The organism is Stagnimonas aquatica (genome assembly GCF_003730135.1).
Classification (GTDB): Bacteria; Pseudomonadota; Gammaproteobacteria; order Nevskiales; family Nevskiaceae; genus Stagnimonas; species Stagnimonas aquatica.
The window spans coordinates 285,625-499,372 of record NZ_RJVO01000003.1 but is presented as its reverse complement, the minus strand read 5'-3'; the positions used below and the strand labels follow the sequence as shown (position 1 = coordinate 499,372).

The window sequence follows — 213,748 nt, the reverse complement described above, 5'->3', positions numbered from 1 at the left end:
AGGCTTCGGCCTTCATGACGCAGCGCCATGATCGTGCCGCGTTCCTCCGCGCTCAGGTGCTGGTACGCCTTCCCCATGCTTCACCTCCAGTCTCAGGAAGCGTTGCACTTGATCTTAGAATCCGCCTTACTTTTCTTTGCACAAGCAAAGAAAAGTGAGTCGCCAATAGGCGAAAAAAAGCTACCAAACCCTGCACACCTAAAAGAGCGCGAACGCGCGAACCACAGCGCTTAAGAACGAAGCTGCCCACCCACGATTACCCGCGCGGCTTGAACCCCGCGAACTTCTGCGCCATCTCCTCGTAGAACGCCCGCTGCTCGTCGTTCTCCGCCGGCGGCGCCACCACCCGAATCTCCACCAGCTGATCGCCCGGCGTTGCCGCCGGCAAGCCGCGCCCCTTCAGGCGCAGCTTCTTGCCCGACTGGCTGCCCGCCGGCAGCTTGAGCTGCACCGCACCGCCCAGGGTCGGCACGTCGATACTGGCGCCCAGCGCCGCTTCCCAGGGGGCGACCGCCACCACGCAGCTCAGGTCGCGTTCCTTCAACTCGAATTGCGGGTGCGGGGCGAAGCGGATTTCCAGCAGCAGGTCGCCGCCGTAGCGGCCCTGGCCGTTGAGGCGGATGGTCTTGCCCTCGGTGACACCCTTGGGGATCTTCACGTCCAGGGTGCGGCCGCTGCTCAACTGCACGCGCCGGCTGCCGCCGTGGAAGGACTCTTCCAGCGACACCGTCAGCACATCGCGGGAATCCTCGGCCTCAGGCGCGAAACCGCCCATGTTGCCGAAGCCCGCGCCGCCACCGGCGCCGCCCATGCCGCCGAACAGCGAGGAGAAGAAGTCGGAGAAATCACCACCGCCGCCGAAGCCGCCGGCGCGGCCACCGCGCGCACTGCGGCCGCCACCCATCTGGCCGTCCCAGCCCGGCGGCGGCTCGAAGCGCTGGCCGGAGCGCCAGTTGGCGCCCAGGGCGTCATAGGCTTTGCGCTTTTCGGCATCGCTGAGGACCTCGTTGGCCTCGTTGATTTCCTTGAAGCGCTCCTCGGCACCCTTGGCCTTGTTCTTGTCGGGGTGAAACTCGCGCGCCAGCTTGCGATAGGCCTTCTTGATCTCGTCGGCCGAGGCGCTGCGGGCAACGCCCAGAATCTTGTAGTAGTCCTTGTATTCCATAAGACGGCATTCTCTACGAAAAAAGCCGCGCACCCTAGCAGCACGCGGCTTTGCCTCAGCGATCTCCGCCGGTGGCGGAGGCGGCTCAATGGGTCACGTTGATCCGCCGCGGCTGGCTGGCCGGCCGCTTGGGGATGACGATTTCCAGCACACCGTGCTTGCCGCTGGCGGATACCGACTCGCCGTCGATGGTGTCGGGCAGCGCGAAGCGGCGGAAGAAGCGGCCGGTGGCGCGCTCGATGCGACGACGTTCGACGCCGGCGGCTTCCACCGCCTTTTCGCGGCTGCCGGACAGCGTCAGCACGCCGTTTTCCAGCGTCACTTCGACACTGGCCGGATCGACGCCGGGGATGTCGGCACTGAGCACGAACTTGTCGGCGTACTCGGCGATGTCCACCGAGGGCGTCCAGTCGGCGGTGGCGCCGGTGCTGGCGTCCTGGCTGTTGGCATCGAGGGCACGGGTGAATTCATTCAACAGCGCGCGGTGCAAGGACCACGGCTCGTAGCGGGTCAGACTCATGTTGGTTCTCCTACATCGGTTTCAGAAGATGGACTTCTGTGCGCACGACGCAAAACTGGTGTCGCGCATCCTGGTTTCAAGAGTCCGAAATCGCTTGTCAACCAACTGAGCGCGGCCGGACTTTCATCACCACCGTTCACTCTTCGGAGATTCCCATGCTGCGCAGCCTGATGTTGTCCCTGCCCCTGTCCATCGCCCTGCTGGGTACTGTCCACGCCGCCGAGCTGACGCCCGAACAGCAGGACAAGGTGGCCCAGCACTGCGCCGACAATCCGGCCCAGTGCGAGAAGATCCGCGCCCGTGCCGAGGAGATGAAGGCGAAATGCGCGGCCGACCCGGCCAAGTGCGAGGAGATGAAGCAGAAGATGCAGGAACGCCGTGCCGAGCTGAAAGCCAAGTGCGACGCCGACCCGGTGAAATGCGAGGAAAAGAAGCAGCAGATGAAGGAGCGCCGCGCCGAAATGCAGGCCAAGTGCGACGCCGATCCAAAGGCTTGCGAAGAGCGCAAGGCGAAGTGGAAGGAGCGCATGGAAAAGCGTCGCGGCGAATAGCCCGGCGCCGGTCCGCCCAAGAGCTTCCAGCCTTGGGCGGACGCCGATCTAGAGCATCGACCGGATCGCCCAGAGATCCGGAAACAGCGGCTTGAACAGGGTCGCCCGCAGATAATCGGCTCCGGCCGAGCCGCCGGTGCCGGGTTTGGCGCCCAGGGTGCGCTCCACCATCTTCACATGGCGGTAGCGCCATTCCTGCAAGCCCTCGTCGAGATCGACCAGGCGCTCGCAAACTTGGGCCGCGAAGTCGTTGCGGCGGTAGATCTCGATCAGCAGCGTCTGCACGGCCGCATCCGGCGCCAGCGGCGCCTGCGGATCGCGTGCCAGCGCCGCTGCTGGCACCGCCCAGCCCAGGGCACGCAGATAGCGCAGGAAGCCATCCCAGGCGCAGGGCGCGGCCAGCGCGGCCTGCAGCCGCTCGCGCTCGCTGCTGCCCTCGGGGTAGTGCGTCAGCAGCGCTGGCCGCTTGTGACCGAGCCGGAATTCCAGCAGCCGGAACTGCGCCGACTGGAATCCGGAGCTGGCCTCCAGTCGCGTCCGGAAGGCATTGAAGGAAAGCGGCGTCATCGTCTCGATTACGTCCACCTGCTGCACCAGGGTCTTGAGGATGGTGAGCATGCGCTTGAGCGCCGCCAGCGCCCTGGCACTGTCGGCGGCGGCGAAGGCGCGCTCCAGGCCGTCCAGTTCGTGCAGCAACTGCTTGAACCAGAGCTCGTAGACCTGGTGGATAATGATGAACAGGGTTTCGTCGTGCTCCGGTCCTTCCGACAAAGGCGTCTGCAAGGCCAGCAGCGCGTCGATCTGCAGATACGACGAATAGGTGACGGGTTTGGGCGTGGTCATGGCGCCATGCTAACGCTCCCGTACACCCGGACAAGGTGCATGGACGGAGCAGAACCGGGCTTTCCCCGTGGCGGCAACGCCGTTTCCCGATTCATCGGCCGCGCGGTGCTGCGCGCTTTCGGCTGGCGCCTGGAAGTGCAACTGCCCAGCCTGCCGAAAGCCGTGGTGACTGCGGCGCCACACACCTCCAACTGGGATTTCGTGTTCGGCATGGCCGCGATCCTGGCCCTGGGACTGCGGGTGCGCTGGTTCGGCAAGCACACTCTGTTCTCCGGGCCGCTGGCGCCGCTGATGCGGGCGCTCGGCGGCATTCCCATCGACCGCAGCGCCGCTGGCGGCGTGGTCGCGCAGACCACTGCGGCCTTCCAGGAACATCCGCAACTGGTTCTGGGACTGGCGCCCGAAGGCACCCGGCATTACAACCCGCGCTGGAAGAGTGGCTGGCAGCAGATCGCCCACGCCGCCGGTGTGCCGGTGCTGCCGGCCTATATCGACCACGGCCGCAGGTGCATCGGCCTGGCCCCGGCGTTCCGCACCAGCGGCAACTACGAGGCCGACCTCGCCCAGCTCAAGAGCGGCTACCGGCGCGAGATGGCCAAGAATCCCGAACTGTTCGCGCTCTAGCTTTGCGACCGCACCCGCGACAGCAGCAACATGCCAGCGGCGAAGAAGAACACCAGCACGAAGATCGCCAGCCGGGGATTGCCGGTGAGGCTGGCGGTGAGGCCCACCACCAGCGGGCCGAGCACGGCCGCGAACTTGCCGAGCATGTTGTAGAAGCCGAAGAACTGCCCGGCCGACTCTTTCGGAATCAGGCTGGAATAGAAGCTGCGCGACAGCGATTGCACGCCGCCCTGTACCAGTCCGACGGCGGCGGCCATCAGGTAGAAGTCGGTCTCGGTCTGCATGCTCAGCGCCCAGAGGGTGACGCCGATGTAGATGCTCAGGCCCAGGTACAGGCCGCGCTGGGCTCCGAAGCGCTCACCGATGCGGCCGAAGGCGATGGCGGCCGGGAAGCTGACGAACTGCACGATCAGCAGCGCCTTGATCAGCGCGCCGGGCTCGAAGCCGAGCTTGATGCCGAAGTCCACCGCCATGTTGGCGACGGTGTTCACTGCGTCGATGTAGAGCCAGTAGGCGAACAGGAACAGATACACCGGGCGGTAGCGGGCGATCTGCTTCATGGTCGCCCAGATCGCGGCCCAGCCGAGGGCGCCGACATCGTGCATGGCGCGCGATTCGCGGACGTTGCGGAACAGCGGCCAGGAGAACAGCAGCCACCACACCGCGACGCTGACGAAGGCCCACTTGCCGGCCTCGGCGGCGTTGGCGAGCCCGAACCACTCCGGCTTCTGCACCATGCTGACGTTGAGCACGAACAGCAGGCCGCCGCCGAGATAGCCGAGACCGTAACCGAGCGCGGAGACCCGGTCGCGCTCGGCCGGCGCGGCGACGTTGACCAGCAGCGAGTCGTAGAAGCCCAGGCCGCCGAAGAAGCCGATGCCGCCCAGCGCGAACAGGGCGATGGCCAGCGGCCACTGGCCTTCGCCGACCAGCATCAGTCCGGCGGTGGCGCTGGCGCCGAGCAGGGTGAAGAACAGCAGCAGGCGCTTCTTCCAGCCGTGCTTGTCGGCGAGCACGCCCAGCCAGGGCGCCATCAGCATCACCAGGAAGCTGGGCAGGGAGTTGCCGTAGGCACCGAGGTAGAAGGTGCTGGTGCCCGGGTCCACCCCGGCGGCGTAGTACTTGTTGAACAGGATCGGGAACAGGCCCACCAGCACGGTGGTGGCGAACGCCGAATTGGCCCAGTCATAGAAGGCCCAGCTGAGCTGCTGCTTGCGGTCCGGCGCCATTGACGGGTCTCGGGTCAGAAGATTTCGTAGCCCAGCACCAGCGCATCCTCACGGCTGTTCTCGGCCGCCGGATAGTAGCCCTTGCGCACGCCCAGCGTGCTGAAGCCCAGGCTCTCGTAGAGCCGGCGCGCCGCGTTGTTGGAGCGACGCACCTCCAGCAGCACCACGGTGCACAGTTCCTCGCGTGCCAGCGCCAGCAGGTGCTGCATGAGATAGCGGCCGATGCCCTGCCCCTGCTGGGCCGGATCGACGCAGATGTTGAGCACGTGCGCCTCGCCTACCGCCATGCTGAAAAAGGCGTAGGCCAGCAGCTCGTCGGCCGGATTCAGCACGCCCCAGCAGACGGTGCCGTGGCGCAGGCTGTCGCGGACGATCTGCTCGGTCCAGGGAAAGGGGTAGCCGCGCCGCTCGATGTCGAGGATGTCCGGCACCCGGCTGGCGTCGAGCACTTGCAGGTGCCAGAGCTCGGCGCTCATTGACTGGCGTGGAGGTGCTGCCAGACCTTCTTGAGGTCTTCCCAGCTCTTGGCTTTTTCCTTGGGGCTGCGCAACAGGTAGGCCGGGTGATAGGTGACGAACACCGGCGTCTCGGACTTGCCGTACTGGTGCAAGGGGCCGCGCAGGCGCGACAGCGGCTGATCGGTGGACAGCAGCCGCTGCGCCGCGATGCGGCCCAAGGCGACGATCAGCTTGGGTTGCAGCAACTGAATCTGCATGTCCAGGTACGGCCGGCAGCCTTCCACCTCGTCGGGCTCCGGGTCGCGGTTGCCGGGCGGCCGGCACTTCACGACATTGGCGATGTAGGTGTTGTCGGCGCGCGAGCGGCCGATGGAGCGCAGCATTTCGTCGAGCAGCTTGCCGGCGCGACCGACGAAGGGTTCGCCCTGGGCATCCTCGTCGGCGCCCGGCCCCTCGCCCACCACCATCAGCGGCGCGCTGGTGTTGCCGACGCCGAACACGGTCTGGGTGCGGGTCTTGCACAGCTTGCAGCGCTGGCAGCCGCTGACCCGCTCGCGCAGCGCGGCCCAGTCGGCCGGTACTTGGATGGCAGTGGCGGGCTCCAAGCCGCCGACCTCCGGGCGCTGTGCCGCTGCGGGAGCCGGCACCGGTGCCGGTCGCGAGCTGACGACCGGCGGGGTACGGCTGGAGGCAGTCATAGCGGACGGTGGTGGCGCGACGGACGGCGCTTCCGCGACCACCAGGCCGGGGGTGCCGGCGCCCTTGGCCTGCCATGTCTCGATGCCGAGGGCGTCAAGCACCTTTTTCTGTTTGCCGTTCATGCCGCTATTGTCGGGTGGCAGCGGACACGATGCCAGCCGCCCGAAGGCGGCCGGCATGCCGTGCTCAACTGCGGCGGGCGACGCGATTCAGCGCCGAGAGAATGGCCTTCAGCGATGCGGTGACGATATTGCCGTCGATGCCGACGCCGAACACCGGCCGGCCATCACCGACCTTCAGCTCGATGTAGCTCACCGCCTTGGCATCGCTGCCGGCGGTGACCGCGTGCTCCTGATAGTCGGCCACCGACAGCTTGCGGCCACTCAGCTCCGAGAGCGCGCTGACGAAGGCGTCGATGGGACCGTTGCCCTTGCCGTCCAGGCGGTGCTTTTCGCCGTTGACCGCGACCTCGGTGACCAGCTTCACTTGATCCAGGGTGGAGTCCTCGACCAGGTGATGGGCCAGATAGCCGTAGGGCTCGCCGACGCTCAGATACTCGGTCTGGAACAGCGCCCAGATGTCGGCGGCGCTCACCTCCTTGCCGGACTGATCGGTGACCGCCTGCACGGCGGTGCTGAACTCGATCTGCAGACGGCGCGGCAGCGTCAGGCCGTATTCGGACTCCAGCAGGTAGGCGATGCCACCCTTGCCGGACTGCGAGTTGACGCGGATCACCGCCTCGTAGCTGCGGCCCAGGTCCAGCGGGTCGATGGGCAGATAGGGCATCTCCCAGATGTCGTCCGGCTTACGCAGCGAGAAGGCCTTCTTGATCGCGTCCTGGTGGCTGCCGGAAAAGCTGGTGAACACCAGATCGCCGACATAAGGGTGGCGCGGATGCACCGGCAACTGGTTGCAGTACTCCACACAGCGGCGGACTTCGTCGATGTCCCCGAAGTCCAGGCCCGGATCGACACCCTGGGTGTAGAGATTCAGCGCGATGTTGACCAGATCGACATTGCCGGTGCGCTCGCCGTTGCCGAACAGGCAGCCTTCGATGCGATCCGCGCCCGCCATCAGCGCGAACTCGCCGGCGGCGGTGCCGGTGCCACGGTCGTTGTGCGGGTGCACGCTGATGATGATGGATTCGCGCCGCTCCAGGTGGCGGTGCATCCACTCGATCATGTCCGCGAAGATGTTCGGCGTGCTGTGCTCGACCGTCGACGGCAGGTTGATGATGCAGCGCCGCTCCGGCGTCGGCTGCCAGACCTCGGTGACCGCATCGACGATGCGCTTGGCGAAGTCCAGCTCGGTGCCGGAGAACATCTCCGGCGAGTACTCGAAGGTCCAGTCGGTTTCCGGCTGCTCGGCGGCCAGTTGCTTGATCAGCCGCGCGTGCTGCACCGCCAACTGGTCGATCACCTCGTCCTGGCTGAGATTGAACACGACGCGGCGCATCACCGGCGCGGTGGCGTTGTAGTAGTGCAGCACGACCTTCTTGGCACCCTTCAGCGCCTCGAAGGTGCGACGGATCAGGTGCTCGCGCGCCTGGGTCAGCACCTGGATGCTGACATCGTCGGGGATCAGATCGTTCTCGATCAGATGGCGGATGAAGTCGAACTCGGTCTGCGAGGCCGAGGGGAAGCCGACTTCGATCTCCTTGAAGCCCAGCTTCACCAGCAACTGGAACATGCGCAGCTTGCGCTCGCGGTTCATCGGCTCGATCAGCGACTGGTTGCCGTCGCGCAGATCGACGCTGCACCAGATCGGCGCCCGGCTGAGCACGGCATCGGGCCAGGTGCGGTCGCGCAGATGGACCGGCGCGAAGGAACGGTATTTGGTGGCGGGATTTTTCAGCATGGCCATGTGGCAGCACTCCGGCCCGCAGGCAGCGGACCTTTCAATTCGAATGGGGGGAATAGCGAGAAGACTCTCATCACGGTTTATCCCCCGTGCGGGCGCGTGCCGGTGTCCTGGCCTTCAGGCCGGGACGAGCACGCACTTGCTAAGTCGCGCAGACAGCCTCGGGCATGCCGAGGTGGCACGGGAGGCGGAAGAGATGGCGCGGCAAGTAAACATGGCGAGGCAGGATAGCCGCGAACGGCGGGAAATCAAGTGCTCGGCGACTGAGCGGTCGGTTTGCGCAGACGGCGCCAGAGCGTGCTGACCGGGCCGGACAGGGCGTAGCCCAGGAATACCAGGAACAGCACTTGCGGCGGATTGATCGCCACCAGCGCCAGCAGGCCGACCACCGCGGCGAAGGGCAGGAACTTCATCCGCCCGGCCAGATTGAGCTTCTTGAAACTGTTGTAGCGGATGCTGCTGACCATGGACAGCGCGGTCAGCAGAGTCAGCGGCGCGGCGACCAGCAAGACCTCGTGGCCGGCGACGCCCCAGACATCCACCGCGCTCCATACGAAGAAGGTCACCAGCGCCGCCGCTGCCGGGCTGGGCAGGCCGAAGAAGTCCTTGCTGCCACCGGCGATGTTGGCCAGCACGTTGAAGCGCGCCAACCGCAGCGCCGCGCAGGCCGCGTAGGTGAAGGCGATCACCCAGCCGAGCTTGCCGCCCAGCCAGCGGTATTCGGCCAGGCCCGAGAGGCTGTAGGCGTAGACGACGATGGCCGGTGCGATGCCGAAGGCGACCATGTCGCAGAGCGAGTCGTACTCCTTGCCAAAGTCCGTGGAGGTGTTGGTGAGCCGGGCAATGCGGCCGTCGAGACCGTCGGCGATCATCGCCACCAGGATGCCGACGCAGGCATGGTCGAAGCGGCCGCCCATGGCCATGACGATGGCGTAGAAGCCACCGAACAGGGTGCCGGTGGTAAACAGGTTGGGCAGCAGGTAGATGCCCTTGGTGGGACCCTTGCGTCGCGGTGTCGCGGTGTCGCTCATCTTTCAGTTCTCCGCAGCAGCGTGGCGAGGACGGTCTCGCCGCATCTTATCGTTTGCCCCAGCGCGACTTCCACGCGCGAGCTGGCGGGCAGGTAGACGTCAACCACCCGACTCAGCCGCCGCAGCCCGCACAGTCGTCCCTGCCCGACCCGCTCGCCGTAGGGAATCCACACCGGACGGGCGCCGAGCAGCCAGCCTTGCGCGGCAACCACCAGCACGTCCTCGCCCTCGTCGGTCTGGATGCGGCTGACGCGGCGGGACGCCCCCGGCACAGCCAACACCTCGCCTTCCACCGGCGCCCTGAACAAATAGTTGCCCCAGGCCGCAACCCGGATCCCCAGCCGGATCGCCTCGCGGCCCAGATAGGGGTCGTGGCATTCGCGGCGAAAGATCACCTCGCCGTCCACCGGCGCCAGCACACCCAGCGGCTTGGCGGGGCTGCGGCGAGGGTTGTCGTGAAACCAATACAGCGCGACCGGCGCCAGCAGGGCCGGCGGCAGCGCGAGTTGCCAGGACTCCAGACTCCACAGCAGCAGCGCCAGCAGCATCAGCAGACCGGCGCCGATCCAGCCCTCTGGGACGACGCGCAGGATCGGAACGTAGGCACTACGCATGGATGGGGTCGGCTTGCCTTGGACGCAAAACGGCGCGATTCATCGTAAGGATGAATCGCGCCGTGTTGATTGCAGGCTTAGTTCTTGGTCTTGTCGACCAGCTTGTTCTTGGCGATCCAGGGCATCATCGAGCGCAGGCGGGCGCCCACTTCCTCGATCTGGTGCTCGGCGCCGATGCGGCGACGGGCCTTGAGCATGGGCTGGCCAGCCTGGTTTTCGAGCACGAAGTCGCGCGCGAACTTGCCGGTCTGGATGTCGGTCAGGACGCGCTTCATCTCCTTCTTGGTCTCTTCGGTGACGATGCGCGGACCGGTCACGTAGTCGCCGTACTCGGCGGTGTTGGAGATCGAGTAGCGCATGGTCGAGATGCCGCCCTCGTACATCAGGTCGACGATCAGCTTCAGCTCGTGCAGGCACTCGAAGTAGGCCATTTCCGGCGCGTAGCCGGCTTCCACCAGAGTTTCGAAGCCGGCCTGCACCAGCGCCGAGGCGCCGCCGCAGAGCACCGCCTGTTCGCCGAACAGATCGGTTTCGGTTTCCTCGCGGAAGTTGGTCTCGATGATGCCGGCACGGCCGCCGCCGTTGGCGCTGGCGTAGCTCAGGGCGATCGCCTTGGCGTTGCCGGTGGCGTTCTGGTGGATGGCGATCAGGCTGGGCACGCCGCCGCCCTGCACATAGGTGCCGCGCACGGTGTGGCCGGGGCCCTTGGGGGCGACCATGATCACGTCGAGGTCGGCGCGCGGCTCGATCAACTGGAAGTGGATGTTGAAGCCGTGGGCGAAGGCCAGGGTGGCGCCCTTCTTCAGGTTGGGGGCGATCGAGTCTTCGTAGATCTTGCGCTGGTCCTGGTCGGGGGCGAGGACCATCACCAGGTCGGCGGCCTTCACCGCCTCGGCGACTTCCGCGACCTTGAGGCCGGCGTTGGTGGCCTTGTCCCAGCTCTTCGAGCCCTTGCGCAGCGCGACCGTGACATCGACGCCGGAGTCCTTGAGGTTCAGCGCGTGGGCGTGACCCTGCGAACCGTAACCGACGATGGCGACCTTCTTGCCCTGGATGATGGAAAGGTCTGCGTCTTTGTCGTAGTAGATGGAGATGCTCACGGTCGTGGCTCCGATGGGGCGTGGATGAGGGGGTAAAGCGGGAAAGACTTCAGGCCTGGTGCAGGACGCTCTGGCCCAGCGCCAGCGCGGCAACGCCGGAGCGCACCAGTTCCAGCACGTTCGAGATCTTCGCCAGGTCGGCGATGAAGGCCTCGATCTGGGCGGCGGTGCCGGCCAGTTGTGCGGTGCGGGTGTTCTCGCTGCCATCCAGAGCGGTGGCGTGGTGGTCACGCACGCAATGGATGAAGGCGTTGGCCTGCTGCGGCAGCAGCTCGATCTTGATGATCAGCAGCTCGCACTCGACATGGTCGGTGGCCGAGAGGTCGGCGATGTCGACGACATCCACCAGCTTGCGGGTCTGGCCGACGATCTGCTCGATCACCGCATCGGAGCCGGTGGTGACCAGCGTGAGGCGGGAAACCGCCGGATCGTGGGTCGGCGCCACGCAGAGCGACTCGATGTTGTAGCCACGGGCGGAGAACATGTTGGCCACCCGCGCAAGCGCGCCGGCCTCGTTCTGCAGGAGGATCGAAACGATATGTCGCATTGACCGCGGAACCGTACACCCGGTCTTTCGGGGACGCGAACCTTAGCGTCGCACCGCAGCAAACGCAATGATTCCGCGACTAAAGGTGACGTGAACCAGCCTCCAGGCTCGGCGTGGCTAGCCGCGTCCGTACTGTTTGTGCACCCACTCCACCAGCTGCGCCCGGCGACGGATGCCGAGCTTGTCGTAAAGGTTGTAGGCGTGGGTGGAGACCGTCGAGGGAGCCAGGCCGAGATCGCGGGCGATCTCCTTGAAGGTCATGCCGCCGGCCAGCTTGCGCGCCACTTGCAGTTCCCGGCCACTGACGCTGGGTGCACGGCGGTCGCGGCGGACCCGCACGTGGCATTTGTCGCCGAACGGGTCGAGCCGGTAGAACAGACCGCCGTGAGGAATGCCCTGGGTGTAGGCCTTGACCTCGAAGGAGAGCGGAAACGGCAGATGCCTGCCGTCCCAGTCGTCATTGGCGCGGCGCAGGTAATCTTCGAACACCCGGTCTGAGGACTCGATCAGCCCCTCGGCGTTGACGATGGCGAAGCCCACGGGTTCCGGGTCGCCGCCTCGGGCCTGGCGCAGCAGTCCCTGCAGGCGCCGCGACAAACGCTCGGCGTTGACCAGGTGCTCGAGGTTTTCCTGGAGAAAGCGGCGCTCCTCATCGTTGAAGCTGGACGGCAGCGCCTTCTGCCAGGTGAATTCGTGCCGGGTGTTTTCGACCGGCTCCAGCACCTCGATCCGCAAGGTGGTGAACTCGGCGGCGGGGTCGCTGGAGGCCAGGCCGGCCATGCAGATTTCCCGGATGCCGGAGGGTGTCAGCAGGCACCAGCGCGATTGCGACATGGGCAATCGCTCGACCAGGCAGGACAGCCCCCAAGCTGCGAACTGCTCTTGCTGCTCGAAAACCCCGGAATACAGTGTGGCGGCAAGACTAGGCATCGCAACTCTCCCCAGAGGGCTCACCAAGAGCAGGCAAACATTGTTGTAATGAGGGCATTGTGTCGGGGTGGACTGGAGGTAGCTATCGTATTTATTAAGTACCCTTCCGTTTTTATACGACCCATAGTAGTTGAGCGGCAAGCGCCGAGACGCTGCCGTCATCGCCATGCCGCCACCGGTGAGCCCCTGGAACCCGGACAACCGTCTTTCCAAGCACGCCCGGCCGACTCAATAATGGCGTTTGCCAGCCAGCTCCCATGCCCGTAGACCTTCCCCTACCCGCGCCGCCCGAGCCCGTCGTGCTCGCGCCCACGCGCCGTGCTGTCGGCCGGCAGCTGGACGTCCAGGTCCAGGGGCGGCAGCTGAGCCTGCAGCTGCCGGCGGATGTCGACGTCGACGAGCTGCGTCACAGCCTGCTGCAGAGCAGTAGCGCCGAGGACGCCCTGCGACGGCTGCCCTATCTGATGGTCGCCGCCGGCTATCTGAGCGTGCGCACCTACTACCTGGAGCAGGCCGACGGCAGCCTGCAGGTCTGGCTGATCCCGGTGCCCCTGACCGCAGTCGACGGCGAGGCGCCGATGCTGGACTACTTCAAGCCCCTGGCCGGCAGCCGCCGGCCGCTGCGCGCCAGCGACCTCGAACCTCGGCGCACCCTGGCCGGCCTGCACGCCGACCGCGCCGGTCTGCGCGCGGGTGCACGGCTATTGCCGGACGGCGAGGAGCTGCGCATGGACTTGCACAGCTTTCCACAGGGAGACCGGGGCAAGGTGCGGGTGGCAGTGGGCAATCCCGGCAACCGCTACGTCGGCCGTCGGTTCGTGGACCTCGATGTGCGCATGGATACCGTCTCCGGCGCCGAGTTCGGCCTGTTCTGGCGGGAGTCGGACCGTCTGTTCCAGGGCGGCAACGCCGACTACCACGAACAGGGCGTATCAGCGAGCCTGTTCCGTCCGCAGGGGCTGTTCAGCCTCGGCGCCCGTCGGTTCGACTACCGGGTCCGCGATCCCGCCGGTCTGCTGGACGGCGAGCAGGACTACTACGAGCTCAGCTGGCTGGCCGTGCCGAAGGCCAACTTCCGGGTGCGCTGGACCACCGAATTGAAGCTGGATCTCACCCAGCAGTCGCTGTACCGCAACTCCGACGAGCAACTGCTGCGCCAGGAGCGCTATCCCTCGCTGTCCGCCACCCTGCAGCGCACCGCCACCGCCACCGTGCTGGGCAAGCGGCTCGACTACGACGGCAGCCTGCTGCTGCGTCAGGGTTTAGGCGGGGACCCCACCCCCGCTGGCGCCTCCGTGCTCGACTATCAGCTGACCCGGCTCGGATTCGGCGCCCGCTGGCGTCTGCTGCCCTCGCTGGCGCTGGAAACCCAGCTCGCCGGCCAGTGGAGCGACGACCGCCTTCCCGATGCCCAGCTCTGGGCGCTGGGCGGCCCGCAGCTGGTTCGGGCCTATTACCCGGGCGCCGCTCTGGGGGACCGTGGCGCCTACGCCCGACTCTCCAGTCTGTGGCCACTGCCGGCCTACAAGAGTCTGCAGCTGACGCCCGCCGTGCATGTCGAATGGGGACGCAGCGACCGCGAGAACAGCCCGGACGGCACGCTGGCCGACTTCGCCCTGTCTTTGGACCTGCGTTACCGCCGCAGCTGGTCGGCGAGCCTGAGCAGCGGCCTGCCGTTCGTCGAGCGTGGCGACCCACGGCTGCTGGAAGGCGCCCGGGCCGGATTGTTCTTCCGGCTGGCTGCCGACCTCTGAAGGCCAGCAAACGGTTCGATGGGCGCCAAATCCGGCGCCCAGGCAATGGCCGGTTTCTGACAACGATGTCAGCCCTTCACCCTGCCCCGGCGGCAAAAGCATCGGGCGCGGCACCCACTGCGGCGCAGGCCCGGAAATGCTATAAACCGCGCCCCCAAGCAAGCAGCCTGATCCGCTGCAGATCCGGCCCGGGTCTGCGGCATACACCGAGACCGTCATGAACGCCGCCAGCCCGCTCTCCCCGCACCCGAAATCCGGTCAGGCCATGACGGGTGCCGAGATCGTCGTCCAGATCCTGGCCGACGAGGGCGTCAGCGCGATCTTCGGCTACTCCGGTGGCGCGATCCTGCCCACCTACGACGCGGTGTTCCGCTACAACCAGGGCAATCTGGACAGCGATGGCCACGAGCCGATGCCGCTGATCGTGCCTGCCAACGAGCAGGCCGCCGGCTTCATGGCCGCCGGCTACGCCCGCGCCTCCGGCAAAGTCGGCGTCTGCCTGGTCACCAGCGGCCCCGGCGCCACCAACACCGTCACCCCGGTGCGCGACTGCATGGCCGACTCGATTCCGATCGTCGTGCTCTGCGGCCAGGTGCCGACCGCCGCCATCGGCTCCGACGGATTCCAGGAAGCGCCGATCAGCGCGATCATGGGCCCCTGCGCCAAGCACGTGTTCCTGGTCACCGACGCCAGCCAGCTGGAAGCCACCGTCCGCACCGCCTTCGAGATAGCCCGCACCGGCCGTCCCGGGCCGGTGGTGGTGGACATCCCCAAGGACGTGCAGAACTGGAGCGGCCATTTCCAGGGGCAGGGCAACCTGGCCATCCCCGGCTACCGTCAGCGGCTCGCCAAGGTGACCTCCAGCCGTCTTTCCGAGGCTCAGAAAGCACAGTTCGCGGACCTGCTGCGTGGTGCGCGGCGGCCGCTGATCTACGCTGGCGGTGGCGTCATCCACGGTGAAGCCAGTGCCGCGCTCACCGCCTTTGCCGATGCCTACGGCATTCCGGTGACCACCACCCTGATGGGCATCGGCGCCTACGACACCACCGCGCCGCGCGCGCTGCACATGCTGGGCATGCACGGCACCGCCTTCGCCAACTATGCGGTGGACGACTGTGATGCACTGATAGCCATCGGCGCCCGCTTCGACGACCGGGTTGCCGGCGTACCGGCCAAGTTCGCTCCCAATGCCCGCTGGATCGCCCACTTCGATGTCGATCCCAGCGAGATCAACAAGGTCAAGCGCGTGCAGTGGCATCACGTCGGCGAGCTCAACAACGCTCTCGAGGACCTGCGTACCTACCTGGATGCACAGGGCTTCCGTCCCGAGTACGGCGACTGGCACCAGCACATCGCCGCGCTCAAGAAGACCCATGCGCTCAACTACGAGCGCGGCGGCGACTACATCCAGCCGCACGCGGTGATCGAAGCGCTGAACGCGGTTACCGGCGGCGAGGCGGTGGTCGCCACTGGCGTCGGCCAGCACCAGATGTGGGCGGCGCAGTACTTCGACTTCAAGCATCCCCGCCTGTGGCTGACCTCCGGCTCCATGGGCACCATGGGCTTCGGTCTGCCGGCGGCCATCGGGGCTGCTTTCGCCTGCCCGGACAAGGTGGTCATCGACATCGACGGCGACGCCTCGATCCGCATGAACCTCGGCGAGCTGGAGACCGCGACCACCTACAACCTGCCGGTGAAGGTGGTGGTGCTGAACAACAACGGCGACGGCATGGTCAAGCAGTGGCAGCGGCTGTTCTTCGAGAGCCGCTATTCGGGCTCCGACAAGTCGCTGCACCGCAAGGACTTCATCAAGGCGGTACAGGCCGACGGCTACGAGTTCGCGCGCCGGGTCGAGAAGAAGGAAGACCTGGCGGCCACGGTCGCCGAGTTCCTGGCCTTCCCCGGGCCGGCGTTCCTGGAGGTGATGATCGACCCGATGGCCAGCGTCTATCCGATGGTCGGCCCCGGCATGAGCTATGGGCAGATGATCACCGGCCCCTGGATCGCCGCGCGCACCGGTGGCGCCGAGCCGGTCAAGCAGGACAAGGCCGACCTGTTCTGAACTACATCCAGCAAAAAGGCCGCCGCGAGCGGCCTTTTTGTTGCCTCGAATGGATCAGGCGCGGTGCCGGCGACTGGTCCAGAATTTCACCGTCCATTCACCAGCCCATCCAAGGAAACCCATGTCAGAGGCCCATGTCGTCACCCACCTGGAAGACCGTGTACTGACCGTCCGCTTCAACCGCGCCGACAAGAAGAACGCCCTCACCGGGGCCATGTACACCGCGCTGGCAGAAGCCTTCACGGCGGCCAACAGCAACCCGGAAGTGCGCGTGGTACTGATCCTGGGACAGCCGGATTGCTTCACCGCCGGCAACGACCTGGCCGATTTCCTCGCCGTCCCGCCCAGCGGCCCCGACAGCCCGGTGATGCGCTTCATGCGCTCGCTGGCAAATCTGGAGAAGCCGGTGGTGGCCGGCGCCAGCGGCATTGCCGTCGGCGTGGGCGTCACCCTGCTGCTGCACTGCGACCTGGTCTACTGCGGCGAGCAGACCAAGCTCAACATGCCGTTCTCCAGCCTGGGCATCTGCCCTGAATTTGCCTCCAGCTATCTGCTGCCACGGCTGATGGGGCATGCCCGTGCCGCCGAGTTGCTGATGCTGGGTGAAGGCTTCAGCGCCAAGAAGGCGCTTGAGTGTGGCCTGGTCAATGCGCTGCTGCCGAATGCCGAGGTCGAAGCCACCGCGCTGGCCAAGGCGCGGCAGATTGCGGCGATGCCGCCACGCGCCATCCGCATCACCAAGATGCTGCTCAAGAAGTGGAGCCTGGCCACGGTGAATGAGTCCATCGACTTCGAAGCCGCGCATTTCATGGCGATGCTGCACGAGCCGGAAGCCCGCGAAGCGATCTCCGCATTCATGCAGAAGCGCAAGCCGGATTTCTCCAGCTTCAACTGAGCAACACCGGGCCTTTGCTGCGTTCTGCCAGGCCATGGTGTAGCGCAGCAAAGACCGGGACTTCATCCTTGACGCTGGCGCGGTCGCGGGCGCAGCATTCGCCTGTCACCAACGCCAGGGAGGAGCCCGGGTCGAATGAATCACGCTGCATCCGCCGACCGGCCTTTTCTCCCGAATTCGAACCCGCCAAAGCCCGCCTGCATGGCCCCGCTTCCGACCATCGTCGGCGTCGCCCACACCGCTGGGCTGCCCGGTTTTTTCGCGTACGTCCGGGCGGTCTGATGGCCAAGAAATCAGTCCTCGCCCGCCCGGCAGCAGCGGCCACGCAAACGCCGCCCAGCAGTCCTGGCGGCAAGCGCGAGCGCAACAAACTGGCCAACCGCGAGGCGATCCTGGAGGCGGCGCGCAAGTGCTTCCTCAAACAGGGCTACGACGCGGTCACCGTGCGCGACGTGATCCGCATGACCGGACTCGCCGCCGGTACCTTCTACAACTACTTTCCGGACAAGGACACGCTGTTCCGCGCGGTGCTGGAAACCCGGATGAACGACCTCAATGCCGCGATGCACGCGGTGCGCGGCGAGGCCTACACCATCGACAGCTTCATCCACGGCGCCTTCCTGACGCTGTTCACCCGCATCGCCGAGGATCCGGGCTTCTTCCGTCTGATCATGCGCAACGAGCATGCGGTACGCACCCTGTTCCAGGACAGCGTGGTCGGCATTCCCATGCGGGCGCTGAAGGCCGACCTGAGCGACGCCATCGAGCGCGGCATCTTCCCGCCCTTGGACATCGACCTGATGACCTCGGCCTTCTTCGGCGTCGGTTTCGAGATCGGCCGCACCCTGTCGGTTGCCAAGCGCCCCGACCCGGAAGCCGCCGCCGCCTTCGCGGCCCGGCTGATGACCGCCGGCGTGCAGGCCTTCGGCATCCAGCAGGGCTCCTCGGCACGGCGCAAGAAGGGCGAGGTCGCGATCCGCGGCTCCCTGCCCTAGGGCCTGTCACCAATTAGAACGTCGCTGCGTTGCTGGTCAAAAGCGCGTCAGGCAAGGCGCGAGCCGACGCAAAGGCTGGACGCCTTTGCTAGGCGAGCAACGCGGCATGACGCGCTTTTGGCCAGCAACCCCTTGGGGCGGGACGGTTTTGGGGCATTGCTACGTCAGCAAGAGTTTCAATAGGCCCTCTATTGCGCACTCTTGCTTCCTTGCACTGCCCCAAAACCGCCTTCCGCCGCAGCGATGTTCTAATTGGTGACAGGCCCTAGCCGCGAAGGCGACGCCCAAGAAAAAGGCCGGGGAAGTCCCGGCCTTTTCTTTGCGCGCGTAGCGGACTTCAGTGCACGCGCTGCAGCACGGTGGCGACGCCCTGGCCCATGCCGATGCACATGGTTGCCAGACCGTACTCGCCGCCGTTTTCCTTCAGCACATGCGCCAGGGCGCCGGTGATGCGGGCGCCGGAACAACCCAGCGGGTGGCCGAGGGCGATGGCGCCGCCCTTGAGGTTCACCTTGTCCATCTTGTCGGTGATCTTGAGGTCCTTCATCACCGCCAGCGACTGCGCGGCAAAGGCCTCGTTCAGCTCGAAGAAGTCGATCTGGTTGATGTCCAGGCCGGCGCGCTTGAGCGCCTTCTGGCTGGCCGGGACCGGACCGATGCCCATGATCGAGGGGTTGCAGCCGGCGGCGGCGACCGAGACGATCTTCGCCATCGGCGTCAGGCCCAGTGCCTTGGCCTTCTCGGCGGACATCACCAGCACGCAGGAAGCGCCGTCGGAAATCGCCGAGGAGGTACCGGCAGTGACGCTGCCCTTGGGGTTGAAGGCCGGCTTGAGCTTGGCGAGGTCGGCGAGGTTGGCATCCGGACGCACCACTTCGTCGTGCTCGACCAGAATCGGCGCGCCGTCGGCGTCGTGGCCCGGGGTCGGCACCACTTCGTTCCTGGTCTTGCCTTCCTGGATGGCGGCGTAGGCCTTCTGGTGGCTGCGCAGGGCGAACTCGTCCTGCTGCTCGCGGCTGATCTGGTGGGTCTGGGTCAGCATTTCCGCAGTCAGGCCCATCATCGCCGCCGCCTTGGCGGTGTTCAGGCTCATGCCCGGTGCGCCGTCGAAGCCGTGGGTCATCGGCACATGTCCCATGTGCTCGACGCCGCCGCAGATGTAGACGTCACCGATACCGGCCTGGATGTTGGCGAAGGCGGTGTGGATGGCGGACATCGACGAGCCGCAGAGGCGGTTGACGGTCTGCGCGGCGACGCTCTGCGGCAGGCCGGCCATCAGCGCGGCGTTACGGGCGATATTGAAACCCTGTTCCAGGGTCTGGCCGACGCAACCCCAGATCACGTCTTCGACGTCGGCGGGCTTGAGCGCGGCGTTGCGGGCGAGGATGGCCTTGATCACATGCGCCGACAGCTCTTCGGCGCGGACATTGCGGTAGACGCCACCCTTGCTGCGGCCCATCGGGGTGCGGACAGCATCAACAATCACGACATCAGTCATGGAAAATCTCCTAAACGGTAATTCGGCAGTTCGTGGGGTGACTTACTTCGTGTAGTAGGTCTTGCCTTCGGCGGCCAGTTTCTTCATCGACTCGGTGGGCTCGTAGATCTTGCCCAGGTGCGCGTACTTGGCGCACTTCTCGATGATGGTGGCGAGGCCAACGGTATCGGCGTACTTGAGCGCGCCGCCACGGAACGGCGGGAAGCCGATGCCCAGGATCAGGCCCATGTCGGCTTCCTGCACGGTCTCGACGATGCCCTCGTCCAGGCAGCGCACGGTCTCGATGATCATCGGCAGCATCAGACGGTCGACGATCTCCTCGTCGCTGAAGTCTTTCTGGCCTTCCGGCTGCACGGCCTTGAGCAGCTCGTAGCTGTCGGCCGCGACTTCCTTCTTCGGCTTGCCCTTGGGGTCGGTCGAGTACTTGTAGAAGCCGATACCGTTCTTCTGGCCAAAGCGCTTGGCTTCGTACATCACGTCCATGGCGGTACGGAAGGTCTTGGCCATGCGGTCGGGGTAGCCTTCGGCCAGCACGTCACCGACGTGGTGGCCGGTGTCGATACCGACCACGTCCTGCAGATAGGCCGGGCCCATCGGCCAGCCGAAGGTTTCCATCACCTTGTCGATCTTCTGGAAGTCGGCGCCGTCGCGCATCAGTGCGGCCCAGCCACCGAAGTAAGGCGAGAGGATGCGGTTGACCAGGAAGCCGGGGCAGTTCTTCACCACCACCGCGCTCTTGCCCATGGCGGTGGCGTAGGCCACCACGGTGGCAATCGCCTCCTTGGAGGTCTTCTCGCCGTAGATCACTTCCACCAGCGGCATCTTGTGCACCGGGTTGAAGAAGTGCATGCCGAGGAAGTTCTCGGGCTTCTTCAGCGCCGTGGCCAGCTCGTCGATGGAGATTGAGGAGGTGTTGGAGGCGATGATGGTGCCTTCCTTGACGATACCCTCGACCTCGGCAAGCACGCTCTTCTTGATCTTGGGGTTCTCGACCACCGCCTCGACAACGATGTCGACGCCGCCGAAATCGCCGTAGTTGAGCGTCGGGCGGATGGTGCCGAGAATCTCGCCAGCCTTGGCCGGGGTGAGCTTCTTGCGGTCAACCTGGGTGGACAGCAGCTTGTTGGCCTCGCCCATGCCGAGTTCCAGCGACTTCTCGGCGATGTCCTTCATGATGATCGGCGTGCCGCGCGAGGCGCTCTGGTAGGCGATGCCGCCACCCATGATGCCGGCGCCCAGCACCGCCGCGTGCTTGACCGGACGGGCGATCTTGCCGGCGGCCTTGGCCTTCTTCTTCAGCAGCTGGTCGTTGAGGAACAGCGCGATCAGCGCGTCGGACACCGTGGTCTTGGCCAGCTTGGCGAAGGCGGCGGCTTCGATCTTCAGCGCCTCGTCGCGGCCCTTGCTGGCGGCCTTCTCGATGGCGGACACCGCAGCAACCGGCGCCGGGTAGTTCTTGCCAGCCTTGCCAGCGATGAAGCCCTTGGCGGTGGAGAACACCATCATGCCGCTGAGGTTGTCGAGGTTGAGCTTGCTCTTCTTCTGCTCGCGGCGGGCCTTCCAGTCGAACTGACCGGCCTGGGCGGCCTTGAGCAGCTTGATCGCGGCGGCCTTGAGCTTGTCGCCGGCCACCACGCCGTCCACCGCATGTACCTTGAGCGCGGCCGCAGCCTTCTGCTGCTCACCGCCGGCGATCCACTCGATGGCGTTGTCGGCGCCGATCAGGCGCGGCAGGCGCACGGTGCCGCCGAAGCCGGGGATGATGCCCAGCTTGGTTTCCGGCAGGCCGATCTGGGCCTTGTCGCTCATCACGCGGTAGTCCACGGCCAGGGCCATTTCCAGACCGCCACCGAGGGCGATGCCGTTGATCGCGGCCACCGAGGGCACCGGCAAATCTTCAATGGCGTTGAAGATCTGGTTGGCCTCCAGCGCCCACTTGGCGATCTCTTCCTCGGACTGCTGGAAGTTCTTGCCGAATTCGGTGATGTCGGCGCCGACGATGAACACGTCCTTGCCGGAGCTGACCAGCAGGCCGGTCAGGCTGCTGTCGGCAGCCAGCACCTTGGCCGCTTCGGAAAGCTCGGTGACGGTGCGCAGGTCGAACTTGTTGACGGAGTCCGTCTTGTTGTCGAAGCAGAGTTCGGCGATCCCGCCGTCCAGCTTCGTGACCTGGATTGATTGGCCTTGATACATGGGCACCTCGGGTGGTTTAGAGAAATCGTTGCCGGTCAAGCAGCCCGGGTTGCCGGGGCCAGAGCCGAGAAAGTGCGCGACTTTACCGCGCAGCCTGCTCCCCGGCAATGCGGTAACCAACCGTGCGGTATGCGGGAAAATTGCCGCGCAAAGGGAGAAAAATCGTCGCTTTGACGATAACTTAGCCAATTATCTAGAATGCTGGCCGCTGGACCGCCAAGACGTATTTCTATTAGGGGGAGTTCACATGACCAAGCCGTTTGACCAGATCAAGACTTCGCTCGACAAACTGCGCCGCGAGTCGCTCGATGTTGTCGGTCAAGCCAATCGTATCGTCAGTCAGGGCGTACACCGCCTGGCCGAGCACGAACTCAAGGCCCTCAACGACACCTACCGCACCGTGCTGGGCGCCCTCAAGGACGCCAAGAAAGGCGACTCCATCAAGGACGCCGCCGGCAAGCAGCTTGATGTGATGCAGGAGAGCGTCAACCGCCTGATCGCCAGCACCCGTGAGTCCCTGGCAATCCTCTCAGAGACCCGCCAGGAGCTGACCGGCCTGGTCAGCGGTGGTCTGAAGACCGGCGCGGTCGCCGAAGCCGAGCTGGCCAAGGTCGCCGACAAGGCCAAGAAGGCCGTCGCCGGCGTCAAGGTGGCTGCCGCCGACGCCCAGAAGAAGGCGGGTCAGGTGACGGCCCAGGCGAAGGCCTCGGCCGACAAGGTGGCCGCCAGCGTCAAGTCCGACGCCAAGAAGGTCGCCGCCGCAGTCAAGAAGGATGTCAGCGTCGCCAAGCAGCGCGTCGGCTCGGTGCTCGACATCAAGCCCAAGGGCGCGCCGGTGAAGAAGCCGGTGGTGGCGGTGAAGCCCTCCGCCAACTCCCGCGCCAACCGCGCCACCAGCAAGGCCAAGAGCGCTGCGTCTTCGGTGATCGAATCGGTCAAGAAGATGGGCTGAGGCGCCATCCGCTGCACCCGAGCCCGCCATCCGGCGGGCTTTTTGCTGGCCGTCCCGGCACACTCCGGAATCTATGCTCAGTCTTCAGGAAAGTACCGAACTCTGCCGCCTGCTGGCCGATTCCAGCCGCCAGCGCCTGCTGCTGCTGCTGGAGGCGCACGCGCTGTCGGCGGCCGAACTCAACGAGATCACCGGTCTCGCGCAGAGCCGGGTCTCCACCCATCTGGCCAAACTCAAGCAGGCCGGGCTGATCCAGACCGAGCGCGGCGAGGGCGCGGCGCTCTACTCCGCCCGGCAGCCGGAGGGCGCGGCGGCCGAGCTGTGGCGCTCGCTGCGCCCGAAGCTGGAGGACGCGCAGACCCGAGTCGATCTGGAGCGCGCCGAGCAGGTATTGCGCGCCCGTCACAGCGGCCAGACCTGGGCGGAATCGGTGGCCGGCCGCATGGAGCGGCACTACTCGCCGGGCCGCACCTGGGAGACCACCGCCCACGCCCTGATCGGGCTGGTGCGGCTGGGCAGGGTGCTGGATCTCGCTTCCGGCGACGGTGTGCTGGCAGAACTGTTGGCGCCGCGCTCGGATCGGGTGACCTGCCTGGACATCAGCGAAACCGTGCTGGCGGCAGCCCGGCGACGGCTGGCAGGGTTCGCCAACATCGAACTCAAGCGCGGTGACATGCACGCCCTGCCCTTCGCCGACGCGAGCGCCGGCCAAGGCTTCGACGTGGTGTTTGCCCTGCATGCGCTGGCGTATTCCAGTCAGCCGGAAAAGCTGCTGTCGGAGGCAGCACGGGTGCTCAAGCCGGGCGGACACCTGGTGGTGGCGGCCCTGCGCGCGCACCCGCACGCCGAGACCATGCGTGCCTACGATCACGTCAATCTCGGCTTCCAGCCCGAGGCGCTAGACGCCTTGCTGTCGGGTGCCGGGCTGGCGGTGGAGAGCTGTCAGGTCACCTCGCAGGAAACCCGTCCGCCGTATTTCGAGGTGATCACTGCGGTGGCGCGGCGCTGAGGCGCCCGAGTCAGGCAGCCGGCAGCTCTCCGGCCCACAGGCAATTGCCGCCGCTTTTCTTGGCGATTCCCTTGAGCCGCTCCAGATGGGCATCCAGCTCGGCCTCGCTGGCGCGCGGGACCGCCAGCGGAAGAGCGGCAGCTTCCACCCGCAGTTGCTCCAGCAGGCGCGAGCGGCGCGGCTGGTTGCCGCCATCGCCGGGGCCGTCCAGTACCAACCGCGACTGCCCACCGGTCATCGCCAGATAGACATCGGACAGCAGGCGGGCGTCGAGCAGCGCCCCGTGGAACTCGCGACTGGAGTTGTCGACGCCGTAGCGTCGGCACAAGGCGTCCAGGTTCACCTTCTGGCCCGGGTGCAGCTTGCGCGCCATGGTCACCGTGTCGGTAACCGTACAGACCTCGGCCAGCGGCGTCTCGATGCCGCAGCGCTGGAATTCGCGATTGAGGAAGCCGACGTCGAAGGCGGCGTTGTGGATGATCAGTTCCGCGCCGCTGAGATAGTCCCATAGCTCGCGCGCCAGCTCGTGAAAGCGCGGCTTGTCGGCGAGGAAGGCGTTGGTGAGGCCGTGCACCTGCACCGCGCCGGCGTCGATCTCGCGATCCGGGTTCAGGTACTTCCAGTAATTGTTGCCGCTGGGCCGGCGGTTGATCAGCTCCAGGCAGCCGATCTCGATGATGCGGTGGCCCTGGTCGGCTTCGAGGCCGGTAGTTTCGGTATCGAGGACGATCTGGCGCAGGCTCATGCCGACAGGCTCCGGTCCAGCCCCAGATTGGCCAGACGGTCGGCGGCCTCGTTGCCGGGGTCGCCGGCATGGCCCTTCACCCAGCGCCAATCGACCTCGTGCGCGGACGCGGCGGCGTCGAGACGTTGCCAGAGATCCTGATTCTTCACCGGCTTCTTGTCGGCGGTGCGCCAGCCCTTGGCCTTCCAGCCGCGCAGCCACTCGGTGATGCCGGAGCGGACGTAGTTGGAATCGGTGTAAAGCGTCACCCGGCAAGGCTCCTTCAGGGCTTCCAGCGCCTGGATCGCCGCCATCAGCTCCATGCGGTTGTTGGTGGTGTCGTCCTCGCCGCCGCAGAGCTCCTTGACCTTGCCGTTGAACTCCAGGCGCGCGCCCCAGCCACCGGGGCCGGGATTGCCACGGCAGGCGCCATCGGTGTGGATCAGCACCGTCTTGCGCACGGCGTTCACTGGCTGCCGTCCCGGTGCGCCGCGACCCCTGGCAGACCGATCAGCGGTTTGACCTGGGCGCGGCTGCGCTGACCAACCAGGGTCAGTGGCGTCACCCGTTTCTTGGCGGCCACCAGATAGGCTTCCGAAAACACCTGGAACAAGCTCGCCGGCGTGAACGGATTGCCGTCGCTGCGCGCGGGCAGCCAGGGAAAACCGACGCCGAAGCGGCGCACCTCCAGCACTTCGAAATCGAGCAGGCTCAACCAGTCGCAGACCCGGCCAGCGGAGTAGTAGCGCGAACTGCCCGGCAGTGCGCGCGGCGCCAGACCGACGCGGCGACGCCAGGCCAGACTGCCCCAGGGGCTGAAACCGACCAGCAGCAATCGGCCGCGGTCGCTGAGCACCCGCGAGGTCTCGCGCAGCAGGCGGTGCGGTGAGCGGACCAGCTCCAGGGTGTGAGGCAGCAGCACTGCGTCCACCGACTTGCTGGCCAGCGGCAGGTGCTGGGCATCGACGCGCGCCTGCGCACCCGGCTGCTTGCCGACGGCGAGCACCGCCCGGTGCAGCATCTCCGAACCGCTCAGCCAGTCGCCCTCGCCGCCCCAGGCGCCGATCTGCAGAAAATGCCGTCCGAACAGTTCCGGCAGGTGCCGGGCCACTTCCTCGCGCTCCAGGCTGGTGAGACGACGGCCGTGGGTGGAATCCGCCCAGCGCTGGGTGGGATCGAACTTGCTCGGGCTGGCTGGGGGGGCTGACGGCATGATTGACGGCCTGGAACTCGCACGCGACCATCGGCCGCAATGGGCACAATATCTGCCATTCCCGCCTTCGAGGACAACTACATCTGGGCCTGGCGGCGCGGAGACGAGGCCCTGATCGTCGACCCGGGCGAGGCGGCTCCGGTGCTGCGCTGGTTGCAGGCACAGAACCTGCAACTGCGCCACATTCTGCTCACCCACCATCATCCCGACCACATCGGCGGTGTCGCCGAGCTGGTCCGGCACACCGGCGCGCGGGTCCACGGTCATGGTGCCGACCGCCACCGTCTACCGCCGCTGGACGAGGCCGTGCACGAGGGCGACCGGCTGAGGCTGCTGGGCGGCGAGTTCGGCGTGCTGGCGACGCCGGGGCACACCCTGGGCCACATCTGCTACCACGGCGAGGGTCTCTTGTTCTGCGGCGATACCCTGTTCTCGGCCGGCTGCGGACGGATGTTCGAGGGCCAGCCGGCGCAATACCTCGCGTCCCTGCAGAAGCTGGCCGCCCTGCCCGATTCGCTGGCGGTCTGCTGCGCCCACGAGTACACCCTCGGCAATCTTGCCTTCGCCGCGCAGCTGAGTCCGCAGGATCAGGCGTTGGCAGGTGAACTGGCCCGGGTGCGCACTCTGCGTGCCGAGGGCCTCGCCAGCCTGCCTTCGCAGCTGGGCTGGGAGCGTCGCTACAACCCCTTCCTACGTTGCGAGGACGCCGATCTGGCGGCCACCCTGGGCTGCGCCGGAGCCGAGCCGGCGCAGGTGTTCGCGGCCATGCGCAAGGCCAAAGACGGCTTCCGTCTGTCCTGATGCACCCTATTTTCCGCCTGCTGCTGTTGTTCTTCTGGCTTGCCTCTAGCCCGGCGCATGCCGAGCCCGAGACCGGCGACGACAGCATCTGGCCGCGCATCGCCCAGGGCATGCGCCTGGGTGGGGAGCAGCGGCCGGAGGTTCAGCGCTGCATCGCCAGCTACACCGAAAGCCCGGCATTCTTGAGTGTGATGCTGGAGCGTGCCGCGCCCTTCCTGTGGTTCATCGTCGAGTCCGCCGAGATCCGCGAACTGCCGCTGGAGCTCGCCCTGCTGCCAGCGGTGGAGAGTGGCTTCAACGCCCATGCCCGTTCGGCTTCGGCGGCGCTCGGACTCTGGCAGTTCATCCCGCCCACCGGCCGCGCCTACGGGCTCGGCGACAATCCGGGCTACGACGCCCGTCGCGATCCGGTCGCCTCCACCCGTGCCGCGTTCTCCTACCTGCTGGAACTGCACCGCGAGTACGACGACTGGCTGCTGGCGCTGGCCGCCTACAACGGCGGTGGCGTCCGGCTTCGAACGGCGATCGCCGAGGCCGGTGGCAGCCGTGACTTCTGGCAGCTGCCCCTGCGCAGCGAGACCCGCGACTACGTCCCGCGATTGCTGGCGCTGGCCGCCATCGTCCGCGAGCCGGAGCGCTACCAGGTGCGCCTGCCGACCATCAGCAACCGCCATGCCGCCGAAATGGTGGCGATGGACGAGTTGCCGCCGGGGGCGCTACAGGCGCTGGGGAGGGTGGACCCGGAACTGCTGCGCCGCTTCAACCCTGGCCTGAAGCGACTCAACCGGCAGACCCGGGTGCCGACCCTGCTGCTGCCGCCCAGCGAGGCCCTGTTACTACGAGCCGAACTCGCCGATCCGATTCCAGCAGCCGGCACCGGAAAGACGCTGCGCGAGAACTGGCTGCTGCAAGGTCCCGAAGTCACCGATTCATTGCGGCTGGCGACGATTTCCGCGGGCTTCCCGGGGAAGGACCAGGATGGCTCCGGCCAGGCGCTCACGGAACCAAGCGCGAATCGGTCCAGTCTGCACCGGGTCCGTTCTGGCGAGACGCTGTACTCGCTGGCGCAGCAATACGGGGTCAGCGTTCAGCGTCTGCGGCAGTACAACCAGCTGCGCGCGGGGGCGGTCTTGGAGGTGGGCCGCAACCTGAAAATACCCTCAGTTCACTGATCCCCGAAGCACGGATTTCATTTGCTACACTCGGCCCCCGTTCGATTCCTTCCCTGGCATCCACTACTGCATGCGCCTACGACTGACCGTCCTCTCGCGGCCAAGCTGGCTGTTGGCTGCGCTCCTCTGGACGCAGGTCGTGCTGGCGGCTGAGCCCCCGCAGCCCACTGCGGAAGCCATCGCTCTCGACGAAGCGATCCAGGGCCTCAAGGACGAAACCCTGGAGCTCAATCGCGAGCTGCAGCAACTGGAAGACAACTACGCCTATCCGCCGCACAGCGCGCTGTCGGTGTATGTCGGCTCGGTGGCGCCGAGCAGCTTCCTCAGCGACATTGCGGTCAGCATCGACGACGGTCCCTTCACCCGCTACGCCTACACCGAGCGAGAGGCACGCGCCCTGTTCGACAAGGGCTTGCATCGGGTGCTGCGCGCCAATCTGGAACCGGGTCCGCACCGCATCCGCGTGGAGATGAACGGCCGTTCCTTCAAGGACGCCGCCGCGCCGCCGTTCAGCGAACGTGCCGAAGGCGTGTTCGAAAAGGGCGAGCGCGAGGCGGAAATCGAGATCAGCTTCGGTCGTGGCGGCAAGGTGCAGGCCTTGCGCAACTACAAGCCCGGCAGCAAGGACGACCCTCGGGTTCGTGCCGCCGACTTCCTCAATGGCGACGAGCGCCACTTCTCGGCGGCGATGACGCTGCTGCAGCTGCGGCAGGAACAGGAAGGTCAGAAGCTGCCGGCCGACTACCAGTGGCGGCTGGCCGAGAGCTATCTCGCCTTCGGCATGCGCGGCCGCGCCGAGGCCCTGTACCGCGACCTGGCGGTGACCACCACCGATCACCTGGCCCTGGGGCGGGCGCGGCTGCGGCTGGCGGAGTTCCTCTACGAGCGCGGCTTCCTGCAGGAGTCGGCCACCTCGCTGCTGCGCATGCGCGAAAAGCTGCCGGAACCCTTGCAGCTGCCCTGGCAGGATCTGCTGTCCCGGGCGCTGATGTCGCAGGGCCGCTACAGCGATGCGCTGGAAGTGCTGACCGAGATGAAGAACGGCGACAAGCAGTCGCCCTACACCCGCTACAACCTCGGCGTGGCAATGATCAACGATGGCCGCGTCGCCGACGGCGAGACCTTGCTCGACCGTATCGGCCGCCTGCCACCCACCGATACCGAGAATCTGGCCTTGCGCGACAAGGCCAATCTCACGCTCGGCTTCCACTTCCTGCGCAAGCAGCAAGGTGGCACCGCCAAGCCGCTGTTCAGCCGGGTGCGCATCACCGGTCCCTACTCCAACCGTGCCCTGCTCGGTCTGGGCTGGGCGGAGCTGGCGCCACAGGGTGAGAAGCAGAAGAAGACCGACATCGCCGATCCCGAGCCCGAGGACAACCCGCTGCGGGGCCTGGCGACGCTGGGCATCCTGATCAACCCGGCGCGGCTGGGCGACTACGATGTCTACAAGCGCGCCGGCCTGCGCAGCTTCAAGCTGGAAAAGGTCAAGAAGGAAGACGAGGAGGCCCTGCGCAAGGCGCTGGTGCCCTGGGCCGAGCTGATCAACCGCGATCCGATGGACCCGGCCGTGCAGGAGGGCATGCTCGCGATCCCGTTCGCGCTGGAACGCATCGGCGCGCACATCCAGGCGCAGCAGTTCTACGAGAAGTCGGTGGAGCTGCTGGAGGAAAGCCGGCGCCGCATCGACAGCGCCAGCCAGCAGATTCGTCAGGCGCGCATGGTGGAAACCATCGTCCGTCGCGACATCGACTCCGAGGCCGGTTGGAACTGGCGCCTGCGCGATCTGCCCGATGCGCCGGAAACCTTCTACCTGCAGAGCATCATTGCCGAGAACCGCTACCAGGAAGCGCTGAAGAACTACCGTGACGTGCGTTTCCTGGCGCGCAATCTCGACGGCGTGAAGGCCCGCATCGCGGCGGTGGAAGCGCTCAGTCAAAGCCGTCCGGAAGCCGCCGTTTCCCCCGTCGAGCTGATCGAGCGCGCGCGCAGCGTGCGCAAGCAGGACAAACCGCAGATCAAGCTGAAGCTGCGCATGGACGTGCTGCTGACGGCCCCCTACACCCCGCCCAGCCTGCCGGGCAGCCTGCCGCCCTTGCAGTTGCGGCTGGCCAGCGCGCCTTCGCGTTTCAACGGTGTGCGTGAGCGCTCCGAGCAGTTGCGCCTGCGCTTGTCGGCGCTGCGCAGCCTGATTGACGACGCCGCCAACGAGCAGTCCGAAGTGCTCAAGGACATCGCCCTTAAGGAATTGGCCGGCCAGAAGAAGACCGTGGAAAAGTATCTGGTCGAGTCGCGCTTCGCCCTCGCCCGCATCTACGAAGACCGCCTGAAGGGAGACGCCCCTTGAACCGCCTCCAGCTCAGCAGCCTGGCGATCGGCGTCGCCGCTTTCATCGCCGCCTGCGGTTCGCCGCCGAACCTGCGTCCGCAGGACAAGAGCCCGCAGATCCGCACCCTGGGCAAGCAGAAGGCGCCGGACCAGAACAAGCTGCCGATCATCCTCAGCGATCCGCTCACTCCGGATCCCGAGAAGGCGCTCGACAACTACCGCAAGATCCTGGATCTGGCGCCCGACGAGGCGATGCGCGCCGAGACCATGCGCCGCATGGCCGACTTGCAGGTGCAGGTGGACGATGCCACCGGTGGCACCGGCGAGAGCGAGAAGCTGTTGGCCGAGTCGATCAAGCTGTACCGGCAGCTGATCGAGGAGCGCCCCAACGATCCCAACAACGACCGCGTGCTCTACCAGCTGGCACGCGCTTACCAGAACGCCGGCCAGCCCGAGCAGTCGGTGGCGACGCTCACCGAACTGACCGCGCGCTATCCGGATTCGCCACTCAACGGCGATGCCCACTTCCGCCGCGCCGAGCTGCTGTTCCGGCTCGGGAACTACGCCGAGGCCGAGAAGGAATACCGTTACGTGATGGGCCTGGCGGCGGCGACGCCGTTCTTCGAGCCCTCGCAGTACAAATACGGCTGGTCGCTGTTCAAGCAGTCGAAGTTCGACGACGCCCTTCCGGTGTTCTTCGCCATCCTCGACCGTGAGCTACCGCCCGGCGAGTTGCAGGACGTCGAGGCCTCGCTCAATGCGGTGTCACAGGGCAAGGCCGATCTCGCCAAGGACTCGCTGCGGGTCACCAGCCTGACCTTCGCGGTGATGGGCGGCGGTCCGGCGATGAACCAGTATTTCGCCAGCCATCCGGAGCCGCGCTTCTACCCGCTGCTGTACACCGCGCTGGGCGAGATGTTCCTGGACAAGCTGCGCTACACCGATGCCGCCGGCGCCTTCGCCGCGTTCAACGAGCGCCACCCCGGTCATCCGTCATCGCCACAGTTCCAGGCGCGGGTGATCGAGGTCTACAAGCAGGGCGGCTTCAACGATCTGGTGGCGCGCGAGAAGGAGCGCTACGTCAACGCCTACGCGCCCGGTGCGCCCTATTGGGCCGGTGCCACGCCCAGCGCCGAGGTGATGACCGCCCTGCGCGGCCACCTCGAAGATCTGGCCAAGCACTATCACGCCTTTGCCCAGCAGGACCCGCAGGCCAACCAGGCCGCCTATCTGGTCGCCGCCGGCTGGTATCGCCGCATCCTCGACATCTTCCCCAGCGACCCGCGCGCGCCCGAGATCAATTACCTGCAGGCCGAGGCACTGGAGGACGGCGGCAAGCTGTTCGACGCCGCCCGCGAGTTCAGCCGCACTGCCTACGACTATCCGCCGCATGCGCGCGCACCGGACGCCGCCTATGCCGCGGTGCTGGCCTACCACCGCAACGTCGAGACCATTCCGGCGCCCCAGAAGAACGACGCGCTGCGCGTCGCCATCGACGCCAGCCTGAAGATGGTCGACACCTTCCCGGCGCATCCGCAGGCGCTGGCCGTGCTCACCCGCACCGCCCGCGATCTCTACGACATCGGTGCCCAGGCCGAGGCGGTGACCACCGCCCAGCGGGTGCTGGCCTATGCGCCGCCGCCGACACCGGAGCAGCGCCGCATCGTCCAGGGCGTGCTCGGCGACAGCTACTTCGCGCAGAAGGATTATCCGAAGGCGGAAGTCGCCTACGCCGACCTGCTCAAGCTGACGCCGGCGGACGACCCGCTGCGCGCCAATGTCATCGAGCAGCTCGCCGCCTCCATCTACAAGCAGGCCGAGGCGGCGCGCGCCGCCGGCGACCTCAAGCTGGCGGCGCAGGGCTTCCTGCGCGTCGGCCAGGTCACGCCGCAGGCGAGCATCCGCGATACCGCCGACTACGACGCCGCCGCTGCCCTCATCGGCTTGCAGGACTGGGGCAACGCCGCCGTGGTGCTGGAAGGTCTGCGCAACCGCAACAGCCTGCGCGGCAGTGGCTGGCCGCTGGAGACCGACGTCGACAAGAAGCTGGCGCTGGTCTACGTCAAGGACAACAAGCCGGTCGATGCCGCCGCCGCCTATCGCCGCATCGCTGCCCGCGTCACCGAGGCGCCGGAAGTACGCCGCGAGGCGGGCTGGCAGGCTGCCAAGCTGTTCGACGACGCCAAGCGTCCGGCCGATGCGATCAAGGCTTACGAGTTCTACGTTGGCGCCTTCCCCAGCCCGCTGGAACCGGCGGTCGAGGCGCGCCGTCGCCTGGCGGACCTCTACCGTGCCAAGCCCGATCCCTACCGTGCCCTGTTCTGGCTGCGTGACCTGGTTGCCGCCGACGACCGTGCCGGCAACCAGCGCACCGAGCGCACCCGGGTGCTGGCCGCGCAGGCGGCGCTGGACATCGGTCGCGCCGCCGCTGCCGATGCCGCCCGCATCCGCCTGAGCCTGCCGGTGGAACGCAGCCTGCCGATGCGCAAGGACGCCGTGGAAAACGCCATCCAGGCGCTGGAGAAGGCCGCGAGCTACAACTACGCCGAGACCACGACCGCTGCCGCCTACGAACTGGGCATGGTCTACCAGTCCTTCGCCAAGGCGCTGATGGACTCCGAGCGGCCGCGCAATCTCGCCGGCGAGGAGCTGGAGCAATACAACCTGCTGCTGGAGGAACAGTCCCTGCCCTTCGAGGAAAAAGCCATCCAGGCGCACGAGACCAACCTCAAGCGCGTCGGCCAGGGCCTGTGGGACCCGGCCATCGCCGGCAGTGTCGCCGCCCTGGGGGCACTGTCGCCGGCCAAGTACGGCAAGCGCGAAACCGGAGCCGAAGTCTATGAAAGCCTCAAGTAAGCGCCTGCTGCTGACCGCGCTGGCCTTGAGCCTGGCCGCCTGCGCGGCGCCGAAACGGCGCGAGCCTCTGCCCGACCGGCCCGTCGACCAGACTCCGGCGGCGCCGACTCAGGCGGCCGCTCCGGCGGCGCCGGTCAAGGACCCTCAGACCCGCTTCGACGAAGCTCTGGCCGCTTACAAGGCCAAGGATTTCAAGCTGGCACGCGAAGGTTTTGCCGCGCTGGCCAAGGAGCATCCGGAACTGTCCGGGCCGCTGACCAACCTCGGCATCCTGGACGCCAAGGCCAACAACCGCCCGGCCGCCATCGCCCAGTTCGCCCGCGCGGTGGCCGCCAACCCGGACAACGCCATCGCCTACAACTGGCTGGGCATCCTCTATCGTGAGGCGCGTGACTACCCGCGCGCCGAACAAGCCTATCTGCGTTCCCTGGCCATCAAGCCCAGCGAGCCGGCGGTGGTACTCAATCTCGGCATCCTCTACGACGTCTACTTGAAGCGGCCGGCGCAAGCGCTGGAGCGCTATCGCGAGTACCAGCAACTGACCGGCAGCAAGGAGCTGAAGGTAACCGCCTGGATCAAGGCGCTGGAAGCCACGCAGGCGCCGGTCAGCGCCGAGGTGAAGTCATGAGCCTTCGGTCTCTGCTCGCTGCCCTTGCCGGACTGCTGCTCACCGGCGGCGCCTACGCCCAGTCGACGGCGGAAGAACCGCAGGCGCTGGTGCGACCCTCCGGCGAACGCGACGGCACCACCATCGTCGGCGAACGCGAGTCGCCGATCGGCCTCTACATCACCCCCTGGCGCAATGCCGCGCCAGAAAAGGAGCTGGACCGCCCGGCCCGCTTCCTCGACGAGGCGCTGGTCCCGCTGGACCCGGAAGTGTTCCGTCGCCAGCTCGAGTACTACAACACCATCACCGATCACCTGCGGTCCCGCGCCGCCCAACCGGCTGCCGCTGCGCCGCGCTAGGCGGCGGCGGTTATCCTTTTCAACTCACCAGCACACACAGAGAAACCAGATGGACTTCTTCGGCTCAATCGCCCATTTCTTCCAGGCGGGTGGACACTTCATGTTCCCCATCCTCGCCGTGGCCGTGGTCGGTCTCGCGATCACCATCGAGCGCGTGCTCTACATCCGCAAGGCCAAGGCGGAAAACCGCAAGCTCTGGTCGGAACTGATCCCCCTGGTCAACAAGGGCGATCTGGCCGGCGCGGAGTCGGTGGCAATGGCTTCCGACTCTCCCATCGCCCGCATCTTCGGCTACGGCATCGCCCGTTCGCGCAGCTCCAACAAGCGCGAGGACGTGGAGATGTCGATGGAAGAGAGCCTGATGGAGGTGTCGCCGCTGCTCGAACGCCGCACCCACTATCTCGCCACCTTCGCCAACGTCGCCACCCTGCTCGGCCTGCTCGGCACCATCGTCGGCCTGATCGACGGCTTCTCCGCCGTCGGCACCGTCAATCCGGCGGAAAAGGCCGATCTGCTCTCCGCTGCGGTTTCCGAAGCGATGAACTGCACCGCCTTCGGCCTGCTGGTCGCGGTGCCGCTGCTGGTGATCCACGCCTGGCTGTCGGCGCAGACCAACGAGCTGATCGACAGCCTGGAAATGGCCTCGGTGAAGTTCCTCAACGCGCTCGGCCTGAAGGGCTGATTCCACGCCCGTCGCCATAACGAGAGGCCTATGAGAGGTTTATCCCGTTCGGCCCGGTTGGCCTTGCGCCGTGAGCGGCGCAAGAAGGAAGCCGGCGAACTCAATCTGGTGTCGATGATCGACATCCTCACCGTGCTGGTGTTCTTCCTGCTGGTGAACTCCACCGGGGTGTCGATCCTGGGCCTCAACCTGCCCGATGCCAGCAAGGTCTCCGAGCCGGACCCGAATCGCCGGCCGCTGACGGTGCTGATCCGCAACGACGGCATGCTGCTTACCGAGGGCGGCAGCGAACTGGGCCGCTACGGCAATGCCGCCGAAGGCTATGACTACAAGGCCCTGACCCAGCGGCTGCTGCTGGTCAAGGACGCCCGTCCCGACGAAACCCGCATCACCCTGTTGCTGGAGCCTAGCGTCAGCCACGACACCTTGGTGCAGACCATGGACGCGGTGCGGATCACCCCGGCGGAGGGTGGTCGCGTGCTGCGCGACCTATTCCCCTCGATCTCGCTGGGCGACGCGCCACAGCGCGCCGATGCCGCGCCGGCCGGAGGCACGCCATGAGCCTGCGCCTCTCGCGGCGCGCCAAGCGCATCCTGCGCCGGCATGCGCGCAAGCCCAGCGTGGTGCCGCTGAACCTGGTGTCGATGATCGACGTCTTCACCGTGCTGGTGTTCTTCCTGCTGGTGACCACCGCCAGCGTCGACAACCTGCGCAATCCGCGCGAACTGGCCCTGCCCACGTCTTTGTCGCTGGACCAGCCGCCAACGGCGGCGCCGGTGATCACCCTGACCAAACAGGCAGTGCTGATCCAGGGTGAGCAGGTGATGACCCTGGAGGAGGCGGCGGCAGCGCCGGAAGGCAAGCCGATTCCGCAGCTGCGCGCGGAGCTGTTGAAAGTCACCCTGCTGCAGGTGCAGGGCGCCACGCCCGGCGCCACCACGCGCGGCGAAATCAACGTAATGGCCGACAAGGACATCCCCTACTCGGTGCTGAAGAAGGTGCTGGCCACCTGCGGTGAGCTGAAGTTCGCGCGCATCGCGGTATCGGTGGCGCATGCCTCCAAGCGGGGTGGGCAATGAGCGCCTACGCGATCCGCTGGGACGGCTACGACTACGCCGAGGACTCCGACCGTCGCTTCCGCCGCCTGCTGCTGGCCGTGGCGGTCCCGTTCCTGCTGATGGTGATCCTCAGCCTGATCTACAAGGTCGAGGGTCAGAAACAGGGCGGTGGCACCTATAGCGCGCCGGCCACGGTGGAACTGCTGCCGGCCGAGGTCGCACCGTTGGCCGAGCAGGTCGAAGAGCCGGCCCCCGCCAAGGAAGATTCCAAGGAAGAGCCGCAGGAAGCGGCGCCCAAGAAGTCCGAGACGCCAGTGCCGAAGCCGGTCCCGAACGCCGAGCCGGTACCCGATCCGGTGGAAACCGCGCGCGAAGTGGCCAAGCGCTCCGGCGTGCTGGCTTTTTCGCAGGCCTTGAGCGAGATGCGCAGCAAGGGCGATTCGCTGAATTCCGACCAGCCGCTGCTGTCGTCCAAGGGCGCGGCCAGCACGGCCAGTGGCGGTGCTGCGGGTGGCGGTGCCAACGACGCCGATCTGGCGGCGGCGGCGGCCGGTTCCAGCGGTATTGGTGGTGCCGGTGCGGCTGGCGTCACCCGCACGCAGAGCGGCAGCGGACTCGGCAAGCGGCGCACCACCACCGTGCAGTCGCCGGTAGGGTTCGGTCGCGATGCCAGCAAGGCCGGCGAAGGCGGCAACAAGCGCAATGCCTCGCGCACCCTGGAAGAGATCCAGCTCACCTTCGACCGCGCCCAGGGCTCGTTCTACGCGATGTACATCCGTGCCTTGCGTGAGTCGCCCGGCCTGTCCGGCAAGGTCGTGATCAGTCTCACCATCGCGCCCAGCGGCAAGGTGACCTCGGCCGAGATCGCGTCCAGCGAGCTGGGCGATCCGGAGCTGGAGAAGAAGATCATCGCCCGGGTCATGCTGCTCGACTTCGGTGCCAAGGACGTACCGCCCTTCACCTATCCCAACTATCCGATCCGCTTCAAGCCGCCGGCCTGAGGCTTCATCGACGGGGCATCCAGAGGAATACAGATCATGGGCTTTCTGTCCGGTAAAAAGGCGCTCATCACCGGCGTCGCCAGCGAGCGTTCCATCGCCACCGGCATCACCGAGGCCTTCGCGCGCGAAGGCGCGGAGCTGGCCTTCACCTACCAGGGCGACAAGCTCAAGTCGCGCGTCGAGGAACTGGCGCACGCCCATGGTTCGGAACTGGTGCTGCCGCTGGATGTCACCCGCGACAACGAGATCGAGGCGGTGTTCGGCTCGCTCAAGGATGTCTGGGGCGGCATCGACATCGTCATCCATTCCATCGGATTCGCGCCACGCGAGCTGTTGCAGGGCGGCTATCTGGAGAGCGTGACCCGCGAGGGCTATGCCCTCGCCCACGACATCAGCGCCTACTCCTTCGCCGCGCTCGGCAAGGCCGCGCGGCCGCTGATGCAGGGTCGCGACGCCAGCCTGCTCACCCTCACCTACCTGGGTGCGGTGCGCGCGGTGCCGATGTACAACGTGATGGGGCCGGCAAAGGCCTCGCTGGAAGCCAATGTGCGCTTCATGGCGGCGGAACTGGGCGCCGAGGGCATCCGCGTCAACGGCATCTCCGCCGGCCCGATCAAGACTCTGGCGGCCGCCGGTATCAAGGGCTTCCGCGGCATGCTCGGCGCCGCCGAGAAGATGAGTGCGCTGCGCCGCAACGTCACCATCGAGGAAGTCGGCAACACCGCTGCCTTCCTCAGCTCCGATCTGGCCTCGGGCATCACCGGCGAGATTCTCTACGTCGACGCTGGTTACAACATCATGGGCATGAGCCTGCCGGAGTAAGCCGGCGGGCTCCGCCTCCGGAGCGCTAGCCGGTGCTCTTCAACGCCGGCTGATCCAGCACGCCATCCTCGCCCGACAGACGCGCCACCACCACGGTCGCAGAAGCATCGCCCAGCACGTTCAGGGCAGTGCGGCACATGTCCAGCACCCGGTCCACGGCCAGGATCAGGCCCACACCCTCCAGTGGCAGGCCAATGGCGGAGAGGATCACGGTGATTGCCACCAGACTGGCCGAAGGGATGCCGGCGACGCCGATGGCGGTAATCAGGGCCAGCGCCACCACCGTGAACTGCGCGCCGAAGCTGAGATGGAGTCCGTAGGCCTGGGCGATGAAGATCGCGGCGACGCACTCGTAGAGCGCCGAGCCGTCGGTATTGACGTTGGCGCCAATCGGCAGCACGAAGCCGCTGACGCGGCGCGGCACCTTGGCCTTGTTCTCGATGCAGTCCATGGTCAGCGGCAGGGTCGCGTTCGAGGACGAGGTGGAGAACGCGGTCAGCAGCGCCGGCGTCATCGCCCGATGCAGCCCGTAGGCTGGAACCCGCGCGACCAGCTTGAGGACCAGGGGCAGAATCACGAAAGCATGGGTCAGCAGGCCGGCGACCACCGCCAGCATGAATACCGCCAGCGGCTGCAGCGCTGCGATGCCGGTCTTGGCGACAGTGCCGGTGACGATGGCGAACACGCCGATGGGCGCCGCCCGCATCACCAGCGCCGCGATGCGGACCATGGCCTCGTAGACGCCTTTCCAGAACGCCGCCTGGGTGTCGCGGAGATTGCCGGGGAGCTGCGACAGCGCCCAGCCGAACAGCAGGCCGAAGGTGACCAGGCCCAGCATGTCGCCAGTGGCGGCGGCGCCAATCGGATTGGTGGGGATCAGCCGCAGGATGACGTCCCAGAGGTCCTGCGTCCCCTTCTCCTGCACCTGCGCGACGATGGCGTTGGCGTCGCCCGACAAACCCAGTAGCGGCGCCGCCGGGAGGCCGTTGACGATCCCCGGCGTCAACAGGTTCGCCCAGGCCAGGCCGGTGAGTATCGCCAGCAGGCCGGTGCCGACATAGAACCCGAAGGTGAGCGCGCCCAGCTTGCCGAGGCCGCCCTGTTCGGCGCCGCCGATCAGACCATTCATCAGCGCCGCCAGGATCAGCGGCACGATCAGCATTTTCAGGGCGTTGAGAAACAAGGCGCCGACCATGCCGCAGGCCTGGAGGAAGGCCTCGGAGTCGCCGAACAGCACACCCGCTACCACCGCCGCCACAAGGGCGATCAACATGCGCCAATGCAGCGGTAGCTTCATCGTGTGACCTCAGGGATTCTCGGCGATGGTCTCGACCGGCGGCAGCGCCTTGCGGTCCACGCCGATATCTTTCTCGACGTTGGCACGGAAGCCAGCAAATTCCGCGCCGGACAGCGCATCGCGCAGTTGCGCGCCCTCGCGCTGGAACTCCGGGTCTTCCGGCATCGGGGTGCCATCGCGAACGCCGGACAGCGCCAGCACCACGATGTCGCCGCTGTCGAGCTGGGTCTTGCCGATCTGCAGCTTGCTGGCGGCAGGTCGCGGAAGCTTGAACAAGGCCGCGAGGATCTGCTTGTCCAGGCCTTCGGCGTTACGGCGTACCGAGCCGGGGCTGGTGGCGGTGAGCTGACGCTCGGCCAGTGCAGACTCGAAGACTGCGCCTTCGTTCAATGCCTTGACCAGGGCGTCGGCATCGGCCGAGGCCTTGGCTTTCGCCGCCTGCTGTTTCAGCTCGGCACGGATGCTGTCCGCCACTTCCTCGAGCTTGCGCGGTCGCGCGGCTTCGTATTCAGCCTTGCGGAACACCACCTGACGGTTCTCGCCAACGGCGAGCGGCTTGCTGTTTTCTCCGTCCTGGATGATCTCCGGCGCGAACGCCGCCTTCAGTACGTCCGGATTGGCGGCCAGGCCGCTGCCACCAGTGCGACCGAGCCAGTCGGTGGTCTTCAGTTCCAGCTTGAGCTCCTTGGCGACCGGGTCCAGCGAGGCGGCGTTCTCGAACGCCAGCTGCCCCAGCTTCTCGGCCAGGTCCTGGTATCGCTGCTGGGCATCGCGCTGGCGATAGGTCTGCAGCAACTCGGCCTGCACGGCCGGATCCGTGAACGGCTTGGTCTGCGCCGCCTTCACCTCGGACAGCTTGATCAAGTGCCAACCAAATTCGGTTTCCACCGGTGCCGAGACCTTGCCCGGCTGCAGTTCGTAGAGAGCCTGTTCGAACTTGGGCGTCATCAGCCCGCGACGTACCCAGCCAAGATCGCCACCGCCGCTCTTGGAGCCTGGATCATCGGACGCCTCGCGCGCCAGGGCGGCGAAATCGGCACCGCTGTCGAGACGCGCCTTCAGCGACAGCGCTTTCTTTTCGGCGGCCTCTTTGTCGGCACCGAAATTGATCAGGATGTGGCTGGCGCGACGTTCTTCGGGTGTGGAAAAGCGCGCGAGGTCGGCGTCGTACACGGCCTTCAGCACTGCTGCCTCGGGCTCGGGCGCCGGCGGCAATTCGTCCAGCGCCAGCTCGACGTACTGCAGTTTGAGGCGTTCCGGCGCGTGGTAGCGAGCAGTGTTGTCGGCGAAATACTTCTGCACCGCCTCCTCGCTGACGCTGACAGCCGGCTCATAGCTGGCAGTCTTGAAACTGACGTAGGAGAAAGTCCGCTCCTGACGCGCCAAGCGCCAAGCGGCGGCGGATTCGGCCGAGGTGACAAAGCCGCTACCCAACACGCTTTCACGCACCTGATCAATGGTCAGGCCATCGCGCAGCTGCGCCTCGAAGCTCTGCGGGGTCATGCCCTGGCGGGCCAGCGCTTCCTTGTAGGTTTCGGCGGAGAACTTGCCGTCCTTCTGAAACGCGGGGATGGTGTTCAGCGTGGTCAACAGGGCGGCGTCGGTGGCGGTGTAACCCGCCGACTTGGCATGCTGGCGCAGCGTGGTTTCCTGGATCATTTCCTGCAGCACGCCCTCGCGGAAGCGCTGCGGCTCGATCATGTCGGCGCGGAAGCTTTCGCCCAGCATCTGCTGGAGCTGGCGCATGCGCTGATCGTAGGCCGCCTGTAGCTGCGCCTCGGTGATCTTCTGGTCACCGACCTTGGCCACGGTGGGGTCGCCACCACCACTCTGGAACGATTCGACGCCCCAGAATGCGAAGGGAATGGCAATTAACGCCACGATGACCCAGACGATGGGGCCGGTCAGTCGATCACGAATGGATTGCAACATGCTGTAGCTACGTTCCTGGTTGAACGGATGATCTACACCGCGATGGCGGCCAAACAAAAAAGGCGCTCACGTGGAGCGCCCTTTCAACTTATAAAGTGGCGGAGCGGACGGGGCTCGAACCCGCGACCCCCGGCGTGACAGGCCGGTATTCTAACCAACTGAACTACCGCTCCGCGCGGTTGACTCTTGGTGGGTGCTGACGGGCTCGAACCGCCGACCTGCGCCTTGTAAGGGCGACGCTCTACCAACTGAGCTAAGCACCCGGCCTTGATCGAAGTTCGCTAAACCTTAAGCGTCCCAGCGAGTCAGCTACTTTATCGCATCCTTGAGCGCTTTGCCAGCCTTGAACGTCGGATTTTTGCTGGCGGCAATCTTCAGGGGAGCACCGGTTTTCGGATTGCGGCCAGTGCGAGCCGCGCGCTTGCGGACCGCGAAGGTGCCGAAGCCAACCAGGGAAACCTTGTCGTTCTTCTTGAGTGCCTTGGCGATGACTTCCACCAGGGAATCCAACGCGCGGCCAGCATCGGCCTTGGAGATCTCGGCCTTGTCAGCAACGGCGTTGATCAGATCAGACTTGTTCATTAAAAAACCCCTATTCAATGGCTATGCGACATAGCCGAAGGCAATCCCCAAGAAGTGGCTTCCAACGCGGCCTTTGGCTGGCAAACCAAGCAACCTTGCGCGAACCGTTGGTACGAGCAGCTTTATAGCAAGCGATTTTGGCGAGCGTCAACCGATTTACTAGGGCAAGATCGCACTACTCCCGCGTCGATGAAACGCAGATTCCGGCCCGGAGCCATTCGCTCCGGCCGGCGTCCTGCACATCAATGTGCCCGGGCCGGCTCCTCGCCGACTGGCGCGGGAGTGCCGGCCACGGCAGCTGCCGGCAGCGGCTCCGGCATCCGCTCCAGGGCATGCTTGAGCACATCCTCGATCCAGCGCACCGGCTCGATGCTCAGCTGCGCCTTGATGTTGTCGGGAATGTCGGCCAGATCCTTGACGTTCTCGTAGGGGATCACCACGGTCTTGATGCCACCGCGCTGGGCCGCCAGCAGCTTCTCCTTCAGTCCACCAATCGGCAGGACTTCGCCGCGCAGGGTGATCTCACCAGTCATCGCCACATCGGCCCGCACCGGGATTCCAGTGAGCACCGACACCAGCGCTGTGCACATGGCGATACCGGCGGAAGGCCCGTCCTTGGGCGTTGCGCCTTCGGGTACGTGGACATGGAAGTCCGACTTCTCGTGAAAGCCCGGCTCTATGCCCAGGCTGCGGGCACGGGAACGGACCACGGTAAACGCCGCCTTGATCGACTCCTGCATGACATTGCCGAGACTGCCGGTGAGGGTCATCCCGCCTTTGCCAGGGGCCGAAGCCGCTTCGATAGTCAGCAGTTCGCCACCCACCTCGGTCCACGCCAGGCCGGTGATCTGGCCGACCTGGTTCTTTTCCTCGGCGCGGCCGTAGCGGAACTTCTGCACGCCCAGATACTGGTCAAGGTTGTCGGCATCGACCGTCACCGCGTGCTGCTTGGGATTCAGCAGCAACTGCTTGACGACCTTGCGCGCGATCTTGCTGACCTCGCGTTCGAGATTGCGCACACCGGCCTCGCGGGTGTAGTGGCGGATCATGCCGGTGATCGCCGCGTCCTGCAGTTCCAGTTCGCCTGATTTGAGTCCGTTGTTCTTGAGTTGCTTCGGCAACAAATACTTCTTCGCGATATTGAGCTTCTCGTCCTCGGTGTAGCCGGGAATCCGGATCACTTCCATCCGATCCAGCAGGGGGCCGGGGATGTTGAGGGTGTTGGCCGTTGCGATGAACATCACATCAGACAGATCCACCTCCACCTCCAGGTAGTGATCCTGGAAGGTCGAGTTCTGCTCGGGATCAAGCACCTCCAGCAGGGCCGACGAGGGATCACCGCGGAAGTCCTGACTCATCTTGTCGATCTCGTCGAGCAGGAACAGCGGGTTCTTCACCTTCACCTTGGCGAGGTTCTGGACCAGCTTGCCAGGCATGGAGCCGATGTAGGTGCGCCGATGGCCGCGAATTTCCGCTTCGTCACGCACACCACCCAGCGACATGCGCACGAACTTGCGGTTCAGCGCTTCGGCGATCGAGCGGCCCAGGCTGGTCTTGCCCACGCCCGGAGGACCAACCAGGCACAGGATCGGACCGTTGAGCTTCTTCACCCGCGATTGCACGGCGAGATACTCGACGATCCGCTCCTTGACCTTGTCGAGCCCGTAGTGATCCTCGTCCAGTTTGGCCTGGGCCAATGGCAAATCTATGCGCGACTTGGTGTGTGCCTTCCAGGGAACCTGCGTCAACCAGTCCAGGTAGGTGCGCACCACCGTCGCCTCGGCCGACATCGGCGGCATCATCTTCAGCTTATTCAGCTCGTGACGCGCCTTGTCCTTGGCCGCCTTGGGCATGCCCGATTTCTCGATCTTGCGCGCCAGCTCTTCCTGCTCATTGGGCGCATCGTCGCCCTCACCCAGTTCTTTCTGGATGGCCTTCATCTGCTCGTTGAGGTAGTACTCGCGCTGGTTCTTCTCCATCTGCTGCTTGACCCGGCTGCGGATCTTCTTCTCGATCTGCAACACGTCAATCTCGCCTTCCATCAAGGCGAGCACCAGTTCCAGCCGCGCCTTGGCTTCCAGAGCCTCCAGAACCCGCTGCTTGTCCTCCAACTTCAGCGAGAGGTGCGCCGCGATGGTGTCAGCCAGGCGGCCGGCCGAATCCATCGCCGTCAGCGAGGGCAGCAATTCGGCGGGGACTTTCTTGTTGAGCTTGGCGTACTGCTCGAAGGTGGAAACCGTGGAACGCATCAGCGCGTCCAGTTCGTGCTCGGACCCAGCACTTTCCGGTTCGGCGACCGGCTCGTAGCTGGCGACCAGAAACTCCCCCACCTCATTGATCTCGGTCACCGCAGCACGCTGGCCACCTTCGACCAGCACCTTCACCGTTCCATCCGGCAGCCGCAGCATCTGCAAAACGCTGGCCAGGGTGCCTACGGCGTAGAGATCGCTGATCGCCGGCTCGTCGGTATCGGCCGACTTCTGCGCAACCAGCAGGATGCGCTTGTCGTCCTGCATGGCGGCCGACAGCGCCTTGACCGATTTTTCTCGGCCTACAAATAGCGGAATCGCCATGTGCGGATAGACGACGACATCGCGCAATGGCAGCACAGGGGCGGTATTGGGGGTAGCGCTCATCGAAACGTCCGTGGATGGCTTTGAGGGAGTATGCCTCAAGCATTAGGTGGTGATGTAAGCCCGTCATTCAAGCCAGGGGCATGGCGTCCGCAGTAATGAAAAAGCCCCGCAGGGCGGGGCTTTTTCGAGCAACTACCGAACATCGAGTTCATGCCGACTGCTTGGCCGCGACGTCCTTGTTCTCGTAGACGATGATCGGCTTGGCATCGCCTTTGGCAACTGCTTCGTCAACCACCACCTTGCCGACGTTCTGCATCGACGGCAGGTCGTACATGGTGTCGATCAAGATCTTCTCTATGATGGTGCGCAGGCCACGGGCGCCGGTCTTGCGCTCGCGGGCGCGCTTGGCAACCGCCAGCAGCGCATCCTCCCGGAACTCGAGGGTGACGCCTTCCATCTGGAACAGCTTCTGGTATTGCTTGACCAAAGCATTCTTGGGGTCGCGCAAAATCGAGATCAGCGCCTTCTCGTCCAGCTCGTCCAGCACCGCCGCCACCGGCAGACGGCCAATGAATTCCGGGATCAGGCCGAAACGCACCAGATCATCCGGCTCCAGCTGCTTGTAGGTATCGTTCAAGGCCTTGGAATCGGACTTGCTCTTGACCTCCGCGCCGAAGCCGATGCCGCCCTTGTCGAGGCGCTGGTGGATCACCCGATCCAGGCCGGCGAAAGCGCCACCGCAGATGAACAGGATGTTGGCGGTATTGACCTGCAGGAACTCCTGCTGAGGGTGCTTGCGGCCGCCCTGCGGAGGAACCTGCGCGATGGTGCCCTCGATCAGCTTCAGCAGCGCCTGCTGCACACCTTCGCCGGAAACATCGCGGGTGATGGACGGGTTCTCGCTCTTGCGGGCGATCTTGTCGATTTCGTCGATGTAGACGATGCCGCGCTGGGCCTTCTCGACATCGTAGTCGCACTTCTGCAGCAGGCGGGCAATGATGTTTTCGACGTCCTCGCCGACATACCCCGCCTCGGTGAGCGTGGTGGCGTCGGCAATCGCGAACGGCACGTCCAGCAGACGCGCCAGGGTCTCGGCGAGGAGGGTCTTGCCGGAGCCGGTCGGGCCGATCAGCAGGATATTGCTCTTGGCCAGTTCGACATCGCCGCTGCCCTGAGCCTTGGTGGAAAGCCGCTTGTAGTGGTTGTACACCGCCACCGACAGCACTTTCTTGGCCTGCTCCTGGCCGATGACGTATTCGTCGAGCACCGCCCGGATCTCGTGCGGCTTGGGCAGGCCCTTGACCTGCGGCTTGGCGTGGATTTCCTCGCGGATGATGTCGTTGCAGAGGTCAACGCACTCGTCGCAGATGTAGACCGAGGGACCCGCAATCAGCTTGCGCACCTCGTGCTCGCTCTTGCCGCAAAACGAGCAATACAGCACGCGACCATTGTGCGAACTGCGTGTATCGGTACTCATCGTCGTCCTTCTGTAACGTCCAAAACAACCACGACAGCCTTATAGCACGCTGTCACGACACTGCAAAACCGCCTTCGTCACCCTGCAAGCGGCGTGCGCGAAGCCGGGTTTCCGGCCTCAGGGCTGGGCCGGAGCGACGGCCACCTGACGGCTGGCGATCACCGAATCGATCAGGCCGTAGTCGCGCGCGGCATCGGCAGACATGAAGTTGTCGCGCTCCATGTCGCGCTCGATCTTTTCCAGCGGCTGACCGGTGTGCTCGGCGTACAGCTTGTTGAGCTGCTCGCGCATCTTGAGGATTTCGCGTGCCTGAATCTCGATGTCGGTGGCCTGGCCCTGGGCACCGCCGGAGGGCTGGTGGATCATTACCCGCGCGTGCGGCAGGGCAAAGCGCTTGCCCTTGGCGCCGGCGGACAGCAGGAAGGAGCCCATGCTGCAGGCCTGACCGATGCACAGCGTGGAGACGTCGGGCTTGATGAAACGCATGGTGTCGAAGATCGCCATGCCGCTGGTAATCACACCGCCCGGCGAATTGATGTAGAGGCTGATGTCCTTGTCCGGGTTCTCCGATTCCAGGAACAGCAGCTGCGCCACGATCAGGTTCGCCATGTGGTCGTCGATAGGACCGACCAGGAAGATCACCCGCTCCTTGAGCAGGCGCGAATAGATGTCGAAGGCGCGTTCGCCGCGGGCGGTCTGTTCGACCACCATCGGCACCAGATTGGCTTGCGGACGGAAGTTCAAGGCACTCTCTCCAGAAAATAATAAGGGGTGACGGCCGCTATCGGTCGTCACCCCGGATGGCATCCGAAGTTGATCAGGCCTGAGCCTGCGGATTCAAGAGCTGTTCCAGCGTCTGGCTGACTTCGCTGATGGCGGCATCGGCGGCCAGCGCATCGACAACCTGGTCTTCCAGCACCACCGCGCGCAGGCCCTGCATCATGTCCGGCCGCGACCGGTAGAACTGCTGCACCTGCTCGGGCTGCTCGTAGTCGGCCGCCATTTCGGCCAGGGCCTGCTCGACGCGAGCGCTGTCGAGGGTGATGTTCTTGGTCTTGATCACCTCGCCGATCAGCAGACCCAGGGCGACGCGGCGCTTGGCGGTGGCCTCGAACAGCTGGTCGGGGAGCAGTTCCTTGGCCTTGTCGGCCTTGATCTTGCCCATGTTCATGCGCGCAGCGGCTTCTTCGCGCAGGCGCGGCAGCTCCTGCTCAATCAGGCTGGCTGGCACTTCGACAGGGTGGGCGGCAAGCAACTGGTCGAGCACTTGCGACTTGAGCCGAGCCTTCACGGCCTTGTTGCGCTCGTTCTCCAAGGCTTGGCGGGCCTTGGCGCGTAGCGCTTCGGCACCCTGCTCCGGGGTCAGGCCGTGGGCGGCCAGGAATTCGGCGTCGTCGAGCGCCGGCAGCTGCACTTCCTTGACCTCTTTGATGGTCACGGTGAACTGCGCGGTCTTGCCCTTGAGCGCTTCGGCGCGGTAGTCAGCCGGAAAGGCGACGTCGACCGTGAACGTCTCGCCCACGGCGTGGCCGACGATGCCATTCTCGAGGTCGGGCAGGAATTGGCCAGCGCCGATCTCGAACTCGACGTCTTCACCCTTGCCGCCGGCAAAGGCCTCGCCATCAAGCTTGCCTTCGAAGTCGACCTTGACCGAATCGCCATTGGCGGCCGGACGGTCCGCTTCCTTGAAGATGCGGCGGGCCTTGCGCAGATTGTCGACCAGCTTGTCGATGTCCGACTCGCTGATCTCGACTGCGGGCTTGCTGATCTGCAGGCCGCTCAGCTTGTCCAGCACGATGACCGGGTAGACCTCGAAGCTGGCAACGTACTCGAAGCCATCACCCTCGGCGCCGGTGATCTCGAATTGCGGATAGCCGGCCGGCTGCACCTGAACCTTATCCACCGCCTCGGGGTAGGTCTCGCGCACCAGATCGTTGATCGCCTCGTAGCGGGCGGAATCCTTGTACTGGGCCTCGATCACCTTCATCGGCGCCTTGCCCGGTCGGAAGCCCGGCAGTTTGGCGCGGCTGGCGATGTTCTTCAGACGCTTGGCGACGGCGCTGTCGATACGCTCGGCCGGGATCTGCACGCGGAGACGGCGAGCCAGGGCGCCGGTGGTTTCGAGGTGGACTTGCATGGGTTTGGAGAGTTGTATCGTTAAATTTCTGGAAGCGTGAATCCCGTTGAGGATGCAACAGGGGCCGCGCCTGTGCTGCGTTTCGTGAACTGCCGAGGCCGAAGCTCCAGAGAGGAACCACAGCCGTCATCCGGCAGGCTGGTGCGAAAGGCGAGACTCGAACTCGCACGCCTTGCGGCGCTGGAACCTAAATCCAGTGCGTCTACCAATTCCGCCACATTCGCCCGAAACGGGTCGCGCAGTATACCAGCGTGTGCGGAACCGGCTGTGCCTGCTTGAAGGCGGCAGGACCGGTGACTTTGGTGGCTTGCATTGCAAATGCGAATTGTTATTATTTGAAAACCACAGCCAAACACCTCGGAGCCTCCCACCATGAGCACGCTCACCCTACCCCGTCTGGCCCTGCCCGCCCTCACTTCGCGCCGGGAGCCCGCCAAGCCGCGCCTGCGCAGTGAGGATCTGTTCCGCAACAACCACGAGTTGATCATCGAGCACCGCGGCGAAGAGTACCGGCTCAAGCTGACCCGCAACGACAAGCTGATCCTCAACAAGTAGCTGGGCCTCCATCGGCAGCGAAGGTGTAACCAGGATGATCGGCCGATTTGGCGACGGCCGCGCATAATCGGCGGCCGCCCTCGCCAACCATCTTGTTGATGCACCGATTCCCGCGCCACCTGCTGCTGCCGCTGCTCGCCGCCCTGCTCTGCCTGACCTCGGTCGGCGCGCTGCTGGTGGGGCCGCTGGCGTTGCATCTCTCCGATCTCCGCTCCCTGCTCTCGCCCGGGCCATCGCCCGAAACGGCCTACGCGAGCGCGGTGCTGCTGGAGATTCGGCTGCCTCGGGTGTTCAGCGCCCTGTTGATCGGCGCCGCGCTGGCGGTGTCGGGCGCGGCCATGCAGGGCCTGTTCCGCAACCCGCTTGCCGACCCAGGCCTGATCGGCGTTTCCGCCGGCGCCGCCCTGGCCGCGACGCTCTGGCTGGCACTGAAGCCCGCGTTGCTGACAGCGCTGGCGGCCGCCTGGGTATTGCCACTGGCCGCCTTCGTCGGCGGGGCCCTCGCCGCCCTGCTGGCGCTGCGCCTCGGTCAGCGCGAGGGGCAGACCAGTGTCGCCAGCCTGCTGCTCGCCGGACTCTCCATCAATGCCATCGCGCTGGCCGGCATCGGCCTGCTGCAGCAGCTCACCGACGACGCCACCTTGCGCGACATCACCCGCTGGATGCTGGGCAGCCTGGGCAAGGCTGGCTGGACCGAGATTGCCGCCGCCGCCCCACTGCTGCTGCTGCCCGCGCTGCTGCTCCCGAGGGAAGGCCGGGGGCTGGATGCACTGCTGCTCGGCGAAGCGGAGGCCGGCCATCTCGGCGTCGATGTCGAAGCGCTGAAGCGCCGCATCCTGCTGTTGGCGGTACTGGCGGTTGGCGCCAGCGTCGCCGTCGCCGGCATGATCGGCTTCGTCGGATTGCTGGCGCCACACCTGGTGCGCCTGCTGATCGGCCCCGGACACCGCCTGTTGCTCCCGGCCTCGGCGCTGCTCGGGGCCCTGCTGCTGCTGCTGGCAGACACCCTGGCCCGCACCGTGGCGACGCCAATCGAGTTGCCGGTGGGCGCCCTGACCGCCCTGCTGGGCGGGCCCTTCTTCCTCTGGTTACTGGCGCGCATGGGCGGCCGGGTTGGCGCGCTCTGATGCTGATCGGCCGCGATCTGCACTGGCGGTTCGGCGGGCGGCGTCTGCTGGACGGCGTTTCGCTGACGCTGCGCCCTGGCGAGTTGCATGCCGTGCTGGGCGTCAATGGAGCCGGCAAATCGACGCTGTTGAAGCTGCTGGCCGGCGACCTCCATCCCAGCGAAGGCGAAGTGCTGCTGAACCAGCGCCCGATGCGGGCCTGGTCGCTGCGCCAGCGGGCGCGGCTGCGGGCGGTGCTGCCGCAGGGCGACAACCTGCGGTTCGCCTTCAGCGCTCGGGAAGTGGTCGCGCTGGGACGCCAGGCCGCCGTCAGCGGCAGCCCCGCCGAGGAAGCGGCGCTGATCGACGCCGCGCTGGCCGACGCCGATGTGCTGCCGCTGGCGGAGCGCAGCTATCTGCAACTCTCCGGCGGCGAGCGCCAGCGCGTGCAGCTGGCGCGGGTGCTGGCCCAGCTCAGCCAGCCCCCGGCGCGCGAACCGGTTCCCGGCTACCTGCTGCTCGACGAGCCTACCGCCGCGCTCGACCTCGCCCACCAGCACGCCTGCATGGCCCTGCTGCGACGCAAGCTCGCCGACGGCCTCGGCGTGCTGGCAGTGCTTCACGACATCAACCTCGCGGGCCGCTACGCCGATACCGTCAGCCTCCTGCACCAGGGCCGGATGCTGGCACAAGGGACGCCTTCCGAGGTGCTGCGCCCCGAACTACTGGGGCGCGCCTACGGCAGCAACCTGCGGTTTCTGCCGGTCGGCGATCCGCAGCGTCCACACTTCGACATCGCGGTCGCCGATCCGGACTAAGCCGGGGCCGGTGAGCCGCGCCCGGTCCGACTCGCGGCGGACGCAGGCGGAAGACCGGCGCTAGCCTTGCCGGCACCTGCGGCCCATACTCCGGCGACACCACTAACCGTTCCTCCTGCCTGTCCACCGTGAGCATGGCTGCGCCCAAGAAGACCAAGGCCATCCGCCCGGGAGCCGCCGAGTACCTCGGTCTGGAATGGCATCAGGGACTGCAGTTCAAGCTGGCGCTGTTGTTCCTGCTGCTCTTCGTCCTGCTCGCCGGCGGCGCGCTGTGGAGCAGCCGCACCCTGGTCCAGCAGAACCTGCTGGTCGACAGCTACCGCTACGACGAAGCCTCTGGCCAGCAGCTTGCCAACGGCCTGCGCGCGCTCAGCTATGACGCGCAGACGCTCGCCGGCAGTCTGGCGCAGCTGGCCGCCACCCCCGGCATCAGCCAGGAAGCGCTGCGCAATGCCGCGCCCAGGTTGCTGCGCGGCCGCCCGTACGCGGCGCTGATAGCCGACTTCGGCATCTGGCCGGAACCCAATGCGCTCTACCCCGGACAGGAACGCGCCAGCCTGTTCTGGACCCGCCACGAGGCTGGTTTTCAGCCACGCAACGACTACAACGACCCGCGCAGCGCGCCCTACTACCACGAGAAGTGGTACACCCCGGCGCGCTATGCCAGCGAAGAACGCGGCTACTGGACCGGCCTGCGCAGCGAGCCGCTCAGCAAACAGAGCGTGCTGACCGTCGGCATTCCGATCCGCGATGGCCGCGGCTTCCTCGGCGTCGCGACGGTCTCGCTGTCGCTGCCCGCGCTGGCCGAGTACTTCGCCGGTCCGGCGGGCCCTAGTGCCGGTTACAGCCTGCTGCTGGACGAGAACGACCGCCTGCTCGCCGCCAAGGGCACGCCGGAGCCGCTGACGCCCGGCACACCGCTGGCCGAGATCGCCCAGCGCCAGGCGAGCTACTCGGCGCTGGCGCTGGCGCTGCACAAGCTGGATGAGCAGACCCACAGTGAGATCAGCAAGGCCTCCCTGTACAACGCCAGCCAGGTTTCGGCCTTGCGCGACGGCACCCGCGAGCTGTCGCGCCAGGAGTCGGAAGAAATTCTCGGTGGCATCTGGCGCGGCCTGCTGCCGGGCGCCGACCAGCTGAAGGCGCCGATGCGCATCGACCTGTCCCAGGCGCCGCCCGATGGCCAACCGGCCTACGGCATCCTGTTCGAACTGCCGGGCAGCCACTGGAAGCTGCTGCGCATCACCTCGACCGTCGAGGGATTCGCCGGCGCCAATCACCTGTTCCAGACCTCGTTGCTGGTCAGCCTGGCCCTGGTGGCGATGGCGCTGCTGGCGGTACTGCTGGTGGTGCGCGTGCTGCTGGTGCTGCCCTTGCAGCGCATGACCCATCAACTGGCGCACAGCGCCACCCTGGACGAGGCCTTGAATCTGGTCCTCGACGAATCACCACGCAACGAAGTCGGCCTGCTCGCGCACTGGCAGAACGAACGGGTTCGGCAGTTGCGGGAGTCGATCGACAACGCCCGCAGCGCCCGGGTACAGCTGAGCGCCGAATCGCACGAGCGCAAGAACATGCAGGAGCAGCTGCTGCGCGCCCAGGAGCGCACGGCTCTGGCGCTGCAGGCGGTCTCCGATGCCATCGTCACCACCGACGAGCACGGCGTGGTGGACGACATGAACCCGGTCGCCGAGCTGCTCACCGGCATGTCGCTGCGGGAAGCCCGTGGTCAACGCCTGGAGGCGGTGCTGCGGCTGCAGATGGCCGGTGAGACTGAAGCAAGCGGCAACCTCGCCGAGCTGACCATGCGCCGTGGCAGCCGCCTGGACCTCACCGAAGGGCTGCGGATGAAGCCGCACAACGCCGCCGAGCGCGACCTGGTGCTGCGGGCGGCGCCGATCCGCACCCGTGGCCGGCTGATGGGCGCGGTGCTGGTGTTCCACGAGCGCCAGCGCCGCGAGCTGGGGGCTCCCGAGTACCTGAGCGCCGGCCAGGAGCTGATGGACCCCTTGACCGGTCTGCGCACGCATGCCGCGTGCAAACGGAGGGTGACGGCCTTGCTTGAGCAATCGAGCCAGAGCCACGCGCTGCTCTACCTCGATCTGGATCATCTGAAACGCATCAACGACCTCGGCGGCGTGCCCGCCGGCGACGACGTGCTGATCCGCGTTGCCGAGACCCTGGCCAGCACGGCCCCGGTCAGCCACGACGTCTACCGGCTCGCCGCCGACCAGTTCGCGGTGGTGCTGGAGGCCGTGGACGAGCGCAGCGCCCTGGCGGTGGCCGAGCAGCTGCGCGCCAGCCTGCTCAGCGCCCGCTTCTACTGGGAGTCGCAGCCGCTGGCGGTTACCACCAGCATCGGCGTCTGCTGCTTCGACGGCCAACTCACGGCGCTGGAAGTGCTGCGCCGCGCCGACGATGCCTGCGTCGCCGCCAAGCGCGCCGGCCGCAACCGGGTGATGAACTACAACCCGGCGATGGACCGGGACGTGCGCGCCATTGATGACGACGTCTGGGTGCGCTGCATCCAGCGTGGACTGGACGAAGACCTGTTCCACCTGCGCACCCAGTGGATCGTCGCCGGCAGCGACTATGCCGCCGAGGGCCACGCCTACGAGATGCTGCTGGCGCTGGAGGACGACGAGGGCTTCTGGGCCGGCCCAGCCGCTTTCATGCCCACCGCCGAGCGCCACCAGCTCACCCCGAGCATCGACCGCTGGGTGATCGTGCAGACCCTGCGGCAGTTGCGCGAACGTCCCGAGCTAGTCGAGGGACTGGCCTTCGCCAGCATCAACCTGTCGGCGCTGAGCCTGGTCGATCACGGCTTCCTGGAGTTTCTGGCGCAGCAGCTGGAGCCGCAGCCGCAGCTGGCCGGCAAGCTCTGCTTCGAGATCCGTGAACAGGGTTTGAGCGAGCATCCGCAGGCGGCGATGCTCACCTGCGAAGTGCTGCACCGGCTGGGCTGCAAGATCGCTGTCGACCATTACTTCGGCCGGCACATGGCCGAGCTGGAACTGCTGCGCAAGCTGCCGGTGGACTTCGCCAAGATCGACGCCCAGACCTTCAAGGATCTGGGCAGCGATCCGGTCGAGCAGATCCTCGCGGAATCGACCCTGCGCATGGTTCGCCAGCTGCGTCGCCGGGTGGTGGTCTACAACATCGACGATCCGAAGATGACCGAAACCTGGCGCAAGCTCGGCGCCGACTACTTCCAGGGCTATGCCTACGCCAAGCCCTCGCCGGTGATCTTCCTGCCGCCGAACTGAGCCGGCGGCCGACGCTCAGGCAGGCTCGAGGTGCACCAGCCGCAGTTGCAGCGACTCGCTGCCGTTCCAGCGATTGACGCTGAGCTGGTACACCGCCCTTAGCCGGCCTCCGGCCGGCAGGGCCCGCTCGGCGCCGCCAAAGTCCACCGCCTCCAGCTGCAGGGCACCGGTCTCCAGGCGGTAGCGCACGTGCTGCTGCTCACTGCCCATCAGGCGCAGCGCCGCCACCCGGAACTCGCCGACGAACTGCGGTTCGGGAAAGCCGGCGCCCCAGGGGCCGGCCTGCTCCAGCAGCTGCGCGGTGCCAAGACTCAGTTCCTGGGAAGAGAGCGCGCCGTCGGTCTCGATCACCCGCTCCAGCTCGGCCGGACTCAGGCGCTCGCGGCAGGCGCGGTCGAAGGCAGCCGCAAACTCGGCGTAGCGGGCCTCGGCCAGGCTCAGGCCGGCGGCCATGGCATGACCGCCGAAGCGCTCGATCAGGCCGGGATGCGCGGCGTCCACCGCCGCCAGCACGTCGCGGATGTGCAGACCGGCGATGCTGCGCGCCGAGCCTTTCAGCAGGCCCGGCTCCTGGGCGCGGGCGAAGGCGATGGCGGGCCGGTGGCGGGATTCCTTCAGGCGCGCCGCCACCAGGCCGACCACGCCCTCGTGCCAGCTCTCGTCGAAGGCGCAAAGGCCGACGATGGCGTCGTCCTCATCGACCAGCAGCTGCGCTTCCTCGCTCATCTGCGTGGTCAGGGCGCGGCGTTCGCGATTCAGCCGGTCGAGTTCGACGGCCAGCGGCCGCGCCGCCTCCAGACTGTCGGCAAGCAGGCATTCGATGCCGGCACGCATGTCGTCCAGCCGGCCGGCGGCGTTGAGGCGCGGCCCGAGTACGAAGCCGAGATCGGTGGTGCTGAGCGCGGCCAGCGGCCGCCCCGACGCCTCCAGCAGCGCCAGCAGGCCGGGCCGGCCACGGCCACTGCGCAGGCGGCGCAGACCCTGCTCCACCAGCACGCGATTGTTGGCGTCCAGCCGCGCGACGTCGGCGACCGTGCCGAGCGCCACCAGATCCAGCCACTGCGCCAGATTGGGCTCGCTGGTCAGTGCACCGCGACGGCGCAGCTCGGCGCGCAGCGCCATCAGCAGGTAGAACATCACCCCGACGCCGGCCAGCGCCTTGCTGGCGAAGCCGCAGCCCGGCTGGTTGGGATTGACGATGGCCTCGGCGGCCGGCAGCTCGCTACCCGGCAGGTGGTGATCGGTGATCAGCACCGGCACGCCGCGCGCCCGGGCATGGGCGACGCCGGCGAGGCTGGCAATGCCGTTGTCGACGGTCACCAGCAGCTGCGCACCGCGCGCGATGGCCAGATCGACCAGGGCCGGCGACAGGCCGTAGCCCATGCGGAAGCGGTCCGGCACCACGTAGTCGACCCGGCTCGCGCCCAGGGCGCGCAAGCCCAGGACCGCCAGCGCGGTGCCGGTGGCGCCGTCGGCGTCGTAGTCGCCGGCAATGACGATCTGCTGCTGCCCGGCGATGGCATCGGCGAGCAGCGCCGCCGCGCGGCCGAGGCCGAGCAGACCCTCGGGCGGCAGCAGGTTCTTCAGCTCCAGGGCCAGCTCGGCGGGCGTCACGCCGCGCGCGGCGTAGACCCGACGCAGCACCGGGTGCAGCTCGCTCGGCAGCCGCTCCGGCTGTCCCGCCGCGCGGGTCTGGATGCGCGGCGCGGCGCTCACGGCCAGGCTTAGCGCAGCTGGGAAACGATGGCCTGCTCGACCGCCGCGCGCTCCGCCGCCACCTGCACCAGACCCTTGAGGCCGGCCTGGATGACGATGTCCGGGTCCTTCAGGCCGTTGCCAGTCAGCGTGCAGACCACCGTGGAGCCCTGGGCGATCTTGCCGTTCTTGATGTCACGCAGCGCGCCGCACAGCGAGGCCGCCGAGGCCGGCTCGCACCAGATGCCTTCCTTCTCGGCGAGCAGGCGCTGGGTGGCGAGGATCTCCGGGTCGGTGCACTCGTCGAACCAGCCGCCGGACTCCTTCTGTGCCGCCCAGGCGTGATCCCAGGACTGCGGATCGCCGATGCGGATGGCGGTGGCGACGGTCTCCGGATTGGCGACACGGCCGCCGCGCAGGAAGGGCGCGGCGCCGGCGGCCTGGTAGCCGGCCATCTTCGGCAGGTTGCCGCTGAAGGCCTCCAGCGCATAGCCGTCCATGCTGGCGGTGGCGCGCTGGCCGGTCGCCTCCTTGTAACCCATCCAGTAGGCACTGATGTTGCCGGCGTTGCCGACCGGCAGGCAGTGGTAGTCCGGCGCGCGGCCCAGGGCTTCGACGATTTCGAAGGCGGCGGTCTTCTGGCCCTGCAGGCGGTAGGGATTGATGCTGTTGACGATGGCGACCGGCGCGGTCTGCGCGACCTCCTTCACCAGCCGCATGCCGTCGTCGAAATTGCCCTGGATCTGCACCACCACGGCACCGTGGACCACCGCCTGGGCGAGCTTGCCGAGGGCGATCTTGCCTTCCGGAATCAACACGAAGGCGGTGATGCCGGCACGCGCCGCGTAGGCGGCGGCCGCCGCACTGGTGTTGCCGGTGGAGGCGCAGATGATCGCCTTGCTGCCCTCATGCACGGCCTGGGTGACGGCGGCGGTCATGCCGCGGTCCTTGAACGAGCCGGTGGGATTGAGGCCCTCGAACTTGACCAGGATGCGCCCCTCGAAACCGGCCAGCTTGGGAATATTGACCAGCTCGATCAGCGGCGTGTTGCCTTCGTTGAGGGTGACAGCCTTGACCTCGGGGCCGAAAGGCAGACGCGAGCGATAGCGATTGACCAGACCGGTGTAGTGCATGGGATCAGACCTGTGCGGGTGCGGCGGAAGTAGGAGTTTGGGCAAGCAAGGCGTCGAGGTGCGAGCGCACCTGCGGCCATTCCTCGCGGATGATGCTGAACCAGACCGAGTGCCGGATCGAGCCGTCGGGCATCCGCATGTGGTTGCGGAACACGCCCTCCTCGGTGGCGCCGATCCGGGCCAGCGCGGCGCGCGAGGCGGCGTTGCGGGAGTCGGTCTTGAACTCGATGCGGTTGAGGCCGAGCCGCTCGAAGCCATGCGCCAGCAGCAGGCGCTTGCACTCGGTGTTGACCGGCGTGCGGCGGGCCGAGGCCTCGAGCCAGGTCCAGCCGATCTCGGCGCGTTGGTGCGCCGGCTCGAAGGCGGCGAAACGGGTGGCGCCGACGATGCGGCCGCCCTCGACGCGACGGATCACGAACGGCAGCGCGCGACCGGCGGCGTGGTCCGTCAGGCCGCTGTCGATGTAGGCGCGCATGCCCTGCTCCCCTGCCACCGTGGTGGGGAACCAGCGGAAGGTCGCCGGATCCTGGCCGGCCTCGCAAAGCGCGGCATGGTGCTCTCGCGATAGCGGTTCCAGCCGCACATGGCGGCCTTCCAGAATCACTGGCGCGAGCATCAGTCCTTGAAGTGTTCGACGCGGATCCGGGCCGCGCCTTCGCGGACGAAGGGCAAGGCCTGGATCGCCGCCAGCGCCGCGTCGAAGCGCTGCTCGGCAACGCGGTCGGTGATCAGGGCAACGGTAGCGTCGTCGTCACCGCGCGGCTCCTTCTGCAGGATTGCCTCGATGCTGATGTCGTGCTCGGCGAGGATGCCGGTGAGGCCCTTGAGCACACCCGGCTCGTCAGCCACCCGCAGACGCAGGTAGTAGCAGGACTCGATGGCGCTGATCGGCAGCAGGTTCAGGGCCTGCACCGCCGCCGGCTGGAAGGCCAGCGCCGGCACGTGCCGGTGCGCCTCGGCACCGAGGCCACGCGCCACGTCCACCAGATCGGCGACCACCGCGCTGGCGGTGGCGTCGCCGCCGGCGCCGCGCCCGTAGAAGCCGACCTGGCCAACGGCATTGCCCTGCACCAGCACCGAGTTCAGCACGCCATCTACCTTGGCCAGAAGCTGGTCGTCGGGGATCAGCGTCGGATGCACGCGCAACTCGACACCGGCGGCGCTGCGCTTGGCGATACCGAGCAGCTTGATGCGATAGCCCAGGGTCTGGGCGATCTGGATGTCCTGCGCGGTGACCTTGGTGATGCCCTCGCAGGCCACCGCCGGGAACGACAGCGGCATGCCGAAGGCGATGCTGGCCAGGATGCTCAGCTTGTGCGCAGCATCGACGCCTTCGACATCGAAGGTCGGGTCGGCCTCGGCATAGCCCAGCTTCTGGGCGTCGGCGAGCGCGTCGGCGAAGCTCTGCCCCTTCACCGTCATCTGGCTGAGGATGTAGTTGCAGGTGCCGTTGATGATGCCGGCCAGACTGTCGATGCGGTTGCCGGCCAGGCCCTCGCGGATCGCCTTGATGATCGGAATACCACCGGCGACGCTGGCCTCGAAGGCCACCGGCACGCCGGCTTCGGCGGCGGCGGCGAAGATGCCGTTGCCGTTCTCGGCCAGCAGTGCCTTGTTGGCGGTGACCACCGGCTTGCCGCGCGCCAGGGCGGCCAGGATGGCGTCCTTGGCGACGGTCTGGCCGCCGACGACCTCTACCAGCACGTCAATGTCAGCTTCGCGCGCCAGACTCAGCGCATCGGCGACCAGGGTGATGCCCGCCAGATCGGTGTCGCGCGGGCGGCCCAGGTCGCGGGCGCTGGCGTGGGTGACCTGCACCGGGCGACCGACCCGGCGGGCGATCTCCTCGGCGTTCTTCTGCAGGACGCGGATCACACCCTGACCGACGGTACCCAGACCGATCAGACCGACTTTGACGGCTTGCTGACTCATTACCTTGTTCTCGCTTGCGGACTCAGGAGACGCCGGGCTGTCGCGGAGCGAGCCCGGCGGCACCACCGGCCTTAGGCCTCTCGGAGGAATTTCTTGATGCTGCGGATGGCCTGACGGGTCCGGTGCTCGTTCTCGATCAGGGCAAAGCGCACATGGGTGTCGCCCTCGTGACCAAAACCGATGCCGGGGCTGACCGCGACATGCGCCTTCTCCAGCAGCAGCTTGGAGAACTCGATGGAACCCAGGGCCTTGAACTTCTCCGGAATCTCCGCCCAGACGAACATGGTCGCCTTCGGCTTCTCGACCTTCCAGCCGGCGGCGTTGAGCCCCTCGCAGAGCACGTCGCGGCGGACGCGGTACATCTCGCAGATTTCGGCGACGCAGTCCTGCGGTCCTTCCAGCGCGGCGATCGCGGCAACCTGGATCGGCGTGAACATGCCGTAGTCGAGGTAGCTCTTGATCCGCGCCAGGGCGGCGACCAGGGTCGGGTTGCCAACCATGAAGCCGACGCGCCAGCCGGGCATGTTGTAGCTCTTCGACAGCGTGAAGAACTCCACCGCCACGTCCTTGGCGCCCGGCACCTGCATCACGCTGGGCGCCTTGTAGCCGTCGAAGACGATATCGGCATAGGCGAGATCGTGGATCAGCCACATCTCGTGTTCCTTGCAGATCGCCACCGCCTTCTCGAAGAAATCCAGCTCCACGCACTGCGTGGTCGGATTGCCCGGGAAGTTGAGGATCAGCATCTTCGGCTTCGGCCAGCAATCCTTGATCGCCTTGACCAGTTCCTCGAAGAAGTCGACATCCGGGGTCATCTTCACGTGCCGCACGTCGGCACCGGCCAGCACCACGCCGTAGGGGTGGATCGGATAGGCCGGATTCGGGCAGAGCACCACGTCGCCGGGAGCCAGGGTGGCGAAGGCGAGGTGCGCCAGGCCTTCCTTGGAGCCGATGGTGGCGATCACCTCGGTCTCCGGGTTCAGCTCGACCTCGTAACGGGTCTGGTACCACTTGGCCATCGCCCGGCGCAGACGCGGGATGCCCTTGGACACCGAGTAGCGATGGGTATGGGTGCCGTCCTCGTCGTGGACCTCCGGCTTGACGTAGTCACTCTCGGTGCCGCGCACCGAGGCCTCCACCAGCTTGTCGACGATGTGTTTGGGCGTCGGCTGGTCCGGGTTGCCCATGCTGAAATCGATGACGTCGTCCCCGCGAGCTCGGGCCGCCTTCTTCATATCACCGACGATGTTGAAGACGTAGGGCGGCAAGCGCTGGATGCGCGGGAAATTGGTGTTCATCGTGAACGCAACAGGGGTCTGTCCTCGTGGAGGTGGTCGGCAATGCCGCCGGAGCGGCGACCGCCGCTGACGCGGCGGCGCGCAATTAGACTCTCAGTCGCTACGCGCTGCAACAAAAAGCCCAGTCTGAGACTGCCGTCATCGCGGTGGCAGGAACTTCAGCGGGTCCACCGGCTTTCCGTGCTCGCGGATCTCGAAATGCAGGGCCGGCTTCTGCTCCGGCCCCAGGCCCAGTTCGGCGATGGTCTGGCCGGCGCGCACCTCGTCGCCTTCCTTGACCAGGCGGCGCTGGTTGTATCCGTAAGCGGAGAGATAGCTGTCGTCGTGCTTGACGATGACCAGCTCGCCGTAGCCCTTGAGCGCGCTGCCACTGTAGACGACCTTGCCGGCGGCGCTGGCGGTGACCGGCTGGCCGAGCGTGCCAGCGATGTCGATGCCCTTGGCCCCGAGCGCGAGGTTGTAGCCGCGCAGCAGCGTGCCCTCGGTGGGCCAGGCCCAGCGGAACGCCGCATTGGCGACTGGCGGCGTGGCCGGCAGCACCACCGGCGGCGTGCTGGGGGAAGCGATCACCGGCGTGGCGGGGCCCACCGGCACCGGGACCGGCGCCGAGTCGGTCGGCCGTGGCGGCAAGGGTGTCGCGGTCGGCGTCAGCGGCCGGGTCTGGACCACTTCGCTGCCCACCGCCGTGGCCGGCGGCGACAGTCGCAGCACCTGGCCGCTACGGATCAGGTAGTCCGGCGCGGTCACGCCGTTCCAGCTGGCGAGGTCCTTCCAGTCCAGCTGGTTCTTGAAGCCGATGGCGTAGAGCGTGTCGCCCGGCTGCACCAGATACTCGCCAGCCGCCGCACCACCGCCAGCGATCACCGAACCGCGCGCGGCGTTGGCGGCCGAGGGTGGATAGATGCGGGGCTCTTCCTGCCAGCCGTAGCCGCAGGCCGTGAGTACCAGGGCAGGCGCGAGAGTCAGCAGCAGACGCGACGAGGGCATGGCGGCAATCTCCAGGTTCAACGGCGCGGGCGACGCAGCAGGAACCACAGACCGAACAGCGCCGTCAGCGCCACTGCGGCGTAGCCGAACAGATGGCTGTATTCGGCGACCAGGCGGATGGTGGGCTCACCCAGGTAGTAGCCAAGCAGCACCAGCACGCCACACCACAGGGTTGCGCCCAGGGTGGTCAGCAGCGCGAACGGCAGCAGCGCCATGCCGAAGACGCCCGCCGGCAACGAGATCAGATGACGGATCACGGGGATGAAGCGGCCGACGAAGGTGGCCAGCTTGGCGTTCTTCAGAAACAGCGCCTCGGCCTCGTGGTATTTGGCCTCGTTGATCAGGAACCACTTGCCGTAGCGCAACAGGAAGGCGCGGCCGACATAGCGACCGAGCAGATAGTTGGCCGATGCACCCAGCAAGGAGCCCAAGCCGCCGGTCAGGGTCGCCAGCCAGGGATTGAGATCGCCCTGCGCGGCGCGGAAGCCGGCGGGGATCATCACCAGCTCCGAGGGCACCGGAAACAGGCTGGACTCCAGCGCCATCAGGAAGAAAATCTCGGTGTAGCCCAGATGCTGGACCACCGACTGCACCCACTCGACGAAACCGCTCATCACTGTTTACCGGGCAACAAGGGAACGAAACTGACGGTGGCGACGTCCTGCACCTGGGTCTTGCCGGCGGCGTCGCGGCTGATCAGCTTGAGCAGCTGCCGCCCGGAGGGCCCCACCGGCACCACCAGCCGGCCACCCGGCGCCAGCTGCTCGACCAGGGCTGGCGACAGCGCCTCGGCGCCGGCAGTGACCAGGATGCCGTCATAGGGCGCGAAGCTGGTCCAGCCATCGGTGCCGTCGGCGTAGCCGAAGTGCACGTTCTTGATGCCCATGGCGGCCAGCCGCCGCCGCGCGGTCTCGCTCAGGGCCTTGATCCGCTCGACGGTGAACACGGTGTCGCAGAGTCCGGCCAGCACCGCAGTCTGGTAGCCGGAGCCGGTACCGATCTCCAGCACCCGGCCGAACTTGCCGCTCGGCTTGCCGGCCAGCAGGGCCTCGGTCATCACCGCCACCACCCGCGCCTGCGACAGCGTCTGCGCATGGCCGATGGGCAGGGTCAGATCGGCCTTGTAGGCCTGGGCCTGAAACGCCGGATCGACAAACTCGTGGCGAGGCACCTTGGCGATGGCGGTCAGCACCCGCTCGTCCTTGACGCCGAGGCTGCGCAGCTCCTCGACCAGCTTGGCGCGGCTGCCGGGCGAGGTCAGCCCGCGGCCCTGGGCGTGGCTGTGACTCTCGCGCATCAGCACTCGCCCCGGCTCATTCGGCCGCGAGCCAGCCGCGCAGGCTGTCCAAGGCGCTGTGCTTGGTGAGGTCCACCAGCAGCGGGGTGATCGAGACCTTGCGGTTGTTGACGGCGTGGAAATCGGTGCCCGGCCCGCAGTCTTCCTCCGGCCCGGCGGCGCCAACCCACCAGATCGGCCGGCCACGCGGGTCGGCGCTCTTCACGGCCGACTCGGCGGTGTAGCGATGTCCCAGACGGGTGACCTCGATGCCCTGGATGTCCTCGTAGGGGATGTCCGGCACATTGACGTTGAGGATGGTGTCGCGCGGCAGCGGGACCCGCTGCAGGCGCTCGATCAGCTCTGCCGTCACCCGCGCGGCGGTGCCGTAGTGCTGCGGTGCGTGGGCGACGCAGGACACCGCAATCGCCGCTGTAGCGAGCCGTCGGCCTTCCATGGCGGCGGCGACGGTGCCCGAGTAGAGAGTGTCGTCGCCGAGGTTGGCGCCGGCATTGATCCCGGACACCACCATGTCCGGCGTCTCCTCCAGCAGGCCGGTGAGCGCCAGGTGCACGCAATCGGTGGGCGTGCCATCGACGCACCAGCCGGGAATCTCGCCGTGGTCGTGCCGGTGCGGGCGCAGGGGCTGGAGGATGGTCAGGGAGTTGGAAGCGCCGCTGCGGTTGCGGTCCGGCGCCACCACCTGCACGGCGTGCTGCTCGGCCAGCCTGGCCGCCAGCACCCGCAGTCCGAGGGCGGTGCAACCGTCGTCGTTGGAAACAAGAATTTTCATCGGCCCGCCGCAGCGTATCGGCTGCGGACGTTCACTAAGGGTTTGTGGGAAGGCGGTATTGTATCGCCACCCCTCGCAGCGAGCGCCGACCATGACGCCCGACGATGACAGCTCCGTTGATCTGCTATCGGCCCTGCCCGGGCTGGTCCGTCTGCCCCCTTCGGATCGACTGCCGCCAGCCCTGAAACCCTTGCCACCGCCGCGTCCGCGCCAGCAGGAGCTGGACGACAGCGCGGTGCTGGTCGAGCTGCTGCAAGACCCCTTGCACCCGGAGGATTTCGAGAGCGGCGATACCCTGACCTACCGGGCGCCCGGCATCCAGGACAGCGTCTGGCGCAAGCTGCGGCGCGGGCAGTACCGCATCCAGTCGGAACTCGACCTGCACGGACTCAACCGCGACGGCGCCCGCAGCGAGGTGGCGCTGTTTCTGGCGCACTGCCAGTCGCAGGCCTACCGCTGCGTGCGCATCGTCCACGGCAAGGGCAACGGCTCGCCCAACAGCGGTCCGGTGATCAAGCGCTACCTGGACGGCTGGCTGCGCAAGCGCCGGGATGTACTGGCCTTCTGCTCGGCCCGCGCCTGCGACGGCGGCACCGGCGCGGTGTATGTGCTGCTGCGCGCCAGCGGGAGCTGATTGCCACCCGCTGGCGCAGTGTGGCGCTCAGCCGCCTTGACGAGCTAGGCTCGCTAGCTGCAAAGTTATTCATATTACAAACTTGTAAGTTAATCGCAGGAACCTCTTCGCCGCCGCCGCGCTCGCGAAGCTCACCATCAGTCATCGAAGGCCTTCGCAACGACGAGGGCCTCAACCATTCGGAGGAGTGGTCATGTCGCAGTTCCGTCTACACCCGGCGCGGGTCGCCGGCGTCCTGGCCGTGGCCCTGGCTGCGGCGCTCGCCCTCGCCGCCTGCGGTGAAAGCAGCAAGCCCTCGGGCGGTGGCGTGCCGGGCGGCGGTGGTGGAGATCCGGGCATTCCGGCGCCGCCGGCCCCGGTCGACAACAGCCCGCCGCCACCGGCCGCGAGCCTGGACAGCAGCGTGCTGCAAGACCTGCTGAGCTTCGACCGCTGCGATTTCCTCAATCGCGAGTACTGCATGTTCCCCTGGCCGAACAACTGGTTCACCACCGCGGACAGCAGTACCGACACCGGCCTGCGCATCAACCTCAACCCTTTGTCGATGCCCAGCAATGTGCTGGGAAAACCGCTAGACCCCAGCGACTGGAACCGCAATGACGGCTTCTCGCCGGGCCAGGCGATTCTGGTGCGCATCCCCGGCCTGGACCTCGCCAAGACCGGCGCGGTGCCGCTGACCGACATCGCCAAGAGCTACGCGCACGATGCGCCAATCGAGGTGATCGACGCCGACACCGGCGAGCGCCAGCTGATCTGGGCGGAGATGGATGCCAACATCACCAAGTTCGAGGGCTGCGACACTCTCGGGATCGTCGCCACCCTGGGCAATCTGCTGGGTGAAGTCGGCCTGCCGGGTGTGGACAGCGTCGAAACCCTGGCCAACACCCTGCGCGGCTACTGCGGCCAGTTGCCGGCGATCAGTAACCCGCTGGTGGACCCCGGCCCGGCGCTGATCATCCGCCCGGCGAAGAACTTCACGCCGGGCCACCGCTACATCGTGGTGCTGCGCAACCTCAAGGACACGGATGGCAAGGCCATCGAGGCCCCGGCGGCGTTCCGCATCTACCGCGACAACCACAGCAGCAGCCTGCCGATGGTGGAAGGCCGGCGCGCGCACTTCGAGGATCTGTTCACCAGCCTGGGCAAGGCCGGCATCCCGCGCGGCGAGCTGTTCCTCACCTGGGATTTCACCGTCGCCAGCGAGCGCAACCTGACCGAGCGAGTGCTGCACATCCGCGACGACGCCCTGGCCGCGCTGGGCGACAACACCCCGGCCGACGGCATCGTCCAGGGCGAGGCGCCGACTATCTCCAACATCACCGTCAGTGACCGCGTCGGCGACGAAAACATCGCCCGCGAGGTGCGCGGCGTCATCACCGTGCCGAGCTATCTGAATATTCCCAACGGCCCGGCCGGCTCGCGCTTCTATTACACGCCCAGCACCGACGGCCTCTACGGCGACGGCCTGCCCGACCGCAATCCGATCAAGGGCACGCAGACCTTCGACTTCCTCTGCCGCATCCCGCGCCGGGCCTTCGACGGCGCCCAGGATCCGGCCACCGCCACCAAGGGCAATCCGCAGCGGCCGGCGCTGTACGGCCACGGCCTGCTGGGCTCGCAGAGCGAGGGCAGCGGGCAGGTCGGCGCGATCATCCAGGAGGTCGGGATGATCTACTGCGCCACCGACTGGATCGGCATGGCCAGCCACAACTTCGACCCGACCAAGCCCTTCGACACGGTCTACTACGACCCGCCGCTGGGCGACGTGCTGAACGTGCTGACGCTGCTGATCGACATGAGCAACTTCACCACGCTCACCGACCGCGTGCAGCAGAGCCTGATCAACTTCACCTATCTGGGCCGGGCGGTGATGCACCCGGACGGCTTCTGCAAACTCGACGCCTTCAAGGTTGGCGATCAGTGCCTGCTCGACCGCACCGAGCTTTACTACGACGGCAATTCCCAGGGCGGCATCATCGGCGGCGCCCTGATGGCGGTGAGTCCCGACATCAAGGCCGGCGTGCTCGGCGTGCCGGGCATGAACTACTCGACCCTGCTGTCGCGCAGCGTCGATTTCGACCTCTACGCCACGTTCTTCTACGCGAGTTACCAGGCCAGCCTGGACCAGCAGTTCGTGCTGTCGCTGATCCAGATGCTCTGGGACCGCGCCGAGAACAACGGCTATGCCTGGAGCCTGGCAGCGGGCAAGAACCTGCCCGGCGCCAGCCCCAAGCGCGTGCTGCTGCACCCGGCCTTCGGCGACCACCAGGTGACCATGACCACGGCGGAAGTGATGGCGCGCACCATCGGTGCCGGGGTGCACTGCCCGGCGGTGGCACGCGGGAGCAGTCCGCAGCGCGGTCGCGGGGTCTATGACCTGGTGAATGCCGCCATCGGCCTGGATCCGCTCGATCTCAATCGCCGGCACCCGGACGACGAGCCCTATTACGCAATCCCCTGCCTGAGCAATCCGCATGTCGGCAACGCGCTGGTGGTCTGGGACTCCGGCCCCACCCTGCGCGCCGACGGCACGCCGCGCAACGACGCCGACGACAGCGGCGAGAAGCTCTCCGGCGTCGCGCCGCCGCCGGTGACCAATACGCCGCCACGACCGGAACTGGGTTACGGCGCCGATCCGCACGAATACCCCCGCTCCACCGCCGCCAGCCGCCAGCAGAAGGACGCCTTCTACCACCCCAACGGCGCAGTGGTCGATACCTGCGGCGGCAAGCCCTGCGCCACCCGCAAGTTCGAGCCATGAGCCGCCGGACGACCGCCCTGGCCATCGCGGCCGGGTTGCTGTTGGCCGCCTGCGGCAACTCCTCACGCCCAGAGCTGGGCGCCGGGGATGGCGTGATCGGCGATCCTGCCCTGCCCGACCTGGAAGTGCTCGCCGGCCCGCCGATTCGCGAGGGCGAGGGCGGCGCCGCAGCGCTGCGTTTCGAGCTGCGGCTGAGCCGGATCAGCGACCAGCCTGTGCAGTTGCGCTACCGGACCCGCGACGGCGACGCGAGGGCCGGAGAGGACTACCAGGAAACCGTCGGCAGCCTGAGCATCCCGGCCGGCGAACGGCGCGCCTACGTCGTCGTGCCTCTGATCGACGACGCACGTCCAGAACCTGACAAGCGATTCGAGCTATTGCTCAGCGAGGTCAGTGGCGGCAACCTGCGCGGCGCCAGCGCCCAGGGGCTGATCGTCGACGACGACCTGGTCCCGGATTGCCGGCAAGCGGCACCCGGCCTGTTCTGCGCCGGCGCCGCCGAAGGCGCGCTGCGGGTGCCGGTCGGCGTCCCCCTGGGCGGCTATCTGCGGCCACCGCTGGGCGGCGAGTACGCGCCGCAACTGGAGGAGCTGGCCGGTGGCAATCCGCTGCCCTTCTTCCAGGCCCTGCTCGGCTTCATCCCGGCGATCAGCGAGGGCGGCGGCATCAATGTCACCCCGCCCAACGAGCTGCGCCGCTCGCCCTATTCGACCATCTCGCCGTCCTCGCGCGGCTACTACGACTCGCTGATGACCAAGGCCATCGCGCTCAGCCGCGACGGCAAGACCCTGGTGCTGGTGAAGACCGACACCGTCGGCATGCTCGACGAGTTGGTGGTCGGCGTGGCCGCCGAGGTGAAGAGCCGCACCGGCATTGATCTCGGCGACGGCCTGATCATGTCGGCCACCCACACCCACGACGGCCCGGGCGCGATCGGCAATCTGTCGATCAAGTACTTCTGGGCAGCGCTGGATGTCTACCACCCCGACCTGTTCGCGCAGATCGTGCACAGCGTCAGCGAGGTGGTGGTGCAGGCGCTCGCCAACCGGGTGCCGGCGCGCTTCGGCTTCACCGAAGGCCTGGAACAGGGCCGTGGCGAGGACCGCTACCTGAATTCCTTCCGCCGCTCGCGCGAGCCCTACAGCGAGGAGCGCGTCGCCGAGCAGACGCTATTGCGCCGGCGCATCGGGGTATTCCGCCTCGACGAGGTCGATGCCCAGGGCGCACCGGTGCGGCCGCTGGCGGTGATGGTCAACTACGCCGCCCACGGCATCATGTTCGATGTCGAGAACCTGTACTTCTCCGGCGACTGCCTGGCCGGCCTGGAGCGCAGCGTGCAGGCGCGCTTCGAGACGCCGGTGGTGGCGATGCTGATCCAGGGCGCGACCGGCGACGTCAGTCCGCGTGCCGATGGCGGCCCCACCCGTCAGCGGGTCGAGCGTTTCGGCGAACTGATCGCGCCGCAGATCCTCGATCTCTGGCGGGGCATCGACAATTTCAACCGCGCGCCGGAACTCAAACTGCTCAGCCAGCGCGTCATCCTCAGCCTGGACAAGCTCGGCTACGCGCCCAGCGAATATCCCTACCCGTTCGGCGCGGTGCAGTGCAATGCGCTGGCGCCCCTGCCGCTATGCCTGCCGGCGACCCCCTCCGGGCCGGAGGATCTGCTCGACAACGGCGTCGCCGAAAACGACGCCTTCGTGCCCCAGGACACTCATCTGGGCGTGGCGCAGATCGGCGATGCGGTGCTGATCCTGCAACCGGGCGAACCGCTCACCGAGCAGGGCCTGCGGCTCTTGGAGGCCAGCCCGTTCCCGCGCGAGCACAGCTTCATCTGGGGCTATTCGCAGGACCACGTCGGCTACATCCTGCCCGACCTCAAGGCCGACTGGGATCTGGGTGGCACCGAGGGCACCACCACGTTCTGGGGCTGGAAACAGGGCGGTCTGATCCTCGATCGCACCGTGGCTCTGCTGAACGCACTGAAGAACCACAGCGAGCCGCCACCGGATGAATTCCAGGTCAACTACTTCTCGCTGCTGCCGGCTCTGCCGCCACCGGCGCTGCCTTCGCTCAGCCCGGGCAGCGTGCTGGTGCAGCCGGCCAGCATCGCGCGCTTCGGCAACAACCATCTGCGTTTTGAAGGCGGCGATCCGGTGATCGACCTGCCGGTGGTGACCCTGGAGGAAAAGGTCGGCGAGAGCTGGCAGCCGATGCGGCGCAGCGACAGCCGGGTGCTGCAGCCCTACTACGAGTTCTGGCTGGAATATCTGATGACCAACGGCCGCCACGGCTGGAACGTCCGCTTCGAGCCGGCCAAGGATTTCCCGGTCGGCGAGTACCGCTTCCACGTGCGCGGCGTCGCGCAGCAGTTGCCGGTGCAGGCGCCCTACGAGTTCAGCTCCGAACCCTTCACCGTCTCCGAGGCCGACAACCTGGTGCTGGAAGACCTGCAGCGCGAGGGCGAATGGCTGAACGCCACGCTGGCCTACACGCCGGTGCCCGGCAACTACCGCAACATCGAGCCGGAAGGCGAGGTCGAGCAGCCGGCGCCGGTGCGCCAGGGGCGCGTGCGCTTCCAGTCGGGCTCGCGGGTGGCGGTCGCCAGCAAGCCGGAGATCGAGGAGATCGAGGGCAGGGTCTACGCCCGCTATCGGGTGCGCCTGCCAGCGGCGGGCACCGATAGCGCCAGCGGCGAGGACCGCTGGGGCAATCGCACGCCGGAGCCCGGCGACTAGGCCGGGTTTGGCCTAGACCTTCGCCAGCAACACCACCGCGTGGGCGGCAATGCCCTCGCGGCGGCCAATGTGGCCCATGGTCTCGTTGGTGGTGGCCTTGACGTTGATGGCGTCCAGCCCCAGGCCCATCACAGTGCCCAGGGCCTCGCGCATCGCCGGCACGTGCTTGGCGACGCGCGGCACCTCGGCGATCAGGGTCAGGTCGGCGTTGGCCGGCGCGTAGCCGGCGGCGCGCACCCGCTCCATCACCACCGCCAGCAGTTTCCGGCTGTCGATGCCCTTGAACTGCGGATCGTTGTCGGGGAACAGCTTGCCGATGTCGCCGCCGGCGATGGCGCCCAGCAGGGCGTCGCAGAGCGCGTGGATCAGCACATCGCCGTCGGAGTGGGCAATGATCCGCCAGTCGCAGGCGATGAACACGCCGCCCAGGCTGACGCCCTCGCCCGGTTCGATGCGATGGGCATCAAAGCCGTGACCAATGCGGAACGGCAGGCCGCTCATGCGTGGCGCTCGCGCCGCGACAGCCAGAATTCGGCCAGCGGCAGGTCTTCGGGATAGGTCACTTTCAGATTGCTCTCGTGGCCACGGACCAGCCGTGGCTTGTAGCCGGCACGTTCCATCGCACTCGCCTCGTCCGTCACTTCCAGGTCGCGCGCGCGGCACTCCTGCAAGGCCGCGCTCAGCAGCGTCAGTGGGAACAGCTGCGGGGTCTGCGCTCGCCAGTAGAAGGCACGGTCGACGGTCTCCACCACCTTGTTGGACTTGGCGCGTTTGAGCGTGTCGGTGCAGGGCAGCGCCAGCAGGCCGCCGTGCGGCTCGCCGCATTCCTCGCGCAGGCGCTCCAGCGCCGAAGCCTCAAGGCAGGGGCGAGCGGCGTCGTGCACCAGCACCCGCACGTCCTCGAAGGCTGCCGCGCGTGCCGCCACCGTGGCCAGACCGGCCAGCACCGAGTCAGCGCGCGCGGCGCCGCCGGTGGTGACCACGATCTTCGGATGCCCGGCGAGCGCCAGGCTGGCGAACTCGCTGTCGCTCTTGGCCAGCACCACCACGATGCCGTCGATCCAGCCGGCATCCAGCAGGGGTTGCAGGCTCCATTCGATCAGGCTGCGACCGCGTAATGGGAGGTACTGCTTGGGCCGGTTGAGACCCATGCGGGTGCCGCCGCCGGCGGCCGGCACCACTGCCCAGTAGCGACAGGCGGGGCGCGAGGAAAGAGAGCCACTCACGGCTTGGGTGTCATCAGGTAGAAGGTCTCGCCGGGCTGGATCATGCCGAGGTCGGCGCGGGCGCGGGCCTCGACGGCCGCCACGCCGGCCTTGAGGTCATCGACTTCGGCTTGCAGGGCGGCGTTGCGGGCGCGCAGCCGCTCGACTTCGAGCCGCTGCGCTTCCACCTGGGCCGACAGCCGACGCTTGTCGGCGTAGCCACCGTCACCCAGCCAGAGCCGGTACTGCAACACCAGCACCAGAGCCAGCAGCAGCCAGGTCACTAGGCGACGTGGCATGGCCGGCTCCGGCAGCGCCGAGACTGATGCTTAGCCGATCTTCACCGGGAAGGCGCCGGCGCCCGGGTAGCGGGCCTGCTTGCCGAGGATCTTCTCGATGCGCAGCAGCTGGTTGTACTTGGCCATGCGGTCGCTGCGGCACAGCGAGCCGGTCTTGATCTGGGTGGCGTTGGTGCCCACCGCGATGTCGGCGATGGTGGCGTCCTCGGTCTCGCCGGAGCGATGGCTGACGACACTCGAATAGCCGGCGTCGGTCGCCATCTGGATCGCCTGCAAAGTCTCGGTGAGGGTGCCGATCTGGTTGGGCTTGATCAGGATGGAGTTGGCAATGCCCTTGGCGATGCCTTCCTTGAGGATCTTGGTGTTGGTGACGAACAGATCGTCGCCGACCAGCTGCACCTTCTTGCCGAGCTTGTCGCTCAGGTACTTCCAGCCCTTCCAGTCGCCTTCGGCCATGCCGTCCTCGATGGAGATCACCGGGTAGTTGGCGACGATGCCGGCCAGGAAGTCGCCAAACTGCTCGGGGGTGAAGCTCTTGCCCTCGCCATGCAGGTGGTACTTGCCCTTCTCGAAGAACTCCGAAGAGGCGACATCGAGGCCCAGGTAGATGTCCTTGCCCGGCTTGAAGCCGGCCTTCTCGATGGCTTCCAGGAGGCAGTCCAGCGCCGCGACATTGCTGGCGAGGTCGGGCGCGAAGCCGCCCTCGTCACCCACCGCCGTGTTGAGCTTGCGGCCCTTGAGCACCGACTTGAGGCTGTGGAAGGTCTCCGCGCCCCAGCGCAGCGCTTCCGAGAAGCTCGGGGCGCCGACCGGCAGGATCATGAACTCCTGGATGTCGACATTGTTGTCGGCATGCGCGCCGCCGTTGATGACGTTCATCATCGGCACCGGCAGGGTCACGCTGCTGATGCCGCCGAGGTGGCGGAACAGCGGCAGGTAGTTCTCGTCGGCCGCCGCCTTGGCGTTGGCCAGCGACACCGCCAGCAGGGCGTTGGCACCTAGGCGGGATTTGTTCTCGGTGCCGTCGAGGGCGATCATCGCGGCGTCGAGCGCTGCCTGTTCCTGCCCTTCCAGGCCGATCACCTTCTTGGCGATCTCGGTCTCGACGTTCTTCACCGCCTGCAGCACGCCCTTGCCCAGGTAGCGCGGCTTGGCCTTGCCCTTGGGAGCGCCATCGCGCAGTTCCACCGCCTCACGGGTACCGGTGGACGCCCCGGACGGCGCCGCCGCGCGGCCCACCGCACCCGACTCCAGCTCCACCACCGCTTCGACGGTCGGGTTGCCACGGGAGTCAATGATTTCGAGGGCGGTCACTTTGGCGATCTTGGACATAGGGTCGGCTACGGGCTTGGGTTGGAAAAGACTTCAAAGAATGGCGCGCATTTTAGGGCCAGTTGCTGCGGCTGGCATCGCCTGCCCCGCCATTGACTGATGCCATCAGCAACAGCGGATGCTGGACGACAGCCCTCCCGCCCTCAGAAGAGGGCTTGATGCAACGGGTGAAGCCTGAATTTGCAGTGGCCGGCTAGACGCAGCCGGCCGGCTTGAGTTCGCTGTCCAGCGCCTCGCTGGTGCAGGTCCAGCTCACCGCACCGCTGGCGTCCTGGCGGGGCGTGTAGCGGAGCACGGCACCCGGCAGCGAGGAGCCCTCGCGGAACCAGATGCTGATCATGCCGCCATCGCTAACACCGTAGGTCACTCCGGGAAGCTGGTCACCGCCCACCTTGAGATCCTCGATGCGCGACGGCCAGCGCTGCTGGCTGGTGGCGAATTCGACCACGCCTTCCTGCAGTCGAACGGCCGACTCGCTGGCGATCTTGAGGTGTTCCGCCTTCTGCTGACCGCCGCAGGCCAGCAATACCAGCATGGGTGCCGCCGCGAGCACCCGCAGCGACGAACGGGCGTACTTTGCGCCTTTCATGGTTCTCCTCCTGCCGACGCCAAAACGGGCCGGCTGGGCGGAGTCTAACGCCAGACCTGACAGCTGTAGTCAGCCGAACGGGCTAGGCGCGCCCGACGGCCTCGCTCAGACCAGGGCGGCTTCCAGCAGCGGCCGCTTCTTGACCACCCGGTCCAGCTCGACCAGGGTCTCCAGCAAGTCGGCGATCTTGGCCAGCGGCAGGGAGTTGGGGCCGTCGCAGAGCGCGGAGTCCGGGTCCGGATGGGTTTCCATGAACAGGCCGGAGATGCCAGCGCCGACCGCAGCGCGCGCCAGCACCGGGATCATCTCGCGCATGCCGCCACTGGCGGTGCCCTGCCCGCCTGGCAACTGCACGGTGTGGGTGCCGTCGAACACCACCGGCGCGTACTGGCGCATGATCGCCAGGCCGCGCATGTCGGCGACCAGATTGTTGTAGCCGAAGCTGAAACCGCGCTCGCACAACATGAAGTTATGTTTGTGCGCGGAGGCCGAGGCCTCCGCTTGCTGCGGCGCGACCGCCTTCATCTTCTCGATCACGTTGCCCATTTCCCAGGGCGACATGAACTGGCCTTTCTTGACGTTGATCGGCCGACCGGTCTTGGCCACGTTCTGCATGAAATTGGTCTGCCGGCAGAGGAAGGCCGGGGTCTGGATCACGTCGATCACGCTCGCCACTTCCGCCAGCGGAGTGTCTTCGTGCACGTCGGTGAGCACCGGCACGCCGATCTGGCGTTTCACCTCTTCCATGATCTTCAGGCCGCCTTCCAGGCCCGGGCCACGGTAGCTCTTGTGGCTGCTGCGGTTGGCCTTGTCGAAGCTGCCCTTGAAGATGTAGAGGATGCCCAGCCTGTCGGCGATCGGCTTGATGTGTCCGGCGACATCCAGGGCCAGTTGCTGGGACTCCAGGGTATCCGGGCCGGCAATCAGGAACAGGGGCTGGTCGATGCCAATGTCGCGGCCGCAGAGTTTCATGGAGAGTCCTTAGGCCTTGGCCTGATGAGCGAGGTGGTGTTCGCGGGCCATGCTGACAAAGCCCTTGAACAGCGGATGGCCTTCACGCGGGGTCGAGGTGAACTCCGGGTGGAACTGCACGGCGACGAAGAACGGGTGCTCCGGCAGCTCGATGATCTCCACCAGTTCCTCGTTCTCCGACACGCCGACAAACTGCATGCCCTTGGCGGCCAGCGGTTCCCGGTAGTTGTTGTTGAACTCGTAGCGGTGACGGTGACGCTCGTGGATCACTTCGGCGTTGTACAGCTCGCGCGACTTGCTGCCAGCCTTGAGCTTGCAGGCCTGGGCACCGAGCCGCATGGTGCCGCCCTTGTCGGACTTGGCCGAGCGCTTCTCGACCTTCCCGGAGGCGTCCTTCCATTCGGTGATCATGGCGATCACCGGGTGCGCCGACTTCGGCGAGAACTCGGTGGAATGGGCGTCTTTCAGGCCGACGACATTGCGGGCGTACTCGATGCAGGCCACCTGCATGCCCAGGCAGATGCCCAGGTAGGGAATCTGATTCTCGCGGGCATGCCGGGCAGCAATGATCTTGCCCTCGACGCCACGCTCGCCGAAGCCGCCGGGCACCAGGATGGCATCGGCGCCCTGCAGCACCCGCGCGCCCTGGCTCTCGACCTGTTCGGAGTCGATGTAACGGATCTTCACCTTGGTGCCGGTGTGCAGGCCAGCATGGATCAGCGCCTCGTTGAGGCTCTTGTACGCGTCGGCGAGATCGACGTACTTGCCGACCATGGCCACGTTGACCTCGGTATCCGACACCAGGCGCTTCTCGACCAGATCGTCCCACTCGCGCAGGTCGGCCTTGTGGCAGTCGGTGAGCCCGAAGTGCTCGATCACCAGCTCGTCCAGGCCCTGCTGGTGCAGCCAGCCCGGGATCTTGTAGATGTCGTCGAGGTCCACCGCCGAGATCACCGCGCGGATCGGCACGTTGGTGAACATGGCGATCTTGCGGCGCTCGCTCTCCGGCAGCGCCCGGTCGGTGCGGCAGAGCAGCACATCGGGCTGGATGCCAATCGTGCGCAGCTCCTTGACGCTGTGCTGGGTCGGCTTGGTCTTCATCTCGCCGGCGGCCTTGATGTAGGGCACCAGGGTGAGATGCATGAACATGGTGTGCTTGCGGCCCAGCTCGACCTGCATCTGGCGGATCGACTCCAGGAACGGCAGACCCTCGATGTCACCGACCGTGCCACCGATCTCCACCAGGCAGATGTCGCAGCCGGCACCGCCGCGCTTGACCGCGTTCTGGATCTCGTCGGTGATGTGCGGGATCACCTGCACGGTCTTGCCCAGGTAGTCGCCGCGACGCTCCTTGTCGAGCACGTTGCGGTAGATCTGGCCGGTGGTGACGTTGCTGTTCTTGCTGGTCTTGGCGCGCAGGTAGCGCTCGTAGTGGCCCAGGTCGAGGTCGGTCTCGGCGCCGTCCTCGGTGACGAACACCTCGCCGTGCTGGAACGGCGACATGGTGCCGGCATCGACGTTGATGTAGGGGTCGAGCTTGATCATGTGGACCTTCAGCCCACGCGATTCCAGGATCGCCCCCAGGGAAGCGGCGGCGATGCCCTTGCCGAGGGCCGAAACCACGCCGCCAGTGACGAAGATGTAGCGAGTCTGATGGTCCGGCATGAGGTCTAGGTATCCCGTTCGGCTAATCCGACATTTTACGGCAGCGGGGCACCGGGCCGGAAGCCGTCCGCCCCCCGACCCGGCTCCGGGAACGCGGGTCTCAGGCCGTCGGCAGCTGGTAGTCCTTGTACTGCTGGCGCAGTTGCAGCTTGCTGATCTTGCCAGTGGCGGTATGCGGGATTTCCTCGACGAACACCACGTCGTCCGGCGTCCACCACTTGGCGATCTTGCCCTCGAAGTGCGCGATCAGCTCCGCCGCGCCCAGCTCGGCACCAGGCTTCCTGACCACCACCAGAAGCGGCCGCTCGTCCCATTTCGGATGGTGGACGCCGATCACCGCCGCCTCCTGCACCGCCGGGTGAGCGACGGCGACGTTTTCCAGGTCGATGCTGCTGATCCATTCGCCGCCGGACTTGATGACGTCCTTGCTGCGGTCGGTGATCTGCAGATAGCCGTCCGGGTCGATGGTGCCGACGTCGCCGGTCGGGAACCAGCCGTCCTGCAGCGGATCCTTGTCGAGCTTGAAATAACGCTGCACCACCCAGGGCCCGCGCACCTGCAAGTCGCCGAAGGCCTTGCCGTCGTGCGGCAGCGGCTGGCCGTTCTGATCGACGATGCGCATATCCACGCCGAACACTGGCCGGCCCTGCTTCAGCTCGATGGCGAACTGCTCCTCCGCCGACAGCTTCAGATGCTTTTCCTTGAGCGTGCAGACGGTGCCCAGCGGCGACATCTCGCTCATGCCCCAGGCGTGGCGGATCTTCACGCCGTAGCCGTCGCGGTAGGCGCGCATCAGCGCCGGCGGGCAGGCGGAGCCGCCGACGATGGAGTTCCAGGGCCGGCTGAAGTGCAGATTGTTCTTCTGCAAGTGCTGGAGCAGGCCCAGCCAGACCGTCGGCACGCCGGCCGAGAAGCTGACCTTCTCGCTCTCGAACAGCTCGTAGAGGCTGGGGCCATCCAGGCCTGCACCGGGCATCACCAGCTTGGCGCCAATGGCGGCGGCCGAGTACGGAATGCCCCAGGCATTGACGTGGAACATCGGCACCACCGGCAGCACCACGTCGCGGGCAGAAAGCCCCATGACATCGGGCATGCAGGTGCCGTAGGCATGCAGGACGGTCGAGCGGTGCGAATACAGCACGCCCTTGGGATTGCCGGTGGTGCCACTGGTGTAGCAGAGCGAGCCGGCTTCACGCTCGTCGAAGCTGGGCCAGGAATAGTCCGCCGACGCCGCCGAGACCAGCTCCTCGTAGGCGAGCGGCTGGACGTGCTTCATCGCCGGCAGCTTGTCGGCGCTGGTCAGCGCCACCCAGTGCTTGACGGTCGGGCAACCGCCGGCCACCAGGCCATCAACCAGAGACGCAAACGTCACATCGAAGAACACCACCGCGTCCTCGGCGTGATTGATGATCCAGCAGATCTGCTCGGGGAACAGCCTCGGGTTGATGGTGTGCAGCACCCGCTGGCTGCCGGACACGCCGTAGTACAGCTCCAGATGCCGGTGGGTGTTCCAGGCCAGCGTGCCGACCATCGCCTGTGGGCCCAGGCCCAGAGCACTGAGGGCGTTTGCCACCTGGCGGGAACGCCGCGCCACCTCACCCCAGTTGCTGCGGTGGATGGCCCCGCCCGCGTCCGGCAGGCGTGAAACGATCTCAGTGTCGGCGTGGTAACGCTCGGCGTGACGAATGAGTTCAGAGATCAGCAGGGGCTGATCCATCATGAGGCCGTGCATCTAGGTTCTCCTCCAGGCAGGCGATGGTTTGTTGAAACTTTGTCAACGCCAGCTTAGCGGCAGGCCGGGCAGTTCGGCAGTAGACCAAGATTGGATGTATTCACAAGGCAGTTTGTGCTCCGTCCGCCAACGGCCGGCAACGGAGTGCAACTCGCCGTCGACGTAGACCAGCGCCAGGCGCTGACGGAGCCAGGGCGGCAGGCCCTCGCGCTGGGCCAGGGCGCGCAGGCTGCGGTGGTGGGCTTCGCCGGCCAGGCGCAGACGCTCGCCGCCTTGGGGCAGACGCACGGTCGCGCGCAGCGGTCCTGCCGGCAGCAGCCGACCGCAGCCGGCGGGCAGTTCCAGCACACCCCGGCCGTCCCACTCCACGGCGTAGTCCTCGGGTAGCGGCGGCAGGCGCGCGGCGGCGTAGAGCCCGTCGCGGTAGCGGCGGAACTCGCCACCCGGCCAGGCCAGCAGCGGCTCGGCGTCGGGTCGTACCGGCAGCACCTCGCGGTCGAGGTGGTGCAGGGTTTCGTCGTAGACGGCCGGCAGCTTCAAGCGCTCCAGCCAATGCCGCAGCAGCAGGTGCCGGCGCGCCGGGCTCAAGGCCAGCAGACCGGAAACCGAGAGACCACCGTCCTGCCGCTGGACCGCCGGCAGGCCCTCGGCGGCCAGTTCCGCGAGCAGCTCGGCCGCCTCCGCGCAGCGCGCCGCCGTGGACGCCAGTTGCCGCTCCGCCTCCGGCCAGCGCTGGCGCAACCCGGGCATCAAGGTCTGCCGCAGCCAGGAGCGGGCGTAGCGTGGCGAGCGATTGTGCGGGTCCTCGATCCAGGACAGGCCGCGCGCGCGCAGGTAGTCGCGCAGCGCCGCGCCGGGCACCGCCAGCAGCGGCCGCCAGAGCCAGCCCGGGTCGAAGGAGGTGAACGAACGGATCGCCGCCAAACCCTCGACGCCGCTGCCGCGCAGTAGCCGCAGCAGCAGGGTTTCGGCCTGATCGTCACGCTGGTGCGCGGTGAGCAACAACCCGCCCGGCGGCAGGCGGCTGCGCAGCGCGGCATAGCGGGCGGTGCGGGCGGCGGACTCCGGCCCCGCCGGATCGTCGGCCGCAACCTGCACGCGCAGCACCTCCAGCGGCACGCCGAGTCCGGCACAGACTGCCTGGCAGTGCGCGGCCCAGTCGTCGGCGGCGGCTTGCAGGCCATGGTGGACGTGGACGGCACGCAAGCCCGGCAGCCGGTGCTCCACGGCCAGATGCAGCAGGGCGGTGGAATCGGCACCACCGCTGTAGGCCAGCAGACAGGGTGCCTCGCCGTGACCGGCCGGCGCCCGCAGCAGGCCGGCCCAGGGGCTGGCTGGGGGTTTAGCCAACGGCCTTCAGATGGGTGACGACCTGCGGCTCCTCGTAGGCGCCGAAATTCATCAGACGCTGGTAGCGGTCGTGCAGCAGCACCGTCATCGGCCGCTGCACCAAGCGCTCGAGATGCTCCACCAGACGCGCCTTGACGCTGGCGATCATCGCCGCCGGATCGCGGTGGGCGCCGCCCAGCGGCTCCGGGATGACTTCGTGGATCAGTTTCAGGTTGTAGATGTCCTGCGCGCCGACGCGCATGGCGGCGGCGGCCTCCGGAGCCCGGCTGGCGGACTTGAACAGGATGCTGGCGCAGCCCTCGGGCGAGATCACCGAGTAGATGCTGTACTGGAGCATCATCACCACGTCGGCGACGCCAATCGCCAGCGCGCCGCCGGAACCGCCCTCGCCAGTCACGGTGGCGATCACCGGCGTACGCAGACGCGACAGCTCGAAGAGATTGCGGGCGATGGCCTCGGACTGGTTGCGCTCCTCGGCACCGATGCCCGGATAGGCGCCGGGGGTGTCGATGAAGGTCATCACCGGCAACTGGAACTTCTCCGCCATCTTCATCAGCCGCAAGGCCTTGCGATACCCCTCGGGGCGCGGCATGCCGAAGTTGCGCAGCACCCGCTCCTTGGCGTCGCGACCCTTCTGCTGGCCAATCACCACGCAGGCGCGGCCTTCCAGCCGGGCGACGCCAGAGACGATGGCGGGGTCGTCGGCATAGTGGCGGTCGCCGTGCAGCTCTTCCCATTCGGTGAAGATGCCGTTGATGTAGTCCAGCGCGTAGGGGCGCTGCGGGTGGCGGGCCAGCTGGGCGACCTGCCAGGGTGTGAGATTGGCGAAGATCTGCTCGGTGAGCTGGACGATCTTGCCCTCCAGCGCCGCGATCTCGGCGGTGAGGTTGACCTCGCTGCCCTGGGTGGCGAAGCGCAGCTCTTCAATCTTCTGCTGCAGGTCGGCAATGGGCTGTTCGAAGTCGAGATAGTTCAGGTTCATTCATCGTCTCCACCGCCACCGGCGAAGGAACGCTCGAAGCGTCGCTCCTGGACCGGTGGCACGTACCGTCGATATTGCACTTTAACGCAGTCGCCGGGAAGGAATTGTTGCAATGCCGCAAGGCACTGGCCGTCGGCCTTGAGGCGCCAGTCCGGGGGGAATTCCAGCACCGCGCTGGCACCCGTTCCCTGGTACTCCACCGTCACCGGCACGCCCAGCGGGGCCTTGAACGGAGTCAGCAGGGTTTTCAGCGCCTGCACCTCGGCCGCCGGCCGGCGCTGCCAGCGCAGGCTGATGCGCTGGGCGTAATCGTTCATCACCGTCCCGGGCGCGAAGAACTCGGCATTGAACAGCCGCTGCTCCTCGGGACGGTCGTCCTTGGGCTGGGTCCAGCCCAGCTCGGAGAGCACGAACACCAGGCTGTCGGCCTTCAGGAAGCCCGCGTACTTGGGCCATTTGTCGGCGTCGATCCAGACCGCGATGCTGCGGTCGGCATCGCTGAGACTGACCTTGTAGCTCGCCCGCCCGCCCTCTTCCTTGGGTTTGAAGAAGCGGATATCGGTGATCCAGGCGGCGAACAAATGCTTGGTCCGGGGCTGCCACTTGGCCTTGCCGTCATTGCCCTTCACCGGCTTGGGCAGGTTGGCCAGCAACTCGGCCAGCCGGGCGCTGCAGATCTGGTCGATCAGCTCCCGGGAGGTATCCATCGGGTGACCGGACAAGTAGAAGCCGAGCGTCTCGATCTCGCGCTGCAGGCGCTCGCCCAGGCCCCAGTCCTGTACCTGGTCGGCCTGCACCCGCTCGCTGATCTTCGGCTGCGGCGAGCCCAAGCCGAACAGCTCGTTCTGGCCACTGCTGGCCGAGGCAGCCGCCCGCTCGGCCAGTTGCAGGGCCTTGGGCAGGGTCTTGATCAGCGAGGCGCGGTTGAGGCCGAAACCGTCCAGCGCGCCCGAGAAGATCAGGGCCTCCATCACCTTCTTGTTGCAGCGCTTGGTGTCGATGCGCCGGCAGAAGTCGAACAGGTCCTTGTAAGGGCCGTTGGCGTCGCGTTCGGCAACGATGCCCTCCACCGCGCCCTCACCCACGCCCTTGATCGCGCCCAAGCCGTAGAGAACCGCGTTGGCGCCAGGCACGGTAAAGCGGTAGCGGGAGCGGTTGATGTCCGGCGGCTGCACCTTGAGGCCCATGCGCAGGGCCTCCTCGCGCATCACCACGACGGTCTCGGTATGCGCCATTTCGCAGGACATCACCGCCGCCATGAACTCGGCCGGGTAATGCGCCTTGAGCCAGGCCGTGTGGTAGCTCACCAGCGCGTAGGCGGCGGCGTGCGATTTATTGAAGCCGTAGTCGGCGAACTTCGCCATCAGGTCAAAGACCTTGCTCGCCACCTCGGGATCGACCCCCCGCCCGGTGGCGCCGGTGGTGAAGATCTCGCGCTGCTTCTCCATCTCGGCCTTGATCTTCTTGCCCATCGCCCGGCGCAGCAGGTCGGCGCCGCCCAGGCTGTAGCCGGCCAAGCGCTGCGACATCTGCATCACCTGCTCCTGGTACACGAAGATGCCGTAGGTGGGCTTCAGCACCGGCTCCATCTCGGGATGCAGGTACTGCACCTTGCTCGGGTCGCGCTTGTTCTCGCAGAAGGTCGGGATGTTGTCCATCGGGCCCGGCCGGTACAGCGAAACCAGGGCGATGATGTCCTCGAAGCAGTCGGGTTTGAGTTCGCGACTGGCCTTCTGCATGCCCGGCGATTCCATCTGGAACACCGCCGAGGAATCGCCGGACTGGTAGACCTTGCGATAGGTGATCTGGTCGTCCAGCGGCAGCGCCAGCATGTCGAGCTGCTTGCCGTGCAGGCGGGCGATGGTATCCACCGCTTCCTGGATGATGGTCAGCGTCTTCAGGCCCAGGAAGTCGAACTTCACCAGTCCGATGGTTTCCAGGTCCTTCATGTCGAACTGCGTGCGCACGCCGCTGCCATCGGCTTCGCAGTACAGCGGCGTGTAGCAGGACAAGGGCTTGGGCGCGATCACCACGCCGCCGGCATGCACGCCGACGCCACGGGTGACGCCTTCCAGCGCCAGCGCCAGGTCGAGCACCGCGCGAACGTCCTCCTCCTCCTCGTAAGCCTTTTTCAGCTCCGGGTTTTCCTCGATGGCATCGGCCAGGGTGGCGCCGGGAATGCCGGGGATGAGCTTGGCCAGGCGGTCACCGAAGCCGAAGCCGTGGCCCATGATGCGGGTGACGTCGCGCACCACGCCGCGTGCCGCCATGGTCGCGTAGGTGACGATCTGGCCGACGTACTCGCGGCCGTATTTTTCGGCGACGTACTTGATGACGCGGTCGCGGTTGTCCATGCAGAAATCGACGTCGAAGTCGGGCATGGACACGCGCTCGGGGTTGAGGAAGCGCTCGAACAGCAGGTCGTAGGGTAAGGGATCGAGATCGGTGATCTTCAGCGAATAGGCCACCAGCGAGCCGGCACCGGAGCCGCGCCCCGGCCCCACCGGGCAGCCGTTGTCCTTGGCCCACTGGATGAAGTCCGAGACGGTCAGGAAGTAACCGGCGAAGCCCATCTTCTTGATGATGCCGATCTCGAAGTCCAGGCGGTCCCGGTATTCCTGTAAGGGCCGCGTCGGCTGGATCTGCGACAGCCGCCATTCCAGCCCCTGCTTCGCCTCCTGCTCCAGGAAGCTGTCCGGCGTGTGGCCTTCCGGCACCGGGAAGTTGGGCAGGTGGTAGGTGCCGAACTTGAGGCTGAGCGTGCAGCGGCGGGCGATCTCCAGCGTGTTCTCGACCGCCTCCGGCAGGTCGGCGAACAGCGCCTGCATCTCCTCGGCCGACTTCAGGTACTGCTCCTCGCTGTAGTCGCGCGGCCGCTTGTCGTCGGCCAGCATGCGGCCGGTGGCGATGCAGACCCGCGCCTCGTGGGCCTCGAAATCCTCGCGCTTCAAAAAGCGCACGTCGTTGGTCGCCACCAGTGGCAGGCCGCTGTAACGGCTGTAGAGCGCGGCCAGCTCCACCCAGTCTTCCTCGCCGGGGCGGCCGCAGCGGGTCACTTCCAGGTAGACGCGGCCGGGGAAGCGCGCCAGCCATTCGGCGCGGATCGCCTCGGCGGTCTCCAGCGCGTCGCCGAGCAGGGCCTTGGCCAGGCTGCCGTCGCGGCCAGTGAGCGCGATCAGGCCCTCGCTGCGTTCGTCCAGCCAGGCGCGCTTGATCACCGCGCCCTCGCGGCCCTGCCCCTCGGCATAGGCGCGCGACAGCAGCGCGGCAAGGTTGAGGTAGCCGGCTTCGCTCTGCACCAGCAAGGTCAGGCGCTCGGCGCCCTCGTCCTTGCCGCGCTCCTCGATCAGCACGTCGGCGCCGACGATGGGCTTGATGCCCGCGCCTTCGGCGGCCTTGTAGAACTTCACCATCGCAAAGAGATTGTTGCGGTCGGTGATCGCCAGCGCCGGCAGTCGCATCTCCTTGGCGGCGGAGGTCAGCGTCGCGCCCTGGCCACCGCCTTTGCGCTTGGGCGGCTCGACCCGGACGATGCCGTCGGTGAGCGAGTACTCGGTGTGGACCCGCAGGTGCACGAAGCTCATGCGCCCGCTCCCGCACCGGCGGCCTGCGCGGTGCGTGAGGCGGCCTCCAGCAAGGACCGCTGCGCGCAGGGCGCGAAGCTCATCCGGTGCTCGGCGCAGGGTCCAAGACGGCGCAGTGCCGCGAGGTGCGCAGCAGTGCCATAGCCCTTGTGCTGGGCGAATCCGTAACCCGGGTAGCGGCCGTCGAGTTCGAGCAGCAGCCGATCTCGGGACACCTTGGCGAGGATGCTCGCCGCCATGATCTCGGCATGCAGGGCATCGCCACCCACCACCAGCGCGGTGGGCAGGCCCAGGCGAGGATCCTGGTTGCCATCGACCCGGCACAGCGCCGGCACCCGCCCGAGCGCGGCCACCGCGCGGCGCATCGCCAGGAAGTTCGCCTGCAGGATATTCAACTGGTCGATTTCCGCGACGCTGGCTGTGCCGACGGCCCAGGCCAGGGCGCGCTGCTGGATCTGCGGGAACAGTTTTTCCCGTGCCCGCGCCGACAACTGCTTGGAGTCGTTCAGGCCGACGAGGCCGTGGACGGCGGGCAGAATCACCGCCGCCGCCATCACCGGCCCGGCCAGACAGCCGCGCCCAGCCTCGTCGATCCCGGCGATCAGCCGGACGGAGTCAGGGAGGGGGGCGGCACTCATGACCACAGCTTGCCTGCGCACGCGCTGGATTTCACGACTTGACGGATGCCGATTCCCCGCTCAAGCCCGTGCTGACGGCGTTTCCAGCAGCTCGGCGATGGCGGCGGCGGCCTGGCTGGCGGCGTCACGGCGCAGTTCCGCGCGCACGGCGGCGAATCCGGCGGTCTGCCGCGTCGCCGCCCCGTCCGCCGTCAGCAGCAGCCGCAGGGCCTCCGCCAGGCGTTCCGGGGTGCAGTCTTCCTGGAGCAACTCCGGCACCAGATTCTCGCCGCTGAGCAAGTTCGGCAGGCTCACGCTGCTGACCTTCAACAGGCGCCGCAGCAGCCAGGCCGTAAAGCCGCTGAGCCGGTAGCCGACCACCATCGGCCGTCCGAGCAGCAGGCATTCCAGGGTGGCGGTGCCGCTGGCCAGCAGTACCGCATCGGCGGCGCGCATGGCCTCGCGCGACTGGCCGTCGAGCAGGCGCCAGTCCAGGCCCGGCGCATACTGCTGGCGCGCCTGCTCCAGCAAGGGCCGCAGGCTGGGCTTGGCGACCGGGGTGATGACTTGCAGCCCCGGAATCTGCTCGCTCAGGCGCCTGGCCGCTTCGGCAAAGGGTTCCGCCAGCCGGCTTACCTCGCCGCTGCGACTGCCCGGCAGCAGCGCCAGCACCGGCCGTGCCGGATCGAGCCCCAGCGCCTGCTTGCCGGCGGCGGGGCTGACCGCATCATCCAGCTCGTCGGCCAGCGGATGTCCGATGTAGGCGGCCGGCACGCCGTACTTGGCGTAGACCGCCGGCTCGAAGGGAAACAGGCAGAGGATGCGCTCGACCGCCTTGGCGACGGTCTGCACCCGGCCCTCGCGCCAGGCCCAGACCGTGGGGCTGACCAGATGCACGGTACGCAGGCCCCGACGTTTCAGGCGGGCTTCCAGGCCCAGATTGAAGTCGGGCGCGTCGATGCCGATCAGCACTTCCGGTCGGCCGGCGGTGTAATGGCTCACCAGCATCCTGCGCAGCTTGAGCAGGCGCGGAACCGCCGGCAGCACCTCGGCCAGGCCCATCACCGACAGGGTTTCGATACTGGCCACCGCCTCGCAGCCCTCGGCCAGCATGCGCGGGCCGGCGACGCCGCTGAAGCGCGCCTGCGGATAGCGCTGGCGCAGGGCACGGATCAGCGCGGCGCCGAGCAGGTCGCCGGAGAGTTCGCCGGCGATGAGGGCGAAGTGGGGGCGGCCGTGCATGCGCAACTACCCCTCCGGCGGCTGCGCCGCCACCTCCCCTACTTCGCAGGGGAGGCACTCCGCCTTTGCCTCCCCTGCTCGCAGGGGAGGTGTCACCGCAGGTGACGGAGGGGTCGGCGCGGCCTCGGCAATCGCCGCCATCACCCCCTCGAACTCGTCCATCACCTGCACGTTGGTGAACCGCAGAATCTTCAAACCGAGACCCGCCAGATAGGCATCGCGCCGCTGATCCAGATGCTGGGCTTCAAATCCGTCATGGCTCTCACCATCAAGCTCGATCACGAGCTTCGCAGCCGCGCAGTAAAAATCCACGATATACGGCCCAAACGGCCGCTGCCGCCGAAAATGCTGAGGCAGCAGCCGCAAACCTTCGAACCACAGCTTGCGCTCGGCCGGAGGCATCTCGCGCCGCAGCTTGCGGGCACGAGCGAGGCCTTCTCTCGAATAGCCAGGAGCCGTCATTCACCCACGCGCCAGCGGCCGCTTGCCCGAGTTGATGAACTCGGACATCAGCCGGACGTGCTCGGAGGTCTTGGCCATCTCGGCCAGTTCGGCCTTGACCTCGGCCATCACCTTGCCGGAGCGGTAGATGAGCTTGAAGGCCTCTTCGATGGGCGCCATCTCCTCCGGCTTGAAACCACGGCGGCGCAGACCTTCTTTGTTGATGGCGCGGGCGTCGGCCGGGCTGCCCTGCACCATCACGAACGGCGGCACGTCGCCGGACAGGCCGGCCGCGTAGGCGGTGAAGGCATGCGGGCCGATGCGGCAGAACTGGTAGACCAGGGTGTAGCCGCCGAGGATCACCCAGTCGCCGATCTCGACGTGGCCGGCAAGGCTGGCGTTGTTGGCGAAGATGGTGTCGCTGCCCACCACGCAATCGTGCGCGATGTGGCAGTAATTCATGATCAGGTTGCGGTCGCCGATGCGGGTTTCGCCGCGCTTGGTCTCGTACTCCTTCATCGTGCCGCGCTGGATGCTGACGTACTCGCGGATGATGTTGTCGTCGCCGATCACCGTGCTGGTCGGCTGCTCCGGCGTCGCGGTCTTGTCCTGGGAGAGTTCGCCGACGCTGGCGAACTGGTAGACCTTGTTGCGCTTGCCGAGCTTGAGCGGGCCGGTGAGCACCGCGTGCGGGCCGATCCAGGAGTCCTCGCCGATCTCGACACCGGGGCCGATGATCGAGTACGGACCCACTTGCACCGAGCCATGCAGCTCGGCCTTGGCGTCGATAATCGCGGTGGGATGGATGCGCGGCGCGCTCATGCCGAGGCCTCCGCAGCCGCACGACCCTCGTCGGGATGCTTCAGCACGCAGGTCAGCACCGCTTCGCAGGCCAGCTCCTCGCCGACCCGGGCGCTGGTCTTGAAGCGCCAGACATGGCGCTTCTGCTTGTCCAGCTCCACGTGCAGGGTCAACTGGTCGCCCGGCACCACCGGCCGCTTGAAGCGCGCCCCGTCGACGCCGGCGAAATACAGCAGGTAGCCGGAGTCGGGGCGGATGCCGGAGTCGAGCACCGCCAACAGGCCGCAGGTCTGCGCCAGCGCCTCCAGCATCAACACCCCGGGCATGGTCGGCACCAGCGGGAAGTGGCCGGTGAAATACGGCTCGTTGTAGGTGACGTTCTTGATCGCGGTGAGCGTCTTCTGCTTTTCGTAGGCGATCACCCGGTCCACCAGCAGAAAGGGCGAGCGATGGGTCAGCAGACCCATGATGGCGCGGATGTCGAGATTGATCTGGCTCATGAACTAGTTGTCGTTTCCTTCGGAGGCATCGGCGCTCTCCTGCGCCTTTACGTGGAGCAGGCCTTCCAGATGCTTCACCCGCTCGGTCAGCTTGTCGAGGCGGCGCACCCGCGCCACGGTCTTGCGCCATTCGCGCGCCGGCGCCAGTGGCAGGCCGGAGCCGTACACGCCCGGTGTATCGATGGAATTGGTCACCATCGCCCTGCCCAGCAGCACCACGTCGTCGGCGATCACCAGGTGTCCGCCGATGCCGGCGGCGCCGCCGATCATGCAGCGCTGGCCGATGCGGGTGGAGCCGGCGATGCCGGTGCAGGCGGCGATGGCGGTGTTCCTGCCGATCACGCAGTTGTGGGCGATCTGGATCTGGTTGTCGAGGCGCACGCCGTCCTCAATGACGGTGTCACCGAGCGCGCCACGGTCGATGGTGGTGTTGGCGCCGATCTCGACATCGTCGCCGACCACGACGGTGCCGAGCTGGGGCATTTCCTCCCAGGAGCCATCCGGCAGGCGGACATTGCCGAAGCCGCGCGCGCCGATCACCGCGCCCGGCTGCACCAGGACGCGGGCGCCGAGCCGCACCCGCTCGCCGACCGTCACCGCCGCTTCCAGTCGGCAGCCAGGACCGAGGCTGGCGTCGGCGCGCAGGATGCTACCCGGCCCGATGTAGCTGCCCTCGCCGACGCTGACGCCGGCCTCGATCACCGCGCGCGCCCCGACGAAGACGCCGGTGGCCAGCCGGGCGGAACCGGCGACGCTGGCGCTGGCATCGACGCCGGGCGCAAAGGCGCGGCTGGCGTCGAACAGGCGGGCGATGCGCGCAAACGCGAGGCTGGGATCGCGCGCCAACAGCCCCGGCGTGGTCAGCGCCGAGACATCGCGCTTGCCGACCACGACGGCGGCGGCGCGGGTGTCGGCAAGCTGAGCGCGGTATTGCGGGCTGGCGAGAAAGCCGAGCTTGCCGGGCTCGCCGGGCTTGAGTTCGCAAAGACCGGCGACGCGGGTCTGGCCGTCGCCGACCACTTCCAACTGGAAGCGCTCGGCCAGTTCGGCCAGGGTGTAGCTGGGGCTGGATTCAGTCATGGGGCGCAACATTAACGGCAGCGGCGGCGGCGCGCGAACCTGGGCTCAGCCAAGCAGGGCGGCAATCTTGGCGGCGTCAGGCCGCTCGATCACGCCGTGTTCGCAGACGATGGCGTCGATCAGAGAGGCCGGCGTGACATCGAACACCGGGTTGTAGGCGGCGTAACCGAGCGGTGCCACCGGTGCGCCGCGAAACTCGGTCAGCTCGGCGGCGCTGCGCTCCTCGATGGGGATGTGGCCACCGTCCGGGCAGTGCAGATCGAAGGTGCCGCTGGGCGCCACCACCATGAACTTCGCACCGTGCGCCTTGGCCGCCAGCGCCAGCGCGTAGGTGCCGATCTTGTTGGCGGTGTCGCCATTGGCGGCGATGCGGTCGGCGCCGACGATCACCCAGTCGATCTTCTCGCTCTTCATCAGGTGCGCGGCGGCGCCGTCGGCCAGGAGCTTGCCGGGGATGCCCTCCTGCGCCAGCTCGAAGGCGGTGAGCCGCGCGCCCTGCAGCCAGGGCCGGGTCTCGGTGTTGTAGGCGAACTTCAGCTTGCCGGCGGCATGGGCGCTGCGGATCACCCCCAGCGCGGTGCCATGCCCGCCAGTGGCAAGTGCGCCGGTGTTGCAGTGGGTGAGCACCACCGCCCCTGCCGGCAGCAGGGCCGCGCCCAGCGCGCCCATGCGCAGGTTCTGCGCCAGGTCTTCCTGATGGATCGCCTCGGCCTCGGCCAGCAGCGCGTCGGCGCTGCGCGGGGCGACCGCGCGCATGCGCTCCAGCGCCCAGCGCAGGTTGACGGCGGTGGGCCGGGATTCGGCCAGAACCTGCTCCGCCGCTTGGTAGTCGCGGCCCTGCTGGGCATCGAGCACCAGGCCGTAGGCGGCGGCGATGCCGATGGCCGGCGCGCCGCGCACTGCCATGTCGTGGATGGCGCGCGCCACCTCGGCGGCGCTGCGGCAGGCGAGCATCCGCACCTCCTGCGGCAACAGCCGCTGATCGAGCAATTGCAGGTGGTCGGCGGCCCAGATGATCGGCTGTACAACAGAAGACATGGAGCTTGCCCTTAAAATGGTCGGGTGACGAAAGGGCGCGAATTGTCGGTCATCCGCCTCGCGCCGTCATGACAAACCCTCACCACGACCCTGGCGCCGCCATGCAGCCCATTGATCTGCTCGTCTTTCCCCGCTGGCTGGTGCCGGTGGAGCCCGCCGGCCTGGTGCTGGAGCAGCACGCCCTGGCCGTGCATGGCGGCCGCATCCTGGAGCTGCTGCCCGCCGCCGAGGCCGCCCAGCGCTACCAGGCGCGGGAAACCCTGCGGCTGGACCGTCACGCGCTGATGCCGGGCCTGGTCAATGCCCATAGCCACGCGGCGATGAGCCTGCTGCGCGGCATCGCCGACGATCTGCCGCTGATGACCTGGTTGCAGGAGCACATCTGGCCGGCCGAGGGCGCGCATGTCTCGCCCGAGTTCTGCCGCGACGGCGTCTCGCTGGCCGCCGCCGAGCTGATCCGCGGCGGCGTCACCTGCGTCAACGACATGTACTTCTTCCCCGACGCCAGCGCCGCCGCCTTCAGCGCGGCCGGGATGCGGGCGGTCGCCAACCTGATCGTGCTGGACTTCCCCACCGCCTGGGCAGCCAACGCCGACGAGTACATCCACAAGGGCCTGGCGCTGCACGACGCGCTCAAGGGCAACCCACTGGTGACCACCATCTTCGGTCCGCACGCGCCCTATACGGTCAGCGACGCGCCGCTGACCAAGATCCGCGCCTACGCCAACGAGCTGTCCATCGGCATCCACATGCACGTGCACGAAACCGCTGGCGAAGTGGCGATGGCGGTGCAGGCCACGGGCAAGCGCCCCTGGCAGCGGCTCAAGGAGCTGGAACTGCTGGGCCCTGACTTCATCGCCGTGCACATGACCCAGCTCAGCGACGAGGAAATCGCCGAGGCCGCCGAGTTCGGCGTGCACGTCGCGCACTGCCCGGAGAGCAACTTGAAGCTCGCCAGCGGCTTCTGCCCGGTCGGCAAGCTGCTCAAGGCCGGGGTCAACGTCGCGCTCGGCACCGATGGCGCCGCCAGCAACAACGATCTCGACCTGTTCGGCGAGCTGAAGACCGCCGCCCTGCTGGCCAAGGCGGTGGCCGGCGACGCAGAAACGCTGCCGGCGCAGGCCGCCCTGCACATGGCGACCCTGGCCGGCGCCAAGGCCCTGGGCCTGGACGAGCAGATCGGTTCGCTGAAGGAGGGCAAGCAGGCCGACTTCATCGCCATCGACCTCGATGCCCTCAACACCCAGCCGGTCTACAACGTCCTCTCCCAACTCGCCTATGCGGTCAACAGCCGCCAGGTCTCCGAGGTGTACGTGGCCGGCAAGCCGCTGTTACGCGGCGGACTGCTGACCACGCTGGACGAAACGGCCCTGCGCGCCAAGGCGCGTGAGTGGGCGGCGAAAATCCGGCCATGAGCGACCCGCGTTTCGCGACCACACCGCAACCGCCCTACTACGCGGTGATCTTCAGCTCCACCCGCCAGGCCGACGACGGCGCCACCTATGGCGAAACCGCCGAGCGCATGGTGCAACTGGCCCAGCAGCAGCCGGGCTATCTGGGCGTGGAGAGCACGCGCGGCACCGATGGCTTCGGCATCACCGTCTCCTACTGGGAGAGCGAGGCCGCGATCCAGGCCTGGAAGCGGCAACTGGAACACAGCGAGGCCCGTCGCCAGGGCCGCGAACGCTGGTATCAGCACTACGAATTGCGCGTCGCCAAGGTCGAGCGCGCCTACGGAAAACCATGAACCACAGTTCCAGCAGCAACGTCGATCACAGCGAAATCGCCAACTTCCAGAAACAGGCCGCGACCTGGTGGGACCCGAACGGGCCGATGCGCGCTCTGCACCACATCAATGGCCCGCGGGTCGCCTACATCGAGGCCTGCGCCGGTGGCTTGAAGGGCAAGACGGCGCTGGATGTCGGCTGCGGCGGCGGCCTGCTGACCGAGGCACTGGCGGCGCGGGGCGCGACTGCCACCGGCATCGACCTCGCCGACGAGGCGCTGGAAGTCGCCCGTCTGCACGGACTGGAGCAGGAGCTGGCCGGCCATTGGGCCGGCAGCGTGAAGCCCGGCTACCGCGCGATCAGTGCCGAGGCCCTGGCCGCCGAAACCCCGGCCGCCTACGACCTGGTCTGCTGCCTGGAAATGCTGGAACACGTCCCCGACCCGGCCAGCGTGCTGCGCGCGATTGCCACGCTGGTGAAGCCGGGTGGCACGGTGGTGCTGTCCACCATCAACCGCAACCCCAAGGCCTATGCGCTGGCAGTGCTGGGCGCCGAGTACGTGCTCAACCTGGTGCCGCGCGGTACCCACGACTACGGCAAGTTCATCCGCCCTTCCGAGCTGACCAGTTGGGCGCGCGCCGCCGGCCTGGAGGCGGTCGAGGTCAAGGGGCTGAGCTACAACCCGGTGAGCAGACAGGCGCGCTTGGGCAGCGACATCGACGTGAACTACTTCCTGCATTGCCGGAAGCCGGCATGAGCACCAGCAGCCCCGGCCGCGCCGCGCGGGCCTTCTTCTTCGACCTCGACGGCACCCTGGTCGATACCGCGCCGGACCTCGGTGGCGCCGCCAACCACGTCCGCCTCTCACTGGGCCTGCCGCCGCTGCCGCTGCTCGACTACCGCCCGGTAGCCTCGGCGGGCGCGCGCGGCCTGTTGGGCAAGGCGCTGGGCATTAGCCCCGAACACGCGGACTTTCCCCGTCACCGCGACGCCTTCCTGGCCCACTACGCCGAGCACCTCGCCGATCAGTCGCCGCTGTTCGAGGGCTTCGAGACGGTGCTCGCGACCTATGCCGCGCATGGCCTGGCCTGGGGCGTGATGACCAACAAGCCCAAGCGCTACACCGACGCCTTGATGGCCGCACTTGGCCTCGACCGCCGCGCGGCGGCCGTGGTCAGCGCCGACGAAGTTGCCCAGGCCAAGCCGGCGCCGGATGGCCTGCTGCTGGCCTGCGAGCGCGCCGGACTGAAGCCCGAGGACTGCTGGTACGTCGGCGACGACCAGCGCGACATCCTCGCCGGCCGCGCCGCCGGCATGCGCACCGTCGCTGCCGCCTGGGGCTACGAAGGCCCGCATCCCATCCACACCTGGGGCGCCGAGCTCATCCTCGCCCGTCCCATCGACCTGCTGGAACTGATCGCATGAGCACCCTGCCCGCCGACTACCAGCCGCAGCCCGGCAGCCTCAAGGACCGGGTGATCCTGATCACCGGCGCCGGCGATGGCCTGGGCAAGGCCACCGCGCTCGCCGCCGCTGCGGCCGGCGCCACCACCATCCTGCTCGGCCGCACCATCAAGAAGCTGGAAGCGACCTACGACGCCATCGAGAAGGCCGGCGGCCCGCAGCCGGGCATCGTGCCGCTGAATCTCAACGGCGCCACCTGGAACGATCATCTGGCGCTGGCCGAGACCCTGGAAGCCGAGTTCGGCCGCCTGGACGGCCTGGTGCACTGCGCCGCCCACTTCACCGGCTTCGCGCGACTGGCGGAACTGGCCCCGAAGGACTGGATGGACAGCCTGCAAACCAACCTGACTGCCGCCTATGTGCTGAGCCGGGCCTGCCTGCCACTGCTGGAGAAATCGCCGGACGCCAGTCTGGTGTTCGTCAGCGACGCTGGCGGCCGTCGGCCCAAGGCCTACCACGGCGTCTACGGCATCACCAAGGCGGCGGTGGAAGCGATGGCGGCGACCTGGGCGCAGGAATGCGCCGGCAGCCATCCCAAGCTGCGCATCAACAGCTACTACCCGGGGCCGATGCGTACCGCGATTCGGGTCAAGGGCTATGCCGGCGAAGGTGTGCAGGAAACCCCGCCGCCGGACGCCGCCGCGCGGCGGCTGCTTTGGTTGCTGAGCGCGGACAGCTGCGGCGTCAGCGGCCAGGCGCTGTAACCCGCCCGGCAGCCGACAAGGAAGACGGCTCTAGTCCTCGTCGCCCTTCTTCTTGCCGCGCAAGCCCAGCTTGGGCTTGCCGTTGCCGCTGGCGGCCTGGCCGTCGCGCACCGTGAAGCGTTGCAGGTTCTTCTTCGGCGCTCGCGCCGCGTCCGGCTTGCTGCCCCGGTAGCCACCGCCCTCACCGGCCGGCTTGCCAAAGGGGCGGGCTCCCGCCGGACGCTCGCCATAGGCTTTCTTGGCATAGGCGGGGCGTGCAGCGCCGTCCTCGCGGGCAAGGCGTGGCTTGAACGCCGGACGCTCGCCCTCGCCGGCACGCGCCGGGCGCTCGCCGTAGGGATTCTTGCCATAGGCAGGACGGACGGCGCCGTCCTCACGCGCGGCGCGCGGCTTGTAGGCCGGGCGCTCACCGCCAGCGGCGGCGCGCTCGCCATAGGGCTTCTTGCCGTAGGCCGGACGGGCGCCGGACTCCTCGCGGGCGAAGCGCGGCTTGAACGCCGGACGCTCGCCCTCGCCGGCACGCGCCGGGCGTTCGCCATAAGGCTTCTTGGCGTAGGCCGGACGCGCGGCGCCATCTTCGCGCGCGGCACGCGGCTTGTAGGCCGGGCGTTCAGCGCCGGCGGCGCCACGCTCGCCATAGGGCTTCTTGCCGTAGACCGGACGGCCAGCCGCCTCGCCACGCGGCGCGTAGGGGCGCTCGCCACCGGTCTCGCGACGGCGCGGCGGCGGCGCGCTGTCGCCACGCTCGGCGTAGCTACGCTCGGACTTGGCACCGAAACCGCGCGCCTTGAACTGCTGCGGCTCACCGCCGCCGGCCGGCACCGCGCCGGCCACTTCCTTGCGCCAGGGGCTGGGCTTGCCGGCCCGAGGCTTGGCGCCGGCTTCATAGGCGCTGGCCGCGCGGGCCGGACCCGGGGCGGCCGCATCCCGCTTTTTCTCGAAGCGCTCGGTGCGTTCGACCTGCTTGCGCTCGTCGCGGCTGGCCTTGCTCCAGCCCTCGGCACCGGACTTGAACTGCGGCTTGGGCCCGGCAGCCTTGGGTTTGCCACCCTGCGGAAACTCGCTCTTGGCGCGGTGCGATTCCCGCACCCGCTCCGGCAGGGCTTCGCTGTGGTCCATGCCGACGGCGTCGAGCAGCTTGTGGATCTCGTCGCGGGTCGCCTCGCGGTAGCTGCCGCTCTTGATGCCACGGCCGAGCTTGATCGGCCCGTAGCCGGTGCGGATCAGGCGGTTGACGGTGAGCCCCTGCGACTCGAACAGGCGCCGCACCTCGCGGTGCCGGCCCTCGGTGATGGTGACCACGAACCAGTGATTGGCACGGCCGCCGCTGCCTTCGCCTTCCGACTCGTCGTCTTCGATCTCGTTGTCACCGAAGCGGATGGTCTCGAAATGCGCCGGGCCGTCTTCCAGTTGCACGCCGGACTGCAGGCGCTGCATGAAGCCCTCGGGCAGCTCGCCGAGCGCACGCACCGCGTACTCGCGCTTCTGCTCGAAGCTCGGGTGCATCAGCCGCCGCGCCAGCTCGCCGTGATTGGTCATCAGCAGCAGGCCGGAGGTGTTGACGTCCAGGCGGCCGACCGCGATCCAGCGCCCGGTTTCCAGGTCCGGCAGTTTGCGGAACACCGTGCGCCGGCCTTCCGGGTCTTCGCGGGTGACCATTTCGCCGGTGCGCTTTTTGTAGATCAGCACCTTCAGAGGTTCGTTGCCGCCCTTGAGCGAGAGCCGCTTGCCGTCGAGCTTGACGGCATCACTCTCGTCGATCTTCTGGCCAATTTCCGCCGGCTGGCCGTTGACCACCAGGCGACCTTCGACGATCCAGTCCTCGACCTCCCGGCGCGAGCCGTAGCCAAGATTGGAGAGGTATTTCTGGATGCGTTCGGACATGGGACGGCTCGGTCGTGGCGCCTCACGGCGCGAAAAAAGAAAGCTGGCGATGATAGCCAGGCATCGTGATCGTCATGCCGGCGAAAGCCGGCATCCAGTCCCAGCCCTTGAGCGGACTCCACGACTGGATTCCGGCTTTCGCCGGAATGACAAGCAAATCTAGTGAATCGTCACATCGGCCGGCGGATCGGTCTCGATCACCGGCGCCGGCTCCTCGGACTCGGAATCGGCCACCGCGATCTCCAGCGGCTGACCGGCGAGGCGGCTGAGCGCGGCTTCCAGCTGCTCCATGTCCTTGATCTCGGGCAGGGACGGCAACTGGTCCAGCGAGCGCAGGCCGAGATCGTCGAGCAACTGCGGCGCGGTGCCGAACAGGCTGGGCCGGCCCGGGGTTTCGCGCACACCCACCTCGCGGATCCAGCCACGCTCGATCAGGGTCTTGAGGATGTTGGGCGACACCGCCACACCGCGAATCTCCTCGATCTCGCCACGGGTGATCGGCTGGCGATAGCAGATCAGTGCCAGGGTTTCGAGCAGGGCGCGGGTCAGCTTGGGCGGCTTTTCCTGCCAGAGCCGCGCCACCACCTCGGCGTAGTCGGCCTTGACCTGGATGCGCCAGCCGCTGGCGACCTCGCGCAACTCGGCGGCGCTGTCGGCCAGGCGCTGTTCCAGGCGCTCCAGCGCCAGCCGCAGCTCGCGGCGGCCGATGGGCGCATCCGGTGCCAGCAGCTTCACCAGCGCGTCCAGGCTCAGCGGTTGGTCGGCGGCCAGCAGCAGCGCCTCGACCAGGCGCGACAGGCGCTCCAGATCATGAGCCGGCGCCGCTGCGGCTTCCGGCGCTTCGGCGGCTTCGAGTTCGGGCTGGTCTTCAATCTCGTTCATTCGTAGCTCGCCTCTTCGGTCCAGTCCTCGTTGACGTCGCGGTCCTCGCGCGGGCGGCCGACGTCGATCAGCACCGGCGCGAACGGCGCGTCCTGCACCAGGTCGATCAGCGCCAGCTTGGTCAGTTCCAGAATCGCCAGCAGCACCACCACGACGCCGGCCTTGCCCTCGGACAGATCGACCAGATCGCGCAGCTCGCAGGCGCCGTGGTTCTTCACATGCTCCAGCACCCGGCTCATGCGCTCGCGCACCGACAAGGGCTCGCGCGCCACCTGGTGACGGCTGAACAGCTCGGCGCGCTGCAGGACATCGCGCAGCGCCAGCAACAGCTCGCGCAGATGCGGCGTCGGCAGCGGCCGCTCCAGCTTGATCTCTTCCGGCTTGGCCGAGGCCAGATGCCAGTCGCGGCCCAGGCGCGGTAGGCCGTCGAGGTTTTCTGCGGCGGTCTTGAAGCGCTCGTATTCCTGGAGCCGGCGCACCAGCTCCATGCGCGGGTCGCCGCCCTCGTCGGTCTCGGCGACCGGCTTGGGCAGCAGCATGCGGCTCTTGATCTCGGCCAGCAGCGCGGCCATCACCAGGTACTCGGCCGCCAGCTCCAGGCGCAGACCCTGCATGAGCTGGATGTACTGCACGTACTGACGGGTGATGGTCAGCACCGGGATGTCGAGGATGTCGAGGTTCTGCCGGCGGATCAGGTACAGCAGCAAGTCCAGCGGGCCTTCGAAGGCCTCGAGCACCACCTCCAGCGCGTCCGGCGGGATGTAGAGGTCGTCCGGCAGCTTCTCCAGCACCTGGCCGTGCACCTTCACCGGATGCGCGACCAGCGCCTCCGGGCTCGGCTCGACGACGCTGGGCTCGGTCTCGCTCATTCCGGAATGAACCCCAGCGCCTCGTGCACGCGCTTGAGCGTGGCATCGGCCTGCGCAGCGGCGGCATCGGCGCCGGCGCGCAGCACCTTGCGCAGGCCGGGCACGTCTTCGCGGATGCTGGCGTAGTGGGCCTGGATGGGCTTCAGGCATTCCACCACCGCCTCGGCGACCTCGGTCTTGAAGTGGCCATAGCCCTTGCCGACATAGCGCGCGGCGATGCTGTCGAAGCTCTCGCCCTTGATCGCGCCGAGGATGGACATCAGGTTGGAGACGCCCGGCTTCTCGGCGATATCAAAGCGGATCTCGCTGCCCAGGTCGGTGACCGCGCGCTTGATCTTGCGCGTCACCACGTCCGGCGCGTCGAGCAGATAGATGGCGTCGGTCTCGGCGTCGCCGGACTTGCTCATCTTCGCGGTCGGGTTCTGCAGGCCCATCACCCGCGCGCCCACCGGCGGGATCATCGGCTCCGGCACCGTGAACACGGCGCCGTAAAGACCGTTGAAACGCTGGGCGATGTCGCGGGCCAGCTCCAGATGCTGCTTCTGGTCGTCGCCCACCGGCACCTGATGCGCTTGGTAGAGCAGGATGTCGGCCGCCATCAGCACCGGGTAGTCGAACAGGCCGGCGTTGATGTTGTCGGCATGCTTGGCGGACTTGTCCTTGAACTGGGTCATGCGGTTGAGCTCGCCCATCTGCGTGTAGCAGTTGAGCACCCAACCCAGGCGCGCATGGGCACCGACATGGCTCTGCACGAACAGGGTGTTGTTCGCGGGGTCGAGACCGCAGGCGATATAGAGCGCCAGAAACTCGTAGCAGCGCTCGCGCAGCACCGCCGGGTCCTGGCGCACGGTGATCGCGTGCAGGTCCACCAGCATGTAGTAGCAGGAGTAGCGCTCCGACAGCGGCACCCAGTTCTTGAGCGCGCCCAGGTAGTTGCCGATAGTGAGCTTGCCGGAGGGCTGGATGCCGGAGAGGACGATGGATTTGCTGTTGGACATGAGTTGCGCGCTAAGCCTGGATGCCGAACAGGCCGAGGATGAGGGTTTGGCTGATGCCCACCAGGGGGCCGAGAATCTTGCCGAGGATGCCGGTGGCCATCAGCACGATGAGGATCACCAGGCCGTAGGGCTCGAGCTTGGCAAGGGCGATGGCGGGCTTCATCGGCAGCAGACCGACCGCGACGCGGCCACCGTCCAGCGGTGGCATCGGTAGCAGATTGAGCACCATCAGCACCAGGTTGATGCTGATGCCGGCGATGCTCATCTGCGCCACGCCCAGCCAGAGGCCGGCGCTGACATCCTGGCCCAGAGCCATTTTCAGCAGCAGCGCCCAGCCCATGGCCATGAGCAGATTCACCGCCGGGCCGGTGACCGCGACGATGGCCATGTCGCGCTTGGGGTTCTTGAGATTGCGGTAATCGACCGGCACCGCCTTGGCCCAGCCGAACAGGAAGCCACCCAGGAGCAGCAGCAGCGCCGGCACCAGCAAGGTACCAATCGGATCAATGTGCTTGATCGGGTTGAGCGACAGCCGCCCTTGGGCGGCGGCGGTGTTGTCGCCCAACTGGCGGGCGACATAGCCGTGCGCCACCTCGTGCAAGGTGATGGCGAACAGCACGGGTAGCGCCCAGACGGCGATCTTCTGGACGAGAGGGAGGAGTTCGGGCATGGCAGCATTATACCTGCCGCTCCGTCCCAGCCCGGCGCCCTCTACGAGGCTTAACCGAGCCCCAACATGGAAACGTCGCCACGCCCCTGGCGCACCAGCACCGGCGCGTCACCGGAGAGGTCGATCACTGTCGTCGGTGTCAGGCCGCAGTTGCCGGCATCCAGCACCAGATCGACCGAATGCAGCAACTGCTTCTCGGCGTCCTGCGGCTCGCTGACCGGCTGATCCTCGCCAGGGAATTGCAGGGTGCAGGAGATCAGCGGCCCGCCCAGCGCCTCCAGCAGCGCCTGCGCCACCACATGCTCGGGCACGCGGATGCCAATGGTCTTGCGCTTCTCGTGGCTGAGCCGCTTGGGCAGGTCCTTCGAGGCTGGCAGGATGAAGGTATAAGGCCCGGGCGTGAGCAGCTTGAGGATGCGGAACTGCCAGTTGTCGACCTTGGCGTAATGCGCGATCTCGGACAGATCACGACAGACCAGGGTGAACTGGTGGTGCTTGTCGAAGTCGCGGATGCGCCGCAGCCGCTCGGCGGCGGCCTTGTCGTCGAGCTGGCAGCCGAGCGCGTAGCAGGAGTCGGTGGGATAGGCGATCACCGCGCCACGGCGCAGTTGCTCGGCGGCCTGCGCGAGCAGGCGCTTCTGCGGATTGACCGGATGCAGTTCGAGAAATTCGGCGGGCATCGCACATTGTAGGCCCAGCTACAATCGCGGGATGAAAACCCTGCTCGACCTGCTGCCCGCCATCGCCTTCATCTGCGCCTATTACTTCGGCGACATCTACCTCGCCACCGGCGTGCTGATCGTTTCCATGTTCGTCACCGTCGCCGGCCACTGGCTGATCAGTCGCAAGCTGCACAAGGCGCACTTCATCGGCGCCCTGGCGGCCCTGGTGCTGGGTGGCATCACCCTGGTGTTCCGCGACCCGGACTTCATCAAGCTCAAGCCCAGCGTGGTCTACACGCTGTTCGCCGCCGCCCTGCTCGGCAGTCATCTGATCGGTGACAAGGTGCTGCTGCAACGCATCCCGCAGAAGATGCTGGTGATGCCAGACACGGTCTGGAAGCGGGTGAACCTGGCCTGGGCGGCGTTCTTCCTGTTCTGCGCAGTGCTCAACTACTACGTCGCCCACCATTTCGACGAGGCCACCTGGGTCAAGCTCAAGGCCTTCGGTTTCTCGCTGATCATGATGGCCTTCATGTTTGCCCACCTGCCCTTCCTGAGCCGCTATCTGGTGCAGGAGCAGGACGGCGCGGAGAAGAAGTGATGCTCTACATGATCCTCGGCCAGGACGGCCCCGACGCGCTGCCCAAGCGCAAGCTGGCGCGCCCTGCGCACGTTGAGCGCCTGCGCGCACTGCAAGCGCAGGGTCGGCTGGTGTTGGCGGGCCCCAGACCAAAGGTCGATTCCGATGCCCCGAACGAGGCCGGCTTCCACGGCAGCCTGATCGTCGCCGAGTTCGCCAGCCTGGCCGAAGCCGAGGCCTGGGCGGCGGCCGATCCCTACCTGTTGCAGGGCGTGTACGAGCAGGTGCTGGTGCAGCCCTTCGTCAAGACCTTCCCAGAATGAGCGCCGGCCGCGTCGCGCGCATCGAGTCGGCTTTGCGAGTGGCTTTTCCCGACGCCGACATTGAGGTGCAGGACGACAGCGCGCAACACCTCGGCCATGCCGGTGCCGCCAGCGGTCGCGGGCATTTCCGGGTGAGGCTGGTTTCGGCGACCTTCAGCGGCCAGCCGCTCTTGGCGCGCCATCGCGCGGTCTACGCCGCGCTGGGCGAGCTGATGCAGACCGACATCCACGCGCTGGCGATCGAGGCGCGACCGCCAGCCTGATCCCGCGCAAGGCGCTTCAGCCCTCGCCCGCCAGCAGAGTCTGCAAGGCCGCCCAGTCGAGCACCGGCACGCCGAGTTTCTCGGCCTTCGCCAGCTTGGAGCCGGCAGCCTCGCCGGCGAGCAGGAAGTCGGTGTTTTTCGACACGCTGCCTGACACCTTTCCGCCCTGCGCCTCGATCAGCGCCGTGGCCTGCTCGCGCGAGACGCCGCCGGGCAAGGTGCCGGTAATCACCACCGTCTTGCCGCTGAGTACACCTTGCGCTGCCGCTTTCGGGGCTGGCCATTCGATGCCGGCGGCGACCAAGGCGGCGATCACCGCGCGGTTGCGCGGCTCGCAGAAGAAATGCACGACGTGTGCGGCCACCGTCGGGCCGACATCCGGCACCGCTTGCAACTCGGGATACGCCGGAGCCCGCTCGTCTTCAGAGCGACGGATGGCTTTTCCTAGCGCGCGTTCCTGCTCCTCGCGGGCGGCTCGGATCTGGCGCAGCTTCTCTGCGTGATCGGCGTCGCGTTCGGCGGCGGCATAGAGCGCCTCCAGCGTGCCGAAATGACGCGCCAGATCGCGTGCCGTGGTCTCACCGATCTGCGGGCAGCCGAGCGCGAACAGGAAGCGCTGGAAGCTGCTCTGCTTGCTGTGGGCAATGGCCTCGACGACGTTGGCGGCGGACTTCTCGCCCATCCGCTCCAGTCCGGCCAGTTCTTCCGCCGTCAGCGTGTAGATGTCGGCCGCCGAGGCGACGCGACCGGTGTCGATCAACTGGGCCAACAGCTTCTCGCCCAGGCCCTCGATGTCCATCGCCTTGCGGCCGACGAAGTGGATCAACGCGCCGTGCAACTGCGCGCGGCAGGACAGGCCGTTGGTGCAGCGGGCGATGACCTCGCCCTCGACGCGCTCGACCTTGCCGCCGCAGACCGGGCAGGCCGGCACCAGTTCGATCCTGGGCCTGGCCTCGTGGGCCAGACGCGCCGTCTCGTCGGGCAGGCGCACCGCCAGCACTTCCGGAATCACGTCGCCAGCGCGGCGGACGATGACGGTATCGCCCACCCGCACGTCCTTGCGCTCGACCTCGTCCATGTTGTGCAAGGTGGCGTTGGAGACGGTGGCGCCGCCGACGAACACCGGCTTGAGCCGCGCCACCGGCGTCAGCGCGCCGGTACGGCCAACCTGGAATTCGACTTTTTCCAGCACGGTCTCGGCTTCTTCCGCCGCGAACTTGTAGGCGCAGGCCCAGCGCGGTTCGCGGGTCACCGATCCCAATTCCTCGCGGCCGGCGAGATCGTCGAGCTTGAACACCACGCCGTCGATGTCGAAGCCGAGCTGCGCGCGCCGCGCGCCGAGCTGCTCGAAGTAGCGCAGGCAGCCATCGACGCCAATCACCCGCTCCACCAGCCTGGACACCGGGAAACCCCAAACGCGCAACTGTTCCAGCACTTCCGAGTGCAGACGGGGCGCCTGCCAGCCCTCGCTGTAGCCGACGGCATAGGCGGTGAACGCCAGCGGGCGCTGGGCGGTGATGCGCGGATCGAGCTGGCGCAGACTGCCGGCGGCGGCGTTGCGCGGATTCACCGGCACTTTCTCGCTGCGCGCCGTGGCCTCGTCGACCATGCGCCGGAAGCCCTCCCAGGGCAGGTAGACCTCGCCACGCACTTCCAGCAGCGGCGGTACAGCGCCGCGCAACTGCAAGGGAATGCTGCGGATGGTGCGCAGATTCTCGGTGATGTCCTCGCCGGTTTCGCCGTCGCCACGGGTGGCGCCGCGTGTGAGCCGCCCCTGCTCATAGATCAGCGATACCGCCAGGCCGTCGAGCTTGGGTTCGCCGGTATAGGCCACCTCCGGAATCGCCAGGGTCTCGCGGACGCGGCGGTCGAAGTCGCGCAACTCGTCTTCGTCGTTGCACTTGCGCAGCGACTGCATCGGCAGACGGTGGCGCACCTCGGCGAACTCCCGCAGCGGCGCCCCGCCGACGCGCTGGGTCGGCGAGTCCGGCGTCAGCAGCTCGGGATGCGCGGCTTCCAGCCGCTGCAGCTCCAGGAACAAGGCGTCGTACTCGGCGTCCGAAATGCTCGGATCGTCGAGTACGTAGTAGCGGTGGTTGTGCTCGTCGAGCTGTGCCCGCAGCACCTCGGCACGGGCGGCTGGCGTACTCATGAGTGAGCTTGCGAAGAAATCGTAGCGAGCATGGCCTGATGCAAGGAATAGCAGCGCAGCAACCGCAGCGTACTCAAGTACGTGAGGATTGCGAGCAGCGCATGACGCCGCAGCAGGTCAGCGCAGTCGATTTATTCACAAGCTCAGGCGGTGGGGTGTTGCCGCGCCCAGTGCTCGACATCGTGTTCGAGCTTCAGCAGCGCCTCCGGCGTCAGCGGCTTGCGGCGCATGTCGTAGACCTCGGCGTTGAGCGCCTGGGCCAGGGCATGGGCGGTCTGCAACATCTCGCGAAAGGCGGTGACCGGCGGCAGCGGCCCCGGCAGCACCAGGAACATCGACAGGCCCGGGGTGCTGAAGCCGGTCGCCTCGGCGGGGTCGAGATAGCCGGGCTTGAGCAGGCTGGCGACGCTGAACACCGGCTCGCCGCCCGCCAGGCGGTGATAGATCTGCTTGTCGCCAAACGCCAGACCCTGCGCCTTGAGCGCGGCATGAATCTTCGGGCCGTTGATGTGGGTGCCGTCGCGCTCGGCGATCAGCAGGGCGACAATCTTTTGCTGTACCGGCGGACGGGTCGCGGCCTCGGAAGCGGTGGGCGCACCATCCAGGCGCGGCGCGACCTTGCGCGGCTTGCCGACACCAAACTCGTCGAACTGGCCGGTGCTGTTGAACATGTCGAGCTGGGCCTCGGCGGCACGCCGAGGCAGGCCCAGCGTAGGCTCACCGCCGCCACCGGGTTGCCAGTCGCGCAGACCGTTGCCGCGCCGACGCGACGCCCACCAGACCGCGACTGCGGCCCCTACCCCCACAACCAACAGCGCCCACTGCAGTGGCGTCATCGTGCGTTCTCTTGTGGCAACTCCGAACCGGTCAATTCCACTGCCTGCGCCACGTCCACACTCACTAGGCGCGAGACGCCCGGCTCCTGCATGGTGACGCCGTGCAACTGGTTGGCCAGCTCCATGGTGATCTTGTTGTGCGTAATGATAATGAATTGAACGCCTTGCGACATTTCCCGGACGATCTCGCAAAACCGGCCGACGTTGGCGTCATCCAGCGGCGCATCGACCTCGTCCATCAGGCAGAACGGTGCTGGATTGAGCTGGAACAGCGCCAGCAGCAGCGCCACCGCCGTCATCGCCTTTTCACCGCCCGAGAGCAGCTGGATCGTGGAATTGCGCTTGCCCGGCGGCCGCGCCATCACCCGCACACCGGTGTCGAGCAGGTTGTCGCCAGTCAGCTCCAGATAGGCCTCGCCGCCGCCGAAGAGCTTGGGGAAGCGGTCCATGAACACAGTGTTGACGGTGTCGAAGGTCTGCTTGAAGAGATCACGGGTCTCGGCGTCGATCTTGCGCATCGCCTCTTCCAGCGTGTCCAGCGCGCCGGTGAGATCCTGGTTCTGCTCGTCGAGGTAGGTGGCGCGGGTCTGCGCCTCCTCCAGCTCCTGGATCGCGGCCAGATTGATCGCGCCCAGACGCTCGATGCGGCGCAGCATCGAGGCCAGCTTTTCCTCCCAGGGTTCGGCGGCGGCGTCGGCCGGCAGGCCGGCACGCAGCGGTTCCAGCTCGAAGCCGGTCTCGGCCACCTGCTCCAGCAGCGAGGCCTCGCGGGCCTTGTCGCCCTCGGCTTCCAGGCGCGACTGCTGTAGCGCGTCGCGAGCGGCGTCCTGGCCAAACTCGGCCGTGCGCGCAGCTTCCTGCGCCTGGCTCAGCGCCCGCTCGGCAGCGCTCAGGCGCTCACGGGCGCCGCGCAGTTGCTCGCGCTTGGCGGCGACCAGCTCGCGGGCAGCTTCGACTTCGCCAGCGGTTTCGGTGACCGGCGCATCCAGCTCGCCGGCCTGGGCCTCGTACTCGGCCTTGGCCTCGGCCTGCGCGGTGACCCGCGCGGCGAGATCCTGCAAGGCCTGTTGCAGCGCGGTGACCGCGCTCTTCTGCCCGGCTAGGCGCAGTTGCACGGCGTTGCGCGCCTGCGCCGCCTGGTTGAGCAGGGCACGCACGCGGTTGACCTGATCGCGGGCGCGCGCCTGCGACTGCTGCAGCTCGACGCGCTCCTGACGCAGGCGGGCGGCGGTGGCCTCCAACTGCACCAACTGCTCGCGGGAGGCGGCCAGCTCCTGGCTCTGCTGCTCCTGCTGGGCGTGCAGCGTCTGCAATTCCTGACTCAACTGGTTGAGCCGGTTGAGCACCTGCTCCAGGCGCACCGCCTGCGCCTGCCGGAAGGCCTGGCGCTGCGACTGCCGCTGCCGGCGCTGCTCGACCCGCGCGGCCTGTTCGCGGCGCTCGGCTTCGAGGCTCTGCGCCTGATTGCGCAGGCCGCCCAGGCTCTGCTCCTGCTCGGCGACCTTTGCCGCCAGGGCGTCCACCTGTGACTTGAGCTGCTTGAGCAACTGGGCGCGCGCCAGCACGCCGCTCTGGGCGTCGCCGGTCTTGGGGTGGCGCACCCAGCCACGGCCGCGCCAGACGCCGTCCGGGGTTACCACCGACTCGCCGGCGAGCAGGGTTTCGGCGCGACCGCGCGCCGCTTCGGTATTCGGCGCGACGAACACGCCGTGCAGAAATTCCAGCACTGCTGCCGGCCCGCGCACATGGTGCGAGAGGCGGTCGGCATCGCCAGGCGGCACGCCGGGGGTAGCGTCGAGCAGGGCGATGCCGGCCTTGGGCGCACTGGCGGCATCGGCGTAGGTGGGCGTCAGCGGCGCCTGCAAGAGGCCGCCGAGCACATGCTCCACCGCCGCCTCCCAGCCACCTTCAACGCTCAACTGCGAGGCCAGGCGCGGCGCCTCCGTGAGGTTCTGCGCCCGCAGCCACTGGTTCAGCTCGGCATCGTCCTGGCGCAGCGCGGCCTGTTGCAGGGTTTCCAGCGAGGCCAGACGGCCGCGCGCCGACTGCAGGGTCTGGCGGTCTTCGTGCAGGTTCTTTTCCAGATTGGCGCGGATGTCGCGCTGACTGGCCAGCTCCTGATCGACCTGCTGCAAGCGGGCACTGGCCTCGGCCAGCTCGGTTTGCAGGCTAGCCAGCTCGGCATCGCAATCGCTCAGGCTGGCCTGGATCGGTGCCGCGTCCAGCGTCGCCTGCTCGCCGGCGAGGCGCTTGACCCGCTCGTCCAGCATCAGCCGGGCGCGGTCGAGCTGTTGCACGCGCACGCGCTCGGCCTCGACCTGGGTCAGCGGCGCTTCGGCGCGCGCCAGGTGTTCGTTCCACTTCTGCTGCTCGGCCTGGGACTCGGCCTCGGCCTTGCTGACCGCCGCCAGGGCCTCGCCCTCGGCGGTCTCGGCGTCCTGCGCCTGCTGCTCCAGCGCGGCGACATCGGCGTTGAGCGACAGCAGCCGCTGCTGCTCGCGCTGCTCGCGCTGCTGCAATTCCAGAAGCTGGCGGCTGAGCTGTTCCAGTTCGCGCGCCTTCAGGCTTTGCAGCTCGCGAGCGTGCTTGAGCGCCTGCTCGTGGCGGGCCAGGGCGGCTTCGGCCTCGTAGACCTGGGCCTGCTCGCCATTGAGCAAGTCCTGCTCGGCCTTGAACGCCGCCTCGGCCTGCTGGCGGCCGGCATAGCTCTCGATCACCGCCCGTTTGGCGGCCTCGAAGGCCTGCTCCTGGGCCGCGATCTGGGCCAGGGTGGCGCTGCGCTGCTGCTCCAGGGCGACCAGGCGCAGCACCAGAATCTCAGCGCGAAGTTGTCGCTCCTGAGCCTTGAATTCCTTGAACTTCTCAGCGTTGGAGGCCTGCTTGGCCAAAACCTCCAGTCGCGTACCAAGTTCGCTGCGCAAGTCATTGAGGCGGGAAAGGTTTTCCCGCGTCTGCTTGATTCGCGACTCGGTTTCGCGCCGGCGCTCCTTGTACTTGCTGATGCCGGCCGCTTCTTCAAGCCACTGGCGCAACTCGTCGGGTTTGGCCTCGACCATACGGCTGACCATGCCCTGCTCGATGATCGCGTACTGGTTCTTGCCGCCCAGACCGGTGCCGAGGAAAAGATCGGTGACGTCGCGCTTCAGGCACTTCTTGCCGTTCAGGTAGTACTGCGAGTTGCCGTCGCGGGTCAGCTCGCGCTTCACCGAGATGTCGGTGTAGGCGGCGTAGGGGCCGACGATCTGCTGGTCGGAGTTGTCGAACACCAGCTCCACCGAGGCACGGCCGACCGGCTTGCGCGACTTCGAGCCGTTGAAGATCACGTCCTCGGAGTCGGCGCCGCGCAGGTTCTTGATGCTGGTCTCGCCCAGCACCCAGCGCACCGCGTCAATGAGGTTGGACTTGCCGCAGCCATTGGGGCCGACCACGCCGGTCAGGTTGGACGGCAGCGGCAGCGAGGTCGGATCGACAAAAGACTTGAAGCCCGCGAGCTTGATGGCGGTAAGACGCATTGACGGTTTGGCTTGGAGCCGCGTGGTCGCGGTCTAGATGGACGGGCGGACGCCTAGTGTACTAATTCGGGCCGCCGCACTCGAACCGCCCATAGCGCCGAAGCTGGCGATGCTTTCAAGTTTGCCGGAGCGCATCAATAATTCACGCCCTCTTGCGGCCTCGCCGTCCCGGTCGCACCCGATTTTCCAACCTTGCAGGCAGTCCTCCGCCATGTCCACCCAGCCCTCGAAGGCCCTAGAAACCTTCCCCAACCCGAATCCGGCGCGCGATTTCCTGATCCGCATGCGGATGCCGGAATTCACCTGCCTGTGCCCGAAGACCGGTCAACCCGACTTCGCGACCTTCTACCTGGAGTACATCCCGGGCGAGCTGTGCGTGGAGCTGAAGTCACTGAAGCTGTACATGTGGAGCTACCGCAACGAAGGCGCGTTCCACGAGGCGGTGACCAACCAGATCCTCGACGATCTGGCGGCCGCCACCCAGCCCAAGTTCATGCGCCTGACCGCCGACTGGTACGTGCGCGGCGGCATCTACACCCATGTCACCGTCGAGCACCGCCAGCCCGGTTTCACCCCCGCTTTCGCCGACCCCAGCGGCCTGCCGCCGGCGAAGTGGGAGGGTTACCAGAACCACTGAGCGCGCGTGCGGCCAGGCTGAAGGCTCTCAGAACCGCCACTTCAGACGCATCTGTAGCACCGGCTCATCCTGCTGGCCGGTGCTGCTCTTCCAGCAAGCCTGCTGGATGGTGATAACCGCCTTGCCACGCAGGCCGAGCAGGCGATCGGCGTCGATGATGAGTTGTGGCGCGACCTGCAGGCGGCGGTCACGGTCGCGAATCTGAAACGAGGCGTCGAAGCGATCGACGCTGACCAGATCCACCGCCGCCCCCAGGGACCACAACTCCGAGGGCTCCGGACTTTGGTCCTCCCCCAGTATCCAGCGGGCACCGCGATCCAGCTCGTCGCCGCGCGGATGCAGCATGAAGTGCAGCTTGCCAGCGTCCGGCAGGTCGAAATCGACACCAATACCGTTGCGAATGTCTCGGACCTGCTCTACCACCTCGTGATTGCGCAGTTGCAGCAGGCGCGCCAGGCGGTTGAAGGCACCACTCAGACGCGGGTCATTGGTGGAAAACCCGATGCGGTAAACGCCAAGCACGTCGCCGGAATACCCCTTTTGCGCCTCGATGCTCAGGTTCACGTTCAAGGGAATGCTGCCGAACAGCTCCTGCGCCTGTCCGGCGGCCGCGAGCTGCTGACCACTGAGCCAGAGCATCAGCCCGTAGGCCCCACGGCGACAAGCCGCGATCAGCCCCTTGCGCCTCCGCTCCCGACCATTCTTCGACATGCTTGCCTCCCGCGCTGACCCCAGCCTCCTGGCAAGTCTTCCCCGGCATCCTGCACGGGAAGAAGCTCTGATGGCTGAACTATCGGCGCGGGAACCGCTTTGAGCAGAAGATCGCCAACAGCCGCGAGCAAAAGCCCGACGGACGGCGAAAACGACAAAGCCCGCCGAAGCGGGCTTTGCTGCAAAGCGGGGAATGAAGTTGGTCGGCGCGAGAGGATTTGAACCTCCGACCACTACCACCCCAAGGTAGTGCGCTACCAGGCTGCGCTACGCGCCGAACCAGACCATAAGTGTAGCCGAAGTAGCGGCTCAGCCGAAAGCTTTAGACCGGCCAGCGCTTCAACAAATCTTCCAGTTCGGTGCGAATGTCGTGCAGCTTTTCCTTACGCGCGGCCGCAGCGGCGGGTGATGGCCGGGCCGGACCGGCAACCGGCATCAAGGGTGCGACCGACGCGGCGGCGACCTCGACGCGCTCGGCGCGCGCTTCGCGCAGGCGCTGGCGGGCGCCGCCGATGGTGAAGCCCTGTTCGTAGAGCAGACTGCGGATGCGCCGCACCATCTCGACGTCGTCAAACTGGTAGTAGCGACGGTTGCCGCGCCGCTTGATGGGCTTGAGCTGCGGGAACTCCTGCTCCCAGTAGCGCAGCACGTGCGGCTTGATGCCGCAGATCTCGCTGACCTCGCCGATGGCGAAGTAGCGCTTGCGGGGAATTTCCGCCGGGGACAGCGGCAACGGCTCAGCCTTCGCTTTCATCGATGCTGACCCTCAGGCGGAGCTTCTGACCTGGACGGAAAGTAACCACCCGGCGGGCGGAAATGGGGATCTCCTGACCGGTCTTGGGATTGCGCCCAGGGCGCTGATTCTTGGTGCGCAGCTCGAAATTGCCGAAGCCGGAAAGCTTGACCTCTTCGCCGGCTTCCAGGCGCGTGCGCATCTCTTCAAAGAAGAGATCCACGAACTCCTTGGCTTCGCGCTTGTTCAAGCCCAGCTCTTCGAACAAAGCGTCGGCCAGCTCCGCCTTCGTCAACGTCACCGCCACCGGCTCCCAAAGTTGCGAAAAATGTCGTTATTCCCTCAACACGGCGCCGAGGTCGCGGGCCAATGCCGAGGTCACCCTTGCGATGGCCGCATCGATATCCTCGACGGTTAGGGTGCGGGAATAATCTTGGAAAATCAATCCCAAAGCGACACTCTTTGATCCTTCACGCAAACCCTGGCCACGGTAGACGTCGAACAAGCGCAAGCTGCTGAGACTGGGGCCGGCGGTGGCGCGGACGAGGTCCAGCAGGGCCTGGGCCGGCACCGCCTCGTCGACCACTACGGCGAGATCGCGACGGGAGGCCGGGAACTCCGACACCGGCCGGGCGGCCGGCACCGAGGCCTGGGACAGCTGCGCCCAGTCCAGCTCGAACAGCAGCGGTGCCGCCGGCAGGTCCAGCTCGCGGGCCAGTACCGGGTGCAGCTCGCCGTAGACGCCGACCTCGATGCCGTCGCGCAGCAGGCGGGCGGTACGACCGGGATGCAGGGCCGGATGGCGACCGGCCTCGAAGCGGAAACGCGCCGCCTCACCGCCGAAGATGGCGCAGACCGCTTCGAGATCGGCCTTGATGTCGTAGAAGTCGACCGGCCGGCTGCCGACGCCCCACTGCTCGTCCAGCAAAGGGCCGCTCGCGAGACCGGCCAGACGGGGGGTCTCGACGATGCCTTCGGTGTTTTCGGCGAAGGTGGCAGCCAGCTCGAAGAAGCGGGCGCGCTTGTTCTGGCGCTGGTGATTGTGCAGCCAGGCGCCAATCAGGCCGCTCCAGAGGCTGGTCCGCATCACGCCCATGGTCTCGGCGATCGGATTGTCGAGCGGGATGCCGGTGAACTCCGGCGTCAGCCGCGCCTGCAGCTTGGCGTCGACGAAGCTGTAGGTCACCGCCTCCTGCCAGCCACGGGCGACCAGCGCGTCCTTGATCCGGACCGAGGGACGCAGGGCTTCCGACTGCACGGCCGGCGACAGAGCAGCGGCATAGGGCAGCACCGGGATGTTCTCGTAGCCGTGGAGGCGCGCCACCTCCTCGATCAGGTCCTGCTCGATGGCCAGATCGAAGCGCCAACTGGGCGGCGTGCACAGCCACTCGCCATCGCCGGCAGCGGTCAGCGCGATGCCAAGACGGCGCAGCAGGGTCTCCACCTCGGAGGCAGGCACCTCGCAACCGAGTAGCGCCAGCAGGCGCGCATGCCGCAGGCGGATCGCCGCCACCGCCGGACGCTCCGCGCCGGCGAAGCTGATCGGGCCAACCTGCCCGCCGCAGATCACCAGGGTCAGCGCCGTGGCGCGTTCCAGCGCCTCGCGATGCAGGGCCGGGTCGACGCCGCGCTCAAAGCGATAGGCAGCGTCGGAGCTGAGCTTGTGGCGGCGGGCGACGCCGGCAATCGCCGCCGGCGTGAAGGCGGCGGACTCGAAGAAGATCGCGGTGGTGCCCTCGCCCACGCCGGACTCGGCGCCGCCCATGACGCCGGCCAGTGCCACCGGCACCTCGCCGCTGGTAATCAACAGCTCGTCACGCAGTTGGACGGTGTCGTCATTGAGCAGCTTGATGGTCTCGCCGGCACGCGCACGCCGCACCCGGATCGGGCCGGACAGCTTGGCGAGATCGAAGGCATGCAGCGGCTGCCCCAGCTCGATCAGCACGTAATTGGTGATGTCCACCACCGGGTGGATGCTGCGGATGCCGGAGCGGCGCAGCTTTTCGCGCATCCAGTCCGGCGTCCGCGCGGCCGGATTCAGGCCGCTGATGACGCGGCCGGAGTAGGCCGTGCAATCAGCCGCGCTATCGACCGCCACCGCCAGCGTCTGTTCGCTGTCGAGCGTCGCCGCGCTCACCGCCGGCCGGCAGGCTTCTAGGCCATACAGGGCCGCCACCTCACGCGCCAAGCCCGCGACCGACAGGCAGTCCCCACGGTTCGGGGTCAGCTCCAGGGTCAGCAGGCCGTCCTCGAGTTGCAGATAGGTTTCGATGGGCGTGCCCGGCACCGCGCTGTCGTCGAGTTCCAGCAGGCCTTCGGACTTGTCCGACAACGCCAGCTCCTTGGCTGAGCAGAGCATGCCGCTGGAGTCGACGCCGCGCAGCTTGGCGTCCTTGATCTCCATGCCACCGGGCAGCTTTGCGCCCGGCAGCGCGCAGGGCACGCAGAGGCCAGCGCGGGCGTTGGGCGCGCCGCAGACGATCTGGCGCGGCTGGCCATCACCGACATCGACGCTGCAAACCTGCAGACGGTCGGCCTGCGGATGCCGCTCGGCGCTGAGGATGCGCCCGACCACCACGCCGCTGGCTCGCTCGGCGAGCAGGGGCGCCGCCTCGCATTCGAGGCCAGCGAGGTTGAGCTTATGAGCGAGTTCGGCGGCGGTAACAGGCGGATTCGCCCATTCGCGCAGCCAGCGTTCGGAGACTTGCATGGCTGGCTCTCTTACTTGAATTGTTCGAGGAAGCGGACGTCGTTCTGGAAGAAGTCGCGCAGATCGCTGACGCCGTAGCGCAGCATGGCCATGCGCTCCACGCCCATGCCGAAGGCATAGCCGGTGTAGCGCTCGGGATCGATGTTCACCGCCTTCAGCACGTTGGGGTGGACCATGCCGCAGCCCATCACCTCCAGCCAGCGCGGCCCCTTATCCGGGTCGTCCCATTTGATGTGCACGTCGGCACCGGGCTCCACGAAGGGGAAGTAGCTGGGGCGGAACAGCGCTTCCACCTCGCGCTCGAAAAAGCGCGAAAGGAAGGTGACGATGTCGTACTTGAGGTCGGCGAAGCTGACCTTCTCGGCCACGTACAGGCCCTCGACCTGATGGAACATCGGGCTGTGGGTGCGATCGTAGTCGACGCGATAGACCCGCCCCGGGCAGATGATACGGATCGGCGGCGTGCACGACAGCATGGTCCGCACCTGCACCGGACTGGTGTGCGTGCGCAGCAGGCGGCTGCCGTTCTTGAGATAGAAGGTGTCCTGCATCGCCCGCGCCGGATGGCTTTCGGGAATGTTGAGCGCCTGGAAGTTGTGGAAATCGTCCTCGATCTCCGGCCCTTCGACGGTCTCGAAACCGAGATCGTTGAACAGCCGCGAGATGCGGGCGATGGTGCGGCTGATCGGGTGCAGGCCGCCCACGGTCTCGCCACGGCCGGGCAGCGTCACGTCCAGGGTTTCCGAAGCCAGCTTGCGACTCAGCTCCGCCTCGGCCAGCGTCTTCGCGCGGCCATCCAGCGCCTGGTTCACCGCGTCACGGACCCGGTTGACGCGCTCGCCAAAGGCCTTGCGCTCGTCCGGGGCCATGCCGCCCAGGCTCTTCAGCAACTCGGTCACCCGGCCCTTCTTGCCGAGCAGGTCGACCCGCAGCGCTTCCAGCGCCCGGGCGTCGGCGCTGGCGGCGATGTCCGCCTGCGCTTGGGTTTGCAGTTCGAGAAGTGGGTCGCTCATTTCGCTAAGGTCCACAAACAAAAAGGGGGAACGGCAGACCTGCCGCTCCCCCGCTTGATGCTAGTCGCGCGATCAGGCGGCGAGCTTGGCCTTGGCCTGCTCAACCAGACCCGCAAACGCCGGCTTGTCGCTGACAGCCAGTTCCGCCAGGACCTTGCGGTCCAGCTCGATGCCGGCCAGCTTCAGGCCGTGGATGAACTTGCTGTAGGACAGACCGCTCTCGCGGGCGGCGGCATTGATGCGCTGGGCCCAGAGGGCGCGGAACTCGCGCTTCTTGACGCGACGGTCGCGGAAGGCGTACTGGCCAGCCTTGATGACCGCCTGCTTGGCGACGCGGAAGACGCGCGAACGGGCGCCGTAGTAGCCCTTCGCCGCGTTGAGGATTTTCTTGTGACGGGCCTTGGCGGTAACGCCACGCTTGACACGAGCCATGGTGATTCTCCTTTAGATGGGGGTGGCGTTAGGCGTAGGGAAGCATCTGCTTCACTTCGGCCACGTCCGACGGGTGGACCTGGGTTTCGCCGCGCAAATGGCGGATGGTCTTGCCCGACATCTTGGTGAGAATGTGGCGCTTGAACGCGTGACCACGCTTGAAACCACCCTTGCCGGTGGCCGAAAAGCGCTTGGCAGCGCCCTTCTTGGTTTTCAACTTCGGCATCTTGATGCTCCTGATGTCTGCATTTTTTAACCGGCTTCACATCCCACGACATCAAAACGGGAGCTGACCGGGCTTGCTGAAAAATCCAGCAAGGCTTCGGGTGCTGCTGAAAACCACGTCGGTCTGCTCTGGCTGACCGACCCATCTGGCCGCCCCGCCATGCGGGGACCGCCCTACTTCTTCTTCGGCCCCATCACCATGACGGCTTGGCGACCTTCCATCCTGGGGTGCTGCTCGACCACCGCAAGCTCGATCAAGTCGGCCTTGATGCGTTCGATCATCTGCAGGCCGATCTCCTGGTGGGCCATTTCGCGGCCCTTGTAGCGCAGGTTGATCTTGACCTTGTCCCCCTCTTCCAGAAAGCCCCTGATCTGCCGCAACTTGGTGTTGTAGTCCGCCTCTTCGGTACCGGGGCGAAACTTCATTTCCTTGATCTGGATCTGCTTCTGCTTCTTGCGCGCGGCCTGTTGCTGCTTGTCCTTCTGATACAGGAACTTGCCGTAATCCATGATCTTGCAGACCGGCGGTTCGGCGTTGGGGGAGATTTCCACCAACTCCAGACCCTCGGCAACCGCCATGGCGATCGCTTCGCGTGTGGGGATCACGCCAATCTGTGCACCGTCGGAGCCAATCACACGTACGCGGGGTACGTTGATCTCCTCATTGCGACGATCCTGCTTTTCTGTCGAGATAACTAAATCCTCCAGCCGAAACCCGGACGGGCGGCCAAAAATAAAGGTCGCGGATGATATTCGAGCAGCCCACCTCAAGACAAGCTGGGCTGGCGCCGCCGGCTCAGGGCGCCCGTGCTGGCAGCAATTCGTCCAGGGGGGCGGGTCGGGCAAAGTAGAAACCTTGCGCGAAATCGACGCCCAGATCACTGGCCTGCTGGGCCTGGTCGGCGGTTTCCACGCCCTCGACCACCACCTCCAGCCCCAACTCGTGGGCCATGCCGACGATGCCGCGCACCACTTTCTCGCTGGCCCGGCTCACCGAGATACCGCGCACGAAGGAGCGGTCCAGCTTCATCGCCTGCACGTCGAACAGATGCAGATAGGACAGCGAGCAATAACCGGTACCGAAGTCGTCGAGCACCACCGGTACTCCCAGCTCCCGGCAGCGGACGATGAAATCCTGCATCAGCGCCACATTGCCGATCATCAGCGACTCGGTGACCTCCAGCTTCAGCCGGCAGTGCCGACCGTGCAGGCGCGCCACCTGTGACGCCAGCAGTGGCAGCAACTCCGGATCCTGCAACTGCCGGGCTGACAGGTTGACGTTCATGAACAAGGGCGTGTCGACGGACTCCCCCAGCCCGGATTGCGCCAAGCGCAGCAGGCCGTCCACCGCAGTTTCCAGCACCCAGCGTCCAATCGGCCAGATCAGGTCCGAGCTTTCGGCGATCGGAATGAACTCGGCCGGTGGCACGCGGCTGCCGTCCGGCTTGATCCAGCGAATCAGCGCTTCATAGCCAGCCACCGGCCCCGCTGGCAGACGCAGTACCGGCTGGAAGTACAGCTGGAACTCGCGGCGCTGCAAGGCCAGTTCCATGGCCTGCTCGATCCGTACCCGGCCGAAGGCCAGGCGCCGGTCGTTGGCCGCCAGTTCCTCGGCGATAAGGTCGGCGCCGTTGCTCGGTGCCGGCCCCGGACGATGGCGCTGCAGCAGTTCGCGACTGCGCAGCACCAGGGTGCGCAGCAGATGCCGGGTCAGTGGGTCGGCGCTTTCCAGCCGCTCGCGCAGGTGGTCGGGAGTGATCACCAGCAGCCGCGTCGCCTCCAAGGCCACCGCCGAGGCGCTGCGCCGGCTGTCACCCAGCAGCGCCATTTCGCCGAACAGCTCGTTTTCAGTGAGCCGGGCGATAGTGTGGCGGCCGTCGGCATCCTCGGCGTAAATCTCAACGACCCCGACGTCAATCACGTAAGCGGCGTCGCCGTGCTCGCCTTGCCGGAACAAGACTTCCCCGGCCTCGACCAGCCGGCAGTAGCGCTCCTCTATTGCCCCCCGCAGGAGCGGAATGTCCATCCGCTGCACCCTATTTTTGGTTTGGTTATGGATGATGGCATCGGCCTGAAAGCACTGGCAAACCCAGCAAGCCGCAGGGCCAGGAACCAGCACCGGCCAGCACCAACGAAAAACCCCGCCGGAGCGGGGTTTTCGTGTTTTGGTAGGCGCGATTGGACTCGAACCAACGACCCCCACCATGTCAAGGTGGTGCTCTAACCAGCTGAGCTACACGCCCAAAAGTTCGTTCGAGGGCGCGAAGAATACTGTCCCGCCTCGCAAAGGGCAACCCGTCGCGCTAAACCACCGCCGAACGCAGAGCCGCCTCCCGCAACTGTCGGATCTGGTCGCGCAGGCGGGCCGCCTTCTCGAACTCCAGATTCAGCGCCGCCTGCTTCATCTCCTTTTCCAGGCGGACGATGTTGCGGCCCAGCTTCGCCGGGTCCTCGTAGCTGACCAGCGGCTCGGCCGCCTTGGGCAGCTCGCGGGCGCCGCCCTTGCGCCGGTCCTCGGGCAGGGTTTCGTAGCCGAGGCGCATGACGTCCTGCACCTTCTTCTTGACGCCGCGCGGGGTGATGCCCTGCGCGAGGTTGAAGCTCACCTGCTTCTCGCGCCGGCGATTGGTTTCGCCGATAGCCTTCTTCATCGACTCGGTCATCTGGTCGGCGTAGAGGATGGCGCGGCCATTGAGGTTGCGCGCCGCACGGCCGATGGTTTGGATCAGCGAACGTTCGGAGCGCAGGAAGCCCTCCTTGTCGGCATCAAGGATGGCCACCAGAGAAACCTCGGGAATATCCAGGCCCTCGCGCAGCAGATTGATGCCGACCAGCACGTCGAACACGCCCAGGCGCAGGTCGCGGATGATCTCGGCGCGCTCGACCGTGTCGATGTCGGAATGCAGATAGCGCACCTTCACGCTGTGCTCGTCGAGGTAATCGGTCAGATCCTCGGCCATGCGCTTGGTCAGCACGGTGATCAGCACCCGCTCCTGCCGCTCCACCCGCAGCCGGATTTCGCCCAGCACGTCGTCGACCTGGCTCAGCGCCGGCCGCACCTCCACCTGGGGATCGACCAGGCCGGTGGGCCGCACCACCTGTTCGACCACCTGCCCGTCCGACTTCTTCAGTTCATACGGACCCGGCGTCGCCGAGACGTAGATGGTCTGCGGGCAGATGCGCTCGAACTCCTCGAACTTCAGCGGCCGGTTGTCGAGCGCCGAAGGCAGACGGAAGCCGTACTCGACCAGGGTTTCCTTGCGCGCCCGGTCACCCTTGTACATGCCGCCGATCTGCGGGACGGTCACGTGCGACTCGTCAAGCACCACCAGGGCATCGGGCGGCAGGTAGTCGAACAGACAGGGTGGCGGCTCACCGGCTTTTTTGCCGGACAGATAACGACTGTAATTCTCGATGCCCTTGCAGTAGCCGATCTCCTGGATCATCTCCAGATCGAAGTGGGTGCGCTGCTCGATGCGTTGTGCCTCCACCAGCTTGTTCACCGAGCGGAAGTAGGCGATGCGCTCCTGCAACTCGGTCTTGATGGTCCCCATCATGCCCAGCGTGCGCTCGCGCGGCGTCACGTAGTGGCTGCCGGCGTAGACGCTGACCCGGGGCACCCGCCGCAGTATCGCGCCGGTGAGCGGATCGAAATAGGCGATGCTGTCCACCTCGCCATCGAACAGCTCGATGCGCACCGCCTCATCGTCGGATTCCGCCGCGTAGATGTCGATCACCTCGCCACGCACCCGGAACTGGCCGCGTTCCAGCACCGTTTCGTTGCGGGTGTACTGCATGGCGGTGAGCTGCAGGATGATGTCGCGCTGGCTGATGCGGTCGCCCTTGACCACGTGCAGCACCATCTGGAAGTAGCTCTCGGGGTCGCCCAGGCCGTAGATCGCCGAGACGCTGGCGATGATGATGGCGTCGCGCCGCTCGATCAGCGCCTTGGTCGCCGACAGACGCATCTGCTCGATGTGCTCGTTTACCGCCGAGTCCTTCTCGATGAAGGTGTCGGAGGACGGCACATAGGCTTCCGGCTGGTAATAGTCGTAATAGGAGACGAAGTACTCGACGGCGTTGTCGGGGAAAAACTCCTTGAACTCGCCGTAGAGCTGCGCCGCCAGGGTCTTGTTCGGCGCCATGATCAGACAGGGCCGCTGCACCTGCTGGATGACGTTGGCGATGGTGTAGGTCTTGCCGGAGCCGGTGACGCCGAGCAGGGTCTGGTGCGCCAGACCGTCGTTGAGTCCCTGCACCAGGCCGGCGATGGCGGCCGGCTGATCGCCCGCCGGCGGCCACTCCTGCTTGAGCTGGAACAGCAGATCCTGCCGGCGCTTGAGGCGGACCAGCTTGCCGGAGACGTGCTCGACGACCAGATCGGACATGGGAACTGACACCTGGCGAAGGGACCATCTAGTTTGCCTCAGACGAGGCGCCCCCGGCCTGCTTGCGCGCCGGCGCTAGGCGACCGGCGGTCCGCCGGGTAGACTCCGCGGCCATTTTTTTGGCCTGCGGCCCGGTTCCACCCTCCCATGACTGCCTACGCCGCCATCGACTTCGGCACCTCCAACTCGGCAGTGTGTCTGGGCATCAAGCAGAAGCGCCGGCTGGTGCCGCTGGAGCAAGGCAAGGACACCCTGCCCACGGCGGTGTTCTTCAACGCCGACGAGCAGCACACCGCCTTCGGCCGCCAGGCTCTGTCCGAATACCAGGCCGGCTACGGTGGCCGCCTGATGCGCTCGCTGAAGAGCCTGCTCGGCAGCGACCTGCTCGGCGAAACCACCCTGGTCAACGGCCGGCCGCTGGCCTACCGGGAAATCATCGCCCAGTTTCTCGCCCACCTGAAGACCGCCGCCGAGACCCAGGCCAAAGGCCCGGTCGGGCCGGTGGTGCTGGGCCGGCCGGTGCATTTCGTCGACGACAACCCCGAGCGCGACCGTCTGGCCGAGTCGACCCTGGCCGATATCGCCCGCGAGGTGGGGTTCACCGAGGTGCGCTTCCAGTACGAGCCGATCGCCGCCGCGCTCGACTACGAGTCCAAGCTGGAACGCGAGGCCCTGGTGCTGGTCGCCGACATCGGCGGCGGCACTTCCGACTTCTCGCTGGTGCGCCTGGGTCCTGGCCGTGCCGGCCGCGAGGACCGCAGCGCCGACGTGCTGGCCAGCGCTGGTGTGCATCTGGCCGGCACCGATTTCGACCAACAACTGAGCTTGGTCAGCGCCATGCCCTGCTTAGGCCTGGGCAGCCTCGGCCGCAGCGGCAAACCGGTGCCAGCCCATACCTATTTCGAGCTGGCGACCTGGCACAAGATCAACTTCCTGTACGCGCCACGCGAGCTGGCGCAGGCGGAGACGCTGCGCCCGTTCTATGCCGACGAGCGCCTGCACGCCCGCCTGATGCGGGTGCTGCGCGAGCGCGAGGGGCACCGCATCGCCGGCCTGGTGGAAGATGCCAAGGTGGCGGTCGCCAACGGCGGCAGCACCCGCATTCCGCTCGACTTCATCGAAGAGGCGCTGGCGGCCGAGGTCGATGAAGCCGGTCTCAACGGCGCCATCCAGAAGGCGGTGAGCAGCATCGCCGCCACCGCGCTGGAAACCCTGAAGCTGGCCGGGATCGCGCCCGGCGGCCTGGACGCCATCTACTTCACCGGCGGCTCCACCGGCGTGCGTGAGCTGCGCAGCGCCATCGCCGCCGCCGTGGGCGACGCCGAGGCGGTCATGGGTGACCCGTTTGCGAGCGTCGCCCGCGGCCTCGGCGTCTACGCCGGCATGCTGTTCGGCGGCAAGAAGACCTCAGTGCGGTAGCGTCGCCTCCTCCTCGTCCGGCGAGGAGCCAAACCAGCGTTTGGCACGCTCGCCGAGGGCGTAGAGGTAGGTGTAGAGCACCGGCACCACCACCAGGGTCAGCAGGCTGGAAGTGATGATGCCGCCGATCACCGCCCGCCCCATCGCCGCATTGGTTTCGCCGCTGAGGCCGGCGCCGATGGCCATCGGCAGCATGCCGAAGATCATCGCCAGCGTGGTCATCAGAATCGGCCGCAGGCGCACCTGACCGGCGTCCAGCTGCGCCTGCCGCAAGGGCTTGCCCTCGCGCAGGGCCTGGTTGGTGAAGTCCACCAGCAGGATGGCGTTCTTGGTCACCAGGCCCATCAGCATGATGAAGCCGATGATCGAGAACAGGTTCAGCGTGGTGCCGGTGATCATCAGGGCGATGAACACACCCGCCAGCGACAACGGCAGCGAGGCCATGATCGCCAGCGGCTGCAGGAAGCTGCCGAACTGCGAGGCGAGGATGATGTAGATGAAGATCACCGCCAGCCCCAGCGCCGCCAGGGCCGCTGCGAACGACTCCTCCATGTCCTGCTGCTGGCCGCCGACATCGAAGCGGTAACCCGGCGGCAGCTGGTCTTCCATCTCCTTCATCAGCTTCTTGACGTCGTTGCCGACATCACCCGCCGGCCGGCCTTCGGCACCGGCATAGAGCGAGATGCGACGCTCCAGGTCCTGGCGCTTGATCTGCTCCGGGCTGGTGGTTTCGACGAACTCCGCCACTTGCTTGAGCGGCACCAGCAGCGGCAGGCCTTGTCCATCGAGACGGTTGCTGGTCAGGTACAGCTCACCGAGGTCGCTGGCGATCTGCCGCTGGTTCTGCGGCAGACGGGCGATCACCTCGTAGTTCTGGCCGTCCGGGCCCAGCCAGTAGCTGATCTGGTCGCCAGCCACCAGCGGCCGCAGGGCGCGACCGATGCGTTCATTGGAGAGGCCCAGATCGCTGGCCAGCTCACGGTTGATGCGCACCGCGACGGTCGGGTTGGCGCCCTTCTCGCTGCTCTCCAAGTCGGCGATGCCGGGGATCTTCGCCATCTTCGCCATCAGCAGTTGCGAGATCTCGGTCAGACGGGTGGCGTCCGGCCCGAGGATGGAGACGAAGATCGGCTTGTTGAAGCCCACCGACATCTCCAGCCCCGCGATCTGCGCGACACGGTCGCGGATCGCTTTCTCGATTTCCTGCTGCGGCCGACGCTTGGTCTTCAGCACATCGGTCAGCTTGAGGTTGAGGCGCGCGTAGTTGCGACCGTCCTCGGTGCCCACCTGGGTGTCGACCAGCTCGATTTCGGGAAATGCCTTCAGCGCCTCTTCGACCTGCCGGGTCTTGGCGTCGGTGTATTCCAGACTGGAGCCGATCGGGGTGTTGATGCGCAGCGAGGTGAAACCGTCGTCGTCCTCCGGGAAGAACTCGGTGCCGATCAGCGGCACCAGCAGGAAGCTGCCGAAGAAGATCACCGCCGCCGTCCAGAGCACGATGCCACGGTTGCTGATCGTGCCGATCTGCCGCCAGTCCAGCGTGCGGGCGGCATGGGTCAGCCCGAACAACGGGAACCAGGCGCGGCGACGGCGGGTTTGCAGAGCCCAGTCCAGCGTCCGGCCGTAGACCTCGTGCAGCCAATCGACGCCGCGCTCGATGCGCTCCATCAGCCGCCCCAGCCAGGGCAGGTACTTGAAGCGGTTCTTGGGCGGATCGCGCCAGACCGCCGAGAGCATGGGGTCGAGCGTGAAGCTGACGAACAGCGACACCAGCACCGCCACCGCGACGGTGATGCCGAACTGGAAGAAGAACTTGCCGATGATGCCGCTCATGAAGGCGACCGGCACGAACACCGCCAGGATCGCGAAGGTGGTGGCCATTACCGCCAGGCCGATCTCCTCGGTGCCTTCGCGCGCCGCCTGCAAGTGAGACTTGCCCATGTTGAGGTGACGGACGATGTTCTCGCGCACCACGATGGCGTCGTCGATCAGCAGACCGATGCAGAGGCTCAAGGCCATCAGCGTCAGGAAGTTGAGCGTGAAGCCCATCGCGTAGACGACGATGAAGGTCGCGATCACCGAGATCGGCAGGGTCAGGCCGGTGATGATGGTCGAGCGCCAGGAGTGCAGGAACAGGAAGACGATCAGCACCGTCAGCAGGCCACCTTCGAGAATGGTGCGCTTGACGCTGTCCAGCGAGCCCTTCACCCACTCGGCGTTCGAGTAGATGGTGACGATCTGCACGTCTTCCGGTAGCCGCTTTTTCAGATCGACCAGGGCGTCCTGCACCGCCGCCGCAGTGTTCACCACGTTGGCGCCCTGGATCTTGAAGACGTTGAGGCTCAGCGAGGGCTTGCCGTTGAGCCGTGCCCGGGAGGTTTCCTCGGCCTCGCCATCAACCACCTCGGCGACCTGGTCGAGATGGATGGGCACCCCGCCCTGTTGCAGGTAGACCGCGCTGCCGCGGGTAGCGACGATGATCCGGCCGAACTCCGCCGGCTCCTTGATGCGGCCTTCGATACGCACCAGCTGTTCGGTGGCGCCACGGCGAATGCTGCCGGCCGGCAGATCCTGATTGGCGGCCTGGATCGCGGCGATCACTTCGTCGACGCCGATGCCGTAGCTGCGCAACTGCTCCGGCTTGAGGAAGACCTGGATCTGCCGCTCGACCGAGCCGCTGGTGGTGACGTTGCCGACGCCGGCCGCGCTCTGCAGCCGCTTGACGATCACCTGTTCGGTGAGCGTCGACAGTTCGCGCAGCGGCCGCGTCTCGGAGTACACCGCCAGGTTGATGACCGGCGAGGAGTTTTCGTCCGCCTGGGTACGGCTCACCCGTGGCGTCTTGGCCTCGCGCGGGAAGCTCGGCTGCAGGTCGGCAACCTTGTCACGCACTTCCTGGGCGGCGGCGGTGACATCGACATCCAGACGAAACTCGATGCTGAGCCAGCCCACGCCCTCGCGCGCGGTGCCGTAGATGCGCTTGACGCCGCTGACGGTGTTGACGACGTTCTCGATCGGCTTGATCAGGTCGTTCTCGATCGCCTCCGGCGCCGCGCCCGGATATTCGAGCTGGATGAACACCACCGGCACGGTGACATCCGGCATCTGCTCGACCGGCAGCCGGTTGTAGGCGAACACACCGAGCACGACCAGGGCGAACATCACCATGGTCGCGAATACGGGCTGGTTGATGCTGGTCTTGGTGATCCACATGTCGGGGCTCCGGACGCGCGGCGGCTCAGCCGCCGTTGCCGGCGGCGGCCGGCGCAGCGGCGCTCTTCAGCACCACCGCAGTGCCGGACTTGAGACTGTCCAGCCGCCCTACCACCACCACATCACCGGGTTTCAGGCCTTCCAGTACTTCGACCAGCGCGTTGTCCTCGGTCGAAAGGCCCAGCTTCACCGACTTCTGCTGCAGCTTGCCGTCGACCACCGCCATCACGTACTTCAGGCCGGCTTCGCTGCGGATCGCGGCAACCGGCACCACCGGCCCCTCGCCGCTCTGGCCGATCACCAACTCGCCCTGGGCGAACATGCCGCCGCGCAGCAACCCTGCGCTGTTGTCGAGCGACAGATAAATGAGGATGGAGCGCGAACCCTGCTCGGTGGCCGGATTGATCCGCGCTACCGTCGCTTCGAAACGCTGGTCGCCGTAGCCGTCGACGCGCACCTGCGCCTTCTGGCCGGGCTTGACCGAGGGGATTTCCGAGGCCGGCGCCGAAGCCTGCAACTCCAGCTGGGTCAGGTCCACCAGCCCGAGCAGTGGCGAATCCGACGACACCTTCTCGCCCGGCTCGGCCAGCCGGCGCGAGATGATGCCGGCGAACGGCGCGCGCACCACGGCGTCGTGCAGGCCGATCTCCGCCAGTTGCAGCTGTGCCTCGGCCAGCTTCACGTTGGCCACCGCCGACTCGTAGGTGCTCTGCGAGGTATCGAGCACGTTCTGGGCGATGAAATTCTTCTGCAACAGGCGCTGGTTGTTCTCCAGATTGAGCTTGGCCAGCGCCAGGTCGGCCTTGGCCTTCTCGAGGCCGGCACGCTGACTGGCGACCTGAGCCTGCTGGTTGCGGGTGTCGATGCGTGCCAGCACCTCGCCCTTGTTCACCGCCTGGCCTTCGCGCACCCGGACTTCCAGCAGTTCGCCACCCACCTTGGCCTTGATCGTGGTCTGCGACAGCGGGGTCAGCGAGCCGGACAGCGGCAGGCGTCGCACCAGCGAGGCGGTGCTCACGCTGGCGACATCCCCGGCGGCCAGCTCCAGCGGCCCGGTCGGCTTCTTCTCGCCCTCGGCTGCGGCGTCGGCCGGTGCTGCCGTCGGCTTGCCCGCGCCGGCGCCGGAGCGCAGCAGGAAAAACCAGGCTGCGGCGGCGATCAGCAAAATCAGCAGGATCCACTTGATCGGCGAGGCGCGCCGGGGCCGCTGTGAAAAGTCCGGAGTCATCTTGGGTCGTCCCTGTCTCTCTGAATGTGCCGTGGCGGGTTATCGCCTAGTTATGCGGATCATCGCGCCCTCCAAGGGCTGCGACCTGCCTCCGATGCGCGGGATGGTCCCGGCGTTTGAAAACATTTTCGCATCTCCGGGGAAAGACCGATTGCCAACCTCCCGGTGCAGCCGGGCAAGCCGGCTTTGCGTATCATTGCGCGCTTTTTTCCCGCAGCAGCCCTGGAGACTCCCCGTGGAACTGACCCTCGCCCAGCGCGTCGGCCGCATCAAGCCGTCCCCCACCCTTGCCGTCACCGCCAAGGCGGCGGAGCTGAAAGCGCAAGGCAAAGACGTGCTTTCCCTGGGTGCCGGCGAGCCGGACTTCGACACCCCCGCCCACATCAAGGCGGCGGCGCAGAAGGCGATGGACTCCGGCTTCACCAAGTACACCCCGGTGGGCGGCACGCCCAGCCTGAAGAAGGCCATCATCGACAAGATGAAGCGCGACAACGGCCTGGACTACAAGCCCAACCAGGTGCTGGTGTCCTGCGGCGGCAAGCAGAGCTGCTACAACCTGTGCATGGCCTACCTCAACGCCACTGACGAGGTGATCATCCCGGCACCCTACTGGGTGAGCTACCCGGACATGGTGCTGCTGGCCGATGCCACCCCGGTGATTCTCGAGACCACCGCCGCCACCCGCTTCAAGATCACCCCGGAACAGCTGGAGCGCGCCATCACCCCGCGCACCCGCATGATCTTCCTCAACAGCCCGTCCAACCCCAGCGGCATGGCCTACACCAAGGCCGAGCTGGTGGCGCTGGGCGAAGTGCTGCGCCGGCACCCGCAGGTGCTGATCGCCAGCGACGACATGTACGAGAAGATCCTCTGGACCGACGAGCCCTACAGCAACATCGTCAACGCCTGCCCGGACCTCTACGACCGCACCGTCGTGATCCACGCGGTGAGCAAGACCTATTCGATGACCGGCTGGCGCATCGGCTGGGCTTGCGGCCCGGCCAAGCTCATCACCGCGATGACCGACATCCAGAGCCAGTCCACCAGCAACCCCAATTCCATCGCCCAGGTGGCGGCGGAGGCGGCGCTGGCCGGTGACCAGTCCTGCGTCGAGGAAATGCGCCTGGTGTTCAAGGCCCGCCACGACAAGCTGGTCGCCGACCTCAACAGCATCCCCGGCGTGCGTTGCCTGCCCGGCGACGGCACCTTCTACGTATTCCCCAACGTCGAAGGGCTGATGGCCAAGCTGGGCTGCAAGACCGACCTGGAGCTGTCTGACAAGCTGCTCAACGAGGCCCTGGTGGCGCTGGTTCCGGGTTCTGCCTTCGGCACCCCGGGTCATGTCCGCCTGTCCTTCGCAACCAGCGAGAAGGTGCTCTCCGGCAGCGTCGAGCGGATCAAGGCGCTGGCCGGCTAAGGCCAGGTTCTTACGGCTTGCAGCCGTGTGGGGCGCTCACTACAATGCGCGCCCTTACCGAGTTATTCCGTGATAGCTCAGTCGGTAGAGCAAGTGACTGTTAATCACTGGGTCCCAGGTTCGAGTCCTGGTCACGGAGCCAAATCTTTCGGACGCACTGTCTGAGAAAGTACGAAAACCCCGCCGCGCTGCGGGGTTTTTTGTGGGCCGCAAACGGCTGTCGCAGCCTGCCCATGAGGAGCCCCAGGAAACTCCGTGGCAGCCGTCAGGCGACGCGGACGAGACAGCCCCGGCGCCATGGACCGCGATGCCAGGACTAGAACTGCCAGCTGACCCGCAGATCAAGGCTGGTGAACTGCACCAGCCCGGGATTCTCCAGCTCGACCTCGCCGAGCGCGTAGCCGGCCTTGGCCTGGTAATGCTCGACGCCGGCGCCTAGCAGCCAGCCGCCGAAGCGCTTGCTCACCGCCAGCCGACCGGACAGGGCTCCGAACGGCGACAGCCGGTAGTCGCTGGAGGCAAAGCCGTCGGCGCGTTCGCGACGGTAGTAGGGGGCATAGAAGTAGGCCTGGCTCTGGCTGTACCAGCGCAGCGAGGGCACCAGCTGCCAGTCGCCGGGCAGCGTCTGGTACCAGGCCAGGTCGACCGTGTGCGACTCGATCTTCCAGTCGTCGCGGTACCAACGGTAGTCGAGATGCAGAGCCGCGTTTGCGCGCGGCAGGAACTGTCGCAGCCGCCCGGTCAGCGCCCAGGCAACGCGGCCGTCCGGCCGCTCGTCGGCGGTGGTGCTGGCCGTGTCGGTGAGATACGCCAGCTTGTACGGATCGCTGAGGTAGCCGCTGTTGCCTAGATAGCTGAGGCTAGCCTGCACCACCGTCTCCGGGCCCAACACCCAGGCCAGGCCGCCATACAGGCTGTGGCTGCGCTTCTGGGCGCTGGCAATGACCGTGGGCGAACTGGCGCCGCGAGTCGGTTGCAGCGTGTCGCTGGAATAGCTGAAGCCAGCGGTATAGGTCAGCTGGCGGCCTTCCGGGCTGAAGCCAAGTTCGGCGCCGCCACTGAGCGAGCGGTAGTCGTCCTCGCTGGAATAGCCCAGCGTGGCGCTGGCATCGAGACCGTCGAGCAGGGTTTGCAGAGAGCGGTTCCAGCTGGCTTGCAGGGCCGTGCGCTGCTCCTGGATGCTGGCTCCGCTCATCACCTGCACCGGTCGCCCCTCGGCGTCCGGCAGGATGAACCAGGGCGAGGCACCGCTGAGGGTTTCGTAGTTCAGATCGAGCCCGAAGTTGCTGTCGTCCACCGCCAGGCTGGCGCGCAGCAGGTGCGTGTCGATGCGAAAGCGCGGGCTGGCACTGCCGCTGGCGCTGCGGGCCGCCGGCAGGCTGGCCTCCTCGTAGCGACTGTAGAGGTAGTCGGTTTGCAGGGTTTCGCCATCGGCGGTGGCGAGGCCCGGCAGGGCCAGTGCCGCCTGGCTGAGCGCGAGCAGGGTGGCAGAACGGGCGCGCATCAGTTGCAGCCGCAGCCGCCACCGCCCAGCACCGGGCCGCCGGTCGCGGCCTCCTTGCTGAACTGCACGTGGCGGCGATAAGCCGCCAGCAGCGGATCGGGCTCCCAGGCCATCTCCGGGCGGGCCAGATGGCCTCGCTGCCAGGGCTGAACCGGCTGCAGGCTGCAGGCGCTGGCGAGCGGCACCATCAGCAGGCCGAGCAGCAGTCTGTGCTTCATGACCATGGTCGGGCGCCCCCTGCTCACAGCGTCTTCATGTATTCGAGCAGCGCGCGCCGCTCAGCATCGGTCAGCGCCTGGGTCCACTCGTGGCCGCTGTTCTTCTTCGAATAGAGATTGGTGTTGAAGATCTTGCGGATCTCCATGCCGGCGTCGCCGACCGGGGGCGGCACGATCCAGCTCGGCCACAGCAGACCGCCACCGACCGTGCGCAGCACCCAGTCGATCTCGGTGGGCAGCGGCGTATCCGGCTGGCAGCTGTAGTACGGGATGCCCTGGGGGCCGGCGCCGCAACTGAGGGTCTCGTGCTTCCAGCCCAGCGCCTCGAAGTCGTAGCCGCCGTCCTCGCCGCTCAGGCGGTGCTCGAAAGCATTCACCAGATGGTCCGGCGTCGTGGTGCTCTGGCGCCGCCACATGCTCGGCCGGTCGCTCGGCTTGAGCACGTCCCAGACGGTGGGCACCGAGCCGTTGTGAAAGTACGGCGCGCTGGCCCAGACGCCGTGCAGCGGCGGCGTCACATAGCCCACCGTCTTTTCCTCGAAGCCGCAGGCACCCTTCACCCGGCCCATGGTCTCGCTGGCCGGGATCGGCGCGATCAGCGGCAAGGTGGCGCCGAGCACGCTCGTCAGCACATCGCCTAACGGTTGCAGCAGGCCCATGCCGTCGAGATTGCGGCCGAGCTGGTCGGCGAGTGCGGGGCCGTTGGTGAGGCCGTCAACGTAGCCGGAGTAGTCGTCTAGGAACTCGGTCAGCGGATCCTTGTTCTCGGGAAAGCGGTAGTTGGGCTGGGCATCCGGGTAGGACCACCAGAAGGTGCTGACGAAGCCACGGATGTTCTTCGCCCAGCCGGTCGCCTGCGCCGGATCGGTGCCGATGATCTCGATCGGCACGGTATAGCCGGCCAGGCCGATCATTTTCGGATCGGGCAGGAAGCGTTTGTCGTTGGCGTAGCGCGGCGAATAGGCACCGTGGCAGCCGGCGCAGGCGCCATTGCCCTTGGGCTGCGGGATGTCGGCGTTCTTGCCGTCGGCCCAGAGGTTTTTTTCGTGGAACAGGATCGCGCCCTGCTCGGCCAGTGGCCGGTTGATGCAGCCCTCCTTGTCGCCCGGCGCCGGGCTGCCGTCGCTGCCGCTGCAATAGCCCTGCGGGTAGTCCGGCGCCTCCACCGTCAGCGACCAGTCGTGCACGCTCTCGAAGATGCCCTCGTTGTTGAGCACGTCGTCGCCGCTGAGGCTGTTGACGCTGCCGAAGTACATGTTGCCGCGCGAGGAGTCGGTGCTGTGGCCGCCGAACCAGAGATAGCGCGACTTGTTGTGCAGCCACCACCAGGCCGGTGGGTCCTGGTCGCCGTAACTCGGGTGCGCGGGGTCGACGAAGGCGTGGTTGAAGTTGAGGGTGTCGAAATCGCGGATCGCGACGATCGCCTCGATCTCGGTATCGGCGGCATTGCTGCCGCGGGTGGTGTTGACCAGCGGCAGGTAACCCACCGGCGGCAGGTGCAGGTTGAACGGCTGTTGGGCGTGGATCAGATCGACGATCAGCACACCCAGTTCGGTGTCGGTATTGGGCAGCCCCATGAAGCTGCCGTCGGAGTTGCTGCCGTAGCTGAACGCCTGCCGCAGCCCATCGCGGCCGGCTACCTCGCCCTCGCCGATCTGCCCCGCGTGGCAACTGAAGCAGTTGAGCCCTAGCTGGCCGTTATAGACGCCGTCGGCATCACGTCCCTGGGCATAGCCCAGCGGCAGACGCCCGGTGCCGCCGAAGGTCTTGCTGAGCAGCTTGGTCTCGTCAATGCCCTTGGCGCTGTCGATCACCGGATACGGATTCGGGTACTCGTACTCGTAGCTGCCCGGCGCACTGCCAGGGCGCGGCGGGGTCGGCGAGTGGCCGTAGCGCTCGGAAACCTGGGAGTCGAAGTTGTCCGGCCGCTGCGAATAGCCCCAAACCTGCCAGAGCTTGTTCCAGGACTGGGCATCGCTGCCGCCGATGCCGCCACCGCCGCTGCCATTGCGAGGCGAATTGGTGGGCGAGTAGGCGATCCAGTCATGCCCTTCCTTCACCCGCGCACGCCATTCGCCGCAGGTCGCGGCATAGGGTTTGGCGGTGTGGATCGGCGTCTTGCCGGCGGCCAGCCGCAGTTCGTTCTGCTTGGCCTGGTTCTCGAACAGCGTCTCGGTGTGGCAGATCTCGAAGGGATCGTTGAAGTGGACGGCGTACTGGTCGTTGTCGATGTTGCCGCTGCTCTGGAGCATGAAACGGCGCGGATCGGCCTGCCAGTCGATGACCGTGTTGTCCGGCGCGCCGTCGCAGAGCTGGTTGACGAAGTAGTGCTTGCCCGGGTTGCCGAGCAGGGCCTGCTCCTCGACGGCCGGGCCACCGCCATCGCCGGCGATCAGGCCGGCGCAGGCGCCGGGGCTGTCCCAGCAGCCGAGCAGGACACGCATCGCCGAGTAAGCGGCGCTGCCCTTGGGCCAGGGCGCACCGCCGGAATGCGGTTGGGAGTCGGTGTTGGAGGCCTTGGTGAGAATCCGGTTGCCGTCGACGCCGCGACCGAGTGTTTCCCAGGACTGCCGCAGCTGGGCGTAGTCCTGGCTGCGGTCGGCGGTCAGCATGAAGCGCCGGCCTTCGGCGGTGTCGGCCACGCCGCCGGGCAGATGGCAGGTCCGGCAGAAATCCAGCTTGGACTGCACCCGTCCGGCGAAGTACGCCTTGTCGTCGGCAAAGCTGCCGCCCCCGGGGTTGCCACCGCCGGCGGCATCGACCGTGCCCTGGTAGTTGCCCGAACAGGCTGCCAGGACCAGACCCAGCGCCGTGACCACCGCAGGGGTGGTCCAGTTGTTGTTCATCGTTCTCTCTCCCGAGACGGCACGCCGTCTCCCTGGCTGGCCGTTGCACGAGGCATCTTGGCGCGCCCGGCTTTGCAGCGTGAGGGGCCAAGATGCCAAGATGGCTGTCATATCGGGCCACGCCCCCGTGGCCCATTTGCCCCGAACCGCATGAAGCTGGAAGACCTGCACAAGCCGGCTGTACCCGTGGCCTACGGCCGGCTGATCCTGGAAGTCGCCGGCAAGCTCGGGGTCTCCGCCGAGAGCCTGCTCGACGGCCAGGGCATAGCCCCGGAGCTGCTGGACAACCCGGAAGCGCGGCTGTCGATGCTGCAGGCCAACAATTTGCTGTACCGGGCGCTGCGCCGCAGCGGCAACCCGGCGCTGGGCTACGAGATCGGCCTGCACAGCGGCCTTACCACCCACGGTTTCATCGGCTACGGCCTGATGAGCCACCGCAGCCTGCGCGAAGGCGTCGGCTTCGGCGCCCGCTTCCTGCAACTGCGGCTGCCCAATCTCAGCCTGCGACTGTTCGAGGACGGCGAGCAGGGGGTGATCGAAGTGCGCGAAACCCTGCCCTTGGGCAGCGTGCGGCAATGCATGCTGGATCTGTTCCTGGTCGGGATCTGGCAGATGGCCAACTACTTCGCGCCGGAGGAGATGCGCAACCGCGCCGAACTCTGTTTCGACACGCCCGAGCCCGCCTACTACGCCCGCTACCGAGACCGCTTGCCGCCGGCGCGCTTCGCCATGCCCGCCAACCAGCTGCGCTTCCCGGCGCGGGTGCTGGATCTGCCGCTGCGGACCGCCGATCCGATCACCGCGCAGCTGGTGACCCGGCAGTGCGAGCAGGAGTTGTCGCGGCTCGGCTATGCCAAGGATCTGCTGGTGCAGGTGCGCGCCCTGCTGGTCGGCCGGAATGGCGAATATCCCGATCTCGAACAGCTGGCGGCCGCCCTGCATGTCTCCAGCCGCACGCTCAAGCGCCGCTTGCAGGATCACGGCCTGAGCTTCCAGGCGCTGCTCGACGAGGTTCGCCGCCGCGACGCCCTCGACCTGCTTGCCGACCCGACCCTGGGCATCGAGGAGATCGCCCGCCGCATCGGCTACGGCGATCCCGCCAACTTCACCCGCGCCTTCCGCCGGTGGACCGGCCAATCTCCCAGCGCATTCCGGCGCATCTCGCTCGGGCCGGTCGCCGCCGAAAGCTCCGGCTGAGCGAGTACCTCCGCCAGAATTTTCCCTGTGCCCGGGGCTACGGCGGGCAGTTGCGGCTGAGTCGTCGGACTGAAAGAATGCCGCCCCGCGTCAGTCCCCGGCCTGCAAGCCTGGGCGCGAGCGCGGCAGAACGGATCACTCACGCGGGCGCTGTCCGCAGTGCAGTGACCCAATAACTAATCGCAGGCTGCTCAGCAGCCGCTGTGCTGCTTGGAGAGAGTCCCGGTGAGTCTTGGCCCCCGCGCCGCTGCGGCGCTGTTTCCGCGATCTGGGCTTCCGCGTGCCGGAGGCCGCCGCGAACGGCGTTCCCGAGGAGTTCGGGCGTTGCAGATCGCGGTGCTGAGCTTGTCGATGGCGGCTTGCGGCGAGTCGGCGCTACCCAACCCGCAAGACGGCAGACCGGATCCAGGGACACCAGGGCTGTCTGGATGGAGCACGCTGGGAACCCGTGCGGCGCCTGCGGCGGACAAGGGCGCGGCCAGGAGTGGCGCAGGCTGGCGCGGCGCAGGGGCCTGGCAGGACTACCTCCCGGCCGAGCGATTTGCCGGTCAAAGCACCAGTCAGCACAGCATCGTCATGGCCGACGGAACCGTACTTTCCGCGGCCGTCAGCCTGCCGGCCGACGCCAACGGCAATCGCGTCCAAGACCGCTTGCCCACCTTGGTCACCCTCACCGGCTACAACAAGAACCTGCCCGGCAACACCCCGGTCAGCGCCTTTCTGGGGCGCCACGGCTATGCGGAGGTTCTGGTCGATGTCCGTGGAACCGGCTCTTCGGGAGGCGACTGGGACATGTTCGGCCCCGTCGAGCAGGCGGACTACCGTCCCATCCTCGACTGGGTGGCGGCACAGCCCTTCTGCGACGGCAACATCGGGCTCTATGGCGAATCGCTGCTGGGCATCACCGCCGCCCTCGCCGCCTCGAAACAACATCCCGCCGTCAAGACCGCCTTCCTGAAAGTGCCGATGGCGGACGCCTATCGCGACATCGTTTTCGCCGGCGGCCAGACCAGCCTCAGCTTCATCCCCGCCTGGTTTCTTCTGGTCATGGGTGGGTCGGCACTCAACCCCGAGACCCTGGCAGACCCCATCACCGGCCTGCCAAGAACCGTCGGACAGTTGCGGCATGCGCTTACCCGGCAGGAGGTTCCGTTCCTGCTCAAGGCGCTGCTCGGCGACGACGACACCGTGTACGACAACGCGTTCTGGAGCAGCCGCTCCCCCATCGAGCATGCGGCGCAGATCACGGTGCCGACCTTCATCCTCGGCGGCCTGCAGGACATCTTCCAGCGCGGCGAGCCGCTGCTCTACGAAGCCATCCAGCAACACGGGGAGGCCAAGCTGCTGATCGGCCCCTGGACCCACACCAAGCTGGGTGCCGGCCTGCCAGCCGATGGGGTGCCGGCGCTGGAGCACATCGCCTTGCAGTGGTTCGATCATTACTTGCGTGGTCTGGACACCGGCGCCGACAGGCTGCCGAACGTCACCCAGTACGTCCAGGGCTTCGACCACTACGTGAGCAGCGAGGACTGGCCGCATCCGCGCGCCACGGCCAGACGCCTGTACCTGCGCGGCGACCAGCGCCTCACCGAGGACGCACCCGGGGCCGCAGAAACCAGCCGCACCACGATCCAGTACCCGCTGGGCGGCCTCTGCTCGGCCAGCACCGTGCAGTGGACAGCCGGCCTGGCGGGCAATCTGCCGCTGCCCTGCCTCACCGACAACCGCTTCGCGGAGACGCTGGAACTGCAATACCAGACGGATCCGATGGCCGAGGACATCTACGTCAACGGCCCCATCCTGGCGACGCTCTGGGTATCGACGACGGCGCGGGACGCCGGCTTGTCGGTACGGGTCGACGATGTCAGCGAGGCCGGGATCCAGCCGCTGACCAGCGGGCTGCAGATGCTGTCGGCGCGCGCCGTGGACGATGCCCGCTCGCGCCGGCTGGATGGCGAGTTGTTGCAGCCCTGGCTGAGCTATACCTCGGCGAGCGCCGATCACGTCGAAGCCGGAGAAATCGTCCCGGTTTCGGTGGAGATCTTTCCCACCAGCGCGCTGATCCGCGCCGGCCATCGTCTCCGCATTTCCATCGGATCAAGCGACTTCCCTCGTGGTTTGCCACCCGCGCCGCTGCTGCTGGCCAGCGCCGCCGGCGCGCTGACGGTCCATAGCGACGGCGAGCACCGCTCCAGCCTGGTGCTGCCGGTGGTGCCGACCGACGCACTGACGCTGCCGCGCTGAGCCGCGAAGCCCTCATCCCACTTCCGTCCGCTGTCAACCGGACGGCGATCCACATTGGCTAGGAGAAAATCGATGCACCGGCATCTCAGATCAGCGGTACTGGCGGCAGCAATCGTCCTCGGCGGCTGTGGCAACAGCGCTCCCCCGCTGAATTCCGACCCCTCGGGTTCTGACCCCTCAAGTCTGCCGATGTCGGTGCTCTCCAACCGCGCGGACCTCATCAGCGGCGGCGACGCTCTGGTCGCCTTCGCGGCGCCGGCGGGTGTCGAGCCACAAGCCGTCAGTCTCAGCCTGAATGGCAAATCGTCGCCCGCGACGTTCAAGCGGATGCCGAATGGACAGCTCGGGAGCCTGTTGACTGGACTCGAGCTTGGGGCCAATGCCGTCGTCGCCCGCTTTCCCGGCGGTAGCGCGGCCACCACGATCGTCAACCATCCTGCGGGCGGGCCGGTGTTCAGCGGTCCGCAGCTGATGCCCTGGCTTTGCCGCAACTCCGGCGCGGTGGACGCCCAGTGCAATCAGCCGGTCGAGTACCGCTATGCGTACAAGTCGAGCAATCCGCTCAAGGCCGGCATGCAGACCTACGACCCCGGCAATCCGCCCACCGATGTCGCCCAGATCACCACCGAGAACGGCTTGACCCTGCCGTTCATCGTCCGCATCGAAACCGGCTACATGGACCGCGACCAGTACCAGATCGCGGCGCTCTACCAGGTCGACCAAGCCTGGACGGCGACGGAGCCGCAACCGCAGTTCAACCACAAGCTGGTGATCAACCACGGCTTCGGCTGCGGGGTGGAATACCAGACGGCCTCGGCGCCGGCGGTGGCCCCGGGGGCCGGCACCGCGATTCCAGTGGTCGGCGGCCAGCTACCCATCGGCTTGCCCTTGGTCGAGGTATTGACCGACGCCACCGAGGTGGCGCTCGGCAAGGGCTTTGCAGTGATGTCGACGGCACTCGACAACAGCTCCCACAACTGCAACGTCGCCTTGCAGGCGGAGTCCCTGGTCATGGCCAAGGAGCGGGTCGTCGAGCAGTACGGAGACCTGCGCTACACCATCGGCCAGGGCTGTTCCGGCGGCTCGCTCGCCATGCAGTGGATTTCCAACGCCTATCCGGGGATCTACCAGGGGATTCTGCCGACCTGCTCGTTTCCCGATGCCTGGAGCACCGCCACCCAGTTCGCCGACTACCATCTGTTACTCGCCTACTTTCAGGATCCCTCACGCTGGGGCGCGGGCGTTTTGTGGTTGCCCACGCAAATGGGCGACGTCATGGGACACCTCTCGTTGCTGAACGCGATCGTCAGCGAAAACGCCCAGTTCCATGTGGCCGTGGCAACCGATCCCTGCGGCGGCACCACCGACGAAACCCGCTATCACCCCACCAACAATCCGGCCGGTGTCCGTTGCACGGTGATGGATGCCGCGATCAACCTCCTCGGACCGCGCCAGCCGGAGGATTGGGGTGAAGTTGAGAAGCAGCTTGGGCGGGGATTCGCCGGCTTCCCGGTGGATAACGTCGGGGTGCAGTACGGGCTCGGAGCCCTGCGCGCCGGCTTGATCCTGCCCGCGCAGTTCGTCGATCTGAACGTCGCCATCGGTGGACTCGACATCGACACCAAGCCGATCCCCTCGCGCACGCCTGCGGCGCAACCGGCCCTCGCCAACGCCTACCGTACCGGCCTGATCAACGAAACCAACAACCTCGACCAAACCGCCATCATCGACTGCCGAGGCCCTGACCCCGGCGCCTTTCACGATGCGTACCGCGCCTTCGCGATCCGCGCCCGACTCGACCGCGAGCATGGCAATCACGACAACCAGGTGATCTGGGAGGGACCGCTGTTGATCATGGGCGACAACGAGTGCGCGCGGAACAGCTTTGCCGCCATGGACGCCTGGCTGGCCGCCGTCGAGCAAGACCTGAGCCCGATGCCGCTCGCCCTGAAGCTGACGACCCACAAGCCGACCAACGTCGTTGACGCCTGCTATGACGGCCTCGGCCAGCGCATTAGTGCGGGCCTGTGTCCCGAGCTGATCGTGCCGGTGTATGGCACCCCCCGCACGGTGGCCGGCGACGCCATCAGCACCGACACCAACAAATGCCAGCTCAAGCCGCTGGACCGCAATGACGACTACGGGTTGTTGCCGTTCACCGACGCGCAGTGGGCAAGTCTGTCTGCGGTGTTCCCGGAGGGCGTCTGCGACTACAGCAAGCCCGGCGTCAGCCAGCAAGGCACGATCCCCTGGCAAACCTATCAAGGGCCGCTCAATCAGGTGATCTACGGCGGTACTCCCCTGCCACCAGCGCCGGCGAACTCCGGCACCGCCTGGGCCGGCCCGGCATTTCAGGTCTTCACCCACTGAGTCGAGGAAGATGCGCGGTTCCCTGCCCCGGGCGCCGCGCCGTGCGACTCCCTGAGCGCCAGGTTTTTCCCAAGCGCGTCGGCGACGCCGGGCCCGGTAAGCGCGGAGATTCCGGACTGGCCAACGCAGCGATGCCGTCGCCCTGACCGGCGACGGCCTCGCCGCTGCGCCGCTAAAAACCTTCGCGCGGGTTCAGCGACAGCCTGGCGTCGGTAACGGCCTGCTTGCAGCCGGCGACGAATTCGGCCGGATAGCCGTTGCAGGCCTTGGCATCGAGCAGGCTGGCGCGTTGTGCCCACTGGTAGCCGTCTTCCTGGCTCTGGCAGTCGATCTTGCAGGGCGCGGCTTCGCCCTTCTCGGGGGTGCCGCCGCAGGCGCCGAGCAAACAGGCGGCGGTGGCGGCCAAGCACAGCGGGCGCAGGGCCTGGGAGCGGAAAGGCAGCTTGGTCATGGAGGCGCTATCTCGGATGCCGGGGCGGTTTGGCGGCGACCCTGCATCGAGTGTTTCTGGGGGCGACAAGTTCACTAGTCGGGCGGATCGCTCAGCAGGCTCTGCGCTGAAACACCCCCGCCCTGGCCCTCCCCCGCTTGCGGGGGAGGGAACCTGGCGCAGCGGATGGGGACTGGGCTTCGAGTTAGAACTTGACGCCGACCACGGCGAACAACTGCCGGCCGGGCGCCTGCTGGGCGAAGTAGGTACCGGGGAAGAAGGTGGCGTCGGTCACCTGGTTGAGCACGCGCTTGTCGCCCAGGTTGGTTCCGCCCACCGACAGGCTCCAGCGCTCGCGCACGTCAGCGACGATGAAGCGCGCGGCGTACTGATAGTAGGGATCGACATGGGTCGCCGGGTCGAGATCGACGTCGGTGTACTGGTCTCCCTGGTAAATGATGTCGCCCGCCAGCGTAAAGGCGACTTCACCGAACTCGTAGGTGAGCGAGGGCGTGAGCGTGCCGGTGGCCTTGGGCGCGAAGGCGATGCGCTGGCCGCCGAGGTTCTGCTTGGCGCCGATACCCTGTGAAATGGGCGCAGGCGCACCCGGGTAGTCGAGGTACTTGGCGTCGAGCAGGCCCAGCGAGCCGACGATGCGCAGCGGCCGGTAGGGCGTCAGCCACTGGAAGTCCGCCTCCAGGCCGCGCGAGCGGGCGGTGCCGGCATTGCTCACGTCGAACAGCACGCCGTTGAAGGCCAGCACCTGCAGGTTGTCGAAGTCGGTCTGGTAGAGCGTCAGGCTGGTGTTGAGGGTCTTGTTGAAGAAGCGGCCCTTGGCGCCCAGCTCGTAGGTCTGCGCGGTTTCGGCGTTGTATTCCAGCTTCTCGCCGGTGAGCGAGATGGCGTTGATGCCGCCGCTCTTGTCGCCGCGCGCGTAGGAGACGTAGTAGTTGACGCCGTGGTCGGCGAAGTACTGCATCGAGAGCTTCGGCGAGATGTCGTATTCCTTGCGCTTCTTGTCGGGCTGGTCGTAGTCGGAGCTGCCCAGCAGCAGTTCCATCACGCAGGGCGGCGCCGGGATGCCGGGCGGCAGCGCATCCTTGATCTGGCAGTGGCTTTGACCCTTGGTGCTGATCTTCTTTTCCTCCATGCCCAGGCGCACGCCGGGGGTGATGGCGAAGTGCTTGGTCCAGTTCCAGGTGAACTGCCCGAACAGGGCGTTGGCGGCGACCTTCTGGGTGTAATCGAACTGGTAGTAGTCGCCGTTGGAGATCAGGGGGCCGGTCAGCAGACCCAGATTGGAAAGGTCGAACGAGCCGAGAAAGCCCAGCGGCGACGAACTGAGCGCGCCGCCGCTGGCGAGCTGGGCAGCATCGTCGGTGAGCAGGTAGGAGGCCAGGTCCTGGCCGGCCATGATGCGCGCCAGCAGGGTGTAGTCGGAGTCGTAGCGGAACAGGCCGCCGACGAATTCCAGGCCGGTGCCCAGGCCGAACAGGCTGTCGGCCTTGCCGGTGAAGCGCAGCTCGGCGGTGAGCTGCTGGTGGTCTTCGTGGTTGTCGAGGCGGGCGATGTCGGCGGGCGAGACATCCAACTCGTTGAGCTGGTCGATGCGGAAGCGCGAGCCGCCCAGCACCAGCACGGTGTTGAAGTCCTTGAGCCCGGCCACCGGTCCCATCGCCCATTCGTTCTTCAGCGCGACGGTGTCGGAGCCCTTCTCGATCCAGCCCGGGGTGTCGAAAGAGGTGCGGAAGTTGTAGGGGTCGTCCTCGATGTTGGCATCGAAGTGCTGAAGGTAGGTGCGGGTGTCGGCGTCCAGCTTCATGAGCTGGAAGGGCCAGAACGGCGCGGTGGTTTCGGAGGTCAGCAGCATCAGCTCGCTGCTCCAGATGCCCGAGGCCAGCTTGAGCTTGCCGCGCACGGCCTGCTGCTGCAGGGAATCTTCGTAGCGGTCGAGAAACTGGTTGTAGGTCTGGCCGTCCTGCTCGCGGTAGAGAAAGCCGACGCGGCCACCGAAGTGCTCGCCGAACATGGCGCCCATGCCGCCTTCCAGCCGCTGCTCGCCCTGGCCGCCGTAGAAGTAGCGGGCGTCGGCGCTGGGCTCGCTGGTGGGGCCCTTGCTGATGACGTTGAACACGCCGGCGATGGTGTTCTTGCCGAACAGCGTGCCCTGCGGCCCGCGCAGGATCTCGACGCGGTCGATGTCGAACATCGACTCGGTGAAGTAGCCAGGGCGACCGAAGTAGAGATCGTCCTGCACGAAACCCACCGAGCTTTCAAAGCTGGGGTTGAAGGCGTTGGTGCCGAAGCCGCGGATGAATACCTGCGGCGAACCGATGTCGTCGGCATCGACGCGGGAATTTGGCACGTACAGCGAGACGTCGGCGAGGTCGGCGGCGCCGGTTTCCTTGATGAAGTCGCCGGACAGCGCGGTGACCGAGGCCGGCACCCGGCGCAGCGACTGCTTGGTCTTCTGCGCGGTAACCACCACCTCGCCGAGCTGGCGCGGGCCGGCCTTGGACTCCTCGGCCGGGGCCGGCGGCGGCGCCGATTCGCTCAGCGCCTGCACCGGCAAGCTGCCCAGGTCGGCGCTGCCCTCGGGCGGCACTGGCGTCGGCGCTTCCGACTGGGCCAGGACGCTGACGGGGAGCAGCAAGGCCGCGCTGGCGGCAAGCAACAGAGCTTTCATGGGGCTTAGGTGGCGAGCAGGTTTATGGTTATGCGCTAGCAATACACGGTCCAGGCTGACGATCAAGACCGCCCGCGCGCGCCAGGGTCATTTTTACCAAGCGGCGCCGCTCAGTCGTCCTGCGCCGCCTCGGCTTCCTCGCGGCCGCGCTGGCGGCGCTCGGCCTCGCGACGCGCCTCTTCGATCTGCGCCAGCACGCCGTCGACATCGGGCGCGCCGGGCGGGTGCTCGTAGCGACCGGTGAGCGGGCTGTCGGGCCGCAGCTCGCCGGCCTGGTAGAGCTGCCAGATCTCGTAGGCGTACTCGCTGTCGAGCAGCTCCGGCGCGTAGCGACCGCAGTAGGCGCGGATGTTTTCGACATCGCGCAGCAACATGCGGAAGGCGTTGTTATTGCCGGTGGCGTCCACCGCCTGCGGCAGGTCGATGATGGTCGGGCCGTCGGCGGCCAACAGCACATTAAATTCCGAGAGGTCGCCGTGGATCAGGCCGGCGCAGAGCATGCGCACGATCTGGTTGATAAGCAGCGCATGCCAGGCACGCGCCTGCTCGGCGTCCGGGTGGACATCGTTGAGGCGCGGCGCCGGCTGGCCCTGCTCATCGACCACCACCTCCATCACCAGCACGCCCTCGTAATAGCCCTGCGGCCGGGGTACCCGCACGCCGGCGGCGGCGAGGCGGTAGAGCGCATCGACCTCGGCGTTCTTCCAGGCCGCCTCCTGTTCGCGGCGGCCGTGGCGGCTGCCCTTGCCCATGGCGCGGGCATCGCGGCTGCCGCGCGCCTTGCGGCCCTCCTGGTACTCGGCGAGCTTCTGGAAGCCGCGCTGCTGCGCATCCTTGTAGACCTTGGCGCAACGGATGTGGCTGCCGCAGCGGACCAGGAACACCGAGGCTTCCTTGCCGCTTTTCAGTTGTCGCAAGACCGCATCGACGATGCCGTCGTCGATCAGCGGTTGCAGGCTGTTGGGGATTTTCATGCGGCATTGTGAGGGATCGCCCGCCCCGGCGGCCAAACCACCGGCACCGGATCGGCCTCAGCGCAGCTGGGCGCGCACCTCGGCAGCGGCGCGCTCGCCGGAGCGGATGGCACCGTCGAAGTAGCCGTTCCAGACCTCGGCGGTCTCGGTGCCGGCCCAGTGCAGGCGGCCGATCGGCTCGCGCAGCGCGCTGCCATAGTCGCTCCAGACGCCGGGCGGGAAGTAGCTGGCATAGCAGCCGCGCGACCATTCCTCGTCGGCCCAGCTCTGCTCGATGTATTCCCGCACTTGCAGCGCCTCGGGGCCGAAGTAGCGGGCGAAACATTCCAGCGCCAGCGCGCGTCGCCGCTCCGGCGTTTCGCGCAGCAGGCGGCGGCCCTCGCTGCCTTCGATGAAGCCCATGAGAATGCCGACATGGCCGTCCTGCGGCGAGTTGTCATAGACCAGCTTGATCGGCCCGGTATCGCTGGTGACCTGGCCGTTGCTGCCGGCGCGACGCCAGAACGGCGTGGCGTACACCGCGTTGACCTTGGTGACGGTGCCCATCGGCAGGCGCTGGGTGAGCTGGTCGCGCAGGCCGTCGAGCAGCGGGAAATAGCGGATACGCGCCGCCAGCGGCGGCGGCACGGCGACGATCACCCGCTGGCCGCGCACTTCAAAGCCGGCGCCGGAGACGGTCACGCCCTGCCCGTCCTGCTCGATGCGCTCGACGGCGGCGTTCAGCCACACCGCCTCGCCGAGCTGCTCGGCCATCGCCAGCGCGATGCGCTGCGAGCCGCCGACGATGCGCGCCTCCTGGGCGCCGCCCTCGGTGTTGATGAGCAGGTCCAGCGAGCCGGCGCTGTGGATGTAGAACAGCACATGCAGCAGCGAGAGATCGCGCGGCTGGGCCGAGAACACCGCCTCGATGGCCAGCTCGATCAGTTCCTTGGCGCCGCCCGTCCAGAGGCGGCGGTCCATCCAGCTCTGGAAGGTCTGGCCGTCCCACTCGGCGGCGCGCGGCGCGGTCCAGGGCGCGGCCAGCGGCACCTCCCTGGCCATGCGGTTGAGGCGGTTGATCGCCAACTGCGCCTCCACCGAACCGAGCAGATTGCCGGGCGGGATGCGCCCGGAGTACTGGCGCAGGCGGCCGCGCCGGTAGTCGGTAAACCGGCCCTCGCCCCAGGTCTTGAAGGTGGACAGCCCCAGCTCCTCGATCAGCGCCAGCACCCGGTCCTGGGTCGGCCCCACCCATTGGCCACCGATCTCCACCACGGTGCCGGGCTTGGCGCCCGGTGCGGTGAGCGCATGGTTGAGCGTGCGGCCGCCGACACGGTCGCGTGCCTCCAGCACCAGCACCTGCCGGCCTGCGGCCTGCAATTGACGGGCGGCACTGAGGCCGGCGAGACCGGCGCCGACGACGATGACTTCGGTGCTTGCACTGCGCATGGAGCGTCCTTGCTGGGATTGGCGCGCGGGGAGCGGAACGGGCAATATTCCGTACGCGTTATCGAAAATAGGAAACCATGCCCAGGAAGTCAACGCCGCCAGCCGCCGGGCCGGCCTCGACCGAGACCCTGCTGCGCAGCCGTGGCCGACCTCGGCGCAGTGTCGAGCACGAACAGCAGCGCCGCGCCCGGATCAGCGAGGTCGCGCGCCGGCTGTTTGTCGACGAGGGCTTCGAGGCGGTGAGCATGCGCCGGCTGGCGCAGGAAGCCGGCTGCGGCACCATGAGCCTGTACGGCTACTTCCAGAGCAAGAACGCCATCCTGCGCAGCCTCTGGGAGGACTGCTTCGCCGAGCTGTTCGCGCGTGTCCAGCAGGCCAGCCGGCGCGGCACGCCGCGCCAGCGCCTGGAGCGCGCCGCCACGGCCTTCGTCGACTACTGGTGTGCGCAGCCGCAGCACTACCGGCTGGTGTTCCTCAACCAGGATCACCGCAGCGGCGAGGAGCGCTACTACGTCGACAGCTCGCCGCTGATGGAGCGCTTCGGCCTGTTCCGCGAGCTGGTCGCGCAGTTGCAGACCACCGGCCAGGGCCGCGCTGGCGATCCGCAAGCGCTCAGCGAGGCGCTGATCTGCGCGCTGATCGGGCTCTGCCACGCGTTCATCACCATCCCGGAATTCCGGTGGCAGCCGCGCCCGGCATTGATTGCCGCGAGCCTGGGGATCGTGCTGGGCTAGGTCGAACCCCTTCCCCTGCGCAGCGGGGGAAGGCCGGGATGGGGGCGTTTTTTGCGGTCCTGATCCGCGCGCAAGAACCGCCCCCCACCCTGACCCTCCCCCGCTGCGCTGGGGAGGGAATCGCTGCCCGGCCGGACCACCTAGGCCAGATAGCGCTGCCCGGCCACAGCCCCGTGCAGCCAGCGCAGGCAATGGTCGGCCTCGGCGCTGCCCTCGACCGGCGCCCAAGGGGCGAAGTCCTTGTCGCTGGCGGCCTCGTAGGGGCCGAGCTTCACTTCCAGCAGCACCGCAAAGCCTTCGCGCACGATCAGCGAATGCCAGGTGTTGGGCGGGATCTGCACCAGGCACAGACCGTTGCCATCGACCGCCAGCCCCTGGCGCTCCAGCAGCGCGCCCCGGTCGTCGAACAGCAGCAGTTCGAAGGCACCGGCCAAGCAGGCGGTCAGCTCCAGCTTGTGGGCCTGGACATGCCGATGGGCGCGCACATAGGAGCCGGGCAGCATGCCCACCAGGAAGCGTTGCAGGGCATCGTCGGCGCCGCCGGCATGCAGCTCCAGATGCGCGCGGCGGCGCGGGCTGGCCTCCGCCGCCGCGCGCAGGGCCGCCAGTTCGGCCGGGCCCAGCCTGCGCGTCAAGGCCGGCCCTGGAGGCTGAGGTTGAGTTTGGCTTCGCCGTCCTCGACCTGCTCGACCTTCACCGGCATGTAGTCCTTTTCCGGCGCCAGCCAGAAGCGCAGCGTGGTCTTGGGATCGTCGATGCGCTCGAAGCGCACCGCCTCGAACTTGCCGGCCCCCGTCTCCACCGTGCCGCGCCCGGCAATGGCAAAGGTGTAGCTCTTCACCCGCTTGTGGTCGGCGATGGCGATCACCAGCGGCGCCGGCTTCTTGTCGCCGACGTGCTTCTGCACCCACAGACGCGCCGCCTGCTGCACGCTGAGCCGGTCCAGGGTGCCGGCGCTGATCGGCAGCGGACCGTTGCGGCCACCGAGCACCAATCCCTGCTTCCAGTCGAACTCGATGACGAAACCGTCCTTGCTGCGCTTGGGGTTGTTGAACTCCATGCGGCTGGGCACCACTGCGCCGTCGACCACGCAGAACTCGCTGGTCTCGCGCGGGCTGCCGTACAGCCAGCGCACCACGCCCACCGGATGGGTGTTCAACTCGTAGCGGTAGCAGTCTTCGCCGGGCTCGGCACTGAGCGTGAGCCGGCCCTCGCCCAGCGGCGTCGCGCCCCAGGACACGTCGTAGCTCAGCGACATCGGCTTCAGCGCCGGCGCCGCCAAGCCCAGGGCGGGGAGCAGCAGCAGGATCGCGGCGAGGCGGCGCAGCAAGGGCGGGTTCATCGGAACGGCTCCTCCAGGTCGGCGAGCGTACGGGGCTGCGACAGCGGCGCGCCCTGCAACCAGGCCAGGTCACCGCGCAACTGCAGATCGCCACGCGCCAGCCAGGCCAGCGCCTGAGGATAGATCTTCAGCTCGACCTCGTTCATGACCCGCTCGGCCAGGGATTCCGCCGAATCCTCGGGCGCGACGGTGAATGCGCCCTGAAGCACCAGCGGCCCGCCGTCCAGCGCCTCGGTGACGAAGTGCACGCTGGCACCGTGTTCGGCATCGCCGGCCGCGAGAGCTGCCGCATGGGTCTTCAGCCCCGGATGGCGCGGCAGCAGCGAGGGATGGATGTTGAGCGCGCGGCCCAGGTAGCGGCGGGTGAAGCCGGGCGTGAGGATGCGCATGAAGCCGGCCATGGCCAGCAGATCCGGCGCGTGGCGGTCGATGGCAGCCGCGAGCGCGGCGTCGAAGGCCTCGCGGCTGGGGTAGTCGCCGTGCGGCACCACCTCGGTGGCGATGCCGGCGCGACGGGCGCGCTCCAGGCCGTAGGCCTCGGCCTTGTTGCTGACCACGGCGGCGATGCGCGCCGGGATGTGGCCGGCGGCGCAATGCTCGATCAGCGCTTGCAGATTGCGGCCGCTGCCGGAGATCAGGACGACGAGGTTTTTCACGAAGGACTCGCTCGCCCCTTATCGCGAACCGTCCCCTCGCCCCTTGTGGGAGAGGGTTAGGGAGAGGGGTGGCGTCGTCGGAGACGACGTGCTTATCGCACCCGGATGCGAAACGGCGCTGCGCGCCGCCCCCTCTCCCCTCACCCCTCCCCCACAAGAGGGGAGGGGAACGGCAAAGGCATCAAACAAACCGCACTTCCTGCTTGCTCTTGACCATCTCGCCGAGCACGAAGGGCTTGAGCTTGCTCTTCTTGAGCTGGGCCAGCGCGGCATCGAGCTTCAGGCGCGGCACCACCAGCACGAAGCCGACGCCGCAGTTGAACACGCGCCACATCTCGTCCTGCTCGACATTGCCCTTTTCCTGCAACCAGTCGAACACCGCCGGCCGCTGCCAGCTCTTGGTATCGACCACCGCGCCCAGGCCTTTGGGGAAGCAGCGCGGCAGATTGCCGACGATGCCGCCGCCGGTGATGTGGCTCATGCCGCGCACCGGGATGCCAGCTTCCAGCAGCTTGAGCACCGGCTTGACGTAGATGGTGGTAGGCGCCAGCAGCGCCTCTTCCAGGGTCTGGCCGCTGAACAGCGGCGCGTCCAGGCGGGTCTTGCTGACTTCCAGGATCTTGCGGATCAGCGAATAACCGTTGGAATGCGGACCGCTCGAAGGCAGGCCGATCAGCACGTCGCCGGCCTTGATGCCGCTGCCGTCGATGATCTTCTTCTTTTCCACCACCGCGACGGTGAAGCCGGCGAGGTCGAAGTCGCCCTTGGCGTAGAGGCCGGGCATCTCGGCGGTCTCGCCACCGACCAGAGCGCAGCCGGCCAGCTTGCAGCCCGTTGCTATCCCCTTGATGACCTTGGCGGCAACCTTCTGGTCGAGCTTGCCGGTGGCGTAGTAGTCGAGGAAGAACAAGGGCTCGGCGCCGTTGACCAGCACGTCGTTGACGCACATGGCGACCAGATCCTGGCCCAGGCCCTCGACCCGGCCGGTGTCGATGCCGAGCTTGAGCTTGGTGCCGACGCCGTCAGTGCCGGAGACCAGCACCGGGTTCTTGTACTTCTTGGGCAGGCTGACCAGCGCGCCGAAGCCGCCGACACCGCCCAGCACCTCGGGCCGCTGGGTGGATTTGACGATTTTCTTGATGTCGTCGACGAGGGCATCGCCGGCGTCGATATCCACACCGGCGTCGCGGTAGGACAGGGAAGCGCGCTTTTTCATGGCTAATCGCGTGAGGGAACGCTGCTATTTTACCGGTCGCACTCCCATAATTCCGCCCCAACCCGCGATCCGCCCTCATGCACGCCGAGCCCCATACCCGTCTGCACTGGCGCGAATTCTGGCCCTGGCTGCTCGCCGTCCTGGCGCTGGCCGCCCTGGTCAGCGCGCTGGGCCCGATCCTGATGCCCTTCGTGGTCGGCGCCATCTTCGCCTACCTGGGCGACCCGCTGGTCGATGCCCTGGAGCGGCGCCGGCTGTCGCGCACCTGGGGCGTGAGCCTGGTGTTTCTGCTCATCACCCTGTCGCTGGTGCTGCTGATCCTCTTGATCGCGCCGATGCTGCAGCAGCAGGCGGTGACCCTGGCGCAGAACATCCCCGAGGGCCTGCGCTGGTTGCAGGACGTGGGCCTGGCCAAGCTCGGCATCCAGTTGCCGGACAATCTGCGGCTGGACTCCAACTACCTGCGCGACTGGATCAGCAGCCATTGGAAGGAGGCGCGCGGCGCCGCCGGCCTGGTCGCCGAATCCGGCCTGAAGGTGATGGCCACCATCGCCAACATCGCGCTGATCCCGGTGGTGAGCTTCTACCTGCTGCGCGACTGGGACAATCTGATCGCCTGGTTCGACACCGTCACCCCGCCCCGCCACCGGCCGCTGGTGCGGCGCCTGGCCCGCGAGTGCGACGAGGTGCTCGGCAGCTTCGTGCGCGGCCAGGGCCTGGTGATGCTGGCGCTGGCGCTCTACTACGCGCTGGCGCTGTGGGCGGCCGGACTCAAGCTGGCGCTGCTGGTGGCATTGATCGCCGGCCTGCTCAGCTTCGTGCCCTACCTCGGCTTCGCGATTGGTTTTGCCACCGCGATGATCGCCATGCTGGTGCAGTCGCCGGAACTCTGGCCGCTGCTCTGGGTGGTGGCGATCTTCGCCTTTGGCCAGGTGCTGGAAGGCAATGTGCTGACGCCGCTCCTGGTCGGCGACAAGATCGGTGTGCACCCGGTGGCGGTGATCTTCGCGATCATGGCCGGCGGCCAGTTGTTCGGCTTCACCGGCGTGCTGGTGGCGCTGCCCTGCGCTGCGATCCTGGCGGTGGGGCTGCGCGAGGTGCAGAGGCGCTGGCTGGACAGCAATGTCTACCGCTGGGGCGAGCAGCCGCAGGTCCCCGAAGCGCTGCCCGCGCCGGCCGACAGCGCGGCCGGCGGGGAGCCTCCGGCGGCATGAAGGGTCAGCAACTGCCACTGGCGGTGGCGCTGCGGGAGACCTCCAGCTTCGCCAGCTTCCACGCCGGTCCCAACACCCAGGCGGTGAGCACCCTGCGCGGTCTGCTGAACCCGGGAGGCGGACTGGCGCTGCTGCTGCACGGCCCGGCCGGCAGCGGCAAGACCCATCTGCTGCAGGCGCTGGGCCGCGAGGCTGCCAGCCTGCGCATCAGCCATGCCTATGTGCACCTGCCCAGCCATCTCGCCGAGTTGCCCGAGGCCCTGGCCGGACTGGAAGCGCGCAAGCTGGTCTGCCTGGATGGACTCGACGAGGCCCCATTGCCGGAAGCCGGGGTGCTGGCGCTGGCGCGGCTGATCGACGCGATCAAGAGCCGTGGCGGCAACCTGGTGCTGGCGGCGCGCAAGCCCGGGCACCAGTTGCAGTTCGCCCGGCCCGATCTCGCCACCCGGATCAGCGCCTGCGCCAGCTTCGGCCTGCGCCCGCTCAGCGACGAGGACCGCGCGCGCCTGCTGATGCTGCGCGCCCACGCCCGTGGCCTGCACCTGCCGGACGATGTCGCCCACTATCTGCTCAAGCGCCTGGCGCGCGACATCGGCTCACTGCTGGAGGCGGTCGAGACTCTGGACCGCGCCTCGCTCAGCGCCCAGCGGCGGCTGACCATTCCCTTCGTGCAGTCGGTGCTGCTGCGCGCTTGAGAAACGCGCTACTGGTCGCGGGCAAGCCCGCTCCTGCATCCGCTGCGCTGCGTAGGTGGGAGCGGGCTTGCCCGCGACCAACAACCAGCCACTAGCCCCGGCGCGTCAGCGCCTTGGCGCCCTTGGCGTAGAGCATCAGGGCCACGAAGTCCGCCGCCGCCACCACCGCCAGCAGCAGTAGCGGCAGCTTGAAGGCCGGCTGCATGTAGGCCTCGGACAGCAACAGGGCGCAGTAGAAGGCCACCAGCATGCTGGTCCAGGACGCCGTGTAGGCACGGCCGCGCAGCAGGCCCGGCAGCGGCAGCAGCAACGGCAGCACCGCCAGGGTCGCCAGCACCAGGGCCGACTCGCTGCCGGTGCGGGCGATCAGCGCGTACAGGCCGGACGCGAGCCCGAAATGCGCGGCCCAGACCAGCCACTTCAGGCGTTTCACCAGAGCTTCGATCCTCATGGCGCGAGCCTCGTCGCCGCCCAGGCCAGGCGCCGGCCGAGAGCCTCGCAGAGCGCGATCTCCTGAGCGTCCGGCTTGCGCGGCGCGCCAGCGGTGCCGGCAACGTGACTGGCGCCGTAGGGCGTGCCTCCGGACTGGGTGCTGGACAGCGCCGGTTCGGTATACGGCAGGCCGACCAGCAGCATGCCGTGGTGCAGCAGCGGCAGCATCATGCTCAGCAGCGTGCTCTCCTGACCGCCGTGCAGGGTGCTGGTGGAGGTGAACACCGCCGCCGGCTTGCCGGCCAGGGCGCCGGACAGCCAGAGGCCGGACGTGCCGTCAAGAAAATACTTGAGCGGCGCCGCCATATTGCCGAAGCGGGTCGGCGACCCCAGGGCGAGGCCGGCGCAGTCGCGCAGGTCGGCGGCCTCGCAATAGGGCGCGCCGGACTCCGGCACCGCCGGTGCCACCGCCTCGGTTTCCGCCGACACTGGTGGCACCGTGCGCAGGCGCGCGTTGCAGCCTTCCACCGAAGCGACACCGCGTGCGATGTGGCGCGCCATGGCGGCGGTGGAGCCGTTGCGCGAGTAGTAGAGGATCAGGATCTCGGTCATGGCGCGCAGGGTAGCCGATGACGATTGCGGATTGCGGATTGCGGATTGCGGATTGCGGATTGCGGATTGCGGATTGCGGATTGCGGATTGCGGATTGCGGATTGCGGATTGCGGATTGCGGATTGCGGATTGCGCGGCGATTGTTCAGCCTGCGGGCATGAGCGCAAGCAACCCCTCCGCCGTCAGCCCGGACGGTCACGGCACAAACTCGAGCATCACGCCGCCGCGCGTGCTGCTACTCGCCCTGCGTGACGACTGGCTGGGCCCGCCGCGCCTGGCCGGCGCCTTGCGCGAGGCCGGGTTGGCAGTGGCGGCGGTCTGCCCCAGCGAGGGGCCGATGGCGGTCAGCGCGGCGCTGGAGCAGCGCTACCTGTTCAGCCGCCAACAGCCGCCGACCCTCCCGCTGCTGCAACAGGCCTTCGAAGACTGGCAGCCCGCGCGGGTCTTGCCGATGGACGACGCGGCGGTACTGCTGCTACGGCGCCTGATGCAGATGCAGCCACCGCTGCCCGCCACGCAGCAGGCGCTGCTCAGCGCCGGCGGCGCGCGGCCGGTCGAGCAGTCGGACTGGCTGGACAAGCACTGCGGCAACACCCGCGCCCGCGACCTCGGCCTGGCGGTGCCGGACTGGCAATTGCTGCCGCCCGGCAGCACGCGGCTGGAGCCCTTGCAGCGGCTCGGCTTTCCGCTGCTGGCCAAGCCCGCCGTCGGCTATGGCGGCGTCGGTCTGCGGCGCATCGAGCGCGCCGAGCAGTTGCAGGAATTGCGCGCCAGCCCGCGCGCCTGGCTGCTGCAACGCGAGGTTTCCGGCGGCACCTGGGCCTGCGGTTTCTACGCCGAGCAAGGCCGCCTGCTGGCGGCGCTCTGCGCTGAGAAGGAACGCGTCCATCCCTCGCCCTATGGCCCCAGTTCCCGACTACGCGTCTGCGCCCAACCGGCCCTACGCGCCGCCACCGCGCAGCTGCTGGCAGCCAACCACTACACCGGCTTCGGCAGCCTGGACGCCCAGATCGACGCCCAGGGCCAGTTCTGGTTCCTGGAGCTGAATCCGCGCCCCTCGCCCTTCCTCCACCTGGGTGCGCGCGCCGGCCCCGATCCGGCGGCGGCGCTGGCGGCGACGCTGCGCGGCGAGGACTACAGCGAGTCACCGCTGCGGCGGCCGAGTTGGTCGGTGGCCCTGTATCCGCAGGAGCGCCTGCGCGATCCCCATGGCCAGGAAGCCGGCCTGGCGGACTGGGATATTCCCGATGGCGACCCGCCGCTCAAGGCCTGGCTGGAGCGCTGGTTGAACGCACAAAAGGGCTAATCGAAGGCCCAGTAGTTGCGCAGCGCGCCCAGCACCTTGTTGGGGTATTCGGAGCGGCCGTAGCTGCCGTTGTAGCGCGCCAGGGCGTTGAACAGATTGCCGCGCTCCTTGTCCAGGTAGAAACGCAGGATGGTGCAGCCCATGCGCAGATTGGTGCTGGCATGGAACAGGTTGGAACCCTTCTCACCGAGTTCCTCCAGCCAGAACGGCATGATCTGCATATAGCCCAGCGCGCCGGCGTGGGAGATCGCGTAGCGGTCGAAGCGGCTCTCGATGTGGATCACCGAAAGTACCCATTCCGGCTTCAGCCGCGCCCGCTTGGCCTCGGAATGCACCAGCCGCAAAAACTCCAGGCGTTGGGCCTCGTCTGGCTGGTAGCGCTGCAAGCGCGTGGACATGTCCAGCAGCCAGACCTGGGCCTCGTACTTGTCTTCGAAGCTGTCGGCCGCGCGGATGGCGGTCATCAGCCGCGCGCGCAGTTCCGGCTCCGGCTCGCCCACCGGCCCGGCCAGGGCGGCGGCGGTGAACAGCAGCAGGCAAAACGACAGCAGGAGCTTCATGGACGAGGTGTGTTTTTGAACGTTGCGATTGTAGTGGTCGCCCGTGATATACAACCTTGCAAGCCATTGACCAAGAGCCGGACGCGCATCCGCCAGGACGCCGCAACACGGCCCGCTGTCCCGAGGAGAGATGCAGATGAGCAAGCCCAGCAGGCCGCGCGATGGCTCTGCTTCGCCGATGCTGTCGCGCCAGCTGCGCCCCACCGTGCGCGCGCTTTCGCAGCAAGGCGAGAACATCGTCAGCCGCGTTTACACGGCTGTGCGCGCCGAGGTCGCGGAATACGCCGCAGTGCGCGATGCGCAGGTGCTGGCCGAGATCGAGAACATGATCCGCATCAACGTCGGCATCTGGTTCCGGGCCCTGCTCGACGGCCGGCCGCCGGATGCCGAGACCCTGCGACCGGTCGCCGACCTGGCGCGCCGGCGGGTGCATCAGGGCATCCCGATGACCAGCCTGCTGCACTCGTTCCGGGTCGGCTGCACCGTGCTTTGGCAAGCCTTCCTCGACGGCGTGCAGCATCAGCATTCCGCCCGCGACGAGGTGCTGCTACGGCTGTCGCCCTACATGCTCTACCACACCGATCTGCTCGGCCAGACCATCAGCCACGCCTATGCCGACGAGCAGCGCCGGGGCGAGCGCTGGCAGTCCCGTTTGCAGCACGAACTCTGCTCCATCGTCTTCGACCGCAGCGAAGACCGCGAGGGCTTTCACGAGCGGGCCCAGGCCCTGGGTATCGACCCTCTGGGACGGCGCATCGCGCTGGCGTTCGCCTTGCCGACCCCGGGGCCGGGCGACGCCGGCGCGGAGGACGCACTGGAAACGCTCACCGCCCAGCTCGGCGCCGGCGCCGAACCGCGCCCCATCGGCACCCTGCGCCGAGGCCATGCGCTGATCTGGATGGCGGTCCCCAGTGGCGAGAACAGCGTCCATCGCGAGCGGCTTCTGTCCAGCCAACTGGCGCAGCTGCCGGCCCTGCGCGGCCGATCACAGGTCGCCGGCCTCGGTCTCGCCGGCAGCGGGCCTCAGGGCTGGCGCCTGAGCGCCGAACAAGCCCTGCGCGTGCTCGACATCGGCCGCCGCCTCGCCACGCCGGCGCCGCTGTTCCTGTACTCCGACTACGTGCTCGACGACACCGCACTGCAATCGCGCAATGTCGCCGGCTACCTGGAAAGCCTGCTGGAGCTGATCGCGCCCGAGCCGCATCTGCTGGAAACACTGGACTGCTATTTTCTGCAACGCCGCCAGCGCAAGACCGTGGCGGATAGCCTGGGGATTCATCCCAACACGCTCGCCTACCGCCTGCAGCGCATCGAAGCCTTGCTCAAGGCCGATCTCGACAAGCTCTCCTGGCAGTCGCGCCTCAGTGCCGCGCTGCTGATGCGGCGCATGGGGCGCGGCGAGTCGCAAAGCCTGGCGGCTTAGCCCAGGGCCTTGTGCGCCGACACAACATCGGCTGGCAACCCACCAATGGCGGCGCTGGTGCCGTCGCCGCAAACTTCTCCACAGCTGCACATACCTAGATTGAACGCTGGAGGAGAGTCATGCGCATCGCGACCGCAAGGTTCGTGCGGCAGAGCCGTCGCCGTTGTTTTTCACTGCTGCTGAGTCTGGCGCTGAGCCTGCTCGCCGCCTGCGGCAGCAGCAGCCCGCTGGGCACCCCGGGCATCGACCCTAGCCGAGAGGTTGACGACGCGCTGTTGCCCAGCGAGGCGCAGTTGCGCGGCTGGCAGACCGAGATCGACGCGTTCAACGGCGGCTTCCGGCCGGCCGGCAGCGTCCACGAGATCGCGTACGCCCAGCGCCTGGCGGCTCAGCTCAAGGAGATGGGCGTGCCAGAGGTCAGCCTGGAGCCCTACACGGTCAGTCGCTGGAGCGCGAAAACCGCCCGCCTGGAGCTGCTCGGCAATGGCGAGAGCGAGGCAGTGCCGCTGGTCTCCTATATCCCCTTCTCCGGCAATACCGGAGCGGAAGGCCTGGAGGGCTCGCTGCTCTACCTGCCCGGACTGGCGGCGGTGGACCTCAGCGACGTGCTGATCCGTCTGCTCGACAGCGGTGCGGTCACCGGCGGGCTGACGGGCCTGCTGCGCAATCTCGGCGAGCTGCTGGGCGATACCGGCAGCGGTCTGTCCTCGATCCTGGCCGCGATCAGCAGCCTGGACCTACGCGGCAAGATCGTGGTCTACGACCTGCCACGCCTGACCATCCCGATCGGCGTACTCAGCAGCCTCGCCCTGCACGTCACCGACGACGCCGGGACCATGGGGTTCACTACGCCGTTTTCGCGCCCCTTCCTGGACATGGTGGTGGCGCAGGTGGTGACCACCGCGCTGAAGGCTGCGGGCGCCGCCGGCGCGGTCGGCATCATCGACTACCCGAAGGAAGCCGCCCAGGGCTCCTACTACCCGTTCTTCGCGCGCTTCCTGCCCGCTGCGCCGACGGTCTATCTCGACCGCGACGTGGGGCGGGCGCTCAAGCAGAGACTCGCCGGCCGGCCGCTGTCACCGCTGAAGGCGCAGTTGACGCTGGACGCGCTGGAGGAAGAGGTGGAGGCCTACAACGTCGTCGCCCGCCTGCCCGGGGTGAGCCCGCTGGAGATCGTGCTCAGCTCGCACACCGACGGCACCAACTCCATCGAGGACAACGGCACCGCCGCCATCCTGGGGATGATGCGCTACTACACGCGGGTGCCGCCGGCGCAGCGGCCGCGCAGCCTGCGGGTGGTGTTCAGCGGCGGCCACTTCGGCGGCGGCGGGCTCGGGCAATACCTGGAAGCGCACCATGACGAACTGCAGGCGCGGGTGCTGGCCGCCGTCGAGATCGAGCACGTCGGCGCCCGGGAATGGCTGGAAGTGGCGCCCGGGGTGATGGCGCTGACCGGCCTCAACGAGCCGCAGGTGATCGTCAGCCCGCTGGGCGCGGTGTTCGAGCGCGAGAGCGCGCTGCTATCCAGCCAGATGGACCGCAGCATCGTGCTGCCGCCGGTACTGCCGTTCGGCGAGGGCCAGGCCTACCGCAACGAGGCGGGGCTGCCGATGATCCAGTACATCACCGGGCCGGTGTACCTGCTCAATTTCGGCATCCCTAAGGTCACCAGCGAGTACACCGACTACGCGCTCATGCACCGGCAGGTCAGGGCGTTCATCCGCCTGGTCACCAATCTCGCGGCGGAACCGGCCGGGCGGTTGCGACCGGGGCTGAGCGAAAGCTAGCCGCGCGAGCGGCGGGGAGGGATCAGCCGGTCGCCTCTTCCGGCGGCAACACTTCCCGGCGCCGGATCAGTTCGCGCACGGATTCGGGGATCGGACTCGGTTTCTGCTGGCTGTAGTCGAACCAGACCAGGGTGGCGCGGGTGACGGCCACCAGGCGTTCGCCCTCGAACATCGCCGCCTCGGTATCCAGACTGCTGCGCCCGAGCCGGCGGATACGCAGGCCGACATCGAGTGTCGCGGGGTAGCGCAACTGCTGCAGGAAGTCGCAGCCGATCTTCGCCAGGATGATCCCGGAGGTCTGCCAGAAACCGGGCTGGATCGCGGCGATGGCCTCGAAGTACTGCAGCCGCGCCTGTTCGTCGTAGGTGAAGAACTTGACGTTGTTGACGTGCCCCAGGGCGTCCATGTCGCCCCAGCGCACGGTCAGGCCGATGCGGTGGCTGAAGTCGCCCAGACTGGGCCGGACCGCGCCGCTCATGCGGCGGCGGCGGCCTGGGTGCGCTCCCAGAGCGCCAACTCTTTGCGATGCCGGTAGAGGTTCCAGACCACACCCGCCGCGCAGACCACCAGGTGCGCCGCGCAGAAGAAATTGGCCTGCAAGGGAAAGTAGAAGGCGTACAGGCCGGCGTACAGCAAGGCGCCGGCGAACAGCACCTGGAACAGCATCACCGGCGAGAAGTAGCCCTTCAGCGACTGGCGGGCGATCACCGTGACCAGCAGCAGGCCGAAGGGAATGCCAGTGGCCGCGACATAGCGGTAGTTGGCTTCCGGCAACAACTCGATGTTGACGGCGAAGAAATGCGGCATCCACCAGGCGAAGACCCCGAAGCAGGTCAGCACGTAGGCAATGACCACTACCGAACCCAGCAGGCGATTCATGAGGAGATAGACCTGTTCGTAGATGGCTGGATTATAGCCAGCCGCTGGCGGGCGGCCGCGACGATCTGGTTTTTGCGGCCTGGGCTGGCGGAGCCCCATTCGGCGATCTCGCCAATCTCGCGGCCGCAGCCGATGCACAGCCGTCCCTGCAACTGGCAGACCCCGACGCAAGGAGAGGCCGGCGGCTCCGGCGGGATGGGGACTTCAGAGGACATGACCAGAACGCGGACGACAGTCGGGCTTGCAGTAAGATTCCGCGCAGAATGCCACAAGCCCACTGGGGATCGCCGAACAACATGCCGGTACCGACCTCCGCTCTCAAGCTCGTCGCCAGTCTGGGTCTGCTGGTCGGCCTGAGCGCCTGCGCCAGCCGGCAGGTAGCGGAGCAACTGCCGTTCAGCGATGCGCTGATCCAGGACTACGGCCTCGGAGAGACGCACAAGCAGCGTCTGCAGTACTACCTCTCGAGCCCGATCACCCTCGCCCGCAGCTCCGCCACCTCGGTGCGCGGCATTGCCGACGGACGCCTGGTGGATCGTGGCCAGCGCGCCATCGACAAGCTGGAGGTTCCCGCCCAGGCACCGGGGGTGGTCGTGGGCTCGGGCGCCAACTGGCTGGCGGTGAGTTTCGAGGCCGGCAGTTATCTGTATTTCGTTTCCGGCCAGGCGGAGATCCAGTCGCCCTACCGCCGAGAAAGCCGGCTACCGGACCGCTACTACCTCTATGCGCCGGACTGGGACGGCCGCGCCGGCACGGTCAAGGTCGGCAACATCAGCTACCAGGCGCTGGGCCAGAGCATGGACGCCTACCTGTTGGTGGACCGTGAGTCCCTGCACCAAACCGAGAGCCAGGGCCGGGTGCTGTCTGGCCGGCTGCTGGAGCAGAGCCGGTACTGAGCCCGAGGCGGTTGCTGGACAGTAAAAAGCCGCCTGGACCGGTTGCGGTCCAGGCGGCTTTTCATTGCCCCGATGCGTCTCCGGCTTAGCGGCGGATGACCCGGAACTGCACCGAACGGTTGGCGCGACGGCCTTCCTCGGTGGCGTTGCTGGCCACCGGCTTGAACTCGCCGATCGACAGCGTGGTGAGACGCACCGAATCCGCGCCCTTGGCCAGCAGGTACTGGCGAACCGCCTCGGCGCGCTGGGCGCCGAGCACGATGTTGTAGGCCTCGGAACCGCGATTGTCGGTGCGGCCTTCGATCTCCACGCGCAGCGAGGGATCGGAGGCCAGCAGCGCCGCGACGTTGTCGAGCTTGGTCTTGGACGGCTCGTCGATGTCGAAGGAGTTCAGCTGAAAGCTGACCGACTGCGGCTCGCCGACCGGCACCACCGGGTCGGTCGGGGCCGGAGCCGGCTCGGCGACCACCGGGCAACCCACGGCATTCACCACCGCGCCGGGCTCGCTGGCCGGGCACTGGTCGACGCCGTCGGCGACGCCGTCGTGGTCGGAGTCGGCGGCGCAGTCGCTGCGGCCGGTGGCGGGATCGACCACCGCCAGCGAGCAGGCTTCAATCGGCTGCGGCGCCGTCGCCGGCGCATCGGAGCCGAACGAGGCCAGCATCAGCGGCACCTGCAGACCGAGCAGCAGACGGTAGTCGATCAGGTAGTCCTGGTCCGGCACCGACTGGTCGTTGATCTGGCTGAGCACGCGGGCTTCGGTGCGCACCGCCAGGCCGTACCAGGGCAGGCCGATGAGGGTGCCGGCGCCGACATCGACCCCGAAATGGGTGTGCTTCTCGCCGAGCACGTCTTCCTGCACGCCACCGAGGCCGGCCAGCACGAAGGGCTTCAGGGCAAAGCCCTTGTCGCTCCAGCCGTAGGTGCCGAGATCGTGGACGTAGTTGACCAGCAGCGAGGTCTGGTAGTCCTTCTTGCCGTCGATGGCGCGGTCGCGACCGACGTCGTAGAAGGAAACTTCGACAGCGCCGTTCTTGATCGGCAGCGGCACGCCGAAGCTGAGCTGGTAGCCGAGGCCGGTGTCGGCACCGCGGCTGCTGTCGCTGATCTCAGCGGCGACGGCGGCAGCGGCGTAGTTGCCGCTGGTGCCGTCGGCGTTGACGGCCAGGGCCGGTGCCGAACAGCCCAGGGCAAACAAAGCGGCCCAGACGGAAGCGTGGTGGGTGGTGCGCATGGTGTTACCCCTTGGGTCGGTCTTTTTTGGAAATGGTCAGGACGCGGGAGACGGGCCGTCCGGCGAAGCTACCGAACTGTAACCTCCGGTCTTGGGTCAGGCAACGGAGGAGTAAGAAATTTCACACAAGATTCAAGCGAGTGCGCGCGCGCACTCGGTCACCAGCGCCGGCCCGCGATAGATGAAGCCGGTGTAGACCTGGACCAGATCGGCACCGGCGGCGCGGCGCGCGAGCGCGTCCTCGCCGGAGTCGATGCCGCCAACGCCGATCAGCGGGAAATCCGGACCGGCAGCGGCGCGCAGGCCGCGCAACACTTGTTCGGCGCGGGCGCGCAGGGGCGCCCCCGACAGCCCACCCGCCTCCGCCGCGTAGCGGTGCCCGGCCACGGCACTGCGCGACAAGGTGGTGTTGGTGGCGATCAGCCCGTCCATGCCGTGCTTGCGGGCCAGCTCGACCATGCCCGGCAACTGCTCGTCGGCGACATCGGGGGCGATCTTCACCAGCACCGGCGCCTGCCGGCCTTCCGCTTGCGCCAGCTCGCGGCGGGCGGCGGCGATGGCCAACAGCAGGCCGTCGAGCGCGGCGTCGTTCTGCAACTCCCGCAGGTTCTTGGTGTTGGGGCTGGAGATGTTCACCGTGATGTAGTCGGCGTGGCGGTGCAGGCGCCGCAGGCAGAGCAGGTAGTCGTCGGCGGCGCGCTCGATCGGCGTCACCGCGTTCTTGCCGATATTGATGCCGAGCACGCCGGAATAGTCGCTGCGGGTCAACTCCAGCCGCCGCGCCAGTGCCTCCATGCCCAGATTGTTGAAGCCCAGGCGGTTGATCAGGGCGCCGTGCTCGGGCAGGCGGAACATGCGCGGCCGCGGGTTGCCGGGTTGCGGCTGCGGGGTAACGGTGCCGACCTCGACGAAGCCAAATCCGAAGCGCTCCCAGGCCGCCAGGCAGAGACCGTTCTTGTCCAGGCCGGCGGCCAGACCGACGCGGTTGGGGAAGCGCAGACCGAGCAGCGGCGCCGGCGCGTCCACCCGGCGCTGCCCCATCACCAGTCCCGCCAGCGCCGGGGTGCGCTGGAGCAACTCCAGGGTCAGATCGTGGGCGCGCTCGGCATCGAGCGCGAACAAGGCGGGGCGGACCAGTTGATACAGCATGGGCAGGTGCGGGAGGCGGAGGATGGGCTAGCGGAATCTGCCGCCCGGGGCCGCGTCTCGGTCCGGGTCGGCAGACGAATAATTCAGGGCAACACCGGCGCGGGCCGCGCCAGCCGACGCGGCGGCGGCGCGATCCGCAGGCGCAGGAAGTTGGGCAGCGGCAGGCTCTGCGCCAGCTTGCTGCGGATGGCGGCGATCTCGCGATGAAAGACGTCCTGGGTGACGGTCAGCGGCAACCGGGCCAGCGACCAGCCCAGATCGCGCAGCAGCAGGCGCTTGGGGTCGCCCTCGTACAGCGAGCCGAAGCTGCCGGCGGCGGCGAACAGTGCCCGGGACAGGTGCAGGTAGTCCTTCTGTACCACCAGGCCGACCTGCTGGGTGTTGCTCATCAGCTGCAGCACGGTCTGGCCACGCGCGTGCAGGCCGGCCATGCCGCCGCGCTGCAACTGGCGGATGAAGTTGCGGCGGGTCAGCGGCTGCACGCCCTTCTTCGCCAGGGTTTCGCTCAGCATCGCCTCGATCTCGGCACGCCGGGCGGCGTTTTCCTGCGGCTGGGTGCTGATGCGGATCATCGCGTCGGCGAGCAGCTTGACGTCGGCCAGCATGGCGCCGGTCAGGTAGTCCCAGACCAGCGACCACTTGCCGTCCAGCGGCACCACATTGCCCCAGTCGATCAGGTAGAGCGCGCCGTCGGTGCCGATCATCACATTGCCGGGATGCAGGTCGCCGTGCATCTCCCGGTAGACGAAAACATGGTGCAGCACGGTGTAGAGCAGGCGCTCCAGCACCTGCGACTGGAACTGCCGGCGTTGCGAACGCGGCATCCGCGCCAGCGCGCGGTTGAGGCTGCTGGCGTCGGCGAGGTATTCCATCTCCAGAATGCGCCTCGCATGGCCGTAGAGCTGCGGCACCCGCCAGACCTGCGAGCGCTGGGCCCGCTCGTGGAAGCGCAGGTGGTGACGCGCTTCCGACTCGAAGTCGATCTCCTCCATGAAACCGGCGACAAATTCGTCGGCCTGCTCCTGCAAGGCACGCAAAAACGGCGCGAGCTTGGAGTGCGGCGCCCAGTACTGGCTGGACATGATGGCGAGGCCGATCACCAGCTTGCCGATCACGAACTCGCGGTCGATGTTGTGGCGGCCGACCTTGATGACCACCGGCCGCAGCACCTCGACACCGTTCTCGATGAACGGCTTCTTGGCGAAGTAGACGCTGCCGATGGAGCCCGACTTCACCGGCCGCTCGGCGTCGAAGTCCATGTAGAGCTTGTCCGGCGGCTTGCCGAAGCACTCGATGAAGGCCTGGTTGACCTCCTCGGCGCTCATCGCCGGCACGTCCTCGTGGAACACCGCCAGCTCCCGGGCGATCTCCTCGGGCAGGAAGTCGGCGTTGGCGGCGGCGACCTGCGCCATCTTGATGAAGAACGGCCCGAACTCGCGGACCATCTGCGCAACGATCTCGGCCTGGGCGGTGAAATCCTTGGGATCGGCGGCGAAGAACGGCTTGATGTAGCGGATCGCGCGGATCTGACGGCGGACGATGGCGATGTCGTTGCGCACCAGCGCCGCCCGGCGCAGCACCTCGCGCAGCTGCCATTCGTTGAAGCGGCGGCCGGCCTTCAGGAGGTTCACGACCTCGGTCAGCAAGGGCTCGTAGGTCTTCAGGACCAGGCGCACCATGTCCAGCGACAGCTCGCCCAGCCCTTTCAGTTCCGGCGCCCGGAACAGCTCCTCGAAGAAGTTCCAGAACTCCTGCACCAGCGCTTCCGGCACCGGTACCGGCGAGCGCTGCAGCGACTGATCAACGACGAAGCGGATCAGGTTCTCGGTGGACTGCTCGTTGGGAATCAGCCCGCGCGAGCGCAGCCGCTCGGTGAGGTGGCGCGACTGGTGGACGATGGGGTGTTCGTAGAGCTTCTCGAACAGCGCGTCAATGGCTTCCGCCAACTGCGCGGAGGTGACATCCTCGGTCGAGGCCAGCAGGCGTCCCAGCGGCACGAATCCGCGCGAGACCTGCACGGTGGAAACGGTCAGCGAACCCAGTTCACGCAGCAGGCTGCGTGAACCCGATAACTGGTCGCGCAGCAGGCTGCGCGGCCCGGCGGCGGCACGCAGGCGTTCTGCCTCGTCCTGCAGCTCGGTCACGGCGGCAGGAGATGCCCCAGGCGTTTGCGCTTGGTGGCGAGGTAGCCGGCGTTGTGCGGGTTTTCCCCCACCTGTAGCGGCACCCTGTCCACCACCTCGATCCCGTCAGCGGCCAGCGAGGCCACCTTGCGCGGGTTGTTGGTGAGCAGGCGCAGCCGGCAGACGCCCATTTCGCACAACAGCGCCACCGCCAGCCGGTAGTCGCGGGCGTCGTCGGGGAAGCCCAGCTGGTGATTGGCATCGACGGTATCGACACCCTGGTCCTGCAAGGCGTAGGCGCGGATCTTGTTGCCCAGGCCGATCCCCCGCCCCTCCTGACGCAGATACAGGATGGCGCCACGACCCTCGGCGGCGATGCGGTGCATCGCCTCCTGCAACTGCGGACCGCAGTCGCAGCGCATCGAACCCAGCGCATCGCCGGTGAGGCATTCGCTGTGGATACGCACCAGCGGCGGCGGCTCCGCCTTCAAATCGCCCAGCGACAACACCATGTGCTCCTTGCCGTCCTCGGCGCGGAACACGGTCATGGTGAAGGTCGCCTCGGCGGTCGGCAGCTGGGCCGAGGCGATCCTCTCCAGCGGTGGCACGGAAGCGTCCGCCAAGGGCTTAGGCCCCCAGCCAGTTCTGGCCGCAGACACGAAGGGTCTGGCCGTTGACGCCGGCCGCCAACGGCGAGGCCAGGAAGGTCACCGCCTCGGCGATGTCCTGCGGCAGGCCGCCCTGGGCCAGCGAGTTGATGCGGCGGCCGACCTCGCGGTTGGCGGCCGGCATGGCAGCGGTCATCTGGGTCTCGATGAAGCCCGGGGCGACGGCATTGATCGCCATGCCCTGCTTCGCGAGCACCTGCGACAGCGCCTCGGCATAACCGATCACGCCGGCCTTGGTGGCGGCGTAGTTGGTCTGGCCGGCGTTGCCGCCGATGCCGCCGATGGAGCTGATGCAGACCAGGCGCGCCTGGTCCTTGAGCGCGCCCTGCAGCAGGCGGTCGTTGATGCGCAGGATCGCGCCGAGGTTGATGTCCAGCACCATGTCCCAGAGATGCGGCGCCATGTTGCGCAGCATCTTGTCGCGGGTGACGCCGGCGTTGTGGACGACGATGTCAGCACCGCCGAAGCGGCTGATCAGCTCGCTGGCCAGACGCTCCGGCGCCTTGGGATCGGTCACGTCCAGGGCCAGGCCGACGCCATTGAGCGGCGCCAGGGTTGCGCCCAGGGCGCCCTCTTCGGCCGGGCGGTCCATGCCGACCACGGTGGCGCCTTCGCGCGCCAGCACCTGGGCGATGGCCGCGCCGATGCCGCGCGCGGCGCCGGTGACCACCGCCACCTTGCCGGCGAGCGAGGCCTCGGGGCTGGCGATGGCCTTCACGCCCTTGGGCGCGCCGTCGACAGTCAGCACCTGGCCGGTGACATAGGCGGAGTTGGCGCCGGTGAAGAAGGCCAGCGCGCCCTTCACCCAGGCGTCGCCGTTCTTGCCCAGCACCAAGAGGTTGGCGGTGGAGCCGTTCTTGCCGACTTCCTTGGCCAGCGAGCGCACGAAGCCGGTCAGCGCCATCGAGGCGGTGGCGCCTTCGACGCTGCCGGTGTCGGCGGTTGCGCGGGCCAGCACCACCACCCGGCTGTGCTTGGGCAGGCGGCGCAGGCGCGGCTGGAACAGCTCGTAAACCTGCTTGAGGCTGGCGGCACCGGACACCCCGGTAGCGTCAAAGACGATCACCGGAGCCACCGGCTCGCTGTCGCCGCCCTCGCTCTGGAGCGCAATGCCCGCCTTCTGGGCGGCGGCCTTGAGCGGCGCCAGCCCTGGATGGGCGGGGGCGATCTGCACGGCGGCACCGAGTTCAACCAGCGCGGCCAGCACCTGGCCGGTCGCGGTGGCTTCGGCATCGGCCGCCAGCAAGGCAGTGACACCGGCCAGCGGCTGCGCGGCGTAGCCTGCGGTGGCGCGCTTCAGGCGCACCGGCATGGGCAGCCCCAGCGAGCTGGCAATGCTCTTGCCGAAGGGGGAGTTGATGAAGTCGAGATAGCGGTCCTGCATATCGGCCTGATCGGAAGAGGGCAAAGGGGTGCCTATTATGCCGCCCACTTCGGCTAGCCACCTTGACCGTAACGACGCGACCACCCTGCTACGCGGCGGTTTACATGACTAGAATACGGCGGCTGACGATCAACAGCCGGCGGCACCCAGCAACACATACCGGATCGCACACAACAGTTTTTCGAGGGGAGTTTTGGAATGAGCAGCCGTTTTCTGCCGCTGGCCGGCATCACCTTGGTCCTCGCCATTGGCAGCTATTTTGCCCTCGGCCTGATCTTCCCCCACAAGAAGGAAGCGCCGCCGGTCGTCGGCATCCAGGCCGAACAAGTGCTCGGCGCCAGCCTGAGCGAGAGCGAGGCGGCGGCGATTCCCGATGCCGGCACCCCCAGCGAACCTGCGCCCGAGGCGCAGGACGCCAGCGCCACGGCGCCAACCGAGAGCGTCGAGACCACGCCGACGGAGACTGCCAGCGGTAACGAGGTCGCGGAAACGCCGGCCGAACCGGCCGTCAGCGAGGCTGCAAGCGAACCGGCTGCCGCCGTGGAGCCCGCCCCGGCGCCGGCGGTGACCGGCAGCGCGCCAGCCAGCGGCCTCAGCCGTGACGAACTGGCCCGCATCGTCGCCGAAGCCGCCGCCAAGGCCGCTGCCGAAACCGCCAAGTCCATCGCCGAGCAGGCCGCGCGCGACGCGGCCCAGCGCTGATCGCGGCCCCGGTCGGTACGCACCCGAAGCACGCCCAGACCATGAACCAGAATTCACAGACCAATCTCACCATTGGCATCCTCGTCGCCACCGTGGTGGCCGCCGGCGGTACCTATTTCGCCTTCGACTTCCTGACCGGGGACAAGGCCAAGCCGCAGGTGCAGGCCGAGCCCGGCCTCGCTACGCCGGTCGCTGAAACTGCGTCCGAACCGGCTCCGGCCGCCAGCGTCGACAACGCCAGCGCAGACCCGATCAGCGCCGCCACCGAAGCCGCCGTCGCGGCGGTCGGCGCGGAAGCGGGCAGCGCCGGCCTCAGCGAGGCCGACGCCCGCCGCATCGGCGAAGAAGTGGCACGCCAGGTGGCGGCCCAGGTGGCGCAGTCGATCGTCGACCAGCAGCTTTCGAAAACGCCCGCCAGCACCACCGGCGGCGGCCTGAGCGCCGAGGAAGCCCGGCGCATTGGCGAAGAGGAAGGACGCCGGGTTGCGCAGGAAGTGGTGCAGACCGCCCTCGCCGCCCAGTCCGGCAGCTCCGCCTCATCGGGAAGCAGCCTGAGCGCCGCCGAAGCCGAGGAGATCGGTTACGCCGCCGGCAAGCGCGCGGCTCAGCAGGTGGCCGCCAGCACCGCCCGCCGTGTGGTGCGCGAAGAATTTGGCGGACAAGCGGCGGCAGCTTCCGAGCCGGTCGCCCAGCCGGCGGCAGCGGCCCGCGAGCCCTCCCCGATAAAAAAGCCGGCGGCGCCGCGTCCGCGTCCCGCCAAGGCCGCGCCCAAGCTCAGCTCCCCCGCCTCCGATGCGCTCAAGGCCTGGTGGCCGGCGGCCTCTGGCGGCTTCAGCCTGGTCTATGCCGGCCAGCCCAAGGGCGAGGCGGCGATTGCCCTGCTGTTTTCCAGCGCGCCGGGTGTGGGCGCGCTCAACCAGTCGGTGAAGGTCTACGACCAGCGCGGCGCGCTGGTCAGCGGCAGCTGGGAAGCCGCCGCCAATCCGCGCCTCGCGGTGTTCCGCAGCCTCAAGCCGGGCCGCTACACCGTGGTGGTGGAGGCCGGCCTCGCCGACAGCCAGGGCCAGAGCCTCGGCCAGGACCTGCACGGCCCGGTCTACGTGATCTGATCCGGACGCCGTTCGCGGCGTTCGTGACACTGTTCCGCCGGCCGCGCACGCGGCCGGTTTGTTTTTTGCCCCCAGGAAAGAGGAGTTTCCGATGAGCACCCCACTATTCAATCTCAACGGCAAGATCGCCCTGATCACCGGCGCCTCGCGCGGCATCGGCGCCGCCACCGCCCGCCTGCTCGCCGAGCAGGGCGCACACGTGGTGATCTCCAGCCGCAAGCAGGCCGACCTCGATGTGGTCGCCGACCAGATCATCGCCAGCGGCGGCCAGGCCACCGCCATTGCCGCCCACCAGGGCGAGTCGGCGGCGCTCAAGCATCTCATCACCGAGATCGAGCAGCGCTTCGGCAAGCTCGACATCCTGGTCAACAACGCCGCCACCAACCCCTACTTCGGCCACGTCACCGACACCGGCATGGACATGGTGGAGAAGACCCTGCAGGTGAACATCAAGGGCTATTTCGAGCTGTCCTCGCTGGCGGCCAAGCTGATGAAGAAGGGCGGCGGCGGCGCCATCGTCAACATCGCCAGCGTCAACGGCCTGAAGCCGGGCATGTTCCAGGCGATCTATTCGATCACCAAGGCCGGCGTCATCAACATGACCCAGGCTTTCGCCAAGGAATGCGCGCCCTGGGGCATCCGTTGCAACGCGGTGCTGCCCGGCCTCACCGACACCAAGTTCGCCTCGGCGCTGACCAAGAACGACCAGATCCTGAAGACCGTGCTGCCGCAGATTCCTCTGCAGCGGATGGCGCAGCCGGAAGAGATCGCGCCCGGCATCCTGTTCCTGGTCAGCCCGGCCAGCAGCTATGTCACCGGCACCACCCTGACCATCGACGGCGGCATGATCGGCTGCGGCGGGCTGTAGGCATGGGCTTCGACGCCGGCCGCGACGGACTGCGCAGCGCCCGGCTGCAGCTGCGCCGTTTCGAGTTGGCGGATCTGCCGCTGCTGCAAAGGCTGAACTCCGACCCCGAGGTGATGCGCTACCTCGGTGGCCCGGAGGCGCCGGAAGACACCCGCACCATGCTGGAAGGTCGCATCCTCAGCTACTACCAGGAGCAGCCCGGCCTGGGCGTCTGGGCCAGCATCGAGCGGCACAGCGGCGCCTGTATCGGCTTTCATCTGCTCAACCACATTCGTGGCGAGTCGCTGATCCAGGTCGGCTACCGGCTGTTTCCCCAGTATTGGGGCAGCGGCTACGCCACCGAGATGAGCGTGGCCCTGCTGCGCTACGGCTACACGCAGCTCGGCCTACCCAGCCTCTGCGCGATCACCCATCCGGACAACGCCGGCTCGCAGCGGGTGCTGCTGAAAAGCGGGCTGGAGCGACAGGGCGAGCGCGCCTTCAGTCACCCCTCCTATGCCCCCTACGGCGCCATGCCGTTCTTCCAGCGCGGCGCCGAAGACTGGCTGCGCACCGCGCCCGGGGGCTGACGCCAACAAAAAAGCGAGCGACAACCCGTAAGGATCGTCGCTCGCTTGGAGCCGGCTTCGCGGAACGGATCAGCAGTCCGTCCCGCGACCCGATGGCGGATTACTCCGCGCGGGCGCTCAGCTTTTCCTTGATGCGGGCAGCCTTGCCGGCCAGATCGCGGAGGTAGTAGAGCTTGGCGCGGCGGACGTCGCCACGGCGCTTGACGGCGATCTCGGCGACCTGCGGGCTGTAGGTCTGGAAGGTGCGCTCGACGCCTTCGCCGTGGGCAACCTTGCGCACGGTGAACGCGGAGTTGAGGCCGCGGTTGCGGACCGCGATCACCACGCCTTCGTAGGCCTGGAGACGCTCGCGGTCGCCTTCCTTGACCTTGACCTTGACCTCGATGGTGTCACCGGGGCCGAATTCGGGAATCTTCTTGGCCTGGGCGGCAATCGCTTCGGCTTCCAGCTGTTGAATCAAGTTCATGTTTAAAACCTCGCAAACGTACTGCGCTATTTATCAAGCCACTGCGAGGCGTACTCGGAGAGATACTCCCGCAGCAACATATGGTGTGACGCCTTCAACTCCAACCCGGCCAACAAATCCGGCCGTTTCAACCAGGTCTGACCCAGTGCGTTTGCCAGCCTCCACTGCGCAATCGCCTTGTGATCGCCTGACAGCAACACGTCCGGCACCGGCTTCCCACGCCAGTTGACCGGCCGCGTGTAGTGCGGATGATCGAGATGCCCGGCGCTGAAGGAATCCGTCACCGCCGATTCCGCATCACCGAGTACACCCGGCAGCAGACGCGTCACCGCGTCCACCATCGCCATCACGGCGATTTCACCGCCGGACAGCACGAAGTCGCCCATCGACAACTCCGCCGTCACCTCGCTCGCCAGAAAGCGTTCATCAATGCCCTCGTAGCGACCGCATACCACAATCCATGCGGGCTCTTTTGCCAGCCGCTCCGCCCATTGCTGGTCGAAGCGCTCACCCTGCGGTGACATCACCAGGACCGGCGCCTTGGCACCGCACTCCTGTCTTGCCGCCGCCACCGCCTGAGCCAGAGGCTCGGGCTGCATCACCATCCCCGGCCCACCGCCGAAAGGACGCTCGTCAACGCGATTCCAGCGATTGCCGCTGAAGTCGCGCAACTGTCGCGTGACCAGGGTCAGCGCGCCAGATTCGGATGCGATGCGCGGGATGCCAACCGTGGTGAGCTGCTGCACCAGTTCCGGGAACAGCGTCAGCACTTCCACCCGCATCGCGCTACATCCTCACCAGTCGGGCTGCCAGTGCGCGACGATCTCGTTCGCTTCCAGGCTCACCGATTCAATGATCGGCCCGCGGACGAAGGGAATCAGTCGCTGCATCGGCCCACCGGCCTCGTCCAGCACTGCCGCGTCACGCACCACCAGCACATCCTGCGCGCCATTGCTGGTCACCGACTCGACGACGCCCAGCGGTTCGCCAGTGACCGAGCGGACGGACAGACCCACCAGGTCGATCAAATAGACTTCACCGGACTTGGTCGGCGGCAGTGCCGAACGCGGCACCGCGATTTCCAGCCCGACCAGACGGGCGGCGCTGTCGCGATCCTCGATGGCCGTGCCATCCGCTCTGGACAGCTGGGCCACCAAACCGGCGCCGTGTATCCGCCCTTCCAGCAACTTCGCTTCGTAGCCTTCCGTGGAACCCGGGCGGCTGAGCCACCAGCGGGGGTAGCGGAGGATGCCTTCGGCGGGTCGGGTGGAAGAAACCAGCTTCACCCAGCCCTTGATGCCGTAGACGCCGGCGATGCGCCCCAGCGTCACCCGCCTTTCAGCGCGGGGCGCTTCGGCGCTCATGGCGTCTTAAGCCGCAGCGGCTTCCGCCTTGGGGGCGGACTTGACCAGGAACGCCACGCGCTCGGAAATCTGGGCGCCGTTCTTGGCCCAGCCTTCGATCTTGGCGAGGTCGAGCTTGAGCTTGACTTCCTGACCACGGGCGCTGGGGTTGTAGTAGCCCAGGCGCTCGATGAACTTGCCATCGCGCGAGCTGCGGCTGTCGGTGGCGACCACGTTGTAGTACGGAGCCTTCTTGGCGCCGGAGCGGGCGAGACGAATCTTGACCATGCTGTTTTCCTGCCTGTGACGGTTATCTGGACCGGGACGGACCAGCGCGAACACTGGCTCCCGGCCCAAAAAAGGTCGCGTAGTTTAACGACTTTCTGCCGAAAATAAAGCCAGAATCGCTATTTAGCGCAACTGTCAGCCCAATCGGGCTATTCGCTGCTGGCAGGCTCGGCCGGCGGCTCGCCGGGGTTGCCGCCTTCGGCCTCGGCTTCCGGCTCGAAGCGGTCGACGCCGACGATGCGGTCGCCCGGCTCCGGCCGCATGATCCGCACGCCCTGGGTATTGCGCCCGGCCACCCGTACCTCGTGGGAACGGGTACGGATCAGGTTGCCACCCTCGGTGATCAGCATCAGCTCGTGACGGTCGTTGACCGCGATGGCCGCGACCAGATCGCCGGTCTTGTCGGTGACCGCCTGGGCGATCACGCCCATGCCGCCGCGACCACGCACCGGGAACTGCTCGATGGGGGTGCGCTTGCCGTAACCCTGCTCGGTGATGCTGAGGATGTCCACCCCGGCTTCCAGCACGATCATGCTGATGATGCTGGCGGCGGCCGGCAGCAGCGCGGCGCTGTCGTCGCCGGCAGCCTCGTCGCCCTCGCCCACCTCGTCCTCGGCCGCCTCGGCGACCCGCACCAGACGCATGCCGCGTACGCCGGTGGCGCCACGGCCCATCGGCCGGACATGGCTTTCGTTGAAGCGGATCACCCGGCCGGCGTCGCTGAACAGCAGCACGTCGTCGCTGCCGGTGGTGAGCGCCACCGCGATCAGCTCGTCGTCGGCGCGCAGATCAACCGCGATCAGGCCGTTGGAGCGGATGTTGGCGTAGGCCGCCAGCGCGGTCTTCTTCACCGTGCCGCGACGGGTGACCATGAAGATGAACGGACCGGTCTCGGAGGCCTCGCTCTGCTCGGCGCCGAAGGACTTGATCGGCAGCACCGCATTGACCTTCTCGCCCTCTTCCAGCGGCAGCAGATTGTTGAACGGGCGACCACGGCCGCCGCGCGAGCCTTCCGGCAACTCGAACACCCGCAGCTTGTAGACCTTGCCGTGGCTGCTGAAGCACAGCAGGGTGTCGTGGGTGTGGCTGACCCAGAGCTTTTCGAGGAAATCCTCGTCCTTGGTGGTGGCGGCGATCTTGCCGCGACCGCCCCGGCGCTGGGCCTGGTACTCGCTCAGCGCCACGGTCTTGACGTAGCCGGCGTGCGAGAGCGTCACCACCATGTCCTGCGGCTGCACCAGATCCTCGTGCGCCATGTTCAGGGCGGCGCCGGTGATCTCGGTGCGGCGGTTGTCGCCGAAGTTGTCGCGGATCTCGATCAACTCCTCGCGCACCACCGACAGCAAACGCGCCTCGCTGCCGAGGATGTCGAGCAGGTCGATGATCTTGGCGATGTAGCCCCTGAATTCCTCACGGATCGCGTCCTGCTCCAGGCCGGTGAGCTTCTGCAGGCGCATTTCCAGGATGGCGGTCGCCTGCGCCTCGCTGAGCTTGTAGCCGGCGCCGTCCTCGGTGAGGCCCAGGCCCGCCGGCAGATCCACCGGCCGGGTGCTGGCGAGATCGACCCGCTCCAGCATCGCGGTCACCAGGCCGGGGTTCCAGGCCTTTTCCATCAGCCCGAGCTTGGCGGCGGCGGTGTTGGCGCTGCGCTTGATCAGCTCGATCATCTCGTCGATGTTGGCCAGCGCGATCGCCAGGCCCTCGGCGATGTGCGCCTTCTTGCGCGCCTCCTGCAGGCGGTAGCGGCTGCGGCGGGTGACCACCTCGCGGCGGTGGCGCAGGAAGATGTCGAGCAGCGCCTTCAGGCCCAGCCGCTTGGGCTGGCCGTTGTCCAGGGCCACCATGTTCAGCGAGAACGCGGTCTGCATCTGGGTGAGCTGGAACAGGTTGTTCAGCACCACCTCGGCGTTCTCGTCGCGCTTGAGCTCGATCACCACCCGCATGCCGTCCTTGTCGGACTCGTCGCGGATGCCGCTGATGCCTTCGAGCTTCTTCTCCTTCACCAGCTCGCCGATGCTGACCAGCAGGTTGGCCTTGTTCACCTGGTAGGGCAGCTCGGTGATGATGATCGACTGCCGGTTCTGGCCAAACTCCTCGAAGTGGGTGCGGCTGCGCAGCACCACGCGGCCGCGCCCGGTCTCGTAGGCATTCACCAGTTCGTGGGCGTCGAGCAGCAGGCCGGCGGTCGGGAAGTCCGGCGCCGGGATCAGCTTCATCAGGCCGGCCAGATCCAGCGCCGGGTTCTCGATCAGGGCGAGGCAGCCTTCGATCACCTCGGTGAGGTTGTGCGGCGGGATGTTGGTGGCCATGCCCACCGCGATGCCGGCCGAGCCGTTCACCAGCAGATTGGGGATCTTGGCTGGCAGCACCACCGGCTCCTGCTCGGAGCCGTCGTAGTTGTCCTGGAAGTCCACGGTGTCTTCGCCGATGTCGGCGACCATCTCGTGGGCAATCTTGGCCATGCGGATTTCGGTGTAGCGCATGGCGGCGGGGTTGTCGCCGTCGATGGAACCGAAATTGCCCTGACCGTCGATCAGCGGGTAGCGCAGCGAGAACGGCTGCGCCATGCGGACGATGGAGTCGTAGATCGCCGAGTCGCCGTGCGGGTGGTACTTACCCATGACGTCGCCGACGATGCGCGCCGATTTCTTGAACGGCTTGTTGTAGTCGTTGCTCTGCTCCTTCATGCCCCAGAGGATGCGACGGTGCACCGGCTTGAGGCCGTCACGGGCGTCCGGCAGGGCGCGGCCGACGATCACGCTCATGGCGTAATCGAGGTAGCTGCGCCGCATCTCGTCTTCGAGATTGATATGCAAAACTTCTTTGGCGAAATCGGTCATGTTGCGCACCAGCAAGCGTGATTTTTTCGAGGCTTCCGCGCAGGCACTTTTTTGATCGTTTCCTAGGCCCGCTGGAAGCCCTGGGAGTGTAGCACGCCAGAGTCGGTAAGACCTTGACCAGACTTGAATTTAGGCAGGCTTTCCAGGCCTGTTCAGCAGCCCCCGCCGATGACTCCCCCGGAGCGGTTCAGGCAGCCGGGGTTTTCGCTCGTAATGCGGCCTGTTCGAGCAGAGTGAGCGCAATCCGGTTGCGGAGATAAATTGGCGCCAGCAAAGCGGCGTCACCAGCGGCCCCGGAAACGAAAGCCGGCACTGCCAGCCGCAGGGCATCCCCAGCCCGAGGCAGGGCCTGGCCATCCAGCGCTGACAGATCGGCGCCGGTCGCGGCGCGCAGCTCCGCCTCGTAGCGCCCCCAACCAGTACCGACCGCCTGCCAGCGCCCCGGCTGCGCCGGCACCCGCTCCGGCCGACAGACCCGGGCTTCGTCCAGCGGCACGGCCAGGCCGGCGTCATCGCGGCCGTAGGCGGCGCAGTAAACCTCGTCCATGCGGGCGTCGATGGCCGCCAGCACCCGTTCGGCGCCGCAGGCGCGGATCGCGCCCTGAGCCAGCATCGCCAGCGAGGACACACCCAGCGCCGGCTGCCCGTGGGCAAGCGCCAGCCCCTGGAGATAGGCCACGCCGATGCGTACGCCGGCGAAACTGCCCGGCCCCAGGCCGCAGACCAGGCCATCGAGCTGGGAATAGCCCAGACCGGCGTCCGCCATCAGCGCATGCAGCATCGCCGGCAGCCGCTGGGTGTGGTCGCGTCCGGCCAGTTCGAAACGCTCCAGCAGGGCGCCATCGACCCAGAGCGCGACGGAACAGGCTTCTGTGGCGGTGTCGAGAGCAAGTAGTTTCATGGGTCTAGGCAGTCTAGCCGCCGGGCAGGCCTGACAGGCGGAAAAGACAAAGGGCGCTGCTTTTGGCAGCGCCCCCTGGGTGTTGCTTGCCAGCGTCCGGCCTGGCGAGTCTTACGCTCCGAAGCGAGCGATGCAGACCGCAAAGCCGTGCTGCGGCCTCGTGACGCCAGGATCCCCAAGCCTCGGGCTTGGGGCCCCTACACGCTACGCGGCCTTTAGTGGAACTGCTCTTCTTCGGTCGAGCCGGACAGCGCCTTGACCGAGGACGAACCGCCCTGGATCACGGTGGTGACGTCGTCGAAGTAGCCAGCGCCCACTTCCTGCTGGTGGCTGACGAAGGTGTAACCCTTCTCGCGGGCCGCGAACTCCGGCTCCTGCACCATCTGGGTGTAGTGCTTCATGCCTTCGCCGCGGGCGTAGGCGTGGGCGAACTGGAAGGTGTTGAACCAGTTGATGTGGATGCCGGCCAGGGTGATGAACTGGTACTTGTAACCCAGCGCGCTCAGCTCTTCCTGGAAGGAAGCGATCTGGCTGTCGTTGAGGTTCTTCTTCCAGTTGAACGAGGGCGAGCAGTTGTAGCTCAGCAGCTTGCCCGGGTTGGCCTTCAGCACGGCCTGGGCGAACTCGCGGGCGAAGCCGATGTCCGGCACACCGGTCTCGCACCACACCAGGTCGGCGTAGGGCGCGTAGGCGACGCCACGGCTGATCGCCTGCTCCAGACCGTTCTTGACGCGGTAGAAGCCTTCCTGGGTGCGCTCACCAGTGAGGAAGGGCTTGTCGTTGGCGTCGTGGTCGGAGGTCAGCAGGTTGGCAGCTTCGGCGTCGGTACGGGCCAGCACGATGGTCGGAACGCCCATCACGTCCGCAGCGAAGCGGGCGGCGATCAGCTTCTCGCAGGCTTCCTGGGTCGGCACCAGCACCTTGCCGCCCATGTGACCGCACTTCTTGACCGCCGCCAGCTGGTCTTCGAAGTGCACGCCGGCGGCGCCGGCGGCGATCATGTTCTTCATCAGCTCGAAGGCGTTCAGCACGCCGCCGAAACCGGCTTCGGCGTCGGCCACGATCGGCAGGAAGTAGTCGACGTAGTCCTTGTGGCCGGCTTCGATGCCGCGCGACCACTGGATCTCGTCAGCGCGCTTGAAGGTGTTGTTGATGCGACGAACCATGGTCGGCACCGAGTCGTACGCGTAGAGCGACTGGTCGGGGTACATGGTCTCGGAAGTGTTGCCGTCGGCGGCGACCTGCCAGCCGGACAGGTACACGGCTTCCAGGCCAGCCTTGGCCTGCTGCATGGCCTGACCGGCGGTGATGGCACCGAAGGCATTGACGTAGCCCTTCTTGGCGCCGCCGTTGACCTTGGCCCAGAGCTTCTCGGCGCCCTGCTTGGCGAGGGTGTACTCGATCTGGACGTTGCCGCGAAGGCGGACGACGTCGGCGGCGGAGTAACCGCGCTTGACGCCCTTCCAGCGGGGGTTGGTCGCCCAATCGGTTTCGAGGGCCTTGATCTGCTCTTCGCGAGTCGACATCGGTGAAGTCCTTGCGGGTGGGAAAGAAAATCGTTGAAACCGGCACTCTGGACCCGACCTGCGGATGTCAGAACGGTGAAAGCCGGTTTCGCGGGCGCGAATTATACAGGCGACTTTTTTGCACCGCACAACATGTTTGTCGGCCGACCTGACCAGAACGGACTAGACCTTGGTCGCCCCGCCCTGCACCGGCCAGCACCGAACCGGTCCTTATATAGAGAGACCCGTAGCGCCAGCGCTGGCGAACAGGGCCTCGGACACAAAAAAGGCGCCAGAGGCGCCCTTTTTGCACAGAACCAGCGCATCAATCCAGATAGCGATAGCCCGGCAGGGTCAGGAACTCCTCGCACTTCGGCGCCGTCGACATGCGCGCCATGATGCCGGCGGCCTCGACGAAGCGGCCCTGGTAGAACTTCTCGGCCCCGAGCTGCTTCTTGTAGGCCTCCAGCTCCTCGTCGACGATCTTCAGCACCAGCTCGCGGGTCACGCCACGGCCATCGGCCAGCACCGCGCCGTACTTCAGCCACTGCCAGACCTGGGTGCGGCTGATCTCGGCGGTGGCGGCGTCTTCCATCAGATTGTGCAGCGGCACGCAGCCGACGCCACGGATCCAGGCCTCGACGTAGCCGATGCCGACATTGATGTTGTTGCGCAGGCCACCCTCGGTGATCTGGCCTTCCGGCTTGGCCAGCAGGTCGGCGGCCTTGATCTTGTAGTTGAACTGCTTGTGCAGCTGGTTGGGGGTGGGCATGTGCTCGTTGAACACTTCCATGGCCACCGGCACCAGGCCCGGGTGGGCGACCCAGGTGCCGTCGTGGCCGTTCTTCACCTCGCGCAGCTTGTCGGCACGCACCTTGGCGAACACTTCCTCGTTCTTCGCCGCGTCCTTGGTCGGGATGAAGGCGGCCATGCCGCCCATCGCGAAGGCACCGCGCTTGTGGGTGGTCTCGCAGAGCAGCTTGGAGTAGCTGTCCAGGAAGTGCTTGTCCATCGTCACCTGCAGACGGTCCGGCACCACCCAGTCGCCGTGGGCGTTGAGGGTTTTGATGCAGCTGAAGATGTAGTCCCAGCGGCCGCAGTTGAGCGCGACGATGTGGTTGCGCAGTTCGTAGAGGATCTCGTCCATCTCGAAGGCCGCCCACAGGGTCTCGATCAGCACCGTGGCCTTGATGGTCTTCTGCGGGATCTTCAGCTCGTTCTGGGCATCGACGAAGATCGCGTTCCAGAGCTTGGCTTCCAGATGCGACTGCATCTTCGGCAGGTAGAAGTACGGACCGGTGCCGCGCTTCAACAGCTCCTTGGCGTTGTGGAAGAAGTACAGCGCGAAGTCGAAGATGCCGCCGGGAACCGGCTTGCCGTCGATCAGCACATGCTTCTCGTCCAGGTGCCAGCCGCGCGGACGCACGATCAGGGTCGCGATGTCCTTGTTGAGCTTGTATTCCTTGCCGTCCGGGTTCTTGAAGCTGATCTTGCGGCGCACCGCGTCGGCGAGGTTGATCTGGCCGTCCATCATCAGCGACCAGGTCGGCGAGGCGGAGTCCTCGAAGTCGGCCATGAAGCACTTCGCGCCCGAGTTGAGGGCGTTGATGATCATCTTGCGGTCGACCGGACCGGTGATCTCGACACGGCGGTCGAGCAGATCCTTCGGGATGCCGGCGATCTTCCACTTGCCGTCACGGATCTTCTTGGTCTCCTTGAGGAAACCCGGCTTCTTGCCGGCGTCGATCAGCTTCTGGCGTTCGGCGCGCTTGGCGAGCAGCTTCTCGCGGGTCGGGCCGTGCTTGCGGACCAGCTTGGCGAGGAACTTCAGCGCTTCCGGCGTCAGGACTTTCTTGTAGGCCGGGGACAGCGGGCCCGTGATTTCGATGCCGGCAGGCAGGGTCATGGTGCAACTCCTGGGGTTCAAGGGAAACCGGAAGGCCGCAGACATGCATCACGGCCGCAAAAGTGGCGCGAATTATAGCGGCGCACTCCGTCGGCTTGTGATCTGAAGCCAGCCTCGGGATGATGCGGACACAAATACAAACCCGCTGGAGGAGAAACCCATGACCGGTGCCGGCTTCACAGGCGCGCTGCTGCCCCTATCCCTGTTCGTGATCATGACCAGCTTGGGACTGGCGCTGACCCTCGCCGACTTCCGTCGCGTCGTGCTGTTCCCCAAGGGCGTGGCGATCGGCCTCGGCAACCTGCTGCTGCTGTCGCCGCTGCTGGGCTTTCTGCTCGCCAAGCTGTTCGGTCTGCCGCCGGAACTGGCGGTCGGCATGGTCCTGCTCGGTGCCGCACCGGGCGGCACCACCGCCAACATGCTCACCCACCTCGCGCGTGGCGACACCGCGCTGTCGGTGACCATGACCGCGATCAGCAGTCTGGCGGCAGTGTTCACGGTGCCGCTGTTCCTGGGCCTGGCCAGCGCCCATTTCGCTGCCGACGGGGTCGCGCCCAATCTGGACATGGTCGGCATCGTCAAGAAGGTGTTGCTGATCACTCTGGTACCGCTGGCCTTCGGCATGGCGATCCGTGCCGCCCTACCCGCCTTCGCGCAACGGGTGGAGAAGCCGGCCAAGAATCTGGCGATGGTCTTTTTCGTGCTGGTGGTGGCGGTGGTGATCTGGGCGGAATGGCACAACCTCGGCGGCGCCATCGGCAAGGTCGGTCCGGCGGTGCTGGCGCTGAATGTGCTGGCCATGGGCCTGAGCTTCCAGATCGCCCGGCTGGCGCGGCTGGACAGCAAGCAGTCCACCGCCATCGCCATCGAGCTGGGTGTGCACAACACCACCCTGGCGATGGCGGTCGGCGCCCTGGTGTCACCGGTGATGGTGATCCCGGCGGCGGTATACGGCGTGTTCATGTTCTTCACCGCCGGCGCCTTCGCCAAGTTCATGCACGGCCGCAACGCGGCCTGAATCAGGCTCAGCCAGCACCGGGAGCCGTCAGCTTGCGGCGGAACTCCCGGCGCAGCAGCGCCAGACTGAGGACCATCTGCAGCCCCACCGAGATCGCCGAAGCGATCCAGACCTGGTGCAGCTGAAAGCCCTCCCGCCCGGCCAGCCAGAGCACCGGCAGCACGAAGCTCAGCAGTCGCGAAGCCGAGGCCAGCAGCGAGGGCAAGGTATTGCCCAGGCCCTGGAACACGCCGGCCGCGACCATGATCAGGCCGGAGGCCACGTAGTTCCAGGAGATATAGCGCAGGTAGTCGGCACCAACCGTCACCACGGTGGGTTCGCTGGAGAACCAGCCCATCATGAGCGCCGGCGCCAGCTGGCAGACCAGGGTGAACAGCAGCATGAAGCCGATGTTGAGCTTGGCGCTCTCGGTGAAGCTCTGTCGCACCCGCTGGTGATGGCCGGCACCGTAGTTCTGCCCGGCCACCGCCGCCACCGCAAAGCTGAGCGCCACCGCCGGCATGAAGCCGGCCTGCATGATCCGCATGCCAATGCCGAAGCCTGCCTGCGCCTCGGCGCCGAACGGCCGTATCACCCAATAGATCAGCCCCAGGATCAGCGACATGATCAGGAACTCGGCCCCGGAAGGCAGGCCGATGGACAACATGCGCCGCCACAACGCCCAATCCGGCCGCCATTGCGCCCAGTCGATCCGCAGATAGGTGCTGGCGCGCCCGAGATACCAGACCAGGCCGAGCACCGCTGACAGGGTGGCGAGGAAGGTGGCGAGCGCGGCACCGGCCACGCCCAGCGCGGGAGCGCCCAGCCAGCCAAAGATCAGGAACGGCGCCAGCAGCATGTTGAGCAGCACCGAGCCAACCTGGGCGATCAGCCCCGGTTTCATGGCGCCGATGCCGCGCAGGGCCGAGCCCAGGCCGGTCATCAGGAACAATAGGCTCTGCGCCGGGATGAACCAGGCGAGGAACTGGCTCGCCAACCCGGCCGTTATCGCGTCGCCCGCCAGGCGAGCGGCGTAGTAGTCCTTGCCGGCATAGCCGATCAGCAGGAACAACAGCGCGGCGGCGATGGATTGCGCCTGCGCCTGATTGAACAGGTACTGCACCTGCCGCTCGTTCTTGGCACCGAAAGCCTGTGACACCAGCGCCACCACGCCGACGCCCAGGGTTTGCGAGACCGCCAGCACCACGAACATCAGGTTGCTGGCGACGCTGACGGCGGCGATCGCCTCCTTGCCCAGGCGACTCACCCACCAGATGTCCACCAGGGCGTAGAGGGTCTGGGTGAGCATGCCGACCAGCATGAAGCTCATCATCCGCAGGACGTGGTTGCGGATGGGGCCGGTGGTCATGTCTTGCACGGAGTGTCTGTTCTTTTGAGGTGGAAGTCGTGGAGTGTACTGGGCGGGTGTTTAAGTTTTCGTCTGCTTGCTGGGCTGTGGTTCGCGCGTTCGCGCTCTGCTTTGTGTGTGCTGTTTGCTGTCTTTTTTTCGCCTATTGGCGACTCAGCAGAGCGCGAACGCGCGAACCACAACAAAACAGCGTGACCGACCCACACTGCCCAAAACAAAAGGCCCGCCGAAGCGGGCCTTGAAGGGCCATGCCGAATCCCAGCCTACTTCTTGTGAATTGCAGAATCCGAAACCACGATTCCATCCAGGTCGGCATACAGCCAGGCCCCAGGCTTAAAGGTCACCCCGGCGAAGGTCACCACCTTGTCCACATGCCCGGAGTGCAAGCCCTTCTCACTCTTGCGCGGATGGGTGCCCAGGGCCTTGAGGCCGAAGTCCTGCTCGGCGATCTCGGCGGCGTCGCGGATGTAGCCGAACACCACGATACCGGCCCACTTGTTCTTGACCGCCAATTCGCCCAGCAGGCCACCCACCAGCGCGCAACGGGTGGAGCCGCCGCCATCCACCACCAGCACGCGCCCCTCGCCGGGTGTCTCCAGGGTGGAACGCACCAGGGCGTTGTCCTCGAACACCTTCAGGGTCTTGATCGGACCGTGAAACGCTAGGCGGCCGCCGTAGTCGGCGAACAGCGGCTCGGCGACCTGGGCTTCAGGATGGGCGTCGGAGAGATCAGTGGTGGCGGTGCTCATGGCGGGCGGACGGTCGAAGAAGTACGGGTCGCAAGGGTATCGCTTCACCGCCGCCCTGAGAATCGCTGCCGGCAACTTCATCGTCCCCGGAAGGGTCTCAACCCCAGTGCTGACCCCAACCGGAGACCGACGATGACCACCACTCACACCGCCGCCCTGCTGGCTCTGAGCCTGAGTATCGGACTCGGCGCCTGCAGCACCACCGCCTCGCGCATCGGTGAACAGCAGGGGCAGTTCGACAGCTACCCGGCCGAGGTGCGCGAGAAAATTCGCGCCGGCGAGATCGCCATAGGCTTCACGCCGGAGCAGGTGCGTATGGCCCTGGGCGAACCCAGCCGCGTCTACAGCCGGCAGACCGCTGAGGGCGAGGCGGAGGTCTGGTCCTACCAGGACCGCGGCCCCGCGCTCAGCTTCGGCCTGGGCGGATTCAGCGGCGGCGGCACCAGCGTCGGCGCCGGTGTTGGCATCGGCACCGGCGGCGAGGCCCTGGAAAAGCTACGGGTCCAGTTCGAAGCCGGCCGGGTGAGCTCGATAGAGACCGCCGGCAAGAATTAGCGCGGCGCGATCAACGCCGGGCCAGCAGGGGCGTCAGCAGCGCCCAGGCGATCAGCGCGAAGAACACCATCAGGGTCCAGAACGGCAGGCTCTGGCCGAGGAAGGTCCAGTCGATCTTGGCGCAGTTGCCGTCGCCCTTGAGGATGGTGGTGACCACCTCCTGCAGCGGCATCATGTCCATCAGATAGCTCAGCGTCGGGCCGCAGGCGGGGCGCTGGTCTTCCGGCAGGCCCTGCAACCACACATGCCGCCAGGCGATGCCGGCGCCGATCAGGCTGGCCAGCGTCGCCAGGCCGCTGTAGACCCAGCGCCCCCAGGCCTTGGGGCCGTGCAGCGCGGCGATCAGGAATACCAGCCCGGCCGCCAGCATGGCGACGCGCTGGAAGATGCACATCGGGCAAGGTTCCAGCCCCAGGAACTTCTGGAAGAAGAAGATCGCCATCAACAGGCCGCTGGCGCAGCCGGCGAAGCCGAGGAAACTGAGACCGCGATAGCTGAGCAAGGCCTTCATGGCGTCCCGATCAAAAGTCTGGTGGAGGAAGGATCAGGCCGAGACCACGGGGATGCCCGCGAGCTTGCCCTGCCAGAGCTTGGGCCCGGTCTCGTGCACGGAAGTTCCCTGCGCATCGACCGCCACGGTCACCGGCATGTCCACCACCTCGAACTCGTAGATGGCTTCCATGCCGATGTCCTCGAAGCCCAGCACCTTGGCCGACTTGATGGCCTTCGACACCAGGTAGGCGGCGCCGCCCACCGCCATCAGGTAGGCGCTCTTGTGCTTCTTGATCGCCTCGATGGCCACCGGGCCGCGCTCGGCCTTGCCGATCATCGCGATCAGGCCGGTCTTGGCCAGCATCATCTCGGTGAACTTGTCCATGCGCGTCGCCGTGGTCGGGCCGGCCGGGCCCACCGCCTCGTCGCGCACCGGATCGACCGGGCCGACGTAGTAGATGACGCGGTTGGTGAAGTCCACCGGCAGCTTCTCGCCCTTGGCAAGCATGTCCTGGATGCGCTTATGGGCGGCATCACGGCCGGTGAGCATCTTGCCGTTGAGCAGCAGGGTCTGGCCCGGCTTCCAGCTCGCCACTTCTTCCGGCGTCAGGGTATCGAGATTGACCCGGGTGGAGGTCTTGGTATCGGCCGCCCAGGTCACCTGCGGCCAGTCTTCCAGCTTCGGCGCTTCCAGCTTCGCCGGCCCGGAGCCGTCCAGCTCGAAGTGCACATGGCGGGTGGCGGCGCAGTTGGGGATCATCGCCACCGGCAGGCTGGCGGCGTGGGTCGGGTAGTCGATGATCTTCACGTCCAGCACGGTCGTCAGGCCGCCCAGGCCCTGGGCGCCGATGCCCAGCGCGTTGACCTTCTCCAGCAGCTCCAGGCGCAGTTCCTCGACCTTGGTGAGAGTTTCACCGCGCGCCTTCTTGGCCTTGACCAGATGGATGTCCACCGGCGCCATGATCGCCTCCTTGGCCATCACCGCCGCCTTCTCCGGCGTGCCGCCGATGCCGATGCCGAGAATGCCGGGCGGGCACCAGCCGGCGCCCATGGTCGGCACGGTCTTCAGCACCCAATCGACGATGGAGTCGCTGGGGTTGAGGCAGACCAGCTTGGACTTGTTCTCGCTGCCGCCGCCCTTGGCGGCGCAGGTTACCTCGACGTGATCGCCGGGGACGATCTCGTAGTGGATCACCGCCGGGGTGTTGTCCTTGGTGTTGCTGCGCTTACCGGCCGGGTCGGCCAGCACCGAAGCGCGCAGCTTGTTCTCGGGATTGAGGTAGGCGCGGCGCACGCCCTCGTTGACCATCTCCTGCACACTCAAGGTCGCGTCCCAGCGCACATTCATGCCGACCTTGAGGAACACCACGCAGATGCCGGTGTCCTGGCAGATCGGGCGCTTGCCCTCGGCGCACATCCGGGAATTGGTCAGGATCTGCGCAATCGCGTCCTTGGCCGCCGGTGACTCTTCCTTCTCGTAGGCCTCGCCCAGCGCCTGGATGTAGTCCAGCGGGTGGTAGTAGCTGATGTACTGGAAGGCGTCGGCAATCGACTGGATGAAGTCGTCCTGGCGGATGGTGCTCATGGCTGGGCGTCTGGCGGGTGGTTTTCGGCAGGCGCGCATCCTACCGAAATGCCACCGACTTGGCCGGCTCCGGAATGGCAGCCGGCCGCCACAGCCCTGTCAGTTGGAGGCGTAGACCGCGTGACTATGGTGGTCCGCCGGCTCCCAGAGCGCGATGCCGTTGCGGACATCGTCCAGCTCCAGCAGGCCGCGCGAGTCCTCGCGCATGGCGGAATCGACGAAGGCCGCTTCCAGCACGCGGGTCAGGGCGCGGACATTGCCATGCCAGCGGCAGTCGCGGATCGCCTGCCAGGCGGGTTCCGACAAGCCCTCCGGCGCCCGCCAACTGGTGCAGCGCGAACCCAGCTTGGCGAGATTGGCGGCGACCACGGCGATCATGTCTTCCTCGCGCCGGTGCAGTTCCGGCACCGAGATGGTGGCCGCACCCAGGCGGGTGAATTCGTCGATGTTCACCGAGTTGCGCAAATGCTCCCAACTGCGGTTGGTGGCGAACAGCAGGGCGCAGTCCAGCGACTGCTTGGCGGAGGCGCCGAACGGCAGGTACTGGCCGTTGTCCAGGGCTTCCATCAGGGTTTCCATCACCGCGCCGGTGACGCCGTGCGCCTCGTCCAGGAAGCAGACGCCGTCGCGGGCATGCGAGAAGGCGCCAGTGCGGCCGCCAGCGCCGGGGAAGGCCCCGGAGACGTGGCCGCAGAGCAGGGACTTGATCGCCGCCTTGTCGCCGGTGTTTTCCGCCGCCAGGTTCACCGACACGAAGCGACCCTTGTTGCGCACCAGGAAGTAGTAGAAGGCCAGCGAGGTCTTGCCGCTGCCGGGGCCGCCGAGCAGATAGGCGCGGCTGACGCCGTTCTTGGCGAAGGCACGGATGCGCGCCACCACCGCGTGCAGCTCCGGGCTGAAGATGTAGAAGCTCTTGTAGCCGGGGTTGTCGATCTCGGTGGAGGTCGGCATGCGGATCAGATTGTCTTCCACCACCGGGCTCAGCCGCCGTGGCAGTTGCGCCAGGGCATCGGAGACATCGCGCGCCACCATCAGATGCACGCCGGCCAGGCGACCGGCGGAACTGCGCCGCTCCAGCCAGCGGCCAAGAGCGCCGAACTGGCGGCCGTTGATGACGATCACCAGGCTGTTGTGGCGGCCGCCGGAACGCGCCGCCAGCACCTTGTCGGCGATGCCGTCGAGCTGTTCGGGATCGAGGAACAGGCTGACCACGAATTCGGAGGAGGCGGGGATCAGCGGCGTGCCCTCGCGCTGCGGCTCTGGCGGCGCGGCCAGTTCGTAGCGGGTGCCCGGCGGCAGCAGCGACTCCAGTCCCGGCGCCAGATGCGGATCGTGACGGCCAGCCTCGGCGGCATAGACGGTCAGATAGGCCGGCGGCAGCGCAACGGCGACGGGTTCGGGCTTGCGAGCGGAGCTGCGGAACATGGAGTGCCTCCTGGCGTGTTCTTCTGCGGCAAGCCTAGTCGCAAACCCGCTCTCGGCGCAGGCCTGCCGATGGAATCATCTGCCATCCCGACCAAAGGTCATCCGCCCCTCGCCGCTCAGCCCCCAGCGCCGCTGGAACCGCCCTTGATGCCGCCCTCGGTCAGCGCCGCCGGATCCAGCAGACGGCGCAGTGTGCGCTCCGGCAGGCCGGTTTCCTCCAGCGCCACCTCCAGCACCGGCCGCCGCTCGGCGTAGGCGCGCTTGGCGATGGCGGCGCCGCGCTCGTAGCCGATCCGCTCGTTGAGCGCGGTGATCAGGATGGGGTTCTTCGCCAAGGCCTCGTCGATGTGCGCCTGGTTGACCACGAAGCCGGCGATGGCGCGGTCGGCCAGCAGGCGGCTGACATTGGCGAGCAGCTCCAGCGACTGCAAGAGGTTGTGCGCCACCAGCGGCAGCATGACGTTGAGCTGGAAGTTGCCGGACTGGGCGGCGATGGTGATCGCCGCGTCGTTGCCGATCACCTGGGCGGCGACCATGCAGGTCGCCTCCGGTATCACCGGATTGACCTTGCCCGGCATGATCGAACTGCCCGGTTGCAGGGTCGGCAGGGCGATCTCGCCCAGGCCGGCCAGCGGGCCGGAATTCATCCAGCGCAGATCGTTGGCGATCTTCATCAGCGAGACGGCAATCACCTTCAACTGACCGGACAGCTCGGCGGCGGCATCCACCGTCGCCAGGCTCTCGAAAGCGTTCGGGCTGGGCACGAACTTGAGGCCGGTGCGCCTGGCCAGCAGCCGCGCGAAGCTGCGCGCGAAGCGCGGATGGGCGTTGATGCCGGTGCCGACTGCGGTGCCACCCTGGGCCAGGGCCAGCAGTCGCGGCATCGCCGAGTCCAGCCGCGCGACGCCGTTCTTCACTTGCTGTGCCCAGCCGGACAGCTCCTGATCGAAGCCCAACGGCATCGCGTCCATCAGATGCGTGCGCCCGGTCTTCACCTGCCCGCGCAGGCCGCGCGCCCTGGCCTCGATGACCTTGTGCAGATGCGCCAGCGCCGGCTTCAACTGCTCCTGCACCAGCAGGGCCGCCGACACATGCACTGCGGTAGGGATCACATCGTTGGAGGACTGGCCGTAATTGACGTGGTCATTGGGATGCACCGCCAGGCCGGCGGCCCGGCTGGCGAGCCGCGCGATCACCTCGTTGGCGTTCATGTTGCTGGAGGTGCCGGAGCCGGTCTGGAACACATCCACCGGAAACTGCTCGTCGTGGGCACCTTCGGCCACCTCGCTGGCGGCGGCGGCAATCGCCTCGGCGCGGGCGGTGTCGAGCAGACCGAGCCCGGCGTTGGCCTCGGCGGCCGTCGCCTTGATCAAGCCCAGCGCGCGGATGAATGCACGCGGCAGGCGCAGGCCGGAAACCGGGAAGTTCTCCACCGCCCGCTGGGTCTGGGCGCCCCACAGCGCCTGCGCCGGCACCTGCATCGGGCCCAGGCTGTCCCGCTCGATTCTGAACTTGCTCATGGCAATCGCACCTCGTCGCGTAAAATGCGCGTCTTTCGCAGCTACCGCCGCAGCCCGGCGGCCCGACCCAAGCCCGTCCGATGAACCTGACCTCGCTCTCCGCCATCTCCCCCATCGACGGCCGCTACGCCGAAAAGACCGTCGCCCTGCGCGAATTCTTCTCCGAGTACGGGCTGATGCGCTACCGCGTGATCGCCGAGATCCGCTGGTTGCAGGCCCTGAGCCGGCACTCGGGCATTCCGGAGGTGCCGCCGCTGTCGGAGGCCGCCCACGCCCGGCTGGAAGCGATCATCAGCAATTTCAACGTCGATGAAGCCCAGTGGATCAAGGTCAAGGAGCAGACCACCAACCACGACGTGAAGGCGGTCGAGTACTACCTGAAGGACAAGGCCCAGGGCCATCCGGAACTGGCGGCAGTCACCGAGTTCATCCACTTCGCCTGCACCAGCGAGGACATGAACAACCTCGCCCACGCCCTGATGCTGCGGGATGCCCGCGAAAAGGTGCTGCTGCCGGCCATCGACAAGACCCTGGCGGCGATCTCCTCGCTGTCGCAGCAGTACGCCGAGCAACCGATGCTCAGCCGCACCCACGGCCAGCCGGCCTCGCCGACCACGCTGGGCAAGGAGATGGCGGTGTTCGTGGCGCGCCTCCGGCGCCAGCGCGCGCAACTCGCCGCCGTGCCCTGCCTGGGCAAGATCAACGGCGCGGTCGGCAACTGGAACGCCCACATCGCCAGCTATCCGGAAGTCGACTGGCCGGCGATGGCCGGCGACTTCATCGCCAGCCTGGGCCTGGAGATGAGCCCGGCCACCACCCAGATCGAGCCGCACGACTACATCGCCGAGTACTTCCACGCACTGTCGCGGCTCAACACCATCCTGGTGGATTTCGCGCGCGACATCTGGAGCTACATCTCGGTCGGCTACTTCAAGCAGCGCGCGGTGGCGGGCGAGGTCGGCAGCTCGACCATGCCGCACAAGGTCAATCCCATCGACTTCGAGAACGCCGAGGGCAATCTCGGCATCGCCAACGCGCTGTTGCAGCACCTGGCCGAGAAGCTGCCGATCTCGCGCTGGCAGCGCGACCTCACCGACTCCACCGTGCTGCGCAATCTCGGCGTCGGCGCGGCGCACTCGCTGATCGCCTACCAGGCGCTGCAGAAGGGCATCTCCAAACTCGAGGGCGATGCCTGGAAACTGGGCAAGGACCTGGACGACAACTGGGAAGTGTTGGGCGAGGCGATCCAGACCGTGATGCGCCGCTACGGCCTGCCCGAGCCCTACGAGCAGCTCAAGCGCCTGACCCGTGGCCAGAAGATCGGCCGCGAGGCGATCCGCGAGTTCGTCAAGGGTCTGGAGCTGCCGGAAGAGGCCAAGGAGCGGCTACTGGCGATGACGCCGGCGAGCTACATCGGCAACGCCGCCAGCCAGGCGCGCAAGCCGTGAGCGAGGCGGTCGCGGTCGAAGGCCTGGAAGGCTTTGCCGCCACCGCCCTGGCCGCCGTCGGCGGCGCCCGGCGCGAAGTGCTGCTGCTGAGCCTGGAACTCGACCCGCGCCTCTACGGCAGTGCCGAGTTGGTCGAGGCGGTGCAGCGTTTCGCGCTGTCCAGCGAGCGCGCCGAGCTGCGGCTGCTGCTCAACCGCACCGAACTGGCCCGGCGCGGCCACCCGCTGATCGCCCTCGCCCGCCGCCTGCCCAGCCGCATCCAGATCCGCCAGCTCAGCCCGGAACGCCGCCGCGACCGTCTCGATGAGCTGCTGATCGTCGACGGTCGCCACCTCTTGCAGCGCAAGGATGCCCGCGAGCTGCTGTCGCGCTGGCAGACCGAGGCGCCGGCCGTCGCCAAGCGTGAGCGCGAGGACTACATCCAGCTCTGGGAAGAATCCGAACCCGCCGCCGACCTGCGCGAACTGTCGATCTAGGCGGGCTGGCGCGGCGCCGGGCGCAGCTACAGCAATTGCCGGCCCGCGAAAGCGTGGCTGAGCGTGCCGCCATCGACGTATTCCAGCTCGCCGCCCATGGGCACGCCGTGGGCGATGCGCGTCACCTTGACGTTGCGGGCGCGTGCCAGTTCGGCGATGTAGTGGGCGGTGGCCTCGCCTTCGACGGTCGGGTTGGTGGCGATGATCAGCTCCTGCACCGTGCCGTCGGCCAGTTGCTCGGCAAGTAGATCCAGACCGAGCGCCTCGGGGCCGATGCCGTCCAGGGGCGAGAGCCGGCCACCGAGCACGAAGTAGCGGCCACGATAGGGCGTGCTGTTTTCGATGGCGATCAGATCGGCCGGGTTTTCCACCACGCAGAGCTGGCCGGCCTTGGCGCGCGAGGCACTACAGAAGCCGCAGTGCGCCGGTTCGCAGAACATCCGCGTGCGCGGGCAGCGCTCGATGCCGCTCAGCGCCTCACCGAGCGCGCGCGCCAAGTACTCCGCGCCCTCGCGGTCGCGCTGCAAGAGATGCAGCGCCATGCGCTGCGCCGACTTCGGACCGACGCCCGGCAGGCGACGCAATGCCTCGATCAGCCGGCCGAGGCGCGGCGAATAAGCGGTCATGCGGGTCCGATCAGAAGCCGAGGTTCATGCCTGGGGGGATGGGCATGCCGGCGGTGACCGCCGACATCTTCGCCTGGGTCGCCGCTTCCAGCTTCTGGGCGGCGTCGTTGATGGCGGCGGCGATCAGGTCTTCGAGAAATTCCTTGTCCTCGGTCAGGGCGTCGGCATTGATCTCGACCTTCTTCGCCTGGTGCTTGCCGGTGAGCGTGACCTTGACCATGCCGGCCCCGGCTTCGCCGGTGATCTCCAGCCGGGCGATCTCGTCCTGCGCGCGCTTGACGTTGTCCTGCATTTTCTGGGCTTGCGCCAGAATCTGGGCCATGGGGCCTTTCATCGGATTCTCCTGGGAGTGGGGCCGGCGTCTGAACCGGCGGGGATAACTGAAAACCTAGAGGGGGCGGATGCTGCCCTGGCGCAGCAGGGCGCCGAATTGCTCGCGGAAGGCGCGTATCGCCGGGTCTTGCTCGATGCTGGCCTCGGCCGCCTTCTGACGGGCATCGACCTGGGCCAGGGCCTGCGCCACCGGGGTATCGAGACTGCCGATGCCGAGGTCGATGGCGAGCTGGAGGCTCTGCCCCAGTTGCTCGGACAGCGCCTTCTGCAAGCTCAGGCGCCGCTCCTCGGTGAGCAGATGCTTCACCTTGGAGTCCAGCGTCAGCCGCAGCACCTCGCCTTCGTGGGCGGTCCAGGCGCAGTTGAGCGCCAACTGCTTGACCATCGCGTCCAGGCGCAGGGCGGCGATGCGCATGCTCCAACTGGCATCGGCGGCCAGCGGCTCCGCCGCCACGGCGGGCGGCTCCGCGACCGGTGCGGAAGCGGCAGGCAGGCTGGGCTTGGGCGGGGCCGACACCACCGGCTCTGGCGCGCGGGTCTGGGGCGCGGGCTGCGCCTGGCTGGCGACCGGGGCGCGCGGCGCGGCGGCGGCGGGAGCGCCAGCAATGCGAGCCCCCGCGCCAGCGGCGGTGGCGGACTCGGCCCGGCGCGGACCCTGACCATCCGGCCCCGGCGTTTCCGGCCGGAACGCCAGCATACGCAGCAGCGTCATCTCGAAGCCGATGCGCGGGTCCGGCGCCCAGCCGAGATCGCGGCGGCCGAGCACTGCGATCTGGTAATGCAGTTGCAGGTCTTCCGGCGCGAACCGGCTCTTCAGCTCGATCAGCGCCGGGTCGTCGTCCTCGCTCTGCGCCTTGGGCAGCAGTTGCAATACCGCCAGCCGCTGCAACTGCGCGGCCAGCTCGCTGAGCAGGGCGGCGTAGTCCGGGGCCTGCTCTTCCAGGCGCTGGATGCCGCTCAGCAGGGCCTCGCGGTCGTCGCCGGCAATCGCCGCCAGCAGCTCGAACAGGCTGCGCCGGCCGCTGGTGCCGAGCATCGCCTCCACCGGCTCGCGTTGCAGGGTGCCGCCGCCGGCGAAGGCGATGGCCTGGTCGGTGAGCGAGAGCGCGTCACGCATGGAGCCATCGGCGGAGCGTGCCAGCTCGGCCAGGGCGCCGGGCTCGAAGCCCTGACCCTCCTCGGTCAGCACCTTGGCGATCTGCTCGCGGATCAGCGATTGCGGCAGGCGCTTGAGGTTGAATTGCAGGCAGCGCGACAGCACCGTCACCAGGAGTTTCTGTGGGTCGGTGGTGGCGAGGATGAACTTCACATGCTTGGGCGGCTCTTCCAGCGTCTTCAACAGAGCGTTGAAGGCGGCCTTGCTGAGCATGTGGACTTCGTCGATCAGATAGACCTTGTAGCGGCCGCGCGCCGGCGCGTACTGGGCGTTCTCGATCACCTGACGCACGTCATCGACGCCGGTGTTGGAAGCGGCGTCGATCTCCAGCAGATCGACGAAGCGGCCCTGATCGACCTCCTTGCAACTGCCGCACAGCCCGCAGGGCTGGCTGGTGACGCCGGTCTCGCAGTTGAGGCCCTTGGCGATGATGCGCGCCAGCGTGGTCTTGCCGACGCCACGGGTGCCGGTGAGCAGGATCGCCGGGTGCAGGCGGTCGTGGTCCAGGGCGTGACTCAGCGCCTTGACGACATGCGCCTGGCCCATCACGTCTTCGAAGCGGCGGGGACGGTATTTGCGGGCGAGGGCTAGGTAGCTCATGGCGACGCGAGCAGCGTGGAGGGGCCCCACGCGGCGCGTGGGGATCGTAGCGTGGCGAGCCGTCGCCGGCATGAGACCACGCACAATGGCAACAAAGGGGAAGCAAAGCGTCTCATGCCCACAGTTTATAGCGGGAGGCGGGGCTAAGATGCGCGCTCGCCTGCCGCCGCCCCGTACTTTTGAAACGCTCCCTGCTCTATCTCGCGCAACTCGCGGTGCTGCTGCTGTTCGCCTGGGCCATCGAGCACTGGTGGGGCTTCGCCCGGCTGCTCGCGCCCTGGTCGGCGGTGCCGCTGGCGCTGGTGCTGCTGGTGGTGCTGGCGCAGCTCGCCAGCTATTCGCTGCGCGCGCTGCGGGTCTACCTCGCCGAGCCGGCGATCCCGCGCGGACGCTGGCTGGACTGCCTGCGGCTGATCCTGCTCAACAACGCGCTGAACCTGATCCTGCCGGCGCGCACCGGCGAGGCCAGCTTCCCGCTGCTGCTGCAACGCTGGTTCGGCGTCGATCTGGCGCACGGCGCCGGCACCCTGCTGTGGCTGCGACTGCTCGATCTCAATGTGCTGGCCAGCCTCGCCGCCGCGACCCTGGGGCCGCGCTTGTGGGCGGCGCCCGGCACCGGCGGCTGGTACGCGACGGCGCTGCTGATCGCCGGCCTGCCGCTGCTGGCACCGGCGGTGCAGCGCGGTATGGCGCGGCTGCTGGCCGGCCGCGAGAACGGCGGCGCCCGCTTGCTGCGCCGGCTGCTGGGCGGCGTGCCGCAGCGCAGCGCCCAGGTCGGCCTGGACCTGCTGCTGAGCTGGAGCGCCTGGAGCATCAAGCTGGCGGCACTGGCAGCGGTGTTCGCGCTGCTCGCCAGCCTGCCCGCCGCGCAGGCGCTGCTGGGGGCCATCGGTGGCGATCTCTCTACGGTATTGCCGATCCACACCCCCGGCGGCTTCGGCACCTACGAGGCCGGCGTGATCGCCCTGGTCTCGCCCTTCGCAGCGCCGAGTCCGGCCTTGCTGGCGGCGGCGGTGAACCTGCATCTGCTGGTGCTGGGTGTGGCGCTCGCCGCCGGCGCCCTGGCCTGGCTGGGCAGCCGCGACCCTGTGAGACAATAGGCCGTCCCCTACTGCCTTACTGACCGCAATGACCGCACCGCGCCTGTCCGTCGTGATCCCGATGTACAAGGAACAGGACAACGTCGCCCCGATGCTGAAAGGCGTCCACGACGGCCTGGCCAGCTACCCCGGCGAATGGGAACTGATCGTCGTCGACGACGGCTCCAGCGACCAGACCGGCCCGCGCCTGATGAAGGCGGCCGCCGAATACGGCCCGCATGTCCGGGTCATCCGCTTCGCGCGCAATCACGGCCAGACCGCCGCCATGCAGGCCGGCATCGACGCCGCCCGTGGCGAGATCATCGCCACCCTCGACGGCGATCTGCAGAACGACCCGGGCGACATCCCGATGATGGTGGAGGAGCTGCTGGCCCGCGATCTCGACCTCCTGGCCGGCAAGCGCGCCAACCGCCAGGACGCCCTGGTCAGCCGCAAGCTGCCCAGCAAGATCGCCAACCGGCTGATCGCCAAGGTCACCGGCGTCAACCTCACCGACTACGGCTGCTCGCTGAAGATCTACCGCGCCGAAGTGATCAAGAAGGTGCGCCTGTACGGCGAGATGCACCGCTTCATCCCGGTCTGGGCGGCGATGGTCACCTCGCCCAACCGCATTGACGAAGTGCCGGTGCGCCACTACGCGCGCCAGTTCGGCGCCAGCAAGTACGGCATCTCGCGCACCTTCCGGGTCATCCTCGACCTCTTGACGGTGTTCTTCTTCATGCGCTTCCAGGCGCGGCCCGGCCACTTCTTCGGAGTCATCGGCCTGAGCTTCGGTCTGGTCGGCAGCCTGCTGATGAGCTGGCTGTTGTTCGTGAAGTTCGCGCTGGGCGAGAACATCGGCGGCCGACCGCTGCTGCTGGTGTCGATCCTGCTGCTGGTGTTCTCGATCCAGTTCATCACCACCGGCGTGGTGGCGGAAATGCTGTCCCGCATCTTCTACCAGAACGAACCCCGGGTGGCCTTCCTGCGCGAAACCGGCGAGCCGCAGCCGGCCAGCTGGCACACGCCTTCGGCAGCCCCCGTGCTCCCCACCGCCCCCGACAGCCAACTGGCCTGAGGTCGCGATGTCGCGCCAGCACTGGCTGCTGTTCGCCCTCGCCCTGTTCTGCGGCTACTGGCTGAACAGTTGGGCGGTGCCCTTGTTCGACCTCGACGAGGGCGCCTTCAGCGAGGCCACCCGCGAGATGTTCGCGCGCGGCAACTTCCTGATGACCTATCTCGACGGCGAGCCACGCTACGACAAGCCGATCCTGATCTACTGGCTGCAGGCCGCCAGCGTCGCCCTGCTCGGCTGGAGCGAGTTCGCCCTGCGCCTGCCGTCGATGATCGCCGCCAGCCTCTGGGCCTGGGCGGTCTACCGCTTCACCCGCGAGGTCGGCGGCGGCTCGCACGAGAAAGGCCTGTTCGCCGCCGGCAGCCTGGCGCTGTCGCTGATCCCGGGGCTGATCGGCCATGCCGCCACCGCCGATGCGCTGCTCAACCTGCTGCTGGCGCTGTCGCTGCTCGACCTCTGGCGCTGGATCGAGCATCCCCGGCGGCTGGTGCTGCTGCGGGTCTATCTATGGATCGGCCTGGGGCTGCTGACCAAGGGACCGGTCGCGGTGGCCCTGCCGGTAATGGTGATGCTGCCGTTCGCGGCCCTGTACGGCCGCTGGCGCGAGGGCCTGAAGGCCGCCTTCTTCGTGCCCGGCTGGCTGCTGGCGCTGGCGGTGTTCCTGCCCTGGGCGGTGTTGCTGACGCTGCGCGACGGCGGCGAGTTCTTCCGCCACTTCCTGCTGGACCACAACGTCAGCCGCTACTCCGACACCATGGAGAGCCACGGCGGCCATCTCTGGTACTACGCCGCCTTCCTGCCGCTGATCGTGCTGCCGTTCAGCGCCTGGCTAGTGCCGGCCCTGGCCAGCGCCAAGCGCTGGAAGAGCGAGCCGCTCACCGGCTATCTGCTGGTCTGGTTCGGCGGCGTGTTCCTGCTGTTCTCCACCTCCGCCACCCAGTTGCCGCACTATCTGCTGTACGGCTGCACGCCGCTGTTCGTGCTGTTCGGCCTGCACCACGAAGCGATCACCCGGCGCTGGCTGGCCCTGCTGCCGGCGGCCATCTTCCTAGTGCTGCTGCTGGCCCTGCCCAGCCTGCTGCCGCTGTTCCCGCCGCCCGAGCACCGGCTCTACGAGCGCGGCCTGGTGGCACTGATCCAAGCCACGGTAACGCCCGGCTACTACCTGGCCTGCGGCGGCGCGCTGCTGCTCCTGCTGGTCACCGCCTTCCGCCCGGGCCTGCCGGCCTGGCAGGCGACCCTGCGCGCCGGCCTGGCGGTCGCCATCGCTGCCTGGGGCGGCGTGCTGCCCCTGCTCGCCAACGGCCAGCAGTGGCCGGTGAAGCTGGCCGGACTCAAGGCCAAGGAACTCGGCCTGCCCGCCGTCGCCTACCGCATCCACATGCCCAGCTTCAGCGTCTACCGCGAAGCCGAGACCCCGCACCGCACCCCGGTCAGCGGCGAACTGGCCTTCACCCGCGTCGACCGCCTGGAAGACCTGCAAACCGAAGTCGCCCGCCCGCTGGTGGTCGAATACCAGGCCGGCGGCATCGTTCTGGTGCGGGTGGAATAGCGACGACGCTCGCAATCGTGCTTGTCCGGTGGGATAGCACCGACGCCCCCACCTCGATCCTCCCCCGCAAGCGGGGGAGGAAGCAAAACGCCCAGCCACGCGCAAGTCGATGCAGAAACCTTTTCGGCCCGAGTCGGCGTAGAGAGCACTGCGGAGCGCGGAGCGCGGCGGGCAGAAACGCCAAGCCTCTGAATTGGCGTAACGAGCATTTGGGGGCCCGCACTTCACGATTAGGCAGGCCTTTCGGCCCGAGTCGGCGTGGCGAGCATTGCGAGATGCGTGCTGGAACGCGCGGAGCGGCCTAGTGGCCGTGAGCACGATCCGGCGCGCAGATCGCAAGCGCAGTAGCCGAATCGGGCTGAAAGAGGGATTCGCGCCGACTTGCCCCGGCACCCGGTGGCACCGCTGCCGTTGCTCCCTTCCGGGCCTGGCGGGGTTCACGGCTCACCGTCGCGGGGGGCCGGCGCGAATCGACGCTATTGTCGCACGAAGACGCCCGATCTGACCGACTTGGCCGCACCGACAGGCCCAGGTTCGCCGCAGCCAGTACCGCAGCGCAACATTATGGTATCGTGCCATCACTCACTGTAATCGTCGCCATCAAAGAGCGGCGCTGCACGAGCAACCACCCGGAGACCCCATGGCATTCGACGCACACCTCCCGGACGACGGCGCGCCGCTGTCCACCCTGATCATCGGCACCGGCTTTGCCGGCCTCGGCATGGCGATCCGCCTCAAGCAGGAGGGGCGCAGCGACTTTCTGGTCCTGGAGCGCGCGCAGAGCGTCGGCGGCACCTGGCGCGACAACACCTACCCCGGCTGCGCCTGCGACGTGCAGTCGCACCTCTACTCCTTCTCCTTCGAGCCCAATCCGGCCTGGTCGCGGATGTTCGCGCCGCAGCCGGAGATCAAGCGCTATCTCGAACACTGCGCCGACAAGTACGGCCTGGCGCCGCACCTGCGCTTCGGCGCCGACGTGACCGAGGCGCGTTACGACGAGGCCGCGCAGCTCTGGCAGGTCAAGACCCGTGACGGCCGCCGCTTCCAGGCACGCGCTCTGGTCGCCGGCCTGGGTGGACTCTCCACCCCCGCCTACCCCGAGCTCAAGGGCATCACCAAATTCAAGGGCAAGGCCTTCCACTCCGCCGAGTGGGACCATGACTACGACTTCCAGGGCAAGCGCGTCGCGGTGATCGGCACCGGCGCCTCGGCGATCCAGTTCGTGCCGCAGTTGCAGAAGCGCGCCGGGCATCTCGATCTCTACCAGCGCACCCCGCCCTGGATCATGCCCAAGCCGGACCGCCGCATCAGCGCCCTGGAGCAGCGGCTGTTCAAGCGCCTGCCGCAGGCCCAGCAGGCGATCCGCGAAGCGATCTACTGGTCGCTGGAAGGCCGGGTGCTCGGCTTCGTGCTCAATCCGCAGGTGATGAAGCTGCCGGAGCTGCTGGCCCGCCGGCACATCCGCAAGCAGATCAGGAACCCCGAACTGCGCGCGAAGGTCACTCCGGACTTCGCCTTCGGTTGCAAGCGGGTGCTGATCTCGGACGACTACTACCCGGCGCTGGCGCAGGCCAATGTCGAGGTCGTCAGCACCGGCATCCGCGAGGTCAAGGCCCACAGCATCGTCACCAGCGACGGCGTCGAGCGGCCGGTGGATTGCATCGTCTACGGTACCGGCTTCAAGGCCCAGGACCCGCTGCCGCGCGGCGCCATCTTCGGTCGCGACGGGCTGGACCTGCTGGATGCCTGGAAGGACGGTCCCGAGGCCTATCTCGGCACCACCATCCACGGCTTCCCCAACCTGTTCATGCTGGTCGGCCCCAACACCGGCCTGGGCCACAGCTCGATGGTCTACATGATCGAGTCGCAGATCGCCTACGTGCTCGACGCCTTGAACACCATCCAGCGCCAGCAACTACGCGAGGTGGAGGTGAAGGCCGCCGTGCAGACGCGTTACAACCAGGGCCTGCAGAAGCAACTGGGCAAGGCGATCTGGGCTAGCGGCTGCAAGAGCTGGTACGTGAACGCCAACGGCAAGAACACCACCCTCTGGCCCGGTTTCACCTTCCGCTTCCGTCAGGCCACCAGGCACTTCAAACTGGGCGACTACCGCGTGAGCCGCGCGACCGAAACCGCCTGATTGCAAACCACCTAGAAATCCAGAGGAGTCCATGAAGTCTTTCCAGAACAAGGTCGCCGCCATCACCGGCGCCGGCTCCGGCATCGGCCGCGCGCTGGCGATCAATCTTGCGGGTCAGGGCTGCGCGCTGGCGCTGTCCGACGTCAACAGCGCCGGCCTCGCCGAAACCGCCAAGGCCTGCGAGGCCAAGGGCGTGAAGGTCACCCAGACCAAGGTGGATGTCGCCAACCGCGACGCCATCTACGCCTGGGCCGAGGCCAGCGCCAAGGCGCATGGCCAGATCAACCTGGTGTTCAACAACGCTGGCGTCGCCCTGGGCGCGGCGGTGGACGGCATGAAGTTCGAGGACTTCCGCTGGATCATGGACATCAACTTCTGGGGCGTGGTGCACGGCAGCCAGGCCTTCCTGCCCTATCTGAAAGCCTCCGGCGACGGCCACATCATCAATATCTCCAGCATCTTCGGCATCATCGGCGTGCCCAGCCAGTCGGCCTACAACGCCAGCAAGTTCGCGGTGCGCGGCTTTACCGAAGCGCTGCGCATTGAGCTGGACATGGCCAAGAGCCCGGTCTCCACCACCTGCGTGCACCCGGGCGGCATCAAGACCAATATCGCCCGGGCGGCGCGCTTCGACGACAACATGAAGGCGCTGATCGGCCAGGAAGCCGAACAGGGCAAGGCGCGGTTCGAGAAGATGTTCATCACCACGCCGGAGACGGCGGCGGAAACCATCCTGAAGGGCGTGCGCCGCAATTCCCGGCGGGTGCTGATCGGGCCGGACGCGGTGGCGGTGGACCTCATGCAGCGGCTGCTGCCGACCGGCTACCAGAAGCTGGTCGGCCTCGGCACCAAGCTGCAGATGAGCAAGGGGAAGTAGCGGCCCGAGCAGGGCAAACGCCCCCACCCCGCCCCTCCCCCGCAAGCGGGGGAGGGAGTCAGCGGATCAGCTGCTGCGCGGCTGGTTGGACATCTGTTCCAGCACCGTCGCCAGGCGGTCGCCCAGATGCTTGTTGGCGGCAATCTCCATCGCCCGCGCCACTTCCGCGTGCACCGCCATCTCCACCAGCGGGCGCAGGCGCCAGATGATCTCGCCGAGCTTGGGCACGTCTTCCTTGGGCGGCAGGCCGCTGCCGTACTTGTCGAAGATGTAGTGCTCGACCAGGCGCACCATCTCGTCCGCCGCGCGCTCGACATTGGCGCGCAGGCCGGCCACCACGTCCAGCATCTCGTCCAGCGGAATGCCGACACTGACCAGCTCGGCGCCGGCTTGCAGCGTGCGTGGCGAAGGCGCGACGAAACGTGCTCCCTGCTGCTTGATGATGCCCAGCTCGTTGGCCTTGACGATCCAGGACAGCTCGAAGCGCCCACCGAACAGCTTCACCAGATCAATCAGTGAGTAGGTCGCCGGCGTCTCGTCGGTCCAGGGGCTGGACACCGCCGACTCCAGGCCGATCAGCCCGGCGATGTCCTGGCCGCGTTCCCAGGCTTCGATCAGCTCACCGATGCTGGCCAGGGTGTAACCCCGCTGCAGCAGGTGGCCGATGATGCGCAGCCGCGACAGATGCGCCTCGCTGTAGACGCCAGTGCGGCCGCGCCGCTCCGGCGGTGGGATCAAGCCGCGATCCTGGTAGGCGCGGACATTGCGCACCGTGGTCTTGGCGGCGCGGGCGAGATCCTCGATGGAGTACTCGACGGGCTTGCGCAGCTCCTCGGCGTCCCCGGCGGCTTTGCTTTTCTTATTCAGCGGCTTCATGCCGGCATGATAGCGGCCTCTAGGCAGGACGCCGAGCCTCCTGCGCAAGGACGAACTCGCGCACCAGGCCGGCCAGCCTGTCCGGCTGCGCCAGCGGCTGCCAGTGGCCGCCGCTCAGCTCCCGGGTCTGCAACTGCGGCAGGCGCGAGGCGCGCTGCCGCAACAAGGCGCGCAGAAACGCCGGCGCGACATAGGGATCGCCGGTGGCGATCAGCAACTGCACCGGCAGATTCACGGTGCGCGGCTGCGGGCGCCGCAGACGGGCAGGAAAGTTGGCGCGGTACATGCGGATGCCGGCGATGCCATCGGCGGTCTGGGTTGCCGAGGCCAGCGCGCGCACCTGCTCCTGGCGACTGAGCAGGCGGTGCCAGACCCGGCCCAGACCGGCGCGCCAGACCAGCGGCGCCAAGCCCGGCAACTGGAACATGCCGATGTACCAGGAATGCAGCATCTGCCGCAGCAGCGGACCCGCCTCCTCACGACCTCGGCCCCGACGCAAGTCCTGCAGCCATTCCCCGACGTGGTCGATGCAGGGACCGGAGATCGAGGTGAAGCTGGCGAAGTAGCGCGGCGCGCTGTCCACCCCCACCGCCTCCCAGCTCTGGATCGAGCCCCAGTCGTGCGCGACCAGATGCACCGGCCGCTCGGGCGAGACCGCCGCGATCACCGCTCGCAGATCGTCGGCGAGCAGCTCCAGCCGGTAGTCGCCGACCCGGGCTGGGCGGTCCGAGCGGCCGGCGCCGCGCACGTCGTAGCTGATCACATGGAATTCGCTGGCCAGCCGCTCGGCCACCGCCTCCCAGACCTCCTGCTGGTCTGGATAGCCGTGCAACAGCAGCACTGGCGGCCGGCCTTTCAGGCCGCGTTCCCGGACCGCCAGCCGGACCGTGCCGGAGACCACCCAGGAGTCGCGGGGCAATTCCGAGTCCAATCCTTCGGTTACAGAGCTTGATGGCATTGTTTGGTTGATCTGCGGCATTTGTTGTGACATCGTTTGATGTAACAGTACCACCGACACCCAAGGAGTCAATCATGTCCGTGCTTCCCATCCGCCGCGATCTGCGCTTCACGCTACCGGCCGAGCGCATCGGTGACTGGCACGGCCGCGGCCCGCTGGTGACCCAGTTCGTCAACACCTTGTCGGTGTTCTTTCCCGTCGGCGAGCGCTTCTTCATCCAGTCGGTCCGCCACTACCGCGAGCAGATCCGCGACCCTGAACTTCAGAAGGCCGTTACCGCCTTCATCGGCCAGGAGGCCATGCACGGCCGCGAGCACGAGGACTACAACGACCTGATGCAGGCCGCCGGCATGCCCGCCGCTGAACTCGAAGACCAGGTGCGCCGGCTGCTGGAGCGGATCAAGGCGGTGGCCCCGCCCTCCACCCAGTTGGCGATCACCATCGCCCTGGAGCACTACACCGCCCTGCTCGCCGATTGGGTGCTGTCGGTGGACTCGGTCACCCGCGATGGCGAGCCCAACTACATCTCCCTGTGGCGCTGGCACTCGCTGGAAGAGACCGAGCACAAGGCGGTCGCCTATGACGTCTGGCAGACGGTGATGAAGGGCAAGCCGCGCGCCTATGCCGAACGGGCGGCGGTGCAGCTGGTCGCCACCTCGCTGTTCATGCTGCTGGTGGCCATCTACACCGTGCGCATGAGCCGCGCCAATCCGAAGGCCCGCGGACTCGCCCAGTGGCGCGAACTGGCCAGCTTCCTGATCGGCCGCGACGGCTTCCTGCGCCGCTCGTTCCGGCCCTGGCTCGACTACTTCAAGCCCGGCTTCCACCCCTGGCAGCACGACAACCGCCATTTCCTCGCCGAAATCGACGGCTTCGTCCGCGAACACGACCGGCTTGCCGCCGCTGCCTGAGTGCTGTTGGTCGACCCCGCCGCCCCCGCTAGCCCCGGGGGCGGCTTTGTGTTGGCAGCGAGCCGCCACAGCGGGCAGACTGCCGTTCCAATAATCCCAATAAATATCTGGAGGAGAGTGCATGCGCGACCATGTTGGCGCCCCCATCAACGCCAAGCTGGCCGAGAAGGCCCTGTCGGTGGCCGACCGCATCCGCAGCGGCGCCATCAAGCCGCAGCAGGCCGATGAGGTGGTCAAGGTGGTCTGCGAGATGACCGAGGCGGCGATGACCCACTTCTTCGTCAAGCCGGTGAAGGACTTCGGCGGCGGCATCACCATGCGCGGCCTGGCCGAGATGGGCGTCAGCGGCAGTGTCCGCGCGGTGCATTTCGGGCTGGGCAAGATTCTGCACAAGCTCGACCAGCGACAGTGGGTGATGGTCGCCGACTTCCTCGACCAGTCGCTGGTGGAAGTCAACGGCCGCCCGCAGTGAGCAGCGACAACCGCGTCCGGCTAATCGACATCGCGCGCGGCGCGCTCGCCAGCCTCGGTGACACGCTGACCGTCAACCGAGGCCTGCTGCGACTGGCCCTGGCCAACCCGGAGAAGCCCGGCTCCATCGGCCTGCTGCTGCAGGAGCAGGCCGAGCGCTATCCCGAGCACCTGGCGCTGCGCTTCGAAGAGCGCGCCTGGACCTATGCCGGCTTCAATGCCTGGGTCAACCGCATCGCCCAGGCGCTCAAGGCGCAGGGTCTGAAGCCCGGCGAGGCGGCGGCGATCCTGATGGACAACCGCCCGGAAACCCTGGCCTGCGTGGCTGCGGTGGTGAAGCTGGGCGCCATCGCCGGCATGCTGAATCCGCAGCAGCGCGGCGAGGTGCTGGCACACAGCCTCAAGCTCACCCAGGCCAAGCTGCTGATCGTCGGGGAGGAATGCCAGGAGGCGATTCTCAGCACCGGCCTGAAGCCCGGCAACGACGGCGGCCGACCCTGGCTCTGGGACGGCGACAGCGAGGCGCCGGCACCCTGGCTGAACCTGCGCGCACTGAGCCGGAATGCCGACGACAGCAATCCGCCAGAAACCGCTGCGGTGCTGCAAAAGCAGACTGCCTTCTACATCTTCACCTCCGGCACCACCGGCCTGCCCAAGGCCAGCCGGATGACCCACTACCGCTGGCTGCGCGGTGCCGCCGGCCTGGGCCAGATGGCCCTGCGCCTGAAGCCGGACGACGTCTTCTACTGCTGCCTGCCGCTCTACCACAACAACGCGCTGACGGTGAGCTGGGGTTCGGTGCTGCTCAGTGGTTCCTGCCTGGTGCTGGCGCGCCGTTTCAGCGCCTCGCGCTTCTGGGATGACATCCGCCGCTACGACATCACCGCCTTCTGCTACATCGGCGAACTGCTGCGCTACCTGCTGCTGCGTCCGGAAACCGCCAGCGACCGCGAGCACCGGGTGCGGCTGATCGTCGGCAACGGCCTGCGTGCCGAACTCTGGGATGCCTTCGTGGCGCGTTTCAACATCCACCAGATCAGCGAGTTCTACGGCGCCAGCGAATCCAACGCCGCCTTCATCAACGGCTTCGGTCTGGCCAAGACCGCCGGCTTCTGCCCCCTGCCCTTCGCCATCGTCGAGTTCGATGGCGAAACCGAAACGCCGGTACGCGACCGCGCGGGCCGCATGCGGCGGGTCGCGCGCGATGGCGTCGGCCTGCTGATCACCGAGGTCGGCAACAAGACCCCGTTCGACGGCTACACCGACCGCAAGGCCAGCGAGGCCAAGCTGTTGCGCGATGTGTTCAAGCCCGGCGACTGCTGGGTCAACAGCGGCGACCTGGTGCGCGACCAGGGCTGGCGCCACATCCAGTTCGTCGACCGTGTCGGCGACACCTTCCGCTGGAAGGGCGAGAACGTCGCCACCACCGAGGTCGAGGCCGCCTTCGAGGGCTTTCCGGGCATCGAGGAGACCGTGGTCTACGGCGTGCAGCTGCCGAATGCCGACGGCCGCGCCGGCATGGCGGCGCTGACCGGCCTCGGCGAGATCAACGGCGCGGCACTGGCCAGACATCTGCAATCGCGGCTGCCGGCCTATGCGGTACCGCTGTTCCTGCGCCTGCGCAGTGCTCAGGAGACCACCAGCACCTTCAAGTTCCGCAAGGTCGACCTGAAGCGTGAGGGCTGCGATCCGGCGCTGATCCAGGAGCCGCTCTACGTGCTGGCCGACACCGCGCTCGGCTACCAGCCGCTCACCGCCAGCCTCTACCAGCGCATCCTCGACGGCCAGCTGCGCTTCTGAGCAAGCGACTACCCGGCGTTGACCGCCGCGCCCATGGCGGCGGTCCTCGGGCCATACACCCGGCCCGGAGGCTCTGCGAGGCTGCGCAGCACCCTGGCAACCATCTACAAGTCCCGCATGAAGGTCCAACTCTCGATCGAGCGCAGCCTACCGGTCCCGGTCAGCGCCAATGAAGTCCTGGCGTTGTTCGACGACCTGGAAACCACCATCGGCCGCTTCCCCAAGCTGAAGAAGCTGAGCCACCTCGGCGGCAAGCGCTACCGCTGGGACATGGACGTGATCGGCTCGCGCATCGCCAACATCGCCCACAACGTCAGCTACGGCGCCGAGTATCACATCAACCCCCAGGCCGGCGAACTTCGGTGGACCGCCCTGCCGGATGTCGGCAACGCCCGCATCGAAGGTGCCTTCCGGGTGCGCGAGGCTGCCGGCGGAGCAACGCTGAGCTTCCAGGTGCGCGGCGAATTGCACGACGTACCGGTGCCCCTGGTCTATCGCCTGGTGGCGCCGGCTTTCATCCAGGGCAAGTTCACCGCACTGGTGGACCGCTTCCTGGAGCAGACCCGCACCGCCTTGCAGGAAGCGCCGGCCACCAAGAAGCCCAGCCGCAAGAAAGCCGCCGGTTGAGCGGCGACGCCGGGCGTCTCGCACCCGGCATGATCTGGAGGAGAACCCGATGAGCGTCCCCGAGAAGACCATGGGCCTCGGGCTCAAGGTGCTGAACCGCTTCGCCGGCCTGTCCCTGGTCGACAAGCTCAAGCTGCGCAAACCGTCCGAGCAGTTGCTGTTTCAGGCTACCCGCGCCGGCTTTGTCGGCATCGGCGCCGCTGCCCGCAGCTTCGCGGCGGTGAACAAGCTGGTGCGACCGGCACGGCTGGCGCCCGGCCGCGAACGCGAGCTGTTCGACCTCAACCCCAGCGAGGAGCAGCAGATGCTACGCGAGGCAGTGGCTGCCTTCGCCGACGCCGAGCTGCGCGCCGCCGCCCAGGCTGCTGACAGCGCCTGCCTCGCGCCCAAGCCACTGCTCGAAGCCGCTGGCGAGCTGGGCATCGGCCTGATCGGCCTGCCCGAGGAGGTCGGCGGCGCAGGCAGCGAGCGCTCGGTGGTCAGCAATGTGCTGGTCGCCGAGGCACTCGCGCACGGCGACCTGGGCCTGGCAGTGGCGATCCTCGCCCCGGGCGCGGTCGCCAATGCCCTGGGGCTCTGGGGCGACGAGGCCCAGCAGGCCAAGTATCTGCCGGCCTTCGCCGCCGCCAGCGCGCCCGCCGCTGCGCTGGCGGTGCAGGAGCCGCGCGCGCTGTTCAACCCCTTTCTTCTCAAGACCACTGCCCGCCGCGAGCGCGACGGCAGCTATCTGCTGGAAGGCCTGAAATCGCTGGTGCCGCGCGCCGCCGATGGCGAGCTGTTTCTGGTCGCCGCGCAGCTTGAGGACCACGGCCCGGCGTTGTTTCTGGTTGAGGGTTCGACACGCGGCTTGAGCGTGCGCGCCGAACCAGCGATGGGCCTGCGCGCCGCCGCCACCGCGCAGCTGCAATTGCACCGGGTGCGGGTCGGCGCCGATGCCTTGCTGGCTGGTGGTGATGCCGCCGTCTACCGCGACTGCATCCAGCTCTCCCGGCTGGCCTGGAGCGCGCTGGCGCTCGGCTGCGGGCAGGCGGTGCTCGATTACCTGATCCCTTACGTGAACGGCCGCGTCGCCTTTGGCGAGCCGATCAGCCACCGCCAGGCGGTGGCGTTCAGCGTCGCCGACACCGCTGTCGAACTGGAAGGCTTGCGGCTGACCACGCTACGCGCCGCCTCGCGCGCCGAACGCGGGCTCGACTTCGCCCGCGAGACCGCCCTCGCCCGCCGTCTCGTCGCGGAACAAGGCGCGCGCATCGCCAGCGACGGCGTGCAGCTCCTGGGCGGGCATGGCTTTACCAAGGAGTACCCGGTGGAGCGCTGGTACCGCGACCTGCGCGCGGCCGGCTTCATGGAAGGCGCTTTGCTCGTCTAGGAGACCGGCGATGATCAACCTCGAAATCCCGCGCAAGTACGGCGCCCTGGTCAGCCAGGCGCACCAGGTGGCGGCCAACATCTTCCGTCCGAACTCCCGCAAGTACGACCGCGCCGAGCACAGCTACCCGAAGGAGCTGGACATGCTCGCCTCGCTGCTCGACGGACTCAACGCCGCTGGCGGTGCCGACGGGGCCAGCGCCGCGGGCGTGCGTCGCGACGCGGTGCAGGACAGCGGCAACCGCAACGGCAGCAACCTCGCCACCGTGCTCGGGGTGATGGAACTCTGCTGGGGCGATGTCGGCCTGCTGCTGTCGATGCCGCGCCAGGGCCTGGGCAATTCCGCCATCGCCTCGGTGGCCAACGAGGAGCAGCTCAAGCGCTTCGAGGGCCGCTGGGCGGCGATGGCGATCACCGAGCCGGGCTGCGGCTCCGACTCCGCCAACATCCGCACCAGCGCCGTGCTCGACGGCGACCACTACGTGCTCAACGGCGAGAAGATCTACGTCACCAGCGGCGAGCGCGCCGATCTGGTGGTGGTCTGGGCGACGCTGGACCGCAAGCTCGGCCGCGCCGCGATCAAGTCCTTCGTGGTCGAGAAGGGCACGCCGGGCTTCGAGCTGGTGCGCCTGGAACACAAGCTCGGCATCCGCGCCAGCGACACCGCCGCCTTTGTGCTGAAGGACGTGCGGGTGCCGAAGGAAAACCTGCTCGGCTCGCCGGAAGTGGACGTGCAGAAAGGTTTCGCCGGGGTGATGCAGACCTTCGACAACACCCGCCCCCTGGTCGCCGGCATGGCGGTAGGCCTGACCCGCGCCTGCCTTGAGGAAACCCGCAAACTGATCGAGAGCACCGGCCTGGTCATCGACTACGCGCTGCCGGCGCACAGCCAGTGCTCGGCGGTGGCCGACTACCTGCGCATGGAGGCCGACTACGAAGCGGCGCGGCTACTGACCCTGCAGGCCGCCTGGATGGCCGACAACCGCCAGCCCAATTCGCTGCAGGCCTCGATGGCCAAGGCCAAGGCCGGGCGGACCTGCGTGGCGGTCGCGCTCAAGTGCGTGGAGCTGGCCGGCAGCCTCGGTTATGCCGAGGGCGAGGAAGGCCCCGGCCTGCTGGAGAAGTGGGCACGCGACGCCAAGATCCTCGACATCTTTGAGGGCACCCAGCAGATCCAGTTGCTGATCGTCGCGCGACGCCTGCTCGGCAAGACCTCGGCCGAGCTGAAATAGCCGGCCGGAAAAAAACGGCGCCCGAAGGCGCCGCCGGTTTGCCAACGCCCCGCCCTACTTGCCGCGCGCGCGGCGCTTCAGGTTGCTGGGGTCGAAATAGCTGTCGGAGTAGGTGACCTCGAAGTCGGTCACCGCGTCTTCGTTGACCATGGTGGTCGCGAAGTAGCGGTTGGACTGCAAGTCGTAGATCAGCTCCGGAATGCCGGTGGTGGTGGGGATGAACGGCGCGGTCAGCAGGTGTGCCTCCTGCACTTTCCACAGCGCGCCGCGGGCGTCGTAATTGTCGATGCTGGAGATCGCCCAGGAATCCTCGTCGACGTAGAAGGTGCGCTTGGCGAAGTTGTGGCGGGTGCCCGGCTTCAGCGTTGCCTCCACCACCCAGACCCGGTGCAGCTCGTAGCGCGGGTACTCCGGGTTGATGTGGAAGGGCCGGAGGATGTCCTTGTATTTCAGCTTCGGACTGTTGATCTGGTAGGAGTTGTAGGGGATGTAGACCTCCTTCTTGCCGACCAGCTTCCAGTTGTAACGGTCGAGCGCGCCGTTGAAGACGTCGATCTGGTCGTTGTACTGCTCGTTGTCGGTGCCCAGCGCCGGGTTGTCGTAGCCGACGTCGGGCGCGCGGGTGACGCGGGCCAAGCCGGGCGAGTACAGCCAGGCGGCGCGACCACCGCCCTCGGTGCCGGCGAACTCGTGCACCAGGGTGATCTGGCCGGCGACGCGCGGCGGCGACACCACCTCGCTCAGGTAGAAGGCGAACAGCTTGTTGTCGGCCGCCGGCGGGTCCTTGAGATTGGCGTACTTGAACTTCACGTCCTCGACCAGCTTGGTCAGCACGAAGCTGCCGTCCGGCTTGACGATGGCCTGGTTGTTGTAGCGCTTGGCCGCCGAGCCACGGAACTTCAGCTTGTGGTTCCAGATCACTTCGGCGCCGTTCTTCGGGATCGGGAACGGGAAGCCGAGCTTGGCGCCCTTGAGGTCGTCGGTGCCGGTGAGCACCGCCGTGGTGGCGTTGGCAATGGTCGCCGCCTCGATCTCCTTCGGGTAATAGGCGGTGCGTACCGGCTTGTAGACGCGCAGCTTGTAGGTCGGGTATTTGCTCAGCATCGCCTTCTGCCCTTCGGTGAGCTTGTCGGCGTACTGGGCCATGTTGGCCTTGCTGATCTCGAACAGCGGGTTCACCGCCGCCGGATCGACATTCTTCTTGAAGTCGTTCTCCAGCTTGTCCGGGTCCTTCTTGCGCAGTTCCTCCAGCCGCGCCCGGGTGTACTTCTTGGTCTCTTCCGGAAAGTTCTTTTCACCGGTGAACTCGGGGATTGAGCCGTCCTTGTTGCCGGCGCGGGTCGCGCCGACCGGGGTCAGCTCCTTGCCGAGCTTGGCGGCTTCCTCGGCACTGACCGCCGCCTGCGCGGAACCGGTGGCAAGGGCAAACAACAGGGCACCCGCGAGCGCGTGAACGCGCGATAGCTGCGATCTCATGGTCTCCTCCAATGATCGGTATTGTTTCAGTCAGCGATGGCAAGTTTAGGGCGCGCGCCACCGATCCGCGATGACCGTTTGGCGCCTAGGCCGGCTGCGTGTCTGAAACCGCCGGCTTGCGCCGTTGCTCACGGTATTGCAGGGGTGTCATGCCTGCCCAGCGGCGGAACGCCCGGTAGAAAGTGCTGGGCTCGGAGAAGCCGGTGAGGTAGACGATGTTCTCGATCGGCTCCTCGGAATGCGCCAGCAGCCGCCGCGCCAGCGCGTAGCGGAAGTCGGTGCGCAACTGGCTGAAACTGGTGCCGGCGCGGGTCAGCTCGAAGCGCAAGCGGCGCGGCGCCAGTTGCAGTTCGCGGGCCACGTCCTCCAACTCGCATTGCTCGATCTCCAGGCGCCGGGAGAACACCGCGCGGATGCGCTCGATCAGATCCTGACGCTCGATCTTGGACAGCCGCTTGGCGGCGAACTCCTCGTGCAACTGCAAGAGGTCCGGGTCCCAATGCGGCGAGCGGTAGTCGAGCACCGCCGCATCGAAGCGCGCCTGCGCACTACCGGCACCGAAGCTCACCGGGCAGCCGAAGACCTGTTCGTACTCCGCCAGCGCCGCCCGGGGCTGGCAGCTCAGCGCCACCGCCAGGGGACGGAAGCGCCCCTCGGTCACCTCGCCGACCAGACGCACCAGCTCGTAGAGCATGCAGATCTCGGTGTGCCGCTGCACCGGCGTGGACAGCGCGGCACTGGTGAGATTGATGCAGACGCTGCTGCCGTCCTTGACCAGCCGCACGTTGAGGGCATCGCTGATCAGCCGCAGGTACTTGAGCGCGCGGTTCACGCCCTCGCCGAAGGTGCGGCTGGAGAACAGCAGGTATTCCAGCACCTCGCCCCGGTACAGCGGCAGGTGGGGACAAAGATGTAGACCGATCTCGGAGTCGCCCGTTACCGCCTCGACGGTCTCCCAGAAAAAGCTCTGCAACTGGTGGGCGGTGCGCAGCTCCCGTAGCGGCAGCTTCTCGGCGTCATAGCCCAGGCGGGCGTAGATGCGCTGCACGTCCAGACCAGCATTCACCATGCCTGTGTGCACTACCTGCAGCATCTGTCCGGAATCGCGCATCGTCCCTCGCCAAAGTCCTTGTTGCCATCAACGAAAGACAACGTAACACCAAACCCATGTATATTTTCCGGCACAGCCCGGGCAGTTCCAGCGGTGATCGCAGCCGCCGGCGCACAGCATAGAGGCGAACAATAAATCAGTGCAGGACTCGATTTGGAGCCGCACGGAGGAGAGAGCATGAAAATGAAGTCGGCAAGCGGCCCGCTACTGTTTGCGCTCGCCTGTTGCAGCGGCGCCGTCCAGGCACTGGACTGGCAGTGGGGCGAGGCGCAGTTCTCCTTGAAGAACAGCTACTCGGTGGGCGCCGCCATGCGCATGCAGGACCGCAACGGCATGCTGGTCGGCAAGCTCAATACCCCCGGCCAGCAAGACCTCTGCGCAACCGACAACTGCATCTCCTTCACCGGCGATCCCGAACCGAACGCGAGGCTGGTACGCGCCGGCGGCGCTTTCTCCGGCGTCAACCAGGACGACGGCAACCTCAACTACGACAAGTACGACCTCGTCGCCGCCACCAACAAGCTCAATTCGGTGTTCACCGCCGAGTACGGGGAGTTTGTGGCCAAGCTGCGCGCCATCGGCTACTACGACCCGGTCAACGCCGGCTTCGACGAGCACCACACCGACACCCGCTACCAGCCGGCCCGCAGCGAGCGCCCCAGCGACATCTCGCGCGACTTCGCCAAGGGCGTGAACCTCTACGACGCCTATCTGCAGTACAACTTCAGCTTCGGCGAGCGCAACGGTCTGGTTTCCATTGGTCAGCAGTACGTGCGCTGGGGCGAGGCCAATCTGGTCGCCATCAACAGCCTCTCGGAGATCAACCCGCCCAATGCAGCGGCGCTGCGCATGCCCGGCAGCGAGATCAGCGAGGTGTTCCAGCCGGTGCCTTTGCTACTGCTTTCCACCGACATCAGCGAAGGCCTGTCGGCCGACTTCATCTACCAGTTCGGCTGGAAGGCGGTGCAGGCCGATCCGCGCGGCAGCTTCTTCGCCGACACCGATCTCGCCGGCGGCGGCCGCTACGGCTATATCTCGCTGGGCCAGTTCGGCGAGGATCCGAACAAGCTGGCCAAACCGGCCGGCGTACTGGGCCTGATCTCCAGCACGTCGCTGACGGTGGACCTGGAACAGACCGAGGCGCGCGACGACGGCCAGTACGGCCTGCGGATCAACTACCTCGCCGACTGGCTGAACAACGGCACCGAGCTGGGGCTGTACTTCCTCAACTACCACAGCCGCTACCCCTACGCCTCGATCATCGCCGCCGACGAGTCCTGCGCGCGCAGCTCGACCAATGCGGTCGAGGCCTATGTCGCTTGCGGCGGCTTCAACGGCAGCCTGCCTGGCCTGCCGGGTTTGCAGAAGGAGCCGCTGCCGATCGACACCATGCGGGCGCAGTTGGTCTACCCCGAAGACATCCAGATGTACGGGGTGAGCTTCAACACCACCATCGGCAGTTGGTCGCTGGCCGGCGAATACTCCTTTCGTCCCAATGTGCCCCTACAGGTGCACATCACCGACGTGATCTTCACCGGCCTGCAACCGGCCTTCCCGGACAACGACATCGTGTCCGACCCGACCAGCGCCAATGCCCTGATCACCCAGATCGCCAATGGCCTCAACATCGACCCCAACGCCATCACCGCCCTGCTGCCCGGCCTCAGCGGCGACGTGGTGGACCTGCTGCGCGCCACCCTGCCCAGCGCCGACAACGGCGTGCCCAGCTATCTCAAGCACTACCGTGGCATCGACCGCATCGCTGCCAACCAGTTGATCAACGGCTACGAGCGCTTTCCGGTGGGCCAGCTTGATCTCACCGCGATCAAGGCCTGGTCGAAGAACCCCTTCAATGCCGACCAGGTGCTGCTGATCGCCGAGGCCGGCATGACCCAGATCTTCAACCTGCCCTCGCATCAGGTGCTGCAGATCGAGGGCGGCGGCGCCAATCGCACCCACGCCAGCCCTGGCGCCGACTGCACAGGCGAGGCGCCCGGCACGCCGGTCGCGGACTGCACCAAGCATCTGAATCCCACCCAGCAGACCAGCAACTTCGCCGACAGCATCGCCTGGGGCATCCGCCTGCTGACCCGCATGGAGTACAACGACGTGGTCTTCGGCTGGAGCTTCAAACCCACCTTCGGCTTCTTCTGGGATGTCGAAGGCGTGGCCCCCTACCCGATCCAGAACTTCGTCGAGGGCCGGATGGAGGCGCTCGCCGGCACCGAGGTCAACCTCACCCCGGCACTGACCGGCCGCATCGCCTACCAGAGCTTCTTCGGTGGCCGCCCCGGTGAGAACACCCGCGCCGATCGCGACAATCTCTCGCTGAGCGTCAACTACACCTTCTGAGCAGCATCGCCCCGGCAAATCGGCCGGAGGTCTCAGGCCAGGCTGGGCACCGCGCTGCGGCGCGGCCGCTCGACATGGGCGAAGCCGTGGCCGTGGTGCAGCAGGTATTCCAGCCAGCGCGCCAGCATCAGATTGCGGCTCCACTGGTCATTGAGGTACAGCTCGGCCTCGGGAGCGCCGCCCTCCTGTGCCAGCCAGGGCGGCCGCTGCGCGCAGTGCAGCGCTTCGGCAACCCGCGCATCGCGATAGACCTTGATCCAGAAGTCCGGCGCCAGACGCAGACCTTCGGCATTGCGGAATTCGTAGGTCAGGCGTAGCTCCACGGTGTAGGGAGACCGCTCGACGGTGATCAGGTGCAGCGGCAGATCGCTCGCGGAATGCGAGACCGCGTGCTCGAAGGGCAACTCCAGCTCCGGCAGCAGGCGCTCCAGCAGCAGGTAGTTGCGCTCGTAGAGGTCGATGAGATGCGCCAGACGGCGACGACCCAGCAGGCTGCTGGTGAGCTTCGTGGTTTGCATGGCCGGACTATAAGATTGCGCTCCCGTCAGCGACAACCGGGCTCTGCAAGCGCCGAGCCAGCCCCATGCCCATCCGCGAAATCGCCACCAAGCCCTATCTCGATCAAAAATTCGGTACCGCCGGTCTGCGCAAGAAGGTGGTGATCTTCCAGCAGCCGCACTACCTGGAAAACCTCTTGCAGTCGGTGTTCGACTGCGTGCCGGACCTCAAGGGCCAGACCCTGGTGATCGGCGGCGATGGTCGCTACCACAATCGCGAGGCGATCCAGACCGCGATAGCCATGGCCGCCGCCAACGGCGTCGCCCGGGTGATCGTCGGGCAGGGCGGCATCGTCTCCACCCCTGCGACCTCGCATCTGATCCGGCTCAAGGGCGCGGCCGGCGGCTTCGTGTTCAGCGCCAGCCACAACCCGGCCGGGCCGGACGGCGACTTCGGCGTGAAGTTCAACATCGCCAACGGCGGCCAGGCAGGCGAAACGGTCACCGATGCCATTTACGCCCGCACCAAAGAGGTCAGTGCCTACCGCATTGCCGACGGTGGCCACATCGACCTCGACCGCCGCGGTATCAGCCAGATCGACGGCATGCAGGTGGAGGTGATCGACGGCGTCGCCGACTACGCGGCGCTGATGCAGGAGCTGTTCGATTTTCCGAAGATGCGCGACTGGCTCAAGCGCGGCGGCCGGGTGGTCTTCGACGCCATGCACGCGGTCACCGGCCCCTATGCGCAGCGGATTTTCGTCGACCTGCTCGGCGCGCCCCCGTCGAGCCTGTTGAATGCCACGCCGCTGGCCGACTTCGGCGGTGGACATCCCGATCCCAACCTCATCTACGCCAGCCATCTGGTCGATCTCGCCAATGGCGAGGACGCGCCCGACCTGCTGGCCGCCAGCGACGGCGACGGCGACCGCAACATGATCCTCGGCCGGCGGCAGTTCATCTCGCCCGGCGACTCGCTGGCGATGCTGGCGGCGCATCTGCACCTGCTGCCCGGCTACCGCGAGGGTGTACGTGGCATCGCCCGCTCGATGCCCACCTGCCGCGCCGCCGATGTGGTCGCCGCCAGCCTGGGCATTCCCTGCTACGAGACACCGACCGGCTGGAAGTTCTTCTGCAACCTGCTCGACGCCAACCGCATCACCCTCTGCGGGGAAGAAAGCTTCGGCACCGGCTCGACCCACGTGCGTGAAAAGGACGGTCTCTGGGCAGTGCTGGCCTGGATGAACGTGCTCGCCGCCACCGGCCTTTCAGTGCAGGCACTGGCGCAGGCCCACTGGCGCCGCCACGGCCGCCATTACTACTGCCGCCACGACTACGACGAACTGCCCACCGCCGACGCACAGGCGGTGATGGCCGGATTGAAAGCACAGTTTCCGGACCTGCCCGGCCGCCGCTTCGGCAACTGGCAGGTCAGCCTCGCCGACGAGTTCGGCTACGACGATCCCATCGACGGCAGCCACGCCAGCGCCCAGGGCCTGCGGGTTGTGTTCGGCGAGGCGGCGCGGCTGATCGTGCGGCTGTCCGGCACCGGCACCAAGGGTGCGACGCTGCGGGTGTACTTCGAGCGCTACGAGACCGCAGAGAGCGAGCTGGGCCACGACAGCAACGCCGCCCTGGCGCCGCTGGTGGTGATCGCTGAGCAGTTGCTGCGTCTTCAGGAACTGACCGGCCGCAAGGGGCCGGACGTGGTGACCTAGGGCGCCGCACCCAGGCGCCCCAGCGCCTCAGGCGCGGGCATCGTCAAAGGCCAGCACCGCCGCCAGCGCCGGGGCCTCGAGCAGCAACATCAGCAAGCGGTCCACGCCCAGAGCCACGCCAGCGCAATCGGGCAGGCCCTGGCGCAGGGCGGCGATCAGCTGGGCGTCGTAGTCAGGCACCGCGCGCGCTCGGTCGCGGCGCCAGGCCTGATCCGCCTCGAAGCGACGTTGCTGCTCGCCGGCGTCCGCCAGCTCGTGAAAGCCGTTGGCCAGCTCGACGCCGCGCCAGAACACCTCGAAGCGTTCGGCCACCTCGCCACGCACCCGCGCCAGCGCAGCCTGGCTGGCCGGAAAGTCGTAGAGGAAGCAGGGCTGGTCTTGACCGAGCTGCGGGCCGACCACCAGCGACATCCACAGGTCCAGCCAGAAGTCGCGGTCTTCCAGCTCCGCAGGCTCGAGATTGCGCGGCAGGCTGTGCCCGCGCTGCTCCAGTCCGCTGCGCAGCTCGGCGAGTGTGGCGATCCAGGGGTCGAGGCCGGCGTAGCCTTGAAACGCCTCGCGATAGCTCAGGCGCAGACATACCTGCGGCATGGCGACACCGCAGGCCTGTAGCAGCGCCTCCATCTCGTCCATCAGCCGATGGTGGTCGTAGCCTGGCCGATACCACTCCAGCAGGCTGAATTCCGGGTTATGCCAGCGGCCGGATTCCTCGTGACGGAACACCTTGCACAGCTGCCAGATCGGACCACTGCCGGCGCACAGCAGGCGCTTCATCGCGAACTCCGGCGAGGTCTGCAACCAACGGCCGTCGTTGCAGCGGAAGCTCTCGATGTGACGATCCACCGTGGCATGCCGAGACAGTAGCGGCGTCTCCACTTCCAGCACCTCGCGCTCGGCGAAAAATTCACGGATTCGCCGCAGCAGATTGGCTCTGGCGCGCAGGTTTTCCAGGCTCGCGGAAGGTGGCCAAAGCGTGGGCGATTCGTTGCCGGAAGATTTCATTGACGTTGCGCAAAAACGAGTGCTATAAGGCTCGCTATCGTAGAGAAATACCTAGTGTTCTCGAACGATGCGAGGCATCCAAGGCCATTTTGACTTACGAGGGAGACCCTGGTGACAACGAAGAAAGCCAAGCCCGCCGCGAAGAAAGCGCCGGCGAAGAAGGTCGCTGCCAAGAAACCCGTGGCGAAGAAGGCACCCGCCAAGAAGGTTGCGTCCAAGAAGCCGGTCGCCAAGAAAGCGCCGGTGAAAAAGGCAACCGCTAAGAAGCCCGTCGCCAAGAAGGCCCCCGCGAAGAAAGTCGCCGCCAAGAAGCCGGTCGCCAAGAAAGCGCCGGTGAAAAAGGCGCCCGCAAAGAAAGCCGCTCCGGCCAAGAAGCCGGTCGCCAAGAAAGCCGCGCCCGCGAAGCCGGCAGCCAAGCCGGTCGCCAAGAAGGCGCCGGTGAAGAAGGCGCCAGCCAAGAAGCCGGTCGCGCCGAAGGCCGCCCCGGTCGTCGCGGCTCCGGTTCCGCCGCCGGTCGCCGAAAAGAAAGACGAAGAGGAAAAAAAAAAGCTGGACGTAGTCTGAGCCCAGCAAAGTCCGTCATCATTGCGCCTAGTGCGAAACCCAAACCGAAACCGGTTCAACTTCCGAGAGGCGCAGTGTTGACGGAGCAGCAGGTCCGCGATATGCCGGACTCTGAGTACATGAACGACGCCCAGCTGGAATTCTTCCGCCAGCGTCTGATTCAAATGAAAGAAGAAGTGCTTCGTCGTGAAGTGGACGCCAAGGAGCGTCTGCACGAGCGTGAAGTCTTCGCCGACCCCGCCGACCGCGCCACCGCCGAGGAAGAGCACTGGCTCGACCTGCGCCTGCGTGAGCGCGAATCCATGCTGCTGCGCAAGGTCGATGACGCCCTGCGCCGGATCAAGGAAAAGGAGTACGGCTATTGCGAGAAGACCGGTGAGCCGATCGGCATTCCGCGCCTGCTGGCCCGCCCTACCGCGACGGTGATCGTCGACGTGAAGGGCCTGCACGAGAAGGTCGAGACGCACTTCCGCGACCGCTGAAGCCTTCAGGCGCCTCCGCGCCGATACCGTCTCCTTACCTCGTTACGCTACCTACGACCGCCGCTGATGATTCAGCGGCGGTCTTTGTTTGCCGCGCCGCCAAAACTCGCTCGCTCAGCGCGGCCCCGGCTTGGGGTCGAGAACCGCTTCGACCTGGATCGCCAGACGCACCTGGGTGCTGCCGTACTGCGCGGCGTAGTCCATGCCGAAATCCCGGCGGTCAAACTCCGCCGTCGCGTCGGCACCGCAGACCTCGCGCCGGAGCAGGGGATGGATCAGACAGCGGAAGCGCTGGATGCGCAGCGGCACCGGACGGCTGATGCCGAGCAACTGCAGTTCGCCGTCCACCGCGACCGGCTGTCCGGCCTCGAAGCGCAGGGGGCCGCGATAGCGAATTTCCGGAAAGCGCTCGGCCTGGAAGTAGTGCTCGCCGCGCGCCACCTCGTTCATCTTGTCGTGGCCGAAGTCGATGCTGGCGGCCTCGATACGCACGTCCACCGAGCCCTGCTGACGCTCGCGATCCAGTTCGATGCGCCCCTGGCTGCGGTTGAACTTGCCGCGCCAGACCGAGATGTCCATGTGCGAGGTCTCGAAACTTGGATAGGTGTGACTCGGGTCGATGCTGTAGGTCTGCGACACCGCCTGGGCGACACCGGCCAGCAGACACATTCCGACCAGGGCGGAAACTCGTTTCATCATCGGGGTCTCGCTGGGCGGGAAAACTGTCCCAGCTTACGCCGACGCCGCCACGGCGGATGCCGGCACCGGACAAGCACAGGCCCGAAGCCCGGAACGACCGTGCGAAAATGCCGCATGAGTTCTTCGCCACATCTGTTCTGCACCGCTCCCCTGATGGACTGGAGCGACCGTCATTGCCGCTACTTCTGGCGCGGCCTGAGCCGCCATACCCGGCTCTACACCGAGATGGTCACCACCGGCGCTCTACTGCATGGCGACGTCGCCCGCCACCTACGTTACGAGGCCAGCGAGCATCCGCTGGCCCTGCAATTGGGCGGCAGCGAGGCCGACGCCCTGGCCCGCTGCGCCGAGCTTGGCGAGCAATGGGGCTACGACGAGATCAACCTCAATTGCGGCTGCCCTTCCGACCGCGTGCAGGAGGGCCGCTTCGGCGCCTGCCTGATGAAGGAGCCGGCGACCGTGGCCAGCGCGGTGGCCGCCATGCGCCGCGCGACGCGGCTGCCGGTGACGGTCAAGCACCGGATCGGCGTCGACGACTGCGAGGACTACCCCTTTCTGCGCCACTTCGTGGCCACCGTCGCTGCCGCCGGCTGCGAGACCTTCATCGTCCACGCCCGCAAGGCCTGGCTGAAGGGCTTGTCGCCGAAGGAGAACCGTGAGATTCCGCCGCTCACCTACGAGCACGTGCACCGCCTCAAGCAGGAATTCCCGCAGCTGCGCATCGTCATCAATGGCGGCCTGAAGACACTTGCCGACTGCCAACAGCAGCTCACACAGCTGGACGGCGTGATGCTGGGCCGCGAACCCTACGAGAACCCCTGGATGCTGGCGGCGGTCGACCCCACCCTGTTCGACAGTCCGGCGCCGGTGGAAACCCGCAAGCAGGCGCTACGCCGGCTGCAAGCCTACGTCGAGCGCGAGCGCCTCGAGCACGGCACGCCGCTGGCAGCGATCACCCGTCATGTGCTGGGGCTGTATCGCGGACAGCCCGGCGGCCGCGCCTTCCGGCGGGTGCTGTCGGAACGCGGCCACCGCGCCGGTGCCGGCTGGGAGGTGGTGGAGGCCGCACTGCTGGCGGTCCAGGGCGAGCAGCAGAAGCTCTCCGACGCCGCCTGAGCCGCGACGGCGGCGACCCCGCCCAGCCGCTAGAATTCCGCACCTTGCTACGTTGTCCTCCACCGTCGAGATCGCCATGCGCCTCAAGACATTGCTGCTTTCCACCCTGCTCGGACTGTCCATGACCGCCACCGCTGAAGCCAAGCCCACCACCGTCCTGCTCAAGACCAGCCAGGGCGACATCACCCTCGAGCTGAACGCCGAGAAGGCGCCCAAGACGGTCGCCAACTTCGTCGCCTACGTGAAGGCCGGCCACTACGACGGCACCGTGTTCCACCGCGTCATCAAGGGCTTCATGATCCAGGGCGGCGGCTACACCGGCCCCAATTTCGCCGAGAAGGACACCCGCGAGTCGATCGCCAACGAGTCCAAGAACGGCCTCTCCAACCTGCGCGGCACCATCGCCATGGCGCGCACCAGCGCGCCACACTCGGCCAGCGCGCAGTTCTTCATCAACCACGCCGACAACGACTTCCTCAACGCCGGCGCGCGTGGCGAGTGGGGCTATGCGGTGTTCGGCAAGGTGGTGAAGGGCATGGACGTGGTCGACAAGATCGCCAGCATCCCCACCGGCCGCACACCGCCGTTCGGTCAGGACGTGCCGACCACCACCGTCACCATCGAAAAAGCCAGCGTTGTCGACTGATCTGCTGCTGGCGGACCTGCACCTGCCACCGAACGACGGTGGCAGCGGCGGGGACCCGCTGGGGACCGCGTTCCGCCGCTTCTGCGAAGGACCCGCGCGCGCCGCCCAGCGGGTGTTCATCCTCGGCGACCTGTTCGAGGTCTGGGTCGGCGACGATGCCGGCCTGGTCGAGCATGCCGAGGATGTCGCCGCCATCCGGCGTCTGGTCGACTCCGGCGTCGAGGTCTACTTCCAGCACGGCAATCGCGACTTCATCGTCGGCGCTGCCTTCGCCCGCGCCACAGGGCTGCGACTGCTGCCCGATCTGGCGGTGTTCGAGATCGCCGGCCAGCCCTGCCTGCTCGCGCATGGCGATCTCTTCTGCACCGACGATGCCGCCTACCAGCGCTGGCGGCGCTTCTCACGCAATCGTCTGGCGCAATGGATCTACAACCGGCTGCCGCTGTCGCGGCGCCGTCGCATCGCCGGCGGGCTGCGCAGCGACAGCCATAAGCAGCGCAAGCCCGAAGCGATCATGGACGTCAATGAAACGACGATCCGCGAGACCTTCCTCCGATATGCGGTGCCGCGCCTGATCCACGGCCACACCCATCGCCCAGCGGACCATCACTACCAGATCGAAGGGCGGCACTGCGAACGCATCGTGCTTGCCGACTGGCGACCGGATCGCATGGAGTGGCTGCGGGCCGATGCCTGCGGTCTGCACCGCGAAACCCTGGCCACGCCGTGAACCCGAACTGGCTCAGCTTCAAGCAGTTGGACGAAGCGGCAGAAGTCCCCAAGGGCGAGGCCTTCCGCGCCTTCCGCCGGCTCGAACAGCATTGGCGGCAAGACCGGGATTACCGACTCCTGCGCTCGGATCTGGATGCCGTGGAGATCTCGGAATTGAAGCGTTCCGGCCAGGTCTATCGCAGCAGTGCCAACGTTGTTCTGCTGGCGCCCGCGCGTGCCGAGCAACTGCTCGCGATACTGCGGAGCGCAACAATTGCAGATGGCGGCGCGAGCGCACAGCAACAGCAGTAAGAGCCATTTCCAGCAATCAACTATTCATATGCAGAATGGTTGCCACTGGTTGTCGCAGCGCCTTACCATCCCCGCTCCAAACCATCCTTTCTGGAGAGACACAATGTCCGCCGCCGTCGAACTCATCAAGAAAATGCCTGCTGCCTTCACTGGCGACGGCCAGGATTGCACCATCCAGTTCAACATCTCCAAGCCGATGTACGTGACCATCGCCGGCGGCGCCTGCACCGCCTCCGAAGGCACCGCCGCCAACGCCGACCTCGGCATCACCATGGAAGACGACGATCTGGTCGCGCTGATGAAGGGCGAACTCAACGGCATGACCGCGTTCATGACCGGCAAGCTGCAGATCGACGGCGACCTGATGCTGGCCCAGCGCCTGGGTTCGTTCTTTGACCCCGCCAAGCTCGGTTGATCCCGCCGCCACTGCGGTGGCGGAAACCAAAGCCCTGAACTTCAAAGTTCGGGGCTTTTTGTTTGAGCTCCGAGAGCTCGATGGCCGCCTGTGCCTGCGGGCGCCGCATCTGGCCGGCTACGGGGCGATCAGCGCCGACTGGGGCAGCGAGGATGTCCGCCGCCGCATCAAGGGCGGCAAGAAGCAGTTGCTGGCGAAGGCGGTGGGGCTGCACAAGCACCCCAGCCCGCACGTGCTCGACGGCACCGCCGGCCTGGGCCGGGACGGCTACACATTGGCGGCACTCGGCGCCAACGTCACTCTGGTCGAACGCACCCATGCGCTGGTGCGGCTGCTGCGCGACGCCCAGGCCCGCGCGCTGTCCGACGCGACCCTGTGCGCGGCCGCCGACCGCATCACCGTGATCGAGGCCAGCAGCCATGC

The 213,748-nt window shown here is 67.2% G+C and carries 194 protein-coding genes, 6 tRNA genes and 1 other RNA gene (1 of these 201 cut by a window edge); 77 read left to right on the top strand and 124 right to left on the bottom strand.

The annotated features are described in order from the left end of the window. Positions 1 to 256 precede the first annotated feature (256 nt). Together ED208_RS09540 and ED208_RS09535 are read right to left on the bottom strand one after the other, a co-directional pair. The gene (locus tag ED208_RS09540) at positions 257 to 1,165 is read right to left on the bottom strand and encodes a DnaJ C-terminal domain-containing protein (protein WP_123211639.1); all 909 of its coding nucleotides are present in this window, start codon (positions 1,163 to 1,165) and stop codon (positions 257 to 259) included. Between the two features lie 85 nt (positions 1,166 to 1,250). Further along, entirely contained in the window at positions 1,251 to 1,685 is a 435-nt protein-coding gene (locus ED208_RS09535; RefSeq protein WP_123211638.1) for an Hsp20/alpha crystallin family protein, read from the bottom strand. A gap of 155 nt (positions 1,686 to 1,840) precedes the next feature. Between ED208_RS09535 and ED208_RS09530 the strand changes: the two genes are divergently transcribed. After that, positions 1,841 to 2,236, top strand: coding sequence for a hypothetical protein (locus tag ED208_RS09530; protein ID WP_123211637.1), 396 nt, complete (start codon positions 1,841 to 1,843; stop codon positions 2,234 to 2,236). Between the two features lie 48 nt (positions 2,237 to 2,284). On the opposite strand, the gene ED208_RS09525 is transcribed toward ED208_RS09530, so the two are convergent. After that, positions 2,285 to 3,079 (bottom strand): tryptophan 2,3-dioxygenase, encoded by a 795-nt coding sequence (locus ED208_RS09525; RefSeq protein ID WP_123211636.1) that lies wholly within the window; start codon positions 3,077 to 3,079, stop codon positions 2,285 to 2,287. Between the two features lie 39 nt (positions 3,080 to 3,118). On the opposite strand from ED208_RS09525, the gene ED208_RS09520 reads away from it, so the two are divergent. Beyond that, positions 3,119 to 3,703, top strand: a complete 585-nt coding sequence (locus ED208_RS09520; protein WP_123211635.1) for a lysophospholipid acyltransferase family protein — start codon at positions 3,119 to 3,121, stop codon at positions 3,701 to 3,703. Here ED208_RS09520 and ED208_RS09515 read toward each other — a convergent pair. From ED208_RS09515 to ED208_RS09475, 9 genes are all read right to left on the bottom strand, one after another. After that, entirely contained in the window at positions 3,700 to 4,932 is a 1,233-nt protein-coding gene (locus ED208_RS09515; protein ID WP_123211634.1) for an MFS transporter, read from the bottom strand. The two genes, ED208_RS09520 and ED208_RS09515, sit on opposite strands and share 4 nt — an antisense overlap. Positions 4,933 to 4,946: 14 nt before the next feature. Then, a complete protein-coding gene (gene rimI / locus ED208_RS09510; protein ID WP_123211633.1) occupies positions 4,947 to 5,408 on the bottom strand; it encodes a ribosomal protein S18-alanine N-acetyltransferase in 462 nt (153 codons plus the stop codon). Continuing rightward, positions 5,405 to 6,211: a uracil-DNA glycosylase gene (locus tag ED208_RS09505; RefSeq protein ID WP_123211632.1), complete on the bottom strand. Its 807-nt coding sequence runs from the start codon at positions 6,209 to 6,211 to the stop codon at positions 5,405 to 5,407. The genes rimI and ED208_RS09505 overlap by 4 nt, the downstream gene beginning before the upstream one ends. Positions 6,212 to 6,275: 64 nt before the next feature. After that, complete coding sequence (leuA, locus tag ED208_RS09500) at positions 6,276 to 7,946, bottom strand: 2-isopropylmalate synthase (protein ID WP_123211678.1); 1,671 nt, start codon at positions 7,944 to 7,946, stop codon at positions 6,276 to 6,278. Positions 7,947 to 8,197: 251 nt separating this feature from the next. After that, on the bottom strand, positions 8,198 to 8,980 hold the full coding sequence (pssA, locus tag ED208_RS09495; RefSeq protein WP_123211631.1) for a CDP-diacylglycerol--serine O-phosphatidyltransferase: 783 nt from the start codon (positions 8,978 to 8,980) through the stop codon (positions 8,198 to 8,200). Continuing rightward, positions 8,977 to 9,594, bottom strand: a complete 618-nt coding sequence (locus ED208_RS09490; protein ID WP_123211630.1) for a phosphatidylserine decarboxylase — start codon at positions 9,592 to 9,594, stop codon at positions 8,977 to 8,979. The genes pssA and ED208_RS09490 overlap by 4 nt, the downstream gene beginning before the upstream one ends. A gap of 77 nt (positions 9,595 to 9,671) precedes the next feature. Then, a complete protein-coding gene (gene ilvC / locus ED208_RS09485) occupies positions 9,672 to 10,688 on the bottom strand; it encodes a ketol-acid reductoisomerase (RefSeq protein ID WP_123211677.1) in 1,017 nt (338 codons plus the stop codon). Positions 10,689 to 10,743: 55 nt separating this feature from the next. Continuing rightward, complete coding sequence (ilvN, locus tag ED208_RS09480) at positions 10,744 to 11,241, bottom strand: acetolactate synthase small subunit (RefSeq protein ID WP_123211629.1); 498 nt, start codon at positions 11,239 to 11,241, stop codon at positions 10,744 to 10,746. A gap of 117 nt (positions 11,242 to 11,358) precedes the next feature. Continuing rightward, the gene (locus ED208_RS09475; protein WP_158608495.1) at positions 11,359 to 12,075 is read right to left on the bottom strand and encodes a helix-turn-helix transcriptional regulator; all 717 of its coding nucleotides are present in this window, start codon (positions 12,073 to 12,075) and stop codon (positions 11,359 to 11,361) included. Between the two features lie 395 nt (positions 12,076 to 12,470). Between ED208_RS09475 and ED208_RS09470 the strand changes: the two genes are divergently transcribed. From ED208_RS09470 to ED208_RS09455, 4 genes are all read left to right on the top strand, one after another. Beyond that, positions 12,471 to 13,925, top strand: coding sequence for a ShlB/FhaC/HecB family hemolysin secretion/activation protein (locus ED208_RS09470; RefSeq protein ID WP_123211627.1), 1,455 nt, complete (start codon positions 12,471 to 12,473; stop codon positions 13,923 to 13,925). A 217-nt stretch (positions 13,926 to 14,142) separates the two neighbouring features. Beyond that, complete coding sequence (gene ilvB / locus ED208_RS09465; protein ID WP_233574965.1) at positions 14,143 to 15,987, top strand: biosynthetic-type acetolactate synthase large subunit; 1,845 nt, start codon at positions 14,143 to 14,145, stop codon at positions 15,985 to 15,987. Between the two features lie 121 nt (positions 15,988 to 16,108). Then, positions 16,109 to 16,882: an enoyl-CoA hydratase gene (locus ED208_RS09460; RefSeq protein ID WP_123211626.1), complete on the top strand. Its 774-nt coding sequence runs from the start codon at positions 16,109 to 16,111 to the stop codon at positions 16,880 to 16,882. Positions 16,883 to 17,163: 281 nt separating this feature from the next. Continuing rightward, a complete protein-coding gene (locus ED208_RS09455) occupies positions 17,164 to 17,877 on the top strand; it encodes a TetR/AcrR family transcriptional regulator (RefSeq protein WP_123211625.1) in 714 nt (237 codons plus the stop codon). A gap of 337 nt (positions 17,878 to 18,214) precedes the next feature. Here the strand turns inward: ED208_RS09455 and fadA are convergent, their stop codons facing one another. Both fadA and fadB read right to left on the bottom strand, forming a co-directional pair. Further along, a complete protein-coding gene (fadA, locus tag ED208_RS09450) occupies positions 18,215 to 19,375 on the bottom strand; it encodes an acetyl-CoA C-acyltransferase FadA (RefSeq protein WP_123211624.1) in 1,161 nt (386 codons plus the stop codon). Positions 19,376 to 19,417: 42 nt separating this feature from the next. Further along, on the bottom strand, positions 19,418 to 21,568 hold the full coding sequence (gene fadB, locus ED208_RS09445; RefSeq protein ID WP_123211623.1) for a fatty acid oxidation complex subunit alpha FadB: 2,151 nt from the start codon (positions 21,566 to 21,568) through the stop codon (positions 19,418 to 19,420). A 247-nt stretch (positions 21,569 to 21,815) separates the two neighbouring features. Here fadB and ED208_RS09440 point away from each other — a divergent pair, with 247 nt between their 5' ends. Both ED208_RS09440 and ED208_RS09435 read left to right on the top strand, forming a co-directional pair. Beyond that, positions 21,816 to 22,520, top strand: coding sequence for a phasin family protein (locus ED208_RS09440; protein ID WP_158608494.1), 705 nt, complete (start codon positions 21,816 to 21,818; stop codon positions 22,518 to 22,520). Between the two features lie 73 nt (positions 22,521 to 22,593). Continuing rightward, complete coding sequence (locus ED208_RS09435) at positions 22,594 to 23,529, top strand: methyltransferase domain-containing protein (RefSeq protein ID WP_123211621.1); 936 nt, start codon at positions 22,594 to 22,596, stop codon at positions 23,527 to 23,529. A 10-nt stretch (positions 23,530 to 23,539) separates the two neighbouring features. On the opposite strand, the gene dnaQ is transcribed toward ED208_RS09435, so the two are convergent. Genes dnaQ through ED208_RS09420 form a run of 3 tightly spaced genes read right to left on the bottom strand, consistent with a single transcriptional unit; the run spans position 23,540 to position 25,466 of the window. Next, on the bottom strand, positions 23,540 to 24,274 hold the full coding sequence (gene dnaQ / locus ED208_RS09430; protein ID WP_199720567.1) for a DNA polymerase III subunit epsilon: 735 nt from the start codon (positions 24,272 to 24,274) through the stop codon (positions 23,540 to 23,542). Continuing rightward, a complete protein-coding gene (gene rnhA / locus ED208_RS09425; RefSeq protein WP_123211674.1) occupies positions 24,271 to 24,714 on the bottom strand; it encodes a ribonuclease HI in 444 nt (147 codons plus the stop codon). The genes dnaQ and rnhA overlap by 4 nt, the downstream gene beginning before the upstream one ends. A gap of 5 nt (positions 24,715 to 24,719) precedes the next feature. Next, positions 24,720 to 25,466 carry a class I SAM-dependent methyltransferase gene (locus ED208_RS09420; protein WP_123211620.1) on the bottom strand — a complete coding sequence of 249 codons (747 nt, stop codon included), beginning with the start codon at positions 25,464 to 25,466 and terminating at the stop codon, positions 24,720 to 24,722. A gap of 39 nt (positions 25,467 to 25,505) precedes the next feature. Here ED208_RS09420 and gloB point away from each other — a divergent pair, with 39 nt between their 5' ends. The 11 genes from gloB to ED208_RS09365 all read left to right on the top strand — a co-directional run bounded on the left by gloB (position 25,506) and on the right by ED208_RS09365 (position 37,149). Beyond that, positions 25,506 to 26,267 (top strand): hydroxyacylglutathione hydrolase, encoded by a 762-nt coding sequence (gene gloB / locus ED208_RS09415; RefSeq protein WP_123211619.1) that lies wholly within the window; start codon positions 25,506 to 25,508, stop codon positions 26,265 to 26,267. Further along, the gene (locus ED208_RS09410; RefSeq protein ID WP_123211618.1) at positions 26,267 to 27,439 is read left to right on the top strand and encodes a transglycosylase SLT domain-containing protein; all 1,173 of its coding nucleotides are present in this window, start codon (positions 26,267 to 26,269) and stop codon (positions 27,437 to 27,439) included. Before gloB ends, ED208_RS09410 begins: the two co-directional genes overlap by 1 nt. A gap of 112 nt (positions 27,440 to 27,551) precedes the next feature. After that, positions 27,552 to 29,783 (top strand): tetratricopeptide repeat protein, encoded by a 2,232-nt coding sequence (locus ED208_RS09405; RefSeq protein ID WP_158608493.1) that lies wholly within the window; start codon positions 27,552 to 27,554, stop codon positions 29,781 to 29,783. Next, positions 29,780 to 32,620 carry a tetratricopeptide repeat protein gene (locus ED208_RS09400; protein ID WP_123211616.1) on the top strand — a complete coding sequence of 947 codons (2,841 nt, stop codon included), beginning with the start codon at positions 29,780 to 29,782 and terminating at the stop codon, positions 32,618 to 32,620. Before ED208_RS09405 ends, ED208_RS09400 begins: the two co-directional genes overlap by 4 nt. Next, a complete protein-coding gene (locus ED208_RS09395; protein WP_123211615.1) occupies positions 32,604 to 33,248 on the top strand; it encodes a tetratricopeptide repeat protein in 645 nt (214 codons plus the stop codon). The genes ED208_RS09400 and ED208_RS09395 overlap by 17 nt, the downstream gene beginning before the upstream one ends. Next, positions 33,245 to 33,586 carry a hypothetical protein gene (locus ED208_RS09390; protein ID WP_123211614.1) on the top strand — a complete coding sequence of 114 codons (342 nt, stop codon included), beginning with the start codon at positions 33,245 to 33,247 and terminating at the stop codon, positions 33,584 to 33,586. Before ED208_RS09395 ends, ED208_RS09390 begins: the two co-directional genes overlap by 4 nt. A 49-nt stretch (positions 33,587 to 33,635) precedes the next feature. After that, positions 33,636 to 34,268 carry a MotA/TolQ/ExbB proton channel family protein gene (locus tag ED208_RS09385; RefSeq protein WP_123211613.1) on the top strand — a complete coding sequence of 211 codons (633 nt, stop codon included), beginning with the start codon at positions 33,636 to 33,638 and terminating at the stop codon, positions 34,266 to 34,268. 30 nt (positions 34,269 to 34,298) lie between these two features. Further along, positions 34,299 to 34,829, top strand: coding sequence for an ExbD/TolR family protein (locus tag ED208_RS09380; protein ID WP_123211612.1), 531 nt, complete (start codon positions 34,299 to 34,301; stop codon positions 34,827 to 34,829). After that, complete coding sequence (locus ED208_RS09375; RefSeq protein ID WP_123211611.1) at positions 34,826 to 35,347, top strand: ExbD/TolR family protein; 522 nt, start codon at positions 34,826 to 34,828, stop codon at positions 35,345 to 35,347. Before ED208_RS09380 ends, ED208_RS09375 begins: the two co-directional genes overlap by 4 nt. Beyond that, positions 35,344 to 36,327 carry a TonB family protein gene (locus ED208_RS09370; protein WP_123211610.1) on the top strand — a complete coding sequence of 328 codons (984 nt, stop codon included), beginning with the start codon at positions 35,344 to 35,346 and terminating at the stop codon, positions 36,325 to 36,327. Before ED208_RS09375 ends, ED208_RS09370 begins: the two co-directional genes overlap by 4 nt. Before the next feature lie 36 nt (positions 36,328 to 36,363). Then, positions 36,364 to 37,149 (top strand): enoyl-ACP reductase FabI, encoded by a 786-nt coding sequence (locus ED208_RS09365; protein WP_123211609.1) that lies wholly within the window; start codon positions 36,364 to 36,366, stop codon positions 37,147 to 37,149. Between the two features lie 25 nt (positions 37,150 to 37,174). On the opposite strand, the gene ED208_RS09360 is transcribed toward ED208_RS09365, so the two are convergent. The 10 genes from ED208_RS09360 to ED208_RS09315 form a co-directional block, all read right to left on the bottom strand. Continuing rightward, positions 37,175 to 38,446: a dicarboxylate/amino acid:cation symporter gene (locus tag ED208_RS09360; RefSeq protein ID WP_123211608.1), complete on the bottom strand. Its 1,272-nt coding sequence runs from the start codon at positions 38,444 to 38,446 to the stop codon at positions 37,175 to 37,177. A 9-nt stretch (positions 38,447 to 38,455) separates the two neighbouring features. Continuing rightward, positions 38,456 to 40,378 carry a SurA N-terminal domain-containing protein gene (locus ED208_RS09355; RefSeq protein WP_123211607.1) on the bottom strand — a complete coding sequence of 641 codons (1,923 nt, stop codon included), beginning with the start codon at positions 40,376 to 40,378 and terminating at the stop codon, positions 38,456 to 38,458. Positions 40,379 to 40,474: 96 nt separating this feature from the next. Continuing rightward, positions 40,475 to 40,551, bottom strand: a tRNA-Asp gene (locus tag ED208_RS09350). Positions 40,552 to 40,565: 14 nt separating this feature from the next. After that, a tRNA-Val gene (locus ED208_RS09345) sits at positions 40,566 to 40,641 on the bottom strand. A 46-nt stretch (positions 40,642 to 40,687) separates the two neighbouring features. After that, on the bottom strand, positions 40,688 to 40,960 hold the full coding sequence (locus ED208_RS09340) for an HU family DNA-binding protein (protein WP_123211606.1): 273 nt from the start codon (positions 40,958 to 40,960) through the stop codon (positions 40,688 to 40,690). Between the two features lie 242 nt (positions 40,961 to 41,202). Further along, positions 41,203 to 43,596: an endopeptidase La gene (gene lon / locus ED208_RS09335; protein ID WP_123211605.1), complete on the bottom strand. Its 2,394-nt coding sequence runs from the start codon at positions 43,594 to 43,596 to the stop codon at positions 41,203 to 41,205. Positions 43,597 to 43,744: 148 nt separating this feature from the next. After that, positions 43,745 to 45,013 (bottom strand): ATP-dependent Clp protease ATP-binding subunit ClpX, encoded by a 1,269-nt coding sequence (gene clpX / locus ED208_RS09330; protein ID WP_123211604.1) that lies wholly within the window; start codon positions 45,011 to 45,013, stop codon positions 43,745 to 43,747. Positions 45,014 to 45,130: 117 nt separating this feature from the next. Then, the gene (gene clpP, locus ED208_RS09325) at positions 45,131 to 45,757 is read right to left on the bottom strand and encodes an ATP-dependent Clp endopeptidase proteolytic subunit ClpP (RefSeq protein ID WP_301331332.1); all 627 of its coding nucleotides are present in this window, start codon (positions 45,755 to 45,757) and stop codon (positions 45,131 to 45,133) included. 73 nt (positions 45,758 to 45,830) lie between these two features. Further along, positions 45,831 to 47,150 carry a trigger factor gene (tig, locus tag ED208_RS09320; protein WP_123211602.1) on the bottom strand — a complete coding sequence of 440 codons (1,320 nt, stop codon included), beginning with the start codon at positions 47,148 to 47,150 and terminating at the stop codon, positions 45,831 to 45,833. Positions 47,151 to 47,289: 139 nt separating this feature from the next. Next, positions 47,290 to 47,374, bottom strand: a tRNA-Leu gene (locus ED208_RS09315). Positions 47,375 to 47,522: 148 nt separating this feature from the next. Here ED208_RS09315 and hemP point away from each other — a divergent pair. The 4 genes from hemP to ED208_RS09295 all read left to right on the top strand — a co-directional run bounded on the left by hemP (position 47,523) and on the right by ED208_RS09295 (position 52,895). Further along, on the top strand, positions 47,523 to 47,705 hold the full coding sequence (gene hemP, locus ED208_RS09310) for a hemin uptake protein HemP (protein ID WP_123211601.1): 183 nt from the start codon (positions 47,523 to 47,525) through the stop codon (positions 47,703 to 47,705). A gap of 98 nt (positions 47,706 to 47,803) precedes the next feature. Further along, entirely contained in the window at positions 47,804 to 48,832 is a 1,029-nt protein-coding gene (locus ED208_RS09305) for a FecCD family ABC transporter permease (protein ID WP_123211600.1), read from the top strand. Beyond that, positions 48,832 to 49,629 (top strand): heme ABC transporter ATP-binding protein, encoded by a 798-nt coding sequence (locus tag ED208_RS09300; protein WP_123211599.1) that lies wholly within the window; start codon positions 48,832 to 48,834, stop codon positions 49,627 to 49,629. Before ED208_RS09305 ends, ED208_RS09300 begins: the two co-directional genes overlap by 1 nt. 134 nt (positions 49,630 to 49,763) lie before the next feature. Then, positions 49,764 to 52,895 carry an EAL domain-containing protein gene (locus ED208_RS09295; RefSeq protein ID WP_233574982.1) on the top strand — a complete coding sequence of 1,044 codons (3,132 nt, stop codon included), beginning with the start codon at positions 49,764 to 49,766 and terminating at the stop codon, positions 52,893 to 52,895. Positions 52,896 to 52,910: 15 nt separating this feature from the next. Here ED208_RS09295 and recJ read toward each other — a convergent pair whose 3' ends face one another. The 9 genes from recJ to surE all read right to left on the bottom strand — a co-directional run bounded on the left by recJ (position 52,911) and on the right by surE (position 62,009). Then, positions 52,911 to 54,611, bottom strand: coding sequence for a single-stranded-DNA-specific exonuclease RecJ (recJ, locus tag ED208_RS09290; protein ID WP_123211597.1), 1,701 nt, complete (start codon positions 54,609 to 54,611; stop codon positions 52,911 to 52,913). Between the two features lie 8 nt (positions 54,612 to 54,619). Continuing rightward, positions 54,620 to 55,723, bottom strand: coding sequence for a threonine synthase (thrC, locus tag ED208_RS09285; RefSeq protein ID WP_123211596.1), 1,104 nt, complete (start codon positions 55,721 to 55,723; stop codon positions 54,620 to 54,622). A 4-nt stretch (positions 55,724 to 55,727) separates the two neighbouring features. Next, complete coding sequence (locus ED208_RS09280) at positions 55,728 to 56,339, bottom strand: GNAT family N-acetyltransferase (RefSeq protein WP_199720566.1); 612 nt, start codon at positions 56,337 to 56,339, stop codon at positions 55,728 to 55,730. Then, on the bottom strand, positions 56,339 to 57,655 hold the full coding sequence (locus ED208_RS09275) for a homoserine dehydrogenase (RefSeq protein WP_123211594.1): 1,317 nt from the start codon (positions 57,653 to 57,655) through the stop codon (positions 56,339 to 56,341). The genes ED208_RS09280 and ED208_RS09275 overlap by 1 nt, the downstream gene beginning before the upstream one ends. 71 nt (positions 57,656 to 57,726) lie before the next feature. Next, a complete protein-coding gene (gene alaC, locus ED208_RS09270; protein WP_123211593.1) occupies positions 57,727 to 58,953 on the bottom strand; it encodes an alanine transaminase in 1,227 nt (408 codons plus the stop codon). Positions 58,954 to 59,091: 138 nt separating this feature from the next. Continuing rightward, positions 59,092 to 59,940: a peptidoglycan DD-metalloendopeptidase family protein gene (locus tag ED208_RS09265; RefSeq protein WP_123211592.1), complete on the bottom strand. Its 849-nt coding sequence runs from the start codon at positions 59,938 to 59,940 to the stop codon at positions 59,092 to 59,094. A 17-nt stretch (positions 59,941 to 59,957) separates the two neighbouring features. Further along, positions 59,958 to 60,554 (bottom strand): DedA family protein, encoded by a 597-nt coding sequence (locus ED208_RS09260; protein ID WP_123211591.1) that lies wholly within the window; start codon positions 60,552 to 60,554, stop codon positions 59,958 to 59,960. Further along, complete coding sequence (locus tag ED208_RS09255; RefSeq protein WP_123211590.1) at positions 60,554 to 61,237, bottom strand: protein-L-isoaspartate(D-aspartate) O-methyltransferase; 684 nt, start codon at positions 61,235 to 61,237, stop codon at positions 60,554 to 60,556. Before ED208_RS09255 ends, ED208_RS09260 begins: the two co-directional genes overlap by 1 nt. Before the next feature lie 16 nt (positions 61,238 to 61,253). Next, positions 61,254 to 62,009, bottom strand: coding sequence for a 5'/3'-nucleotidase SurE (gene surE, locus ED208_RS09250; protein WP_123211589.1), 756 nt, complete (start codon positions 62,007 to 62,009; stop codon positions 61,254 to 61,256). 91 nt (positions 62,010 to 62,100) lie between these two features. Between surE and ED208_RS09245 the strand changes: the two genes are divergently transcribed. The 3 genes from ED208_RS09245 (at position 62,101) to ED208_RS09235 (ending at position 68,142) form a co-directional block, all read left to right on the top strand. Next, positions 62,101 to 62,643 carry a Smr/MutS family protein gene (locus ED208_RS09245; RefSeq protein WP_123211588.1) on the top strand — a complete coding sequence of 181 codons (543 nt, stop codon included), beginning with the start codon at positions 62,101 to 62,103 and terminating at the stop codon, positions 62,641 to 62,643. Positions 62,644 to 62,836: 193 nt separating this feature from the next. After that, complete coding sequence (locus tag ED208_RS09240; protein ID WP_123211587.1) at positions 62,837 to 65,404, top strand: hypothetical protein; 2,568 nt, start codon at positions 62,837 to 62,839, stop codon at positions 65,402 to 65,404. Beyond that, the gene (locus ED208_RS09235; RefSeq protein WP_123211586.1) at positions 65,401 to 68,142 is read left to right on the top strand and encodes a neutral/alkaline non-lysosomal ceramidase N-terminal domain-containing protein; all 2,742 of its coding nucleotides are present in this window, start codon (positions 65,401 to 65,403) and stop codon (positions 68,140 to 68,142) included. Before ED208_RS09240 ends, ED208_RS09235 begins: the two co-directional genes overlap by 4 nt. 12 nt (positions 68,143 to 68,154) lie before the next feature. Here ED208_RS09235 and ispF read toward each other — a convergent pair whose 3' ends face one another. From ispF to mtnA, 18 genes are all read right to left on the bottom strand, one after another. Continuing rightward, positions 68,155 to 68,643, bottom strand: coding sequence for a 2-C-methyl-D-erythritol 2,4-cyclodiphosphate synthase (gene ispF, locus ED208_RS09230; protein ID WP_123211585.1), 489 nt, complete (start codon positions 68,641 to 68,643; stop codon positions 68,155 to 68,157). Next, entirely contained in the window at positions 68,640 to 69,368 is a 729-nt protein-coding gene (gene ispD / locus ED208_RS09225) for a 2-C-methyl-D-erythritol 4-phosphate cytidylyltransferase (RefSeq protein ID WP_233574960.1), read from the bottom strand. The genes ispF and ispD overlap by 4 nt, the downstream gene beginning before the upstream one ends. Continuing rightward, positions 69,365 to 69,646 (bottom strand): cell division protein FtsB, encoded by a 282-nt coding sequence (gene ftsB, locus ED208_RS09220; RefSeq protein ID WP_123211584.1) that lies wholly within the window; start codon positions 69,644 to 69,646, stop codon positions 69,365 to 69,367. The genes ispD and ftsB overlap by 4 nt, the downstream gene beginning before the upstream one ends. 30 nt (positions 69,647 to 69,676) lie before the next feature. After that, positions 69,677 to 70,978 carry a phosphopyruvate hydratase gene (gene eno / locus ED208_RS09215; protein ID WP_123211583.1) on the bottom strand — a complete coding sequence of 434 codons (1,302 nt, stop codon included), beginning with the start codon at positions 70,976 to 70,978 and terminating at the stop codon, positions 69,677 to 69,679. A 193-nt stretch (positions 70,979 to 71,171) separates the two neighbouring features. Then, positions 71,172 to 71,567 carry a pilin gene (locus ED208_RS09210; protein ID WP_123211582.1) on the bottom strand — a complete coding sequence of 132 codons (396 nt, stop codon included), beginning with the start codon at positions 71,565 to 71,567 and terminating at the stop codon, positions 71,172 to 71,174. Positions 71,568 to 71,672: 105 nt separating this feature from the next. Further along, a complete protein-coding gene (gene kdsA / locus ED208_RS09205; protein WP_123211581.1) occupies positions 71,673 to 72,539 on the bottom strand; it encodes a 3-deoxy-8-phosphooctulonate synthase in 867 nt (288 codons plus the stop codon). A gap of 9 nt (positions 72,540 to 72,548) precedes the next feature. After that, positions 72,549 to 74,204, bottom strand: coding sequence for a CTP synthase (gene pyrG / locus ED208_RS09200; protein WP_123211580.1), 1,656 nt, complete (start codon positions 74,202 to 74,204; stop codon positions 72,549 to 72,551). A 100-nt stretch (positions 74,205 to 74,304) separates the two neighbouring features. After that, positions 74,305 to 75,936 carry a 3-(methylthio)propionyl-CoA ligase gene (locus tag ED208_RS09195; protein ID WP_199720565.1) on the bottom strand — a complete coding sequence of 544 codons (1,632 nt, stop codon included), beginning with the start codon at positions 75,934 to 75,936 and terminating at the stop codon, positions 74,305 to 74,307. Positions 75,937 to 75,978: 42 nt separating this feature from the next. After that, positions 75,979 to 77,286: a tRNA lysidine(34) synthetase TilS gene (gene tilS / locus ED208_RS09190; RefSeq protein ID WP_123211579.1), complete on the bottom strand. Its 1,308-nt coding sequence runs from the start codon at positions 77,284 to 77,286 to the stop codon at positions 75,979 to 75,981. After that, on the bottom strand, positions 77,279 to 78,268 hold the full coding sequence (locus tag ED208_RS09185) for an acetyl-CoA carboxylase carboxyltransferase subunit alpha (RefSeq protein WP_123211578.1): 990 nt from the start codon (positions 78,266 to 78,268) through the stop codon (positions 77,279 to 77,281). The genes tilS and ED208_RS09185 overlap by 8 nt, the downstream gene beginning before the upstream one ends. After that, on the bottom strand, positions 78,265 to 81,852 hold the full coding sequence (dnaE, locus tag ED208_RS09180; RefSeq protein WP_123211577.1) for a DNA polymerase III subunit alpha: 3,588 nt from the start codon (positions 81,850 to 81,852) through the stop codon (positions 78,265 to 78,267). Before dnaE ends, ED208_RS09185 begins: the two co-directional genes overlap by 4 nt. Next, positions 81,849 to 82,490, bottom strand: coding sequence for a ribonuclease HII (gene rnhB / locus ED208_RS09175; protein ID WP_123211576.1), 642 nt, complete (start codon positions 82,488 to 82,490; stop codon positions 81,849 to 81,851). The genes dnaE and rnhB overlap by 4 nt, the downstream gene beginning before the upstream one ends. A gap of 60 nt (positions 82,491 to 82,550) precedes the next feature. After that, on the bottom strand, positions 82,551 to 83,711 hold the full coding sequence (gene lpxB / locus ED208_RS09170; RefSeq protein WP_123211575.1) for a lipid-A-disaccharide synthase: 1,161 nt from the start codon (positions 83,709 to 83,711) through the stop codon (positions 82,551 to 82,553). Between the two features lie 6 nt (positions 83,712 to 83,717). Continuing rightward, positions 83,718 to 84,173 carry an endonuclease domain-containing protein gene (locus ED208_RS09165; protein WP_123211574.1) on the bottom strand — a complete coding sequence of 152 codons (456 nt, stop codon included), beginning with the start codon at positions 84,171 to 84,173 and terminating at the stop codon, positions 83,718 to 83,720. Continuing rightward, positions 84,174 to 84,974 carry an acyl-ACP--UDP-N-acetylglucosamine O-acyltransferase gene (gene lpxA, locus ED208_RS09160; protein WP_123211573.1) on the bottom strand — a complete coding sequence of 267 codons (801 nt, stop codon included), beginning with the start codon at positions 84,972 to 84,974 and terminating at the stop codon, positions 84,174 to 84,176. Beyond that, positions 84,971 to 85,453 carry a 3-hydroxyacyl-ACP dehydratase FabZ gene (fabZ, locus tag ED208_RS09155; protein ID WP_123211572.1) on the bottom strand — a complete coding sequence of 161 codons (483 nt, stop codon included), beginning with the start codon at positions 85,451 to 85,453 and terminating at the stop codon, positions 84,971 to 84,973. The genes lpxA and fabZ overlap by 4 nt, the downstream gene beginning before the upstream one ends. Before the next feature lie 3 nt (positions 85,454 to 85,456). After that, positions 85,457 to 86,533 (bottom strand): UDP-3-O-(3-hydroxymyristoyl)glucosamine N-acyltransferase, encoded by a 1,077-nt coding sequence (lpxD, locus tag ED208_RS09150; protein ID WP_123211571.1) that lies wholly within the window; start codon positions 86,531 to 86,533, stop codon positions 85,457 to 85,459. Positions 86,534 to 86,578: 45 nt separating this feature from the next. Beyond that, a complete protein-coding gene (mtnA, locus tag ED208_RS09145) occupies positions 86,579 to 87,571 on the bottom strand; it encodes an S-methyl-5-thioribose-1-phosphate isomerase (RefSeq protein ID WP_123211570.1) in 993 nt (330 codons plus the stop codon). A gap of 101 nt (positions 87,572 to 87,672) precedes the next feature. Between mtnA and ED208_RS09140 the strand changes: the two genes are divergently transcribed. From ED208_RS09140 to ED208_RS09120, 5 genes are read left to right on the top strand one after another with little or no spacing between them, the layout of a single operon-like run. Next, positions 87,673 to 88,986, top strand: coding sequence for a TRZ/ATZ family hydrolase (locus tag ED208_RS09140; protein WP_123211569.1), 1,314 nt, complete (start codon positions 87,673 to 87,675; stop codon positions 88,984 to 88,986). Further along, the gene (locus tag ED208_RS09135) at positions 88,983 to 89,318 is read left to right on the top strand and encodes an antibiotic biosynthesis monooxygenase family protein (RefSeq protein ID WP_123211568.1); all 336 of its coding nucleotides are present in this window, start codon (positions 88,983 to 88,985) and stop codon (positions 89,316 to 89,318) included. The genes ED208_RS09140 and ED208_RS09135 overlap by 4 nt, the downstream gene beginning before the upstream one ends. Further along, positions 89,315 to 90,055, top strand: coding sequence for a bifunctional 2-polyprenyl-6-hydroxyphenol methylase/3-demethylubiquinol 3-O-methyltransferase UbiG (gene ubiG / locus ED208_RS09130; RefSeq protein ID WP_123211567.1), 741 nt, complete (start codon positions 89,315 to 89,317; stop codon positions 90,053 to 90,055). Before ED208_RS09135 ends, ubiG begins: the two co-directional genes overlap by 4 nt. Beyond that, on the top strand, positions 90,052 to 90,723 hold the full coding sequence (locus ED208_RS09125; RefSeq protein ID WP_123211566.1) for an HAD family hydrolase: 672 nt from the start codon (positions 90,052 to 90,054) through the stop codon (positions 90,721 to 90,723). The genes ubiG and ED208_RS09125 overlap by 4 nt, the downstream gene beginning before the upstream one ends. Beyond that, entirely contained in the window at positions 90,720 to 91,466 is a 747-nt protein-coding gene (locus tag ED208_RS09120; protein WP_123211565.1) for an SDR family NAD(P)-dependent oxidoreductase, read from the top strand. Before ED208_RS09125 ends, ED208_RS09120 begins: the two co-directional genes overlap by 4 nt. A 30-nt stretch (positions 91,467 to 91,496) precedes the next feature. Here ED208_RS09120 and ED208_RS09115 read toward each other — a convergent pair whose 3' ends face one another. The 6 genes from ED208_RS09115 to ED208_RS09090 all read right to left on the bottom strand — a co-directional run bounded on the left by ED208_RS09115 (position 91,497) and on the right by ED208_RS09090 (position 97,449). After that, positions 91,497 to 93,350 (bottom strand): pseudouridine synthase, encoded by a 1,854-nt coding sequence (locus ED208_RS09115; protein ID WP_123211564.1) that lies wholly within the window; start codon positions 93,348 to 93,350, stop codon positions 91,497 to 91,499. Positions 93,351 to 93,509: 159 nt separating this feature from the next. Further along, a complete protein-coding gene (scpB, locus tag ED208_RS09110) occupies positions 93,510 to 94,232 on the bottom strand; it encodes an SMC-Scp complex subunit ScpB (RefSeq protein WP_123211563.1) in 723 nt (240 codons plus the stop codon). Continuing rightward, entirely contained in the window at positions 94,229 to 95,101 is an 873-nt protein-coding gene (locus tag ED208_RS09105; RefSeq protein ID WP_123211562.1) for a segregation and condensation protein A, read from the bottom strand. Before ED208_RS09105 ends, scpB begins: the two co-directional genes overlap by 4 nt. Further along, the gene (gene trpS, locus ED208_RS09100) at positions 95,098 to 96,099 is read right to left on the bottom strand and encodes a tryptophan--tRNA ligase (RefSeq protein ID WP_123211561.1); all 1,002 of its coding nucleotides are present in this window, start codon (positions 96,097 to 96,099) and stop codon (positions 95,098 to 95,100) included. Before trpS ends, ED208_RS09105 begins: the two co-directional genes overlap by 4 nt. 10 nt (positions 96,100 to 96,109) lie before the next feature. Beyond that, complete coding sequence (locus ED208_RS09095; protein WP_123211560.1) at positions 96,110 to 96,769, bottom strand: site-2 protease family protein; 660 nt, start codon at positions 96,767 to 96,769, stop codon at positions 96,110 to 96,112. A gap of 50 nt (positions 96,770 to 96,819) precedes the next feature. Continuing rightward, positions 96,820 to 97,449: an L-threonylcarbamoyladenylate synthase gene (locus ED208_RS09090; RefSeq protein ID WP_123211559.1), complete on the bottom strand. Its 630-nt coding sequence runs from the start codon at positions 97,447 to 97,449 to the stop codon at positions 96,820 to 96,822. A 31-nt stretch (positions 97,450 to 97,480) separates the two neighbouring features. On the opposite strand from ED208_RS09090, the gene ispZ reads away from it, so the two are divergent. From ispZ to ED208_RS09075, 3 genes are read left to right on the top strand one after another with little or no spacing between them, the layout of a single operon-like run. After that, positions 97,481 to 98,032 carry a septation protein IspZ gene (gene ispZ, locus ED208_RS09085; RefSeq protein ID WP_123211558.1) on the top strand — a complete coding sequence of 184 codons (552 nt, stop codon included), beginning with the start codon at positions 97,481 to 97,483 and terminating at the stop codon, positions 98,030 to 98,032. Next, positions 98,032 to 98,334 carry a YciI family protein gene (locus ED208_RS09080; RefSeq protein WP_123211557.1) on the top strand — a complete coding sequence of 101 codons (303 nt, stop codon included), beginning with the start codon at positions 98,032 to 98,034 and terminating at the stop codon, positions 98,332 to 98,334. Before ispZ ends, ED208_RS09080 begins: the two co-directional genes overlap by 1 nt. Beyond that, positions 98,331 to 98,597 (top strand): BolA family protein, encoded by a 267-nt coding sequence (locus ED208_RS09075; protein ID WP_123211556.1) that lies wholly within the window; start codon positions 98,331 to 98,333, stop codon positions 98,595 to 98,597. The genes ED208_RS09080 and ED208_RS09075 overlap by 4 nt, the downstream gene beginning before the upstream one ends. Before the next feature lie 16 nt (positions 98,598 to 98,613). Here the strand turns inward: ED208_RS09075 and ligA are convergent, their stop codons facing one another. The 3 genes from ligA to smc form a co-directional block, all read right to left on the bottom strand. Further along, the gene (gene ligA / locus ED208_RS09070) at positions 98,614 to 100,749 is read right to left on the bottom strand and encodes an NAD-dependent DNA ligase LigA (RefSeq protein WP_123211555.1); all 2,136 of its coding nucleotides are present in this window, start codon (positions 100,747 to 100,749) and stop codon (positions 98,614 to 98,616) included. Between the two features lie 143 nt (positions 100,750 to 100,892). Then, positions 100,893 to 101,585 carry a cell division protein ZipA gene (locus ED208_RS09065; RefSeq protein ID WP_123211554.1) on the bottom strand — a complete coding sequence of 231 codons (693 nt, stop codon included), beginning with the start codon at positions 101,583 to 101,585 and terminating at the stop codon, positions 100,893 to 100,895. After that, positions 101,582 to 105,097: a chromosome segregation protein SMC gene (gene smc, locus ED208_RS09060; RefSeq protein ID WP_123211553.1), complete on the bottom strand. Its 3,516-nt coding sequence runs from the start codon at positions 105,095 to 105,097 to the stop codon at positions 101,582 to 101,584. Before smc ends, ED208_RS09065 begins: the two co-directional genes overlap by 4 nt. Positions 105,098 to 105,308: 211 nt before the next feature. Between smc and queF the strand changes: the two genes are divergently transcribed. Next, positions 105,309 to 105,734, top strand: a complete 426-nt coding sequence (gene queF / locus ED208_RS09055; RefSeq protein ID WP_123211552.1) for a preQ(1) synthase — start codon at positions 105,309 to 105,311, stop codon at positions 105,732 to 105,734. A gap of 27 nt (positions 105,735 to 105,761) precedes the next feature. Here queF and ED208_RS09050 read toward each other — a convergent pair whose 3' ends face one another. The 12 genes from ED208_RS09050 to uvrB all read right to left on the bottom strand — a co-directional run bounded on the left by ED208_RS09050 (position 105,762) and on the right by uvrB (position 115,946). Then, positions 105,762 to 106,445, bottom strand: a complete 684-nt coding sequence (locus ED208_RS09050) for a hypothetical protein (protein WP_148044721.1) — start codon at positions 106,443 to 106,445, stop codon at positions 105,762 to 105,764. A 200-nt stretch (positions 106,446 to 106,645) separates the two neighbouring features. After that, positions 106,646 to 106,722, bottom strand: a tRNA-Pro gene (locus tag ED208_RS09045). 45 nt (positions 106,723 to 106,767) lie between these two features. Continuing rightward, on the bottom strand, positions 106,768 to 107,199 hold the full coding sequence (locus tag ED208_RS09040; protein WP_123211550.1) for a MerR family transcriptional regulator: 432 nt from the start codon (positions 107,197 to 107,199) through the stop codon (positions 106,768 to 106,770). Beyond that, positions 107,183 to 107,479, bottom strand: a complete 297-nt coding sequence (locus tag ED208_RS09035) for an integration host factor subunit alpha (protein ID WP_123211671.1) — start codon at positions 107,477 to 107,479, stop codon at positions 107,183 to 107,185. The genes ED208_RS09040 and ED208_RS09035 overlap by 17 nt, the downstream gene beginning before the upstream one ends. A gap of 33 nt (positions 107,480 to 107,512) precedes the next feature. Next, the gene (pheT, locus tag ED208_RS09030; protein WP_123211549.1) at positions 107,513 to 109,888 is read right to left on the bottom strand and encodes a phenylalanine--tRNA ligase subunit beta; all 2,376 of its coding nucleotides are present in this window, start codon (positions 109,886 to 109,888) and stop codon (positions 107,513 to 107,515) included. Between the two features lie 11 nt (positions 109,889 to 109,899). After that, a complete protein-coding gene (gene pheS / locus ED208_RS09025) occupies positions 109,900 to 110,901 on the bottom strand; it encodes a phenylalanine--tRNA ligase subunit alpha (RefSeq protein WP_123211548.1) in 1,002 nt (333 codons plus the stop codon). 72 nt (positions 110,902 to 110,973) lie between these two features. Then, positions 110,974 to 111,333, bottom strand: a complete 360-nt coding sequence (rplT, locus tag ED208_RS09020) for a 50S ribosomal protein L20 (protein WP_123211547.1) — start codon at positions 111,331 to 111,333, stop codon at positions 110,974 to 110,976. 28 nt (positions 111,334 to 111,361) lie between these two features. Further along, complete coding sequence (rpmI, locus tag ED208_RS09015; protein ID WP_123211546.1) at positions 111,362 to 111,559, bottom strand: 50S ribosomal protein L35; 198 nt, start codon at positions 111,557 to 111,559, stop codon at positions 111,362 to 111,364. Between the two features lie 173 nt (positions 111,560 to 111,732). Further along, positions 111,733 to 112,266: a translation initiation factor IF-3 gene (infC, locus tag ED208_RS09010; RefSeq protein ID WP_123211670.1), complete on the bottom strand. Its 534-nt coding sequence runs from the start codon at positions 112,264 to 112,266 to the stop codon at positions 111,733 to 111,735. Between the two features lie 88 nt (positions 112,267 to 112,354). After that, on the bottom strand, positions 112,355 to 113,584 hold the full coding sequence (locus ED208_RS17305) for an EAL domain-containing protein (protein ID WP_158608492.1): 1,230 nt from the start codon (positions 113,582 to 113,584) through the stop codon (positions 112,355 to 112,357). A gap of 140 nt (positions 113,585 to 113,724) precedes the next feature. Beyond that, positions 113,725 to 113,801, bottom strand: a tRNA-Val gene (locus ED208_RS09000). Positions 113,802 to 113,861: 60 nt separating this feature from the next. Continuing rightward, entirely contained in the window at positions 113,862 to 115,946 is a 2,085-nt protein-coding gene (gene uvrB, locus ED208_RS08995; protein WP_123211544.1) for an excinuclease ABC subunit UvrB, read from the bottom strand. 147 nt (positions 115,947 to 116,093) lie between these two features. On the opposite strand from uvrB, the gene ED208_RS08990 reads away from it, so the two are divergent. After that, a complete protein-coding gene (locus tag ED208_RS08990; protein ID WP_123211543.1) occupies positions 116,094 to 117,365 on the top strand; it encodes an Hsp70 family protein in 1,272 nt (423 codons plus the stop codon). Here the strand turns inward: ED208_RS08990 and ED208_RS08985 are convergent. Continuing rightward, a complete protein-coding gene (locus ED208_RS08985) occupies positions 117,354 to 120,578 on the bottom strand; it encodes an efflux RND transporter permease subunit (protein WP_123211542.1) in 3,225 nt (1,074 codons plus the stop codon). The genes ED208_RS08990 and ED208_RS08985 overlap by 12 nt on opposite strands. A gap of 25 nt (positions 120,579 to 120,603) precedes the next feature. Further along, on the bottom strand, positions 120,604 to 121,806 hold the full coding sequence (locus tag ED208_RS08980; RefSeq protein WP_123211541.1) for an efflux RND transporter periplasmic adaptor subunit: 1,203 nt from the start codon (positions 121,804 to 121,806) through the stop codon (positions 120,604 to 120,606). A gap of 235 nt (positions 121,807 to 122,041) precedes the next feature. Here ED208_RS08980 and ED208_RS08975 point away from each other — a divergent pair, with 235 nt between their 5' ends. Continuing rightward, positions 122,042 to 123,223, top strand: coding sequence for a pyridoxal phosphate-dependent aminotransferase (locus ED208_RS08975; RefSeq protein ID WP_123211540.1), 1,182 nt, complete (start codon positions 122,042 to 122,044; stop codon positions 123,221 to 123,223). 66 nt (positions 123,224 to 123,289) lie between these two features. Further along, positions 123,290 to 123,365: transfer RNA gene (locus ED208_RS08970), tRNA-Asn, on the top strand. A gap of 174 nt (positions 123,366 to 123,539) precedes the next feature. Here ED208_RS08970 and ED208_RS08965 read toward each other — a convergent pair. Genes ED208_RS08965 through roxC form a run of 3 tightly spaced genes read right to left on the bottom strand, consistent with a single transcriptional unit; the run spans position 123,540 to position 127,791 of the window. Next, on the bottom strand, positions 123,540 to 124,727 hold the full coding sequence (locus ED208_RS08965; RefSeq protein ID WP_123211539.1) for a DUF3570 domain-containing protein: 1,188 nt from the start codon (positions 124,725 to 124,727) through the stop codon (positions 123,540 to 123,542). After that, positions 124,727 to 124,945, bottom strand: coding sequence for a DUF4266 domain-containing protein (locus ED208_RS08960; protein WP_233574958.1), 219 nt, complete (start codon positions 124,943 to 124,945; stop codon positions 124,727 to 124,729). Before ED208_RS08960 ends, ED208_RS08965 begins: the two co-directional genes overlap by 1 nt. Positions 124,946 to 124,968: 23 nt before the next feature. Continuing rightward, positions 124,969 to 127,791 (bottom strand): putative rubber dioxygenase RoxC, encoded by a 2,823-nt coding sequence (gene roxC, locus ED208_RS17300; protein WP_158608491.1) that lies wholly within the window; start codon positions 127,789 to 127,791, stop codon positions 124,969 to 124,971. A 150-nt stretch (positions 127,792 to 127,941) separates the two neighbouring features. Here roxC and ED208_RS17295 point away from each other — a divergent pair, with 150 nt between their 5' ends. The 3 genes from ED208_RS17295 (at position 127,942) to ED208_RS08940 (ending at position 133,602) form a co-directional block, all read left to right on the top strand. After that, positions 127,942 to 128,988 (top strand): AraC family transcriptional regulator, encoded by a 1,047-nt coding sequence (locus ED208_RS17295; RefSeq protein ID WP_158608490.1) that lies wholly within the window; start codon positions 127,942 to 127,944, stop codon positions 128,986 to 128,988. A gap of 576 nt (positions 128,989 to 129,564) precedes the next feature. Beyond that, a complete protein-coding gene (locus tag ED208_RS08945; RefSeq protein ID WP_199720564.1) occupies positions 129,565 to 131,232 on the top strand; it encodes a CocE/NonD family hydrolase in 1,668 nt (555 codons plus the stop codon). Between the two features lie 189 nt (positions 131,233 to 131,421). Next, positions 131,422 to 133,602, top strand: coding sequence for a DUF6351 family protein (locus ED208_RS08940; protein WP_123211535.1), 2,181 nt, complete (start codon positions 131,422 to 131,424; stop codon positions 133,600 to 133,602). Between the two features lie 172 nt (positions 133,603 to 133,774). Here the strand turns inward: ED208_RS08940 and ED208_RS08935 are convergent, their stop codons facing one another. The 4 genes from ED208_RS08935 to ED208_RS08920 form a co-directional block, all read right to left on the bottom strand. Next, positions 133,775 to 134,053: a hypothetical protein gene (locus ED208_RS08935; protein ID WP_123211534.1), complete on the bottom strand. Its 279-nt coding sequence runs from the start codon at positions 134,051 to 134,053 to the stop codon at positions 133,775 to 133,777. Positions 134,054 to 134,237: 184 nt separating this feature from the next. Continuing rightward, positions 134,238 to 136,718 (bottom strand): TonB-dependent receptor, encoded by a 2,481-nt coding sequence (locus ED208_RS08930; RefSeq protein ID WP_123211533.1) that lies wholly within the window; start codon positions 136,716 to 136,718, stop codon positions 134,238 to 134,240. Between the two features lie 110 nt (positions 136,719 to 136,828). Beyond that, positions 136,829 to 137,692, bottom strand: coding sequence for a PA4780 family RIO1-like protein kinase (locus ED208_RS08925; RefSeq protein ID WP_123211532.1), 864 nt, complete (start codon positions 137,690 to 137,692; stop codon positions 136,829 to 136,831). A 57-nt stretch (positions 137,693 to 137,749) separates the two neighbouring features. Continuing rightward, positions 137,750 to 139,120 carry a flavin monoamine oxidase family protein gene (locus ED208_RS08920; protein WP_123211531.1) on the bottom strand — a complete coding sequence of 457 codons (1,371 nt, stop codon included), beginning with the start codon at positions 139,118 to 139,120 and terminating at the stop codon, positions 137,750 to 137,752. A 77-nt stretch (positions 139,121 to 139,197) separates the two neighbouring features. On the opposite strand from ED208_RS08920, the gene ED208_RS08915 reads away from it, so the two are divergent. Further along, positions 139,198 to 139,854, top strand: a complete 657-nt coding sequence (locus tag ED208_RS08915) for a TetR/AcrR family transcriptional regulator (protein WP_123211530.1) — start codon at positions 139,198 to 139,200, stop codon at positions 139,852 to 139,854. A gap of 140 nt (positions 139,855 to 139,994) precedes the next feature. Here the strand turns inward: ED208_RS08915 and ED208_RS17290 are convergent, their stop codons facing one another. The 4 genes from ED208_RS17290 to purM form a co-directional block, all read right to left on the bottom strand. Next, on the bottom strand, positions 139,995 to 140,489 hold the full coding sequence (locus ED208_RS17290; protein ID WP_158608489.1) for a WbuC family cupin fold metalloprotein: 495 nt from the start codon (positions 140,487 to 140,489) through the stop codon (positions 139,995 to 139,997). Then, on the bottom strand, positions 140,486 to 141,196 hold the full coding sequence (locus tag ED208_RS08905) for a DUF3108 domain-containing protein (protein ID WP_123211529.1): 711 nt from the start codon (positions 141,194 to 141,196) through the stop codon (positions 140,486 to 140,488). The genes ED208_RS17290 and ED208_RS08905 overlap by 4 nt, the downstream gene beginning before the upstream one ends. After that, positions 141,193 to 141,852, bottom strand: a complete 660-nt coding sequence (gene purN, locus ED208_RS08900; RefSeq protein ID WP_123211528.1) for a phosphoribosylglycinamide formyltransferase — start codon at positions 141,850 to 141,852, stop codon at positions 141,193 to 141,195. The genes ED208_RS08905 and purN overlap by 4 nt, the downstream gene beginning before the upstream one ends. Before the next feature lie 181 nt (positions 141,853 to 142,033). Further along, positions 142,034 to 143,068 carry a phosphoribosylformylglycinamidine cyclo-ligase gene (gene purM / locus ED208_RS08895; protein WP_123211527.1) on the bottom strand — a complete coding sequence of 345 codons (1,035 nt, stop codon included), beginning with the start codon at positions 143,066 to 143,068 and terminating at the stop codon, positions 142,034 to 142,036. Between the two features lie 77 nt (positions 143,069 to 143,145). On the opposite strand from purM, the gene ED208_RS08890 reads away from it, so the two are divergent. Both ED208_RS08890 and hda read left to right on the top strand, forming a co-directional pair. Beyond that, a complete protein-coding gene (locus tag ED208_RS08890; protein WP_123211526.1) occupies positions 143,146 to 144,282 on the top strand; it encodes an AI-2E family transporter in 1,137 nt (378 codons plus the stop codon). Beyond that, the gene (gene hda / locus ED208_RS08885; RefSeq protein ID WP_123211525.1) at positions 144,279 to 144,977 is read left to right on the top strand and encodes a DnaA regulatory inactivator Hda; all 699 of its coding nucleotides are present in this window, start codon (positions 144,279 to 144,281) and stop codon (positions 144,975 to 144,977) included. The genes ED208_RS08890 and hda overlap by 4 nt, the downstream gene beginning before the upstream one ends. 91 nt (positions 144,978 to 145,068) lie before the next feature. Here the strand turns inward: hda and ED208_RS08880 are convergent, their stop codons facing one another. Both ED208_RS08880 and wrbA read right to left on the bottom strand, forming a co-directional pair. After that, the gene (locus tag ED208_RS08880; protein ID WP_123211524.1) at positions 145,069 to 145,428 is read right to left on the bottom strand and encodes a DUF2069 domain-containing protein; all 360 of its coding nucleotides are present in this window, start codon (positions 145,426 to 145,428) and stop codon (positions 145,069 to 145,071) included. Further along, positions 145,425 to 146,021 (bottom strand): NAD(P)H:quinone oxidoreductase, encoded by a 597-nt coding sequence (gene wrbA, locus ED208_RS08875; protein WP_123211523.1) that lies wholly within the window; start codon positions 146,019 to 146,021, stop codon positions 145,425 to 145,427. Before wrbA ends, ED208_RS08880 begins: the two co-directional genes overlap by 4 nt. A gap of 157 nt (positions 146,022 to 146,178) precedes the next feature. Here wrbA and ED208_RS08870 point away from each other — a divergent pair, with 157 nt between their 5' ends. Next, positions 146,179 to 147,327 carry a CarB family protein gene (locus ED208_RS08870; protein WP_123211522.1) on the top strand — a complete coding sequence of 383 codons (1,149 nt, stop codon included), beginning with the start codon at positions 146,179 to 146,181 and terminating at the stop codon, positions 147,325 to 147,327. Here ED208_RS08870 and ED208_RS08865 read toward each other — a convergent pair. After that, the gene (locus ED208_RS08865) at positions 147,324 to 147,887 is read right to left on the bottom strand and encodes a lytic transglycosylase domain-containing protein (RefSeq protein WP_123211521.1); all 564 of its coding nucleotides are present in this window, start codon (positions 147,885 to 147,887) and stop codon (positions 147,324 to 147,326) included. The genes ED208_RS08870 and ED208_RS08865 overlap by 4 nt on opposite strands. A gap of 136 nt (positions 147,888 to 148,023) precedes the next feature. Here ED208_RS08865 and ED208_RS08860 point away from each other — a divergent pair, with 136 nt between their 5' ends. Both ED208_RS08860 and ED208_RS08855 read left to right on the top strand, forming a co-directional pair. Beyond that, positions 148,024 to 149,310 carry a PucR family transcriptional regulator gene (locus ED208_RS08860; protein WP_158608488.1) on the top strand — a complete coding sequence of 429 codons (1,287 nt, stop codon included), beginning with the start codon at positions 148,024 to 148,026 and terminating at the stop codon, positions 149,308 to 149,310. A 119-nt stretch (positions 149,311 to 149,429) separates the two neighbouring features. Then, positions 149,430 to 151,097, top strand: coding sequence for a hypothetical protein (locus ED208_RS08855; RefSeq protein ID WP_123211519.1), 1,668 nt, complete (start codon positions 149,430 to 149,432; stop codon positions 151,095 to 151,097). Between the two features lie 22 nt (positions 151,098 to 151,119). On the opposite strand, the gene ED208_RS08850 is transcribed toward ED208_RS08855, so the two are convergent. The 3 genes from ED208_RS08850 to ED208_RS08840 are packed head-to-tail and all read right to left on the bottom strand — an operon-like array spanning position 151,120 to position 152,191. Next, a complete protein-coding gene (locus ED208_RS08850; RefSeq protein WP_123211518.1) occupies positions 151,120 to 151,575 on the bottom strand; it encodes an acyl-CoA thioesterase in 456 nt (151 codons plus the stop codon). Further along, positions 151,572 to 151,976 (bottom strand): hypothetical protein, encoded by a 405-nt coding sequence (locus tag ED208_RS08845; protein ID WP_123211517.1) that lies wholly within the window; start codon positions 151,974 to 151,976, stop codon positions 151,572 to 151,574. The genes ED208_RS08850 and ED208_RS08845 overlap by 4 nt, the downstream gene beginning before the upstream one ends. Further along, positions 151,973 to 152,191: a DUF1289 domain-containing protein gene (locus tag ED208_RS08840; RefSeq protein WP_199720563.1), complete on the bottom strand. Its 219-nt coding sequence runs from the start codon at positions 152,189 to 152,191 to the stop codon at positions 151,973 to 151,975. The genes ED208_RS08845 and ED208_RS08840 overlap by 4 nt, the downstream gene beginning before the upstream one ends. 81 nt (positions 152,192 to 152,272) lie before the next feature. Between ED208_RS08840 and ED208_RS08835 the strand changes: the two genes are divergently transcribed. Beyond that, complete coding sequence (locus ED208_RS08835) at positions 152,273 to 152,872, top strand: hypothetical protein (protein WP_123211516.1); 600 nt, start codon at positions 152,273 to 152,275, stop codon at positions 152,870 to 152,872. A gap of 85 nt (positions 152,873 to 152,957) precedes the next feature. Here ED208_RS08835 and ED208_RS08830 read toward each other — a convergent pair whose 3' ends face one another. The 5 genes from ED208_RS08830 to ED208_RS08810 all read right to left on the bottom strand — a co-directional run bounded on the left by ED208_RS08830 (position 152,958) and on the right by ED208_RS08810 (position 159,454). After that, positions 152,958 to 154,106, bottom strand: coding sequence for an OmpA family protein (locus ED208_RS08830; RefSeq protein ID WP_123211515.1), 1,149 nt, complete (start codon positions 154,104 to 154,106; stop codon positions 152,958 to 152,960). A 132-nt stretch (positions 154,107 to 154,238) separates the two neighbouring features. Next, complete coding sequence (locus ED208_RS08825; RefSeq protein WP_123211514.1) at positions 154,239 to 155,255, bottom strand: quinone-dependent dihydroorotate dehydrogenase; 1,017 nt, start codon at positions 155,253 to 155,255, stop codon at positions 154,239 to 154,241. A gap of 83 nt (positions 155,256 to 155,338) precedes the next feature. Beyond that, entirely contained in the window at positions 155,339 to 157,399 is a 2,061-nt protein-coding gene (locus ED208_RS08820) for an AarF/UbiB family protein (RefSeq protein WP_233574956.1), read from the bottom strand. Further along, complete coding sequence (gene ribA / locus ED208_RS08815; RefSeq protein ID WP_233574954.1) at positions 157,396 to 158,001, bottom strand: GTP cyclohydrolase II; 606 nt, start codon at positions 157,999 to 158,001, stop codon at positions 157,396 to 157,398. The genes ED208_RS08820 and ribA overlap by 4 nt, the downstream gene beginning before the upstream one ends. A gap of 4 nt (positions 158,002 to 158,005) precedes the next feature. Next, complete coding sequence (locus ED208_RS08810; RefSeq protein WP_233574952.1) at positions 158,006 to 159,454, bottom strand: 3-oxoacyl-ACP reductase; 1,449 nt, start codon at positions 159,452 to 159,454, stop codon at positions 158,006 to 158,008. 174 nt (positions 159,455 to 159,628) lie between these two features. Between ED208_RS08810 and ED208_RS08805 the strand changes: the two genes are divergently transcribed. From ED208_RS08805 to ED208_RS08790, 4 genes are all read left to right on the top strand, one after another. After that, positions 159,629 to 160,132 (top strand): hypothetical protein, encoded by a 504-nt coding sequence (locus ED208_RS08805; RefSeq protein ID WP_123211512.1) that lies wholly within the window; start codon positions 159,629 to 159,631, stop codon positions 160,130 to 160,132. 41 nt (positions 160,133 to 160,173) lie between these two features. Then, positions 160,174 to 161,241, top strand: a complete 1,068-nt coding sequence (locus tag ED208_RS08800) for a hypothetical protein (protein ID WP_123211511.1) — start codon at positions 160,174 to 160,176, stop codon at positions 161,239 to 161,241. Between the two features lie 91 nt (positions 161,242 to 161,332). Further along, the gene (locus ED208_RS08795; protein WP_123211510.1) at positions 161,333 to 162,109 is read left to right on the top strand and encodes an SDR family oxidoreductase; all 777 of its coding nucleotides are present in this window, start codon (positions 161,333 to 161,335) and stop codon (positions 162,107 to 162,109) included. A gap of 2 nt (positions 162,110 to 162,111) precedes the next feature. Further along, positions 162,112 to 162,678 carry a GNAT family N-acetyltransferase gene (locus ED208_RS08790; protein ID WP_123211509.1) on the top strand — a complete coding sequence of 189 codons (567 nt, stop codon included), beginning with the start codon at positions 162,112 to 162,114 and terminating at the stop codon, positions 162,676 to 162,678. A gap of 100 nt (positions 162,679 to 162,778) precedes the next feature. On the opposite strand, the gene rplS is transcribed toward ED208_RS08790, so the two are convergent. From rplS to aceB, 8 genes are all read right to left on the bottom strand, one after another. After that, the gene (gene rplS, locus ED208_RS08785; protein WP_123211508.1) at positions 162,779 to 163,144 is read right to left on the bottom strand and encodes a 50S ribosomal protein L19; all 366 of its coding nucleotides are present in this window, start codon (positions 163,142 to 163,144) and stop codon (positions 162,779 to 162,781) included. 26 nt (positions 163,145 to 163,170) lie between these two features. Continuing rightward, complete coding sequence (gene trmD / locus ED208_RS08780; RefSeq protein WP_123211507.1) at positions 163,171 to 163,926, bottom strand: tRNA (guanosine(37)-N1)-methyltransferase TrmD; 756 nt, start codon at positions 163,924 to 163,926, stop codon at positions 163,171 to 163,173. A gap of 12 nt (positions 163,927 to 163,938) precedes the next feature. Further along, positions 163,939 to 164,508, bottom strand: a complete 570-nt coding sequence (gene rimM / locus ED208_RS08775) for a ribosome maturation factor RimM (RefSeq protein ID WP_123211506.1) — start codon at positions 164,506 to 164,508, stop codon at positions 163,939 to 163,941. A 6-nt stretch (positions 164,509 to 164,514) separates the two neighbouring features. Then, entirely contained in the window at positions 164,515 to 164,775 is a 261-nt protein-coding gene (rpsP, locus tag ED208_RS08770) for a 30S ribosomal protein S16 (RefSeq protein ID WP_123211505.1), read from the bottom strand. A 149-nt stretch (positions 164,776 to 164,924) separates the two neighbouring features. Next, positions 164,925 to 167,615 carry a DNA gyrase subunit A gene (gene gyrA, locus ED208_RS08765; RefSeq protein WP_123211664.1) on the bottom strand — a complete coding sequence of 897 codons (2,691 nt, stop codon included), beginning with the start codon at positions 167,613 to 167,615 and terminating at the stop codon, positions 164,925 to 164,927. A 187-nt stretch (positions 167,616 to 167,802) separates the two neighbouring features. Beyond that, positions 167,803 to 168,516, bottom strand: coding sequence for a tRNA (adenosine(37)-N6)-threonylcarbamoyltransferase complex dimerization subunit type 1 TsaB (gene tsaB / locus ED208_RS08760; RefSeq protein WP_123211504.1), 714 nt, complete (start codon positions 168,514 to 168,516; stop codon positions 167,803 to 167,805). Positions 168,517 to 168,731: 215 nt separating this feature from the next. Then, positions 168,732 to 170,042 (bottom strand): isocitrate lyase, encoded by a 1,311-nt coding sequence (gene aceA / locus ED208_RS08755; protein WP_123211503.1) that lies wholly within the window; start codon positions 170,040 to 170,042, stop codon positions 168,732 to 168,734. 304 nt (positions 170,043 to 170,346) lie between these two features. Then, on the bottom strand, positions 170,347 to 171,927 hold the full coding sequence (gene aceB, locus ED208_RS08750; protein ID WP_123211502.1) for a malate synthase A: 1,581 nt from the start codon (positions 171,925 to 171,927) through the stop codon (positions 170,347 to 170,349). A 160-nt stretch (positions 171,928 to 172,087) separates the two neighbouring features. On the opposite strand from aceB, the gene ED208_RS08745 reads away from it, so the two are divergent. Continuing rightward, a complete protein-coding gene (locus ED208_RS08745; RefSeq protein WP_123211501.1) occupies positions 172,088 to 172,945 on the top strand; it encodes a bile acid:sodium symporter family protein in 858 nt (285 codons plus the stop codon). 7 nt (positions 172,946 to 172,952) lie between these two features. Here ED208_RS08745 and ED208_RS08740 read toward each other — a convergent pair whose 3' ends face one another. Further along, positions 172,953 to 174,293, bottom strand: coding sequence for an MATE family efflux transporter (locus ED208_RS08740; RefSeq protein WP_123211500.1), 1,341 nt, complete (start codon positions 174,291 to 174,293; stop codon positions 172,953 to 172,955). A gap of 263 nt (positions 174,294 to 174,556) precedes the next feature. Next, on the bottom strand, positions 174,557 to 175,042 hold the full coding sequence (gene rraA, locus ED208_RS08735) for a ribonuclease E activity regulator RraA (RefSeq protein WP_123211499.1): 486 nt from the start codon (positions 175,040 to 175,042) through the stop codon (positions 174,557 to 174,559). 132 nt (positions 175,043 to 175,174) lie between these two features. On the opposite strand from rraA, the gene ED208_RS08730 reads away from it, so the two are divergent. Next, positions 175,175 to 175,597, top strand: coding sequence for a hypothetical protein (locus tag ED208_RS08730; protein ID WP_123211498.1), 423 nt, complete (start codon positions 175,175 to 175,177; stop codon positions 175,595 to 175,597). Positions 175,598 to 175,607: 10 nt separating this feature from the next. Here ED208_RS08730 and ED208_RS08725 read toward each other — a convergent pair whose 3' ends face one another. From ED208_RS08725 to ED208_RS08710, 4 genes are all read right to left on the bottom strand, one after another. Further along, positions 175,608 to 176,108: a disulfide bond formation protein B gene (locus ED208_RS08725; protein ID WP_123211497.1), complete on the bottom strand. Its 501-nt coding sequence runs from the start codon at positions 176,106 to 176,108 to the stop codon at positions 175,608 to 175,610. A 33-nt stretch (positions 176,109 to 176,141) separates the two neighbouring features. Continuing rightward, positions 176,142 to 177,674, bottom strand: coding sequence for a fumarate hydratase (locus ED208_RS08720; protein ID WP_123211496.1), 1,533 nt, complete (start codon positions 177,672 to 177,674; stop codon positions 176,142 to 176,144). 99 nt (positions 177,675 to 177,773) lie between these two features. Next, a complete protein-coding gene (locus tag ED208_RS08715; protein WP_123211495.1) occupies positions 177,774 to 179,099 on the bottom strand; it encodes a sigma 54-interacting transcriptional regulator in 1,326 nt (441 codons plus the stop codon). Positions 179,100 to 179,215: 116 nt separating this feature from the next. Continuing rightward, positions 179,216 to 180,619 (bottom strand): class II fumarate hydratase, encoded by a 1,404-nt coding sequence (locus tag ED208_RS08710; RefSeq protein WP_123211494.1) that lies wholly within the window; start codon positions 180,617 to 180,619, stop codon positions 179,216 to 179,218. Positions 180,620 to 180,699: 80 nt separating this feature from the next. On the opposite strand from ED208_RS08710, the gene purB reads away from it, so the two are divergent. Together purB and ED208_RS08700 are read left to right on the top strand one after the other, a co-directional pair. Continuing rightward, positions 180,700 to 182,067 (top strand): adenylosuccinate lyase, encoded by a 1,368-nt coding sequence (gene purB, locus ED208_RS08705; protein WP_123211493.1) that lies wholly within the window; start codon positions 180,700 to 180,702, stop codon positions 182,065 to 182,067. Beyond that, entirely contained in the window at positions 182,064 to 182,543 is a 480-nt protein-coding gene (locus ED208_RS08700) for a DUF7931 domain-containing protein (RefSeq protein ID WP_123211492.1), read from the top strand. The genes purB and ED208_RS08700 overlap by 4 nt, the downstream gene beginning before the upstream one ends. Before the next feature lie 26 nt (positions 182,544 to 182,569). On the opposite strand, the gene recR is transcribed toward ED208_RS08700, so the two are convergent. Genes recR through dnaX form a run of 3 tightly spaced genes read right to left on the bottom strand, consistent with a single transcriptional unit; the run spans position 182,570 to position 185,258 of the window. After that, a complete protein-coding gene (gene recR, locus ED208_RS08695; protein ID WP_123211491.1) occupies positions 182,570 to 183,169 on the bottom strand; it encodes a recombination mediator RecR in 600 nt (199 codons plus the stop codon). A gap of 10 nt (positions 183,170 to 183,179) precedes the next feature. Further along, the gene (locus tag ED208_RS08690; RefSeq protein ID WP_123211490.1) at positions 183,180 to 183,503 is read right to left on the bottom strand and encodes a YbaB/EbfC family nucleoid-associated protein; all 324 of its coding nucleotides are present in this window, start codon (positions 183,501 to 183,503) and stop codon (positions 183,180 to 183,182) included. A 54-nt stretch (positions 183,504 to 183,557) separates the two neighbouring features. Further along, complete coding sequence (gene dnaX / locus ED208_RS08685) at positions 183,558 to 185,258, bottom strand: DNA polymerase III subunit gamma/tau (protein WP_123211489.1); 1,701 nt, start codon at positions 185,256 to 185,258, stop codon at positions 183,558 to 183,560. 179 nt (positions 185,259 to 185,437) lie between these two features. On the opposite strand from dnaX, the gene ED208_RS08680 reads away from it, so the two are divergent. From ED208_RS08680 to ED208_RS08670, 3 genes are read left to right on the top strand one after another with little or no spacing between them, the layout of a single operon-like run. Next, positions 185,438 to 186,358: a lysylphosphatidylglycerol synthase domain-containing protein gene (locus ED208_RS08680; RefSeq protein ID WP_123211488.1), complete on the top strand. Its 921-nt coding sequence runs from the start codon at positions 185,438 to 185,440 to the stop codon at positions 186,356 to 186,358. Positions 186,359 to 186,386: 28 nt separating this feature from the next. Further along, on the top strand, positions 186,387 to 187,415 hold the full coding sequence (locus tag ED208_RS08675) for a glycosyltransferase family 2 protein (protein ID WP_123211487.1): 1,029 nt from the start codon (positions 186,387 to 186,389) through the stop codon (positions 187,413 to 187,415). Positions 187,416 to 187,422: 7 nt separating this feature from the next. Next, entirely contained in the window at positions 187,423 to 188,964 is a 1,542-nt protein-coding gene (locus ED208_RS08670; RefSeq protein WP_123211486.1) for an ArnT family glycosyltransferase, read from the top strand. Between the two features lie 370 nt (positions 188,965 to 189,334). On the opposite strand, the gene ffs is transcribed toward ED208_RS08670, so the two are convergent. After that, positions 189,335 to 189,431: signal recognition particle sRNA small type (ffs, locus tag ED208_RS08665), an RNA gene on the bottom strand. Between the two features lie 173 nt (positions 189,432 to 189,604). Between ffs and ED208_RS08660 the strand changes: the two genes are divergently transcribed. Both ED208_RS08660 and ED208_RS08655 read left to right on the top strand, forming a co-directional pair. Beyond that, positions 189,605 to 191,104 (top strand): flavin-containing monooxygenase, encoded by a 1,500-nt coding sequence (locus ED208_RS08660; RefSeq protein ID WP_123211485.1) that lies wholly within the window; start codon positions 189,605 to 189,607, stop codon positions 191,102 to 191,104. A gap of 31 nt (positions 191,105 to 191,135) precedes the next feature. Further along, positions 191,136 to 191,981 carry an SDR family NAD(P)-dependent oxidoreductase gene (locus tag ED208_RS08655; RefSeq protein WP_123211484.1) on the top strand — a complete coding sequence of 282 codons (846 nt, stop codon included), beginning with the start codon at positions 191,136 to 191,138 and terminating at the stop codon, positions 191,979 to 191,981. A gap of 66 nt (positions 191,982 to 192,047) precedes the next feature. On the opposite strand, the gene ED208_RS08650 is transcribed toward ED208_RS08655, so the two are convergent. Continuing rightward, the gene (locus tag ED208_RS08650) at positions 192,048 to 192,857 is read right to left on the bottom strand and encodes a MerR family transcriptional regulator (RefSeq protein WP_123211483.1); all 810 of its coding nucleotides are present in this window, start codon (positions 192,855 to 192,857) and stop codon (positions 192,048 to 192,050) included. A 19-nt stretch (positions 192,858 to 192,876) separates the two neighbouring features. Further along, positions 192,877 to 193,776, bottom strand: a complete 900-nt coding sequence (locus ED208_RS08645) for an alpha/beta fold hydrolase (protein ID WP_199720562.1) — start codon at positions 193,774 to 193,776, stop codon at positions 192,877 to 192,879. A gap of 119 nt (positions 193,777 to 193,895) precedes the next feature. Here ED208_RS08645 and ED208_RS08640 point away from each other — a divergent pair, with 119 nt between their 5' ends. The 6 genes from ED208_RS08640 (at position 193,896) to ED208_RS08615 (ending at position 200,224) form a co-directional block, all read left to right on the top strand. Continuing rightward, a complete protein-coding gene (locus ED208_RS08640) occupies positions 193,896 to 194,726 on the top strand; it encodes a metal-dependent hydrolase (protein WP_123211663.1) in 831 nt (276 codons plus the stop codon). A gap of 121 nt (positions 194,727 to 194,847) precedes the next feature. Continuing rightward, on the top strand, positions 194,848 to 195,198 hold the full coding sequence (locus ED208_RS08635) for a hypothetical protein (protein ID WP_123211481.1): 351 nt from the start codon (positions 194,848 to 194,850) through the stop codon (positions 195,196 to 195,198). After that, the gene (locus ED208_RS08630) at positions 195,195 to 196,997 is read left to right on the top strand and encodes a long-chain-acyl-CoA synthetase (protein WP_123211480.1); all 1,803 of its coding nucleotides are present in this window, start codon (positions 195,195 to 195,197) and stop codon (positions 196,995 to 196,997) included. Before ED208_RS08635 ends, ED208_RS08630 begins: the two co-directional genes overlap by 4 nt. A 117-nt stretch (positions 196,998 to 197,114) precedes the next feature. Continuing rightward, positions 197,115 to 197,624 carry an SRPBCC family protein gene (locus ED208_RS08625; protein WP_123211479.1) on the top strand — a complete coding sequence of 170 codons (510 nt, stop codon included), beginning with the start codon at positions 197,115 to 197,117 and terminating at the stop codon, positions 197,622 to 197,624. A gap of 70 nt (positions 197,625 to 197,694) precedes the next feature. Further along, positions 197,695 to 198,993: an acyl-CoA dehydrogenase family protein gene (locus ED208_RS08620; protein ID WP_123211662.1), complete on the top strand. Its 1,299-nt coding sequence runs from the start codon at positions 197,695 to 197,697 to the stop codon at positions 198,991 to 198,993. Positions 198,994 to 199,003: 10 nt separating this feature from the next. After that, positions 199,004 to 200,224 (top strand): acyl-CoA dehydrogenase family protein, encoded by a 1,221-nt coding sequence (locus ED208_RS08615; protein WP_123211478.1) that lies wholly within the window; start codon positions 199,004 to 199,006, stop codon positions 200,222 to 200,224. A gap of 54 nt (positions 200,225 to 200,278) precedes the next feature. Here ED208_RS08615 and ED208_RS08610 read toward each other — a convergent pair whose 3' ends face one another. Both ED208_RS08610 and ED208_RS08605 read right to left on the bottom strand, forming a co-directional pair. Continuing rightward, a complete protein-coding gene (locus ED208_RS08610) occupies positions 200,279 to 201,700 on the bottom strand; it encodes a DUF1329 domain-containing protein (protein ID WP_123211477.1) in 1,422 nt (473 codons plus the stop codon). Between the two features lie 85 nt (positions 201,701 to 201,785). Next, complete coding sequence (locus ED208_RS08605; protein ID WP_123211476.1) at positions 201,786 to 202,811, bottom strand: AraC family transcriptional regulator; 1,026 nt, start codon at positions 202,809 to 202,811, stop codon at positions 201,786 to 201,788. A 177-nt stretch (positions 202,812 to 202,988) separates the two neighbouring features. On the opposite strand from ED208_RS08605, the gene ED208_RS08600 reads away from it, so the two are divergent. Further along, positions 202,989 to 205,163 carry a DUF1302 domain-containing protein gene (locus ED208_RS08600; RefSeq protein ID WP_123211475.1) on the top strand — a complete coding sequence of 725 codons (2,175 nt, stop codon included), beginning with the start codon at positions 202,989 to 202,991 and terminating at the stop codon, positions 205,161 to 205,163. A 32-nt stretch (positions 205,164 to 205,195) separates the two neighbouring features. Here ED208_RS08600 and ED208_RS08595 read toward each other — a convergent pair whose 3' ends face one another. Continuing rightward, positions 205,196 to 205,681, bottom strand: coding sequence for a DUF1249 domain-containing protein (locus ED208_RS08595; protein WP_123211474.1), 486 nt, complete (start codon positions 205,679 to 205,681; stop codon positions 205,196 to 205,198). 65 nt (positions 205,682 to 205,746) lie between these two features. On the opposite strand from ED208_RS08595, the gene ED208_RS08590 reads away from it, so the two are divergent. Beyond that, a complete protein-coding gene (locus ED208_RS08590; protein ID WP_123211473.1) occupies positions 205,747 to 207,378 on the top strand; it encodes an alpha-D-glucose phosphate-specific phosphoglucomutase in 1,632 nt (543 codons plus the stop codon). A gap of 27 nt (positions 207,379 to 207,405) precedes the next feature. Here the strand turns inward: ED208_RS08590 and epmA are convergent, their stop codons facing one another. Further along, on the bottom strand, positions 207,406 to 208,380 hold the full coding sequence (gene epmA, locus ED208_RS08585) for an EF-P lysine aminoacylase EpmA (protein WP_123211472.1): 975 nt from the start codon (positions 208,378 to 208,380) through the stop codon (positions 207,406 to 207,408). Positions 208,381 to 208,491: 111 nt separating this feature from the next. On the opposite strand from epmA, the gene ED208_RS08580 reads away from it, so the two are divergent. Together ED208_RS08580 and dksA are read left to right on the top strand one after the other, a co-directional pair. Continuing rightward, positions 208,492 to 208,944, top strand: a complete 453-nt coding sequence (locus tag ED208_RS08580; protein ID WP_199720560.1) for a histone H1-like repetitive region-containing protein — start codon at positions 208,492 to 208,494, stop codon at positions 208,942 to 208,944. Between the two features lie 119 nt (positions 208,945 to 209,063). Next, positions 209,064 to 209,426 (top strand): RNA polymerase-binding protein DksA, encoded by a 363-nt coding sequence (gene dksA / locus ED208_RS08575; protein WP_233574949.1) that lies wholly within the window; start codon positions 209,064 to 209,066, stop codon positions 209,424 to 209,426. A gap of 114 nt (positions 209,427 to 209,540) precedes the next feature. Here dksA and ED208_RS08570 read toward each other — a convergent pair whose 3' ends face one another. Beyond that, positions 209,541 to 210,122: a YceI family protein gene (locus tag ED208_RS08570; RefSeq protein WP_123211661.1), complete on the bottom strand. Its 582-nt coding sequence runs from the start codon at positions 210,120 to 210,122 to the stop codon at positions 209,541 to 209,543. A 117-nt stretch (positions 210,123 to 210,239) separates the two neighbouring features. Here ED208_RS08570 and dusA point away from each other — a divergent pair, with 117 nt between their 5' ends. From dusA to ED208_RS08540, 6 genes are all read left to right on the top strand, one after another. After that, on the top strand, positions 210,240 to 211,241 hold the full coding sequence (gene dusA / locus ED208_RS08565) for a tRNA dihydrouridine(20/20a) synthase DusA (RefSeq protein ID WP_123211469.1): 1,002 nt from the start codon (positions 210,240 to 210,242) through the stop codon (positions 211,239 to 211,241). 76 nt (positions 211,242 to 211,317) lie between these two features. Beyond that, the gene (locus tag ED208_RS08560) at positions 211,318 to 211,887 is read left to right on the top strand and encodes a peptidylprolyl isomerase (protein ID WP_123211468.1); all 570 of its coding nucleotides are present in this window, start codon (positions 211,318 to 211,320) and stop codon (positions 211,885 to 211,887) included. Continuing rightward, positions 211,877 to 212,617, top strand: a complete 741-nt coding sequence (locus ED208_RS08555; RefSeq protein WP_233574947.1) for a UDP-2,3-diacylglucosamine diphosphatase — start codon at positions 211,877 to 211,879, stop codon at positions 212,615 to 212,617. Before ED208_RS08560 ends, ED208_RS08555 begins: the two co-directional genes overlap by 11 nt. Then, a complete protein-coding gene (locus ED208_RS08550) occupies positions 212,614 to 212,910 on the top strand; it encodes a hypothetical protein (protein ID WP_123211467.1) in 297 nt (98 codons plus the stop codon). Before ED208_RS08555 ends, ED208_RS08550 begins: the two co-directional genes overlap by 4 nt. Positions 212,911 to 213,013: 103 nt before the next feature. Then, positions 213,014 to 213,325, top strand: a complete 312-nt coding sequence (locus tag ED208_RS08545; protein ID WP_123211466.1) for an SCP2 sterol-binding domain-containing protein — start codon at positions 213,014 to 213,016, stop codon at positions 213,323 to 213,325. Between the two features lie 58 nt (positions 213,326 to 213,383). Beyond that, a protein-coding gene (locus ED208_RS08540) for a class I SAM-dependent methyltransferase (RefSeq protein ID WP_158608487.1) crosses the window boundary here: on the top strand, positions 213,384 to 213,748 show its 5' portion. Its footprint extends 298 nt past the window's final position; the window shows 365 of its 663 coding nt (coding positions 1-365); the start codon lies at positions 213,384 to 213,386; its stop codon lies off the right edge, out of view.

Bases quoted from the DNA above. Each gene is read 5' to 3' on its own strand.
- ED208_RS08745 (WP_123211501.1), top strand. From the start codon at position 172,088: ATGACCGGTGCCGGCTTCACAGGCGCGCTGCTGCCCCTATCCCTGTTC.
- ED208_RS08730 (WP_123211498.1), top strand. From the start codon at position 175,175: ATGACCACCACTCACACCGCCGCCCTGCTGGCTCTGAGCCTGAGTATC.
- ED208_RS08740 (WP_123211500.1), bottom strand. From the start codon at position 174,293: ATGACCACCGGCCCCATCCGCAACCACGTCCTGCGGATGATGAGCTTC.
- rplT (WP_123211547.1), bottom strand. From the start codon at position 111,333: ATGGCTCGTGTCAAGCGTGGCGTTACCGCCAAGGCCCGTCACAAGAAA.
- ED208_RS08660 (WP_123211485.1), top strand. From the start codon at position 189,605: ATGGCATTCGACGCACACCTCCCGGACGACGGCGCGCCGCTGTCCACC.
- ED208_RS08870 (WP_123211522.1), top strand. From the start codon at position 146,179: ATGAGCGCAAGCAACCCCTCCGCCGTCAGCCCGGACGGTCACGGCACA.
- fadA (WP_123211624.1), bottom strand. From the start codon at position 19,375: ATGACTGATGTCGTGATTGTTGATGCTGTCCGCACCCCGATGGGCCGC.
- aceA (WP_123211503.1), bottom strand. From the start codon at position 170,042: ATGTCGACTCGCGAAGAGCAGATCAAGGCCCTCGAAACCGATTGGGCG.
- ED208_RS08615 (WP_123211478.1), top strand. From the start codon at position 199,004: ATGATCAACCTCGAAATCCCGCGCAAGTACGGCGCCCTGGTCAGCCAG.
- ED208_RS09275 (WP_123211594.1), bottom strand. From the start codon at position 57,655: ATGAGTCAGCAAGCCGTCAAAGTCGGTCTGATCGGTCTGGGTACCGTC.
- ED208_RS08710 (WP_123211494.1), bottom strand. From the start codon at position 180,619: ATGAGCAAGTTCAGAATCGAGCGGGACAGCCTGGGCCCGATGCAGGTG.
- ED208_RS09380 (WP_123211612.1), top strand. From the start codon at position 34,299: ATGAGAGGTTTATCCCGTTCGGCCCGGTTGGCCTTGCGCCGTGAGCGG.
- ED208_RS08595 (WP_123211474.1), bottom strand. From the start codon at position 205,681: ATGCAAACCACGAAGCTCACCAGCAGCCTGCTGGGTCGTCGCCGTCTG.
- ED208_RS09235 (WP_123211586.1), top strand. From the start codon at position 65,401: ATGAGCCGCCGGACGACCGCCCTGGCCATCGCGGCCGGGTTGCTGTTG.
- ED208_RS09420 (WP_123211620.1), bottom strand. From the start codon at position 25,466: ATGCCGTCAGCCCCCCCAGCCAGCCCGAGCAAGTTCGATCCCACCCAG.
- ED208_RS09140 (WP_123211569.1), top strand. From the start codon at position 87,673: ATGCAGCCCATTGATCTGCTCGTCTTTCCCCGCTGGCTGGTGCCGGTG.
- ilvN (WP_123211629.1), bottom strand. From the start codon at position 11,241: ATGCGACATATCGTTTCGATCCTCCTGCAGAACGAGGCCGGCGCGCTT.
- ED208_RS09255 (WP_123211590.1), bottom strand. From the start codon at position 61,237: ATGCGCGAGAGTCACAGCCACGCCCAGGGCCGCGGGCTGACCTCGCCC.
- kdsA (WP_123211581.1), bottom strand. From the start codon at position 72,539: ATGAAACTCTGCGGCCGCGACATTGGCATCGACCAGCCCCTGTTCCTG.
- dusA (WP_123211469.1), top strand. From the start codon at position 210,240: ATGAGTTCTTCGCCACATCTGTTCTGCACCGCTCCCCTGATGGACTGG.
- pssA (WP_123211631.1), bottom strand. From the start codon at position 8,980: ATGAGCGACACCGCGACACCGCGACGCAAGGGTCCCACCAAGGGCATC.
- ED208_RS08980 (WP_123211541.1), bottom strand. From the start codon at position 121,806: ATGACTCCGGACTTTTCACAGCGGCCCCGGCGCGCCTCGCCGATCAAG.
- ED208_RS08635 (WP_123211481.1), top strand. From the start codon at position 194,848: ATGCGCGACCATGTTGGCGCCCCCATCAACGCCAAGCTGGCCGAGAAG.
- dnaQ (WP_199720567.1), bottom strand. From the start codon at position 24,274: ATGAGCCTGCGCCAGATCGTCCTCGATACCGAAACTACCGGCCTCGAA.
- ED208_RS08960 (WP_233574958.1), bottom strand. From the start codon at position 124,945: ATGAAGCACAGACTGCTGCTCGGCCTGCTGATGGTGCCGCTCGCCAGC.
- ED208_RS09455 (WP_123211625.1), top strand. From the start codon at position 17,164: ATGGCCAAGAAATCAGTCCTCGCCCGCCCGGCAGCAGCGGCCACGCAA.
- ED208_RS09460 (WP_123211626.1), top strand. From the start codon at position 16,109: ATGTCAGAGGCCCATGTCGTCACCCACCTGGAAGACCGTGTACTGACC.
- rpmI (WP_123211546.1), bottom strand. From the start codon at position 111,559: ATGCCGAAGTTGAAAACCAAGAAGGGCGCTGCCAAGCGCTTTTCGGCC.
- ED208_RS09505 (WP_123211632.1), bottom strand. From the start codon at position 6,211: ATGAACGGCAAACAGAAAAAGGTGCTTGACGCCCTCGGCATCGAGACA.
- ED208_RS09040 (WP_123211550.1), bottom strand. From the start codon at position 107,199: ATGAAAGCGAAGGCTGAGCCGTTGCCGCTGTCCCCGGCGGAAATTCCC.
- clpX (WP_123211604.1), bottom strand. From the start codon at position 45,013: ATGAGTACCGATACACGCAGTTCGCACAATGGTCGCGTGCTGTATTGC.
- fadB (WP_123211623.1), bottom strand. From the start codon at position 21,568: ATGTATCAAGGCCAATCAATCCAGGTCACGAAGCTGGACGGCGGGATC.
- ED208_RS09530 (WP_123211637.1), top strand. From the start codon at position 1,841: ATGCTGCGCAGCCTGATGTTGTCCCTGCCCCTGTCCATCGCCCTGCTG.
- pyrG (WP_123211580.1), bottom strand. From the start codon at position 74,204: ATGCCGGACCATCAGACTCGCTACATCTTCGTCACTGGCGGCGTGGTT.
- ED208_RS09360 (WP_123211608.1), bottom strand. From the start codon at position 38,446: ATGAAGCTACCGCTGCATTGGCGCATGTTGATCGCCCTTGTGGCGGCG.
- ED208_RS08865 (WP_123211521.1), bottom strand. From the start codon at position 147,887: ATGAAGCTCCTGCTGTCGTTTTGCCTGCTGCTGTTCACCGCCGCCGCC.
- rimM (WP_123211506.1), bottom strand. From the start codon at position 164,508: ATGAGCGCCGAAGCGCCCCGCGCTGAAAGGCGGGTGACGCTGGGGCGC.
- lon (WP_123211605.1), bottom strand. From the start codon at position 43,596: ATGAGCGCTACCCCCAATACCGCCCCTGTGCTGCCATTGCGCGATGTC.
- dnaE (WP_123211577.1), bottom strand. From the start codon at position 81,852: ATGAGCTTCGTGCACCTGCGGGTCCACACCGAGTACTCGCTCACCGAC.
- ED208_RS08545 (WP_123211466.1), top strand. From the start codon at position 213,014: ATGTCCGCCGCCGTCGAACTCATCAAGAAAATGCCTGCTGCCTTCACT.
- fabZ (WP_123211572.1), bottom strand. From the start codon at position 85,453: ATGAGCCAGATCAATCTCGACATCCGCGCCATCATGGGTCTGCTGACC.
- recR (WP_123211491.1), bottom strand. From the start codon at position 183,169: ATGACCGCTTATTCGCCGCGCCTCGGCCGGCTGATCGAGGCATTGCGT.
- ED208_RS08590 (WP_123211473.1), top strand. From the start codon at position 205,747: ATGCCCATCCGCGAAATCGCCACCAAGCCCTATCTCGATCAAAAATTC.
- ED208_RS08985 (WP_123211542.1), bottom strand. From the start codon at position 120,578: ATGTGGATCACCAAGACCAGCATCAACCAGCCCGTATTCGCGACCATG.
- ED208_RS09125 (WP_123211566.1), top strand. From the start codon at position 90,052: ATGAGCACCAGCAGCCCCGGCCGCGCCGCGCGGGCCTTCTTCTTCGAC.
- ED208_RS09210 (WP_123211582.1), bottom strand. From the start codon at position 71,567: ATGAAAGGCGCAAAGTACGCCCGTTCGTCGCTGCGGGTGCTCGCGGCG.
- trpS (WP_123211561.1), bottom strand. From the start codon at position 96,099: ATGTCCAACAGCAAATCCATCGTCCTCTCCGGCATCCAGCCCTCCGGC.
- alaC (WP_123211593.1), bottom strand. From the start codon at position 58,953: ATGAACACCAATTTCCCGCGCATCCAGCGCTTGCCGCCCTACGTCTTC.
- ED208_RS08690 (WP_123211490.1), bottom strand. From the start codon at position 183,503: ATGAAAGGCCCCATGGCCCAGATTCTGGCGCAAGCCCAGAAAATGCAG.
- ED208_RS09065 (WP_123211554.1), bottom strand. From the start codon at position 101,585: ATGACGCCACTGCAGTGGGCGCTGTTGGTTGTGGGGGTAGGGGCCGCA.
- ED208_RS08850 (WP_123211518.1), bottom strand. From the start codon at position 151,575: ATGAGCGGCGCGGTCCGGCCCAGTCTGGGCGACTTCAGCCACCGCATC.
- ED208_RS09410 (WP_123211618.1), top strand. From the start codon at position 26,267: ATGCACCCTATTTTCCGCCTGCTGCTGTTGTTCTTCTGGCTTGCCTCT.
- epmA (WP_123211472.1), bottom strand. From the start codon at position 208,380: ATGAAATCTTCCGGCAACGAATCGCCCACGCTTTGGCCACCTTCCGCG.
- rpsP (WP_123211505.1), bottom strand. From the start codon at position 164,775: ATGGTCAAGATTCGTCTCGCCCGCTCCGGCGCCAAGAAGGCTCCGTAC.
- eno (WP_123211583.1), bottom strand. From the start codon at position 70,978: ATGTCCAAGATCGCCAAAGTGACCGCCCTCGAAATCATTGACTCCCGT.
- ED208_RS09185 (WP_123211578.1), bottom strand. From the start codon at position 78,268: ATGAACCTGAACTATCTCGACTTCGAACAGCCCATTGCCGACCTGCAG.
- ligA (WP_123211555.1), bottom strand. From the start codon at position 100,749: ATGAGTACGCCAGCCGCCCGTGCCGAGGTGCTGCGGGCACAGCTCGAC.
- ED208_RS08835 (WP_123211516.1), top strand. From the start codon at position 152,273: ATGCCGGTACCGACCTCCGCTCTCAAGCTCGTCGCCAGTCTGGGTCTG.
- ED208_RS08905 (WP_123211529.1), bottom strand. From the start codon at position 141,196: ATGAACCCGCCCTTGCTGCGCCGCCTCGCCGCGATCCTGCTGCTGCTC.
- ED208_RS08560 (WP_123211468.1), top strand. From the start codon at position 211,318: ATGCGCCTCAAGACATTGCTGCTTTCCACCCTGCTCGGACTGTCCATG.
- ED208_RS08940 (WP_123211535.1), top strand. From the start codon at position 131,422: ATGTCGGTGCTCTCCAACCGCGCGGACCTCATCAGCGGCGGCGACGCT.
- lpxA (WP_123211573.1), bottom strand. From the start codon at position 84,974: ATGAGCGCGCCGCGCATCCATCCCACCGCGATTATCGACGCCAAGGCC.
- gyrA (WP_123211664.1), bottom strand. From the start codon at position 167,615: ATGACCGATTTCGCCAAAGAAGTTTTGCATATCAATCTCGAAGACGAG.
- ED208_RS09080 (WP_123211557.1), top strand. From the start codon at position 98,032: ATGCTCTACATGATCCTCGGCCAGGACGGCCCCGACGCGCTGCCCAAG.
- ED208_RS09305 (WP_123211600.1), top strand. From the start codon at position 47,804: ATGCACCGATTCCCGCGCCACCTGCTGCTGCCGCTGCTCGCCGCCCTG.
- ED208_RS08795 (WP_123211510.1), top strand. From the start codon at position 161,333: ATGAGCACCCCACTATTCAATCTCAACGGCAAGATCGCCCTGATCACC.
- ED208_RS09295 (WP_233574982.1), top strand. From the start codon at position 49,764: ATGGCTGCGCCCAAGAAGACCAAGGCCATCCGCCCGGGAGCCGCCGAG.
- ED208_RS09240 (WP_123211587.1), top strand. From the start codon at position 62,837: ATGTCGCAGTTCCGTCTACACCCGGCGCGGGTCGCCGGCGTCCTGGCC.
- ED208_RS08720 (WP_123211496.1), bottom strand. From the start codon at position 177,674: ATGAGCACCATCCGCCAGGACGACTTCATCCAGTCGATTGCCGACGCC.
- ED208_RS09390 (WP_123211614.1), top strand. From the start codon at position 33,245: ATGAGCCTTCGGTCTCTGCTCGCTGCCCTTGCCGGACTGCTGCTCACC.
- smc (WP_123211553.1), bottom strand. From the start codon at position 105,097: ATGCGTCTTACCGCCATCAAGCTCGCGGGCTTCAAGTCTTTTGTCGAT.
- purM (WP_123211527.1), bottom strand. From the start codon at position 143,068: ATGAAAAAGCGCGCTTCCCTGTCCTACCGCGACGCCGGTGTGGATATC.
- rplS (WP_123211508.1), bottom strand. From the start codon at position 163,144: ATGAACTTGATTCAACAGCTGGAAGCCGAAGCGATTGCCGCCCAGGCC.
- ED208_RS08670 (WP_123211486.1), top strand. From the start codon at position 187,423: ATGTCGCGCCAGCACTGGCTGCTGTTCGCCCTCGCCCTGTTCTGCGGC.
- lpxD (WP_123211571.1), bottom strand. From the start codon at position 86,533: ATGACTGAATCCAGCCCCAGCTACACCCTGGCCGAACTGGCCGAGCGC.
- ED208_RS08605 (WP_123211476.1), bottom strand. From the start codon at position 202,811: ATGCGCGATTCCGGACAGATGCTGCAGGTAGTGCACACAGGCATGGTG.
- ED208_RS08830 (WP_123211515.1), bottom strand. From the start codon at position 154,106: ATGCGCACCACCCACCACGCTTCCGTCTGGGCCGCTTTGTTTGCCCTG.
- ED208_RS09075 (WP_123211556.1), top strand. From the start codon at position 98,331: ATGAGCGCCGGCCGCGTCGCGCGCATCGAGTCGGCTTTGCGAGTGGCT.
- dnaX (WP_123211489.1), bottom strand. From the start codon at position 185,258: ATGAGCTACCTAGCCCTCGCCCGCAAATACCGTCCCCGCCGCTTCGAA.
- trmD (WP_123211507.1), bottom strand. From the start codon at position 163,926: ATGCGGGTGGAAGTGCTGACGCTGTTCCCGGAACTGGTGCAGCAGCTC.
- rraA (WP_123211499.1), bottom strand. From the start codon at position 175,042: ATGAGCACCGCCACCACTGATCTCTCCGACGCCCATCCTGAAGCCCAG.
- ED208_RS08570 (WP_123211661.1), bottom strand. From the start codon at position 210,122: ATGAAACGAGTTTCCGCCCTGGTCGGAATGTGTCTGCTGGCCGGTGTC.
- lpxB (WP_123211575.1), bottom strand. From the start codon at position 83,711: ATGCACGGCCGCCCCCACTTCGCCCTCATCGCCGGCGAACTCTCCGGC.
- ispF (WP_123211585.1), bottom strand. From the start codon at position 68,643: ATGAGCGGCCTGCCGTTCCGCATTGGTCACGGCTTTGATGCCCATCGC.
- ED208_RS09375 (WP_123211611.1), top strand. From the start codon at position 34,826: ATGAGCCTGCGCCTCTCGCGGCGCGCCAAGCGCATCCTGCGCCGGCAT.
- ED208_RS08625 (WP_123211479.1), top strand. From the start codon at position 197,115: ATGAAGGTCCAACTCTCGATCGAGCGCAGCCTACCGGTCCCGGTCAGC.
- tig (WP_123211602.1), bottom strand. From the start codon at position 47,150: ATGCAAGTCCACCTCGAAACCACCGGCGCCCTGGCTCGCCGTCTCCGC.
- ED208_RS08620 (WP_123211662.1), top strand. From the start codon at position 197,695: ATGGGCCTCGGGCTCAAGGTGCTGAACCGCTTCGCCGGCCTGTCCCTG.
- uvrB (WP_123211544.1), bottom strand. From the start codon at position 115,946: ATGTCCGATCTGGTCGTCGAGCACGTCTCCGGCAAGCTGGTCCGCCTC.
- ED208_RS09050 (WP_148044721.1), bottom strand. From the start codon at position 106,445: ATGTCGAAGAATGGTCGGGAGCGGAGGCGCAAGGGGCTGATCGCGGCT.
- ED208_RS09525 (WP_123211636.1), bottom strand. From the start codon at position 3,079: ATGACCACGCCCAAACCCGTCACCTATTCGTCGTATCTGCAGATCGAC.
- ispZ (WP_123211558.1), top strand. From the start codon at position 97,481: ATGAAAACCCTGCTCGACCTGCTGCCCGCCATCGCCTTCATCTGCGCC.
- ED208_RS09165 (WP_123211574.1), bottom strand. From the start codon at position 84,173: ATGACGGCTCCTGGCTATTCGAGAGAAGGCCTCGCTCGTGCCCGCAAG.
- ED208_RS09475 (WP_158608495.1), bottom strand. From the start codon at position 12,075: ATGTCGCAATCGCGCTGGTGCCTGCTGACACCCTCCGGCATCCGGGAA.
- ED208_RS09195 (WP_199720565.1), bottom strand. From the start codon at position 75,936: ATGCACGGCCTCATGATGGATCAGCCCCTGCTGATCTCTGAACTCATT.
- ED208_RS08840 (WP_199720563.1), bottom strand. From the start codon at position 152,191: ATGTCCTCTGAAGTCCCCATCCCGCCGGAGCCGCCGGCCTCTCCTTGC.
- thrC (WP_123211596.1), bottom strand. From the start codon at position 55,723: ATGCACTACACCGGTCTGGTCAATCGCTATCGCTCGCGTCTGCCTTTC.
- ED208_RS09515 (WP_123211634.1), bottom strand. From the start codon at position 4,932: ATGGCGCCGGACCGCAAGCAGCAGCTCAGCTGGGCCTTCTATGACTGG.
- ED208_RS09340 (WP_123211606.1), bottom strand. From the start codon at position 40,960: ATGAACAAGTCTGATCTGATCAACGCCGTTGCTGACAAGGCCGAGATC.
- pheT (WP_123211549.1), bottom strand. From the start codon at position 109,888: ATGCAAGTCTCCGAACGCTGGCTGCGCGAATGGGCGAATCCGCCTGTT.
- ED208_RS09300 (WP_123211599.1), top strand. From the start codon at position 48,832: ATGCTGATCGGCCGCGATCTGCACTGGCGGTTCGGCGGGCGGCGTCTG.
- ED208_RS09090 (WP_123211559.1), bottom strand. From the start codon at position 97,449: ATGCCCGCCGAATTTCTCGAACTGCATCCGGTCAATCCGCAGAAGCGC.
- ED208_RS08945 (WP_199720564.1), top strand. From the start codon at position 129,565: ATGGCCGACGGAACCGTACTTTCCGCGGCCGTCAGCCTGCCGGCCGAC.
- wrbA (WP_123211523.1), bottom strand. From the start codon at position 146,021: ATGACCGAGATCCTGATCCTCTACTACTCGCGCAACGGCTCCACCGCC.
- ED208_RS08715 (WP_123211495.1), bottom strand. From the start codon at position 179,099: ATGTTCCGCAGCTCCGCTCGCAAGCCCGAACCCGTCGCCGTTGCGCTG.
- ED208_RS08915 (WP_123211530.1), top strand. From the start codon at position 139,198: ATGCCCAGGAAGTCAACGCCGCCAGCCGCCGGGCCGGCCTCGACCGAG.
- ED208_RS09355 (WP_123211607.1), bottom strand. From the start codon at position 40,378: ATGTTGCAATCCATTCGTGATCGACTGACCGGCCCCATCGTCTGGGTC.
- ED208_RS08825 (WP_123211514.1), bottom strand. From the start codon at position 155,255: ATGCTGTATCAACTGGTCCGCCCCGCCTTGTTCGCGCTCGATGCCGAG.
- ED208_RS09135 (WP_123211568.1), top strand. From the start codon at position 88,983: ATGAGCGACCCGCGTTTCGCGACCACACCGCAACCGCCCTACTACGCG.
- ED208_RS09520 (WP_123211635.1), top strand. From the start codon at position 3,119: ATGGACGGAGCAGAACCGGGCTTTCCCCGTGGCGGCAACGCCGTTTCC.
- ED208_RS17305 (WP_158608492.1), bottom strand. From the start codon at position 113,584: ATGGACATTCCGCTCCTGCGGGGGGCAATAGAGGAGCGCTACTGCCGG.
- ED208_RS08890 (WP_123211526.1), top strand. From the start codon at position 143,146: ATGCACGCCGAGCCCCATACCCGTCTGCACTGGCGCGAATTCTGGCCC.
- hemP (WP_123211601.1), top strand. From the start codon at position 47,523: ATGAGCACGCTCACCCTACCCCGTCTGGCCCTGCCCGCCCTCACTTCG.
- ED208_RS09490 (WP_123211630.1), bottom strand. From the start codon at position 9,594: ATGCGTAGTGCCTACGTTCCGATCCTGCGCGTCGTCCCAGAGGGCTGG.
- ED208_RS09280 (WP_199720566.1), bottom strand. From the start codon at position 56,339: ATGCTCGCGCCAGTGATTCTGGAAGGCCGCCATGTGCGGCTGGAACCG.
- dksA (WP_233574949.1), top strand. From the start codon at position 209,064: ATGAACGACGCCCAGCTGGAATTCTTCCGCCAGCGTCTGATTCAAATG.
- ED208_RS09105 (WP_123211562.1), bottom strand. From the start codon at position 95,101: ATGAGCGAGACCGAGCCCAGCGTCGTCGAGCCGAGCCCGGAGGCGCTG.
- purB (WP_123211493.1), top strand. From the start codon at position 180,700: ATGAACCTGACCTCGCTCTCCGCCATCTCCCCCATCGACGGCCGCTAC.
- ftsB (WP_123211584.1), bottom strand. From the start codon at position 69,646: ATGCCACGTCGCCTAGTGACCTGGCTGCTGCTGGCTCTGGTGCTGGTG.
- surE (WP_123211589.1), bottom strand. From the start codon at position 62,009: ATGAAAATTCTTGTTTCCAACGACGACGGTTGCACCGCCCTCGGACTG.
- ED208_RS08800 (WP_123211511.1), top strand. From the start codon at position 160,174: ATGAACCAGAATTCACAGACCAATCTCACCATTGGCATCCTCGTCGCC.
- ED208_RS08930 (WP_123211533.1), bottom strand. From the start codon at position 136,718: ATGAAAGCTCTGTTGCTTGCCGCCAGCGCGGCCTTGCTGCTCCCCGTC.
- ED208_RS09540 (WP_123211639.1), bottom strand. From the start codon at position 1,165: ATGGAATACAAGGACTACTACAAGATTCTGGGCGTTGCCCGCAGCGCC.
- gloB (WP_123211619.1), top strand. From the start codon at position 25,506: ATGGGCACAATATCTGCCATTCCCGCCTTCGAGGACAACTACATCTGG.
- ED208_RS08860 (WP_158608488.1), top strand. From the start codon at position 148,024: ATGAGCAAGCCCAGCAGGCCGCGCGATGGCTCTGCTTCGCCGATGCTG.
- leuA (WP_123211678.1), bottom strand. From the start codon at position 7,946: ATGCTGAAAAATCCCGCCACCAAATACCGTTCCTTCGCGCCGGTCCAT.
- ED208_RS09245 (WP_123211588.1), top strand. From the start codon at position 62,101: ATGACGCCCGACGATGACAGCTCCGTTGATCTGCTATCGGCCCTGCCC.
- ED208_RS09535 (WP_123211638.1), bottom strand. From the start codon at position 1,685: ATGAGTCTGACCCGCTACGAGCCGTGGTCCTTGCACCGCGCGCTGTTG.
- ED208_RS08655 (WP_123211484.1), top strand. From the start codon at position 191,136: ATGAAGTCTTTCCAGAACAAGGTCGCCGCCATCACCGGCGCCGGCTCC.
- mtnA (WP_123211570.1), bottom strand. From the start codon at position 87,571: ATGTCTTCTGTTGTACAGCCGATCATCTGGGCCGCCGACCACCTGCAA.
- aceB (WP_123211502.1), bottom strand. From the start codon at position 171,927: ATGACCCTGCCTGCCGGCATCGAAATCACGGGCCCGCTGTCCCCGGCC.
- ED208_RS08965 (WP_123211539.1), bottom strand. From the start codon at position 124,727: ATGCGCGCCCGTTCTGCCACCCTGCTCGCGCTCAGCCAGGCGGCACTG.
- ED208_RS08650 (WP_123211483.1), bottom strand. From the start codon at position 192,857: ATGAAGCCGCTGAATAAGAAAAGCAAAGCCGCCGGGGACGCCGAGGAG.
- roxC (WP_158608491.1), bottom strand. From the start codon at position 127,791: ATGAACAACAACTGGACCACCCCTGCGGTGGTCACGGCGCTGGGTCTG.
- scpB (WP_123211563.1), bottom strand. From the start codon at position 94,232: ATGAACGAGATTGAAGACCAGCCCGAACTCGAAGCCGCCGAAGCGCCG.
- ED208_RS08805 (WP_123211512.1), top strand. From the start codon at position 159,629: ATGAGCAGCCGTTTTCTGCCGCTGGCCGGCATCACCTTGGTCCTCGCC.
- ED208_RS08855 (WP_123211519.1), top strand. From the start codon at position 149,430: ATGCGCATCGCGACCGCAAGGTTCGTGCGGCAGAGCCGTCGCCGTTGT.
- ilvB (WP_233574965.1), top strand. From the start codon at position 14,143: ATGAACGCCGCCAGCCCGCTCTCCCCGCACCCGAAATCCGGTCAGGCC.
- ED208_RS09395 (WP_123211615.1), top strand. From the start codon at position 32,604: ATGAAAGCCTCAAGTAAGCGCCTGCTGCTGACCGCGCTGGCCTTGAGC.
- hda (WP_123211525.1), top strand. From the start codon at position 144,279: ATGAAGGGTCAGCAACTGCCACTGGCGGTGGCGCTGCGGGAGACCTCC.
- ED208_RS08675 (WP_123211487.1), top strand. From the start codon at position 186,387: ATGACCGCACCGCGCCTGTCCGTCGTGATCCCGATGTACAAGGAACAG.
- ED208_RS08845 (WP_123211517.1), bottom strand. From the start codon at position 151,976: ATGAATCGCCTGCTGGGTTCGGTAGTGGTCATTGCCTACGTGCTGACC.
- ED208_RS09265 (WP_123211592.1), bottom strand. From the start codon at position 59,940: ATGCCCTCGTCGCGTCTGCTGCTGACTCTCGCGCCTGCCCTGGTACTC.
- ED208_RS08920 (WP_123211531.1), bottom strand. From the start codon at position 139,120: ATGCGCAGTGCAAGCACCGAAGTCATCGTCGTCGGCGCCGGTCTCGCC.
- ED208_RS08610 (WP_123211477.1), bottom strand. From the start codon at position 201,700: ATGAGATCGCAGCTATCGCGCGTTCACGCGCTCGCGGGTGCCCTGTTG.
- ED208_RS09095 (WP_123211560.1), bottom strand. From the start codon at position 96,769: ATGCCCGAACTCCTCCCTCTCGTCCAGAAGATCGCCGTCTGGGCGCTA.
- ED208_RS08935 (WP_123211534.1), bottom strand. From the start codon at position 134,053: ATGACCAAGCTGCCTTTCCGCTCCCAGGCCCTGCGCCCGCTGTGCTTG.
- ED208_RS09120 (WP_123211565.1), top strand. From the start codon at position 90,720: ATGAGCACCCTGCCCGCCGACTACCAGCCGCAGCCCGGCAGCCTCAAG.
- queF (WP_123211552.1), top strand. From the start codon at position 105,309: ATGTCCACCCAGCCCTCGAAGGCCCTAGAAACCTTCCCCAACCCGAAT.
- ED208_RS08790 (WP_123211509.1), top strand. From the start codon at position 162,112: ATGGGCTTCGACGCCGGCCGCGACGGACTGCGCAGCGCCCGGCTGCAG.
- ED208_RS09115 (WP_123211564.1), bottom strand. From the start codon at position 93,350: ATGTCCGAACGCATCCAGAAATACCTCTCCAATCTTGGCTACGGCTCG.
- ED208_RS09365 (WP_123211609.1), top strand. From the start codon at position 36,364: ATGGGCTTTCTGTCCGGTAAAAAGGCGCTCATCACCGGCGTCGCCAGC.
- ubiG (WP_123211567.1), top strand. From the start codon at position 89,315: ATGAACCACAGTTCCAGCAGCAACGTCGATCACAGCGAAATCGCCAAC.
- pheS (WP_123211548.1), bottom strand. From the start codon at position 110,901: ATGAGCGACCCACTTCTCGAACTGCAAACCCAAGCGCAGGCGGACATC.
- ED208_RS09440 (WP_158608494.1), top strand. From the start codon at position 21,816: ATGACCAAGCCGTTTGACCAGATCAAGACTTCGCTCGACAAACTGCGC.
- ED208_RS08925 (WP_123211532.1), bottom strand. From the start codon at position 137,692: ATGAAAATCCCCAACAGCCTGCAACCGCTGATCGACGACGGCATCGTC.
- rimI (WP_123211633.1), bottom strand. From the start codon at position 5,408: ATGAGCGCCGAGCTCTGGCACCTGCAAGTGCTCGACGCCAGCCGGGTG.
- ED208_RS09385 (WP_123211613.1), top strand. From the start codon at position 33,636: ATGGACTTCTTCGGCTCAATCGCCCATTTCTTCCAGGCGGGTGGACAC.
- ED208_RS08990 (WP_123211543.1), top strand. From the start codon at position 116,094: ATGACTGCCTACGCCGCCATCGACTTCGGCACCTCCAACTCGGCAGTG.
- ED208_RS08725 (WP_123211497.1), bottom strand. From the start codon at position 176,108: ATGAAGGCCTTGCTCAGCTATCGCGGTCTCAGTTTCCTCGGCTTCGCC.
- ED208_RS09370 (WP_123211610.1), top strand. From the start codon at position 35,344: ATGAGCGCCTACGCGATCCGCTGGGACGGCTACGACTACGCCGAGGAC.
- ED208_RS09435 (WP_123211621.1), top strand. From the start codon at position 22,594: ATGCTCAGTCTTCAGGAAAGTACCGAACTCTGCCGCCTGCTGGCCGAT.
- rnhB (WP_123211576.1), bottom strand. From the start codon at position 82,490: ATGAGTGCCGCCCCCCTCCCTGACTCCGTCCGGCTGATCGCCGGGATC.
- ED208_RS08880 (WP_123211524.1), bottom strand. From the start codon at position 145,428: ATGAGGATCGAAGCTCTGGTGAAACGCCTGAAGTGGCTGGTCTGGGCC.
- ED208_RS09260 (WP_123211591.1), bottom strand. From the start codon at position 60,554: ATGAGCGGTTTCGTCGAGTGGGTGCAGTCGGTGGTCCAGCATCTGGGC.
- ED208_RS08600 (WP_123211475.1), top strand. From the start codon at position 202,989: ATGAAAATGAAGTCGGCAAGCGGCCCGCTACTGTTTGCGCTCGCCTGT.
- tsaB (WP_123211504.1), bottom strand. From the start codon at position 168,516: ATGAAACTACTTGCTCTCGACACCGCCACAGAAGCCTGTTCCGTCGCG.
- ED208_RS17295 (WP_158608490.1), top strand. From the start codon at position 127,942: ATGAAGCTGGAAGACCTGCACAAGCCGGCTGTACCCGTGGCCTACGGC.